Here is a 230,686-nt window from a genome sequence, read left to right as displayed (position 1 = left end):
GCGCCAGATGCTGTAGGTGCAAAAGGGTATATGCAAACTGATGCACAATCGCCGTGGAGAACTATTGTTGTTAGTGATAAAGCAACGGAGATTTTGGCTTCAAAGTTAATACTGAACCTCAACGAACCGACAAGTTATAAAGATGTTTCGTGGATCAAACCGGTAAAATTCATAGGGATTTGGTGGGAATATTTTGTAGCAGGAAGAAGTACGTGGGCTTTTGGAAAAGAAAACAACGTAAAACTAACGGATGATTTCACGAAGCTTACGCCGAATGGAAAACACGGAGCTACAACAGAAAGAGCAAAAGAATATATTGATTTTGCTTCTAAAAATGGTTTCGATGCCATCCTGATCGAAGGATGGAACATTGGCTGGGAAGACTGGATCAACAACTGGAAAGAAGAAGTTTTTGATTATGTAACCGCTTACCCTGATTTTGATGTAAAAGCAGTTCATGAATATGCAGCTTCTAAAGGAGTTAAAATTATCATGCACCATGAAACTTCAGGATCTGCGACCAATTACGAACGCCGTTTAGACCGTGCTTTTCAATTTATGAATGACAACGGTTACGATGCTGTAAAAACAGGATATGTAGGTAAAATTATTCCGCGTGGCGAACATCATGACGGGCAATGGATGGTGAATCATTATATCAATGTGGCCAAACGTGCTGCCGATTATAAAATTATGATTGACAGTCACGAAGCGGTTCGTCCGACAGGTTTAAACCGAACTTTCCCGAACTGGATTGCACAAGAATCTGCTCGCGGAACTGAGTTTGAATCAATGGGCGGTTTAGCACCGGATCATACTACTATTTTGCCTTTTACAAGATTAATGGGAGGTCCAATGGATTATACTCCGGGAATTTTCCAAACGGATCTTTCGTATTATGGAACTGGAAGTACACAGCGTGTTAATACGACTTTGGTAAAACAACTGGCTTTTTATGTTACGATGTACAGTCCGTTGCAAATGGCGGCTGATATTCCTGGGAATTACGAACGTTTTCCAGATGCTTTTCAGTTCATTAAAGATGTTGCTGTCGATTGGGACAACAGCTATATTTTAGAAGCTGAACCAGGAGATTACATCACAATCGCACGTAAAGCTAAAGGAAAAGACGCATGGTTTGTGGGAGGAATCACAGACGAAAATGCAAGAACTGCCAACATTACATTTGATTATTTACCTGCCGGAAAAAAATTCATTGCCACTATTTACGCCGATGCCAAAGAAGCCAACTGGGATAAAAACCCACAGAAATATACTGTCACTAAAGTTGTTGTAACCTCAAAAACAATTTTAAAACAGTATTTAGCTCCGGGCGGAGGTGTTGCTATCAGCATTAAAGAAGGAAATGCTACAGAATTAAAGGGATTGAAAAAATTATAGATCGTTACAAAATCTCCTTGTAACTAATTTTTCCGCCACGAATTCACGAATTATTAATTTATATAAGATTAAAAAAAATTCGTGAATTCGTGGCGAAAAAAAACTATTGTCCATTTTTGGGCATATTAAAAACAAAAAACTTGAAAACTATTAACCACAAAATGTTTGTCGAATTTAAAAACCAATGCGAGTGAGAATGAATTTTAGTTAAAGATGCTGACAAGCATGCAAAAAACCGAAATTATGAAAATCAAAATTACCACTAGATTATTTCATTTCACGAAAACATTGATTTGTTTTCTGATATTATTTGCAAGTTCCGTTTATGCACAAGATCCGCCTCAGTACGGTACGCCATTTGCCGGCGTTCCCGATACGCGAGATGTAAACATGTATCAGGTACATATTCGTCCGTTTAGTGCCAACGGAAATTTAGTCGGAGTAACCGCCCGTTTAGATAATATAAAAGCACTCGGTACCAATGTCATTTATTTAATGCCCATTTACCCACACGGTACTGACTCTCGAAGCTCGCCTTCTCCTTATTGTATTAAAGATTTTAAAGCTGTTGGATCAGAATACGGCTCTTTGAGCGATTTAAGAACTTTAGTTGATGGTGCCCACAGCCGCGGAATGGCTGTTATTTTAGATATCGCCATCAACGGAACTTCTTGGGACAATGCCTGGACAACCACGCATCCTGAGTATTATTTGAGAAGCGGTACAACCATTCAGCAATTAGGAAACTTCTCCGATATTGCAGCTCTTGATCTTAATAGTTCAGCTACAAGAAATGCGATAAAAGACGCTATGCGTTATTGGATTTTAGCGGCAAACGTTGACGGATACCGTTGCGATTATGCGAATAATCCTCCATTAGATTTCTGGTCAGAAGTTATCGGAAACATACGTGGAATTTCTTCTCATAAATTATTAATGTTAGCCGAAGGAGACAGACAAGCCAATTTCACTGCAGGTTTTGACATGAATTTTGGTGACAGATGGTTTTGGAATGCCTTAAAAGATGTGGCTGCCGGTGGTCCGGTTTCTACACGTTTGCAAACGATCAATGATTATGAATATGCCAATGCAACGGGTTCTAATCAAGCCGTTCGTTATACTGGAAATCATGATACCTACACAAATGATAATGGAGTTCAAAGACCGTTTGTAATCTTCAACAATCACAACGGAATTGTTGCTAATTTCTTAGTTTCAGCTTATATGAAAGGTGTTCCTTTTTTAATGAGCGGACAGGAAATTGACTACGAACCAAAAACAGACTGGCCTTGGCAAAGTTTTAAATTCAACTGGTCTCAAAATCCAACTGCCGCTGCCGATTTTGCTAAGATTTTAAATTTCAGAACTTCGAGTGCTGCCATTCGACGTGGTGATTTAACGATGTATGCCAATGATGATATCAGTATTTTTACCAAAACATTAGGTACTGAAAAAGTAATCGTAATGTCGAATCTACGAAACGCTTCTAAATCATATGTTATTCCCGCTTCTTTGGCGGGAACTTATGTAAATCCATACAACAATAATGCTTCTGTAACTTTAACAGCGGGTGCTACAAGATCCTTTGCGGCTTATGAATATTTGGTTTTAACGAATACCAATACGCCGGTTGTTGCAGTGACAGGCGTTTCTGTTAGTCCATCGACAGTAACTGTTGGTTTAGGTTCTACGCAACAATTAAGTGCAACGATCGCTCCGGCGAATGCAACAAATCAAAATATAAACTGGACGTCAAGCAATACTTCTGTCGCAACCGTTAGCGCTTACGGGTTAGTAACCGCTGTAGCAGCAGGAACAACTACAATCACAGCTACAACTGTTGATGGCAACAAAACAGCAACTTCGGCAGTTACTGTTGCAGCAATTCCAGTGGCTTCTGTAAGTGTTACACCAACTACTGCAAGTTTATATGCAGGAAATACACAACAACTTACGGCAACCGTTTTACCAGCAAATGCCACTAATAAAAACATAACTTATAGCTCAAGTAACACGGCTATTGCAACTGTAAATTCTAGCGGACTTGTAACAGCAATTTCGGCAGGAACAGCAAATGTTACCACTACAACGCAAGACGGAAATAAAACCGCAATTGCTACAATTACAGTAAATCCAAATAGTAATTTCACGGTTTATTTCTATAAACCATCCAATTGGGGAACTGGAATCAAAATTTATTACTGGAGTGCGTTGCCTACAGGAGTTTTAGCAAATGCAACCTGGCCGGGAGTTAATATGACCGATGCCGGAAATGGATGGTACAGTTATACGTTCACCAATGTAACTTCAACGAATTTAATTTTCAATGACGGAACCAACCAAACTGCTGATTTAAGCCGAAACAAAACAGGCTGGTACATGAACAATACCTGGTACGATTCGAATCCGGGAACTGTTGTTGCGGTGACGGGAGTTACATTATCGCCAACGACAGCCACTTTATTGGTTGGTGCAACACAACAACTAACGCCAACAGTTGCGCCTGCAACAGCAACGAACAAAACGGTTACCTATAGTTCAGGCAATACGGCTATAGCAACTGTAAACGCAACCGGATTAATAACTGCAATTGCAGCAGGTTCTGCAACTATTACTGTAACCACTCAGGATGGAGCAAAAACAGCGACTTGTGTGGTAACGGTGAACGCAACAAATGTTGCGGTAACAAGTGTAAGTTTGAGTCCAACTTCTGCTTCATTGGCTGTTGGCGGAACGCAACAATTGACACCAACAATTCTTCCCGCTAATGCAACAAACAAAAACGTTACATACAGTTCAAGCAATACAGCTGTAGCAACAGTAAATGCTTCAGGCTTAATTACAGCTGTAGCTAATGGAACTTCAACAATTACAGTTACAACTGTTGACGGAAGTAAAACAAGTACTTGCGCTTTAACAGTTTCAACTGCAACAGGAAATTATTACACTATTAAAAACAGATGGACTGGCGCTTATTTATCTGATGCCGGTGCGAATGTTGGTTACGGCACTACTATTTCAGGCAACAGTTACAAATGGCAAAAAATCGCAATTGATGCCACTTATTTTGTACTGAAAAATGTAGCAACAGGTGAATTAATCAATATCGAAGGACAAACGGGCAGTGTTCAATGTAATATTACGGATACCACTTTTTGGAGTGCCCAATGGTCAAGCGATTATATTGATGGAACATGGACAAGATTGAGAAACAGATGGCAGTCTGGAAACATTATTCATGTTGAAAACCAAACGGGTTCTGCACAATACGGAAATTCTCAGGATGGTTGGTACAGTGCACAATGGCAATTGGAACCAACAACAGTTGGAACAGGAAAATCGGTTTTAAAAATTGATGATGTTTCAGCGACTGAAGCTGTAATCGGAATTTATCCGAATCCGGCAACTGACAGTGAATTTCATGTATTAATGCCTGAATTACAAACTGGAGATGTGGCTTTGATCACGGTTTCAGACATGAATGGAAGAACGGTTTTAACAGACAGACTTTCAACTTCAGGGCAAATTAATCATCATTTAGCTTCTGGAATTTATATCGTAAATATTAATTCGAATGAATTTAATGTGACGAAGAAACTGATTGTCAAATAATAGATTTTAATTGAAAAAGTAAATGCCGGATGAAAATTTCATCCGGCATTTTTTATTTTTAAATCTTTAATATTATTCTGATAAAAATTTTGATTTAAATTCCTAAATACAGTTATTTACGTCAGAAAACTAATCCAAAAAATAATGACAAAAAAATTACTTCTGATAACGACTTTCTTAGTTGGGGGACTGATTGTTTCATGTTCAAGCGATGAATCTGGCAATAATAATACGCCGCCAGTAATAACAGTTCCATCACCAATTACAATTTCAGCTATTTCTCCTGAGCTTCTTGTTACTGGAGAAAACCTGGAAATCACAGGAACTAATTTTGTTAACAAAGATTACCCAACCAAAGTTTTTATAAATGAAATCGAAATAACTCCAAAAGAGATTTCAAATACTAAAATTATACTACCCATTACTGATGTATTAAAAGGAGGGTCGAACACTTTAAAATTACAGATAGAAAAAGTAAGCAGTAATATTATCAGCTTTTTTATCATGACAAAAGGCTGGAGTAAATTAACCGCTCTGGGAAATTTAGACATCCAGTCATCTTGTGTTCTTGACAATAGTAAAACTATATTTTCTTTTGTAGATAATGACACATCTGATAATAGTTTTTGGGGGGCTCCGAAAAAAATAGAGGGAAAATCTACCGGTTATGAACCAGTTTACATAAATCAGTTAGGGAGTTATGGCGATTTTAAAATGATTGATGAAAAAACGGGCGCTTTAACAAATACTAACGCTGGTTTTTTTACTGATAATGGTTTTGAAACACAAAAAAGAATTGATGTCGACAGGTATTTTAGTCCAGCTATTAATGGTGTAAAAGTTGGTTATCTTGATAATAACATTTGTATTCTTACAACAATGATTAGCGGTCAGATTTACACAGCAGATAAAGGAGCAACAACTATTAAAAGCGACCCTCCTTCTTGGGCCACAATTGTTAGTAATGGCGGAAGTGTAGCAACCAGATTGGCCATTTCAGCTTTTGGAAAATCGGTATCTGACAATAAATTTTATCAAGTTGGATTGCTTTATACTCTTAAAAATGGCCTGTATGATTTAAAAAACGTGGTTCTGCAATCTGAAACAGGTTATAATGATTGGGTTGTAAAAGACTCTATTTCCAAACAAGCCAACTCAAAAATATCTTCCGCGAGTTATAAGTTTGCAAATATCAATAAAATATTTGGACTGAATAAAGAAGATAAAACATTATATGCATCTACAGATATGCTTCAAACATGGGAGGTTATAAAAACTGATGTAAAAGCTTTTTTTCTGAGAACAGAGACAGAATGGTATATTCACTCAGGTGATAAATTATTTGTTACAAAAAATTCCGGTACCTCTTGGGAATTAGAACTGGAGTTACCTGCAGGTTCAGTTGTTAATGATATCTCTTTCTCTAAAACAAAAATTATTGTTTCAGGAAATAAAGGTTTACATTATCTCAAAATTGAGTAAATTTAGTTATGTCAAAAAAAAGGCGTATGAAATATTTTTCATACGCCTTTTTTTTAAACGGTAATAGAATTACAAAACGTCTAATCTAGCCCCGATAGGACTGGAAATCCTTTTGTGCTGGGGTTCAGCACAAAAGATTGAAAGGGATAGCGGGACTGGTAGTCTTTTGAAACTTGATTTTTCTGCTTCTAAAGAACAAAAAAATTACTCCCCTAATAATTCCATCAATTCCAATGCTCTTTTGGTCGATTTTACATTATCAAAAGTCAATAAAAGTCGTAAACCATTAGGGGTTTGTTTTTCTTTCATTTGACAAAGTGAACTGTGTTTTTGTACAAATTGTAAAACCTTTCTAAATTTTGACGACTGATAATAATCAGACTGTTGATCTGAGACAAAATAACCAATCATTTTGCCTTTTTTCATTACCAATTTTTCGATTCCAATGTTGGTTGCAATCCATTTGATGCGAATACTATTCATCAAGGCATTGGCGCGTGGAGGCATTGGCCCGAAACGGTCAATTAATTTGTTTTGGAATATAACCAACTCGGCTTCATTTTTTACAGAACCCAACTCGTTGTATAAACTCAGACGTTCTGTAACATTATTGATGTATTCATCAGAAAATAACAACTCAAAATCGGTATCAATTTGTAGATCTTTTACGTATTCTTTCGTTTCAATATCGTTCTCTTCCGGATATAAATCTTTGAATTCGTTTTCTTTCAATTCTTCGATAGCTTCGTTCATGATTTTTTGGTACGTATCAAAACCAATTTCGTTGATGAAACCGCTTTGCTCGCCACCTAATAAATCTCCGGCACCACGAATTTCAAGATCTTTCATGGCAATGTTGAAACCGCTTCCGAGTTCACTGAATTGCTCTAAGGCCTGAATACGTTTTCTGGCATCTTCGGTCATAGAAGAATACGGCGGACAGATGAAATAACAAAACGCTTTTTTGTTGCTTCGCCCTACTCGCCCACGCATTTGATGCAGATCTGACAATCCGAAATTATTGGCGTTGTTGATGAAAATCGTGTTGGCATTGGGTACATCCAAACCGCTTTCGATGATTGTGGTTGCCACCAAAACATCAAAATCACCGTTCATGAAGCCTAACATCAATTCTTCGAGTTTGGCGCCTTCCATTTGTCCGTGACCAATTCCGACTCTGGCATTTGGTACCAAACGCTGAATCATTCCGGCCACTTCTTTTATATTTTCGATTCGGTTATTGATGAAGAAAACTTGTCCGTTTCGCTGAATTTCATATGAAATCGCATCACGAATTATTTCTTCATTAAAACCAACCACATTCGTTTCAATTGGATAACGATTTGGCGGAGGTGTGGTAATTACAGATAAATCTCGCGCGGCCATTAACGAAAACTGAAGCGTTCTCGGAATTGGCGTTGCGGTTAATGTCAAGGTATCGACATTTGCAGCAATGGTTTTTAATTTATCTTTTACATTTACACCAAACTTTTGTTCTTCATCGACAATCAATAAACCAAGATCTTTAAAAACCACATTTTTGTTTACTAATTGATGCGTTCCGATGACGATATCTAGTTTTCCTTCGGCTAAATCTTTTAAGGTTTGTGTTTTTTGTTTTGCGGTTCTGAATCGGTTTAAGTAACCAATTGAAACCGGCATATCTTTTAGTCTCTCAGTAAAAGTTCTATAATGCTGATAAGCCAAAATAGTCGTCGGGACTAAAACAGCAACTTGTTTGCTGTTATCAACCGCTTTAAAAGCAGCACGAATCGCTACCTCAGTTTTACCGAAACCAACGTCACCACAAACCAAACGATCCATTGGGCGATCGCTTTCCATGTCGGCTTTTACTTCTTGTGTTGATTTGGTTTGATCCGGCGTATCTTCATAGATAAACGAACTCTCTAATTCGTTTTGTAAATAACTGTCCGGTGCAAACTGAAAACCTTTTTCTAAACGACGTTTTGCATACAACTGAATTAAATTGAACGCAATATGCTTGACACGCGCTTTGGTTTTTTGTTTTAAAACTTTCCAGGCGTTCGATCCTAATTTATAGATTTTCGGAGGCGTTCCGTCTTTTCCGTTGTATTTTGAGATTTTATGAAGCGAATGAATGCTCACATACACAATATCATTATCGGCATAAACCAATTTAATGGCTTCCTGCGTTTTGCCTTCCACCTGAATTTTCTGCAAACCGCCAAATTTTCCGATTCCGTGATCGATGTGCGTTACGTAATCGCCAACAGAAAGTGCAGTTAATTCTTTTAGCGTAATATTCTGCTTTTTAGAATAACCGTTTTTGATGTTGAATTTGTGATAACGCTCAAAAATCTGGTGATCGGTATAAGCCGTTATTTGATTTTCTTCGTCAATAAAACCTTGGTACAAAGGCAATACAATAGTATGATACTGCTTGCGGATATTCTCTGAATTCGCTTCATCCAAAGATTCGAAGATATCGTGAAAACGTTTTGCCTGCGTTTCATTTGAACAAAACAGATAATTTTTATATCCGTTAAAATGATTTTCGCTCAAATTATTCAACAGCAAATCAAACTGTTTGTTGAAAGAAGGCTGTGGCTGAAAATGAAATTCAACCTTTTTGGTAATTTTGAAAATGGGTTTTGAAGCCAGTTCTACTATCGAAAAATCCAAGGCACGTTTGATAAACGAACTCTGATTTAAGAATAATTGTTCTGGAGTGGCGTGTTTTATTTCTCCTGAAAGTTTCTCAAAAGCTTCTTCGGCCCTTGCGAATTGTTTGTCTAACTGACTAAAAAGTCCGTCGGTGTTTTGAATGAAAAGAACGGTTTTCTCTGCAATATAATCTAAGAAACTTTCACGGTTTTCCTGAAAAATCTTGTTTTCGACATTCGGGATAATCGTGATTTTTTTATGCGTTTCTACAGACAATTGTGTCTCTACATCAAAACTTCTGATGCTGTCAACTTCGTTTCCGAAGAATTCAATTCGGTACGGATGATCATTCGAAAAAGAGAATACATCGACGATTCCTCCACGAACGGAGAATTCTCCCGGTTCTGTAATAAAATCAACTCTTTTGAATTCATATTCGAACAAAACTTCGTTGATAAAATCGATCGAAATTTTATCGTTCAAAGCGACTTTTAAAGTATTTTTATCTAATTGCTGACGCGTTACTACTTTCTCAAAAAGAGCTTCCGGATAGGTAACAATTATGGCTGGTTTTTTTCTCGAATTTATTCGGTTTAAAACCTCAGCTCGAAGCAAAACATTAGCATTATCAGTTTCATCAACCTGATACGGACGACGAAATGAAGCCGGATAAAACAATACATCCTGCTCACCGATCATTTGTTCAAGGTCGTTCAAATAATAAGCGGCTTCTTCTTTATTGTCTAAAATAATTAAAAAAGGCAATTCGGTTTTTTTGAAAACAGCACGAATTATAAATGAAACTGCAGATCCCAACAAACCGCTAAGATGCATTTTTACTTGATTTCCTTCCAGTAAATTTGTTGCAATCTGCTCTGCTTTTGGCAGATTATCGTAGGTAGTATATAGGGCGTTTTTACTCAACTTTAGGCGTATTTTGTATTGGCGGCACAGGTCCTGAATTTGGAATTGCGCGTGTTGTATCTAACATTCTTAAGAAATCTTCTTCTCCTTCTTCTTTCGGAATTTTAGCTTTCTCAACAATTTTATCCATTTGTCTTTCTAAAGAAACCAATTCTTTGTTGATTTCTCCAATCAAAAAAGTTACTTTCTCATCTGGAATTGTACTGAGGTGAATAAATAAATCCAGCATTTTGACTTTGGTAATCAAAATAGAAATTCGGCTTTTTATTTGAGGTAGATTAAATTCTGCTGGAATATTATTGTTCAGCGCCATTGCTTTTTTTGAAATAGCAGTAGACTTTTTCTGAAATGCACCGATTGTTTTTCTAGGTTTTTCACCAAGTTCTTTTAAAAACTCACGCCATTCGTTCCAGGAGTTTACATTTTTTTCTGAAACTTCATTGATTGGTTCATCAATAAAAACCCAGGCCTTATTAATATTGTTAAATATTTTTTCGTTCTTTTTTGCCACTTTTAGATTTTCAGCAAGGCGTTTTTCATTTTCATTTTGACATGAATTCAACACAAAAATCAAAAGCAAAAAAAGAGATATTTTATATTTCATTTGGTAAAACATTAAGCTACAAAGTTACAAAGTAAATTTACAATTACGAATTCTGTTTTTTGCTAAAGAATCTATAAAACAAGGTTATTTTTTTGTCACTTCCGATAGGGCTCTCCATAATCATTTAAAAGGGTTCTTTTCACCTTTTATCCTCAATAAAAATGATTTTTAACAAAGACTTTTTAAAGGCACACAGACACATCCTTACCGGCACAAAGGCACACCCTTGGAAAAGAGAATTATCCAACAAACAAACTTTTTCATTATTGAATCTATAATTTATGATTCTAAAAAGCTTGCGTAATTGCGAAAACGTTATATTTGCTTAACTAAAAAAACTACAAAAAATGAATCCAAAAATCTTGATTATTGGCGCTTGCGGTCAAATTGGGACAGAATTAACCCAGAAATTACGTAAGTTATACGGAACAGAAAATGTAATTGCTTCTGATATCCGAAAATTAAATACTGATGTTGTTAATTCAGGACCTTTTGAAGTGGTCAATGCTTTAGATTTTAACCAAATTGAGCATCTTGTAGAAGTACATCAAATTACTGATATTTATTTGATGGCAGCACTTTTATCGGCTACTGCCGAAAAAAATCCTGCATTTGCCTGGGATTTGAATATGAATTCCTTATTTCACGTTTTAAATTTAGCGAAAGCGAAAAAAATAAAAAAGATCTTCTGGCCATCAAGTATTGCGGTTTTTGGGCCAACTACTCCAAAAGAAAACACTCCGCAATACACGGTTATGGAACCTTCGACAGTTTACGGAATTAGTAAACAAGCAGGTGAAAGATGGTGCGAATACTACCATAATATTTATGGTGTTGATGTTAGAAGCATCCGTTATCCTGGTTTAATTAGCTGGTCTACCCCTCCGGGCGGTGGAACTACAGATTATGCTGTTGATATTTTCTATAAGGCTATAGCCGATAAAAAATACGAATGTTTTCTATCATCTGAAACCAAAATGCCAATGATGTATATGGATGACGCAATTGATGCAACCATCAACATTATGAAAGCACCAGCTGAAAAAATCAAAATACATTCTTCATACAATTTGGCTGCAATGAGTTTTACACCAACTGAAATTGCTGCTGAAATCAAAAAACATATTCCGGAATTTGAGATTACTTATAATCCAGATTTCCGTCAAAAAATTGCAGACAGCTGGCCGGCAAGTATCGATGATGCTGAGGCTAGAAAAGATTGGGACTGGAAACATACTTTTGATCTTGAAACTATGACTAAAGATATGCTGGAACATTTGAGTTAAACTCAAATACCTAAATAATTTAAAGCGTGTTATTTTAAAAGTACTTCTTTTAAAATAACACGCTTTTCTTTTTGGAATATATTTTTAGACAAAAGTTATTGGTTATATAATTTTCTTACTTTTGGTTGCGTTAAAATAATTTCAAATTTTATCTAAAATCATCAATCAATCACAAACAAAATGTTAATCAAATGACAAATTCTTATCATCCTGTCGAACAAAGCAAACGAACTGCTATTGTCGACATTCTTCGCGGCTGGGCCATTTTGGGCGTTGCCATTGGCAATTATTCTGATTTTTTACACATTGGTGTAGAACACAAAATCAACAATAGTCTTGTATCAGATATACTATTCTATTTTAACCGTTATTTCTTCGCAGCAAAATCCTGGACTCTTTTAACGCTCTTATTTGGCTATGGTTTTGCCATTTTAATTAATAACGTAGCAGCGAAAGGAAAAAATCCCGTTACTTTTTTTGCCTGGCGAATGATCTTGCTTTTCATCTTGGCCTTTATAAATTCGTCTTTTTGGCTTGGTGACATTCTAAAAGACTATGCCTTTTTAGGACTTGTAATGCTTTTATTTTATAAGAGTTCAGCAAAAACATTAAGCATTATTTGTGCCGTTCTTGTTGTTACGACTCCTTTTATTATGGCATTTGTGAATGGCTTTACCGTCGAACATCCTGAAATTACCACAAATCCGGAATATTTAAAATTGTATCATTCCGGGAACTGGCTGGACTTTTTTAAGTTCAATTTACTGGCTTCTTTTTATGAACAAATCATTATTCCGGGTTACGCTATTACGGCACATATTGTAATGTTTGCGTGTATGCTTTTTGGGTTTCTGCTTCAAAAACTTGATTTCTTTAACCGTTTAAACGAACAGAAAAAGTTACTAGAAAAGACACTTTGGATTAGTTTAGGTACGGCTATTTTTATTGGTGTTGGTTTCAATTTAATGATTTTCTATAAGCTTGCTCCTCTTAAATTTTTTCATCCATTGTACTGGTTAGTTTTGAGTACAATGATTTTTATTGCAACCGGAATTTGCCTGCTTTATACCAACGGAAAACTAAAAACGATTTTCAGTTATTTTAGTGCTGGTGGTAAAATGACCTTAACTAATTATATTACTCAAAATATTCTGGCAGCTTTTATTTTCTCAGGAATTGGTTTAGGAATAGCCGATACAATGCCGTATTGGTTTTACTTCTCGCTGGCTGTTGTTGTCTTTATCATCCAATTATTCATTAGCAAATGGTGGCTTTCTAAATACAATTACGGACCAATCGAATGGCTTTGGAGATCTGCAAGTTACCTAAAGTTTTTTCCTTTTAAGAAAACACAACCTCAGACAGTTACTGAAATGAAAACGGTATAATTCTATATTTTAGATAAAATTTGAAAAAAGAAAAAGCCCTTAAAAAATAATTTTAAGGGCTTTTTGTATAAAGGATATTTCTCTTATTTCACTTCAAAAACATTGTTTGCAGGTTTTATATCAGCCATTAATCCGCTTGGATCAATTGTGATCTTTTTGATTACAGTTTTGTTCTTGTCGATTATAAAACTGTAGTTTGACTGTGCCCATGCCCAATCCTCCAAAACAGTTCTTTTTACGTTTGGATTTGGGTTTGGTTTAATGAAATTCATCATTCTTAAAGGAATATAGAAAGTCTCAGAAGTTCCGTCAGTATATTCAACTTTTAAGTCGATAGGCATTGGCATTCTTCCAATTCTTTCTAACGTTACAGTTGCTTTCCCTGCGTTGTCAGCTACGTCTTTAATTCCGTAATCAATTGTATTTGCCGTTTCAGCCCAATCAATTAAATACCAATCCAATTCAGCTCCAGAAACTCTCTCAGCAGATCTTTTGATGTCATTTGGCGTTGGATGTTTGAATTTAAAATCATTAAAATATCTTTTTAAAGTTGCATCTAAATTCTCTTGTCCGATAACATAACCCAATTGTGATAAAAAGATACATCCTTTTACATAAGAGGAAATACTGTAAGGTCTGTTTTCGTCGTAACGATCACCATGAGTAGTTTGTGGTTGTTCTTTTCCAGAATTTACTAACTGATAGTAAGCTCCATAAGCTCCTTTAAATGGGTTTTCTTCTTTTTTATCTCCTTTCAATTCATTCAAAGCACTGTCTTCAATGTAAGTTGTAAAACCTTCATCCATCCATGGGTGTTTTGACTCATTTGAAGCCAGAATATGTTGGAACCAAGAGTGTCCTAATTCGTGTGTTGCCGTACCTAAAATTCCTTCCAGTTTTCCGCTTCCTAACATCAAAGTACACATTGCGTACTCCATTCCACCATCTCCACCCTGAATAAATGAATATTGTTTGTATGGATATGGTCCAACTTTATGGTTGTAATAATCCATTACTTTTACCATTAAAGGTTCTAATTGTTTCCAGTTTTCAGTTGTTTTTGGATCATTTTTGTAGAAGAAATGTAAATCAACATCGTTTGGTCCTTTTACGACATCATGCGTATATGCTTTATCAGCAGCCCATGTAAAATCGTGAACATTTGGTGCAATAAAATGCCATGTTAATGTTTTTGCTTTTTTTGGATAAACAACTGTTACACCAGCATCCTGATACCCGTGACCAATTTGGTTTTTATCCTGCAAATATCCTGAACCGCCAATTGTATAGTCTTCATCAATTGTAATTTTCACATCAAAATTCCCCCAAACACCGTGAAATTCTCTTGCAATGTAAGGATCTGCGTGCCATCCTTCGAAATCAAATTCGGCTAATTTTGGATACCATTGTGACATTGAAAGGGCAACTCCTTCAGTATTATTTCGTCCAGAACGACGAATCTGAACCGGAACCTGACCGTCAAAATCTAAAGTGAAAGTTGTTTTAGAATTTGGCAAAATTGGTTTAGCCAAGGTCACTTCAAGAATAGTTCCCGAAGTTCTGGTTTGAGCCGTTACACCATCTTGTTTGAAATTTGTGATTTTTAAAAATCCAATTTCATTTGGTTTCAAAGTTTCAATTCTACTTTGTTTTACTTCTTTTCCATCGGCACCTTTTACTTTAGTTACCATTCTGCCATCCGGATCTTTAATAGAATGCAGACGCGCATCCATTTCGCTTCCTGGCTGGAAAGCATTTGGGTATAAGTGATAAAATACTTTTCTTAGAGTATCAGGAGAATTATTGGTATAAACCAATTCTTGTTTCCCTTTGTACAGGTAGTTTTTGACATCCATGGATACCTCCATTTTGTAATCGGCATGTTGTTGCCAATAGGGAGCATTTTGTGCAAATGCAGCGTTTAAACCAAAGCTCAGAAAGGATAATAGTATAATTTTTCGCATCATTGTTTTAATAAAAATGGAAGAGTTGCCACTCTTCCATCGTGATTAGTATTTTATATTTTTATTTCTTCGACATTTTTTCAGCCATTAGCAATGCATTATAAGCATTCACCATTTTAGCTGTTTTTGATGATTCAACTGATGAAACAGCCACTGGTGCTTCATTTGGATTAGGATTTTCTCCTAAAACTACTTTTGAAGGAAGTGCAACTCCAGAATCCATCAAAATTTGTTTTACCTGAGAAGCTTTCAATTTTGGATAGTAAGAACGAATTAAGGCAGCAACTCCGGCAGCATTTGGAGCCGCCATTGATGTTCCCTGCAAATATTTGTATTTATTGTTTGGAACCGTTGCGTAAATTTCTTCACCCGGAGCAAAAACATCTACATTGATTTTTCCGAAGTTTGAAAATGGAGCTATAACAGTTTCTCCATATGCTTTATTAATTGCACCAATTGTAATCACGTTATCTGTAAACTCTTTTAGGTTGTCTTCAGAATCATTTGGATAATTAATGTTTTTTGTTTCGTCAATATTGTATCCGTCATTTCCAGCCGCATGAACAATTAAAACATCTTTTTTCTTTGCATATTTTAAAGCGTCATACACCCATTGTTTGTGTGGAGAAAAACTTTTTCCGAAACTTCCGTTAATTACTTTTGCTCCATTATCTACTGCATAACGAATTGCCAATGCAATATCTTTATCATATTCGTCTCCATCTGGCACGGCTCTTACCGTTAAAATTTCAACGTTATTAGTGATTCCGTCTCCTCCTAAATTATTACCACGAACTTGAGCAATAATTCCGGCAACGTGCGTTCCGTGAAGTGCTTCTTCTTTATCCGGGCCAAAGACAACATTGTTTCCGTAATGATCGTTTTTAATATCTTCCGGATTATCGCCTACAATTTTTCTTCCGTCAAATTCTTTGTTTAAGCTGTAATCCAACTGATCATAGACTTGTTTTCTATACTCTTCTAATTCTGCTTCAGGATCAAAAGTCGGACCTGCATTTGTAAAAATTTGAGTCATTATATCTTTACTTTGAGCAACTTTTGAATCGGTTGAAGTGATTGTACTTAAATCTTCAAGTTTATAAGTCGTTTTATTTAATTCCTTTTTAATAGTATTGTGAACCTCCAATAAAAAGTCTACTTGTTGTTTATCTTTTAATGCTTTCTCGTATTTCTCATTATACTGAGCCAAAGCATTTTTATATTGTGCAGAACCATCATCTCCCTTTTTAACAACACGTGTCATTTCAAGATTTTCATGAACTGCGTTACCAAGGAAATTCCAACCGTGAACATCATCAATAAAACCGTTTTTATCGTCATCGATTCCGTTTCCTGGTATTTCTTTAGGATTGGTCCAAATCATTCCTTTTAGGTCTTCATGTTCTATATCAACACCTGAATCTACAATACCAACAATTACTTTAACACCCGTCTTTCCTTGTAATAATTCGGCATAAGCCTTATCCACACTCATTCCCGCAATGGTATCTTTTGCCAAATCAAGATGGCTCCATCTTTTTAATTCATTTTCAGTAACCGGAGCTTTTTTTACAATAGCTAAAGGAGCAGTAATCGCTGTTTTTGGAGTTGAATTTTGTGCTTGTAGCGTTACACTACAACCTGCTAAAACAAGTAATGCAAAAGCAGATAAACTATTTGGTTTTATATGACTCATGTATGTAATTATAATAAAAGTTAAAATATGGGCCTAAATTATGATTTTTTGTTACATAATACTAACGATTAACACTGTCTTATGATTTTTTAGTTATGATTTAAGAAAAGGTAAAACAACAACAAAGTCCTTTACTGCAAAGACTTAAACTATTTCTTACGAAATATTACTAATCCCCTTTTTTATTATCTCTTCCTCAAAATTAAATTATTGATAAAAAATAGCTCCTTTACGTCTTCCCGTAAGGAAAAACAATTTAAAATTTGTAGACTTGCGCGACCGAATCATAAACTTATTCTATGAAAACAAAACTACTTTTTTTATTACTGCTTTCTTTAACTACAATGGCCCAAACCAATTTGGTGCCTAATGGTAATTTTGAAACCTGGACGTCATCATCTCAGCCGGCTAATTGGTATCGTTTTATGAGCGGATGGGCTTCTCAGAGTTCAACGGCTCAAAACGGAAGTTCAAGTGTTAACATGCAGATTGTCAGCGGCACTTTTAATTTTATTAATAGTGAATATTTTGCTGTACAGGCAAATAAAACGTATCGTATAACTTTATATCATAGAGCTCTTTCCGGAACGTTTACTTCTCTTGATTTTAGTATCTATCATAAACCAGGTACTTTTAAAGAAGAAATAATCAAAAAATCGGATGTTACTTTTTCTACAACTGAATGGAGAAAAGTTGAATTTGAATATACTTCTACTGTTAACGAAAATATCGAAGTAGATGTTTATACTTACGGAAGCTTAGATTCTGAAATTTTAGTTGACAATATTTCTGTGGTAGATATTAATGAAGCACCTACTCAATACACAAAAATTCCGGACCAAAATTTTGAAAAAAAATTAATCAGCTTAGGAATTGATTCTGGCACTGTTGATGGCCAGGTAGCAACTAATTCTATTAATAAATTAACGACATTAGATTTAGCAAACAGTGCTATAACAGACGTTACAGGAATAGAGGATTTCGTTTCATTAACTTCCCTATTTCTAAATTCAAACAAATTAACAGGCATTAATGTAAGCAAAAACACTGCCTTAATTAAGCTAAATGTAGGATGGAATGCAATCACTGACTTAGATGTTTCTAATAACGTATCACTAAATCAATTAAGCTGTTATTCTAATAAGCTCCAAACATTAAATGTCACAAAAAATATCAATTTGACTATATTAGAATGTAGTCAGAATGAGATCTCAGCATTGGATTTGTCGAGCAACAGTAAGCTATCAGTTTTATCTTGCGTTACTAATAAACTGACCACTTTAGATACATCAAAAAATCTTGAATTGACAGCTCTTACTTGTTTTCAGAATCAAATAACAAGTCTTGATGTAACTGCAAACACAAAACTGACCCATTTACATTGTTTTTCAAATAAGATTAAAGCTCTTGATCTTTCGAACAACTTAAACTTAAAGTTTCTAGAAACAGAATACAATGACTTAACTACTTTGGATGTATCTAAAAATACAGCTTTAGTTACATTGCAATGTAATAACAATTTGCGCCTTGAATCAGTAAATTTAAGAAACGGAAAAAACACATTATTAAATACTGCTGATTTATCTTTTATAGCTAATCCAAGCTTATACTGTATATTAGTAGATGATGTTGCGTACGCAAATGCGACTTGGGCAGCAAAAAAAGATGCTTCTGTCCTATTTTCTGAAACTGAATGTGCAGCCCCAAAATACACCCTTATTCCAGACTTAAATTTTGAAAAATCATTGATTAAGAAAGGAATTGACGGAATTGAAGACGGCAAAGTGATGACGAGCAAAATTTCTGACCTTAAAAGCTTAAATTTAAGTGATTACTACACCAATCTAAAAATTACAGATCTGACAGGAATTCAAGATTTTACTGCACTTGAAGAATTAACCCTGCCAAACAACGGCAATGGTGTTTTAACAAGCATTGACGTCTCTCACAATTTAGCATTAAAAAAATTAGACTGTACGCAAAATGACTTGTCTTCTATAGATGTTTCTAACAATTTAGCCTTAACTGAATTAATTCTTTACGGCAATAATTTAACAACTCTGGATGTATCTAAAAATTTAGCATTGACTACACTTAACTGTTCGATGAACAGACTGCCAAGCATAGATGTCTCAAGCAACATAGCCTTAACAAAATTATCTTGCGCGGGATCAAATACGGAAGATGTTGGAAATGTGCAGCAAGGTTTACTGACCAGCATCGATCTTTCTCATAATCTTGCTTTAGAATATTTGGATGTGAGTACTAACAATAAAATTGTTGGACTTGATATCTCAAAAAACACAAAATTGACCTCGTTGAATGTGTCTAATAATAAGATGACAAACGTTAGTTTTCCTGAAAACAAATTACTGAAAACCTTAGTTTGCGAAATGAACATTCTAAAAACATTAGATATTTCAATCTATCCGGATTTAGAAATATTAAATGCTGGTTATAACAGCCTGACAACGGTTGATATAACAAAACATCCAAATCTAAAAAGGCTATCACTTCCGTCTAATGAATTAACAAATTTAGATTTTTCTAATAATGCACAATTAGAACTTGTATATCTATCTTATAATAAACTGACTACATTAGACTTCTCAAAAAACCCAAAACTATTTCAAATTATTTGCGACCATAATAATTTAATGAAATTAAACCTGAAAAATGGTGGCAATAAAGTACTGGACGGCAAAACATACAATAGTTTCAAAAGCAATCCTTCCTTATCTTGTATTACTGTAGATGATGTTGAATATGCCAACACTGTCTGGGCTGATTACAAAGATGCTATTGCCAGCTATAATACTGAATGCGGTTTTAGTTTGCCTACAACAAACTTTGCTATTGAAGTAAAAAGCGAATCTTGTGCTAACGAAAAAAATGGGGAGATCAATATTACTGCAACAGCAGCTGTAGCTTATGCAGCAACGATAAACAACAAAGCGTATACTTTTACAGGCAATGTACTAAAAATAGGCAGCTTAGCGCCTGGAACATATACTATTGTTATAACAGTACCTGGTGAAGTTTACGAACAAACCTTTAATGTTGCAATCGCGAAAGCAGCTCCTGTAGCAGGAACTTTAAGTACAAATTCTAAAAAAGTAAATGTTGAAATTACTGCCGGTACTGCACCTTTTACTGTTTTTGTAGATGGTACTGAACAATTTCAAACATCTGATGCTAGTTTTTCTTTAGAACTTAAAGAAGGCGGGCTAATTGAAGTTGCTACTTCAAAAGCATGTGAAGGAGTTTACTCGAAAAAGATCAATTCTCAAACTATTCTAGGATCAATTCTTTCAGTGTATCCAAATCCTACTTCGGGAGTTTTTGAAATTGAAATTCCAACAACTAAAAATGAAGCAGTAATAGAATTATACAATTTTGGAGGTCAGTTAGTATCTCATGATACTTATAAGATCGAAAATGGAACAGCAAAATTAAATCTTGAAAATCAGCCTTCAGGTATTTACGCAGCCAAAATCTATTTAGAAACTCCAGAATATATTAAAATCATAAAAAAATAAAAATGAAGAATTTTATATACCTATTAATTTTTGGATTCTCACTAATTTCATGTGGAGGCGGCGATGATCCGGTAACAGAAGAAAAAAATGTTGCACCAAGCGTTCCCTCTTTAGTTGGTCCGGTAGACAATAAATTATGTACCAATAATGTTGTTGAATTTCAATGGGGAATTTCAGCCGATGAAAATAAAGATGCCGTAACGTATCAAATACAAGTTGCAAAAGACAATGCTTTTGCTCAAATTGTTAATACAGTTGACGAAATTGCAGCTAACAATACTTCTTTTACGCTAGAGAAAAATACCGCATATTATTGGAGAGTAAAAGCAACTGATAGTAAAAAAGCATCTAGCGATTATTCTGCTACATTTAAATTTTATACTGCCGGGAATGCTTTTGTCAATCATTTGCCTTTTGCACCAAATTTAGTACAGCCAGTTATAAATACTACTGTTGCAGGTATAACAGCAACTCTAAAATGGACTGCCACTGATGTTGATACAGCAGACATACTTAATTATGATGTATACTTTGGAACTGCAAATCCACCAACAACGAAAATAATGGAGAATAATAGTTCCGTTTCCGTTGATGTAACACTTGAACCTGTAAAAGAATATTTCTGGAGAGTTGTGGTAAAAGACAACAAGGGAGGAGAAGCTGTTGGTCAGGTTTGGACATTTAAAACCCTTTAAAAATTGAACTTCTGAATTAAAATAAACTAAAATCCCATTTTTCATTTGTTTGGAAGTGGGATTTTTTTTTCAATTCTTTAGAATAAAAAACAAATGTTGATCTGAAAAAAAATGACTTCCATTTTCCTTTTTGATCTGCCAAAATTCAAAAACTAATCTATGAAAGCAAAACTACTCTTGTTGCTAATATTAGCAAACTTTTCTATTTATGCCCAACAATACACTGCAATACCAGATATTAATTTTGAAAAAAAATTAATTGCTCTGGGTTATGACACTGCGCCAGAAGACGGGCAGGTACTTACAGCAAATATTGCTTCATTAACTTCTTTAGATGTTTCTAAAAGTGCTATTTCAGACTTAACGGGAATTCAGGATTTTACTTCTTTAACACAGTTATCAGTTTCTGAAAATCTTTTAACAAATTTAGATTTATCCGCTAACATAAACTTACAACGTTTATCTGCCTCAAAAAACCAGTTAACTACTCTTAACGTTTCAAAAAATACAGCATTAACTGATTTGTCCTGTTATGCTAACAAGTTAACCTCTTTAAATATTTCGGCTTTAACTTCATTAACAAACCTTACCTGTTCGTCAAACATCCTTACTTCTTTAGACGTAGACAACAATCAGTCTTTAAACTACTTAAACTGTGGCAACAATCAGCTTACCGCTATAAATGTGTCGAAAAATACAGCGCTTATTACTTTTTATTGTCATACTAATAAAATTACCTCTTTAGATGTTTCTAACAACATTTTATTGGAATATTTTATGTGTCATGATAATCAATTGAAGGCTATAAATGTTTCTAAAAACGCAGCATTAATTATGTTTGATTGCCTAGATAATCAATTGACAAGCGTAGATATTTCTAATAATCCTAAAATTACTGAGCTGGCTTGTGAGAACAATAAGCTGGTATCATTAAATTTAAAAAATGGTGCTAATACAAATTTAGATCTTGCTTTTACTAATTTTAAAAACAACCCAGATTTAAAATGTATTCAGGTTGATGATGTAAATTATTCTAATGCAAATTGGTCGGCAATTAAAGATGCTTCTGCAGAATTCAATACAGACTGCCCTGCATTTACTTTGATTCCTGATGCCAATTTTGAAGATAAACTAATTGCTTTAAATATTGATAAAGACGGAAAAAATGGCAAAGTTATTACCAAAGATATTGCATCAATTACAACTTTAGACCTATCAAACAGTTCCATTTCAGACTTAACCGGAATTCAGGACTTTGCATCTTTACAATCATTAAACTGTTCTACAAATGTACTGACAGCTTTAGATCTTGCAGCAAACAAAAAACTAACGGTATTAAACTGCAGTGAAAATCAATTAACGACTCTTGATCCAGGTACATTGCCATTGCTGACAAGTTTAAACTGTTCTTATAATTCAATTACCAGTTTAGACATTACAAAAAATCCTGCTTTGGTTACAATTAATTTTTCGAACAATGCTTTAAACAGCTTAAATCTAAAAAACGGTTTCAACACCAACTTGGATTGGTTTAATGTTAACTTCACTAAAAATCCTGCTTTAAGCTGTATTCAGGTTGATAATGCTCAATATTCTAATGATAACTGGAACGGAAAACTAGATCAAACTTCTTATTTTACAGAAGATTGTACTGCTTTTACTTTAATTCCGGACAGTAATTTTGAAGATAAATTAATCGAATTGAAAATTGATATTGATGGTAAAAACGGAAAAGTTTTAACGTCATCTATTTCAAAGGTTACCGATTTAAATGTACAGTTAAGTGAGATTTCAGACTTAACAGGAATTGAAGGTTTTACTGCTCTTGAGTACTTAAACTGTCAGTTCAACAACTTGTCTTCTTTAAATCTTTCTCAAAATTCAAAGTTAATTGAATTGTATTGTCATGGAAACAAGTTGACTGCCTTAGATTTGGCGATAAACACTGAACTTACCACTTTGCAGGCTAATAAAAATCAAATCGCGAAACTAGATGTTTCTAAAAACACTAAATTGGTTTATATTAATGTTATGGAAAATGCGTTAATATCATTAAACCTAAAAAACGGTAATAATACCAATTTCCAAGGTGCTTTGTTAACCAAAAATCCAACTTTAAGCTGTATTCAGGTTGATGATGCCGCGTTTGCAACAACAAGAACAGCTATCTTTTATAAAGATAGTGCCGCGAACTATAATGTAGTTTGTGTTAATTATACTTTAATTCCTGATGTTAATTTTGAAAATAAATTAATCTCGTTAGGTATTGATTCAGGATCACCAGATGGTAAAGTTCAGACTTCAAAAATTTCTTCGATAACTGATCTAGATCTGTATAATGCTTCTATAACTAATTTAACAGGAATTCAGGATTTTGTTTCGTTGACAAATTTGAGCGTGATGTCTAATCAACTGACGACACTTGATATTTCTCAAAATTTAGCTTTAACTAATTTAAATGCAGGCTATAACAAACTAAAAAGCTTAGATACTTCAAACAATATAGCGTTAGAATACTTGTCATTTTATTATAATGAAATAACAAATCTTGACCTTTCTACAAATATTAATTTAAGTCTCTTAGCTTGTGGTAATAATCAATTAACAGCTATTGATCTTTCTAACAATAAGAAATTATCGACATTATGGTGTCCTGCAAATCAACTAACAAGCCTTGATGTTTCTAACACTTCTGTAGCATCTTTGCTTTGTTCTGAGAACAAACTATTAACCACTGTAAATTTAAGAAATGGTAATAACGGCAATATGCAATTATCTAAAGTTGCCATTGATTTTACAAAAAATCCACTACTAACCTGTATTTTAGTCGACAATGCCCTTTACTCTAATGAAAATTGGGCTGATTTTAAAGAGGCAACTGCTTCCTATTCTACAGTAGATTGTTCGCAAATTACGGCCATTCCGGATCCTGCTTTTGAAGATAAATTAATCGCATTAAATATCGATACTGATGGTAAAAATGGATCTGTTTTAAATAGTAGTATTTCAACAATTACTTCATTAGATGTGGCTTCAGCTGCTATCAAAGACTTAACAGGAATCAAAGGTTTTACAAGCTTAAGCACTTTAGATTGTTCCGGAAATGTTTTGTCAGTTTTAGATCTTTCTCAGAATCCAACATTAACAGTTGTAAATTGTAGTACAAACACATTAGTAAGTTTAAATTTAAAAAACGGAAACAACAACAATTTTGCGCTTACTTCTAACTTTACTAATAATCCTAACTTAGTTTGTATTCAGGTTGATAACGCTGACTATTCGACAACAAATTGGATGGCACTTAAAGATGCTTCAGCAAGCTACAGTCTTGACTGTACAGATTATACCTTAATTCCAGATTCTAATTTTGAAGATAAATTAATAGCATTAGAAATTGACAAAGATGGAAAAAATGGAAAAGTAGCAACTTCAAGTATTAAAGAAGTAACCTCCTTAGATGTTTCTAGTTCTAATATTTCTGATATGACAGGAATAGAAAACTTTAAAGCATTAATTTATTTAGATTGTAATTATAATAGCATAAGTACTATTGATATTAGCCATAATGCACTATTGAGGGTTTTTTCTATTCATGAAAACAAATTAACAAGTTTAGATATCTCTGCAAACACTGAATTATTTAATCTAACATTCAGTATGAATCAGGTTTCAAAAATTGATTTATCTCAAAACAAAAAACTTCATTATGTAACCGCAGACAGAAACTTGTTGACTAGTATTGATTTTTCGTTAAATCCTGAATTAGAAAGCATTTATTGCGGCAGCAATAACTTAACAACTTTAAACGTATCTAATCTCCCTAATTTAAATCAATTAAATTGTATATATACTAATATTTCTGAGATTAATGTTGCTTCAAATCCAAAATTGGTATGGCTATATATTAATGACAATAAACTTACTGAAATTAATCTTAGTCAGAATCCTCTTTTAAAATATCTAAATTTAGGTAACAATCAATTGACTAGTGTTGATCTTTCGCAGAACCCTCTTTTAGAACTTATTTTTGTTGAAAATAATCCTTTATCGTCACTTAATGTTCAAAATGGAAATAACAAAAACTTCGTTTTACCATCACAAACTGACAAAAAGGATGATGTTGCGATATATACTAGTTTTTTAAGAACCAAGACTTTAAGCTGTATTAAAGTAGACGATCCGGCATATTCAAACGCAAACTGGTCTAAGATTAAGGAAGAAAACACTATGTATTCCGCAACTTGTACCTTAGGTGTAGAAGAATCTGTTTTTGATAAAGTGGTTGTTTATCCAAACCCTACAAAAGGCGAAGTAAATATTAACAATATCGCCTTAGAAAAAGTAACGGTTTATAATACAATCGGGCAATTGGTAAAAACATTTACTCTTGATTCTGGCAGTACAAATAATACAATCGATTTGTCCGGATTGCCAAAAGGAGTGTACTACATTTATTTAATTAATGAAGATGCAGCATCGGCTAAGAAAATCATAGTCGAATAATCATAATCCTTGAAAGCTAAAATCCCATTTTCATTAAATTGAAAATGGGATTTTTTTTTGAATCTGTTTTACATTGCATTTTTATTCCTAACTTTAATTTTACAGCTGATAACCAACACAATAAATTCGGTTTATGAATAAAATTATATGCTTGTTTTTTATTTTATTCTTCTCTGCAATCTACGCACAAAAGTCAGATACTTTGGTGCTGAAAAACAATGATGTTATAATAGGCGAAATAAAATCAATGAATAAAGGAATACTGCAGATAGAAACGGATTACAGTAAAGATGATTTTAAACTGGAATGGAAACATGTTAAAAACATTTCTTCAACAAGAACCCATATTATAACATTGTCCTCTGGCGCTTTATTAAACGGAACGATTTCAAAAAGTAAGACTCCCAATAAATGTGAAATTAAAGATATCGAAACCCAAACTAAAACCGAAGTTAGTCTAACCGATATTGTATATATAAAACCTGTTGATGATAGTTTCTGGGACCGGCTCGATGCCAGTTTTGATGTTGGAATAAAATTGACAAAAGCCGAAAACTTACAGCAATTAACGATAAATGCAAATCTCGGATACACTGCAAAAAGATGGTTTGCCACCGGAACCTATAAACAAATTCAATCGGTTCAGGATGATAGCGATCCTATTCGGAGGATCGATACTGATCTAAGTTATGTACACCTTTTGGCGAAGGATTATTTTATTCCGCTATCCGTAACCACTTTATCTAACACAGAACAGGATATTGCCTTACGTATTATTTCTAAAGCTGGTTATGGAAAATATATTTTGCATGATAACAAAAAATATTGGGGAGTTGCCTCCGGACTGTCTTTCAATCATGAGCGCTATACAGGTGTAAGCGACGCTAATAAAAGTTTGGAGCTTTTTTTAGGAACCGATTTTAATCTCTATGATCTTGGTGATTTTAGCATTCAATCAAAAGTAACTGTGTTCCCAAGTTTAACAGAAAATAAAAGGGTGCGTACCGATTTTAATCTGGATACCAAATATGATCTGCCTCTTGATTTCTTTATTAAACTTTCGTTTGTTTACAACTATGATAACAAGCCAAAAAACAATGCCCCTAAAGACGATTATGTTTTTCAGACCACATTTGGATGGAAACTAGATTAAAAAATATCTTCACAAGTTAATACCTCTTTTAATCGAACTCCTTTTTCAGTCTGTTCAACTGTTATAATTTGGTTATGAGCATCGTGCTCCAGGAATAAATAATAATTTTGGTCAGCTGCGGTATTCAGTAGTTTTGCCTTTTCAGGCATTGTTAATAAAGGTCTTGTATCATAACCCATAACATACGGCAGCGGAATGTGCCCAGCTGTAGCCAATAAATCGGCACAAAAAACAATTGTTTTATCTTTATATTGAATATGTGGAATCATTTGTTTTTCGGTATGACCGTCAACGTAGTAAATTCCAAAATTCATTTCTTCAGAAAAACCAAAATCAGCTTCAGGACGTTTTATAAAATTTAGTTGCCCGCTTTCCTGCATCGGTAAAATATTCTCTGATAAAAAAGAAGCTTTTTCACGAGGATTTGGTTTTGTTGCCCATTCCCAATGATTTTCATTTGTCCAATATTTAGCATTTTTAAACGCAGGTTCATATCCGGTTTTGTCAGCATTCCATTGTACACTTCCTCCACAATGGTCAAAGTGCAAATGCGTCATAAAAACATCCGTAATATCATCTCGGTGAAAACCATATTTCGTCAATGATTTATCAATAGAATGGGAACCCCAAAGCGAATAATAACCGAAAAATTTCTCTGATTGTTTGTCGCCCATTCCGGTGTCAATCAAAATCAGGCGATTTTGATCTTCAATAAGTAAACAGCGTGCTGCAATATCAATTAAGTTATTTGCGTCTGCGGGATTGGTTTTGTTCCAGATTGTTTTAGGAACAACGCCAAACATAGCGCCTCCATCTAATTTAAAATTTCCGGATTCTATTGGGTAAAGTTTCATGAGAGTAAATTTCTGATAGAACAAATCTAGGAAATCCAATTTCCTTATACTAGAAATTTCTATTTAAAACTTCCCTTAAAAAACAGCGGTTATTCCAGCGTAATCGAAGTACTTCCAAAAATCTCCTGTTTGTCGAAGAAGTTGATAAAATAAGTTCCTTTTGGAAAATGACCATCATCAGAATTCAAAATCCCATAAACATTGACAGGTTTTCCCTGAAAATCTACAGCTACAATAAAGCTATAAACCAAAGCTTTATCATTTCCGAACTCGATTAATTTATCTTCACCCAAAACCTTGTTTCTTTGATCCAGAACCTGAATATAAAAAATTCTTTTTCCGGTTTTTGCAATCGAATTTCCATTTATAGTAAAACTTACCTTCAGTTTTTGAGCGTTCTTGGCTTTATCAGTCTCAAGTTCTAATCCAGACTTTTTCTCACGAAGCGCCACTACCTTAAAATTATTCATTGCTAATTTTGAAGCATCTTTTAAGGTCGATTCTAACTTCTTTTGTTTAGAAATTAAAGTATCATTCTCAGCCTTTTGTTGATACATAACCACATTCTGATCCTCAATTTCAGACAATAGATTCTTATTTTGAGATTTCAGTTTTTTAACTTCTAAAACACTTGTATTTAGTGACTGTCTTAGGTCTGAGAATTGTTTACGATAAAGTATAATCTGATCTGTCGAAGGATTTTTTGATGCTTTTATTATTTCCGTCAAATTTTCGATATTCTTTCTTTCCAGCTCTAATTGTTGTGACAAAGCCGTTTTTTCCAAAATAGCAACATCATAGGCCAATTTTAAAATATTCAAAGAATCTAAAATATCCTTTTGCGCAAGTTCTTGTTCGCTAAATTTGCCAATATCTTGTTTTTCCTTATTTATAATTAGAGATGAATCAGGATTAGACTCATTACTAAAAATATAAAATGTAGCACCTAATCCAAAAACAAATAATACTGCAAAAAGTGCTTTTATCCACCCATTTTTGTAATGTTTTTTCATAATTACCCATAATTTTGTGCAAAAATAACACAATTTCGCTATTTAAAATGCGTATAAATACGGTATTTTAACTTAAATTAAAGGTTATTATCAAATTATAAAGTTTTGAGGTGAAAATTGTGAAAGAAAATGAATTTTGTTTAGCCTAAAACAGAATTTTCTAAAACAAAATAACTTCTATCTATTTTAACATTTGTTATAATAATGTGAACCGTTATGGAAAAAGGTTTTTAAGTCGTATCTTTGCAGACAATTTCATTTGAACACTGAAACACAGTACTTTAAAAATGTAATAATTTCATTACTATTTTGATTGCAGATTAAAAATGAAAGAAAAAATAAATACCATATACAATGATAAAAGTTTCTGATACAGCCAAAAAGAAAATCATCGACTTGATGAGTGATGATGGTTTTGATGCCGCACATGACTACGTACGTGTAGGTGTGAAAAGTGGCGGATGCTCTGGTTTGTCATATGATTTAAAATTTGACAAAACCAAAGGCGAAGACGATAAAATATTTGTAGACAACGACATAACAATTGCAGTTGAAAAAAAATCATTCCTATATTTAGCTGGAACAATTCTAGAATTCTCTGGAGGGCTAAACGGAAAAGGATTTGTATTCAATAATCCAAATGCAAGCAGAACTTGTGGTTGCGGAGAATCATTCTCTCTATAATTTAATAAAGAATAACAAGACTAATAAAGCGTAATTCTTTGAAATTTTTGAAAAATTACAGCTTTAAATCTTTACATCAAAAATGAGCAAATACACAGAAGACGATTTAAAAATCGAACTCGAAACTAAAGAATACGAATACGGGTTTTACACCGATATCGAATCGGAAACGTTCCCTATCGGCTTAAACGAAGATATCGTAAGAGCTATTTCTCTTAAAAAAGAAGAGCCAGAATGGATGACCGAATGGCGCATCGAGGCTTTTCGTGCCTGGAAAGAAATGATTGAACCAGAATGGGCGAATGTTCATTATCAAAAACCTGACTTCCAAGCCATTTCTTATTATTCAGCTCCAAAGCAAGTAGATCCTACTAAAACATTAGACGACGTAGATCCGGAACTTTTAGAAATGTACAAAAAGTTAGGAATCTCTGTTGACGAACAAAAAATGATGAACAATGTCGCTATGGATATTGTTGTCGATTCTGTTTCTGTAGCTACCACTTTCAAGAAAACATTAGGAGAAAAAGGAATTATTTTCTGCCCGATTTCTGAAGCTATCAAAGAACATCCAGAATTAGTAAAAAAATATTTAGGAACTGTTGTACCTCAAAAAGACAACTTCTACGCAGCATTAAACTCAGCCGTATTCTCTGACGGAAGTTTCTGTTATATTCCAAAAGGCGTTCGTTGCCCAATGGAACTTTCAACGTATTTCAGAATCAATCAGGCAGGAACAGGACAATTCGAAAGAACACTTGTTATTGCTGACGAAGGAAGTTACGTATCCTACCTTGAAGGTTGTACAGCTCCAAGTCGTGACGAAAATCAATTGCACGCTGCTGTGGTTGAATTAATCGCTTTGGATGATGCTGAAATTAAATATTCTACTGTTCAAAACTGGTTCCCTGGAAACAAAGAAGGAAAAGGTGGAGTTTACAACTTCGTAACCAAAAGAGGTTTATGCGAAACAAACGCTAAAATTTCATGGACACAAGTAGAAACAGGTTCTGCTGTAACCTGGAAATATCCTTCTTGCGTATTAAAAGGAGATAATTCGGTAGGAGAATTTTATTCAATTGCCGTTACCAATAATTACCAACAAGCTGATACCGGAACTAAAATGATCCATTTAGGTAAAAACACTAAATCGACTATTATTTCTAAAGGTATTTCGGCTGGTAAATCACAAAACAGTTACCGTGGATTAGTGCAAATTAGCCCTAGAGCTGAGAATGCAAGAAACTTTTCGCAATGTGATTCCTTATTAATGGGTAACAATTGTGGAGCGCATACTTTCCCTTATATCGAAAGTAAAAATCCATCGGCTAAAATCGAGCACGAAGCAACTACAAGTAAAATTGGAGAAGATCAGGTATTTTATTGTAACCAAAGAGGTATTCCGACAGAAAAAGCGATTGCCTTAATTGTAAACGGTTTCAGTAAAGATGTATTGAACAAATTACCAATGGAATTTGCTGTCGAAGCTCAAAAATTATTAGAGATTTCTTTAGAAGGATCTGTTGGATAATTGAAAGATGGAAAGCAAAAAAGTCATCATTTTAGGTTCAGCCAGAAAAAACGGAAACACAACAAAAATTGTCGATGAAATTGCAAAAGAATCGGGAATTGATGTGATTGACTTAAGTGATTATAATATTTCTCATTATGATTACGAAAGCAAAAACAGAGAAGATGATTTTCTGCCTTTAATAAGAAGAATACTCGAAGAGTACGACACTTTAATTTTTGCAACGCCCATATATTGGTATAATATGAGTGGAATTATGAAGGTTTTCTTTGATCGTTTTTCGGATTTAATCCGAATTGAAAAAGAAACCGGAAGAAAACTTAGAGGAAAGAAAATTGGTGTGATATCAAATTCACACGACAACGAAATTGAAGAGAGTTTTTACATTCCGTTCAAAAAAACAGCCGATTATTTAGGCATGGAATATTTAGGACACGCGCATTTTAATGCTAACATCCTAAACCAAACAACAAAAATAGAATTGACATTTATATAAAAATAAAAAAAACAATGTTATCAATAAAAAACCTTCACGCCGGAATTGGTGATAAAGAAATCCTTAAAGGAATTAATATAGAAGTTAAAGCTGGCGAAGTACACGCTATAATGGGACCAAACGGTTCTGGAAAAAGTACACTTTCGGCTGTTATTGCCGGAAACGAAAACTACGAAGTTACTGACGGACAAGTTTTCCTTGACGGAGAAGATCTTGCTGATCTTGCTCCTGAAGAAAGAGCACACAAAGGAGTTTTCCTTTCGTTTCAATATCCTGTAGAAATTCCTGGAGTTAGTGTAACGAACTTCATGAAAACTGCCATCAACGAAACTCGTAAAGCAAACGGACAAGAAGAAATGCCGGCTAACGAAATGCTAAAAGTAATTCGTGAGAAATCAGAATTATTAGAAATCGATCGTAAATTTTTATCTCGTTCATTAAACGAAGGTTTTTCAGGAGGAGAGAAAAAAAGAAACGAGATTTTTCAAATGGCAATGTTAGAACCAAAATTGGCTATCCTTGACGAAACCGATTCTGGTCTTGATATCGATGCTTTAAGAATTGTAGCTAACGGAGTTAACAAATTGAAAAGCGAGAAAAACGCAATTATCGTTATCACGCACTACCAACGTTTGTTAGATTATATCGTTCCGGATTTCGTTCACGTTCTTTACAACGGAAGAATCGTAAAATCTGGCGGAAAAGAATTGGCTTACGAATTGGAAGAAAAAGGATACGACTGGATTAAAGCGGAGAATTAATACAGTCTGAAAGTCTAAAGTCATAAAGTCAAAAGTAAAGCATGAGTAAATTTAAATCTTTTGAAGAAATAAATTCATGGCAGAAATCCAGGATTTTCAATAAGAAAATATATTTGGTTACTGAAAATCCTAATTTTAAAAAAGACTTTGATTTCGTTAGACAAATAAGACGTGCATCACTTTCTATATCATCAAATATAGCAGAAGGTTTTGAAAGAAATACAGATAAAGAGTTTGTTTATTTTTTATACGTAGCCAAAGCATCTGCAGGAGAAGTTAGATCTCAATTATATTTAGCTTTTGATTTAGAATATATTATAAAAGAAGAATTTGAAATACTTTTGAACTCGGTAACTGAAATATCGAAATTATTAAGCGGTTTCATTAAATATTTGAGTCAAAAGTCATAAAGTCACAAGTCATAAAGTCCAAAACTTTATGTTTTAAAATTTTAACCTTTTGGCAAACAGTCGACAATCGCGAGTCTTTTGACTTTCGACTTTCGACTTTAAGACTAATAAACAAAATGGATTTAAAAGAAAAATTAGTATCGTCTTTTATGGCTTTTGAAGAGCGTGTCGATGTACATTCAGATTTGCATGACATTCGCACAAATGCCTTAAAAAACTTCGAAAATAAAGGTTTCCCAACCAAAAAAGAAGAAGCTTGGAAATATACATCCCTAAATGCCATCTTAAAAAATGACTTTACGGTTTTTCCTAAGCAAGAAAATGCAATTGAATTTAATCAGGTAAAAAAATACTTTTTACACGAAATCGACACTTATAAATTAGTATTTATAGATGGTGTTTTCAGTTCGCATTTGTCTTCTACTACGCATGACGGAATCGATGTTTGTTTGATGTCTTCAGCATTGACTAAACCAAAATATAAAATGGTTATCGATAAATACTTCAACCAAATTGCAAGTAAAGACGAAAGCTTGACTTCGTTGAATACTGCTTTTGCAAGCGAAGGGGCTTTTATCAATATTCCGCAAAAGAAAGTGGCTGACAAACCTATTGAGATCATGTATTTCTCTACAGCAAACGAATCTGCTTTGTTGGTTCAGCCAAGAAATTTGATTATTGTGGGTGAGAATTCACATGTTCAAATTATCGAACGCCACCAAAGTTTGAATGAAAATCCGGTTTTAACCAATTCGGTTACAGAGATTTTTGCTCAAAAACGTGCGATTGTAGACCACTACAAAATTCAAAATGACAATCTTGAAGCGAATTTAATTGACAACACTTATGTTTCGCAACAACAAGAAAGTCACGTTTATGTACATACCTTCTCGTTTGGAGGAAATCTTACTCGTAACAATTTGAACTTTTATCATTTTGGAGAAAGATTGACAAGTACGCTAAACGGAATCACGATCATTGGCGAAAAACAACACGTTGATCATTATACTTTGGTAAACCACGCAACGCCAAATTGCGAAAGTTTCCAGGATTATAAAGGGATTTTCTCTGATCGTTCGACTGGAGTTTTCAACGGAAAAGTTTTGGTAGAAAAAGAAGCTCAAAAAACAAATGCTTTCCAAAAAAGCAACAATATTTTATTGAGTGACAAAGCCACTATCAACGCAAAACCACAATTAGAAATTTTTGCTGACGACGTAAAATGTTCTCACGGTTGTACTGTTGGACAATTAGACGAAACAGCAATGTTCTATATGCAATCACGTGGAATTCCTAAAAAAGAAGCTAAAGCTTTATTAATGTACGCATTCTCAAATGCCGTTATCGAAAGCATCAAAATACCGGAATTAAAACAAAGAATTACTAAAATCATTGCCATGAAATTGGGGGTGAATTTAGGATTTGATTTGTAGAAATTGATAAATACAAAAAAACCACTCAAAAGAGTGGTTTTTTTATTTTGTAAAAAGAGCTTCCCAGATTTTTGTCCTGTCTAAAAGACTTCCCAGAGTATTATCCTGCTCTTTATACAAAGGTAATATTTTTATTCATTTAATAAATATATTCATCAACCAAAATTTCATTTCCTCTAACTTTAAACATTAATTTGATTGTGTCAAAATCAAAAATAATTCCATATTGACCATCTGATAAAGTAAAATTTTCTTTTCTTAAAGCTGTAATAACTGTCACTTCATATAAATTAAGTTCAATAAAATTATACTCAGCAATAACATTTAAAGTTTCATTCTCTTCAAAAATTTGTTTTAAAACTATCCTTATTGGTCTAATTTTTTTAGGTGGGAAATTTACAAACTGAAACTTTCCATTCTTGAAATTAAAATACTTCAATATTTTAAAAGATCTATTTACAACATCCTCTACCGTTTTTATATCAATACCTTCTCTTTTTCCAAAATCATCTCCATGTTGATCTCTAATAGAATAATGTTTATCAATCCAAAATTCTGTAATTATATTTTCAGATATATCATTAATCTTTTTTGCGTTTTTTGAACATGCGTTTTCAATATAAGCATCCTCATCAACTATAATTTCCAAAATTTTTTTAATTCGGGGTCTTTTATATTCAGACATAAAATAATATTTCGGCAAAAATAGTAATCTAATTCCTATGTTTTTAAAATTAAAACTATTTTTTTATAGAAGAAATTATCCCCTTCAAAAAACCATTAAAATCAAATCCTGGCTCTTCTTCCTTCACTCCCATCCTCACAATTACCATATCTAACGACGGAATAATCGCCACCATTTGTCCTTGGTAACCGCTACAATAAAACATATCACGAGGAACATCAGGAAATTTTCCTTCGGCGTTTAACCAAAACTGTGCTCCATATTTTCCTTCAGAAGTATTTGTTGGTGTTGCCGTATATTTTACCCAGCTTTCATCAAGGATTTGTTCTCCGTTCCAATTCCCTTTTCTCAGATATAATAATCCAAATTTTGACCAATCTCTTGGAGTTGCCCATCCGTAAGAGGAACCAACGTAAGTCCCTGACATGTCTTGTTCTACAATCATCGAATTCATTCCGATTTTATCGATTACGGCGCTGTACCAAAAATCAAGATATTCTTGTTGCGTTTTAAACCGACTTCTCAAAATTCGGGATAATAAATTAGTTGTTCCTGAAGAGTAATTCCAATGTGTGTTGGGTTTAAATTGTGCTGGTTTATCCATTTGCACTTTTCCCATATCTTCGGCCTGAAAAAGCATTTTTGTCGCATCACAGATCGTACTGTAATTCTCTTCCCATTCCAAACCAGAATTCATATGAAGTAAATCATTAATAGTGATAATTTTACGATCGTCTTTTTGCCATTCTGCAATTGGAGCCGGTTTATAAATATCAATTTTCCCTTGTTTGGCTAAAACGCCAAAAGCCGAACTAGTGATACTTTTTGTCATCGACCAGCCTAAAATTTTACTGTCTTTATTAAAACCGGTATCGTATTTTTCGGCTATCAATTTATCTTTATACAGAACCACAACGGCGCGCGTTCTCTTTTTCTTTCCTCCGTTTTTATCAAATGAATTATCGACAGCACTTTTCAATTTTGCATAATCAACATTTGAAAACGTAGTGTCTTTTGGTTCATTATTCCCATAAGGAAAAGGAAGATTATTAACTAATTTTGTTCTCTTTGGAAGCAAATACGGTTTCGAAACATCAAAATCTTCATTGATTAAAGTTGCCCCCAAACCTTCTCGATAAATCGCTTTTCTTTCTTTTAAACCATAAACAGAAGCCGTTGCAAACTTACCTGTTTCATCTATAGAATTTTTAGCCAAATCAATCATATCAATATCATTGTCCGTTTTCTGAATCAGATCTAAAGGCCGATTATCCATAAAATGACCAGAAGCGACACTTTTGGCTGAAAAACCAGAAATCAGATCAAGCTTCGGGTACGTAGTAAATCCGAAATACAAAAATGCAAGAACCAAAACAAGAACAAGTACTTTGAGAAATTTTTTCATAATGATGTCAGCTATTTTTAATGCAATATAATTAATTTATGATCACGATATTATGATCGAATTTAGATTTCCATTTCATATAATTTATAAAATCAAATCTAATTTTACGGAATCGACATTTAAACCTCTCGCTGATGGCGCTGTAAAAGGAAATTATAGTTTTCATGGAGAAACCAATTTAGTTTTAGTACTTTTGTAGATAGAATTTTTCTAAATAAGACATGCTAGATATCCAAAAAATAAGAGCTGAATTTCCGATACTTTCACAAAAAGTAAACGGAAAACCTTTAGTATATTTCGACAACGGAGCGACTTCACAAAAACCACAAATTGTGATCGATGCTGAAGTGAAATATTATCAGGAAATAAACGCCAATATCCATAGAGGTGTTCACACTTTAAGTCAATTAGCTACCGATGCTTACGAGATTTCTCGTGGTAAAGTGCAACAACATATTAATGCAAAATTTGCTCACGAAGTACTTTTTACTTCAGGAACAACGCACGGAATCAACTTAGTGACTAACGGTTTTGCTTCTATTTTAAAACCGGGCGATGAAGTAATTGTCTCCTCTTTAGAACACCACAGTAATATTGTGCCGTGGCAAATGTTATGCGAAAAAACGGGAGCAACTTTAAAAGTGATTCCGATGAACGAGGATGGTGAATTGATTATGGAAGCTTTTGATGCTTTGTTATCAGAAAAAACCAAAGTCGTTACCGTCAATCATATTTCGAATGCATTAGGAATCATCAATCCGATAAAATATATTATTGATAAAGCACATGCTGTTGGCGCTGCAGTTTTAATTGATGGAGCACAGGCGGTTCCGCATTTAAAACCAAATGTCCAGGAATTAGATTGCGATTTTTATGCTTTTTCAGGACATAAAATGTGCGGTCCAACCGGAACCGGAATTTTATACGGAAAAGAAGCATGGTTAAACAAACTTCCTCCATATCAGGGTGGTGGCGAGATGATCAAAGAGGTTACTTTCGAGAAAACGACTTATGCTGATCTTCCTCATAAATTCGAAGCCGGAACGCCAAATATTGCTGGCGGAATTGTTTTAGGAACTGCTATTGATTATTTAAATAGTGTTGGTTTCGAAAACATTCAGCAATACGAAAACGAACTTTTAGAATACGCTACAAAACGTTTATTAGAAATTGAAGGTTTAAAAATTTACGGAACCGGAAAAAATAAAGCTTCTGTGGTTTCGTTTAATATTGATGGAATTCATCCTTACGACATTGGTTCAATTATCGATAAATTAGGAATCGCCGTTCGTACCGGACACCATTGTGCTCAACCCATTATGAACTTCTTTTGTATTCCGGGAACTATTCGTGCTTCTTTCTCTTTTTACAATACCAAAGAAGAAATTGATACGATGGTTGAAGCGGTAAAAAAAGCAAAAACCATGTTAAGCTAAAAAACACATTTTATGAGAATACTATCTTTATTACTCCTGACAATTTTCTTCGGAACAGGCTGTTCAAGCCAAAAACTTGCTGATATGACAACAACACAAATGGAATATTCTGCGGTTTCGAGAGGAGTCTACAAAAAGATCGTTGTTCAGAATAAAACAGTTTCGGTTACCAATGGCAGAGACACACAACCGATAGAAAAGAAAATCACCGATGCAAAATGGAAACAGATTGTAACGGAGTTTTCTAAAATAAAATTAGAAAATATTCCAACCTTAAAAGCACCAACTGAAAAGCGATTTTATGACGGTGCGGCAATTGGTAATTTAAAAATAACTCAAAATCAAAAGACGTACGAAACCACAGGTTTCGACAATGGTTTTCCTCCAAAGGAAATAGAAAAATTGGTAAATTTGCTAGTTGATTTTGCTAAAGAATAATTATGACAATAAAAGAGATACAAAACGAAATAATAGACGAATTCTCAATGTTCGATGATTGGATGCAACGTTATGAATACATCATCGAATTAGGAAAAAGTCTTCCGTTAATTAATGAAGAGTATAAAACTGACGAGAATTTAATCAAAGGATGCCAATCGAAAGTTTGGTTGCACGGAGAACAAAAAGATGATAAAATTGTCTTTACCGCAGATAGTGATGCGATTTTAACGAAGGGAATAATCGCGATTTTAATCCGTGCGTTCTCCAACCAAAACGCAGAAGATATCATAAATGCCGACACTGAATTTATTGATGAAATTGGTTTAAAAGAGCATTTATCAGCAACACGTGCAAACGGATTAGTTTCGATGATTAAAAACATCAAAATGTACGCTTTGGCTTTTAATGCTAAAAATAATAACTGAGTATGAAAATTAATCTTTGTTTAATATTTTTAATAGTAGTCAACTTTGTTTTTTCTCAAAATAAAGAGAAAGCAACACATACAATTAATTTTAAATACGAACAAAGACCAAACTGTGTTCTGGTAAAAAAGGGATTATATGCTAACAAACAATATCTGGAAGCAAATTTTCCTAACTTAAAATTTGAACTTGTTGAAAATAATCAAACATCAACAGGATTTATTGCTTTAAAAGAGTTCTCTAAAGATGATTTAAAGAAACTTTCGAGTTTACTATCACATACATCACGTAGTATTGAAGGATCATACGATCCGGTTAAAAACTATACAAAATTTGTAATCAAATTAGATATAGACTATTTAAACAACTCATTCGCAGAAATTTTAAATACCAAATTTAGAAAACACAGTTACTCTTTAAAAATAGATTATAACAAGAAGAAAATTAAATATCTATCTTCTTCTTCGGCATATGAAGAGACATTTGATGAAAGCGTGAAAGAAATCAAGTTTACGGCAAACAATTCTTTAAACGGGAAATTTATTTATAAAACAAACAATAGAATTTACACAGATTCCGTAGAATTAAATGACCAATATAATAGTAAAATAACACCTTACATTTTATTCTCTAATACGGACCTTGGAGTTCAAAAAATAATCAATGTAGAATATACTATTGATTTAAAATCACATAGCAAATAAAAAATGGAACAAGAAATTGACACAAACGAATTAGGAGAATCAATCGTAAAAGTTTTAAAAGGCATTTACGATCCGGAGATTCCTGTAGATATTTACGAATTAGGATTAATTTACGACGTAATGGTTAACACCGATTACGAAGTAAAAATCTTAATGACATTAACATCTCCAAACTGCCCGGTTGCGGAAAGTTTACCAAGAGAAGTTGAAGAGAAAGTAAAAACAATCGAAAACATTAAAGATGTTGATGTTGAAATTACTTTTGATCCGCCTTGGAGTAAAGATTTAATGAGCGAAGAAGCAAAATTAGAATTAGGAATGCTTTAATTAGTCATAAAGTCTAAAGTCATAAAGTTCGAAAGTTAGGGACTTTATGACTTTGGACATTTGACTTTAAGACTTAAAGAATGGAAGAAATCATCAATAAAGTTGCCAATAGCGTACTAGAAGTATTTGATTTGGAAGATTACTATCCAAAGGGAATGCGTGTGCAAATTGACATCTCGCAATGGCTTTTAGAAGGCTTTTTATTGAAAGAAAAAGACTTTAGAGAGCATTTAAAAAATCACGATTGGTCGCAATATCAAGATCAATATGTGGCAGTAAATTGCAGTACAGATGCAATTGTTCCAGCTTGGGCATTAATTTTGGTAAGTGTTCACCTGGCGCCTTACGCAAAAAAAGTAGTTAACGGAACTATCGAAGATTTAGATGCAAGTTTGTACGAAGAAATCTTAAAAAACATTGATTATTCGTCTTATAAAAACAAACCCGTTATTGTAAAAGGCTGTTCTAAAAAACCGGTACCAATGCGTGCGTATATTTTAGCGACTACCTATCTGCAACCTTTTGCCAGAAGTATTATGTACGGAGAAGCCTGTTCAGCGGTTCCATTATATAAAGAAACTAAGAAATAACTTTCTTTTACAGGCAATAAACCCTGAACCTTTTGACGGTTTTTAGTATATTTGTTAATACACTTCTAAACTAAAAACTATGAGAAAGCTAGCGTTATTACTTTTCGTTTTAGTAAATTTCACTTTTGTACAAGCCCAAAATACCGAAAAAGAGTTAATTCAGAACACTGAAAAAGCAGTAAAAAAAATTAACGACACTATTGAAGGAGAAGGCTGGAAAAAGAAAGGAACTGTATCTCTTTTATTAAATCAATCGAGCTTTAATAACTGGATTGCCGGAGGAGAAGACAGTTTCTCAGGAACTTTAGGAATCAATTACGATTTCAACTACAAAAAAGACGATATAACCTGGGATAATAAAATCTTAGCGTATTACGGTCTTTTACAAACTAAGAATTCCGATTTCTCAAAAAAAACCGATGACCGTTTAGAATTCAATTCAATTGTTGGAAAAAAAGCTTTTGGACAATGGTATTACTCATACTTCCTTAATTTTAGAACTCAGTTTTCAATCGGCTACATTTACGGTCAGGATGCTAATGGAAAAGAAATCAGAACTGAAAACACCAAATTCATGTCTCCTGGATATCTGACAACTGGTCCTGGTATCTACTGGACAAAAGATGCCAACCTAAAAATCAACTTTGCACCGTTAACTTCAAAATTTACTTTCGTAGACAATGCTTATACCACAGGAATCAATCAGGCAACTGGCTTACCTTATGTAGATGGAGATTATTTTGGTGTTGATGAAGGCAAAAGTATGCGTTACGAATTAGGTTTTTATGCTTCAGTTTATTACAAACTGGCCATTATGACTAACGTAACAGCCGAAAATACTTTAAACTTATATTCTAATTATTTAGAAGATCCTCAAAATGTTGATATCGATTACTCGCTAAATATCGTCATGAAAGTGAACAAATTTTTGTCGGCCAATTTATCATTCCAGGCAATTTATGACGACAACGCCTATCAAGGTCTTCAAACCAGAGAAGTATTTGGTCTAGGACTTAATTTCGGATTCTAATCTGTAAATTTTACCGCAAAGAGCGCAAAGATTTTTATATTACATTATCATAAAACTGCAAAGTTCGCAAAGCTGGATCAACATCCAGCTTTGCGAACTTTACATTTATAAATAAGCTTTGTAAAAAACCTTTGCGCTCTTCGCGGTAAAAATTTTATTCTTCTTCTTCTTCTTTTTCTATTGCATCTTTATAATCCGGATACAAAAACTTATTATAAGGGAATCTGGTGATATGAATCTGACGAACTGCCTCGTAAACTCTTTCTCTAAATTCTTCAAAGTTTTGTTTATTGGTAGCCGAAATGAACAATGCATTTTCTTCTCCCAAACGATGCATCCAGGTTGATTTCCATTCATCAAGCGTATAATGTCTTGGCGTTTTCTCTGTCATTAAATCATCTTCATCAATCGTCAGGTGTTTGTAGGCATCAATTTTATTGAAAACCATAATTACTGGTTTTTCATGTGCTTTAATATCCTGCAAAGTCTGATTTACAGAGGCAATATGATCTTCAAAATCAGGATGTGAAATATCTACAATATGCAAAAGCAAATCAGCTTCGCGAACCTCATCCAATGTACTTTTAAAAGAATCTACCAATTGCGTTGGCAGTTTTCTAATAAAACCTACGGTGTCAGAAAGCAAAAATGGTAAGTTTTTGATCACCACTTTTCTAACTGTTGTATCCAGCGTTGCAAACAATTTATTCTCAACAAAAACATCACTTTTACCAACCGCATTCATCAAAGTCGATTTTCCAACATTGGTATACCCTACCAGCGCCACACGTACCATCGCACCACGATTACTACGCTGAACACCCATTTGTTTATCAATCGTTTTGATTTTCTCTTTCAATAACGAAATTCGGTCACGAACAATACGTCTATCCGTTTCAATCTCCGTTTCCCCAGGTCCACGCATACCAATACCTCCTTTTTGACGCTCAAGGTGTGTCCATAAACCAGAAAGTCGAGGTAATAAATAGATACATTGCGCTAATTCAACCTGTGTTCTTGCATAAGAACTTTCGGCTCTTTGTGCAAAAATATCCAGAATTAAATTGGTTCTGTCTAAGATTTTACAATCAATAATTTTAGAGATATTTTTTTGCTGTGAAGGCGACAATTCATCATCAAAAATTAAAGTTGATATATCGTTTTCTTTTACAAAAAGATTGATTTCTTCAATTTTTCCCGTTCCCATAAAAGTCTTCGGATTCGGGCGTTCCATTTTTTGCGAAAAACGTTTGATCACTTCACCACCAGCGGTAAAAGTCAAAAACTCTAATTCGTCAAGATATTCGTTAAGTTTTTCCTCACTTTGATTTTGAGTTACAATACCAACAATGGCTGTTCTCTCAAAATTTATAACTTCTTTTTCTAACATAGCTTTGAATAAGGTGCAAATTTAATGATTTGTAGCACACTAACCCTTATAGAATATTGTTTTTAAGTTCTATTTAAGAATTTGTCGCTTTAAAAAAACAAAACCATTTAGAAATTACTCTAAATGGTTTAATCTAACTAAAGATAGTGTTTTTATTCGTAGATAAATGTTTTCTCCGTTTTTACGATTCCGTTCTCTTCGATCTGAGTACAGAAAATTGGAAAATTCAATTTGTTATATTTATACTTTCTGCTTACAGCAACCAAAGCTGTAGAGGAAGGACTAAAATTCACTTCATTATTATAAGATATTGCTTCAAAGCTAAACTCATCTTCGTGGTAAGAAATCATTGGTACAATTACTTTATAATTATCACCAAACAAACTCTGAACAATAAGTTGATCTACTGATTTTTTATCATCAAAAGTATAGGTTTTAGAGATTTTATCTCCCACCAATCCTCTGTGTCTTACCACATTATCATTAGTATAAGCATATTCAATTTTACCAATAATAGCTTTGTTTCTGTCGCGTGAAGTACGTCTTACAATAATACCATTTTCAACAATATACTCAATATCGTCAACTAAGTTTTGATGGTTGGTACTTTTTTTAGTAGTTACTTTTATTCTTGCTCCTTCATAAAAAAAGGTCACCACTTTTGTAATATAATCTGGGCCTTCCTGATATTTTTTTACAAATTTTGTGATATTATTATCTGCATCATAAGTGTAGTTTACAACTTCTTTCCAGTCACTTCCCACCTTGTCTTTTACCGTCATGTCCAGCAATCCTGCTTTGTTGTAGAAGAAATGCTGTACAACATCTGAAGTGGTAATCGTTTGTATTTTACCATCTTTAAACACGACAGTTTTGTTTATAATTTCACCATCTGTAGAGTTTTGATAGTTTGTTTTTATAATATTGATTTGCTTTAAACGGACAGGTGCAGTATTGTCCTGGCTATGCACTAAGCATGGAAGTACCATCATCAGGATGGCGATAAAGTAGGTTTTCATAATTTAAAGTTTGTATTTGGGATGACCAAAATACAAAATTCCATCAAATTTTAACAGTTTAAATCTCAAAAAAAATACGCTATCAAATTATTCTCCAAAAAACCAATACTTTAAACTATAATCAAAAAAAACAAAACCTACTTTTCACCGAAAACTTTAATGTCATCAACCATAAAAGCACCGTTTAAAGTTTTATCTTTTCCTGAACCAATATATTTAAATGCAATATGAATGTTTCCTGAATAAGCTGATAAATCTACTGCACCAGAGCTTATAAATGTGCGTGCCGGTGTGGACAAAGAAGGAAATTTTGCTGCCAGTTTTGTCCATTTAGCTTTGGTAATACTTGAGCCGTCAAAATTTTCTGAAACATAAACTTCTAAAGAATTTAATGCTGAATCCATCTTCAAATCATGCTGTGCACTTCTAAAAGATAATATTGTATTTTTATAACCTGTCATATTAATTTTAGGAGAAACAAGCCAGGCAATGTTTTCTGCAGCTGTTGTACTTGTCGTATTAAACTCGGCGTAGCCGTTCCCTCCATACACCATGCTTTTCCATAATTTTGTAGCTTTTTCAACAATATTACTCCATCCGGGCAGTGCAAAATTTACATTATTTTTTACGGTTTGAAAATCTTCCGAAAAAAAAGGAATATTTCTTTTTCCATTCATCACGACATCTTTTTCTGATCGAATCATCATTTGATAATCTGAACCAAATTTGGTCAGAATACCACGAACCTTTCCGCTTCCTTCAGGTACTAAATGATCTGAAAAACTGGCATAACTGCTTGTTCTAAAAATAATCTGATTTCCTGTCTTATCACGCAAATTCCAGTTTGTCGAGCCTCCTACATTATTAGTTTCTTCAAAATAATGACGCCCCAACGCTCCTTCAGTGAACTCTACATCACTAAGTTCTACCAAAGTATTTAATTTAGTATCGTCTATTGCTTCTTCAATAGAAATTTTCTTTACCAATAGATTTTCATCAATCATAGTGCATGAAGCAGTCAAAATATTTTTATAATCATTCTGCGAAATCCGGCCAATAGTTGGATCTCCTGCATTGCTCACATTCAAACTTCCTATTCGTAATCCGCCGTAAAATAAATCTGTAAATTGGTTTTTTAATTTCACGTACACTTTGTTTCCAACACGATAATCGATATAGGTATTTGAAGCATCCAAAGGCACACTAAAACCTGTTGCCGAAATTCCTTCCTTTGGTAAAGTCTGAAACGAAATGGTCTTAAAAAAGTTCCCGTCTTCATCACTCGACACTACGTAAGCCTCTATAATATCATCATAAACGTATTGTTTCGCAACAGGGCCTGCAAGTTCATGCACTTTTTCGACTGTTTTATTCACAGTCAAATCGGGTTGGGTACATTCTAATTTTGGCGTTTCAACATCGTTATTACATCCACAAATAAGTAATAATGAAAGTGCAAAATTTGACTTTAAAAATATCTTTTTCATAACAATTCTATTTTTCAGGTTTATAAACCGATCGTAAGATTTACAAAATAAGTTCGACCGTATCCATAATAATATTTTGGTCCAAATGATGGTGTACCGCTAGAAACATCTTGATTTAGAGCCCTAAAATTGGCATTTCTTGCCTGCTCAAAACCGCCAGTTTTATATATGGAGTTCAAGGCATTATTTACACTTGAAAAGAGTCCTATATATTTTCCATGAACGCGCCAGGATTTTCCTCCTGAGAAATTCAATAATGTAATCGGGTTAAATTTTTCTTGTTTTAATAATGCATCTCCACGTTCTTTTGTGGCTTCCGGAAAAGGAAAACCATTCGCCGGATTGATATAAAATTGCGCCGTTCTCGCAATCGGAGAAATATCAATATAACTTTCTGAGAGATAATTTATGTTCGCACCAATCCACCAAAATTTTGGATCTCTGTATTCCAATCCAAATGAATAGGCTTGCTGTGGCATTCCGGCCTGTTTGTAATTTTTAATGTAAGCCTTCCCAAAATCAAAAGTGGTTTGTTTGTCCACTTTTACAGCATTTGCGTCATTCGTAATCAAAACATTAGGATTACTGTTAAATGTATAATTTCCATAAGCAGCAGCTAAGGTTGATTTTAAAGTAGATGAAATCTGATATTCAAAGCTTAATTCGGCTCCAACATTTTTCTTGTCCAAATGCGTTAGTGTCTGACTTACAAAAGCGTCAGTCGCATCATAACCGGCGCCGTTATCAAAAATACCTTCGGCATAAAAAAAGGAAGTTTTTGTACTATTTTTAATCAAAGTGTAATAAGTGGTGAAACGCATTTTTAGTTTGGGCGAATGATAAACGTAATTACCTTCGGCACTTGAAATATTCTCGCTTTCGATTCCGTCAACAATTGAATTATTTAAGCGTGAATTGGAGAATGTATTTCGGATGGATGGTGCCCGTGTTAAATGTTCTCCATTAAAAAACAAGGATTGTCTTCCCGAAATTTTATAGGTAAATCCACCTTTAAAGCCAAAATTTTCAAAATTTACTTTTTGGCTTTTGCCAAGAGACGTTGTTGAATAAATTCCGTTTTGATACAAACCTTCCCGTTGATAATTGGATACAGAATACGATTGTGCCAAATAAAAATCCGTTTTTTTATAAGCAAATCGAAACTGAGTAAAAGCATCAATTGTATTGCCCAAAAAATTATAATTGTAACCGTAAATATCGCCGTCTTTTACTTTCCGATTTGGATGCTGTAAATCCGATTGTGATTGATTCCCTTTATAAAATGGATCAATATCTTCGAAAGATTCACCTCCGAGTAAATCTAAAAGATATTGAAAATTATGCGATTTCAGGTTTCGAAAAGTAGCTCCTCCATCAAAAAAAATATTCTGCGTTAACTGTGAATTCAAATTAGAACTTACTGCAAAAGTTTTATCATCCGTTCGATCTTCATATAAAACATAACGACTTTGTGTGGGTTCAAAATCAAAACTATTTTGCTCTGAATTTGGAATTTGTTTTTGATTGGCGCGATACATTGCACTCCAGTCTATTTGATAATTTTCTAAAAATGAGATTTTACTTTTTTCTGCATTTTCATAGTCAGGAGTAAAAGCACCTGAAAATTCTCCCTGATCTTTTGTGTAAAGCGAAGTGAAATAACTTGTCAATTTTCGGTAGTAAGTTGGATCTGGGCTGTCTGTTTTTTGATAGTCTATATTACTATTTCCGACTTTCCCAAACTGATAGATTACGCTTGAATTGAGATTTGTTTTTTCATCAATTTTAAAATAATGATTCAGCATTAAAAGTGGTTCTTCCACTTTTTTAATTCTTGCATTTCGCTTTTCTCCATTCTGAAAACCCCAATACGAATTGTATTTTTCGTTTGTTAATTGGGTAACTTCATCTGTGTTTGCCGAATTTTTTCCTCGGGAATTTGGGGTATAAAAACCTGTAAAATTTAAAGCTTGTTTTGCATTTAATTTTTTCTCAACACTTATAAATAAAGACTCTGCCTTGAAGTTTGTTCCCTCAAAAAAACCTTCATCCGACCAACGTTTTCCTGCTGAAACTGCATATGCCCAGCCGGAAGCGTTCATCCCCGAAGCATACGTTCCAATGGCGCGCCAAGTGTATGATGTATTACTTCCGGAAAACGTTAACTGTCCTCCTTTTCTATACATTGAAGCTCTCGTAAAAATTTGCTGTGCCCCTAAAATCCCTCCGAAAGTGTAAGTAGAAGGGGCAGTTCCGACAGAGAATTCCTGATTGCGAAGAACATTATTTAAGCCTCCCCAATTGTTCCATTGTGGTCTGCCATCATAAAGTTTATTCATGACCATGCCGTTGAGCATCATGGTTCCGTTTTCACTATCAAGTCCTCTAACTCTAAATCGGGCCTGACCCCAATTGAAAGCTGAAGCTTGCATAAAAGCATCTTTTGAAGATTGCAAAAGCCCTGAAGTCATTTCAGATGAACTATTATCATCCGTTAAATCACTATCCAATAAAGTAATTAAAGCAGCTGGCGTTTCATCTGAAAAATTATCTTCCAGCTGTAATATGCCGAGGTTCACTTTAAATCCAAAATTGGATTCCAGTTTTAAAAGCAAATCTTTGTAACCCTGACTGTGAATTAATAGCAACTGTTCTCCCTTTATTGGAGAATGCAGTTCAAATCTTCCGTTGGCTGATGTAAGTTGCGTTAGAGAAGAATTTTGAATAGAAACCACCACATTCTCTATTGGAGCTTGTGTTTTGGCATCAATCACAAACCCAAAAAAGGTCGTTTCTTCTTGCGCAAAGAGTTGAATAAAAGGCAGAAAAACAAAAAAGAGTAAGTACTTTTTTATCATAAAAACACAATTTACTTTGAATAATGATTTAAACTAAAATGGTTAAACATTTCAATTCTGATTCAAAGGACAAACTGGTTTTTGGTCTAAATAAAACTCCGTGAGACAAAAGTTTTAAAATTCAAATATAAACAAAAAATTATATTTATAAGTTATTTCCTATAAATAAATATGTGTTTTTTAAAAAAGTTGAAAGAATTTTTATTAGGGAACTCTAATTTTAGAAACCATAAAAGCGATCAGAACACCAAAGATTCCGATAAAAGCAAAGGAGAATTGAAGTCCGAAATTTTGAGCAATATGCCCAATAACAGGAGGTCCCATTAAAAATCCGAGGAAACTAACACTTGAAACTATCGTCAAAGCTTCACCTGGTGGAACGGTTGGATTTTTTCCGGCCATACTGTAAACTGTCGGAACAATAGTCGCTACTCCTAATCCGACAGCCATAAAAGCAATCGTACACGGAATAATATAAGGAAGAAAAACAGCTGTAAAAAGTCCAGCCGAAATCATAACTCCACTAATTTGCATTACGCGTTCACGACCAAACTTGTTGATTAAACCATCGCCTAAAAAGCGTCCGCTGGCCATCATGATCATAAACGAAGTATATCCTAAAATCACTAAAGGTCCGGGTGCTTGTACAATATCTTTAAAATAAACACCGCTCCAGTCAAACATTACACCTTCACTCGCCATACTGCAAAAACCAATTACACCCAGCCAGATTAAGGTACTGTCCGGTTTTACAAATAACTTTTTTCCTTCAGAGGTTTTATGTTTGATTTTTTCTTTGGCTCTAACCAAAAATTTAAAATTAAAGGCAACCATAACGATTACAATAGCTCCAACAATCATAAAATGGTGCAATGGCGATAGATTTAAAGCTAACATTCCCAAGCCCACCAAAGCGCCTGTGAATCCGGCGAAACTCCACATGCCGTGAAACGAAGACATAATTGTTTTTTTGAAAAGTACTTCAGTATAAACGCCTTGTGTATTTACGGCAATGTTGGCTAAATTTCCAAACAATCCAAATAAAAACAAACCTACAGACAATTGAAAGGCTGTTGTTGCCAAACCTAAATTGGCCAGACACAAAACATACATTATTAAGGAGAAAACTAAAATACGATGACTACCGAATTTTGTAACCATTTTTCCTGAAAACGGCATGATTACCAATTGTCCCATTGGCAGGGCAAAAAGTATAGAACCCAAATCACCTTCGGTTAGATGCAAAGCGGTTTTTATATCCGGAATTCGGCTTGCCCAGGTTGCAAAACTTAACCCCATTCCGAAATAAAACATTCCCACGGCAAAACGAATACGGTTTAAATAAGAAGCTTTTGCTTCTCTATAGACTTTCTTGATTTTCCCTTTGGTTTGGAATAGTGATAACGGATTGAAGTTGATCAAAATGATGGATTTTTGGATTGGTAGTATAAAAATACAAAAAATGTACTTTAACCACTAACGAAGACAGAAGTTCGTGAATTTATAACGTTATATGTTTATAAGTTACAACGCTACAAAAGTTTTAAACACATAGAAACATAGATTTATTCTCCAACTATAAAAAAGGCGTTTCACTTGTCAAAAAGACACATAGCTATGTGTTTTTAAGCAAGTGAAACGCCTTCTGTAGACACAGAAAACTATGTCTCTATGTGTTTAAATTTATAAGTTAATTAACCTCTGTTCGGCACTACTTGCAATAGCAGCTTCAATAATCTGCATCACTTTTACACCATCTTGTGCCGTAACGGGTTCTGGTTTATTGTTTGCAATGGAATCATAAACGCCATCAAAAAAGGAAAAGTAATTTCCCTGAAGGGTTGGTATTTTTTCGCGGATAACTTCTCTGTTGATTTCTGTATGTAATAATCCTTGTAAGGCTTCCGATTCAGTTCCCCAAGATTCTAAATTTGGTTTTTTACCGATTTTCAATTCATCTTCCTGAACATCGCCGCGAGGTTTTAAGAAAGAACCTTTTTTACCGTGAATCGTATAGGCAGGATTGGCTTCTCTCACAAAAAAGCCTGCTTTTAACCTCACTCTGAAATTGTCATAAATCAATAACAAATCAATCCAGTCGTCTACTAAAGAATTTTCTCTGGTATAACGAATATCTCCGAAAACCGATTTTGGAGAACCAAATAAACAAACTGCCTGATCAATTAAATGTGGACCTAAATCTTTAAGGATTCCTGCTCCGTCATTGGCTGTTTCTTTATGCGCTTTTGGGCTTAATAAAGGATTATATCGGTCAAAATGGAATTCAGCTTCAACCAAATCTCCTAAGACACCATCTTTTATTACTTTCTGGATGGTTTTAAAATCACTGTCCCATCTTCTGTTTTGAAAAACGGCTAGTTTTAATCCTTTTTCTTTTGCGATTGAAGCTAATTCTTCGGCTTCAGCCACGGTTGTTGTAAACGCTTTTTCGACCACAGCATGTTTTCCGGCCAAAAGCACTTTTTTAGCATATTCATAATGGGTTCCAACCGGTGTGTTTACGATTACCAAATCGACATTGTCTGCTAATAAATCGTCGATGGTTGGATAACTTTTTACATAAGGATAATCTTCCTGAATGAGGTTTTTACTTCGTTCCCAGGAACCTAATAATTCAAATCCGGGGTGAATGTCTAAAAATGGAGCATGAAAAACTTTCCCCGACATTCCGTATGATAATAGTGCTGTTCTTATTTTTTGCATTTTGTAATTTTTATTAAAATAAATTTTAATGTTTTTTTTACCATTAAGATATTAAGAAAATTAAGTTTTGCTGCTTAAAGAAAAATTAAGTTCAAAGCTTAATGGATCTTAATGGTTCAAATTAAAACCTTATGGTTTATTTAATTTTAGCGCGTTCGTATTGTTTTGGCCATTGAATATCGTCATTTAAATCTCTGGCGAAATCTAAAGGCAAGTTAGGATTTCTAAGTGATTCTCTGGCGAATAAAACTAAATCCGCTTGATTGTTTTTTAAAATTTCTTCGGCTTGTATGGCGTGCGTTATTAAACCAACTGCTCCGGTTAAAATATTAGCTTCTTTTTTGATTTTTTCTGCAAACGGAACCTGATAATTGGGATGCAACGGAATTTGCTGATATGAAACCAATCCACCAGACGAAACATCGATTAAATCTACTCCTTTTTCTTTTAAGATTTCAGAAAGTTTTACTGATTCTTCCGGACTCCATCCGCCTTCTGCCCAGTCCGTTGCTGAAATTCTAACAAATAATGGTAAATCCGAAGGCCATTCGGACTGAACTGCTTCTACAATTTCTAACGTAAATCGGATTCTATTTTCAAAACTTCCTCCGTAGGCATCGGTTCTGTTATTTGTTAAAGGAGAGAGAAACTGGTGCAACAAATAACCGTGTGCGCCATGAATTTCTACAACCTGATAACCGGCTTCAACCGCTCTTTTGGTTGCCGATTTGAAATCAGAAATTACTTTTTGTATTCCGTTTTGATCCAATGCTTCCGGAAGAAACGGTTCATCATCGTGATACGGAATCGCACTTGAAGAAACCGTCTGCCATCCGCCCTGAGCGAAATCTAACTTTTTATTGCCTTCCCAAGGAGCTGTAACACTCGCTTTTCGACCGGCATGTGCCAACTGAATTCCGGGAATTGCATTTTGAGAAACGATAAATTGATTAATTGTCTTTAATTTCTGAATGTGTTCGTCTTTCCAGATTCCTAAATCGGCTGGCGAAATTCTGGCTTCAGGAGAAACTGCTGTAGCCTCCTGAATGATCAGGCCCACGCCTCCGCTGGCACGACTTCCTAAATGAACCAAATGCCAATCGTTTGCAAATCCGTCAACTGCTGAATATTGACACATTGGCGAAATAACAATTCTATTTTTTAAAGTAATTTTTTTTATAGTAAGTGGAGAAAATAATAATGAAGCCATATAATGTAACTTTTAATGGTTTTAGGCTACCAATTAGGTACGATAGCCTATAAAAAAGTAAAGTTACAGCATCTTAATAAAAGGAGAAATCTAAATGTTTATTAATTAACAAACATTTAAAACCTTATGTCTTATATTGCGCTATCAAATTAAAATAGAAACGTTACTTTTGTGCGTTAAATTACGAACTAAAAATACAAAATGGATATAGTTATCAAACTCTCTCAATTTCTATTGAGTTTATCTTTACTTATTATTCTTCACGAATTAGGGCATTTTATCCCTGCTAAATTATTTAAAACCAGAGTCGAAAAATTTTACTTGTTTTTTGATGTTAAATATTCGCTTCTAAAAAAGAAAATTGGCGAAACAGAATACGGAATTGGTTGGTTACCATTGGGAGGTTATGTAAAAATCTCCGGGATGATCGACGAAAGTATGGACAAAGAACAAATGGCGCTTCCACCTCAACCGTGGGAATTCCGTTCTAAACCGGCATGGCAACGTTTGATCATTATGTTAGGTGGTGTTACAGTAAACTTTATTCTTGCTTTTATTATATATATAGGAATGGCGTTTGTTTATGGTGATACTTATGTAGCCAATGCTGATTTGAAAGATGGTGTTTGGGTAACCAATCCTGCAATTGAAAATGCGGGAATTCAAACAGGTGATAAAATCATTGCTGTTAACGGTCAAAAAATAGATCGTTACGATGATATTGCTAAAAATCTGTTCATGGCAAAAGATGTCACTGTTGAAAGAAACAATGAAATAAAAACAATTAAGTTTCCTATTAACATTATTAATAAAATCAGCAACTCCGGAGTTAAGCGTTCTTTGGTAGAAATGAGAATTCCTTTTGTGGTTTCTGGCTTCGAAGAAACTTCACCAAATAAAAAAGCAGTAAAGCCAGGCGATATATTAACTCATATTAATGGAGTTCCAGTTAAATATGCTGATGAAGTAGCCGCTCAATTTAAAAATTTTAGTGGAAAAACGATTCCAATAACTATAAAAAGAGGAGATCAGGTTGTTCAGAGTACTTTAAAATTCAACAAAGAATCTAAATCGGGAGTAGCTTATGCTTCAAGATTACCATATTCTAATCTGGAGAAATTAAATCTTTATACGATCAACCGTCAAAAGTTTAGTTTTGCAGAGTCAATTCCGATTGGAATTGAAACTGGTGCTAACGGATTAGTTGAGTACGGAAATCAGCTTAAAACAATCTTCAATCCAAAAACAGAAGCTTATAAAGAAGTAGGTGGTTTTGCAGCTATTTTCAACATTTTTCCAAATACCTGGAGTTGGGAAGCGTTCTGGACAATCACCGCTTTATTGTCAATTATGCTTGGTGTTATGAATTTATTGCCAATTCCAGCACTTGATGGTGGTCATGTGATGTTTTTATTGTACGAAATAATTAGTGGCAAAAAACCAAGTGACAAATTCCTTGAAAACGCCCAAATGGTTGGTTTCGTTCTACTTATAGCACTACTTTTATTTGCTAACGGAAACGATATTTACAAGGCGATTGTCAAGTAGAAAAAATAATTAAAAAAAGAGTTAAAATATTTTTGGTAAATTAAAAAATCGACTATATTTGCACTCGCTAAAAAGAGCAACAACTTCCTCCTTAGCTCAGTTGGTTAGAGCATCTGACTGTTAATCAGAGGGTCCTTGGTTCGAGCCCAAGAGGGGGAGCAACTTTTTTTAGCAAACATATTTACCTTTAAGGTGATTCCTCCTTAGCTCAGTTGGTTAGAGCATCTGACTGTTAATCAGAGGGTCCTTGGTTCGAGCCCAAGAGGGGGAGCTTATTAAATACCACTTTACAATTTGTAAGTGGTATTTTTTTTTGATATTTACTCAAAAGGATCTTGTTAATCAGAGCCCCGATAGCTATCGGGGTTGGTTCGAGCCCAAGAGGGGGAGCTTATTAAATACCACTTACAAATATAAGTGGTATTTTTTTTTGCTATTACTCCATTAATATGAATTGCGTTTACATTCTACAGTCAATTAAATTGAACCGATTTTACATTGGATTTACATCTGATTTCAATGCCCGAATTGAATTTCATAAAAATGCTGAATGTCACAAATTCACAGCAAATGCTGATGATTGGGTATTATTTTTAAAAATACCGTGCGAAAACAAAACCCAGAGCTTAAATATTGAAAAACACATTAAGAAAATGAGAAGCAAAACTTATATTGAAAATCTTATTAAGTATCCAGATATAATTCTCAAACTCAAGGAAAGATATAAGTAAACTGTTAATCAGAGCCCCGATAGCTATCGGGGTTGGTTCGAGCCCAAGAGGGGGAGCTTATTAAAAGACTATCATAAAAATGATAGTCTTTTTTTTTGTGCTATTCCAATATTATATATTCTAACAAGGGAAAATTAGAGTTCATTATTAAAAAAAAGACTATCATAGAAGTGATAGTCTTTTTCTTGCTCTGAGAATACGTGGAACTATTCTTTCGCAATTCTATTATTTTGGTTTTTACTTTCAAACAATACCATCATCTCATTGGCTTTTTCTGTTTGGCCTGTCTCTTTCAATGACTGTGCATATCTATAATAATAAGACGCTTCTGAACTTGGTGCCAACTCCAGTAACTGTGCATAAAACTTGGCAGCCTCCGTCATGTCTCCATTAAAATAATGTTTATCTCCTACCTTTTTGAGCATGTCTGCTGAAGCATAACCTTTGTCTACCACTTTCATATACGTTTTGGTGAGGTCTACAGTAAGGTATTTTGCTTTTTGGGCTGGTGGGATCACCTCAACTTTTACGGGTTTTATCGTTATGACTGTGTCCTTAATGTTTTTGGAGAGCATTCCTATTTCCGTTGGTTTAACTTTTGCCTTTCTATAGACTGGTGTTACGGTTCTTGTATTGTTTGGTCCAAGATCATAGGTATTTACCATATCTAGTTTTGAAACATCGTATTTAGTAACTCTTCTTCCAAAAGACATATTAATGGTTTCTTCTACATGATAGTAATCCAATACAAGATTATCACCAGATTTGTTGTCAGTTTGTGAATGTGCATTTGCTATTGGCGCAATGACAGGAGCGTTAGAAGTAGCACGCTGTGCAAAACAGCTCAAAGAAAAAACACATGCAATTGTTGTAATTCTAACTGCATAAGTTTTCATGATGATTAGATTAATTTATTCTGAACCTTAAAATAATAGTAAAGGTACTTATAGTTCCTTTTTTTATTTTATTATACCCATAAACAACCTTAAAAACCGTTAAAGTGCTGTTTTTCAATAAAAAAACTCGTCAAACGGTAAACAAATTAAAATTATATGAAAAGCTTACGCTTTCTATTCTTTTGGCGACTTTAACTTAAAACAAAAAAAGCGCTGACAATTTTACTTGCAGCGCTTTTTCTATTTTAAAGAAGTCTTAAAACTAAACCCCTAATTTCTTAGCAAGGTCAGTTGGAATTCCGCCTTTGTTTACCATTAAGGCAGTTGTTTTATACTTCACAAAGTTTTTAGTAACAAACAAGAAACCTTTGTAGTCGTTTGTTTCTCCCCATGAATTTTTTACGATATAATATTCTCTTCCGGTTTGATCCTTTGCAAGACCAATAATATGCATTCCGTGGTCGTCTGTTGTTGTGTAATTATCAAAAGCAGCCTGACGCATCTCCGGAGTAATTTCCGGCTCTGGTTTTGGTCCGTTGAACATGTCTGCTTTTTCCTCAGCAGTCATCTCATCAAATTTCTTTGTTGGAACATAAGCTACACCATTTTTCCAGCTAAAGCTTTTCTCACTTACGTCAGTTGCCCATGCTACTGTGTATCCTTTTTTCAGCGCATTGTCAATAACATCAGTCATGTCATTTACCTTTACGTTGTAAACCTGATCAAATGACCAGTTGTCCGGCACCATCATGGTTGTTTTTTGGTAATATGGAGCAGTTGTAAAAGACGACATTTCTACATATTCATCAGGATTAATTCCAACAACTTCTTTAGCAAAAGATTGTGGTGTATAATTTTTTCCTTTGTATGTAAAGTTTTCCGGCACTTTTCCTAAATAAGAATCGATTACTGCAGCATATGCTTTTTGCCAGTTTGGAGTTAATTCTCCATTTGGATTTTTAACTACAGCAGCCAAAACGCCTTCGATAAGTGCTGCCATTTCTCCAAATTTATTTTTATCCGTTCCGTAGTTTAATCCTGTGTACACTTCTCTTGGAACGGCTCCGTATTTTTTATACATGTTCGTTACATCGTGCAATGCACCTCCGTCACCTAAAGTTACGGCACCATGCATACGAACGTAATTAATTCCTTTTTCAACATATACATTTCTCGCTGAATAAATCTGAGATAATTCTACAGGTTGTTTTCCTAAACGAATCATTTCTGATTCTAAAAAGGAGTTTGTAGCATAACTCCAGCACGTTCCTGAAGAACCTTGTGTTTTTACAGAAGTTGTTCCCAGGTTAATTTGCTCTGTGAATTTAAAGTTCTCTTTACTTTTATCACTCGCATTCATTTTTAGTGAATTCACTAAAACGTCTTGTGCAAAACAGCTGCTCACACCAACCAAAAATGCTGATGCTACGAAAACTGATTTCATCGTAATTTTATACATAATCAATGATTTAAATAGTTAACTTATTAGTAACCTTTAATTAATTTTTGTTACAAATCAATTAAATATTAACTAATAAAACTATCCCTTTGCCGTTAATTTTTACACAATATTTTTATTAATCTATAAAACCTTACAAAATGTGTAATATGTTAATTAGATAATTTGTCAATTAGATAATTAGATAATTTTTGTTTGAGTAGCATTAAACACTCACACTTCTTGTTGTACTTATAATCATACAAGTAAATCAACTTCAAAACAAAAACCCCGATGCTAATTATTTCATCGGGGTTTTTGTTTGTATTTATACTAAAGATTTATCACATCCAATTGATTCCAAAACAATATAATAAGCCCATTGTTCCGGTCCTTAGATTACATCAACTCCATCAGGAATCTTTCTCTTTCCTCTTGTCTCTTGTCTCTTTTTTCTATTTTCTATTTTCTTTCCTCACTAGCGCATCCAATTACTTCCAAAAACAATATAATAAGCCCATTGTTCAGGGCCTTTTGCCACATCGACTCCCATTCTTAATTTGAATTTACGAGCCAGTAAATATCTAAAACCAGAACCATAACTATAAACCACCGGTTTAGCAAAAGCCTGATCCCAATCATCAAAAGCACTTGCCAGACCACCATACGCCATAAGACTCCATCTTCGGTATACATCCCATCTAAATTCGGCTTCTGTAACTAAACTTGTTTTTCCCATGTACCTGGCAGCCGGAATTCCTCTTAAGTTTATTCCGGGTAAGAGGTAAAATGGCGGACTTCCAAAGGCCTGTTCTCCTTCAATCCTAAGACCTCCAATTAATTTTTTTGAAAGTGGATAATAGCCAATCGCCGATAAATTGACACGCCAGGAGTTATAATCAGAACCAATAGCCTTATCTGACCAGAAAAAATCAGATTGTACCCGAATCCCTTTATCAGGAGTAAAGATATTATCGCGACCATCAAACTGAAGTGCACCTCCTAACTGACTGACCAAACTATTTATGTCTTTTGGCTTGACAAAAGAAGGCGGGAGATTGAGGTTTAAATCAGGTAATGTTATATCTGAATTTAGAAATAAATATTGTGGCCCGGCACTCCATTTTGCATTTCTAAACTGTTTTAACCACTGTGTATAAAACATAGTGGACCTAAAATTAAGTTTAAATTCTATGTCGTCTCCACTCGGCATATTTTCATAAAAAGACAGATTCAAGTCGCCATAGGCAGCAAATACACGGTATAAAATTTTTGGTTTTATTAAAGTACTGGAGCGAAATGCTCCTGCCATCCAGCTTTTATTTCCGGTATACATTCCGAGCCCTCCGGTAATATCAGGATTTATAAATCGTTTTTTACCGTTTTCATCAATTACCGGTGCATGCTTTTTAAGAAAAATAGGAGCAACAGCCCCTCCAATTCCACCCAAAGCAGGCTCTGTTATAATGGTCGGAATCACAATAAAACCGTGCGCATAAATGATATAATCGCTTAAATCGACAGCATGGTCTAAAGAATCTCTTAAACTAATATGCTGTTTCTGTCCCATCATCATATTGAATGACAAAAGAAAAAAAACATTTGCGAGAACCATTTTTCGGAAGAGCTTTGTGTTTTTCATATTAGAATCTCGATATTTTATATTTAAACCAACCTTAGATTTTATTCGCACTCGATAAAAACACTCTCAGATTAAAAACAGTTTTCAAATTATTTCAACTATTCTTTCTTTAAACTAAACACGTGAGCCAGTGTCAGGAAAAAGGTGTTTCCCTGAAATCTGTTAATAGCATCAACCTCAGCCAGCCATCTAAATCCTGCAGAAGTTTTGCAACCAATATGAAAATAGTTGATCTCGGCTCCTATCGCTCCCACACTATCCTTATCACCTTCTACAATTCCAATTACAGGAACAGGAATTTTATCAGCAGTCACTTTATATTGCAAATAGTAAATTAAACCAGCGTTCAATATTCCTGTTGGCGCTGTTTTCTCCGTATTCATCATATAGAATGTTTTCCCCAAGCCACCTTCAACACTTAAAATATCTCCGGTTTTAATATCAGTGTCTTTCTTTTTCCCATTAATTTCATAAGATGCCAAGGCAGAGAAATGAAACGTTTTTTTATCGTTAAAAAACAAGGTTGTTCCTGCAGAAAATTCATTCATGAACATTCCCAGACCACTATTATCAGATGCACCTGCAGTAAATTTTCCGGTTGGTAAGTACATTTGGTAACTGACTACAAAATCGGCTCTTTTGTTATGCCAGCCTAATTGAATGGGCTGAATATAAGAGTCTGTCAATGCCAAAGAATTATTCACATCTGCACTATTACCCTGTATTGTGTTTGCCGCAAAAGCCAATAATGCTGTTGCACCATAATTGGCTCCCAAAATTTTAAAATCACTAACCCATGAAATACCAGCGCCCGTAATAGTCATGGTAAAATCAGGCTCTATCGGTGATTTATCTCCGTTGGGATCTCTTAAAGAGGATGCCGTATAAAAATAGCCCGGAATATAAACACTAAGTGTATTGGCCGGAGTTTGAGTTCCTGATTGCAATCCCATAGCACCCAAAATATGACCGCCTTTTAATTGCGCCTGTCCTATAAATGAAACAAAAAAAAGTAGTATTGCAAATAATGATTTTATTGTTTGTTTCTGTTTAAATTTCGTTTTCATCATTTCTGCTTTAAAAATTAATAAACCCTAACAAACCCACTCTACAAACTATATCTTTTTTAGTTTGAAGATTGTTTTAAATAATAAGTAGTTGTTTTTTCAGGATTTATTCTGATTATTTTGAAATATTCTGAAGGCGATTTTCCGGTATGTTTTAAAAAAGCCCTAAAACAAGTTGTTCTCGATTTAAAACCAGAACCCCACGCCATTCCTTCAAGAGATAAATCTTTCCAGTCAGGATCGTTTATTTTTTCTTTGAAATATTCAATTCTTTTAAGGTTTACATAATCCTGAAAATGAAGATTAAATTCTGAATTAATTAAATTTGAAAGATGATGTACCGATATTCCGGTCTCTTCTGCGATATCCCGAATCACTAAATCTTTCTTCAGAAAAAGCTCTTTTGTAGCAAAGATGTTTTCTAATTGGGCAAGATATTGTTGCTTTTTTTCTGTCGTTAATTCTTTCACTACCGGCAGACTATTTTTTGTTTCATTTGTTTTAATGATTACCAAATGATTTTCTGGCTGATCAAAGTCAAAATTCTCATTTACTTCATTACTAGTATTTACTTCTTCTATTTCATTTGCATCATAGAAAATTTGTGGTTTAAAATAAAGCCATCCCACTGTAAAAACGAGCACTGAAGAAATCAGTATATAACATGAAAAGTCGATACTATCAACACGGTTTACTAAAAAATAATGTACAAAAAGCGTCGAAAACAAAAACAAGATCATCAAATTATAAAGTCGGATCCAGCTTAAAACTTTTATTCTGTTAAAGTGTTGTACTTTGAATTTTTTCAAATCGTAGTTTAAAATCATCATAGTCTGGCAAAAAGCATACATCAGCCAAATCGTTAGACTTAGCATCGAAAACGGGCTCTCTATTCTAACTGCCAAATTATTAATAATAGGAAGATCGAAATAGCTGTCAACCCATACAATTAGTGTTAAACTAAAATAGAAGATAAAAGGCAGGAAATGCATCCAATCATACTTTCTAAATATCCTGTCTGAAAACAATACACTTCTTACATATAAAAAAGCAGAAGGTGCTACTAAAAACATAAAAGATTTTGTGATCATAAACAGATCAGGAAAAGTCTTAAAACTATTGGCCGATAAGTAAAAATTATAGATGCTCACAACTGCAAGACTGAACAAAAATAGCCCTAAAAAGAAACTTTTTGAATAGTTTTTCTTTGAAAAAAGAACCATAAATGAAGTTGCAAAACCAACTATTGTGGCTACAAAGAAGAAAAGAGAGAGTACTATATCGAGCATATTTTCCGGCTTAAATTTTAAAAGGTATTTCTTTTAATTTTAAAAGAACAGACTTGGGGAGTCGTTAGAAAGGCTATACTTATTTGCCGAAACAAATAAGTATAAACGCCTTATACATTAAATTTATAAGCTATAAACTGGTCAACTATTTTTTGGCTAATCCCGGAGGAAAACCTTCCAATATTTTTTTAATTGCACCATTGATAAATTCTTCAGGATTATCAGGTTTGCTATCAATTTGAGCGTTCCCGATTCCCTGCCAAACCAGTTTGCCTGTTTTGGTAGATACGATATCAATTATCAATGAACCATCAACATAATCGTAAGTATTAAATGTTGTTGAGCCACCGCCCATCATGGCACCACCACCCCAATATCCATAAGGACGGTACATTCCACCGTAACCATAGAAATTAGTATCGGCAGTAACTTGTGTTTTATTTTTTAGGATAGATACTGCATTTACTTTTAAGTCCGGATTAGAAGACGTTTCTGTAAAACCTTTTGCAGTCATTTCGGCACGAATAGCTTTTGCAACACGATCAACATTAAGTTGATTTACCTGACCTTCCTGAGCTTTCAAATCATAAACCGTGAAAGTCCTGTATTCGCCAAAATTAGCTGAATGGTCATAATCAGTAGTTACTTTAACAGTTGGAGAACAACTGATAAGCAATCCCATTACAAAAAACGGGATAATACGAAGATTCTTTCTTTTAATATTCATTTTGTGGTATTTAGATTAATGATTAAATTCGTTTAATGTGACATTATTGAAATCATGATCAAATCTAGCATGAAAGGCAAATCATGTTAAACAGTTGTTAAAAACACACAACTCCTTATATAACAATTCCTTACTATACTCTCAAAGATAAATCATTTTGTTTAATTAACATAACAGAGTGGATAAAATTCTTACTTATTTTAAGGTTACTTTATTTTTATTCATTCTAAGTACCCTCAAAGCCTATAGCATCATTTTTAGTGCAATAAATAGTATCTTTAAAGAGACCGTAATGGCATTTCTTATTATAAATTCAATTTTACTAATTATTGAAAGTTATATTTCTTCTGAAATTGGTAATCTTCCTTCTTTAATGGCTTCCAGCATTTTATAGTAATCAGCCTCATTTTGATTCGCATACGAAACCGAAAATTTTGCAATGGCATTGGCAAATTCATTTCCTTTGCCGAGATATCCTGATAAGATGGAAGGATCTCCGGTACGTGCATGCGATCTTGCCAGTGCCCAACCACAGGCTTTTGCATACGAGGCCATGTTTTTGGGTTTCATAATTTCAAGAACGGGTTTCACTTTAGCATCACGAAGCTGACGGATATAAAAGAACTTATCCTGACTATCGTTTGTCCATCCTAAAAACATATCCGAAGCGGATTGCATCAACTTTTGTCCCCTGACAATTCGTTCTCCCTGATGACTGTAGTTGCCTTTTGTTTTTACATGAGCTTCTAAAACACTTTGTCTGGCTTCTTTAAACTGCAAGAAGATAGGCTCGCCTGTTGCCGACATCAATAAACTGATACCGCAAAGTGTTCCTACACTTCCCACTCCCACCACTTTTATGGCAAAATCGTGTAAAGCATATCGGCTAAGAAGCACTTTTTTTTCATCAGACAATGTTTCCATATACCTTTTATGTATGGTCGTTGCTTCTCTCTCAAGTCGTTTCCATTCTTCTCCTATCGGATGGTATATTAAAGGCGGTTCATCTTTTATTCTGGCACGGTTACCTTCCATATAAGTCATTTTTGCAAACTCTTTTTCATGGGCTGTAAACTCTGATGCTTTTTTTAATCTCTTTTGCTGAAATTCTTTGAGTTCTTCATCGTCTCCTCTTTCAATCAATTCGGCAAGATCAATATCAGCATACCAAATTTGAAGCGCCGATAATTGACTATAATCCAACATATTTCTTTTGTAACTATCGGCAACCTGCCAGGCAAATTCTTTACAGTTTTTACCCGAGAATTTTCTCGATCTTCCGGCAATTACAAAACTTGTCGCTAACCTTTTAATGTCCCATTCCCAAGGACCTGGAAAAGTTTCATCAAAATCATTAATATCAAAAACTATCTTTCGTTCCGGCGTTGCAAATCCGCCGAAATTCATCAGATGACAATCGCCGCAAAGCTGAACCTCAATTCCTGTATTGGGAGTATTTTCTAAATCAGCAGCCATAATTGCAGCAGCACCTCTGAAGAAGGTAAACGGACTTTCCATCATTCGGCTGTATCGTAATGGCACTAAATTTTCCATTCTTCCAACACTCGTATTTATCAAAATTTCGACGGGATCTTCACGATTTTCAGACGGATTCCATTCTTCATGAACAGACCTTGGCACCAATTTTCTAATAGCCACTCCTTTATCAAACCTCGCTGCTTTGGATGCAGCGGGATTAAATAAATTATCGTCTGTATCTGTGAATTTCTCAGCCATACGAACAAGTGTTACTTCACTTCCTTAATATCGTCCATTTTCCAACTTTTATCAAAATAAGCCTGAGTTGGTCCGTAAAAACGCATGTAGGTAAACCAGTGTTTTCCTGGTAAAGTCTGTACCCAGTTTTTCTCTTTTCCGGCTGGTGCTTTTGGTCCAAAATACAAATCGACAGAACCATCAGCATTTTTTATTAAATACTTACGGGAAGATAAATCGGCATTTTTTTGAGGATTATCAATCAGACAGCGTGTTGCTACATCATAAATCGTAATCGACCAGAAATTTACAGCTGGCGGATTTGCTGGTACATTTAGCGTATAATTTTTCCCTCCATCTAACCAGTTTCCTGTATTATCAAAATAAGAACCTAAATAGGCCTGACCCACATTTGGAATTTTGGTAATCATAGCTTTTGAATATGTTACCGCTTCATAGAAATAGGAAGTTCTTTCAAAAAATTCATCATAATTATCAGCATGTTGTGACGGATCTTTGATAATCATTACGTAATCCCATTTTTTGTCCGGCCAGTGTTTCACGTCTTTAAAACGTTTTTCGAATGAATTTGCCATTGCCATTTGCTGTCCTTTCTCTGCAGCAGCAATTAAAATTTTCTTCTGACGCTCATCCGGATTAAAAGGTTTTCCTTTTTCAATACCCAAATTTCTAAGCCACGCCATAAAAAAGCGATCACGTTCTTCTACAGGTTCGTTTTGCAAAATAGCGTGAAGACGTTCCCAATAAGCAATTCCGGTTGGCTGAATCCCTAACCACTTTTTGCCGGCTGGCGGACTAATTACTCTCGTAGCTGTTGGATTTTCCCGTTTGTCATAAGGATATATTTTTACCTGCTTCAATAATGTTTCGGTCACTTTCGGATCCGGATCTAATGTTCTAAAACCAAAAAACACGTTAACAGTATTACATGGAACTATAAAATAACCTGCTGCTTTGAAATCTTTCATTGTTGGCGGCACTAAAATATATTTACCACCTTTTCCTTTATCTGGTCCCATTTCTCCAATTACCGCCTGCTCGCGTTGCCAGAAATCTGCTAATCCACCAGCTGTATGTCCTGCGGGCATGTCGATAACAGTAGGTCCGTTTGCCGCAAGATCTATAAACGAAACAATATAAGGCGTTGTAGCATTTGCTGTAAGAATTCCTAAACGATCGTTATAATTATTATAAAGAATCAAATCATTGCTTGTAGCTTTAAATGTTTTGTATTGCTGCTGTTGCCATTCGGCGAAAGCCACAATCGGTAATCCCCACAAATAACATTGAGTTGCCTGTTGAAAATCCATTTCGTCAAATAATTTTGGAATAGATTCTTTTGAAGGTAATTCTCCATCCATTTTTATTTCAGTTCCAGCAGTTGAAACTGCTGTTGAAGCAACATTTTCTGTTGCTGCTTTTTTACATCCAAAATTTAAAATAAGAGATGAAAATGCGATAATAATGAGACATTTGTTTTTCATAATGCTGTATAATTAAATGCTAAAACTTTAATTTCCTGAATTCCGATTTGTATTTATTTCACCTCTTCAATATCTCCCATTTTCCAGGTTTTATCAAAAAATCCTTTTTCCGGTCCATAAAAACGAGCCAGTAATTCAAATTTTCTTTTCGGATCAGTCGGAACCCAATTTGATTCTTTTCCTGCGGGAGCAGTAGCGCCAAAATAAATATCTACAGAACCATCTGAATTTTTTTGAAGTCCCGGACTCGTAGAAGCACGACTAGAGTATTTCATTCCTAAAATCAAGGCGTGCGTTTCGCGATCATAAGCTGTAACAGACCAATATAGTTTTACGGGAACTTTAGCTGGTAAATGGAGTTTATACAGTTTTGAACCGTCTAATGATTGTCCATTATTATCTTTTGTACTCATCAAATAAAATTGTCCTGTACCCAAATGTTTAGCACTGAAATAAGCCATCGAATAACTTATTGCTCTCTCGTCAACAGGATAAATATTTGGCACATCATAATTTGCCATAATAGCTTTAACAACATCCTGAGATGCAGGCAATGCCCACTTTGTTCCGTCATAAAAAGGAGGAGTAAAAATGGCCTCATATTTTTTATCGATCCAGCTGTGTGCAACTTTAATTGCAGCATTAAGAATTTCCTGTCTTCTGGCATCTGCCTGAAAAGTTTTTCCTTTCTCGATTCCAATAGATTTCAATTGGTCGATCATTACCATATCACGAGTCAGCCAAGGCTCTCTTTGAACAAACTGATTTAATATTTCGAAAAAGTGCAAATTATATGGAATGGTATTGCTAAACTCAATATTTACCAAATCAACAAATTGTGTTGGAGGCGGATTATCAGCTTCTGAAAACGGATATATTTTTACTTTTTTTCCGTAATCAACTGCTCTCTTAATATCAGCCGGACTTCCGTCTGTAAGATTAGAACGCAAGATGGCAAAACCTGTATAAGTAGAAGAAGGCATTGGAATATAGCCAAATGGCACAGCACCTTTATAATTAGGCGGCAAAATGAGATATTTTCCTCCTTTACCTTTATCTACTCCCGCTGGACCAATATCTTCAATAGCCGTTTGCCAGCCATCATCTAAACTACCTGTTAAAGAGGAAACCCCTTCTACTGCCGGAATTTCTAAAACAACTGGGCCTTGTCTGGTATCATACAATGGATTTATATAGATAACATCAGGATTAGGTGTTAAGGTTTGATTCTTTGAATCAATTAATGCTGACCAATAAACAATTTGGTTGTAATCGCCTTTTGCTTTTATAAGACTTTCGTGAAGTAACTCAGAATTAACTGCAGGCATTCCCCAAATAACAGCTTCGATTGCCCGATTATAAATTATTTGCTCCTCAAAATTTGCAGGTTTAAATGCAGCTGTTCCTGTAGTATCACTAACCACATTGGTTTCATTTGTTTTTGTCGATTTAGTACAGGATACTAAAAAGCAAACTGTTACAAGTGCTAAAATTTTTGATTTCATGTCTTTTTAGTTTTGTTTCTTAAGATGGATAATTATGAATTCAGATCAGTGAATAATTTACTGTGGAAAAATAAAAGCCACGACAGCTCTTAATCCCCAATCTGGTCTTATGTCGGAATGACCGACAATTGGTATTAAAGGCATAACAGCAAATTGCATGGTTTGTCCTCCTAATTTTGTAATAGCTCCCACATTCGGGCTCACCGTAATAAGGGTTGTATTTCCCTGCCAGTTTTGCGTAATCTCTGAAGTAATACCTAAACTTGCCCCACTTTTATAACTGTGTGTTAAGAATATTTGGGTGTAAAACTGATTGAAATCAGCACGATCTGCATTGCCCGCCACTGACCAAATTTGATTGGCTAAAAAACCTATAGAAAGTCCTTTTCCCTGATGCATAACGAGGACACTTGGTCCAATACCAAATTTTTCTGTTCCTAAAAATTTTTCGGTAGCAGTTGGAACCAAAAAAGCGGGACCAACTCCCAGAATAATTCCTTTAGTTTTAGGAGCAAAAAAAGCGGTTACGGTAGCATCGCTTAAGCCAAACTCATGTGTGTTTTCGCCAGTAACATCCTGTTGATCTACCACCGGAAGAATATAACGGGTAATTAAATTTAAATTTTCACTTAATTTAAAAGGAACTACGGGCTGTATATTGATCTGATATTTTGAACCGTTATAGGGGCCAATGCCATAAGTCAGATTATTTTGCAGCGGCACACTAATTAAACTCGCCACAGGATTTGCCATTTTATCGGCTAATTCCTGTGCGCTTGATCCGGTTTTTTCTTCTTGTGCAAAAGCATTAAAATTTAAAAGAAAAAAAAGTGCGGCAAATAAAGATTTAAGTGAAGTGGAATATACTTTCATAATTTTTTCCTTTTTGATTTTATAATAATTATTTATCCGGAAATATTTTTTTCCAATCGTCCTTCATGCTAATTACATGATATTTATATTTAGCGGCAGTATTTAAAGACAAATTATCTTTTTCCTGATAACTATATTCCCTAATAGAATCGTTATGGTTTACAATCATTTGAAAAGATGGATATTTACTTCCTGAAGAATATCGTAGCATGGCAAGATCTCCTGCTCCGCCTTCATTTCCACAGGCAAAAACAGGTCTCTGACCAATGTGTAATTGTATTCCAACTGGTTTTCCCGCTTTGTCATCTAAGAGATCTAAAGCAGGTTCTCTTTTAATGGAATTTGTTGCATCGTCAAAAGTGTATTTAAAAGATGTTCCCACTACTTGGTCTTTTGGAATACCATAAAAATCAGCTGATATTGCTCTTACTAATTCAACCGTTCCACCCGTTACAATGAAAGTTTTGAAACCATTTGCACGCAAATAATTTAAAAGCTCTAATTGTGGCTGGTATCTGATTTGTTTTAATGGAACATTTCTACCAGGATATTGGGCACCAGCAAAAAACTCTTTTGTAGCAGCTTCAAATTCATCTTCGGTCATGCCAGTATGTGTGGCAGCGACCAATTCGATTAAGGCTTTATCGCCTCCTTTTTCAAAAAAGGTTTTGTCTTTTTCTACAACAGCTTTAAAAGGTTGTTTTTGAGCCAAAGCAGGATTTTTTTCAATCATTTTTTTTACTCTGTAAAAAGCAAATAATTCCTGAACATATGGTTTTTCAGCCCAAAGTGTTCCATCATTATCAAACGTTGCAATTCTGCTTTCAACCGGAATAAAATCCGGGCTTCCTTCTTTTGTTACTTTAGTTACATACGCTATAATATCGCTTTTGAGTGTACCATCATTCCAGCTTGGCAACGGATCGCCGCTTGTTGCAACCGTAGTTGTACTGTCTTTTGAATCGGGAGTTGCAACGGTATCTGTTTTTTTACAAGAAACAAGTAACAATAAAAATAGGGGCAATACATATATTTTCTTATACATAATATTGATTTTTTAAGTTATTGAAAAGCTTGAGCCATTACTGACTCAAGCTTATTATTTACTCTTTTTATTTTTATTTTTTCTTTTTATCTGTTTTTGCATTGGCATCATCAACACTTTCTTTTCCATCACCTGGCAGAATTTTTCTTTCCTTTTCTAAAAATGCCTTCGCTTTTATTTGCAATAATTTTTGCTCCAATATAGTAGTTGGATTAAAACTTGGAGGTACAGAACGAGGAGGATATTTATCAAATGTTTCTGCAAAAATAAATACCTGCTCCATAAGACCATATACTGATGGAACGTGATTCATAATCCAATCCCAATAGGTATTCGAAGTTATATCTGCCCTTTCATAAGGATCTTGCATTAAATTGAATATTTTTTGCATACGAAGTTTTGTAAATGGCTCTGCCCAAAGTCCCATCGTACCCTGCATACGCTGTTCAGCAAAAACATATTTATAATCTCCCTGACGCAACCCTACCAATAAACCATCATCATCTGAATAAAAGAATTTATCTCTTACACTTGGTCCTGTCCCACGAAGGATTGCAGACTGATCAAATCCATCTAAGTGAACATTATAGTTTTTACCATTTGCACTATACCCGTTCAATAATTTTTTTGCTAAATCTGGTTCACCTGCAATTGAAGCCAATGTTGGCATCCAGTCATTATGACTCATCATTTCATTTGTAATTTGTCCTGGTTTGATTACGCCTGGCCAACGTACTAAACAAGGAACTCTAAAAGCACCTTCCCAGTTTGTATTCTTTTCAGAGCGAAATGGTGTCATAGCACCATCAGGCCATGTATTCATGTGAGGACCATTATCTGTAGAATAAACCACTAGCGTATTATCAGCAATACCTAAATCATCTAATACTTTCAAAAGATCTCCAACTGTTAAGTCGTGCTCAATCATACCGTCAATATATTCACTGTCACCATGTGTATATTTCCCTCTGTGTTCTGGTCTTACGTGCGTACGCAAGTGCATACGGGTACCATTCCACCATACAAAAAACGGTTTTCCTGCTGCATGCTGTCTTTTAATAAAATCGATTGCTGCCGCAGATGTTTCGTCGTCGATAGTTTCCATTCTTTTTTTAGTAAGAGGACCAGTATCTTCGATTCTTTGTTTTCCAATTTTTCCAAAACGAGGATCCGGAATACTTCCATCATCAACATTTGTTGCAGTACATTTTAAAACTCCTCTTGGCCCGAATTTTTTCAAGTAAGAAGGATCTTTAGGATAATCCGGCAATTCTGGCTCTTCTTCAGCATTTAAGTGATACAGGTTTCCGAAAAATTCATCAAAACCATTTACAGTTGGTAAACTTTCGTTACGGTCACCCACGTGATTTTTACCAAACTGACCTGTAGCGTAGCCCAAATTTTTCATAATACCTCCAATAGAAGGATCTAACTGGCTCATACCCATTGGCGCACCTGGAAATCCTACTTTGGTTAACCCGCTTCGAATACCATGCTGCCCTGTAATTAATGCAGCACGACCCGCAGTACAGCTTTGTTCTCCATAATATTGTAAAAATCGAATCCCTTCATTGGCAACACGATCAATATTAGGAGTTGTATATCCCATTAATCCATCGCTATAAGCACTAATGTTACTTATACCAATGTCATCTCCCCAAATTATTAAAACATTGGGCTTTTTCGTATTTTGAGCACTCACTTGTATCGTGAAGCATGAAAATGCCAAAAGCATCATTGTGTTTTTAAAAACACATTTAAGTCTAACTTGTTTCATGGTAGTAAAATTTGTTAATAGTTCTTGTTATAAATGATATGCGTATAAAATCTAAAAGAGTATTATTTTATTTTTCCAATAAGAAAATTCATTTAGCGTGGAACATGTTTCAAATTTTTTATTTTAAAATTCGGCGAATTTGAAACAAGAATTTTTCTTAACATTTTATTATGTTTCTCAAAATTAACTAATAAAAAAACGAACAATAGTATTTATAGGGGATGACATTGTTTCATTTTATAAAATGAAACGTTAAAAATCTTTTATTTTGCTCCATGATGTTTCATTTTATAAAATGAAACATATAAAAAGTGTCAAAAGAAGTAGTTATATTCTGAACTTTATTTTATAAAAAAGGATTTTTCGATGTAAAATTCTTTTTTTTTATAAAGTGTTTTTTGCAGAATAATGTAAAAAAGAAAGTGTTTTGTAATAGTTAATTCTCTTAGTAAGTGGTAAATGTTTACTATTTCAAACTAATACATTAAACATAGTTGTATAATAATTCAGAAAATACCTATTTAACAGATTTGTTTACAGCAACATTTTCACTGAAAATTTTAAATAAAATTGGAAAATTTTGGGCAAAAAAAAGCCGTCAAAATAATTTGACGGCTTTTAAATATGGTAAGTTTAGACTATTCTATTTCAGAAACTCTCATGGTATTTACCATTCCTTTATCTTTAATTGGCATTGCTGCAAGGTTGATTAAGTAATCACCTTTAACGGCATATCCTTTTTCAACTGCAATTTTATTCACATCTGTTATAGTGTCATCTGTACTTTCTTCATTATCATAGAAGTATGATTTTACTCCCCATAATAAATTCAATTGTGTTAAGATTCTTTTGTTTGAAGTAAACACCAAAATATGAGAAGATGGTCTCCAAGCCGAAATCTGGAAAGCTGTATAACCACTATTTGTTAAAGTACAAATGGCTTTTGCTTTGATTTCATTTGCTAATAAAGCTGCCTGATGACAAACTGTTTTAGTAACAAAACGTTTTGTTTTAATTTGTGGTGTATTTTGCGGAACCTGAATAAGCGGAGAATCCTCAACTGCCTCACAAATTTGAGTCATTTTTTGGATAACCTGTACCGGATAATTTCCTGTAGCCGTTTCTCCAGACAACATTACAGCATCAGCTCCATCCATTACAGAGTTGGCAACGTCGTTTACTTCAGCTCTTGTTGGAGTTAAACTTGTAATCATTGTTTCCATCATTTGTGTAGCAACGATAACCGGGATTCTAGCCGTTTTAGCTCTGCGAATCAAATCTTTTTGTACCAATGGTACTTCGTGTGCAGGAAGTTCAACACCTAAATCTCCACGAGCCACCATAAGACCATCGCAATAAGCAATAATTTTATCGATGTTTTCAAGAGCTTCAGGCATTTCAATTTTAGCAACGATTGGAATTTTAACATCAGAATGCTTAGCGATCAATTCTTGTAAGTCTTGTAAATCGCGAGGTGTTTTTACAAACGAAAGTGCAATCCAGTCAACTTTTTGTTCGATAGCAAAAATAGCATCTGCAATATCTTTTTCAGTTAAAGCCGGTAATGAAATTTTTGTGTTTGGAAGATTAACTCCTTTTTTAGATTTTAATTCTCCGCCCTGAATTACCTTAGCAACAACTTCTGTCTTTTTATCAGTAGAAATAATTTCGAAAATAAGTTTTCCGTCATCAAGCAAAATACGCTCTCCAACATTTACATCATTTGGAAAATTTTGATATTTCATGAATGCTTTTTGAGCTGTTCCGATAATATCTTCTGCAGTTGTAAAAGTGATTTCATCACCATCATGAACAACAGTTCCTTCTTCCATTACACCAACTCTAAGTTTTGGTCCCTGCAAATCTCCAAGGATAGCAGTTGTGTAACCAAACTCTTCGTTAAGGCCTCTAATAATATTAATTTTATCTTTTACTCCTTCGTAATCAGCATGCGAAAAATTGATTCTAAACACATTAACCCCTGCTTCGATCATATCCTTGATAATCTCTCTCGTACTACATGCAGGCCCTAGCGTAGCAACAATTTTGGTTTTCTTGTTTGTTAACATTTTTTTTAAAAAATTAGATTGTTTTTTGATTTTATTTTGTTGGTATCCACAGCATATATTGCTGCAATACTTTCTATTGAATTTAGTTGTTGCTGAATTTCTGAAAAATCGACAGCCTCATCGCTATTGTCTATTTTCAGGAAAAAATCTACCTTTTTGAATTCAGGAAGTAAATGAATTGTTGTCGAAACCTCGCTTGTTTCGCTGGAAAACAAATTCTGGAAATCATTTGTACTCACAGAAATGATTTCATTTTTATTCTGAATCAAATTCCAGGAAATGGCTTTTTCGGAATCATAGTAATAAAATCTGGAAAAATTTGCCTCACCTTCCTTAGTCTGAGCATGGATCTCGTTTTTGCTCTTACTTAAGTTGATCGGAAGGTTTTTATTGATAAAATAGGCCAATCTATAATCTTCTAATGAAGTATGAATTGCCATTAAATAATAATCAATCTCGTCAAATTCGTCTAAATCCAATCTATGAATAGCCATATCATGAAAAATCAAGGTGTAAATATACTATTTCTAACGGAGCATCAATAGTTAAGATGTGGATGTTTTTGTTAATTTATAAACGAAAACGTTATAGCTTTAAGAAAGTAACGGTATTTTTGTAGTTATTTCTTATCTATTTTCTCCTGAAATGCAAAATAAGCTCTTTGTGATGCTTTTTCTTCTGCTTTCTTTTTTGAAGTTGCTCGCGCTCTTGCGATTACTTTATCGTCTATACTTAATTTGACACCGAACAGGCGTTGTCCGTCAATACCGTTATCTTCAAAAATGTCATAATGAAAGACTCTCTTTTCTTTCTGACACCATTCGATAACCAAACTTTTATAGCTAATTACCTTCCCTTCAAGTCTTGCAATATCGACATAAGGTGTAATTACTCTTTTTTGTATAAATTTTTCGCAAAAAGCATATCCTTTATCCAGATAAATAGCTCCAATAAGCGATTCGAAAATATTACCATGAATATTTTCACCAAAGTGCTGAATAGGCACTTTACTTTCTACGAAACGCACTAAATTCAAGTCTTTGCCTAATTCATTCAAATGCTCACGACTGACAATTTTAGAACGCATTTTTGTCAAATAACCTTCGTCGCCATTAGGTGCTTTGTTAAACAAGTGCGCTGCAATTACAGCACTTAACATAGCATCTCCTAAAAATTCAAGTCGTTCGTAATTTATTGGATTTCCAGATTCATCAAGTTTGTTTGAAGACCGGTGCGTAAATGCTTTCTTATAAAAATCAATATTCGCTGGCGGAAAACCAAGTATTTTCTGAATAGTGTCAAAAAAAATCCCGTCTTCTAGAGAACGGGATTTAGAAAATATTTTTTTGATAATATTCATATACAGAAATTAGTCAACTAATTTTTTAAACAATACACAAGCATTGTGACCACCAAAACCAAAAGTGTTACTCATAGCAACATTTACTTCTCTTTTTTGTGGTTTGTTTAATGTAAGGTTTAATGCAGGATCAATCTTTTCATCCACAACTGTATGGTTAATCGTTGGAGGAACAAGACTGTGTTGCATTGCCAGGATTGAAGCAATTGCTTCGATAGCTCCGGCAGCACCAAGTAAGTGACCTGTCATTGATTTTGTTGAATTGATATTGATGTTTTTTGCATGATCACCAAAAACAGCACTGATTGCTTTCAATTCAGCTACATCTCCTAATGGAGTAGAAGTTCCGTGTGTATTGATATGATCAACATCTTCAGGATTCATTCCAGCATCTCTTAGCGTATTTTTCATTACTGCAATAACTCCAATTCCTTCCGGATGTGGGGCAGTTAAATGGTAAGCATCAGATGACATTCCGCCTCCACCAATTTCACAGTAAATTTTTGCGCCTCTTGCTTTAGCGTGTTCGTAATCTTCAAGAACCAAAGCTCCTGCTCCTTCTCCTAAAACGAAACCATCTCTGGTTGCATCAAAAGGTCTTGAAGCCGTTTCCGGACTTTCATTTCTTGTAGACAAAGCGTGCATAGAGTTAAAACCTCCCATACCAGCAATGGTAATCGCAGCTTCTGAACCACCTGATACAATAACGTCACACATCCCTAAACGAATGTAGTTGAAAGCATCAATTAATGCATTTGCAGAAGATGCACATGCAGAAACCGTAGTATAATTTGGACCCATATAGCCATTACGCATCGAAATATGCGCAGGAGCAATATCGGCAATCATTTTAGGTATAAAAAACGGATTGAATTTTGGAGTTCCGTCACCTTTAGCATAATAAATTACTTCTTCCTGGAAAGTTTCCAAACCTCCAATTCCTGCTCCCCAGATAACACCAACTCTTGTTTTATCGATATTATCATTTGTAAGTCCAGCATCTTTAATAGCTTCGTCACTGGCAGCAATAGCATATTGAGCAAATTTATCTAATCTACGAGATTCCTTGCGATCCATGTAGTCTTCAATATTGAAGTTTTTTACTTCGCAGGCAAATTTCGTTTTATGCTTCTCTGTATCATAATATGTGATAGGAGCGGCTCCGCTAACCCCATTCACAAGTGCATTCCAATAATCCTGGATATTATTCCCGATAGGAGTAAGTGCACCTAATCCTGTTACAACAACTCGCCTTAATGCCATAAATATGTATTTTGTACTTTAAACAAATAAAACCCACGCTTTCTTAACAGTTTTGTTACTTAAGAGCCATGGGCATTACAATATAAATATATCTTTTTGATTGAAAACCAATCGAAATTTAAATTTTAAAAAAAATAATAACACCCGATTCTTAGAAATTACAAAAATCAAAAGTCAAATTCCAATTGGAACTTGGAATTTCAAAAATTGGTATTTTTAGAAACCGGGTGCAGTATTATTATTTTTTAGCTTCCTCGATATAAGAAATAGCTTGACCAACAGTAGCAATGTTTTCTGCTTGATCGTCTGGAATTTGAATATCAAATTCTTTTTCGAATTCCATAATAAGCTCAACAGTGTCTAATGAGTCAGCTCCTAAATCATTAGTGAAGCTTGCTTCTGTTACAACTTCGTTTTCGTCAACACCTAATTTGTCTACGATAATCGCTTTTACTCTTGATGCAATGTCTGACATAATCTTTAATTTTAGAATTTAATTTGTTGGCAAAAATAAAAAACTTTATTTTAAAACAACTATTTAGTTTATAAATGTAACACTAATTTATAAAATTAATTTCAAGAAAGCCCTTTTAATACTATTTATTTTCGATTTTTATTCCGTTTTTTGCATTCTCAAAACATAATCAAAAATGAAAAAAATTATTGTTTTTGCCTCAGGATCAGGAACTAATGCAGAAAATATTATAAAATATTTTGCAAAAACCAAAATTGCAAGCGTCGTTTCGGTGTTTACCAATAATGCCTCGGCAAAAGTCATCGAAAGAGCAAAAAATCATCAAATTCCGGTCGAAATCTTCTCAAAAAACGAACTTTTAGAACGAAACGTCTTACAAAAAATACAGGAAATCGACCCGGATTTGATAGTTCTGGCTGGTTTCTTATTGAAATTTCCAGAAAATATAATCGAGAAATATCCTAATAAAATAATCAACATCCATCCGGCACTTTTACCTAATTATGGAGGCAAAGGAATGTACGGAATGCACATACACAGGGCTATAGTCAATAATAAGGAAAAAGAAACCGGAATCTCCATTCATTATGTAAATGAAAATTATGATGAGGGCGGCATTATTTTCCAAAAAAATGTGGCGCTAACTGAGGAAGATACACCGGAAACTGTAGCAGAAAAGATTCATGAACTGGAACAAAAGTATTTTCCAGAAATAATTCAGGCAGTACTAGAGGATTCAAATTCCAAAAAATAAATTCCAAATTCCAAAAAAAATTAAACCATGTAAGTCATATAAGTAAATATAATAGTAGTGGTAAATCTTACTTTAAATTAAAAGTAATATAAGCAACTTCAAATAATCTTATATTACTTTATACTGACCAGAGTGAATAGACAAAGTTTAAATTGACTTATATCACTTATATGGTGAAAAAAAATAAAATATGACCCAACACGAAGTACACATATATACAGATGGCGCTGCAAAAGGAAATCCCGGAAACGGCGGTTATGGTGTGGTAATGGAATTGGTTGGAACGCCTCATAAAAAAGAATTCTACGAAGGTTTTCGTCTGACCACTAATAATAGGATGGAACTTTTAGCTGTAATTGTTGGTTTGGAGAAACTAAAAAACCCGAATATGAAGGTTTTGGTTATTTCAGATTCTAAATATGTAGTTGATTCTGTGGAGAAAAAATGGGTTTTAGGCTGGGAGAAAAAGAAGTTCGTTGGTAGAAAAAATGCCGATTTATGGAAACGCTTTCTAATTGTTTATCGCAAACACCAGGTCAATTTTAAATGGATTAAAGGCCACAACAATCATCCTCAAAACGAACGTTGTGATCAATTGGCTGTTATGGCATCCATGCAGCCGAATCTTTCTATTGATGAATATTACGAAACCATCGGTTCCAAAATGGAATAAAAAAAATAAAAAACGCATCAGGAAAATATTCCTCGATGCGTTTTTTTAAAATACTAATTCGACAAGTCTTATTCCTCTTTATCCAGATCTTTTGCCTTTTTAAATCCGGCCAATAGACCCACTCCGGCCATGATAAAAATAATTGACGGATACACAGCACCGTCATTCAATGAAGTGTAAGTCGTTATTAATAAAGCGATAAATATTCCAACACCGCTTCCGATCAATAAAAAGGCAAAGTTTACTACAAATATTTTCCATGCCGAAAATCCTTTTCCTGTTCCTTTAAGAAAAATACTTGCGTCAACTCCTTTTTCTATAAGCGCTAAACGCTCTCTGTTTCTTGTTGAAAAAATCAGATAAACAATTCCGAAAATCATCAGAAACATACTAATTGGTACTAAAATGCCTGGTCCTCCCATAATGATATATTTTTTTTATTAATTGATTGATACTCCATATGACGACAGGTTTTAAATTTAGGTTACAGGTTTTTATAAAAAATTCCAAATTTTAAACTCCAAATTCCAAAAGTTGTTGACTATCAGTTAATTTTGAGTTTGTTTTATTTATAGAAATCCAACGCCTGAAAAGTGTTTAAGCTCGAATGTCAACAATTCTTGTCATTCCGAGGAACGAGGAATCTCCGCAAGTAGCTCCGCCCCTAAAAGCGGCCAATCTTTGTAGAGCTTCTTGCGGAGATTCCTCGTTCCTCGGAATGACAAAAATGCACTCAAAGTTTAAAATACTAAAGTTAGTACCGACAATAGTATGTTTAATCGTGCACTTTAAGATTAGAATTTGGAATTTTAAAAAATTGGAATTTATTTTCAATTTCTTGTAACCTAAACAAACAAACCGTCGTCCTATATAATATGAGTGCAATCAGTGATCAACATTATATCGATAAAATTCTGCAGGGCGAGACCAATTCTTTTGCCGTGCTGGTGGATCGTTATAAGGATATGATTTTTACTTTGGCTCTTAAGATGGTTAAAAACCGTGAAGAAGCCGAGGAAGTTGCACAAGATACTTTTATTAAGATTTATAGTTCGTTGAACAAGTTTAAAGGCGATTCGAAATTTTCGACCTGGATTTATAAGATTGCTTATAATACCTGTTTAGATCGTTTGAAGAAAAATAAAAAAGAAGACCTTAATATATCAATAGATGAATTTTCGGCACATTTAATCAAAACGATGGATAATGCTTTGAGTGCTTTGGAGGATAAAGAACGAAAGCAGACGATTCAGAATTGTTTGAATTTGTTGCCGAGTGATGAAAATTTCCTGTTAACTTTATTTTATTTTGAAGATCAGAGTTTAGAGGAAATCGGGAAGATTATGAATATTAATGCTAATAATGTCAAAGTAAAATTATTTAGAAGCCGACAGAAATTAGCTGTAATTTTGAAAAAGCAATTAGAACCAGAAATAGTAGCGTGTTATGAAAGAGAGCGATAAAAACATAGAAAATCTTATTGATAAAATGATGGCCGAAAACACTCTGGAAACACCATCATTTGATTTTACGTCAAAAATAATGTCTCAGGTTTTAGTGGCTGAAAAGAGCAAAGTTAAAAGTTACAAACCTTTAATTTCTAAAACAACCTGGATTATTATTGGCTTTGGTTTACTTGGCCTCGGTATTTACGTATCACTTTTTTCAGGAACCGAATATAATCTTGGAATTGACAAATCGTACTCAGAAAAATTCTCTGCTGTATTCTCAGGAATTCATATTTCTAAAAACATCTTGTATGCTCTTTTAGTAGTCCCTTTTATGATTTTAATTCAGATTGGATTATTGAAGAATTATTTCGATAAGAAGTATCAGTTGTAAAATTTAAAATGAAAAATAAAACAGCCATTTTTAAACACATACTAAGAGCAAAAAAAACAGGCCCATTTTATTATGCCTTAATGTTGCTGTTTTTTGTCACTAGTTATGCGTCACCAGTCCCACCAAACTTCACTACTAAGGAAATAAAATTTGTTAGTGAAGGAATTTCACTCGCTGGAACTATTTTTACACCTAACAACGTAAAGGCTGCCGTTGTGATTGTTCATGGATCTGGACAAGAAAAAAGAATGATAAACTTTGCTACAATCCTGGCCAGCAATGGAATTGCAGTTTTAACGTATGATAAACGTGGAGTCGGAGAATCAGAAGGTGTATATGCAGGACCCGAAGTAGGAACTAACAATGTTGATTTCTCAAATCTAAATCTTTTGTCTTTAGATGCCAGCGCTGCTATAAATGCTTTATCTAAATATTTATCAAATGATCAAACACCAATAGGTTTAATAGGAGGTAGTCAAGCTGGATGGATAATTCCATTGACCGCAGAGAAAAATAAGAAGGTCAAATTTATGACCATATTTAGCGGAGCTCTGATAACGGTTAAAGAACAATTGAGATTCCAATTTTATACAAATGGAGATATAAATTTTTGGGATGCGCACTCAGAAGAAGATACAAGAAAACATATATATAATGACCCAGACAAATATGAGTTTATTGATACAAATCCCAATGATATTCTTTCTAAATTATCAATTCCAGGAATCTGGATTTTTGGAGGCAAAGACATTCAGGTTCCTGCCAATCTATCAATCGAATATCTTATCCTATTAAAATCTAAAGGAAAACATTATGACTATAAATTGTTTCCAAACCTGGGCCACAATACAGCATTTTCAGACTCTGAAGAGCCTATGAAAAATGCTATCAATTGGATTAAAAATATAAAATAAATTAAAGAATCATACACAAAAAATTCTTCCTGTTTTAATCGGAAAAAGAAAAACCTATTCTTTTAAAAAACTCAGATAAAATTTAGACATTTTTCCAAAATAAATATTGCATTTTAAATCCAAAAAACATATTTTAATCCCTCAAAAGACTCAAATATAATTATCTCATTTACAATAGTTTTAGCCCCGCAAACGATATTGTTTTTTTAAGAAAATTTTGAGAACTTAAACCGTTGCAATATTGCAACTTATGAAGTATCTTTGCACCCTAATTCGAAATTCATAAAATGAATAAATTATTGATTGTTGGAACGGTTGCTTTCGACGCGATTGAAACTCCTTTCGGAAAAACAGATAAAATATTAGGTGGTGCTGCAACGTACATTGGTTTATCAGCATCCTTTTTCAACTTGCAATCGGCCATTGTTTCTGTAGTTGGTGACGATTTTCCTCAAGAACATTTAGATCTTTTAACTTCAAAAAATATTGATATCTCTGGTATCGAAATTGTAAAAGGTGGAAAAACCTTTTTCTGGAGCGGTTTATACCACAACGATTTAAACTCTAGAGACACTCTTGTAACTGAATTAAACGTTTTGGCAGATTTTCAGCCAAAAGTTCCTCAAAATTATAAAGACGCTGATATTGTGATGTTAGGAAACTTACATCCGTTAGTACAAAGCAGTGTTTTAGATCAAATGGAGAAAAAACCAAAATTAGTAGTTTTAGACACTATGAACTTTTGGATGGACTGCGCTCTTCCTGAATTATTGGACGTAATCAAACGTGTAGACGTTATTACTATTAATGACGAAGAAGCAAGACAACTTTCAGGAGAATATTCATTAGTAAAAGCAGCAGCTAAAATCCAGGATATGGGACCAAAATATGTGGTCATCAAAAAAGGAGAACATGGTGCACTTTTATTCCACAATAGAGAAGTATTCTTTGCTCCGGCATTGCCATTAGAAGATGTTTTTGATCCAACAGGAGCCGGAGACACTTTCGCAGGTGGATTCTCAGGATTCATTGCACAAAGCGAAAACATTTCGTTTAACAATATGAAAAATGCAATTATTTACGGTTCGAATTTAGCTTCATTTTGTGTAGAGAAATTTGGAACTGAAAGGATGGAAACATTAAGCAAAGCAGAAGTAGCGATTCGATTACAGCAATTTAAGTCGTTAACTCAGTTTGACATAGAAATATAATGCCCGAAAGCCTCGATAACACGGGGCTTTTTTTATTACGTTAATACACACAACTTACAACAACACAAAATACAAAACACAATGAGCGACGCTTTAAAACACGAATGTGGTATAGCCTTAGTTAGACTTCTTAAACCGCTTGAATATTACAAAGAGAAATACGGAACTGCTTTTTACGGAATACAAAAAATGTATTTGATGATGGAAAAGCAACATAACCGTGGACAAGACGGTGCCGGGTTTGCAAGCATCAAATTAGATGTTGAGCCGGGACAACGCTATATCAGCAGAGTTCGTTCGAATCATGCACAACCAATTCAGGATGTTTTCAAACAGATCAATGATCGTATCAATGAAGAATTAACTGCAAAACCTGAAATTGCTGATGACGTTCAAAAAATAAAATCAGAAATTCCATACGTAGGTGAATTATTTTTAGGACACGTTCGTTACGGAACTTTTGGAAAAAACAGTATCGAAAGTGTACACCCCTTTTTACGTCAAAGTAACTGGATGCACCGTAATTTGATTTTGGCAGGAAACTTCAACATGACTAATGTTAAAGAGCTTTTTGAAAATTTAGTAGAGCTTGGACAGCATCCAAAAGAAATGGCAGATACTGTTACGGTAATGGAAAAAATTGGTCACTTCTTAGACAAAGAAGTAATGCAATTGTATCAAGACTGCAAAACTGAAGGTTATTCTAAAAGAGAAGCTTCTCCAGTAATCGCAGACCGATTGGATATTGCAAAAATATTAACACGTTCAGCAAAAAATCTTGACGGAGGTTACGCAATGGCTGGATTATTAGGTCATGGTGATGCTTTTGTATTTAGAGATCCTGCCGGAATTCGCCCAGCTTATTATTATCAGGATGATGAAGTAGTGGTTGTAGCTTCTGAAAGACCCGTTATTCAAACTGTATTTAATGTACCTTTTGAAAGTGTTCAGGAAATTGATCCGGGAAATGCTTTGATTATCAAGAAAAGCGGAAAAGTTTCAATGCAGCAAATTTTGGAACCAACTGTTAAGAAAGCATGTTCTTTTGAAAGAATCTATTTCTCAAGAGGAAGTGATGCTGAAATTTATCAGGAACGTAAAGATTTAGGAAAACTAATTTTACCTGCAGTTCTTAAATCAATTGACAATGATACAGATAATACTGTTTTCTCCTATATTCCAAACACAGCTGAAACATCTTTTTACGGTTTAGTTGAAGCTGCTCAGGATTTCTTAAATCAGAGAAAGAACAATTATATCTTAGAAAACAAAAATACACTTACAGCCGAAACACTTCAGGAGTTATTGGCGGTAAAAATTCGTACGGAGAAAGTCGCTATTAAAGATGCTAAACTTAGAACCTTTATTACAGAAGACAGCAGCCGTGATGATTTAGTGGCTCACGTTTACGACGTTACTTACGGCGTAATCAAACCAACTGACAATTTGGTTATTATTGACGACAGTATTGTTCGTGGTACAACTCTTAAAATGAGTATCATTAAAATGATGGATCGTTTGAAACCAAAACGTATTGTAATTGTTTCTTCGGCACCACAAATTCGTTATCCTGACTGTTACGGAATTGATATGGCAAAACTGGAAGGTCTTGTTGCTTTTAGAGCTGCTTTGGCTTTATTAAAAGAAAGAAATCTATATCACATCGTTGACGATGTTTACGCTAAATGTAAAGCGCAGGAAAACTATTTAGATACTGATGTTGTAAATTATGTAACGGCAATTTACGATCAATTTACACCAGAAGAAATCTCAGATAAAATTGCAGAAATGTTAAGTTCACCTGAAATTAACGCTGAAGTAAAAATAATATTCCAAAAAGTAGAAGATTTACATATTGCGTGTCCTAAAAATTTGGGAGACTGGTACTTTACAGGAGATTATCCTACCCCTGGAGGAAATCGTGTAGTGAACCGCGCTTTTATGAATTTCTACGAAGGAAAAGACGCGAGAGCATACTAAAAGTATTAACAAAAGGTTAAAATGTGCATTTCATCGGTTTTTTTTGCCGTTCATCCTATATGTTTGGCAAAACCGAAATGCTAAATTACTTTTGGAATACCATAACATTAGTAGGTTAAGTTTATGGTAGATTTGGGGCAAAAAGGGTGGAAGCAATTCCACCTTTTTTATTGGAATAAAGTGATAGCTAGCGCTTTAAGTCGATTTTAACACACTTAATCGGATATATTTACCTTTCATCTATAAAGTTTTTTAAATAATTATAACTATCATACATTTACTAAACCATAACATTAGTAGGTTAAGTTTATGGTAGATTTGGGGCAAAAAAGGTGGAAGAGATTCCACCTTTTTTATTTTATCCTTTTTAGAGGAAAGAAAATGAAGCAAAGAACAAAGATTTTTACCCTTAGCTCAGACTATAGACAACAAAAGAGAAAAGAATATAGAGTAAAGAAGAAAGATTGTTGAACATAGCTTTACAATTACAACAAAAGAAAAAAGATAGAGAATAGAATATAGAACATACTTTTAGAGATGACAACAAAAGACGGACAGCTTATCAGCCATCCGTCTTTTTTATTTTCCCTATACTCTATATTCTATTCTCTATATTCTATCCTCTTTGCTCCTTTATCTTTGCCTTGGTTCTATCTTCATACTTACTTAATCGGATATATTTGCCGTTCATCTAAAAAATTTTCTATATAAATACAACTGCTATACATTTACTGAACCATAACATTAGTAGGTTAAGTTTATGGTAGATTTGGGGCAAAAAAGGCGGAAGAGATTCCGCCTTTTTTATTTTATTCTAGAAAAAAGAGAATAGAATAAAGAGTAAAGAGCAAAGAAGCAAGAGGAAAGAGAATAGAAAATAGAATAAAGATTGTTGCGCATATTTCAACTCTATAACTACAAACAAAAAAGACGGACAACCTATCAGGTCATCCGTCTTTTTTCTTTATTCTTTATTCTATTCTCTCTTAAGACTATTTGTCTAAAGCGTATCTTCTTGCCACTTCTGTCCAGTTGATTACACTGAAGAAAGCTTCAATATAATCCGGTCTTCTGTTTTGGTAGTTTAAATAGTAAGCATGCTCCCAAACGTCCATTCCTAAGATTGGAGTTCCACCGTTACCAGCAACTTCTGGCATTAATGGATTATCTTGATTTGGAGTACCTACAACTTCTAATTTACCTCCTTTTTGCACTGTTAACCAAGCCCATCCTGAACCGAATTGTGTAGCTCCAGCTTTAGCAAATTTTGCTTTAAACTCTTCAAAAGTACCAAAAGAAGACTCAATTGCAGCTAATAAATCACCTGTTGGTAATCCACCACCGTTTGGAGTCATTACAGTCCAGAATAAATTGTGATTGTAGAAACCTCCACCATTGTTACGAACTGCAGCGTTTGATTTATCTAAGTTGATTAAGATGTTTTCGATTGTTTTTCCTTCCAAATCTGTTCCCGCAATAGCTGCATTAAGATTTGTAGTATATGCATTATGATGCTTAGTATGGTGAATCTCCATTGTGCGTGCATCAATATGTGGTTCTAATGCGTCATATGCATAAGGTAATTGTGGTAGTTCAAAAGCCATGATATTATGATTTTATGATTTATAATAATTTATTCCAAATTTAAACATTTAACTTTGGAATAGAAAATACTATTTCGTTATAATTGAATTTAATTAATTGATAAATTGTTTTTTTAACCGCTAAATAGTTGTAAATCTTTATTTTCCGTTAAAAGTGGTCATGGTATTTTCTAATCCGGCGGTTCCGAATGTCTTAATAATTTCTGAAGAGACTTCTAAACGTTCCGGTAGTTTTGCTTTTTCTTCTTCGTCCCAATCGCCTAGAACGTAGTCTACTTGTTGTCCTTTTTTGAACTGATCACTAATACCAAATCTAAAGCGGGTATATTGTTGAGTATTTAAAACAAGGTTGATATTTTTTAGTCCGTTATGGCCTCCGTCACTCCCTTTTGGTTTGATTCTGATGGTTCCAAAAGACAGGTTTAAATCATCTGTAATCACCAAAATATTTTCTAAAGGAATATTTTCTTTATCCATCCAATATTTTACCGCTTTACCACTTAAATTCATGTAGGTGTTTGGCTTAAGCAGAAAAAAGGTTCTTCCTTTAAATTTATATTCGGCAAGCGCTCCCAACTTTACAGTTTCGAATGAAAGGCTTTCTTTTTTGGCTAAAAAATCCAGGACTTTAAATCCGATGTTGTGTCTTGTATTTACGTATTCGGCTCCAATATTACCTAGTCCTACGATTAAATATTTTTTACTCACGCTTTTTATATTGTTTTTTGGATGTTCATGAACCTCCGGTTTCCTATTATCTATGTTCTCTTCTTTTTGTGTTGATGAAAACAGTTTTGTTATCCATTTTATCATGATGCAAAAATAAACTTAATTGGGGAATGTGGCAATTGGTTAATTAGATAATTAGAGAATGTGTCAATTAGATAATTTAATCTTAACCGCAATGAGCGCAATCCCGATAGCTATCGGGATACGCAAGGTGCGCTAAGAATGGGACGCGGATGACGCAGATTTGAACTGATCGACGCAGATTTGCTTTGCACCTTTGTCTCTTTGTGCCTTTGAACCTCTTTCTTATAGAAATGAATCGTTCTTGCTAGCCCTGACAGCAGCGGCATCCTTTTTCTGGCTTCTTTAGCCAGGAAAAGATATAGCGAATGGCAGGAGCGTTGCGTCTTAAAAAACCCAAAAGCGTCTGCTTCTAAAAAATTAGATAATTAGGAAATGTGCCAATTAGATAATTACATCTAACCGCAAAGTTCGCGATGGTTTTACGCAAGGTGCGCTAAGAATGGAACGCGGATGACGCGGATTTTATTTGCGTAGTTTCCCTTTAGTTTGAGTTGCAGCAAAACCCCTTTGCACCTATGAACCTTTGTACCTTTGAGCCTTTCCTTAGAACCTCAGAACCTTAAAAGCAAAAAAAAAGCACCAATCTTTCGATTGATGCTTTTTGTATTGATTTGAAAAAAATTATTTTTTCTTTCCTTTTGCAGGAGCTTTTGCAGCTTTTGCAGCTTCTTGAGCAGCTTTCATAGCAGCACGAGAAATTCTTACCTGAGCAACAACAGTGTTATCTGGGTGCATTACTTTATAGTCAGGAGTACCAACTTTAGTAACGTACAATTTGTTACCCATTTCAAGTGGAGTAATATCAGCTTCAACAAAATCAGGAAGATTTTTAGGTAAAGCTTTAACTTTTAATTTACGAGTGTTTAAACGTAAAACACCACCTGCAAGAACACCTTTAGATGTACCAACGATTTTTACTGGAACTTCCATAGTGATTTCTTTGTCATCAAATAATTGAAAGAAGTCAATATGTAAAATTTTGTCAGATACAGGGTGAACCTGGATATCTTGTAAAATTGCGTTGAATGATTTTCCTTTTCCAAGCTCAATCACAACTGTGTGTGCGTTTGGAGTGTAAACCAAGTTTTTGAACGCTGCAGCGTCTGCTGAGAAGTGTACTGCCTGATTTCCTCCGTATAACACGCAAGGAACCGCTCCAGCATTACGTAAGGCTTTAGTTGACACTTTGCCCACGCTTTCTCTTTCTGATCCTTTAATTGTAATCGATTTCATTGTAAAAAAATATAGTTATTAATAAATATTCTATTTGCTTTAAGCTTTAGGCTTTTTTTGTAATAGTGAAACAGCTTATGGCTTAAAGCCTAAAGCATACCGCTTATTACATTATGAATTTTCCACTAATGGAATTGTTGTGGTGCACCATGTGCATAACTTCGGCAAAAAGAGGTGCACAACTCACTACTCTAATTTTCTTTGATTCTCTCTTTAATGGGATTGAATCGGTAACTATTAATTCGCTTAATTTCGAATTTTCAATTTTTTCGTAAGCTCCACCTGATAAAATAGCATGTGTACAAATTGCTCTAACGCTTAATGCTCCTTTTTCGATCATTAAATCCGCTGCTTTCGCTAATGTTCCACCGGTATCGATCATGTCGTCTACTAGTATTACGTTACGACCTTTTACTTCACCAATTAGTTCCATAGTATCGATAACGTTGGCTGCTTTTCTTTGTTTGTAACAGATTACTACATCTGATTCTAAAAACTTAGAGTAAGCATATGCTCTTTTTGAACCTCCCATATCAGGAGATGCAATGGTTAAATTTTCTAATCCTAAACTTTCTACGTATGGTAAAAAGATCGTAGATGCAAATAAATGATCTACTGGTTTTTCGAAAAACCCTTGAATTTGATCTGCGTGCAAATCCATTGTCATTACTCTTGTCGCTCCGGCAGCATCTAATAAATTAGCTACTAATTTTGCTCCAATCGGAACTCTTGGTTTATCCTTTCTGTCCTGTCTTGCCCAACCAAAATAAGGCATAACAGCTGTAATATGTCTTGCTGATGCACGTTTTGCTGCATCGATCATTAGTAACAATTCCATCAAATTATCAGCAGTTGGAAAAGTTGAACACACGATAAAAACGCGTAATCCTCTTATTGATTCTTCGTAAGATGGCTGAAATTCTCCATCACTATACGTTGACATCGTTACTTTGCCTAGCGGAATTCCGTAATGATCGGCAATTTTTTCTGCAAGATAAACACTTTGTGAACAAGCAAAAATTTTAGCTTCTGGTTCTAGGTGCGACATTATAATTTGTTGTTTTTACTCGCTGCGCTCCGTACAATTCGGCTTCACCTTTTTTGGTAAAACAAAACGTGTATAAATGCCTCGGGTGTAGTTAGTTGTGTGTGCTTCGTTTTAACGAGGTGCAAATTTAGAAAATTTATTGGACACTGAAAGGAAAAATTTAAGTATTTTTAGTAGAACATTTAATTTTATTTTTTACATTTGCACCGTGTTAAAGGAATGACGCCATTTATGACTTCATTCTATTGCGTTAAAATAATCGATTTTTTGATTGTTTTTTCGTCTGCTAAGCCCGGATGGCGGAATTGGTAGACGCGCTGGTCTCAAACACCTGTGGGAAACCGTGCCGGTTCGACTCCGGCTCCGGGTACTTAAAAAGTCTGTAATCACTTGTTTTTCAAGAGTTACAGGCTTTTTTTTATTACATCCAACCAGATCTTTACTCAAAATCCATAAAGATTAGACGCTAGCAATATTTCAAAATGTCCAATCTTAAAACAAGGTTTAGACTCTATTTATAGAAAGAAAGCAACTGAAGCATTAAAAAAATACTTCAGTTGCTTAAAAAATCATATGGTTTTATTTTACTAAAAAATAGTATAACCTACTATAAAATCTACCGCATTATACTTTGCAGAATAAGTTTGGTAGTCCATTAACTCTTTTTTTGTGTTGAATCTTGCTTCAACTGAAAATTTGCTTTTAAAATTATACCCTAAACCGAAAGCGAAATTGGTATCTGAATGACTTTCAAAATCTCCTTTTGCTATACTTCCCGGCGTCATATTTGTATAAGAAATTTTTGAACTGCCACTAATTTCGAAGGAATATAATGCGTTTATGAAAATTTTTGAATTTTGATTTAAAAACATATAGTGTCTAATCCCAACTGGCAGCTGCACCGAACTGTAATCTATTTTTGCATTATAAGGTGTTTCTGGATTTTCCATAGCACTTGTACTATAATAAATATAGTTCTTTTCGCTTTCATACTTTTGATACATCGGATTGGCAAATAAACTCCATTTATTTTTATTAAAAGGAAATACATATTCCACTTCGGCACCTATCTTGAAAACCATTTTATTATCAAAATCAACATTCAGGCTTGAATTTGCACTGTTTTTTGCTGATACCGATGCAAAACTTAATCCTGGTGTAACTTTAATAAACAGTAATTTTTTACTCGCTTTTGTAGCCTCATTTTCACCTGTGGCAGGTTGAATATTGTTGTATTTGGTAAAATATTTAATCAGATCTGACTTTTTGTAATTAAGATTATTAACATCTTTATCTGTTATTTTTGCTGATTTCACATCATTCGAAAGCTGTCTTATATACCCCGCGCTTTCTCCATCTTTAAGATAAGTTACACGCACTAACTCCTCTACAGGAACAGTTTGTGTAGAATAAAAGAATTTATTCTGATTGGCATCAGTATAACTATATAACGTTGCATCTCCTTCTACAAGTACTTTTAAGAATAATGTTTCTTCCATCCATTGCGGATTTCTTTTTCCTGTAGCTTCTTTTTGATCATCACTTGCACGATCTATTTTCACTTTAAATCTTTTGTATTTGCATTCGCTATCAATGCTAAATTCTTGTGCGGTTTCGATACTTTCCGTTTTAATCTCCGAATCGGCAAGCTGTATTTTATATTTGAAATTTGTTGGAGTATTCATCCAATCTAAATTTCTTATAAAGCATTGCGTTTTTTTTCCATCATTTGAAATAAAATATCCTTTTTCAAATTCAACTTGTGCATTAGTAAAAGTGTAACAAAACAATAAAATAATTAATAATTTTTTTTTCATAAATAGGTTTTGGTTTTTTGAGTAAAAATAACCAAACGAATGGATATGCAAATAAAAAGCTACATTTTTACACCTAATTATTTAATGTCTTGTAATTCGACTTAAAATACTTTTGTAATTATAATAACGTATAACCAAACGCAAATCCCTTTGTTTAATACAAAAACTTAATTAATTTACATCTTGAAAACCTCACAACTCGCATTATGCAGAACCGCAAAATTGCATGAATTTGCAATAAAACACAATTGATTTGCTTTTGTATGAAGTTCAATTGCCAATTCAATTTGATCTGAATTTGAGATTTTTACTTTTGGATTTAATTGAACGGCAACAAAACGCCCACTTCCATCTGCAGCAACTTCGAGCGTTGCTTCGGCATTATCTGAATATTCTAAAACTTCAATTTCGTTTTGCGAGCATACATATAAGTAGGACATCATATGACAGGAAACCAAACTGCTCAAAAGTAGATCTTCTGGATTGTATAATTCCGGGTCACCTTTAAAAGCTTTGGCTGCTGAAACATTTAAAGCAGGTTTTCCTTCAATTTTAATTTGATGGCTTTTGCTGTAAATTCTTTTTGTTGAATCTTCTTGGGCTTGACTTGATGTCCAGCTTACTTCTGCTTGGAATAAGTGTTTCATTGTTGTGTTTTTGCTAACGCTAAATTAAGATTTTTATAAATCTGCAAGTGAATTAATCTCGCAAGGGCGCAAAGTTTTTTGGCACAATCTTGTCATTTACGAAGAAGACTCGAGGGATAGCGACTGGCGAAGCAAATCCTCGTAAGTAACCCAGTAACGAATATCAAATCTTTGTCGAGCTTCTCGCGAGGATTTCTCCTTCGTCGAAATGACAAAAATGAGTACTTTGCGAAAATTCGTGTAATTCGTGGCCAACTTTTAATCCATAAAAAAACCTCGAAAGCATAACTTTCGAGGTTTCTTAGAGAATTACTAACTAATTAACATAATTCCAAAACTATTTTTTTACAGAGAATTTAAAAGTAGTTTTAGTTTTATAATTTTCTCCCGGGTTTAAAACTGTTGTTGGGAAGTTTTTCTGATTTGGAGCATCAGGATAATGTTCTGTTTCTAAACATAGTCCTGTTCTGTGCGCGAAGGTTCCGCCTTTAGGCATTGGTAACGTTCCGTCAAGGAAGTTTCCAGAGTAAAACTGAATTCCAGGTTCATCTGTTGTCATTTCCATAACTCTTCCACTTGCTGCGTGATACACTTTTGCAATGATTGTTTTTCCTTTTTCAGGATTGTTCAATACCCAACAGTGATCGTATCCTTTTCCTCTTTCTAATTGTTCGTTTTTAGCGTCGATGTCTTTTCCGATTAATTTTGGTGTTCTGAAATCGAAAGGCGTATTGGCAACGTCATCTAATTTTCCTGTCGGAATTAAAGTCGCATCAACCGGAACAATTTTATCTGCATTCAAAGTCAATTCATGATCTAAGATTGTTTTTGTGAAATCTCCGGATAAATTGAAATAAGAATGTTGCGTTAAATTCACAACCGTTTTCTTATCTGTAGTCGCTTCGTATAAAACTTCTAATTGATTATCATTTGTCAATGTATACGTTACAAAAACTTGTAAATTTCCAGGATATCCTTCTTCCATATCTTTACTTAAGTACGATAATTTCAAAGTTGCCGTATCTCCAGATTTTGCCTCAGCTTTCCAAACCACATTAAAGAACCCTTGAGGCCCGCCGTGTAAAGCATTTGGCGCATTGTTGATTGCTAATTGATATTCTTTTTCGTCTAAAGTGAATTTTCCTTTGGCAATTCGATTTCCGTATCTTCCGATCAAAGCTCCAAAAAATGGATTTTCTTTTTCATATTGAGCCAAATTATCAAATCCAATTACTACATTTTCCGAAACACCTTCTTTATTAGGTACTTTCAAATCTGTAATTCTTCCGCCAAAAGTGATGATATCAACTTCCATCCCATTTTGGTTTTTCAGTTTATAACTATCGACCTGTTCTCCTTTTGCAGTTTTTCCGTAAGAAGATTTTTCGATTGTAACTGTAGCTTTTTCGTCTGACGAAACTGTGGTAGCATCCATTTTTTTATCGCTTTTGCATTGAACTGAAACTGCGGCCAAACTCATTAGGCTTATTCCAAAAATACAACGTTTTAATACATTCATAAATGATATTTTTAAGTTAGTAAAGTCTTAAAGTCAAAAGTCTTAAAGTCTATAATTTCAAAGTTAACAAAATCTTTAAGACTTTAAGACATTCGACTTTTGACTAAATTATAGTCCGTGCTGAAACAAATGATAATAAGCTTCATTTGCATTGATCTTGTCTTTAAAGTCTCTTATAGTAGTTTTTTCATCAATCACCAACAATTCAATTCCAGCGATATCAGCAAAATCTTCCATATATTCTGTTGTTAGCGACTGGCTATAAACGGTGTGATGCGCTCCTCCTGCTAAAATCCAGGCTGTTGCAGCAATGTCTAGGTTTGGTTTACAATCCCATAAAACTCTTGCAACCGGTAATTTTGGTAACTCAGCCATTGGTTTAATCGCTGTAACTTCGTTTACAATTAAACGGAAACGAGTTCCCATATCTACCAAAGAAACGTTGATTGCCTCTCCTGCTGGTGAATTAAATACCAAACGAGCCGGATCTTCTTTTCCGCCAATTCCTAAAGGATGCACTTCACAAGAAGGTTTTCCGTCAGCAATTGATGGACAAATTTCCAACATGTGCGATCCTAAAACATATGATTTTTGAGGTGTAAAGTGGTATGTATAATCTTCCATGAAAGAAGTTCCGCCTTCAAGCCCCACGTTCATTACTTTTAAAGCACGAACCATTGCAGCGGTTTTCCAGTCTCCTTCTCCACCAAAACCGTAACCATCAGCCATTAATCTTTGTGTTGCGATTCCAGGCAATTGTTTCCAAACACCTAAATTTTCAAACGTATCCGTAAAAGCACCAAAACCTCCTTCTTCAAGGAAAGCTCTTAAACCTAATTCAATTTTTGCCGCTTCCGCTAATGAACTTCTTTGCGCTCCGCCTTCTTTTAAAGAATCCGTCAAAGTATAAGATTGTTCGTAAACAGCCAATAAATCGTTTAATTCCTTGTCTGTAACTTTCTCAATATATTTCGTGACATCTGATGAATCAAAACCGTTTACTGACATTCCGAAACGAATTTGAGCCTCAACTTTATCTCCTTCTGTAACGGCAACTTCACGCATATTGTCTCCAATACGAGCCACTTTTAAGTTTTGAAGTTCATCCCATCCTAAAGCTACTCTTGTCCAGATACCTAGTTTTTTCTGAACTCTTTCGTCTTCCCAATGTCCAACAACCACTTTGCGTTTTTTGCGCATTCTTGACATGATAAAACCAAATTCACGATCTCCGTGAGCAGATTGATTTAAGTTCATGAAATCCATATCGATAGTTCCCCACGGAATTTCAGCATTGTATTGTGTATGTAAATGACATAATGGTTTTTTCAGAATGCTTAGTCCGCCGATCCACATTTTTGCTGGTGAAAAAGTGTGCATCCAGGCAATAATTCCGATACAGTTTTTAGCCGAATTTGCCGCCAAACAAACATCTAAAATTTGAGAAGGTGATTTTACCACATCTTTATAAACCACTTTTACTGGTAAACTAGATGATGCATCTAATCCTTTTGCAATTATTTGAGAATGTTCCGCTACTTTTCTTAAAGTTTCTTCACCGTATAATTCCTGGCTTCCTACTACAAACCATACTTCTTTTTGAGATATATCAATCATATTCTTTTGTTTATTTTGTTTCAAGTTTCAGGTTTCAGGTTGTTGGAATCTGAAAATCTTGAATTGTTAATTTTTGTTTCAGGTTTTATTTGTTTCACGTTTCAAGTTTCACGTTCCAACAACTTGAAACAAAAAAAAACTGAAACCTGAAACAAACTTCTATTGTCCGTAATACGAATCTTTTCCGTGCTTGCGGTTGTAATGTTTCTTTATTAGGGAATCTTTTAATCTTGGTGCGTTCGGGTTTATTTGTAAAGTTAAGTAAGCCATTTCGGCTACTACTTCCAGAACTTTACTGTTGTAAACCGCTTTTGCTGCATTTTTTCCCCAGGCGAATGGTCCGTGATTTCCAATCAAAATCATTTCTACTTCTTCGTACGAAAGATTTTTTTCTTTGAAGCAATCCAAAATCTGAATTCCGGTATTGTGTTCGTAGTTTCCTTCGATGAGCGAATCTGCCATCGGTGGCGCACACGGAATATCTGCTGTTAAATGGTCTGCGTGTGTTGTTCCAAAAATTGGAATATCTTGTTGCGACTGTGCCCAGGCTACAGAATAAGTAGCGTGTGTATGTGCAACACCACCAATATTTGGCCAGTTTTTATATAAGTATGCGTGTGTTTTTGTGTCAGATGATGGACGCATAGTTCCTTCAATTACATTGTTGTCAAAATCGACGATAACAATATCTTCCGGTTTTAAATCTTCATACGGAACGCCGCTTGGTTTGATGGCAAAAACACCATTTTTTCTGTCAACCGCACTTACATTTCCAAAAGTATATACTACCAAATTCAATGCATTCAACTGCATGTTGGCTTCGTAGCATTCCTGTTTTAAATCTTTATAAAGAGAACTCATGTTTTGCTGTTTTTATAGTTGGATCTTCAAAAGCACTTAATTGATCGTAAGCGATTAATAATTTGTTATAAGCCGCTACTTTATCAAGTTGAGGGAAATATTCTCCATCAAAATCACTTCCTATTTTTTGGCTTGCTTCGATTACGTTTGGATAAATTCCGGCTGCCACTGCTGCATAAATCGCTGCTCCTAAAGCAGGAGTCTGATCTGAAGCTGCAATTTTAATTGGCTTGTTTAAAACGTTAGCCAAAGTCTGCATGATAAAAGGTGATTTTCTGGCAACACCCCCGATTCCGATAACGCTGTCAATTTTCACTCCTTCTTCTTCAAAACGATCGACGATTTTCTTCGCTCCAAAGCAAATGGCGTTTACCAAAGCTTTGAAAATATGAGGCGCTTTTGTTCCTAAAGATAAATTTGAAATGGCACTTTTTAATTCCTGATTAGCATCCGGAGTTCTTCTTCCGTTGATCCAGTCCAAAGCAATTGGGAGACTTTCTGAAACCGGAATTTTCTCCGCTTCTTTTGTCAATTCCACGATTAATTTATCGCTGAATTCTTCTCTTAATTGTTCTTTTTGAGCCTCATTTAAAACGGTTGAAGCAGTCAATAAATGATCTGTCGGCCACATTAATAATTCTTTGTACCAAGCCAGTAAATCGCCAAAAGCAGATTGTCCTGCTTCCAAACCAATAAAGCCCGGAATCACAGATCCATCAACTTGTCCGCAGATTCCACGAACGGTTTTTGTTCCGACTTCATCATAAGAACCCACCAAAATATCACAGGTTGAAGTTCCCATAACGCGAACTAAAGTGTTTTCTCCAATTTTTGCTCCAACAGCTCCAGAGTGTGCGTCGAATGTTCCAACAGCAATAACTGTGTCTGTTGAAAGTCCTAAACGCTGTGCCCATTCTTTGCTTAAATTTCCGGCAACTAAATCAGAAGTATACGTTTCATCGTATAAATTTCCGCGAAGTTGTGCCAAATATGGATGTAGTTTTTCTAAGAATTCCACTGGTGGAAGTCCATTCCAGTCTGCATGCCACATTGCTTTGTGACCCGCTGCGCAACGGCTTCTTTTGAAAGTCTTTAAATCTTTATCTTCAATTAATAAATACGTCATTAAATCGCAGTGCTCCATCCAGGTGTGTGCTGCATTTCGAACTGCTTCATCTTCTCTTGCAATGTGCAGAATTTTTGCCCAAAACCATTCCGATGAATAAATTCCCCCTACATATTTTGTTACGTTTTCTCCGCCCCAGCTTACTGCCAGTTCGTTGATTTCGTTTGCTTCGTTAATTGACGTATGATCTTTCCATAATACCATCATCGCATTTGGATTTTCCTCAAAACCTTTTGTCAAAGCCAACGGAATTCCTTCTTTTGTAACCGGCACCGGAGAAGATCCGGTTGTATCAATACAAATCCCTTTTATTAATGAAGGATCTACTTTACTTTCTTTTATAACGGTTTGAATCGTAATTTCTAAACCTTCTATATGATCTAAAGGATGCTGACGAAACTGATTTATCGACGCGTCACAATATTGTTTGTTTTTCCATCTTTTGTAATGAGAAACATTGGATGCCAATTCCTGCCCATTTTCAGTATCTATAAGCACCGCTCGAACAGAATCTGTTCCGTAGTCCAATCCTATAACGTAATTTTTCATTCGAAATTCATTTTTAATAATGACAAATATAATTATAATTCATTTATAAGTGTACAATAAACACTTAATAAAAACAGGCACTTGAATTTTTACAAATAATGCATCAAAACAAGGGTTTAAGGTCAAAACAAAAAACAAACGTAGCTTTTACATTTATTCTGTTGCGATTATTTCATCTTAATTTTCAAAACAGTAACAGAGTAAGCCGGGAAATCGTATTGAACTTTGCTTCCGCTTACTTTAAATTCGCTTTCTTTCGGGCTAATTTTAGTTGGAGCCTCAAAAGAATTCTCATCATTTATTCCATCTCCTTTTAAAGTTATTGCCGTTCCTTTTGTATCTAATTTTGCTCCTTTTACATCAATTGAAACATTTTGAGACGTTGCAGAAGTGTTCACGATTTTCAGAATTACTTCTTTAGAATTCACATCTTTTACTGCCGATGCAAACAAATCGTTTTGCCCTGTAACTGCTTTTCCGTCTTTAGTAATGTTGATTAAATCGGTTCCTTTATTGTTAGAAAACAATTTCTGAACATAATAATTTGGCGTTCCATAAGATTGTAAATTATTGAACCAAATCATATCCGGTGTCCATTGCCAGCCTTCGACGTGTGCTAATAAAGGTGCATAAGAAGTCAGGTGAACAACCTCAGCATTACGCTCCATTCCGGTCATGAAAGCCGCTTCAGAAAAAGCACATTCCCAGTTGTTTTTATTATCCGGACTTGCGATTGCTACACTTTGTGCTGCATATTCTCCGGCAAAAATCTTCGGTCCTTTACGGTCGTAATTATCGTAACGGGTTACATTTTTACGGAACCAGGCCGGATCTTTATAATAATGTTCGTCAACAATTTCTGCATTCAGTTTTTTAAGTTCTTTCATGCCGTAATCAAAATAATCTCCGTCAGGAAATGGTCCTGTTCCCGAAACAATAGTGATATTTGGATATTTTGCTTTGATGGCTTTTTGAAACACTTTGAAACGCTCGATATAATCTGGTCCCCATTGCTCATTTCCAACTCCAATGAATTTTAAATTGAATGGTTTTGGATGTCCCATATCGGCTCTAACTTTTCCCCAAGCTGTCGTTTGATCGCCATTTGCAAATTCAATTAAATCTAAAGCATCTTGTACATAAGGATCAATTTGATCCATCGGAACCAATTCTCCTGTATTGAATTGACAAGCCATTCCACAGCTTAAAATTGGTAGTGGAGACGCTCCAATATCTTCTGAAAGCTGGAAATATTCAAAGAATCCCAAACCAAAACTCTGGAAATAGTCTGGAGCCAGTTTATGTGCAAACTCCGTATTCCAACGGTTGATCATCGTTTCTCTGTCTTCTACATTTCCAATCGATTTTTTCCATTGGTAACGCAAAGCCAATGTTTTTCCTTCCACAATACAGCCTCCGGGAAAACGTAAAAATCCCGGTTTCAAATCGTATAATAATTGTACTAAATCAGCACGCATTCCATTTTTTCTTCCTTTCCAGGTATCTTCCGGAAAAAGCGAAATAACATCCAAATCAATTACCCCTTTTCCTTCAAAAGTAATTTTAATTTGTCCTTTAGCTTCTGTTGCAGTTGCAGTTAATTGTGCTGTATAATTTGTCCAGTCTTTAGATTTTGGTACAATTGAAGTTTCGCCTAAAACCTTTTTGTTTTTATCAATGAACTGAATTTTAATCTTCGTAATATCTCCGGATACTTTTGAAGCTCTAAGAGACAAATTATACTTTAGGTCTTTTTTAATTCCCATTCCTCTGAAACCTTCGTTAATCAACTCATAACCATTTGCATCGTTGATCGTAACTCTGCAATAATTATGATTGGTTCCTTTTTGAGAATACTGAACAATATTGGCAATTCCGGATTGCTCGTTTAGTTTATGTCGGTCGCTGTTTGGTTCGTTCCAACCCATCATTGGCGTTTCAAATTCAAACGATCTGTTTTTGATCATTTCGGCATACAAACCTCCATCAGCAGCAAAATTGATATCTTCAAAAAATACTCCGTACATCGTCGGTTCAATTTTGGTTACTGATTTCGCAGCATCAACCTGAAGATTATTTTTTTGTGCCGATGCATAAAAGCCGTTCAGCAATAAACCGCAAAGGGTAATTTTGGTAATTAAATTGGACTTCATTTTTATTTATTTAAATGTGTTTTATGGCACGCGGATGACGCGGATAAAACGGGTTTTTAATTTTGTTTTCTATTGTGGCTTTAATTTAAACACATAGAATCATAGTTATACATTGTCTAAAAAAGGCATTTCATTTATTTAAAATATACATAGTTGTGTGTTTAAATTTTCTCTCGCAGATTAGGCAGATCTATTTTAATCTTTTATCTAAATAGTCTAAAATCTTGCTTCTTTGTTCTATTTTCTATAATCTATATTCTATTTCAAAACAGGCCATAAATCAGTATCCCATTTCATTTCTTTTACGATTAATCTTGGTGTTCCGTTCGTTTTCTTTTCATAAGCGTGATAAAAAATGTAATCTTTTCCATCAAATGTATAAGCACTGTTATGTCCTACTCCAAAATAATTTTCATCGCCTTGAACTACAATACTTCCTCCACCCTCATTTAATGGTTTTCCGTCTTTATCGACATAAGGTCCGGTTACATTTTTAGATCTTCCAACCACAACTTTATAGGTACTTTTTTCTCCGCGGCAACATAAATCCCAAGAAAGAAATTGATAGTAATATCCGTTTTTCTTAAAAATAAATGGAGCTTCAAGTGCGCCGTCACCCGGATCAGAATCAGCTAATTCAAAAGTTCTTTTTCGTTTTGAGATCGTGTGCCATTCTTGAGGCTGGGCGATCGATTTTAGATCGGGATTTAATTTTACCATTTTCAAGCCTTCCCAAAAAGAACCAAATGAAAGCCAAGGCGTATTGTTTTCATCAAAAACCAAATTCGGATCAATGGCGTTCCACATGTCACGATTAGGCTGTGATTGAATTACAATTCCCTGATCAACCCATTTGTAATTTTTATCAGATGGATCTAATGTTGTATTAGTCGCAACTCCAATTGCCGATGTATTTTTGGCGAAAGCCGAAACCGAATAATACAGATAATAAACATTGTTGTGCAATGAAATATCTGGTGCCCAAATATGATTTTTGAAATCGGCGGCAACTCCATCTGCCCAAACAGGTTTATCTTTGAAAACCTGTGGCTGTCTGTCCCATTTTTTTAAATCTTTTGAACTAAAGACACTAATTCCGTTTCCGGTACAATATAAATAATAAGTATCTTTTTGTTTGATCACAACCGGATCATGAACAACAATTTCTTGTGCTATTGTTGCGGATCCCGTTAGAATAAATAGGAGTGATAATATTGATTTTATTTTGGTGTACACTTCCATGATTATTTTTTATTTTACAATTCTTATTTGAGAAATTTTAGACGTTTTTTTGCCATCTTTAGACTTAATTTTTAAATCAATAATTTGAGTATTGTCTAATTTGAATTGAATTATCTTATCTTTTTTTGTGACAATTGCAACAGGTTTTTCATTAATAAAAACATCTAGATTATCCGTTTTAAAGTCTCCTAAAAAACTAATTTCAATAAATTTGCCTTCTAGATTTTTATTTACCATTTGATAGGAAATATAAGAGCTGGTATTTCTCCAAAAACCATCTTCCTCATAGCCCGATTCACTTTTTTCTCCTTTATAATGGTGATCTACTTCAGGCTGTTGTTCTCCACAATTTATTTTATCAACCGTGTTAGCTTCAATAGCCATCGCTTCAATTTCCTGTTGTCTTAACAAAGCTTGTTTTTCTTTATAATCTTCTGGTTTATAGGTTTGAAAATACATCTGATAACGGGCATCGTGTATTTCAAAGAAGGGTTGTAATTCTAATGAATCTAACTTAAAGCGCATATTACCTAAATCTTTAAGTTTTGAAACATAACTTCCCTCTTCTCCTACTAGTGCATAAGCTTTGTCTAACGAAACGTATTTTCCTTGAGCAACATGTCCCATTCGGCTATCATCGGCAAACAAACCATCTAAATTTTCAGTAGAGGTTTTAGCAGCTAATACAATAGGACCATTTACAAATGCGGCCCAATTGGAGCCATCGCGCAACTTTTCCAAATGAGTCGAAGTCTGGAATGCAATAGTTATTTTATCTCCTGATTTCCATTTTCTTACCAGACTAACATAGTTAGCGGGTTTGGCGTCTGTTTTTTGCAATTTTTCATTGACTAAAATTTTGAAATTCGTTGCCCATTTTGGATAACGAATATTCAAAACAAAAGATGTAGGATTTTTAAGTTTTAGAACAATCTCAGTATTATTTTCATAAGGAAATTTTGTGGTTTGCTCTAATTCTATTCCTTTTTCCTTCCAATTTAAAGTGGATGGAATAAAAAGATTTACAAAAATATCATGCTCTGAATGGCTATAAATTAATTCTCCATATTTAGAATGATTTTCAAGTCCCGTCCCAACGCAACACCACATGCTGGTTTCTGGTTGCGAGTATACGCGATAATGATTTGGTCGAATTGGAGTAAAATACACAAAACCACCTCTATTAGGCTCTTGGCTAGAAAGAATGTGATTGTAAAGTGTACGCTCATAAAAATCAAGGTAACTCACATCATTTTTGTCTAAAAACAACGCTTTACTTAAACGTTCCATATTATAGGAATTACAAGTTTCCGGGCCTTGATTGGATTTTAGCATGCCACTAAAATCATTTATCGGATTGAAATGTTCAGCAACGCTATTTCCTCCAAACGCGACAGTTCTTTTTTCGGTGACATTTTTCCAAAAAAACTGCGCGGCATCGGACCATTGTTTATTATCCGATAGCTTTCCAATTTTCTCAAAACCAATAACTTTTGGTATTTGTGTATTAGCATGTAAACCCGTTAGTTTGTCTTCCTTTTTAATTAATGGGTCGAGAATGGCTTTTTGCGAAAGCTTTTCAGCCGTTTCAAGATATTTTTTGTTTTTTGTGATGCTATATAAATCGGCAAAAGATTCGTTTATACCACCATGTTCTGTTTTTAAGATTCTTTGAATTTGCTCATCAGAAAGAGGTCGGATCAATTCGATAAACCAATCTCCTAATTTTATTACAATTTCTTTTGCCTTTTCATTACCTGTATAATTGTAGGCATCAATTAAGCCTGCAAAAAGTTTATGAATATTATAGATTGGAACCCAGGTATTATTTAAACCAAAACCACTACCGTCTATATCTCCTTTATGAATTCTATCCCAAAAGACTTTTCCTTCAGGAATACCTCCAACATAACCAGTTCCGTCCTTTTGCTGGCACCGATCCAATTCAGAAATCATATAATCCAAACGGCCTTTAATTTCTTTATTTCCCGTAGAAGCATACATCATCGATAATGCCGCTAAATAATGACCTCCTATATGTCCATCAAGACCTATGTTTTCCCAGTTGCCATATCTATCCGCTTTTGTAGGCAAGCCGGCAGCTATCAAATAAGGTGCTAATAATCGATCTGGATTTAGGTCTAATAAATATTTAAGATCAACATTTTGAGCATTTTTAAAAGGACCACTAGTTAGTTTTATCTCTTGCAATTTAAATTCCTGCATCTGTGCGATTGAAGGAATAGTAATTAAGAAAGTTGCGATTAAATAAAATGATTTAATCGTTATTTTTTTCAAACTCACCTTCATGTAGGAGAAAACCATGTGTTTAAAATATAATTGTTAAAATACTTCTTTTGTTAACCATATAAGTGATATAAGTAAATTTAAGTTTTGGTTAACTGTAAACTTTTTTAGATCATATAAGCAGTGCCTTTAAAAACTGAAAACTGCGACTGAAAAACTAAACTGAACACTAAAAAACTGAATACTGAACACTAACTACTGAATTCCTTCAGAAGTCATAACCACACGTTTCATCGTTCCGTCTTTGTTATAATATAATTTATCAACACAGACTGATCTTCTGAAACTTCCCCCGTCTGGTTGTGTTGCTCCGTTGTGATAAATAAAATACGATTGCCCTTTAAATTCAATAATCGACTGATGATTTGTGTTACTGTTTCCAGCGATTTCATTCAAAATCCCCTTGAATTCCCATGGGCCAGTAATTGACTTACTCATGGCATAAGCGATTTTCTCCGGAAATTCATAAGCGTATGATAAATAGTACCAGTTTTTATGTTTGTGAATCCAAGGGGCTTCTGTAAAATGAGGCAACTCTTTGATATGATGAATTGGTCCATCTAATTCGATCATATTTTCTTTTAATTTAGCATAATGGCAGGCTGTATTTCCCCAAAACAAATAGGCTTGTCCATCTGTATCGATATACACTGTCGGGTCAATATCGTCCCAGCTTATATCGCTGAATTTAGTCATATCGTTTGTGATCAGGGCTTTTCCTAGTGCATCTTTAAAAGGTCCGGTTGGACTGTCAGAAACTGCAATTCCAATAGCTTTTCCATTTACGGAACCATGCTCAACCGTTACATACCAATAAAATTTTCCGTTTCTTTCAATCACCTGCGAAGCCCATGCATCTCCTTTTGCCCACGCAAAATCAGTGGTTTTTAAAGGCACAGGATGTGATTCCCATTTTTTCATATCTGAAGAAGAATATACCACCCATTCGTTCATTTTATAAAAATGAAAATCTTTTGGTGCTTCATCATGACCTGCGTATAAATACACTTTATCCTTGTAAACCAATGCTGCAGGATCTCCTGTATATTGATCTTTTATAATTGGATTATTGAATTTTGCCGGATCAATTTGAGTTGATTGCGCGACAGCTGTTTTGCCGGATGCAATCAAAACTAAAAGGGACAGGCTTGTAATTAGGTTTTTCATTGTAATTCTTTTAAAACATAGTTTCTATGCGTTAAATGTTTTTCACGCAGATTTTGCAAATTTTGCAGATTTTTTTTTCTTAAATTTTCTAACTCTTTTTAATCATCATAAATAAGTCCCATCGGGACAGAATGTTTATAGAAATTTTATTCGTTTCTTCCTAAGAGCCCCATCGGGGTGACATATTTTGATTAATTATAAAAACTTAGATGCCGCTCCGCTGGAGCTCTACCAAGAACACATTATATTGGCTATAAACATTATGCTCCTCTGGAGCTTTTAACAATACAAATCCCTTTTTTGGAATTTGGAATTTTAAAAAATTGGAATTTTCTAATTCCTTTTTAATTCACTTTCTTACCCCAAACTGGCAATCCCGCAGCTGTTAAACCAGAATAACTCAATGTTACTTTTCTAGTTGCTGATTCCCAATCCCAGGCATCCGTTACGTTGCATTTTACTCCGTTAACGGTTAAGATTTTTTTGGCACTGTCATACGACCAGGTTCCAGTTGCATCACCGCTTACTTTTTTATCAGCAGTTAAATAAATTGTTCCTGCTTTTTGCATCGTTTTGTATTGATAATTCATCGTAATCTGTTCCCAGGCACCTACAAAGCTTCCTTCAGAAATAGTCGTTGTTGGTACTCCCGCGTAGCGTTCTGCTTCAACAACCGGCCAGCCATCTTCTGTCCATTCGATACCACGAACATGCCCCATCATGATTGCATTTGAAGCTGCAATTCCTGGAACTCCTTCCGGTAAACGGGCTTGCGATGCATAAAACCATTTTTTAGTGTCTGGATTTTGAAATACAGCACAGTGCGCAAAACCCACCCAGCCTGTATGATTTTTAAATTGATACGGATGTGTTAGCATTGGAAAACATTCTGCTCCGCTTGTTATACTCATTCCTGTACTGGTAAGATAGGGTCCTAAAATACTTTTTGAACGTGCAACTCGTGTATTATACGCCACTGATAATTCATCATACGCCAGGAATAAATAGTAATATTGAGTTTCTGGATTGTACATAATTTCCGGGCCTTCAAGTGCCTGCCAACGGTTTGAATTAACATTTCCGCGACCGGCAATTCGTACTCCGTAGTCCTCAATTGTTTTTAATTTATCTGGTTTTCCTGTTGTCGGATTCAGTTTTAAAGCTGCAATTCCGGAATGCCAGGAACCGTAAATTAAATATTGTTCTCCTTCGGGAGTTTCAATAAAACTTGGATCGATAGCATTGAATTTGAAATAAGCATCCCAGTCATTTCCTCCGTTTCTAACGTAACTTTTTACTCCGTCAGGTTCAGAACAAACAACCATTCCTTTATCAACCCAATTGTTTGAAGCCAAATCATCCGTTTCGGCTAAGCCAATAAAAGCGCGCTCTGACCAGGAAGTATTGGTGTCTGTTCCTACAATTGGATTCGTTACGACGATACTGTAATACATTCTGAATTTATTCCCCACTTTACGAACGCATGGCGCCCAATATCCATAATTTGGATTTTCGATTGGAGGCAAAGCCGGAGACATTCTTGCTCTTTTATTGTTCAGGGAATCTTTTACCCAAGCCGGAGCCTGTGTCATTGAAGATCCCATGAATTCCCAATTGATTAAATCTTTTGATCTTCTGTAGAAAAAATGTCCGTTGCCTTCGTGTGCATTTCCATAAGAAGCATCAGTCTGGTACATATAATAATATTCGCCCGATTTTTCTACAGATGGATCGTGCACGTTGGCCAAATTCCATTGTGATCTGCTTCCCCAACCTGAAATTGAAGTGTAATTATCTGCATAAGTTGGTCCAGGAAAAACCGGTGTAACCACTGGAGGAACAACTACCGGAGGAACCGGATCTGGAGTTACAGGTGTTTCCGGATCACTGGAACAGCTTACAACCGCAAGAGCAATTGAAAACAATCCGATGTAGGCAACTTTTAAAATGGAATTTGTTTTTTTCATTTTTTCTTTATTTTATTTTCCTTCTAAAACAACAACTGAGAAAGGAGGAATAGTAATTTCAAGTTTTCCTTTTTTGTTTTCGAAACCTTTAAAAACTGTTGGAACAATTTTATTTGGTGTATCGAATGAATTGTAATCTTGTAATTTAGCCGATGTGATAATCATTCCTGTAAAAGTTTTTACTCCAAGATCTTTAACATCGATTTCTATTTTGTTTTTGTTTTTAGCGTCAACATTTACCAATGAAATATGAACTGCTCCGTTTTTATCTTTTGAAGCTGAAGCCGATACAGCAGGAAGTGATTCTCCTTTAAAAGTATACAATGGCGATTGGAAACTTAACGGTAATAATTTAGCATCCTGATGAACGCTATATAATTTCATTACGCTATACGTTGGTGTAGTAATCATTTTAGCTTTATCAGTAAGAATTACAGCCTGCAAAACATTTACACATTGTGCTAAGTTTGCCATACGAACTCTATCAGCGTGATTATTGAAAATGTTTAGAGTAGCTCCAGCCAAAACTGCATCTCTCATTGTGTTTTGTTGGTACAAGAATCCAGGATTTGTTCCTTGCTCTACTTCATACCAGCCTCCCCATTCGTCAACAATCATGGCAACTTTTTTCTCAGGATCGTATTTATCCATAATAGCCGAATGTTTGGTAACCAATTCTTCCATTTTTAAAGCAGATTGCATGGTTTTGAAATAACCTTCTTCAGTAAAGTTTCTATCATCTCCTTTTTTACCCCAGTCGATTACAGCATAGTGATGCACTCCAACTCCGCCTAACATATTTAGGGGAATGTTTTTCATTAAAACTTCTGTCCAATTATAATCGGCACTGTTTGATCCTGATGCAATTCTGGTAATTCCTCCAGTGTTTTCCCAATCCGACATGAAAGTGGCAAATTTGCGGTATTCTCCAGCATAGTATTCTGCTGTCATATTTCCTCCGCATCCCCAGGCTTCATTTCCAATTCCCCAGAATTTAACTTTCCAAGGTTCTGTTCTTCCGTTTTTTTTACGCAAATCGCTCATCGGACTTTTACCGCTGAAATTGGTATATTGTACCCAGTCAGATAATTCCTGAACCGTTCCGCTTCCAACATTTCCTGACAAGTACGGTTCTGCTCCAAGCAGTTCGCACATATTCAGGAAATCATGGGTTCCAAAACTGTTATCTTCAGTTACACCACCCCACCATTTGTTAACAATAGTTGGTCTCTGTTCTTGAGGGCCAATTCCGTCTTTCCAGTGATATGTATCGGCAAAACATCCGCCAGGCCATCTTAAATTTGGAATTTTTAAATCTTTTAAAGCAGCGACAATATCATTTCTCACTCCTTTTGTATTTGGAATTTTTGAAGTATCTCCCACAAAAAATCCACCATAAATACAGCGTCCTAAATGCTCTGCAAAATGCCCGTAAATGTTTTTGTCGATTGTTGGCGCATCTGCATTATTTTTAATAGTTAGTACTGTGGTTTCATTTTGGGCAAAACTTGCCTGATTACAAAGCGTAATAAGAAATGTGATTAAAATTGCTTTTTTCATAATTTGTTTTTAAAAGATTATAAAGAGGAAGGCTTTATGAAACCTTCCTCTGAATATTAAAATTAATAAGAAAGTGTAGGCCATCCTGATGACCATGTGAAATATACAATTTCTAGTTTTGGATTTCCATTGTCGGCTCCATCATAATAATGAACCGCACCTTTTTGTGTTCCGGTAATTCTTGATAAATGGCCCGGTCCGATATAATTTCCTTGTGTTGCTAAAACTGTTGTTCCGCCTCCACTTTTTAAATTGACTCCGTTCTTGTCTGTAAAAGGTCCAAACGGACTTGTTGAACGACCCACTACAATATAATACGTACTGTTTACGCCATTGCAGCAAGAACCTCTGTTTACGAACATATAGTAATAGCTTCCTTCTTTGATTAAACAAGGAGCTTCCCATGAAGCACTATTTCCTCCTGCAACAATAGTTCTTGTTCCGGTTGGTTTACCTGTTGAAACATTAATCTGAACAACGCCAATACCGGCATGCCAGGAACCATACGCCATATAAACATTACTTCCGTCTACTAAAATCGAAGGATCAATTGCGTTTACATCTGAGGCAGATGAAGAAGCCACAACAAGACCTCTGTCTGTCCATTTTGTTCCGGCACTTTGCGAAATAGAAGGAGCCGTTACCAATCCGATTGCAGAAGTTGCAGAACCGAAAGTCGAACAGGAATAATACATATTCCATCGATTGTTAAACCATGCTAAATCTGGCGCCCAAAACGTTTTGGTAAAACCAGGAACATAGCTTGTAATCCAGCTTGGCGTTGAAGTGAACACGGATGTTCCCCAAGTCCAGTTTGTTAAATTTGTTGAATACGTCATCGGTATATTGTCACCTGTTGTAAACACATAATAATTAACACCGCTTTTTATAATTGTACTTGGGTCATGCGACGGAACAGTGCCGCTAACCGTTTTTGCTGTTACATTTTTTACCTGAGAATTTTGAGTTGTCTCAACTGAAACTACCTCATCATTCGAAGGGATTATAGCATCTTCATTCTGGCAACCTACTAATAATACTGCTAATAAAACCAAACTTGTAATTGTTTTCATTCATTATAAAATTTTAGTTACTGTAAAAAAATTTAATTACTCTATAATCGTATTCCTTTTTAAGATAATATCATATGACAGGAGAAAATCTGCCATATGATATTAGGTATTCTAACTAACTCAAATAAATATTAATAACTTTCATTTTGAACAGTTCCCGGATTGTTATCCATTTCTAATTGTGGGATCGGATAATATTCTCTACCTGCAGTATAAGAATTAAACTCCGCATCTCTGGATTTCAACCATGCCAATTTTGTAGCATCCTGCAACCATCCCCAACGACGAATATCGTCAAAACGATGACCTTCAAGAGGAAATTCCAAGAATCTTTCGTGTCCAATTTGCTCTCTCATTTGATCCTGAGTCATTCCTGGTTTTGCTGTTGCCAAATCAGGTAATCCAACTCTGTTTCTTACCATTTGAATATATCCGTAAGCCCCTGGAGTATCACCTGTTTCGTTAAGACATTCTGCATACATCAAAAGAATATCTGCATATCTTAATAAACGTTCGTTGATACCAGAACGCCAGTCGTATTCGTCAGCAAATTCACCATCTGAGTTTTGATATTTTCTACAGAATATATCATTTAAATCGCCTGGACTTGCAGCATAAAAAGTAGCAAAATCTCTTCCATATAACTTAGCTCCCGGCTTGTTATAAAAAATAGTAGCATCTAAACGAGGGTCAAGATCACCTGTTTTTGTTTTCTCATCATGAAATTCATTAAACAATACCCAGGAAGGCTGTACGTCTGTCCATCCAAAAGCTCTTGGTGCATAAGTAATAGCACGCGCAGATGTTTTACCCCAACCTGAAGCAGGAGCACCTCCCCAACCTAAATCAACACCACCAGCATCTCTGCTGAATTGCACCTCGAAAAGAGATTCTGAATTATTTTCATTAGCGGTTGTAAAATTGTCGCGATAATTTGAAACCAAAGAGTAAACTCCTAAATCTATTACTTGTTTGAAAGCTGTTTTTGCATTGGCAAAATCTTTAATAAACAAGTAGGTTTTTCCTAAGTATCCTAAAGCAGCTCCTTTTGTTGCACGTCCTTTTTGACCAGCATCTATACCTGAAATACCATCGTAGGAAGTAGGAAGTAAGTCAGCAGCAGCTTTAAAATCTGCAATAACCTGAGCCCATCCTTCAGCCTGTGTTTTCTGAGGGTAATACACTGCTAAATCTGTTGGCAACGGCACATTTTTAAACATGTTTACCGCATGAAAAAGAAACAATCCTCTTAAAAAATAAGCTTGTCCCAGTATTCTGTTTTTAAGTGCTGCATCCTGAAATTCAATACCTGGCACGTTTACCAAAACCTGATTTGCGCGGTAAACTCCCTGATAATACGTTTCATAAGCCCATCCATAAATAGCAGCATCGGCTACATTTGAATTAAAGTGACCCGCATTATACATTGAACCCCATGGGCTATTTGTACGTGCGTCATCTGATCTTGCATCTAACAACAATGGTGTACTTCTCATGTAAGTCCCGTCAGTTAATAAACTTCCGTAAGCGGCATTCACACCTTCAATTGCATCCTGATCTGTTTTCCAGAAGGAATCAACCGCATCATTATTTGGGTCAACTTGTGTCAAATCTTCATTATCAACACAGCTTGTTGTTACAACAGCCAGTGAAAAGAAAATTGCTATATAATTAAATATTTTATATTTCATTTTAATACGTTTTTAATTGGTTAAACCGGTTTAGAAATTTACTTCTACTCCTAGAGAAATTGTTCTTGGATTTGGAAAAGATCCCGCATCATATCCTCTTGAAAGCAATCCGTCACTTGTAAAATCAGGATCATATCCAGAATACTTTGTAATTGTCCACAAGTTTTGACCATTTACATAAACTCTTGCTTTTTGAATAAATTTATCTTTCATCGGAATATTGAAACCCATTTCCATAGTTTGCAATCTCACATAATCTCCACTTTGAATAAATCTGTTAGAGTCTCTACCATTTCCATTTGGATCACCAATTACTGGTGCAGGAACATTAGTGTTTGTATTAGTTGGCGTCCAGTAGTTCAATTCATCTGTACTGTGATTTGTATATTGTCCAATCATTAAATTGCGGTACATGGCATTGAAAACTTTATTTCCTCCAGCACCTTGCCAAAACATTGAGAAGTCAAAATTTTCATACGAAGCACTAAAATTCAATCCGAAACCATATTTAGGAATAGATACCCCTTGAAAAGTTCTATCAGCATCTGTAATAATTCCATCACCATTTACATCTTTAAATTTCACGTCTCCAGGAGCCGCTCCTGTTTGAGTTGGTGATGAAGTTACTTCTGCAGCATTTTGAAAAATACCAATTGCTTCCCAGGCAAAAAGCTCTCCCACAGATCTTCCTACTTCTGTTTTTGAAACTGCTCCATAAAGAGGATTTCCTGTAGTTCCAATTCTGGTCACTTCATTTTTTAAAGTTCCAAAATTACCAGAGATATCATATTTAAATTTATGATGGTGATTACTATATGATGCTGTAAACTCAAAACCATTATTTTCCATATCTCCAGCATTTGTTGTAATATTTGCCGGAAAAGCTCCTGTAGAAAATGGCAATGGAACCCCTACCAACATATCTGTTACTTTTTTTGCAAAATACTCCGCTGTAAATTGTAAGTCATTATCTAAAAATCCTAATTCAAGTGCGATGTTTTTACTGGTTGTTTTTTCCCAGTGTACATTAGGGTCAAGTGCTGCAACCACAGTTGTTCCTGGAGCTAGCTCATTGTTAAAATCATAACCTGCAAAACTATTTACTGTTGAAGCAAAAAAGTACTGTGGAATTGTATTATTACCTATCGTACCATAACCACCTCTAAGTTTAATATTGCTTACCCATTCTGGTAAATGCAGGAACTTTTCATTACTAATTTTCCAACCTCCTGAAAAAGAGTAGAAGTTTGCTGAATTATTAATATCACTAAAAAGAGAGGTTCTGTCTTGTCTAAAATTAGCCTGTAATAAGTATCTGTCATCATAAGCATAATTTAGTCTGCTGATGTATGATATTCCTGTAATTGTAAATTTATATTCGCTTGCATTTCTTGCATCAGCATACTGAAGCATTGGAATTTCTCCAGGTGTGTAACCTACCCCTCTTGAGTTATATCTGTGATAATCTCTCTTTTCCTGAATCCAGCCTGCAAGAGCATCAATTTTATGTTTTCCAAGTGTAAGGTCATAAGTCAATAAATTATTAACGAAAGTTCTTAACTCATTTCCGGTTTCTACATCTAAAGAAGCTTCATCATTTGTGGTAATATAATACCATCCTAAATCACTTGGCGGTATAAATTTTCTGTTTTCCCAGTCTGTTCTGTCATAACTTACATCTAATTTATATTTAAGACCTTTCACAATCTCAAATTCTCCCCAAATGTCACCAATGAAGCGATTTCTTTTTCCGTTATTATCAATCAGGTTGTTATATCCAATTGGGTTCATAGAAATTGCACGTTGCGTCAGGTTGTCTGTACCTCCGTATCCCCCCAATCTGTTAGCATCATAAACTGGCATTGTTGGCACAGCAGTAAGCATGTCACTAATAAAGGTTTGTCCTGCATTATACTCGTTGAAAATCTCTTTATCAGATTGTGTATAAGCAATCTTAGCTCCATATTTGAATTTTCCTTTTTTACCATTCAAATTCATATTGGTTGACAATCTCTCGTACTCTTGTGGTGTTTTTAAATAACTAGTATTTTTAAAATAATCAATGTTCATGCTATAAGCAATACTCTCTGCACCACCTGTAAAGGTTAAAGTCTGATTTTGTACTACACCCGTTTGCATTGATTCTTTTTGCCAGTCTGTATTTACGTCATTGATATAAGAAGGGCTAGTAGGATCATTTCCTGGAGCAATACTTACCGGAACTCCGGCTCTGATATCTCTGTTTCTTTCTGCTTCGCTGGTAATTTTTTGATATCCAACACGATCAGTTACATCCCATTTTTTTGCCACATCCTGAAGTCCAACAATAGATTTAAACTTAACATCCATTTTGCCGGCTTTTCCTTTTTTAGTTGTAATAATAACAACTCCGTTTGCTCCACGAACACCATAAATTGCTGCCGAAGAAGCATCTTTCAAAACCTGCATCGATTCAATTTCTCCCGGTGCAAAATCATAAGGAGCATCAACCATAATTCCATCAATTACAAAAAGAGGACTATTGTTTGTGAATGAAGTTATACCTCTAATCTTTACATTCACAAATCCACCAGGCTCTCCAGATGATTGCACTGTTACTCCGGGAACTTGTCCCTGAAGCATTTTTGCAGCATCGTAAGTTACCGTTTTTTTAGCCGATTCTATATTTACAACACTTACAGATCCTGTTAAATCAGATTTCTTTTGCGTACCGTAACCTATTACAACTACTTCATTCAATTTGTTAGTATCCTCACCTAATGCAGCATTTATTTTAGATTGATTTCCTACTGTTATTTCCTGATTTTGAAAACCCAGAAACGAAAAAACCAAAACATCGTTTTGTGACGCTTTAATAGTATACTCTCCATCAAATCCAGTTACAGCAACTGTTTTTGTTCCTTTTATCATAATGTTCACGCCCGGCAATGGTAATTTGTCTTGTGCCGAAGTAACAACTCCGCTAATCTCTTTGCCTTGGGCCGACATTTGATTAACAGAAAATAATAGCATCATTAATGCTAATAGCCATTCTTTTTTTGGCAATAAAAAATTGCAATAAAAAAATAATCGTTGGTTTGTTATCATATTGGTTTTTTTAAGGTTGGTTAGTTGTTTAATTATAAGTGTTGATTTTACATTTGTAAATTTAAATAAAAAAAAAGCTTAAAAACAAATTAATATCATAAAAAAAAGCGACTAAAAAAGTACATATCGTAATTTAAGTGTCAAATAAACATTTAAAAGTCAGTGTTTTTTTCAAAAAAAGTGTCTTTTTTGAAAGTTAATTGTGTAAAATTTACACTTTTCATTAAAAAGCAGCTTTTTAAGCAAAAATTAACATCTTCTAAAAAAAACGAAAACGTTGTAATTTTGAAGAATTTAAACAATAAAAAATACTATTTTTGTAAATAAAATCCTGTTTTTGACTTCAGGCTTTTGAATATTTAGATACCATTCTTTCAAAAAACCGTCCTGCAATATTTTGTTTTCGTCTTAAAATAATCTTTAAACAGAAAAAAGACTATTATTTTTTTCTAAAAAGACATTTTTTTAACGTTACTTTTGAGTAGTTATTCATATAAGTGTAAAATACACATTAATAAATTATGAAACGTATTAAGAAGTTTATATATTTACCATAAAAAATTTAATATGCTAAACAGTTATAGCTCTGCTGATAAAGTCCTATTAGCAGTAGATTGTATCATTTTTGGATTTGACCATGAAGGGCTAAAAATTCTTTTGATTAAAAGAGATTTTGAGCCTGAAAGAGGAAAATGGTCTTTAATTGGAGGTTTTCTAAAACGCGATGAAGTCCTTGACAACGCAGCTATAAGAATATTACATACCTATACTGGGTTGCACGATATTTATATGGAGCAGTTACATGCTTATAGTGAAATTGATCGTGACCCTGTCGAAAGAACTATTTCAGTATCTTATTATGCCTTAATCAATATTGAAAATCACAATACAGAACTTATTCAAAATTATCATGCGCAATGGTTTAGTATAACCGATGCTCCAAACTTGATCTTTGACCATAACGAAATGGTAGATTATGCCATTAAAAGATTACGTTACAGAACTTCAATTAAACCAATTGGGTTTGAACTATTGCCTGAGAAATTTACCATGCGCCAATTATTAGAATTGTATGAGGCAATTTTAAGCAAAGAATTAGACAAACGTAACTTTATCAGTAAAATTAATTCATTAGAAATTCTAAATAAATTAGAGGAAAAAGATATGCAATCCTCTCGAAAAGGTTCGTATTTGTATACTTTCAACAAAGAAAAATATGAAGAAAAATTACTAAATGATTTTGTGCTGAATCTTTAAATAAAAGTTTCACGCAGATTTTAAAAGATTTAGGCAGATCAAACAGATTTTCTTCATCCATTTATTCCTTAATCTATTACTGTTTTTTTCTTATAAAACAAAAAAACCCTGAAAACTAAAAGCTTTCAGGGTTTTTACTTCAATAAAACTACTATTAAAAACTAAATAAATTTTCTTTCTTAAAAAGATCATCTCTTGCAGATTTTGCAGATTATTAGATTAAAAAAATCTGCGAAATCTGCGAGAAAAAATATTCTAGCTATTTCCTTTTTGGTAATCTGCTAAAAAGGTTGCCAATCCAATATCTGTTAAAGGATGTTTCAATAAACCTTCAATTGCACTTAATGGTCCGGTGATAACATCTGCTCCGGTTTTGGCACAATTAATAATATGCATTACGTGTCGAACTGATGCTGCCAATATTTGGGTTTCATATCCATAATTATTATAAATCAATCTGATTTCTTCAATCAAATTCATTCCGTCCGTCGAAATATCATCCAGACGTCCAATAAAAGGTGAAACATAAGTTGCTCCCGCTTTTGCGGCCAACAACGCCTGTCCTGAAGAAAATACCAAAGTACAATTGGTTTTTATTCCTTTATTAGCAAAATATCGGATTGCTTTTACACCGTCTTTGATCATCGGGATTTTTACCACGATCTGCGGATGCAAGGCTGCCAGTTTTTCTCCTTCGGCAATCATTCCTTCAAAATCAGTCGAAATTACTTCGGCACTAACATCGCCATCAACCAATTCACAAATTTTTATGTAATGATCCAGAATATTCTGTGCTCCTGTAATTCCTTCTTTCGCCATTAATGACGGGTTTGTGGTTACACCATCTAAAACGCCCAAATCATTGGCTTCTTTAATATCTTTTAAATTTGCTGTATCTATAAAAAATTTCATTTTCTTTTATTTTGAAATGTTATAATTATTCTGCTCTAAATATTTGATAATTTCTTCGCAGGCATTTTTACTTGTAAATCCGAATTTCTGATCCAAAACTGAAGCCGGAGCCGAATAACCGAAATGATCCAATCCGAAAACTTTTCCTTTGCTTCCCACTAAATTTTCAAGGTTAACCGGAAGTCCAGCCGTAAGTCCGAAAACCAATTGATTATGCGGAATAACACTTTCCTGATATGCCTTTGGCTGAGATCTGAAAAGCCCTTCTGAAATTATCGAAGCAACATTTATTTTTATTTTAATGATGTGTTCCAACTCTTCTGCAGCTTCAATAAGTGTTGCTACTTCAGATCCGTTGGCAACTAAAGTTATTGCAGGATCATCATTTGATTTGACTAAATAACCTCCTTTTTTGGCCTCTAAAGCATCTTCAAATCTGGAGTTTCCTGTTGTTGGAATGTCCTTAATTTCTTGTCTGGAAAGAATTAATCCTGTTGGTGTCTTTTTATTTTCAAGCGCCATTTGCCAGGCAACAGATGTTTCAATAGCATCAGCCGGACGAAGCGCTAATAAACTTTGATCACCCGAATGGTTTTTAATTTTTTCTAATAATCGAATTTGTGCTTCCTGCTCAATTGGCTGGTGTGTAGGTCCGTCTTCACCAACGCGGAAAGAGTCGTGTGTCCAGACATACTTTACCGGTAATTCCTGAATGGCTGCCAAACGAATAGCCGGCTTCATATAATCAGAAAAAACAAAAAAGGTCGCCACTACCGGAATTACACCACCGTGAAGTGCGATTCCGTTCCCAATTGAAGCCATTGTTAATTCAGCTACTCCTGCCTGTAAAAAGGCTCCGCTAAAATCATTTTTCTTCAAAACGGATGATTTTTTTAGGAAACCATCTGTTTTATCACTGTTGGATAAATCGGCAGAAGAAACAATCATGTTTTCTACATTTTCAGCCAAATATCCTAAAACAGCTGCAGAGGCATCTCTGGTTGCGGCATTTGCTTTTTGAGCTATTGAACCGAAATCTAAAGCTGGTAAATCTCCATTAAAAAACTGTTTTATCTTTTGAGCTGCCTCAGGATTCTGAGTTTCCCAAGTCGCAAATTTTGCTTTTCTTTCAGCAGATTCTGCCGTTTTCTGATCTAAAATAGTTTTGTAGTGCGCTTCAACTTCTTTATAAATAGCAAATGAATCTTCAGGATTTGCTCCCAGGTTCAATAATGTTTTTTCAAAATCAGCTTTAGTGCCTCCAATTGGTTTTCCGTGAAGTTCGCATTGTCCTTCGTACATTGTTCCATCAGCAGTTACACAACCTTTCCCCATAATGGTTCTTCCAATAATTAGGGTCGGTTTTCCTGTTTCGTTATGCGCATCAGTCAAAGCTTTACGAATCTGAGCGTGATCATGCCCATCAATTGTAACCACTTTCCAACCCCATGATTCATACTTCATAGCGGTATTTTCTGTCGTTACCTCATCGGTCATAGACGAAAGCTGCACATCATTTGAGTCGTAAAACATGATGAAATTATTCAGTCCCAAATGTCCGGCAATACGTCCGGCACCTTGAGAAATTTCTTCCTGAACACCCCCGTCTGTTATGAATCCGTAAATTTTATGATCGAATAAATTCTCAAATCTTGCCGACAGAAATTTTGCTGCAATTGCCGCTCCAACTCCCATCGCGTGTCCCTGACCCAGTGGTCCGGAAGTATTTTCAATTCCTCTTTTTACATCAACCTCAGGATGTCCTGGAGTTACAGAACCCCATTGTCTGAAATTTTGAAGATCTGTTTTTTCGAAATTTCCTAACAAATAATATTGGGCGTACATTAATGCCGAAAGGTGGCCGGCATCCATAAAAAAACGATCTCTAAAAATCCAGTGCATATCACTCGGATCGTATTTTAAATATTCAGTATATAAAATATGCATGAAATCAGCACCTCCCATGGCGCCCCCAGGATGGCCTGAATTCGCTTTTTCAACCATCGAAATGGCTAAAGCACGAATATTATTTGCGGCTAATTGATCAATTTTGTTGTTCATTTTTAAATATTCTAAGTGGTTTGTGGTTAACAGCGGTTTTAAAATTTGCTTCGCAGTATTACGAAAAGAAAAAATCCATTCCATTAAAATCAAAACAAATAATAAGTGTAAAATTTACATTTGCAAATGTAAATAAAAAATGATCAGGAAAACAAAAAATTATATCCTTATTTTTTTACTAATAAATTATGCATTTAATAACCAAAAATAAGTTTAATTATGATTTGATTAGCGTTTAGTCAAAAAGACAAAAGAAAAGCTACAAAGAATTCCGCATAATTAGGGCCGACTTATTTTCGATTTGTACATTATTTCCTTTAATAACCATCTCGGCTAATATTTTACCCATCATTTCAAAATGGGTTGAAATAGTACTAATACCGTTGGCTACCACTTTTTTCAAAGGTGTTTCGTTATAAGATATAATTCCAAAATCAGTACCTAATTTCAAATTCTGATTTCTTGCATTTTCAATTACACGAACCAGATCACGATCATTCGGAATAATATACAAATCTCCTAAAGTAATTTCGCGGTCGGTAAATTCGGTTATAATTTCAGACTCAAAATGATACTCGGAACAAAAAGCTTCAAATCCCAATTTCATTCCAAGTGGCTCTCTAAATCCCGGGAAAATTAAAATCAATTTCTTGTATTTGCCTACCCTTGCTTTTCCTTTTACTAACCCTTCAAAAATGTCCTTTTCATGATTTTGATAAATCGCCGGATATGATTTTAAATCAGGATTGGTCTGGTCTAAAATAATAACATCATTCACTGGTAGGGTTTTTATCAAATTGACTATATCGCTTAAATTGGTCGGCATGATAATGTATTTCGTATAATTTCCATTACTGTCATTTATCAGTTTTTGAAATACCTGAAAATTGAAATGATGAAAGAAAATATCGACCTGAACATTTTTTCCAATGTTTTTTAAAAATGAATTATAGATGTCTTCCTTGAAAATATTCAATTCATCAAAAAGCAGGAATATCTTCTGTTTTATAGCAATTTCAGTGCTTTTTACGTAATATCCTTTACCTGGAATTGCGTAAATAATTCCTCTTTTTTTCAATTCGTCGTATCCCAGCAAAACAGTATCGCGCGACAAAGAAAAAGCCAGACAAACTTTATTAACAGATGGAAGTCGGTCTCCTTTTACCAATTTACCTTCTTCTATCGCTTTTTCAATTGAAAGAATAATCTGTTTATATTTTGGCAAACCGAGATTATTTTGGATAGAAATTATGTTCATGAAAAATAGATTTTTTACGCAATATACAAAAAACTGGTAGGTACTGGTATGTAAACGTAAAGAATGTTTCTATTTTTGAATTTCACTTTTGGTAAAAATAATATGGAAATAAAACACATATCGCATTTTCAAGATCAGTCTGATTGCAAATTATTTGGTTTAATGCCTGATAACGAAGAAATTCATTCTTTTGAATTGACTAATAAAAATGGAATGCAAGTTCAGCTTATTAATTATGGCGCAACAGTTACTTCCTTAAAAGTTCCAACATCAAACGGAAAACTGGTAGATGTTGTTTTAGGTTTTGATACTTTAGAATCTTATTTATCTTCTTATAATTTACCAAGTGCACCTTATTTCGGAACTACAATTGGGCGTTACGCAGGAAGAATCAGCAAAGGAACTTTCACTTTAAATGATGAAACATTTCAGCTTGTTGGTAATAATAATGGCAATACTTTACACGGTGGCAATATAGGTTTTGGAAGAAGAGTATGGAATGTAACTGATAGTACTGGTGGAGAAAATCCATCCATAACTTTTGGGCTTTTAAGCGAAGATTCAGACGAAAATTTCCCTGGAGAATTACACGTTTATCTTACGTATACTTTAACGGAGCAAAACGAATTAAAACTAGAATACAAAGCCACAACTACTAAAGATACCGTTATAAACTTAACCCATCACAGTTATTTTAATTTGGACGGGCACGATACCGCAGTCTTAGAGCAACAAATGTATATCGATGCTGATAAAATGTTAGAAACAGATGCAGAAGGTATTCCAACAGGAAAATTCACGGATCTTTCTAATCATAATTTCGATTTTAGAACAATTAAAAACTGTCCTTCCTCTATTGACAATTCTTTTGTAATTGATTCAAAAGATAAGATTGCTGCTCAATTGTTCAGTGAGAAAAACAACCTGAAAATGGATGTATACACAGATCAGCCAAGTGTACATATATATGTAGGCGGAAATTGTTTTGATATCCTTCAGGGAAAAGAAAACACAAAATATCATGCAACCAGCGGAATTTGTTTTGAAACCCAAAATTTTCCGGACGCACCAAATAAGGCACATTTCCCGAATTCAGTTTTGAAAAAAGGTTCAGAATACCGTCAAACCACCGTTTATAAATTTGATCGTATCAATTAATTATCCTAAAATATATTTTATGTGATTCTGATGATTTTTCATTCGAATTACAATACAACACTATTTCAATTACAAAATAATGAATGACATTTTAATACAAAACACCTCAGCCTTTTTTGAGAAATCGTTCGGATCTGTTCCTCAAAAAATTGTGCTTTCTCCAGGGAGAATCAACATTATTGGAGAACATATTGATTATAATGACGGTTACGTTTTACCGGCTGCTATTGATAAAGTAATTTGCTTTGCTTTTGAAAAAAATAACACCAATAAATCTAAAATAATAGCCATTGATTTAAATGAAGAATTTGAACTTGATTTAAATGAACCAATTCAATTAAGCGACGTCGTTTGGACCAACTATATTCGTGGCGTTGTAAAACAACTTCAGGACAACGGATTTTCATTTGAAGGTTTCAACTGTGTTTTCAGCAGTAATATTCCGGTTGGTTCTGGTTTATCTTCTTCAGCGGCTTTGGAGTGCGGAACGCTTTTCGGAATCAAGGAACTTTTTGATTTAAAAATTGAAAAAGTGGATATTGCCTTAATGGGGCAAAAAGCAGAACACTGGGTAGGAATTAATTGCGGCATTATGGATCAGTTTTCGAGCGTTCATGGTCTTGAAAACAAAGTAATAAAACTGGATTGCAACACTTTAGAATTTGAATATCACGATGCTGATTTCAAAGATTACTCTGTTATTTTATTTGATAGTAATGTAAAACACTCTCTTTTTACTTCTGAATACAATACAAGAAGATTAGAATGTGAAGAAGGATTATCAATCATTAAAAATCATTTTCCGGAAGTAAAAAGTTTCAGAGATTGTTCTGAAGCCCAACTTTTAAGTATTCAGGATCAATTTTCTCCGGTTGTTTTTAAGAGAGTTCATTTTGTGGTTAAAGAAATTAACCGTGTCATCAAAGCATGTGAGGCTTTAGATAATGGAAATATAGAACTTTTAGGACAATTGCTTTTTGAGACGCACTACGGTTTATCTCAGGAATATGAAGTAAGTTGTGAAGAGTTAGATATGCTTGTAGATACTGCAAAAGCTGACGATGCCATTATTGGAGCACGTGTAATGGGTGGCGGATTTGGTGGTTGTACCATAAATTTAGTTAAAAAAGGAAATGAAAATGAGGTTAAACGTAAATTTTCAAAACTTTATTTAGATACATTTGGAATTGAATTAAAATTCTATGATGTAAAAATCTCAAACGGAACAACATTACTTTAATACCTCAACCAGAATACAATGAAAAATTTTGACATTAACGAAGACCCTCACAGACGCTTCAATCCTTTACTTAACGAATGGGTACTAGTTTCACCGCATCGTGCAAAACGCCCTTGGCAGGGACAAAATGAGACCATTGCCACAGAGGCATTACCAAAATACGATTCAACTTGTTATTTATGTCCGGGGAATGTTCGTGCCAACGGAGTGAGCAATCCAAAATATGATAGCAGTTTTGTTTTTGAAAATGATTTTGCTGCCATGAAACAGGAGGAAATTATTTTTGAAGAAGACATAAAACATACCTTTTTTAAGGCAAAACCAGAACAGGGAATTTCAAGAGTGGTTTGTTTTTCACCAAGACATGATCTTACGTTACCGGAAATGGATCTTGACGGAATTGAAAACATTATTAGAACCTGGCAAAAAGAATATACTGATTTAGGAAGTATAAAATACATTAATCACGTTCAGATTTTTGAAAACAAAGGAAGCGTTATGGGGTGCAGCAACCCACATCCGCATGGACAAATCTGGGCGCAATCATCATTGCCAACGCAGGTTGAAAAAACGCATCATAACCTAAAAGCCTATTTTGATAAAAACAAAAGAACGCTTCTTCAAGATTATCTTCAGGCCGAACTAAAATCAGGAAGCCGTATTGTAATCGAAAACGATGATTTTGTGGCATTGGTTCCGTTTTGGGCAATCTGGCCTTACGAAACGATGATTTTAAGCAAAAGAGCCATCTCAAAAATTACTGATTTTACAGAAGCTGAAGTAAGTTCTTATGCTAAAATCTTAAAACAATTAACGATTAAATACGATAATTTATTTAGTACTTCTTTTCCCTATTCCTCAGGAATTCATCAGGCACCAACAGATGGTTTAGAACATCCGGAATGGCATTTCCACATGCATTTTTATCCACCTTTGCTTCGATCTGCAACAGTTAAGAAATTCATGGTGGGTTATGAAATGTTAGGCGAATCGCAACGTGATATCACACCTGAAAAAAGTGCAGAAATTTTAAGACAACAACCAGACGTGCATTACAAAAGTAAAGAAGTAGTTGTCGAAAAAGTTGAAGCGAAATAAGACCGTATTAAAATTTAACATAATAATTCACTTATAAATGTAAAAAACACATTTGTTAGTGATGTAAATATAGATTTTTATTATACTTTTGGCTTTCGTTCTTATTTTGATAAAAAAATAACATAAATAAAACACATATGATATTTTTAGTCAGAGAAACCTACAAAAAAGCTGATTTTATAATTTATAAACAAACAATCACCTATACTAATTTTTTAAAATACTACTAACAATGAACCAGAACCTTGCTTTCGCAGATTATGCGGTTTTTATTATTTATTTCATCGTAGTCTCGGTCTACGGTTACACAGTTTACCGCAAGCGTAAACAAGACGAACAAGATGCTAAAGCTTACTTTTTGGCTGAAGGAAACTTAACGTGGTGGGCTATTGGAGCTTCGTTAATTGCCTCAAACATTTCAGCTGAACAATTTATCGGAATGAGCGGTGAAGGTTTCTTTTTAGGAATTGCCGTTGCAGCTTATGAATGGCTTGCAGCTGTTGCACTTATTATTGTAGCAGTTTGGTTTATTCCTGTATATCTTAAAAATAAGATTTACACCATGCCTCAATTCTTAAAAACACGTTATAACGAATCTACTGCTTTGATTATGGCAGTTTTCTGGTTGTTTTTATATGTATTTGTAAACTTAACTTCTATTCTTTATTTAGGAGCTGTAGCTATTAATGGTCTTGCTGGTGGAGAATATCTTCACGTTATCATGGTTGGATTGGCAGTTTTTGCTTTAATTATCTCTTTAGGAGGTATGAAAGTGGTAGCATATACTGACGTTATTCAGGTTGCGGTTTTAATTATCGGAGGTTTAGTAACATCATACATTGCATTAGTAACTGTTGGAGAAAAGTTAGGAATAAGTAGCAGTGCAATTGAAGGCTTCAAAGTATTAATGACAGAAGCTCCTGAGCATTTCAAAATGATTATTCCAAAACCAACTGCAACTTCATCTCAGCTTGATATCGACAAATATTTAACTTTCCCAGGTTTGATGTCTTATGTTGCGGGTATCTGGATCATCAACTTAAACTATTGGGGATGTAACCAATATATCACACAAAGAGCATTAGGTGCCGACTTGCAAACTGCTCGTACAGGTATTTTATTTGCTGGTATGTTAAAATTATTAATGCCGTTAATCGTAATGTTGCCTGGTATCGCTGCTTACGTATTATACCAAAACGGACATTTACCACAATTAGTTGGAGGAAAAGACGGAGCTTATTCTGCTGTATTGACATTCTTGCCAACTGGTTTAAAAGGTCTTTCTGTAGCGGCATTGACTGCTGCAATCGTAGCTTCATTAGCTGGAAAAGTAAACAGTATCTCGACTATTTATACTTTAGATATTCATAAAAAATACATCCAAAAAGAAGCAGGTGAAAAACAACAGGTAAACATTGGTAGAATTGCCGTTTTTGCTGCAATGCTTTTAGCGGTGCTATTTACATGGAATGATATTTTAGGAATTGGTGGTGTTGGTGGATTCACTTACATTCAAAAATATACAGGTTTCATTAGTCCTGGTGTATTTGCTATGTTCTTCCTTGGTATGTTCTGGAAAAGAACTACTGGAACTGCTGCAATTGTGGGTGTAATTTTAGGATTTGTATTGTCAGTATTATTCAATGAATATGCTCCAATGTTATTCGGAAACGAAACATTGTTATACACAGCTTATCCTAACGGAAAAGGTGCATTCGAAATTCCTTTCCACATTTGTATGGGATTATCATTCTTCTTTACCATGTTAGCAATGATCGGAATCAGTTTCGCTGGTCCTAAAGTGAATCCAAAAGCGTTTGAAATTGACGCTGAAATGTTTAAAGTAAAACCACAAACTACAGTTTTAATTGTAATTACATTATTGGTAATTGTGGCTTTATATGTTAAATTCTGGTAGTATAAATTTTTTACTATATTATTTTTTGAAGACAAAAAGAGGATATCAAATTGATATCCTCTTTTTTTTCATCGCTTCTCTAGAAAGCAAATCTTTCTTGAATGATTAAAGTTTTTTCATAATAAATCAATTTCGAAATGAAGCCAAGTAAGTCTTTAAAGAATCTAACCCTACTTCCTTTCTTAATTTCTCAACTTTCTCCGGATATTCTAATTTATAAGGAACCACATCCCAACCACTATATTCCACTTGTGTTCCATAAAATTGAGGCAATCCTTTATTTTTTTTTACTCTATCAAATAAATATGCGTAATTCTGACTTGAAACATCTCCAGCTTTTAATCCCTTCTTCATTTCTTTCAATATTTCTTCTTGAAAATCCACATCATGATCAGAATGCTGGACGATTAACCAAAAATGTTTCCCTGCCACTTCTCCATCCTTTTTATTTCCAGGAAAACCAAAATCTTTATTATACTGTTTAACAACTTCGCAATTTTTTCTTATAACATTATTGAATAAAACATTCATTGAATCAATATATTTCTGATCTTCCAATCTTTTAGGATCCCAATTTTGATATAATTGATCCTTATCAAACATAGCTTTTAATTCTACTTTCATACTATCAGTATATGCTCTGGGAGTAGAGCAAGAACTTAAAACACCTAATAAGCAAACAGAAGCTATAATGCTTTTCATAATTTAGTTTTTTTCATTTAAATATCTTCCTAGTCTGCTAGATTACGAATAAAACATATTATTATTCAGCGCTTTGTTCTTTTTGCATATTCAGTAAATAGGCCATATTCTGGATCACATGATCGTGTTTTTTTACAAAAGGGTTTTCTTCATTCCAAACATATCCCGCTAATACCGCACAAATTTTTTCTTTCACATCCAAATTTTCGGGCTGATGAAAAAATAAAGTCTGAAGGTTTCCGGTGTACCATTCTTTCACGTAAGTGGTAAAAACAGCAATTCCCTTTTTCATGTAACCCGTGAATTCGGTTTCCCAATCGACTTCAATTCCCTGCGATTCTTTGATGTATAATTTTGCTGCCAGCATTCCTGATTCTGTCGCAAAAGCAACTCCTGAAGAAAAAACCGGATCTAAAAATTCTGAGCTATTTCCTGTCAAAGCAAAACCATCACCATACATTCTTTTTACAGCTCTCGAATAATTTTCCAGTTTTACCGGCTCAAACAAAAACTCGGTTCCTTTAAATCTTTTTATATAATAATCCGATTGCTGAATTGCATTTCGCAAAGCTTCGGCATTGTCTTTATTTTGGGATAGCGAATTAATAAAATCCGTCGGCCCCACAACACCTAAACTGGTATTTCCATTCGAAAACGGAATAACCCATAACCAAACTTCAGTTTCCAGAATATCAAATGAAATCTGAGTTCCTTCTTCGCCTTCTGGTCTGTTTATATCTTTTACGTGGGTAAATATCGAAGAATGCGGATCTAGTTTTGACGGTGTATCCAAATCTAAAAGTCTTGGCAAAACACGTCCGTATCCACTGGAATCAATAATAAACTTAGCGTGAATTTCTTTTAAATTTCCGTCTTTGTCTTTTACAATGGTTTTCGAATTTTTCCCTTCAAAAGAAACTTCCAAAACCTCTGATTCAAATTCTAAGTCAATTCCTTTTCGAACAATTTCCTGCGCCATCGTGTTGTCAAAATCAGCACGCGGTACCTGCCAGGTCCAATCCCAGCCTTCTCCAAATTTCTGACTGAAATCGAAAACACAAATTTCTTCTCCTCTGATAAAACGGGCGCCGAGTTTTTTCTCAAAATTCATCGCATCAAGACATTCAAAAAGTTCGGCTTCGGCAAAATGATCCATTACTCGCGGAATAAGGCTTTCACCGACCACAAGTCTTGGAAATTTTGCTTTCTCCACCACCTTTATCTTTATATTATTCTTATGAAGAAACGATGCCGAAACGCATCCAGAAGGTCCTGCACCAATCACTAAGACATCAACAAACTCCTTTGTCATAATAAAAATGTTATCGATTATTAACTTACATTTGCCTTCATCAAAATAACTACATTTATTTTGATAAATAAAATTAAATTAGCACAATCAAAACCGATTTAATGAATACAATTAATGAATATTTAAGTTTAGCCGAGTTCGAGTCTATCATTTTTGGAAATAACAAAGTTGCGATCAGCGATGTAGTTTTAAATCGGGTAAACGAAAGCTTTAATTTTTTGAAAGAATTTTCAGGGAACAAAATAATATATGGCGTAAATACTGGTTTTGGGCCAATGGCTCAATATCGTATTAAAGAATCAGACCAAATTCAGCTGCAATATAATTTAATTAGAAGCCACTCTTCAGGAACCGGAAAACCATTAAGCCCTGTTTGTGCAAAAGCTGCCATTTTAGCTCGCTTGAATACGCTATCCTTAGGGAATTCAGGAGTTCATCCTTCTGTTATCCACTTGATGGCAGAATTAATCAACAGAGATATTACACCATTAATTTTTGAACATGGTGGTGTTGGCGCAAGCGGCGATTTAGTACAATTATCACACTTAGCTTTGGTCTTAATTGGCGAAGGCGAAGTTTTTTATAAAGGAGATAGAAGACCAACTCCGGAAGTTTTTGAGATTGAAGGTTTAAAACCAATTCAGGTAGAAATCAGAGAAGGTTTGGCTTTGATCAACGGAACTTCGGTTATGACCGGAATTGGCGTTGTCAATGTGCATCATGCCAATAAATTATTAGATTGGTCTTTAAAATGTTCTTGCGCCATTAACGAATTGGTTCAGGCGTATGATGATCATTTCTCTGCAGAATTAAACCAAACCAAACGTCATAAAGGTCAGCAGGAAGTAGCAGAAAGAATGCGAAAAAATCTTTCTGACAGTACTTTAATCCGTAAAAGAGAAGACCATTTATACTCTGGAGAAAATACCGAAGAAATCTTCAAGGAAAAAGTCCAGGAATATTATTCTTTAAGATGTGTACCTCAAATTTTAGGTCCGGTTTTAGAAACCATTAATAATGTCGCTTCGATTTTAGAAGACGAATTCAACTCGGCAAACGACAACCCGATTATTGATGTAAAAAACAAACACGTTTATCACGGAGGTAATTTTCACGGCGATTATATTTCGCTTGAAATGGATAAACTAAAAATCGTAATTACCAAATTAACGATGCTGGCAGAACGTCAATTGAATTATTTACTGAATTCAAAAATCAACGAAATTCTTCCTCCATTCGTGAATTTAGGAACATTAGGATTTAATTTCGGAATGCAGGGAGTTCAGTTTACGGCAACCTCAACAACTGCCGAAAGCCAAATGTTGTCCAACCCAATGTACGTTCACAGTATCCCAAACAACAATGACAATCAGGATATTGTAAGTATGGGTACAAACGCAGCGGTAATTACCTCAAAAGTAATTGAAAATGCATTTGAAGTTTTAAGTATTGAAATGATCACGATTGTTCAGGCGATTGATTATTTAAACCAAAAAGATAAAATTTCATCGGTTACCAAAAAATGGTACGACGATGTTCGAAATATAATTCCTGTATTTAAGGAAGATCAGGTAATGTATCCGTTTGTACAAAAAGTAAAAGATTATCTGATCAACAGTTAAATTTTAATTTTCACATTATTAATATTGAACCTTTAATCATGAAAAAAACACTTATTTTTTTATTTGCATGCTGTATTCAATTTGTTAATAGTCAGGAACTGGCTTTAGTTAAAAAAAATTCTAAAATTGGGTATATTTCCAAAAACGGAGATTTTAAAATTGAGCCAAAATACAAATCGGCAAGAAGCTTTTCTGAAGGTTTGGCGGCAGCAGAAGAAAATGGAAAATGGGGATTCATAGATACAAAAGGAACTTTTACAATTCCGGCAACTTTTGATGATGCAAAAGATTTTAACAGCGGAATTGCCATTGTTAAAAAGGGTAAGGAATGGGTTTATATTGATACAAAAGGAGAAATTCAAAAAGCACCTGCCTCTGATAAATTATTTGATTTTAAAGATGGTGTTGCTTTTTTCAGACAGAATAATAAAGTGGGATTGATCAGCCCAAAAATGACCGTTATTCTGGAACCAAAATACGATCAGATTAAACCTTTTGAAAATGGTTTCGCCAGAGTTGAAAACAACAAAAAATGGGGAATTATTAATACCTCAGGTAAAGAATTAGTAGAACCAGCCTATGACGAAATAGGTAATTATTTTAAAAATACAAGCTGGGCAAGAAAAGATAAAACTTTTGGAGTTGTAAGTGCCGGAAATTTTATTCCTATTGACGGAGCAGAAAAAATCTGGGATTTTGAAACACAAGATTTGACTTTTGCTAAAAAGAATGGGAAAATTGGTTTTATTGACTTAAAAGGAAATTGGGTCATTACTCCTATTTATGATAAAGCAAAAGCTTTCTCAAAAAATTTAGCTCCGGTTTGCGTCGGTTCAAAATGGGGATATATCAATCCAAAAGCAGAATTTGTAATTGAGCCAACTTATAATGATGCAGAAGTTTTCGGTTCAAACGGACTGGCTCCAGTAAAAGAAAAAAACTGGGGATTTATCAATGAAACCGGAAAAATAGTTATCCCAACACAATACGGTATCACAGCAAACGGAATTATTGCCATGTTTGTGCAGCAGGATAAAGGATTTATTGATGGTGTAGCGAGAGTAAAAAATGAAGGAAAATGGGGTTTTCTTAACCCAGACGGAACTGTCGTAAGCAATCAATGGTTTGAAAACGCTGAACTATTTTCTCAAACAGAGAAAAAAGAGACAGTTGAAGTTGCCGCTGAAAAGCCAAAACAAGAAGTAAAACAGGCTAAACCTGCAACCAAAACCGCAGCTAAACCTGCAGTTAAAAAGAAGAAATAATATTTATCCCCCAATAAATAATAAAAAATGAAATGTGTATTAGTAACAGGCGGTTCAAGAGGAATTGGAAGTGCTATTTGTAAAAAACTAGCCGTCGAAGCCAATTATCATATTCTGATTAATTATCATTCGAATAAAACAGCTGCCGAAGCAACACTTCAGGAAATACAAAAATTAGGAGCAACCGGAGAAATTCTGGGTTTTGATGTTTCTAATTTTGAAGAAGTTCAAAACGTTTTAACAAAATGGCAGGAAGCCAATCCGGAAGCATTGGTTGAAGCTATTGTAAATAACGCCGGAATTACAAAAGACGGCCTTTTTATGTGGATGACTCCCGAAGACTGGAACGGAGTGGTGAACACAAGTGTAAACGGATTTTTTAATGTGACGCAGTTTTTCATCCAAAAAATGCTTCGCAACAAATATGGCAGAATTGTAAATATGGTTTCGGTTTCGGGCGTAAAAGGAACGGCGGGACAAACCAATTACTCTGCAGCAAAAGGCGCCATTGTTGCAGCAACTAAAGCTTTGGCACAAGAAGTTGCCAAACGTAATATTACGGTTAATGCCGTTGCTCCTGGTTTTATCAGAACAGATATGACAAGCCAGCTGGACGAAAAAGAATTATTAAAGCTAATTCCGGTGAATCGTTTTGGCGAAGCCGAAGAAGTGGCAGATTTGGTAAGCTTTTTGATCTCTAAAAAATCAAGTTATATTACCGGCGAAATTATAAACATAAACGGAGGGATTTATTCTTAAAAATGATTTTTAAACACATAGAAACATAGATTTTCATGTGCAAAAAGAATACAAAAAAGAAATACATTTCTTTCACATAGTTAACTATGTTTTTTCAAGCGAGTGAAACGCCTTTTTTGAGTTTACAAAAACTATGTTTCTATGTGTTTAAAAAATGAACGTAACGGATAAAAAATTACTTTGAAAGACGATGAATAAGAGAGTTGTAATTACTGGAATGGGAATTTATTCTTGTATCGGAACTTCTTTAGATGAAGTAAAGGAATCTTTATACAACGGAAAATCTGGTATTCAGTTTGATGCTGATAGAAAAGAATTTGGTTTTCAATCGGCTTTAACGGGCGTTGTTCCAAAAGCAGATTTGAAAAATTTATTGACCCGCAGACAACGTATGAGCATTGGTGAAGAAACCGAATATGCCTATATGGCCACCATCGAAGCATTAAAAAATGCTAATATTGACGATGCTTTTTTTGATGCCCGTGAAGTGGGAATCATGTACGGAAACGATAGTGTTTCTAAAGCGATTATTGATGCAACAGATATTGTTCGTGAGAAAAAAGACACAGCATTAATTGGTTCCGGAGCGATTTTCAAATCGATGAATTCGACAGTTACAATGAATCTTTCGACCATTTTTAAACTTCGAGGTATCAATTTAACGGTAAGTGCGGCTTGCGCGAGCGGCTCACATTCTATTGGATTGGCTTATTTCTTAATAAAAAGTGGTTTCCAGGATATTATTATTACTGGTGGTGCACAGGAAATCAACAAATATGCCATGAGCAGTTTTGATGGTTTGGGCGTTTTTTCAAAAAGAGAAAACGAACCTCAACAAGCGTCAAGACCTTTTGATACCGACCGTGATGGATTGATTCCGTCAGGCGGAGGTGCTACTTTGATTCTTGAAAGTTACGAATCGGCAATTGCCAGAGGTGCGAATATTATTGCAGAAGTCGTGGGTTACGGATTCTCATCCAACGGCGGTCACATCTCGACACCAAATGTCGAAGGCCCGTCTATAGCCATGAAACGAGCCCTTGACGATGCACAATTAAAAGCAACAGACATCGAATATATTAATGCACACGCCACTTCCACTCCAGTTGGAGACGGAAATGAAGCCAAAGCGATCTTTGAAGTTTTTGGTGAAAAAAATCCATATGTAAGTTCCACAAAATCAATGACTGGCCACGAATGCTGGATGGCCGGAGCCAGCGAAGTAATTTATTCTATTTTGATGATGCAGCATGATTTCATTGCACCGAACATCAATTTAGACAATCCTGATGAAGATGCTTCTAAATTAAATTTGGTCAAAACTACTTTAAACAAAAAATTTGACATATTTTTGTCCAATTCTTTCGGTTTCGGAGGAACCAACTCTGCGTTGGTGGTTAAAAAGTTTAAAGTGAACAATGAATAAAGAAGAGATTATAACGAGAATTAATGGTTTTTTGGTTGATGAATTTGAGGTAGATAATGATGAAATAGAACCAGATGCTAATTTAAAAGATACACTTGGGTTGGATAGTTTGGATTATGTTGATTTAGTAGTTTCAATTGAATCTAACTTTGGTGTAAAACTAGTTGAAGCTGATTTTGTTGGGATCGCGACTTTTCAAAATTTTTACGACCTTATTGAAACCAAACTAAAAGCTAAAGCTGTTTAATGAGTCAATGGGATGGCAAATCAAAAGGAACAGTTTTAGGCTATAGAATATTCGTTTTTTTGATACAAAAAGCGGGTGTCAAATCTGCTTATGTCTTACTTTATTTGGTTGCTTCTTATTATTTTTTATTTCTAAAAAAGAGCAATCGCGCTATTTTTTATTATTTTAAAGAAAGACTCCACTATTCCAATTTCCAGGCAAAAAAAATGGTTTTCAAAAGTTACTACACTTTTGGACAGACTATTATTGACAAAATTTCGATTTCGGCAGGAATGCGAAACAAATTCACTTACGAATTTGACGGAATAGAAATTCTGAAAAACCTTTTGGCCGAGAAAAAAGGAGGCGTTTTAATCAGCGCACATGTTGGAAATTTTGAAATTGCCGAACACTTTTTGGGCGATATTGATTTGGAGTTTCAAATCAATTTGGTTACAACTGACTTAGAACATTCCGCTATTAAAAATTATCTGGAGAGTGTTACCCAAAAACCTACCGTAAAATTCATCATCATCAAAGACGATTTATCTCATATTTTTGAGATCAATGCGGCACTGGCGAACAATGAATTGGTTTGTTTTACAGGAGATCGTTATTTTGAAGGAACCAAATCGCTTTCAACAGAAATTCTCGGCAAAGAAGCTAACTTCCCGGCTGGCCCCTTTTTAATTGCTTCAAGATTAAAAGTACCTGTTGTTTTTGTTTACGTAATGAAAGAACCCAATCTTCATTATCATCTATACGCACGAGAAGCAACGGTAAAACACCGCGATGAAAAAGGATTATTACAAGAATATGTAAAAAGCGTTGAAAGCATTCTGCAAAAATATCCTCTGCAATGGTTCAATTATTTCGATTTTTGGAATGATGTAAAAAGCTAATTTTTCGCCACGAATTCACGAATTATAACAATTTGATTAAAAATAAATTCGTGAATTCGTGGCGAAAAAACATTCCATTAAACAAGAAAATTCGTTTAAATAAATTTACTTATTTTTGTTTGCAACCAAAGTAAACAAACCTAATGAAAAATGTCCTCGTTATTTTTTATTCTCAATCTGGGCAACTAGAATCGATTGCGCGAAATATTGCAAAACCCTTTTTAAATTCAGAAGAAATAAAAGTAACTTTTCATGAAATTCAATTAGAAAAACCTTTTCCTTTTCCCTGGAATAAAACTACTTTTTTTGATGCTTTTCCGGAATCCTTTTTACAGATTCCGACAGCGTTAAAACCGGTTTCTGAGGAAATTCTGAATACAAAATACGATCTTGTGCTGCTGCATTATCAGGTTTGGTACTTGTCGCCATCCATCCCGATGAACTCTTTTTTAAAAAGTGCTGAAGCTAAAATCATTCTGAACAACACACCAGTCATTACTATAAACGGATCCCGAAATATGTGGATTATGGCGCAGGAAAAAGTCAAAGTTTTATTGCGTGATGTAAATGCAAAATTGGTTGGGAATGTGGCGTTGGTCGATCGCGTTGGAAATTTAATCAGCGTGATTACGATTGTAAACTGGATGTTTTCCGGAGTAAAGAAAAAATATTTAGGCTTTTTTCCACTGCCTGGCGTTTCTGATAAAGACATTCAGGAATCGGATAAATTTGGAGAAGTAATGCTTTCTCAATTCAATCAAAACAATTTAGACGATTTACAACCAAAATTAGCCGAAATTGGAGCCGTAAAAATCAGTTCGTATTTAGTTACAGTAGATAAAACAGCGAACAAAATCTTTAATAAATGGTCTAATATCATTCATAAAAATCAAAAAAACAGAAAAACGCTTCTTAAAATATTTTATGTTTATTTATTCTTAGCTATATGGCTAATCTCGCCAATAGTCTATATATTGCATCTTATTACCTATCCATTTAAGTTCAAAAAAATAAAAAAGGAAACTCAATATTATCAGGGAGTTTAGAAGAGGAAATTAAATTATGTTTGACGTATATATTACCAAAGCCGCAAAATATTTACCCAACGAAGCTGTTTCAAATGATGAAATGGAAAATTATTTGGGTCTTATAAATGATACTGCCTCAAAAGCAAGACGTATTATTTTGCGTAATAATAAAATTACAAGCCGCTATTACGCTGTCAACAAAGAAGGTAAAAGCACACACAGCAATGCCGAATTGACGCGCAATGCCATCGTACAATTGTTTGATGAAAAATTCACCGATCAGGATGTAGAAGTACTTTCCTGCGGAACTTCATCGCCAGATGTTTTGGCACCGTCGCATGCTGCTATGGTTCACGGTTTATTGAAAAACAGATCGGTAGAATTGAATTCTTCGATGGGAATTTGCTGTTCCGGAATGAATTCCTTGAAATATGGTTTTCTGTCGATACGTTCAGGAAATTCTAAAAACGCGATTTGCACAGGATCTGAAAAAGTTTCTACCTGGCTTTCGTCTCCAAAATACAATCACGAAATCATCAACTTAAAAAATCTGGAAGCGCAGCCTATTATCGCTTTCAAAAAAGATTTTTTACGCTGGATGTTATCTGATGGAGCTGGTGCTTTTTTATTAGAAAATAAACCAAGCGGAGACATTTCGCTAAAAATCGAATGGATGGAATCGTATTCTTACGCCTTCGAATTAGAAGCTTGTATGTATGCCGGTGGAGATAAATTAGAAAATGGAGAAATCAAACCGTGGAGTGATTTCAGACCAGATGAATGGTTAAACGAATCGGTTTTTGCTGTGAAGCAGGATGTGAAATTATTAGACGAATTCATCTTGCCAAAAGGCGTTGAAAGTATGAGTGATGCCATGGCAAAACACAACATTACAGCAGAAGATATTGATTACTTTTTACCGCACGTTTCGTCTCACTTTTTTGTTGAAGGATTGAAAAATGGCTTAAACGAAAAAGGAATTGTAATTACGGATGAAAAATGGTTTATGAACCTTTTGAGAGTTGGAAACGTTGGATCGGCATCGATTTATATTGCTGTTGAAGAATTAATGAATTCCGGTACATTAAAAAAAGGAGATCGTATTTTATTATCTGTTCCTGAAAGTGGAAGATTCTCGTTTGCGTATGCTTATTTAACCGTTTGCTAATGGAAACTACAGTGCTTTTAGAAAAAGAAGCTGTTGGAAATTTATTACCGCAGAAGTTTCCTTTTGTAATGGTAGACAGAATGTTTTCTTATTCTGAAACTTCATTGGTTGCAGGATTGAAAATTCAAAATGATAATATTTTTTTAGAAGAAAACACTTTTCTTGAGGCCGGTTTAATCGAACATATGGCGCAGTCTGTGGCTTTGCATACCGGTTATCAGTTTTTTTTAAAAAACGAAATTGCACCAACAGGCTATATCGGTTCGATTAAAGATATCGAAATTAAAAAACTGCCAAAAATTAACGATACGATTCAATCGAACATAACGATTTTGCAGGAGTTTGGCGGAATCACTTTGGTTGACATTGTGACTTTTTTGAATAACGAAGAAATTGCAAGCGGACAAATGAAAACCGTTTTAGCCAAATAAAACGAACTATGAAAGTGGGAGTTGACATTCAAAATTATTTACCTCATCGCGCTCCGATGCTAATGGTCGATTTGATTTTAGATATCGATACCAACTTCGTAGAAACCATATTTTTGATCAAAGAAGACAATATTTTTGTCGATAAAAACATTTTTACAGAAGCTGGTTTAATCGAAAATACAGCCCAGACTTGTTCATCAATCGTAGGCAAAAAGTATTTTTTTGATGAAGATGGCACAGAAAATGAGAATGTTAACGTTATAGGTTTTATCAGCGCCTTAAAAAATGTAAAAATACATTCGTTGCCAAAAGTTGGCGACAGCATTACTACCAAAGCAACTTTGGTTTCAAAATTTGTTGGCGACAATTACACTTTATGTACGATGAGCTGTCAAAGCTTTCTTGAAGAGAAAATACTTTTAGAATGCGAAATCAATTTGTTTATTCAAAAGACGATTTCGGCAGCAACTTAATCTAATCGAAAATAAACCCGTCATGGAAAAAGAAAATGTACCTCAGCACGATGGAAATTTAAGCAAAAAGAACCTGAAAGAGCTTGTTTACGCTACCGATGAAAACGGTAATTATACAACCGCTCTAAGTACGGGCTGGGAACCGAAAGCCATTGCCCTTTCTAATGCAATTGACGATATAAAAGAACGTGCCGAAGAAGCCAAACTAAAAGTTCAGATTGGAGAAGTTAGTCCGATTTGTTATTATATGGAACTCAATAAAATGGATCTTACGATTCTTGCCGGTTATGTTGATATGTGGAAATGGCGTGTAAAAAGGCATTTTAAACCGACTGTTTTCGCTAAACTAGACGACAAGACTTTACAAAAATATGCCGACGCCTTTGACATTTCAATAGCCGAATTAAAAAACTTTAAAACAGATTAATGCAAGTTACTTTTACACACCATCAATCTGCTCATTGTGAAAATGGAGTAGCGTCAAATTTGCTTAAAAACAGCGGACTGAACATCAGCGAGCCGATGGTTTTCGGAATTGGTTCCGGACTTTTGTTCGTGTATTTGCCTTTTATAAAAGTAAATCACGCACCGGCCATCAGTTACAGAACTTTGCCTGGACAGATTTTTAATAAAGTTGCAAGCCGTTTAAATCTTAAAATAAAAAGACAAAAATTTTCTTCTGTTTCAAATGCCACTCAGGCTTTAGACGAAAATTTAAAAAATAATATTCCAACCGGATTGCAAGTTGGCGTTTACAACCTTACTTATTTTCCGGATGAATATCGTTTTCATTTCAACGCACATAATTTAGTCGTTTACGGAAAAACCGAAACTGATTATTTGATCAGCGATCCTGTAATGGAAACCGTTACAACTTTAACACATGACGAATTAGAAAAAGTACGTTTTGCCAAAGGTGCGTTTGCGCCAAGAGGCCAAATGTATTATCCAATTCAGGTTCCGAATGAAGTTGATTTTAAAAGTGCGATCATCAAAGGAATCAAAGATACGTGCCGCACTATGCTGGCGCCAATGCCAATTGTAGGTGTCAACGGAATTAAATTTGTTTCCCGCCGAATCAGAAAATGGCCCGCAAAACACGGTGTCAGAAAAGCCAATCATTACCTGGCACAAATGGTGCGCATGCAGGAAGAAATTGGAACCGGAGGCGGTGGTTTCCGTTTTATTTACGCCGCGTTTTTACAAGAAGCTTCGGTTATTTTGGGTAATGAAGAATTGAAAAATCTTTCGAAAGAAATGACTCAAATTGGAGATTCCTGGAGAGATTTTGCCGTAGAAGCTTCCCGAATTTACAAAAACAGAAGTGCCAAAGAAGATGCTTACAACGCCATCGCGGATGAACTTTTGGCCATCGCGAATCGCGAAGAGATCTTTTTCAAAAAACTAAAAAAAGCAATCAGCTAACTATATTTTGAATTCCATTATAAAAATAGAATCCCTTTCGAAAAAGTACAAAGACGCAGAAATGTTTTCTTTGAACGACGTTTCGCTGGAGATAAACGAAGGTCAGATTTTTGGTTTGCTAGGGCCAAATGGTGCCGGAAAAACCACTTTAATCTCCATGCTCTGCGGATTAATCAAACCCACTTCAGGACATTTCACGATTAATGATCTGGATTATTCTCATCATGCCGCAAAAATCAAAAAAATCATTGGCGTTGTTCCTCAGGAATATGCATTATATCCAACTTTGACAGCGCGTGAAAATCTGCATTATTTTGGAAGTATGTACGGTTTAAAAGGTTCTGATTTAAAAGACAAAGTAATCGAAACTTTAGATCTTTTGGGACTTTTAAAATTCGCTGACAAACGCATTGAAACCTTTTCTGGCGGAATGAAACGAAGAGTCAATTTGATTGCCGGAATTCTGCACAATCCCAAAGTTTTATTTTTGGATGAACCAACCGTTGGTGTTGATGTACAATCTAAAAATGCCATTTTAGATTATTTGAAAGTACTGAATCAAAACGGAACAACGATTATTTATACTTCGCACCATTTGGCGGAAGCCGAAGATTTCTGCGACACGATTGCCATTTTAGACCAAGGCCGAATTTACGCCCAAGGCACGCCATCCACTTTGATTGCGTCTGTTGAAGAAGCGAGAAATCTCGAAGAAGTTTTTATTTCATTAACCGGTAAAGACTTTAGAGATGCTATATAAAATTTGGATGTCGATCGTAAAAGAATTTTTACTGCTTAAACGTGATTTAGGCGGTTTGATCATTCTGTTTATCATGCCTTTGATATTGGTAATCACGGTTACTATCATTCAGGATAGTACCTTTAAAACTGTAAGCGACAATAAAATTCAGATTTTATTGGTGGATAACGATAAAGGTTCGGTTTCAAAAACGGTTTTTGATAATCTGCAAAAGAATAATGCATTCGATATTATAACACAAATCGACAATCAGCCTATTACAGAAGAAGTTGCCAAAGAAAATGTGTACAAAGGAAAATTTAAACTGGCGATTGTAATTCCGAAAGATTTAAGTGTCGATTTACAAGCCAAAGTAGATCAGAATGTACAGAACATTGTGAGCAAGATGGGTTTTACAGATTCTATTGCCGAACCAAAAACTTCAAAAGTTTTACAGCAAAAAGAAGTTAAATTGTATTTTGATCCGGCTGTTCAAATGAGTTTCAAAACCTCGGTAATGAACGCCATTGACAAAATGATTTCTCAGATTGAAACGAAATCAATTTACACTACTTTTCAAAATCAATTGGGCGAAGAAAATGCACAATTCGAACAAAAGAGTTTTATCACTTTCAAAGAAATAATTCCAAGAATAAACAACAAAGAAGTATTACCCAATTCGGTTCAGCATAACGTTCCGGCCTGGACACTTTTTGCGATATTTTTTATTGTGATTCCGTTATCCATCAATATTGTAAAAGAAAAATCGCAAGGAACATTTGTGCGTTTATTGACCAATCCAACTTCGAATTTAATTATTATCATCGGAAAAACCATTACGTATTTAATGATCTGTATGATTCAGTTTTATATGATGGTTGCCGTTGCAATATTCTTATTTCCGCATATTGGCTTGCCATCCTTAAATGTTGAAGGGCATTTATTTTTAATGAGTGTTGTGGCTTTATTTTCAGGTTTTGGTGCCATTGGTTTCGGAATTTTATTGGGAACTATTGCCAGTACACAAGAACAATCAGCTCCCTTTGGCGCAACGAGTGTAATCATTTTAGCTGCCGTTGGTGGTGTTTGGGTTCCTGTTTTTGCGATGCCAAAAATTATGCAAATTATCGCCAAATCATCGCCTATGAATTGGGGATTAGAAGCTTTTTATGATGTGTTATTGCGCAACGGATCTTTCGTCGAAATCATCCCAAAAATAAGTTTGCTATTTTTGTTCTTTATAATCACAACTTCCATTGCCTTATTTTATGACAAAAAGAAAAGAACAGTATAACGAAGCCACTTCCCTAACCGTTTCACACGAAATCAGAATTCGTTTTAACGAAACTGATCCGCTTGGAATCGTTTGGCACGGCCATTATATTACCTATTTTGAAGATGGAAGAGAAGCTTTTGGAAGAAAACATGGACTTACGTATTTAGATATTGGCAATACCGGTTATACAACACCCATTGTAAAATCAAAATGCGAACATAAATTGTCTTTGCGTTACGGCGATGTTGTAACGATTGAAACCACCGTTGTCGATACACCGGCTGCCAAGATAATTTACCGCTTTAGAATTATTGACGCTCAAGGCGAAGTTGCCTGTACTGGCGAAACTGTTCAGGTATTTTTAGATAAAGAAGGAAATTTGATGTTGACAAATCCTCCTTTTTATGAGGAATGGAAACGTAAAGTTGGGTTGTTGAAGTAAATTTTAGCCATGACCCGAGCGATAGCGAATAGACGAAGCAATTTCACGAATTAGCACGAATTAAAAATAGAAATCTTTTTAAATCTGCTTAAATCTATATTAATCTGCGTGAAACCTTAAAAATTTGAAAATCACAAAATGATAAGAGAAGTATATATAAATGAAACCAATTGTATCACGCCTTTAGGTTTTGATGTTGACTCCAACATCAAAGCGATTTTGCGTGGCGATTCCGGAATTCAATTGCACCAGGATGTTTCTTTAATGCCAAATCCGTTTTATGCTTCTGTAATTGCTGATGAAAAAATAAACAGTGCTTTTGAAAAAATCAGCACTGACAAAAAATATTCTCGTTTAGAGAAAATGATGATTTTGGCTTTAGAGCCGATGATCAAAAATTCCGGAGTTGAATTAAATTCGAAAACCGCTTTTATACTTTCGACCACAAAAGGAAATGTTACGGCTTTAAAAGATAATGCTGAAGCCAGTTTTCAAAACGCACATTTAGATGTTTTGACTCAAAATGTTGCCAATTTCTTCGGATTCGAAACAACACCAATTGTCATTTCGAATGCCTGTGTTTCCGGAATTTTAGCGATTTCAGTTGCCAAAAGAATGATTCAGTCAAAGCTTTACGATAACATTTTTGTTGTGGCCGGCGACGAAGTTTCAGAATTTGTTTTGTCGGGTTTTAATGCTTTTCAGGCGATGAGCGATTTGCCTTGTAAACCGTATTCTAAAAACAGGACGGGCGTAAGTTTGGGAGAAGCAACTGCAGCTATTTTAGTTTCGGCGGAAGCCAAAAAAGCTAAAATAAAAATAATTGGAGACAGTTCGATAAACGATGCCAATCATATTTCGGGTCCTTCAAGAACTGGCGAAGGTTTGTTTAGAAGTATTCAGAATGCGATGAAAGAAGCGCAAATCAATTCTAATCAAATAGATTATATTTCAGCGCACGGAACGGCAACTCCGTTCAACGACGAAATGGAAGCGATTGCATTAAATCGTTTGGATTTACAAAATGTTCCAGTCAATAGTTTGAAAGGATTTTACGGTCATACTTTGGGCGCTTCAGGATTATTAGAAACGGTAATTGCAATTGAATCGGCGAATCAAAATCAACTTTTTGAATCAAAAGGTTTTGATGAGATTGGGGTAAGTGAAACGATTAATGTGATTGAGAAAAATGAACAGGCAAATATTCAAATCTTTTTGAAAACGGCTTCTGGATTTGGAGGTTGTAATACGGCTGTGGTTTTTGAGAAAATGAAATAATATGGAAAATCAAACAAGCTGGACACCATTTCCTGATGATAATTTACTTGGTTTAACTGATAAAGATAAAATCAATGAATTTGAAGCAACTGGTATTGCCAAAGCAGAACTTTTTACTTTTGAATTAGAAACTGATGTTGAAATTTCAACATCTCTTGTTTTGGAAATTCATAAAATTGCATTTGAACAACTTTATGACTGGGCCGGAAAATGGAGAACTACAGAAGTTACTGTGGGACAACTAATTCCTCCAAAACCTGTAATGGTTTTACAAGCGATGTATCAATTTCTAGACAATCTTAATTTTAAAATTTCCATTTCAAAAACTCTTAATGAACATATTGATTGCCTCGTTTATGCCCATTATGAGTTCATAAAAATTCACCCATTTAACAATGGAAATGGTAGGACCGGAAGGATTTTGATGAATCTTGTTGCGTTAAAATTTGGCTATCAACCTTTAGAATTATATTATCGAGAGGGCGAAAGCAGAAAATTTTATATTAATGCGATGAAAGCAGCAGACAGCGGAGATTTTAAAATGTTAACCGAATTAATTAGTGAAGAATTGATCTCCTTTTAATTCTTTGTCCTTTAAAATTCCATTTACAATTTTTACGATTTTAGTTTTCGAAACTTGTTGATCTTCTAAAGACATTGTAGAAAATACAGTATCCGTAAGCACTTTTGACAAAAAGCTTTTCTCTTTTAATTTCGGATATTTTTCGTAGAATTTCATATCTTGACAAAGTTATAAAAAATAATGACTCAAAATACCTACATACAATCCTATATCACCATCCAAAACAACGAAATTGTTTTAAACGGAACTTCTGTATTCAAAATTGAACCGACTAATTTTGCTGATTTCTCCAAACAAGCCTATCGTAATTTTGATATTCAATATCCGAAGTTTTTCAAAATGGATGCTTTGAGTAAATTGGCTTTTTTAGGTGCCGAATTGCTTTTGAGTCCGATAACTTCTTCGGAACAGGAAAATAATATTGCTTTGGTTTTGGCGAATAAATCTTCGAGTTTAGATACCGATGTAAAATATCAGGAATCTATTTCAGACAAAGAAAACTATTATCCGAGTCCGGCGGTTTTTGTTTATACGCTGCCAAATATTTGTCTGGGCGAAATAAGTATCCGTCATCAGTTGAAAAGCGAGAATTCTTTCTTTATATTTGATGTTTTCAACACCGAATTTATGTCGAATTATTCGAATATTTTACTAAATTCGGATAAGGCAGATGTAGTACTTTGCGGTTGGGTAGAATTTTTTAATGACGATTACAAAGCGTTTCTTTGCACAATAAGCAAGAAAGAAAACACAAAATATACGAACGAAAATATCAATACATTATATAATAAATAATCATGGAAGCATTAAAAGAAGAATTAAAAAATAAAATCATAACGACTTTAAACTTAGAAGATATCGCAATCGAAGACATTGCTGATAATGATCCTTTGTTTGGAGACGGTTTAGGTTTAGACTCAATTGATGCACTTGAATTAATCGTGATTTTAGATAAAGATTACGGAATTAAATTGGTGGATCCGAAAGAAGGAAAATCAATTTTCCAGTCGATTGAAACGATGGCGGCTTATATTAGCGCTAACAGAACTAAATAGACTTCTTAGACTGGCTTAGATTTTTAGACAACTTAGACAAAAACTCTAGGTCTAAATCCAAATCTAAGCAAGTCGAAAAATCTAGCAAGTCTATATCTAAGTAAGTCTAAGAAGTCTAAAAATCTAAAAATCTAAGCAAGTCTAAAATGAAAGGTGTCGCAATAACCGGAATGGGAATTATCTCTTCGATTGGAAATTCAGTCGAAGAAAATTATATTTCGTTGATCGAAAATAAAATTGGTATTTCCAAAATCCAAAATATTCCGACTGTTCATGCTGATGTGATTAAAGTTGGCGAGATCAAAAAAACCAACGAAGAATTGGTTTCCGAATTACAGCTTTCTGAAAATAATAATTTTTCGAGAACGGCGATGATCGGAACTTTGGCAGCAAAACAAGCGGTTGAAAATGCCGGAATTACCTTGATAAACGAATTTAGAACCGGATTGATTTCGGCTACAAGCGTGGGCGGAATGGATATGACTGAAAAGCATTATTACGATTATTTCGAAAATCCGGATCTTGTAAAATACATTTCCTGTCATGACGGTGGCGACGTTGCTGAAAAAATCGCTTCAGAATTAGGTTTAAAAGGAATGGTTACAACCATAAGTACAGCCTGTTCATCGGCAGCGAACTCTATTATGCTGGGCGCGCGTTTGATCAAAACCGGAAAATTAGATCGTGTTATTGTGGGCGGAACTGATGCTTTGGCAAAATTCACGATCAACGGATTTAAGACTTTGATGATTTTATCTGACGATTACAACAAACCTTTTGACAATACCAGAAAAGGATTGAACTTGGGCGAAGCTGCTGCTTTTCTAGTTTTAGAATCAGATGAAATGGTTGAAAAATACAACAAAAAAGTATTGGCCAGAGTTTCCGGTTACGGAAATGCAAACGACGCTTTTCACCAAACTGCTTCTTCAGAAAATGGAGACGGCGCTTATTTGGCGATGAAAAAAGCTTTTGAAGTTTCGGGTTTACAACCTTCTGAAATTGACTATATCAACGTTCACGGAACGGCAACTCCCAATAATGATTTATCTGAAGGAAGAGCTTTACTCCGAATTTATGAAGATGGAAAAGTGCCTGATTTCAGTTCGACTAAACCTTTTACCGGACATACATTAGCGGCAGCAGCTGCTATTGAAGCTGTTTACAGTGTTTTGGCGATTCAGAATAGTGTGGTTTATCCGAATTTGAATTTCGAAATTCCGATGGAAGAATTTGAACTGCAACCACAGACTTCCTTAAAAATGAAAAATATCGAACACGTTTTATCTAACTCTTTCGGTTTTGGAGGAAATTGTTCAACCCTTATATTTTCTAAAAGCTAATGACAAAAAAAACATATATAAATGGAGTAGGCTGTATTTCGACTCAAAAAACATTTGATACTGTTTTTTTAGAAGAAGCAGTCGTTAATACAACCGAAACGGTTCTTTCAATTGTGTCTCCGGTTTACAAAGATTACATTTCTCCTGCGGCAGCAAGACGAATGGCAAAAGGAGTAAAAAACGGAATCGTAGCTTCGGCCCTGGCCATGAAAGATGCGAACGTCGAAAATGTAGACGCCATTATTACCGGAACAGGTTTGGGCTGCATTGAAGATTCTGAAAAATTCCTGAAAAACATTCTAGATAATAATGAAGAATTTTTAACGCCAACATCTTTTATTCAATCCACACACAATACGGTTGGCGCGCAAATTGCTTTGTCCTTACAATGTAAAGGTTATAATTTTACGTATGTAAACGGAGCGGTTTCTTTTGAGTCAGCACTTTTGGATGCTAAAATGCAGATTGAAGAAAATGAAGCCAATTCGATTTTAGTTGGAGGAGTTGATGAAAACGGCGAATATACTTTGTCTCTTTTCAAATTGGCCGGAAGAATCAAAAAAGAAAATGATCTTCCATCTAATATTTTAAATACAACCTCAACAGGAGTTGTTTATGGCGAAGGCGCCAGTTTTTTTGTTTTAGAAAATGAAAGAAAAGATTCGACTTATGCTGAAATTCTGGATGTTGAAATCAGAAATACACTGGAAGAAAACGAAATTGAATCGGAACTAATTACTTTTTTAAAGGTCAATAATTTAGAAATTTCAGATGTTGATGCCGTTGTCTTAGGTTTTGGTGGAAATATCGAATCTGATGTTTATTACAAAAATCTGGCTGAAAATGCTTTCGCAAAAACACCTCAATTGTACTATAAACATTTAAGCGGAGAGTATGATACAGCTTCGGCTTTTGCTTTGTGGATGGCATCCAAAATTATAAAAACGCAGGACATTCCAGAAATCGTAAAAGTAAATTCGGTTACAAAACCTGTTTACAATATCATTTTATTGTACAATCAGGTAAATGGAAAAAATCATAGTTTTACGTTACTTTCAAAATGATAACGCATAAAAACATATCTCTGTTTTTTATTTTTTTATTGCTTTTATTGTTTCTTCTGAATCTCTATACAGCAATAAATTTACTGTGGTTTTTCGGAGTAATTTTAATCTGGATCGGGATAAATGCTTTTGGTTCTGCTCGAATTTCTTCAAATTATCACGTAAAAGCGTTCTGCCATAATCCATCGGAAACAGAAAAAAAAATTGCCCTTACTTTTGATGACGGACCAAGTATTTTTACTTTGGAAGTTTTGGATCTTCTAAAAAAATACAATGCCAAAGCGACTTTTTTCTGCATTGGAAAAAACGTTGAAAAGCATCCTGAAATCATCAAAAAAATTATTGCTGAAGGTCATCTGGTAGGAAATCACTCTTATAACCATTCGAAGTTTTTTGATTTTTATAATGCCGCAACAATCAAGGAAGAAATTCAGAAAACAGACGAACTTCTTGAAAAATACACTTCAAAAAAAATAAACTTTTTTCGTCCGCCTTACGGAGTTACCACGCCTTCGATTCGCAGGGCTTTAAAAACTACCGGACACAAAGTAATTGGCTGGAATATTCGTTCGCTTGACGGCGGAACAAAAGACCAAAATTTAATTTTCAATCGCATAATAAAGCGCGTTTCTCCCGGCGGAATCGTACTTTTGCACGATACGGGATTACACTCTGTTTTAGTATTGGAACAGTTTTTGCAATTTTTACAGCAAAATAACTATGAAGTGATTTCTGTGGAAGAACTTTTGAATCTTAAAGCTTATGAAAACTAAAATTTATATACTCCTTTTTTCTATTATTTTCAGCACCAATTTGTTTTCGCAGGAACAAAAAATGACCGATGCAGAAATTGCTTCTTTTAAACAAGATGTAAATGTGGTTGCCAAAAAAATAAAAACCTTAAGTACTGATTTCGTTCAATATAAACATATGGATTTCTTATCCAAAGACATTGAAACATCTGGAAAAATGATTTTTAAGGAGCCGAATCTTTTACAATGGCAATACAAAAAACCATACAATTACAGTATCGTTTTTAAAAATGGTAAAATCCTGATTAATGACGAAGGAAAGAAAAGTGCAGTTGATATTGGTAACAGCAAAATCTTTGGACGCATCAATAAATTAATTGTTGGAAGCGTGAGCGGTAATATGTTTGATGATAAAGAATTTGCGATTTCGTACTTCAAATCGAAAGGGCAAAATATTGCGAAATTTATTCCGAAAGATGCAACGCTGAAAAAATACATCAAACAAATCGAACTGACTTTCGATAAAGAAGAAGCAACAGTGGTTCAGGTAAAACTTTTAGAATCATCTGAAGATTATACTAGAATTGTACTTAAAAATAAAGTGATCAATGCAAAAATCGACGATTCAGTTTTTACTAATTAATTGCTTTCTCGCAATTGTTTTGGTTTCTTGTGGCTCTGTCACTAAAAATTATACGCCTAAAAAATTAGACAAAACGTCCTATGAAATTCCTTATTTTGCTGAACCCAAAACCGATTATGTTTACAAAACCAACATCACGGTTTACGGTCATGAAATGTCTGGAATTTTTATTGCCAAGAAAATAAATGACACCACACATCGGGTAGTTTTTACAACCGAATTCGGTAACAAATTGTTCGATTTTGAGATTTCTGACACGACTTTTAAAGTCAATTCAATCGTATCAGAATTAGATAAAAAAATCCTGATCAATACATTGAAAGAAGATTTTAGATTGCTTCTTAAAAAAGAATACCTGATTCAGGAACAATTCGAAAACGAATCGGATAACATTTATAAATCGGCAGACGGGAATCGTGATAACTATCTTTTCGTCTCCAAAAAAGAACAGAAATTAGAAAAGCTTGTTCGCTCTTCTAAAACAAAAGAAAAAATAACAATTACTTTTACTTTAGAAAACGATATTTTTGCCAAAAAAGTTGTCATTTTACATCAGAATATCAAATTGAGAATTGAGCTAAATTATTTTAAATCAGAGTAAAATTCACATTAACCTAAACTAAACCAAATGAAAAAAATAACCTTAATTGCATTCGTTTTATTTATTGGACTTACAACTTCGCAAGCCCAAATGAAAGTTAGTCCGGGAATTCGTGGCGGTTTGAATCTTTCAACCTTAACGAATATTGATGATAACAGTATGAAATCAGATTTTTATGTGGGTGGTTTAGTCGAAATCAAATTCAATAAATATTTTACGCTTCAGCCGGAAATAACGTATTCAAGACAAGGTTCCAACGGACGTGAATATTATTTGGGTGCTCCCACTCAAGATGTAAAATATGAATTAAATTATGTAACGCTTGGCGCTGTTGCAAAGTTTAACTTCGGAGGACAAGGTTTTCATGTATTAGCAGGCCCGTCATTGGACATAAAAACAGATGACAATTTTGGCCGATACGGATATGACCCGATTGGTACCGATTTCTCTTTTGTTGGTGGAATTGGTTATAGTTTGCCAAACGGATTAACGTTTGAAGCTCGATTCAAACAAGGATTAATCGATATTTACGGTTACGATGGTATTGATTATGATGACTATTATTATGATCAGGTTATTTTAAATCAGGTATTGCAGTTTGGTATCAGCTATACTTTTAAAGTAAAATAAGACCTTGAAATATAGAAATTTATTAATCGTTGCAATAGCATTTTTGGGATTCCAGAAAGGGCAGGCACAAACTTCTTTTAAACCAGGTTTAAGAGGAGGTTTTTCGTTTTCAACTATTTCAGAAACGCGTTCCAGTTATAAAACTGATTTTTATGTTGGTGCATTTGGAGAAATAAATATTACGAAAATATATGGGCTTCAGCCTGAAATAACCTATAGTAGACAAGGATCTAATAATGTGGGCTATTATTTTAATGATAATACGCAAACCGAACTAGTAAAATTTCGTGATTTGCAATTGGGTTATTTATCCTTTACGCTTCTTAATAAATTGACATTTGGACCTGGAATTCAAATACAATTTGGACCTGCGGTTGATGTTCTTGTAAATGATAATTTAGACAAAGTAGAAATGTATAATGACTTAACCCTTATTAGTGGTATTGCTTATCGTTTGCCTTCAGGTCTTACGTTTGAAGCCAGACTAAAAAAAGGGATATTAGATGTATTTGATAGTTCTTATTATAATGACCGAAATGATTATTTATTTGGAAGTTATAATACTAATGTCAATTTCCAATTAGGACTTTCTTATGCCTTTGGAGGAAAAAAATAAAAAAATGGTTTTAAAAGATTTTTACAAAGTTCTTTCGGAAGAAAAAACAAGCGATTCTAAATATACGATTACGATTTTGGTCAATGAGAAACACGAAGTTTTCAAAGGCCATTTTCCGGGAAACCCGATTATGCCAGGGGTTTGCATGATTCAGATTATTAAGGAACTTACGGAGAAAATTACCGAAAGTACTTTAATGATTCAGACACTTGCCAACGTAAAATTCATGGCGCTTATTAATCCGGAAAATAATCCGGAATTGCGCTTAGAACTTGATATTACAAGGACTGAAGATAATTTGGTGAAAGTAAAAAACACCACTTATTTTAACGAGACTGTTGCTTTGAAACTGAGCAACGTCTATAAAAAACTGGAGCTATGAAACTGCTATTAACATTACTTTTATGGGTTAATTTTGCTGGTACGCCAGATTTGGCTGCTATCAGGAAAATGTATACCGGCGTTACGAAATCAGAAAGTAATGCTAAGGAATTTTCAGCAAAACTGGCTGACGTTTCTAACAATGATGATAAAACTTTAGTGGCTTATAAAGCGGCTTCCATTTTATTGGATTCTAAGTTTGAAAAAAAATTAAATGACAAAATTGCTCGTTTTAAAGAAGGTGCAAAATTGCTTGAATCAACCATCAAAAGCGAATCAAATAATATTGAATTGAGATTGATCCGCTTGAGCATTCAGGAAAATGTTCCTGGAATTACGGGTTACAAAAAGAATATTAAAGAAGACAAAAAGTATATTACAGATCATTATGCTGAGCAAAATAACGCTTTGAAAGAGTACCTAAAAGACTTTATTTTACAATCGAAAAGTTTCTCTGAAAAAGAAAAACAATTCGTTAAGTAAGCAAAGCAAAACTTCAAAATGAAACCTACTTTGTCACAGCAAGAGCTTTTAAATTCAACTTCCTTTTGTGTTATTGTACCAACGTACAATAATCACAAAACGCTGCGAAAAGTATTGGATTCCGTTTTAGATTTCACTCCAAATGTGATTATCGTTAACGACGGATCGACAGACGAAACTTTCGAAATTTTACAATCCTATTCACAGCTTACGCAAATTCATCATCCTAACAATTTAGGAAAAGGCCGTGCGCTTAGAAATGGATTTCGAAAAGCGATCGAAATGAAATTTGAATATGCCATTACGATCGATTCTGACGGACAGCATTTTGCTTCTGATATTCCTAGTTTTATTGAAGAAATTCAAAAAGAACCGAATTCTTTATTGATTGGAAGCCGAAATATGACACAGGAAAATGTGCCAAAGAAAAGCAGCTTCGGAAATAAATTTTCTAATTTCTGGTTCAAATTTGAAACCGGAATTAAATTGGAAGACACACAATCCGGTTTCCGATTGTATCCTTTAAATTTAATTCCGAAGAAATTTTATACCAATAAATTTGAGTTTGAAATTGAAGTTATCGTTCGATCTGCATGGAAAGGAATTACAGTAAAAAATATTCCAATTCAGGTTTTGTATGATCCGGCAGAACGTGTTTCTCATTTTCGCCCCTTCCAGGATTTTACCCGAATCAGTATCTTAAATACTGTTTTGGTAACCAATGCCCTTTTATATATCAAACCAAGGGATTTTCTGAGAAGAGCAAAAAAAAAAGGTTTTAAAAAATTCTTTCTTGAAGATATTTTAGAAAGTAAGGATTCCAATTTTAAAAAATCGGCTGCCATTGCTTTGGGTGTTTTTATTGGGATTTCTCCTTTTTGGGGATTTCAGACTATTTTGCTTTTTACGTTTGCTGCCTTGTTTAAGCTTAATAAAGTCATTGCTTATTTGTCTTCCAATGTGAGTTTTCCGCCTTTCATTCCTTTTGTCATCTACGGTTCATTAAAAATGGGAAGCTATTTTGTGTCTACTGATGCCCCATTAATTTTAGACAGTTCTATCACGCTTGACGATATTCAAAAAAATGCAACACAATATATCGTCGGAAGTCTTATTTTAGCATCCGTTTCGGCGCTGTTTTTTGGTCTGTTGAGTTATTTGCTTTTAACGGCTTTTACCAAAAAAAGCATTGAATAAAAATCTGGAAAGTTTTGTCACAGATTAAAGGATTAAAAAGGATTTTTTTTCGCCACGACCCGAGCGATAGTGAACTGGCGAAGCAATTCACGAATTATTTTAAGCTAATTCGTGAATTCGTGGCGAACTGACAAAGATTTTAAATCAATTTAATCTCTTAATCTGTGGCAAAAAAACAATAAATAATAATTATGCATCACTATTTCTACGCCATTCATATGTTTGTTAACCGAAGAAAATCTTTGTCGGTTGCACTGGCTATTTTGATGCTATTTGTATTTGGCTTTTTTGCTTCTCAAATTAAATTTGAAGAAGATATCACGAAATTAATTCCGACAAACGACAAGGCTGATGTCACGGCAAAAGTTTTAAAACAATTAAATTTTGCCGATAAAATAACCGTGATTTTCAAACTAGAAAAAAACGGTTCTGATGAAGATATAAAAGAAATGGCAACCGCTTTTTCAGACAGTGTTTCCAAATCCTGCAAACCTTATGTAACCGGAATTCAGGGAAAAATTGACGAAGAAAATATTCAGCAAACTATAGATTTTGTTTACGGCAATTTGCCTCTTTTCCTGGATAATAAAGATTACGAAGTTATTCAGAGTAAACTGCAAAAAGACAGTATTGCCGCAACCGTTCAGGGAAATTATAAATCAATTATTTCACCTTCCGGATTTATTACGAAAGATTTTATTTTACAGGATCCACTTGGGATTTCGTTTATCGCTCTTAAAAAATTACAGCAATTAAATGTTGGCGACGATTTTACGCTGGACAATGGTTTTGTCATGACCAAAGACAAAAAGAAATTATTGCTTTTTATAACTTCCAATCTTCCTTCGAGCGAAACAGAGAAAAATACCCTTTTTGCTGAAAAACTCAAATCGATTCAGGAAAATTTAAATCAGCAATTTAAAGGCAAAACATCTATTAGTTATTTTGGTTCGGCTTTGATTGCCGTTGCCAATGCCAATCAAATCAAAAGCGATATTGTTTTAACGACAACCATCGCTATGATTACGCTGATGCTGATTTTGATTTTGTTTTATAGAAAAGTATTAATTCCGCTAATAATTTTTCTGCCAACCGTATTTGGTGCTTTGTTTGCCGTTGCCTTTTTGTATTTTGTGAAAGAACAAATCTCAGCTATTTCTCTCGGAATTGGTTCAATCTTACTCGGAATTACAATCGATTATTCCCTTCATATTCTCACGCATTACAAACATAACAGCGACATCAAAACCTTGTACAAAGACATTACGATGCCAGTAATTATGAGCAGTTCGACTACGGCTGTTGCTTTTTTGTGCCTGCTTTTTGTAAAATCTGATGCATTGAATGACTTGGGTATTTTTGCTGCAGTAATTGTTATGGCTTCAGCATTTTTCTCCCTTTTAATTGTTCCTCATTTGTACAAACCAAAAGAAAACAATTTTGAACACAAGAAAAATTTGATCGATAAATTGGCTCATTTTTCTTTTCACAACAATAAAATCTTAATTGGATTCTGTGTTTTAATTACGATTGTTTGTTTCTTCACTTATAATAATGTTGGTTTCAATAACGATTTATCACAATTAAATTTTGTTCCGAAGGAAATTAAAGCGGCCGAAAAAGATCTGGAAGAAAGCACCAGTTTAACTTCAAAAACAATTTATGTTGCTTCGTACGGAAAAAGCATGGAAGAAGTTTTGCAAAACAACAGTCAGCTTTTTTCTGATTTATCGAAGGACAGACAACAAAACAAAATTTTAAATTTCAGTTCTGTTGGAGGGATTATGCTTTCGCAGAAGGAACAACAGCAAAAAATTGATAACTGGAATTCGTTTTGGGATGCCAATAAAAAACAGCTTTTAAAATCAGAATTAATTGCTGAAGGTTCAACACTCGGCTTTAAGCCAACCACTTATTCTAATTTTTACGATCATTTAGACTTTAATTTTAAACCGATTTCAGCTCAGCAATATTTAAAAATTCAGGCGTTGCAACTGAAAGAATTTGTAACCGAAAAAAATGGTTTTTATACGATCTCGACTTTGGTAAAAGTGACGCCCAAACAAAGGGATGCTTTTGTGAAATCGGCTTCAGCCAAAAATAATCTGATTGCGATTGACCGCCAGCAAATGAACGAAACGTTTTTCAGCACTTTGAAAACCGATTTTAATTCGTTGGTTAATTATTCTTTTGTTGCTGTAATTCTCATTTTGTTTTTCTTTTTCAGAAGAATCGAATTGGTTATTGTCAGCTGTATTCCAATTGCGTTAACCGGAATCGTAACCGCGGGAATTATGGGCATTTTTGGCATTCAAATGAATATTTTCAGCATGATTGTTTGTACGCTGATTTTTGGACACGGTGTTGATTTTAGTATTTTCATGACAAGTGCGCTTCAAAAAGAATATTCAACTGGGAAAAACGAAATTGCCATTTACAGAACTTCGATTATTCTGGCCGTTATCACGACAATTTTAGGAATTGGTGCCATGGTTTTTGCACAGCATCCGGCTTTACGATCTATTTCATCTGTTTCCTTAATTGGGGTTTTCGCCGCATTAATTATTACGTTTATCTTCTACCCGATTCTCTTTAAACTATTTATATCAAATCGTTCGAAAAAAGGAAATCCACCTTTTGTATTGCGCACCTTTATTCACGGTATCATTTCGTTTACCTATTATGGACTTGGCGGTATTTTGATGTCCCTTTTCAGCTTTACCATCATGCCTATTCTTCCGCTAAAGGAAAAAACTAAAATGAAAGGTTTCCGATATGTGATTTCAAAATTCATGAAATCAGTATTATATTCGAGTCCTTTTCTTCGTAAAAAAGTCATTAATAAATTCGGTGAAAATTTTGAAAAACCAGCCATCATAATTGCCAACCATTCTTCGTTTATCGATATTCTGGCAATGGGGATGCTGAGTCCGAAAATTATATTTTTAGTAAACGACTGGGTTTACAACTCTCCTATTTTTGGCGGAACAGTTAGAAAAGCAGGTTTTTATCCGGTTTCAGAAGGAATAGAAGGCGGCGTTGAACATTTGCGCCAAAAAGTAAACGAAGGTTATTCGTTAATGATTTTTCCGGAAGGAACCCGTTCTGATAGTAATCAAATAAAGCGTTTTCATAAAGGAGCTTTTTATCTTGCCGAAGAATTTAATTTAGATATCCTCCCGATTGTGATTCACGGTGCTTCAGAAGCAATTCCGAAGGGAGATTTTGTAATTCATGACAGCTCTCTTACCGTGTCTATTTTAGAAAGAATTTCACCAGACGACCTTTCTTTTGGGAAAAATTACGCCGAAAGAACGAAACAATTAAGTTCGTATTTTAAAGCTGAATTTGCTAAAATTCGTCAGGAACTCGAAGGTCCGGAATATTTCAAAAAAATGCTTATTCATAGTTATGATTATAAAGAAATTGAAATCATCAACAGCGTTAAAAGCAATTTAAAAACACATTTAGAAATCTATTATCGCCTAAACAGACATCTTTCGGCGAAAGCCAAAATATTGCATTTGGCAAGTGATCATGGGCAGCTGGATGTTTTATTGACTTTGCAGGAACCACAGCGAAAAATACATTCGTACATTGCGGACGAAGAAAAATCGTTAGTAGCGAAAACCAATTATTTCCTCAAAAAGAGAAAGATCACTTATTTGGAAAACCTTGAATTGGCTTTAGAAAATCAATATGATATTGTTTTAATTTCTGATGAAAATTATAATCGTGCTATTGAAAAAATAGCTGCTGTAACTTCTTCTATTATTTTGATTGATAATTCCACTTTAAAACCCACTTTGATTAACTTTGGTTTTGAAAGTGTTTTAGAGGAAGATTCCATAATCGTATTAAAGAAAAATTAGAATGAAGGAGCAATACGATGTAGTAATTGTGGGTAGCGGACTGGGCGGTTTAGTTTCGGCCATTATTATGGCAAAAGAAGGCTATAGCGTTTGTGTGCTCGAAAAAAACAATCAATACGGTGGAAATCTACAGACTTTTGTTCGCGATAAAACCATTTTTGATACCGGAATTCATTATATCGGAGGTTTAGGTGAAGGACAAAATCTCTATAAATATTTTAAATATTTGGGGATTATGGATCATTTAAATCTGAAAAAATTAGATGAAAATGGTTTTGATATGATCTCTTTTGAAGACGATGAAAATGAATATCCACATGCGCAAGGTTATGAAAATTTTGTAAAACAATTAGAACATTTTTTTCCTGAAGAAAAAGAAAATCTTGAAGAATACTGCACTAAACTACGAACGATTTGTGACTCATTTCCACTTTACAATTTAAAATGGGAAGGCAAATATGACAATGCTATTTTAGAATTAAACGCCAAAGAAATAATTGACAATAGCACTCAAAATAACAAACTAAAAGCAGTTTTGGCGGGAAGTAATTTTCTGTATGCCGGTATTCCGGATAAATCGCCGTTTTATGTTCATGCCCTTTCTGTCAACTCCTATATACAAAGTTCCTGGCGTTGTATTAATGGCGGAAGCCAGATTACAAAACAACTTTTAAAACAACTTAAAAAATACGGCGGCGAATTTTATAAATACAAAGAGGTAACTCGTTTTAAGGTTGAAAATAACAAAGTAACAGGTGTAGAAATAAATGACGGAACTCAGGTTTCAGGCACACGTTTTATCTCTAATATTGATCCCAAAATTACGCTGAAACTAGTTGGCGAAGAGCATTTCAGAAAAGCTTTTTTTAGCCGGATTCAAAGTCTTGAAGGTGTTATTTCAGCTTTTAGTTTATATATCGTTTTTAAGCCCGAAACTTTCAAATATATCAATCATAATCACTATCATTTTAAAAAAACCAGTGAAGTCTGGAATGCTCATGATTACGACGAGGATTCATGGCCAAAAGCTTTTATGGCTTCCATGAATTCGTCAAAAAAACAAGAAGAATGGGCAGAAGGGATGACTTTCATCACTTATATGAAATACGATGACGTTGCTACCTGGAGCAATACTTTTAACACAACTGTCGAAGAAAATGATCGGGGCGAAAGTTATGAGGAATTTAAAACCAGAAAAACAGCTAAATTTCTTGATGAAATTGAACTAAAATTTCCAGGAATAAAAGATTGTATACAGTCGATTCATAATTCAACACCGCTTTCCTATCGGGATTATATTGGCGGTTACAATGGTAATATGTACGGTTATGTGAAAGATTCCAGCAATCCGATGAAAACCCTGATTCCATCAAAAACCAAATTAGACAATCTTTATCTTACCGGACAAAGTATTAACATGCACGGCGTTTTGGGAGTAACTATTGGAGCTGTCGTAACCTGTTCTGAAATTCTTGGGAAAGAATATTTAGTAACCAAAATCAATCAGGCATCTGAATAAAAAATGTGTATATGAAAAACCGGATTAATTTATTTTTATTCGTTAGTTTTTTATTGATGTTGGCATCTTGCGGAACATCAAAATCTATGCATCATGAGCCTGATATTTCAAAATATAATAGCACAAAACCTTTTGTAACAAAACAATCTCCTACTGTTTTTATATCCGGAAAAAATTCACTTTTAAAAAATAAACAAGGTCTTTGGGAATTATATGTCGAAGGTGATCCTTTGGAAATAGGCGTTACTACCGGCGCTTTATCTGATTCTCTTTTAAAAAAACAGGAGAATATCTTTTTCACAAAAATAGAAGATATTATTCCATCAAAATTTCAGCAGAAATTACTTCGTCAGTTTCTAAAATGGTACAATCGAAAATTATACACCAATGTTCCTGAGGAATATCAAACTGAAATTTATGGCGTTTCGCAATACACTTCAAATAATTTTGATAATATCGCACCGCAATACCAACGCAATTTGTATTTGCATGCCGCACACGACATTGGCCATGCCTTACAAGATTTAGCTTTGGTTGGCTGTTCGTCTTTTGCAGCCTGGGGCGAAAAATCTGAAGACGGCGATTTAATTCTTGGTCGCAATTTTGATTTTTATGTGAATGACGCTTTCGCGGAAAATAAAATCATCGCCTTTATAAAACCGAAAGAAGGACATAATTTTATGATGGTTACCTGGCCCGGAATGGTTGGAGCTGTTTCCGGAATGAATCAGCAAGGTTTGACAGTCACGATCAATGCCGGAAAATCTGAAATTCCATTGAGTGCCAAAACACCCATTTCGATTTTGACCCGGGAAATTTTACAGCATGCTCAAAATATTGACGAAGCCATCGCAATAGCTAAAAAAAGAAAGGTCTTTGTTTCTGAATCCATTATGGTTGGAAGCGCTCAGGACAATAAAGCTGTTCTAATTGAAGTTTCACCCAAAAAGATGGATGTTTACGATGTTGCAAATAGTAATCAATTAATTTGTTCCAATCATTTTCAGAGTGAAGCTTTCAAAAATGATGAACGAAATCAGATCCAGATTAAAGACAGTCATTCAAAATATCGCTTTGACAGAATGCAGGAACTTTTAGATGAAAATCCTAAAATGAATCCAAAAATTGCTTCTGAAATTTTACGAAATAAAGAAGGCATAAAAGATATTTCATTGGGTTATGGAAATGAAAAAGCATTGAATCAATTGCTCGCCCACCACGGAATTATATTTAAACCGAAAGAAAAACTGGTTTGGGTTTCGGCAAATCCGTTTCAACTGGGCGAATTTGTATGTTACAATCTGGATTCTATATTTGACAGAAAATCAAATTCAGCAATTTCATTCGAAGAAGAAAATTTAAATATTGCCGAAGATCCCTTTACGAGAACTGAAGCTTTTCAAAATTTTAAAAAATTCAAAGTTGAAAACCATAAATTCGATTTGTACTTAAAAAAGAAAGAAACTGTTTCATCTGAATTTATTAAGCATTACCAATCTTTAAACCCTGATTATTGGGTTGTATATTACAAAGCAGGGTTGTACTTTTATCAAAAAAAAGAATTCCGCGCTGCTCAGGTTAATTTTGAAAAAGCCCTGACCAAAGAAATTACTACCGCTCCTGAAAAAGCAAAAATTGAAAAATATTTAAAAAAACTCAAAAGAAAATTACAATGATTCCAGCGATAGAAAAAAATTCTTTAGACGAAATTAAAATTTTTCAGGAACAAAAATTAGCGGAACTTTTAACGTATATCAGCGAGAATTCTCCCTTTTATAAACGTCTTTTTGCAGGAAGAAATATTGATATTTCGACTGTAAAAACGATCGAAGATCTACAATATTTACCTGTTACCACAAAAGAAGATTTACAGCAATATAACGATGATTTTTTGTGTGTACCCCAACATAAAATTATTGATTACGCCTCGACTTCCGGAACTTTAGGTGATCCGGTCACTTTTGGTTTAACCGATTCTGATTTAGATCGATTGGCTTACAATGAAGCCATTTCATTTGCCTGTGCCGGAATTGCAGAAGGTGATGTGGTACAATTAATGACTACAATCGACCGGAAATTTATGGCGGGTCTGGCTTACTTTTTAGGTTTAAGAAAACTAAAAGTGGGGGTTATCAGAGTTGGTGCCGGAATTCCGGAATTGCAATGGGATTCGATTTTAAAATACAAACCTTCTTATTTAATTACGGTTCCGTCTTTTCTTTTGAAACTAATTGAATATGCCGAAATTCACGGAATTGATTATAACAATTCAAGTATAAAAGGAGCTATTTGTATTGGAGAATCGTTGAGAGATCAGGATTTTTCAATGAATACCTTGTCCAAAAAAATTGCAGAGAAATGGAATATTAAGTTATTCTCCACTTACGCTTCAACCGAAATGAGTACTGCTTTTACGGAATGCGAACACGGTATTGGTGGACACCATCATCCGGAATTAATTATTGTGGAAGTCCTTGACGAAAATAATATGCCGGTAAAAAATGGCGAAGTTGGCGAATTAACTTTTACTACTTTAGGTATTGAAGCCATGCCCTTATTACGTTTTAAAACAGGCGATATTGTACAGCTTCACAACGAACCATGCTCCTGCGGAAGAAATACTTTGCGTGTTGGCCCCGTAATTGGACGTAAAAAACAAATGATAAAATACAAAGGCACAACACTTTATCCGCCAGCGATGAATGATGTTTTGAGTGGTTTTGACAATATCGAAAATCATCTTATTGAAATTTCTACCAACGATTTAGGTACAGATGAAATTCTGATAAAAATTGCCGTGAAAAATCAAACATCTGAATTTCTTCAGGAAATCAAAGATCATTTCAGAGCCAAATTAAGAGTAACTCCAAAAATTGAATTCGCTTCAAAAGAAACTTTAAATCCTTTAGTTTTTAATCCGATGAGTCGAAAACCAATCAGGTTTTTTGATTATAGAACTTAATATAAGGTACAAAGTTGCAAAGTTACAAAGGCACAAAGCTTCTTAAAAGCCTGATATAAACCTTTGTAACTTTGTAACTCTGAACCTTTGAACCTCAATTTGGTACAAATTGAACTAAAAAGTTGTAATTTTGCACAAAATATTGAAGATGGTCAAGATTGGCAACATAGAATTACCCGAATTTCCTTTATTACTAGCACCGATGGAAGACGTGAGCGATCCGCCGTTTCGCAGATTATGCAAAACGCACGGGGCTGACATGATGTATTCTGAATTTATTTCGTCGGAAGGATTGATTCGTGATGCTATCAAAAGTAGAATGAAGCTGGATATTTTTGATTACGAACGTCCGGTTGGAATTCAGATTTTTGGTGGAGATGAAGAAGCAATGGCGCTTTCGTCTAAAATTGTTTCTACAGTAAAACCAGATTTAGTGGATATCAATTTTGGATGTCCGGTAAAAAAAGTAGTTTGTAAAGGTGCGGGAGCCGGTGTTTTGAAAGATGTCGATTTAATGGTACGTTTAACGAAAGCCGTTATCAGAAGTACAGATTTACCGGTTACCGTTAAAACCCGTTTGGGCTGGGATGATAGTTCAATCAATATTGATGAAGTTGCTGAAAGACTTCAGGATATTGGTGTTCAGGCTTTGACTATTCACGCCAGAACCCGTGCTCAAATGTATAAAGGCCACGCCGATTGGTCGCATATTGCACGTGTAAAAAATAACCCAAGAATTACAATGCCTATTTTTGGAAATGGCGATATCGACAGTCCCGAAAAAGCATTAAAATATAAAAATGAATACGGAATCGATGGTATCATGATTGGTCGTGCTGCGATTGGTTATCCTTGGATTTTTAATGAAATCAAACATTTCTTTAAAACCGGAGAACACTTACCTGCGCCAACAGTTATCGATCGTGTTGAAGCTGCCAGAAATCACTTAATGTGGTCAATGGAATGGAAAGGTGAACGTTTGGGAATTGTTGAAATGCGTCGTCATTATACGAATTATTTCAAAGGAATTCATTCGTTTAAAGAATACAAACAAAAGTTAGTTACAACCGATGCACCTGAAGATTTATTTGCGGTTATGAAAGAAATCGAACAGGTTTATGCCGGATATGAATTTGCTTAAAAACATAAAAAAAGACCTTCGATTGAAGGTCTTTTTTATTGAAGTATTTTTTACTTTACAGCTTCTAGTATTTTGGCGGCAATTTCGTCCTGCCCTTTTTCACTGCTTATATAATTTCTATCGTTTTGATTCGACAAATAGCCTAGTTCTAAAGTCACTGCCGGACAATTCGAATTTTTCAGAATATAAAATGGGGCTTCTTTTACTGTTCCTTTTACCAAAAATTCAGTTCCAATTTTTTCCATTAAAACTTCAGCACTTTCTTTTGATTGATCATAAAATGCTTTATTTGAAGAAATATAGGCATCTACTCCATTTTTAGTCACATCTCTGGAAGCATTAATGTGAACTGAAATTACTAAACTCGGATTTAGATTGTTGATAATTGAAACTCTTTCAGATAATTCCATCGAATGATCTCCATCACGAAGCAAGACAATTTCTAGATTGTCACTCTTATTTTGAGCTTTAATTTTTTTAGCAATTGTCTCTACTATTATTTTTTCCTGCAAACCATTTACAGTTGTACCATGATCATCTCCACCGTGACCGGCGTCAATAATGATTAACTTCTTAGTGTCTAATGACTTAAAAGCAAAAAGTCCAAACACGGCTGCACTTAAAATTACCAGTACTTTAATCTTAGTTTTCATATCAATTTGTTTTTGGTTATAAATTACCAACGATAAAATTTAAGAAATATTGTACAAAAAAAGAATCTAAACCTGAATGCGTTTCCATTTTCCTCTTTTATAAAGGACAATTCCCGCTAAAGTAATAGCAGTTTCTGCAACCGGAATTGCGATAAAAACTCCTGTTGGTCCCATATTAAAATGCTTTGCCAATACATAAGCTAATGGAATTTGGAACAGCCAAAATCCGAAGAAATTAATTCCGGTTGGTGTCCAGGTATCTCCTGCTCCATTGAACGTATTAATCAAAACCATTCCGATTCCGTAGAAAACAAATCCGATACTCATAATCTGTAATGCTTCAACGGCAACAACTCTAACCATTTCATCATTGGTGAAAAACGAAATAATGTACTTGCCAAAAACTAATGTAATGACCATGATTGTAGCCATAAAAATGACATTGTATCTTGCTGTTGTATATACTGATTTTTCGGCACGTTCAATTTGTTTTGCACCTAAATTCTGACCCACTAAAGTCGCTGCTGCATTACTCAATCCCCAAGCCGGAAGGATAAAAAACATCATAATTCTCAATGCCGTCTGATAACCCGCAGAACCATGATCGCCTCCCGTTGTAGCAACCAATTGCGCCAAAAAAATCCAGCTGCAAGAAGCAATAACGAATTGCAGAATTCCCGGAGCTGCTATCTTTACCAAAGCTTTTATCTGCTTAAAATCCGGAATAAAGTAAGAGACATAAATTCTCAAAACGCCATTACCAAAAAACAAATGATATACTTGATATAATACTCCGATACTTCTTCCTAGAGTTGTTGCCAAAGCAGCACCTACTAATCCAAAAGCCGGAATAGGTCCTAACCCGTTAATCAAAATTGGACATAAAATAATATTACAAATATTCGCCAACCACAAACTTTTCATTGCAATTGCGGCATTTCCGGCACCTCTGAATATTCCGTTAATTAAGAATAAAAGCATGATGCATAAACTGCTTCCGATCATTATTTGCGTAAATCGGAAACCATGTTCGGCAGCTTCAACAGATGCTCCCATCAAGATCAATATATCTTTGGCATAAATAACGCCCAGAATACTCATTACACTATTAACGGCACATGCAATAATAATAGCCTGCATTCCGGCTTTCGCAGCAGCGACTGGATCTTTTTCTCCAATACGTCGCGCTACAACTGCTGTCGCTGCCATACTCATCCCAATTGCTAAAGAATATATAATCGTTAGTACCGATTCGGTTAAACCAACGGTTTGAATGGCAAAACTGGAGTGCTCCAAATGGCCAACGAAATATAAATCGACTAAAGCAAAAACCGATTCCATCATCATTTCTAAAACCATCGGAATGGCTAGTAGAATAACGGCTTTTTTAATACTTCCGGCAGTGTAATCAAAAGATTCGTCGCCTTTAATAGCTTGTTTTAAAGTGGTAAAAATTTTAGAAAATAAACTTTTTTGTATAGTTGTTTCTGTCATGATATATAAATAGGATAAATGATAAAATTGGTCCAGATTGAATTATCTGAACACGAGAAAAAAAACGGAGGTATCCTAATTATTAAAAAATAAAATAGGATTAGGCAGAAACAATCATATGCTGTAGCTTTTTAAGACGATAAATATAGGTAATATTTTTTAAGAAGAAATATTAATCTAACAGCTTTTTACTTACTCTGCTGCTGGCAATTAAGGATGCCACAAAACCAAGTGAAACAATAGTTGTCATTACGATAAGTACGTTTTCTAAAGTGAAAACAACAGGATATGCTAAAGTTGGTGTCAGCATAATCAAATTGTATTTTTGCTGCAAAACAACCATAATAATTCCGAGAGCAAGACCAATAATTCCTCCAAAAACACTTAACAAAGTTCCCTGAAGCATGAATATTTTTCGAAGACTTTTAATTTCTGTTCCAAGATTAAAAAGGGTTTTCAAATTTCCTTTTTTATCCAAAATCATCATTATTAAAGCACCAACCAAATTAAAAAGTGCAACGATAATGACTAATGTAAAAATCAGATAAACCGCAATATTCTCAGTATTAAGCATCTTATACAAAGACTCATTAAGTTGCGCTCTGTTTTTGATTGTAATTTTATTTTTGAAAACACTTTCCAACTGAGATCGGATTGCATCTTCATTGGCATTCTCTTTTAATTTGAATTCTACTCCCGAAATCTGATTCGGTTTGTACATCAATAATTCCTGTGCCAAACTTAAATCGGCAAACACGTATTTTGAATCTAAATCCTCACTAATTGAATAAATTCCGACCGGCAAAACATCGGTTTTATTAAATGCTTCTTCCGGATTTTCAAAAGCTCCTTTTCCGGGTTTTGGTGCGAATATCTGCAGCGGATTTTCAAAATCCAAAACGCCCATAGAAAAATCCCTCGCGATTCCGTAACCCACTACAACCTGATACGTATCCGGTTTTACCCATTGACCATTAAAAAGTTTTTTCCTAATATCATTTACAACAGGATAAAGACTGTCAACTCCTTTTAAGTAAGTAACTTGTTGTTTGTCTTTAAATAAAAACAAAACACGTTCTTCGATAATTTTGGTATACGAAGCAACGCCATCTATTTTTTTAATTTTACTTTCCTGATCTGGTGTGATCAAAAATGATTTTCCCAGCGTACTTGTAATTTTTAAATCGGGATCAATTTCGTTTGTAAACGAAAGACTAAATACTTTAAGTCCGCTAAAAACAGACAAAACCACAAACAAAGCCATTGTGCCAACAATAATTCCCATGCTGGCAATGCGATTAATGATATTGATAGCATTGTTTTTACTTCTGCTAAAAATGTAACGTTTGGCTATGTAAAGGGGGAAATTCAACTTATGATTTTCTTCTTTTTTCTAAAAGATCACGGTTTTCAATTGGGTTTTCTCTGTTTGATAAAGCGTTGTCAATTTTCTCAATATAATCTAATGAGTCATCGATAAAAAATACCAGGTTTGGTACACGACGTAATTGCAAACGAACACGTTGTGACAAATCGTGTTTAATTAAGGTTGTATTCGATTTTATACCTTCTAAAGTTTCCTTTGCTTTTTCTTGTGGAAAAATGCTTAAATATACTGTTGCCACAGATAAATCTGATGTAACGCTAACTTTGGATACGGAAATTACCAAATTATTAATTCCGTTTTTTCGCACTTCACCTTGCAAAATATCAACCAAATCTTTTTGGATGACACCGCCTATTTTTTTCTGTCTATTTGTTTCCATAGTGCAAAAATACTATTTTTAAATTTCACTCGATACAATTTCCATTGAACAATAGAATGATTTTTACATTCTTACCGCCTTTTTCTATAACTTTTATTCTTTTTTTGATGAAAAGGCAATAAATGAGATCAGTCTTCTTAACTCTCAATGCTGATAAAAGTCATATTTTTTATCCGAAATATTCTACATATTTGATAGAACCATAATAACAAATCAATTATGAAAAAGAGAGAACCAATCAGTCATATTATGACCAAAACCGTAGTGACTGCAAATGAAAATGATGTCTTAAAACAAGTTGTTGAGAAGCTCAAGAAAAATACAATTCGCCACATTCCGATTGTAAAGGGAAAAGAAGTTGTGGGGATTATTAGCAGAACTGATATTAACCGATTGACTTTTGGTGCTTTGTTTGAAGGACAGGAAGGTGCAGATGAAGCCATTCTGGATATGCTGACAATTTCTCAGGTAATGACTTCAAAACCCAAAACAGTTTCATCTGATACAAGTATAAGAGATCTGGCTGAAATTTTTGCCAAAGAAGATTTTCATGCTTTGCCCGTTGTTGACAATGGCGAACTTAAAGGAATTGTAACGACAACCGATGTTGTGAAATATTTTTTAGAACAATATGACTAAAATAATTTTCAAATTTTAAATTCCAAATTCCAATCTTTGGAGTTCACGAATTAATTAAAGGGAGCTTAAATTGCTCCTTTTTTTATTCAAAAAACTGATTAACAGCTCTCTTTCTTCTTAATTCACATTTTCTTCACTACGAAATCTCAAAAAAACGTACCTCTAAAAAGTCATATTTTCAAAATAAAAACTTCAAAAAATGAATTTTACATAAATTACAAAATTCACATTGATTGCAAACTTTAAAGAAAAATAAAATCGTATTTTAGATTAAAAAATGAATATTTTTTATTAAAAAGTCTATAATTCAGTTTATTTAATAATTAGAGTATGGCGAAATTAGCACCAAGTTTAAATCATAGTGGATGGGATGAAATGTTTTCCAAAGAAGGTGTTAGGGATTCCTACAGTCAGGTTTTTAAAACTTTACAAAGTTTAAGTCATAAAAATTTAACCAACAAGCAACAACAGGCTTCTGACTTGTTCATGAATCAGGGAATTACCTTTACCGTATATAGTGATGATGATAATGGAATTGAACGAATCTTCCCGTTTGATATTATTCCGAGGATCATTACACAAAAAGACTGGCTTGAAGTAGAGTCAGGGATCAAACAGCGTTTAATGGCTTTGAATTTATTTTTAGAAGACATTTATAACGAACAGAATATTATAAAAGAAGGTATTATTCCGGCAGGTCTAATTGCTTCATGCCCACATTATATACAGGAAGTTCAGGGAATAAAAGTACCTCATAATATCCATGTTCACATTGCGGGAATTGATTTGATTCGAGGATCAAAAGGTGAATTTTATGTTTTGGAAGATAATCTCCGTTGTCCGAGCGGTGTCAGTTATATGCTGGAAAATCGGGAAATTACCAAACGTATTTTTCCGGATATGCTTTCGTCAAACCATGTAAGTATGGTCAGTAATTATCCGATGATTTTTCACAGCATTTTGGTTTCGCTTTCGCCGAGAAATGTTTCTAATCCAAATGTGGTTTTAATGACACCCGGCGTTTATAATTCGGCTTATTACGAACACACTTATTTGGCACGTCAAATGGGAATTCCGCTGGTTGAAGGAAGAGATTTGGTCGTAAATAATAACCGTGTTTATATGAAAACAACTTCCGGTTTACAGCAAGTCGATGTTATTTATCGCCGTCTCGACGATGAATATCTCGATCCTTTAGTTTTTAAACCCGACAGCGCACTTGGTGTTCCGGGATTAATCAGTGCTTATCGACAAGGAAATGTTGCCTTGGTAAATGCTGTCGGAAATGGTGTTGCTGATGATAAAGCCATTTATGCCTACGTTCCGGATATGATTAAATATTACCTGAACGAAGAACCGATTCTGAAAAATGTTCCAACATACAGAATGGAAAATTTAGACGAACGCGAACACGTTTTTGCCAATATGGAAACGATGGTTATTAAAGAAACCAATCAAAGTGGTGGTTACGGAATGATTATGGGCAATAAGGCAACACAGGAAGAAATGGACGAAGCTAAAATTGCAATTACCAAAACACCACGTAATTTTATTGCACAGCCCATTATTCAATTGAGTACCGTGCCCTGTTTGATAGATGGTGAACTAAAATTACGACACGTTGATTTGAGACCTTATGCTCTTTGCGGACCAAAAGGAATTCAAATTGTTCCCGGCGGGTTAACCCGTGTCGCTTTAACTGAGGGTTCTTTGGTTGTCAATTCTTCTCAAGGCGGTGGCAGTAAAGACACCTGGATTATAAAATAATATTACTTTTCTAACCTCAAAAAACATTCAAAAATGGGAGCAAATATGCTTAGTAGAGTTGCAGACGGAATGTTTTGGCTCAACCGATACATGGAACGTACAGATGGAATGCTGCTTACTTTAAACACTTCTTATATCTTATCTTTTGATAAAGAAATTAACGATTCTCAGGGTTATAAACCTTTATTAGAATATTATACAGATTTATCACGAGATAAAATTCATGCGATACAATATGACACCACTTATGTTCTGAAATACATTATCTGCGACAACCAGAATGATAATTCAGTTAAGAATTTAGTAGTGAAAGCCCGCGAAAATGCGCGTGGTTCGCAGGATAAAATTACCAAAGAGCTGTGGGAACACATCAATTCGATGTATCATTACATGAACTCGTCAGATCTTCCTAAAAAACTGGAAACCACTGACGCACTAAAAATTATTACTAAACTCAATAAAGATTTATTGCTTTATAACGGAATCCTTCAGGTTACAATGCCAAGAGGTTTGGGCTGGTGTTTTTCGAGCATTGGCAAACATATCGAAAGATGTTTACAAACCATTTCGATGACGCAAGCTTACTTTGCTCCTATTAATTATAATCTTGAAGGCGAAGAAGATTTAATGTATTGGCGCCGTTTATTACTGTCTCTGTCCGGATATGAATTATATCTCAAAAGTTACAGCAACATTTCACACAATCGAAAAGTAGTGCATCAGGTTATTTTTAATATGGATTTTGCGCATTCTGTAATTTACACTTTAGACTTTATAAATACTTATTTAAACTGTCTTTTCAAAGACAATGATTTGAGTGAAGCACGTACTTTAATGAACCAGTTTGGTCGATTGAAAAGTTATGTTGCTTATACAGATTATCAACATTTGACGAATCAGGAATTGGAAGAAGTTTTGCGAAATACCAAAAATCAACTTATTCAATTTTCGACAGATTTTTCAAAATTATTCTTTTCTTATACCTAAAAATATGGCGGTTTTCAAAATAGTTCACCTTACAAAATATCACTATAATCATCCCATAAAAGAAAGCATTAATGAAATCCGGCTATTCCCACATCACTTTGAAAATCAGGAAGTATTACAATATCAGTTGTTAATTACACACAATCCTGATGTTGATATTTCTGAAGATTATTATGGAAATCGCGTTGGGAATTTCAATGTTTTGGATACTCATACCGAAATGATAATTGAATCCCGAATGTTAGTTCGCGTGAATCATTCTCTTAAAATTCCGGAGATTGATGCCACTTCCGTGGAAGATATTCAGGCAGAAAAAGAAAAAAGCATAATGCTATTGCGTCTTTGTTATCTGGATGATATTCAAAAGCAAAATGAGATTGAAGCTATATTGAAAAAAATCAAAACAGAAGACAAATCCATAATTGAAATTGCACAGCAATGCAATGCTTACGTTTATGATAATTTCATTTACACTAAAGGAATTACCAATATCGAAACAACCGTTGACGAGATTTTAACGCTAAAAAAAGGAGTTTGTCAGGATTTTGCTCATATTCTTTTACAGCTTTTGCGCACAGCCGGAATTCCATCTCGTTATGTCAGTGGTTATATTTGCCCTAATGAAAGCGGGCTTCGAGGCGAGGGCGCAACACATGCCTGGATAGAAATTTATACGCCAAAACAAGGTTGGTTAGGATTGGATCCAACAAATAATATCTGGACTATGGACAATCATGTTAGGCTTTCAGTGGGAAGAAATTTTAATGATTGTACGCCAATTAAAGGAACTTTTAAAGGATTAGCAAGACAAACACTTTCCGTTTGTGTTTCGATTGGTTATGAAGATGGAAGACAGTTCGAAGAAATTAATGATGTCAAACTTCAGGAAGTTTCATCACGCGTTCAGGAGCAACTCGATTATATGGATCATTTACAACAGCAACAACAATAAAAAAGGGAGCTATGAGCTCCCTTTATTTTTTATCTGTTTTGTAACCATCCTTCCGGATTGTTATTTGATGTATTTTGAAGAATCAAAAACTTAATTACTGTTTTCCCGGTATCACCACTGGTTCTAACTTTTCCTAGACTTTGTTTGATACTTACTTTATCACCTTTTTCTACAAATACCTGACTTAAGTTTTGATAAACAGTGAAATAATCTCCATGCTGAATCATAACTGCTCTGTTGATTGGAGATAAAACAATAACACTTGAAACCGTACCTTCAAAAACGGCACGTGCTGTTGCACCTTGTTCTGTTGTAATCTCAACTCCAGAATTATGTACTGTAATTGATGGATGAAGCGGGTGTGGCTGATCACCATATCCTAATGAAATAAATCCTTTTTCAACTGGCCAAGGCAATTTTCCTCGGTTGGCTTTAAAGTCGGCTGCAAGGATTTTTCCTTCTGGAGTTAAAGCAATTTTAGAAGATGAAACAGGTGCAGTAGATACTGCAGATCCCGGATTTTCTTTTGCTCTTTCTGCAGCAGCTTTTCTATTCGCTTCAGCAATGGCTTCACGAATCAAACGATCAATTTGTCTGTCAATTCTTTTTGCTTCTGCCTGTTTAGCTCTGGTATCAGCAATAATTTTGTTTTTGTCTTTTTTGATTGAGTTAACCAATTTTTGCTGTTCTTTCTTTTCAATTTCCAAGCTTTGCTTTTCCTTTTGATTTTCAGCAATAATTTTTTTCTTAACCTGTCTTTGTCCATCCAATTTAGCATTGAAATCAACCAATTGAGCTGTTTTCGATTGAATTTCTAAACCTTGGTTTTTTCTAAAGTTTGTATATTGTTTTAAATACTGTGCTCTTTTATATGCCTGCAAAAAACTTTCAGAAGATAAAATAAACATTGCCCTGCTTTGCTCTGAACGACTTTTGTACGATTTCAGGATCATTTTGGCATAATCTTCTTTTAATACCTTCAATTCTTTTTTCAGTTTATTAACCTGAACCTGATTAATATACATGTCATTGCTTAAAAGCCTTTCTTGCTTTGCTGTTGTATTAATCAGTTTTTCTTTCAGTTTAATTTTATTAGCCTGAATTAAAAAGACATTTACAGCCGATTTCTCTTTTTTCTTTACTGACTGCAGCATTTTTTCATTATCTCTAATTTCCTGCTGAATCTGAGCTTTACGCTGCTCCAGTTTTTCTTGTTGCGAATCCTGTGCCCACGTAAAAGTTGTGGCACAAATAAAAATTAAGCTGAGGAGAAATTTTGGCATGTTTCTTTTTTCTTTTTGCAAATTTAATTAATTATAACTTTTTTATACCCACTTGGAACACTATATGGGAAAGAAAGTTCTTCATTAAATGAAATATTGTTATAATTTAAATTAATATTGGTTTTCCCTTTTGGCTGAGCAGCGTTAATTTCAATGCTAGTAGGAAGTATTCCCTGATCAAAAGTTTTACTGTCAGAATATTTTATTGCTAACATTCTGTTTTCTGCTGGTTGCGAAATCTCCTCTTTTTGAATCAGATATTTTTCAGAGTCCAAATAGAATGTCTTTTTTATTTTGGCTTCTTTTTCATCTTCTAACTTAAAAAGATTTTCTACAATTGTCTGTGTATATTTTCCTTTTCTTAAATCATCTAATGCTTCTCCAACCAATAAATTTTGAACTTTACTATAATCTAATTCGGTTCCAAGCCATTTGCTTAAAGTTGTAAAATCACCTTCATAATAAGTTCCTTTTATTTTTTCGTAATAACTTACCGTAGTCTGGGTAATTAATGCCTTTGCCATTGTAATTCCAAGAAAACGAACGCTTACTAGAATTTGCTTGTCTTTTTCAATTTTGATATCAGCGGTTACATTCTGACTTTGTTTTTCATCTTCATATTTAGCGCTTGCTCTTATATTTAATGTTTTGAAATCTAATTTATTGTCATAATGTTTTGCTATTGCTTTTTTATCCTCTTTTGGAGCTTCTATCGTTTTGTCTGTATTTTGTACCGCAACAGCTTTCGATTTACATGAAATCACAAAAACCGATAGCAATACTAATGCTATATATTTTTTCATCTCTTACTTTTTTTGTTTTAATAACTCATTTGCTTTCAAAAAGTATTCCTCTTTTTTCTTAGCGTCTCCTAAACCATTAAATGCCTCTCCAAGCTGAATATTAAAATTTGCCTCAAGTGTTCTATCATCGACCACATAATCGAGTCCCATTTCTAAAACGGTTTTTGCATTCTTAAATTGTTGTAACTTATTGCTTCCTAAGCCTGCATAATAATAAAACTGAGGCTGGCTCGGATAAACTTCAATCATAGTCATCGCTCTTTTTGTCATCGGCTCAAACTGTTTTGCCTGCGTATAGGCTTCAAGTAAAAGCAAATTGGTTTCGCGATCTGTATCTGAATTTGCCTTTAAATCTTTTTCGTAATATTTAATTGCATTTTCATACTGACCTTTACTATGATAAAATTTCCCTACTTCTTTTGCAACATCCACATTCGCATCATTATCAAAATAAGCAATTGCTTTTTCTAAATCTGGAGCATACTGCGGATTTTTATTCACATAAATCAAAAACTCATTTAGTGTACGATGTTTTATTTTGGAATCAATTTTTGAACTTGATAAAATTACATTCATCGACTTAATTGCCTGATCTGCTTTATTGGCATCTAAATATCCTTTGAACAAGCTAACTTGTGCCCATTCCGAATTCGGAATTTCTTTCGCCAACTGTTTTGCAACATCCAAAGCTTTATCTGTTTCCTCGTTTTTTGAATATAAAAAAATCAGATCAACATAGTTCGATTCTTCCTTCGGATTTTGTTTAATCTGCGTAATTAAATTTTCAATCTCAGAATTTTGATATTTCCCCTGAGATAAAATCTGCAGTTTATATCTTTCGCGATCATCCGATTTTCCGAATTTATCGTTCATCTCATTGATTGTCGAAAGTGCTTTATCATACTGATTCGTTAACATGTACAATGAAATTAAATCATCTTTGTACTCTTCGTCAAACGGAATAATTTTCTGAATCGTTTCGATGGCCAAAGGATAGTTCTTGGTTTCATAACTTACATCATAAATTCCAAGCCAATACCATTTATTTTTTGGATCCAACTGTGTTGCTTTTTCAAACGAACTTTGAGCAATACTATATTGTTTCAGAAAAAAGTAATTTTTTCCCAATTCAAAATAAGCTACAGCATCATTGGGTTTTAGCTTAATGCATTTTTCTAATGATACGATGGCTTTATCATAGTTTTCGATTCCTTTTTGTTTTAATGATTCATAAAAAGAGTCCTGATATTCATCGGTTGCCATAGCAATATCTTCCGGTTCAGTCTGAGCTAAAACCGACATTGAATTGCCAAGCAAAACGAAAAATAAAATTACAAAAACTCCTTTTTTCATCATTTACATAATTTTATTTTAAACTTTTATTATTCCAAAACAGAATAATCTCCAATGCTGATACTTGTAAATTTACCATCATAACTAACATGGTTTCCAATCATCGCATTATCTAAGTTAGCATTTTTTATTTGAGAAAACGTCTGAACTAAACTGTTTTTTATAGTACTGTCTGTTACATGACAACCTTTTCCTAAAGATACGTTTGGTCCAACGGTTGCATTTTTCAACACTACATTTTCTCCAATATAACAAGGTGGGATAATGGTTGCATTTTCCAATTTCACATCATAATCTACTAAATGCTCTCCATCATTATGCAGGAATCCAAGCATTCTTGAATTGGTTTCAACGGTAACATCTTTATTTCCGCAATCCATCCATTCATCAACGCTTCCGGTTTTAAAAACTTTTCCGTTAGCCATCATTGCCTTAATACCGTCATTGATCTGATATTCTCCACCATTCTGAATATTATTATCCAAAACGCCCTGAAGTTCTTTTTTCAAATCGCCAACTTCTTTAAAATAATAGATTCCGATAACAGCTAAGTCGCTCACGAATTCCTTTGGTTTCTCAACCAATTCTATAATTTCATTATTGTTATTTAATTTTACAACACCAAATGCTTCAGGCTGATCTACTTGTTTTACCCAAATTACCGAATCCGCAGACGGATCTAATTCAAAATCGGCTCTGATTAAAGTATCTGCATAAGCAATAACTGCAGGCCCTGATAAAGATTCTTTGGCACACATAATTGCATGACCTGTTCCTAATGGTAAATCCTGACGGTAGATCGATGCTTTTGCACCTAAACCTTTTGCCAAATCTTGTAAACTTGCAACAACATCATCTCCAAAAAATGCTTCATCACCTAAGATAAAAGCAACTTCCTCAATAGGTTGTTTTAATATTTTAGCAATGTCTTCGACTAAACGATGTACAATTGATTTTCCTGCAACCGGAATTAATGGTTTAGGAACAGTTAAAGTATGTGGTCTAAGTCTCGAGCCGCGGCCGGCCATTGGAACTATTATTTTCATTTTGTATTTATTTTTTATGGAAGATTATCTAAAATCTTCTTTAGTTGGTTCTTGCTTTAATTTTTAACCGCAAAGGCCGCAATCCCGATAGTTATCGGGATACGCAAAGTTCGCTAAGTTATTTTGTGCTTTTTGAGGTCGCAAAGTTCAAAACTGATTACTTAACTGCGACTGAAAACTTACTTAACGCCTGTACTGCCAAATCCGCCAGCGCCTCTTGAAGTTTCTGATAATTCTTCAACTTCAATCCATTCAGCTCTTTCGTGTTTCGCGATTATTAATTGTGCAATTCGTTCACCATTTTCGATTACGAATTCTTCATTTGATAAATTTACTAAAATTACCCCTATTTCACCTCTATAATCGGCGTCAACAGTTCCTGGTGAATTTAAAACGGTTACTCCTCTTTTAGCAGCTAATCCGCTTCTTGGTCTAACCTGAGCTTCGTATCCTATTGGTAATTCAATAAAAAGACCGGTTTTTACGATCGTTCTTTCTAAAGGTTTAAGCGTAATTGATTCTGTTAAATTAGCACGTAAATCCATTCCTGCCGAAGCGATTGTTTCGTAGTTTGGTAAATCGTGCTGTGATTTATTGATAATTTGTATTTTCATTTTTAGTTATAAAAGATTAAAAAGTACTACTACTTTCTATTCATAATTCCTTTGATTGTGTCTTTTTCGTTATGATAAACAAAATACATGAAGCCTAATAATAACGGAATTCCAACGAAATAATTTTCTCTAAATCCATAAAAAGATATAGCCGAGAATACAATCGAAATTCCAAGGTAAGCTCCAATTTTGTTCATATCATAAGGTATTGGATAATATTTATTCCCTAAAACATAAGAAATCAACATCATACTTCCGTAAGCAGAAATAGTGGCAATTGCAGAACCGTAGTAACTGTATTTTGGAATTAAAAAATAATTTAAAACCAAAGTTACGATTGCCCCAACAATTGAAATATAGGCGCCAATTTTTGTTTTGTCAGTCAGTTTATACCAAACTGATAAATTGTTGTAAATTCCTAAAAAGAAGTTTGCCAAAATAATTAAAGGCACCACTTTCATGGCTTCCCAGTATGATTTATTATCAAGGAGAAGAAACTTTAAAATATCTGCAAAAACAATTACGCCTAACAAAATTAAAGATCCGAGAATCACAAAATATTTGGTTATAACTGCATAAGTCTGAGGTGCATTTTCATTTTTTGCATGACTGAAAAAGAACGGCTCGATTCCTAATCTAAATGCTGTTGCAAACAACACCATAAATAAACCAAGTTTATAACAAGCAGAATAAGCTCCAACTTCAGATTTTGCCAAATTTTCAGGCAATAAATAGCCTAATAAAATTTTATCGAAGTGCTCATTAACAGCAAATGCAAGCCCGGCAACCAAAATTGGCAAACCGTATTTCATCATTTTTTTCCAAAGTACAGGATCAAATTTTCTTCCCAATGAAAGATAATTTGGCGAAAGCACCACAAAAGTGGCCAAACTCGCCAATAGGTTTGCAATGAAAATATAAGCAATCTGGAAATTCTCTACATATAAATTATCCCAAACCGAATTAGGATTTGAAGCAGCCAATTTTGGCAAATAGATTAAAAAGAAAATATTCAACAACAAATTGATTATAACATTTCCAATTTTAATCGCTGCATAAACCATTGGTCTCTGATTGGCTCTAAGTTTAGAGAATGGCACTAATACCAAAGCATCTAAAACTAAAATCCAAACTGAGTAAGTAACATATTGTGCATCTACTTCGGCAAGGCTTGCCAACGTATTTCTAAAAATTAAGGCAATAAATAAGAAGATTATCGATGACCAAAATATTGAAATTGTAGAAGTCGCAATTACGTTTTTCTTATCTTCTTCGGCGCTGTAGAATCTAAAGAAAGCCGTTTCCATTCCGTAAGAAAGTACGACGTTAAAGAAAACCATCCAGGATAAAACAATTGAAACTTCACCATATTCTGCAGTTGGTAAAATACCGGTGTACAATCTTACTAATAAAAAACTCAGCATTCGCGGTAATACCGTTGCTAGTCCGTAAATCGCAGTTTGTTTGAATAGATTTTTATATAATCCCAAAATAATTTAATAATAAGGTTTGTAAAACAAAAATAACCAATTCTTTGGTTTAATATTGATTTTGAAGGTTCAATAAAAAAAGTAAGATACTTTTTTATTGCGTTAGTTTATTTTCATCCAAAATTTTAACGAAATGAAATCCCTTCGGTCCGTAACCCTGATTATAATAAAAACGGTGTGCGGCAAAATTTCCTGTAAAAGCATCCAGAACAATACTGCTGCAGTCCAGATCAATGGCTTTTTGTTCAATATAATCAGTCAATAATTTTCCGATTCCTTTAGAACGATGTTCAGGGTTTACCACAAAATTATCAATCTCCAGATATTTTCCGGTCCACAATTTTGTTGCTGACCAACAACCAGTTATTCCTAAACAAACACCGTCTTCAAAAACACCAATCTGAATATAATTGTGCGGTACCATCTCTAAAAGAAATGATCTGTATTTTTCAATCGAAAGGTTTGGATAAAGAAATCGCATCGTATCAATTTGAGCCAGCATTTCTTCAATTGTGGTTAACTCCTGAATTTGTAGTTTCATTGTTTAAAAAAATAGAGACCAAAAATACTCATTTTTTTTTATTGCCTAAATATTAGTTAAAATAATGGACATGTGAAATCTATAAATAAAAGTTAATAATTATGTAACTATTAATTAATAGTCTGTTCTTAAATTTGTTATCACAGGGATCGAGAAAAGCTAGAAATACAACCCTTATAAAAAAGAAAAGCATTGGGACTAATAAAGCTAGTTTGTTCCCACAAAAGACAAAGCACATAGGGAGTGATTCTGCTGAAATGTAACCCTTAAAAAAACAGAGCATTGGGACTGATAAAGCTAGTTTGTTCCCATAAAAGACAAAGCACAAGGGATTGATTCTGCTGGATTGTAACCCTCAAAAAAACAGAGCATTGGGACTAATAAAGCTAGTTTGTTCCCATAAAAGACAAAGCACTGCAGATGGATATCTGCCTGGTAAATTTATAAAATGGTATTGATTCTTGGTTTTTGAGTAATCCCAGGAATCACCATTTTATAACTTATATTTCAAGATAGAAAAGATAAAAACTACTATATTTTAAAAAGAGCTGACAATTGGGGATGTCAGCTCTTTTTGCTTTTAAGATTCTTTATTTTTCATTTCTAAGTTAACATTTTGTTCCGTTTCCTTTGGTTCCGGAATATCTTCTTCTGTCAATGTTTTCAATACCTTGTTTGTGATTCTTTTTAATTTCACAATTCTGTTTGCCTGATTCTGGACACATTTCTCAAATAGATTCCTAACTACTCTGGCATTTCCAAAACTTTCGTTTTTACTTTCGTAGAGTAAATCAAAAGTATCTGTTAGTTTTTCTTTTGCATCATCAGAAATAATAAAGTCAGACTTCAAACAAAAGGATTCAAAAATTTGAAATAATTCAGTCGGGGTAAAATGATCAAAATGAAAATAGCGATTAAAACGAGAACGTAATCCAGGATTAGATTCTATAAAAATCTTCATTGGTTCTGTATATCCTGCAACAACAACTGCCAAATCCTCACGATGATCTTCCATTCTTTTCAAAAGCGTATTTACAGCTTCGGCTCCATAATCGTTCCCAAATGCATTTTGAGATAAGGCATACGCTTCATCAACGAATAAAACTCCTCCAAGACTTGATTCTACCGCGGCATCTACTTTTGTTGCTGTTTGCCCAACATAGCCCGCTACAAGTCCTTCCCGATCTGTTTCATACATTTGACCTTTGGATAAAAATCCCAAATGTTTAAAAATTCGGCTTAAAAGTCTTGCGACAGAAGTTTTTCCGGTTCCTGGTGGTCCTAGAAAAACGGTATGCAAAGTTATTTCAACATTCTTTAATCCTTGAGCAGAACGCTTTTTTTGTATTTCTAATAAATTAATAAGTTCAGAAACGTCTTTTTTAACTTCCTCTAAACCAACTAATGCGTTTAATTCTTTCAGCACTTTTTCCAGAGTATCTTCTTCAGGAAGAGGGTCTATTTCTTTTTTATCGATTTTTGATTTGTCTAAACTCAAACCAGTATAATTCTGAAAAGCTTTTACGTTTTCAAATTTTTTATCAAACGCAAAATGAACGAAGTTTTGATACTTCAATAAAATTTCTTCTAATTTATTATGCTTTTTTTCAAATAAAGCTTCAGGAAGTAAGTATTGATTTTGATGTGCGTTTGAAGCTATTATCTTGTTTTCCTTTTTTATTTTTAAAAGATGATTTTTGAATTCCTGTGTAAAAACCAATTGATTCAATTCATTTGCTGAAGTTGCATCTGCGAAATGTTTGTTGCGCAATGCATCATAATAGTACGCCAGAACAAACTCTTGCTTTTCACTTTTTTTTGCGGGTTCTCTTTCATAAAGATCTATAATATCTGAAAGAAAAAAATGTTCTGCTTTAAACAATAAACCTTTTGAGGAAACAGGATTTACAGCCTGATTTATTTTTTGAATAAAATCTGTGTCCTGATTTAGTGCATTGCACGTTTCAAGAATACTCGTTGTTTCTTTTTTTAGGTCACTAATAAATGAAGCCGTAAAAACGGCTTCATTAGAATTTATATTTGTTTCCAAATATTTTTTTAGAGACAAAAATGATTCTTCAATAATCGATATCGGATTGTTCTTTTTTGACATACGCTAATTTAAGAAATCATCATTTGATGAATAATTTCTTTTGATAATTTTAAGTGATCATCACAATAATCTTTCCAGGCTAAGCCCATATCTCTCAAATCATATTTCGCTACGATTGTTCCATAATGCTCCTTTTTTCCATTAATAGTTGGATAACCAATAACGTAAATAGTCTGCGCCAATTCAATTGCCAATTCAATATCGTGCGTAGAAAAAATAACCGTATTAAAATCTGAAGATTGACCAAGCAACTCAAAAGACTTTTTTACTTCTTCAATATTTCCGACATCCAATCCTGAGAAAGGCTCGTCTAAAACAATAAATTGATCCGATGAAAATAACTGTTCTATAATCGCCGTTCTTTGTCTTTGACCGCCAGAAAGTTCGTTAGGATATTTGTCTGCACAAGTTTCTAATCCCCATTCTTTAAGATACTTTTTTATTTTTTCTTCTTTTTCAGTGTTCGACAATGTTGTTTTTCTCAGTGAAAACCGCAATGCCTGAGTAACCGTTTTATGCCTGAACAAAGTATATTTCTGATCAACAAAACCAATGTCACCTTCGTTTACCGATTTAGCTGCATTAGGTTCTTTGTTTTCAAAATCTCTAATTAGAATTTTTCCGGAATTCGTCGGAATCAAACCAGTCAATGCTTTAAAAAAAGTCGATTTTCCTCTGCCCGATCTTCCAACAAAAGCTACAACTTGTCCTGTACAATGTACTCCGTCTCTGACTACGTCTTTTTCTATCAGCGTTATATCCTTTATAATAACCGTATCATCGTAGGCAACACTAAGATTTTCTACGTATAAAAGCGTCTCTTTATATTCGTGTTTCATGATTATATTTTTGAATATCTAAATAGTGCTTTTCTTAAGAAATTTATTCCTGCATCTAATCCAAGACCTATTAATAAAATGATAATTTGAAGTGCAATGATTCTTCCGGTATTCATGAATTTATCAGAGTTTTTAATTAAAAACCCTAATCCACCAGAAGCTACCACAATCGATTCAACTGTTACCAGCATCATCCATGTTATGGCAAGATTTTGTCTGATGACATCAATTACATAATCTACTCTTCCTAAAATGATAACCTGCCAAAGGACTTCTAATCGAGTACATTTTAGCATTTTTGCATGATCAAATTCTTCCTGTGGAATGTCTTTGATAACGGCAATTAATGATGTTGTTAGGAAGGTCGTCAGGAAAATTACCAAAATCCAAACCTGCATTGCTCTTGCATCGTGTACTACCATTGTAATATAAAATGAAAGTCCGGTAAAAGGCAAAAATCTAAATTTTGTAACGAATTCAGCAACCGGCTTCAATAACGGAATTGGCCATGCATACGCAAATAATAAAGAAATTATAGTAGCCAAAAAAATCGAAATAAAACATAAAGACAACGAATTGAAAATATGTACCACTAAACCTTCTCTATACAAATCAGAAAATCCAGTTAAAACCTGAGAAGGAGATGGGAAAAGATGTTTTTCGCCAGCAGTTGTCGCAAACCAAATAACAATCAAAAGAACTAACCAGCCTATTAAAATAAGCGTTCTGTTCATTTTTGATATTTTTTCAAAGGGAGTTAAAAATTTTACCATAGTTATTGTAAAAGGCTATCCGTTAAGATAGCCTTTTAATATTTTTTATTTTAATAAAGTGATAACCACACGTCTGTTTGATGCTTTCCCAGAAGCAGTATTATTATCTGCAACCGGATCGCTTTGCCCTTTTCCGTCAACTAATTGGAAACGGCTTGCAGGAATACCTTTTTGTTTAAGATAATTTACAACCGCTTCAGCTCTGCTTTTTGATAAAGCTAAGTTAGCATCTGCATTTCCAACATTATCTGTGTGACCAACAACTGTTAATTTTGTATTTTCTGCTTGTATTAAAAGATTGTAGATTTTTTCTACTTCTCTACTAGAAGAGTTTGAAATCTCAGCACTTCCAGTATTAAAATTAATTTTCCATTCTCCAGAAGCTACAACTTCTTTTGCCTCTGAACTATAATCTGCTTTATCAGCCGAAGTAGATTCGATATCGTTGATGTTTTTCAGGAAAAACAAGTTTACTGCCTGATCGTAAGGAACTACAGCTCCAACATTTTCATTAAATCCAAACGGATTCAACTCTGTCAAATATCCGGAAACCTGGTTGTAAACCGATTTATATCTGTTAACACCATCAGATAAACCAAAGTATTGCATTGCATCAGCATAGTTAAATACTTTAGATCCACCCATATTATAAGTCAGTCCAGCTTTTGTTCCTTGTTGTCCTTTGAACATTTTGTACCAATATTCAGGCGTTTCAAGTTTATAAGTATCAGCAACTGCTTCTGAAGCTCTTACTTTCCAGTCTTCATAATTTTTCATTTGATTTGAAGCCGTCAATGCCGATTTCAAAATATTAGAAACGATAGCAGGATTTTTTTCAGCCCATTCTTTAACTCCAATAAGAGCTGTTGGCATTTGGTTATTGAATTCTCTTGTAGAAACAATATCAACAAAACCAGTCAATTTATCAAAAACTGTTTTATCTCCAGGTGTCCATGTAGCACAACCGTCGATTTTTCTGTTTACAGATTTTCCAGTCAATTTTCCGTTAACTACTTCTTTCAAAGTAACAGTCCATCCCGTTGTCTGAGATTTGATTAATTCTTCAGCAGATTTAATATAATCATCATTTTCAGACGGATAAATGTTCACAGCATCTGCATCATATGTAGTTGGATCAGGATTCACTTTTAATCCGTTTGCAAAACAATAGTTTACAGTAGTAACCCAGTCACCATCTCCAAGAACAGCAGAGATAACAGAACCTTTCATCGTTTTTGGGTCCGATTTCCAGCTTGGAGGTCCAATCAATTTATCTTCACCATAACTCATCCCCACTACACCCATAACTTGTAAGTGGTATTTATCTTTTCCGTATTTTTCGTCTAATGATTTTTGAACAGAACTAATATAAAATGGTGCACCGTCACCCATGATCATAACAGCAAAAACACTTTTATCTGAAGAAGGGAAAGCTTCACCTTTATCAAATTCTTCGATAAATTTCATTTGCATATTACGCAATTCAGACAACCAGTCCTGACGGATAATCTCCAAATTAACTCCGTTTTTTTCCATCAATGATCCTTTTGTTGTTTTTGGACCACCATTAGAAACAATAATTCCTGACTGCGCGTTCCATGCATAAGCACCAATTTTTACTAAAGGTTTGTCTGCAACTTCTGTAGATATTTCTTTTGAAGGAAGTGATATTTTTTCGGCATTGGTAACATTATTAACATCTGTCGAGTTTAACTCCATTCCGTTTAATTGCTTAGAAACAGCTGTCTTAATTCCAGGAGATAAATAATAAACTCCACCTAAAATTATTCCAATTCCAACAATAACGATCAATAATTCAGAAAGAGTAGTTAACTTTTCTGTTCTTAAAATTTTTCCCATTTTTATTTAAAAATTTAATTGTATTAAAAAATATCTCCAAAACCACCACCAGACATTTTATCGTCTTTGGTCATTTTGTAATTTGGATTTGTATATTTTGTTGAATCCGGAATTGTATTATCACCTGTTTTAATTTCATCTGCCAATGAATCTAACCTTGAATAAAGTTCGTCGTTATCAACAGAATATTTAGAAGTCAACGCATCAATATCAATTAAATTTTCAGAAGTTTTAGCAATATCCTGGGCAATTGTAGAAGTTACAACTTCAAGAGCATATTCTAATTCCCAATCTTTAGTGAATAACATGGCGCTTTTAGCACTTTCTGTTGCTTCTTTAGCATTCTTAGCAAATTCATATTCTTTTTGAAGCATCTTAACTGTCACATCAAAATCAGCAATTTTAATATCGATTGCTGTTCCTGCTAAAGTCAATTTACGGTCCATTTTACCTAATACATTGGCACGAACACCATATTTTTGAATAAAACTCTTGCTCTGCTCATATTGCGTTGAAACCCTTTGAGAATCGCTTAACTTTCTGGCTAATTCACTTTGCAAGGCTACATATTCATCAGTATCCTTTGCCGCAACACCATTTTGTTTTACCATTTCATCCATCGCAGATTTCAATTTTTCTGACTGACGCTGTAAGCTTAAAACATCTTCCTGAAATTCTTTTGCCTCTTTTTCAGATTTATTGGCTTCAATTTCCATTTCATTTTTAAGACCTTTTAGCTTTGCTTTTGTATTCTTAAAAACTTCACGATTTTTAATCATTTTTTGTTTTTGCTCCTCTAACTCATTAAAAGGATTACTCTGAATCAACGCTTTATGAATATTTTTTGTCGCAAAACGAAGCGCTTTCATAATAACTGGAGCCATCATAACTAAAAAAACCAAAAATACTCCCGTCGCAGACAAAGCAATGGCCTGACCCAACATTGTAAATAATGGCGGAATAATATAGGTCCAGATTAAATAACCACCAACTCCTAATAAACCAAGTGCCAAAGCCAAAAACAATGACTTTTCACCTTTTTTAAGCGCGCCTGATTTTAAAGCAATTTCTCCTTTAGACTCGTCAAAGTGTTTTAAAATTGGCAATGTCAAAAGAGTACTTCTTTCTTGTTCGTATTTATCCATTATAAATATTGATTAATTCCTGTTATTACAGTATTGATTGAGGTTAATATTTTTTGTTTAGCTAAATTGTTGGCATCCATCTTTAATTGAATTTCTGATAGTTGTTCCATATTAACAGGATCAATTTTTTGAAGTTCAATTTTCTTGGCTTCTAATTCTTTTTGAAGTTCAATAATTTTGGCTTCCAAATCAGAAATACTTTTAGATAAATTATACTTTTCTTTTGTTATCGTATTGTCTAACTCGGCTTTTTTTGTTTTCCCAATAGTATCATATTTGGCATAAACCTTTTCGATTTCAGCAATATAAAAACTACCTTTCTGTAAAAGGAATTCTTTAGTCAGGTCAGACTTGATAGATTTACCCATAGTAAAAGCCATCTGATAACTTTGTGGATTTGTTACTCCAACCGCCATAACAGATTTATAAAGTTCGAAAAAATCAAAGCCAGACTCATTCAATGATTCAAAACCTTTATCGTAAACTTCGAAAATTTCGTTTAAAAAAGGATTTGTCAGCGAATTTGTTGGAAATGCTTCTGTAGCTTGATTCGGAAACTTCTTGTCAGTAGTTGTTGAAATGGGCGTCGATGGTTGAGTTGCCGCTGTGCCCTCTGAATTATTTGTCTCATCATTAATGAAGAGACTTTTCCAATTGAAACTTTCTTTTGCCATTGTTTTAGGTTAAACTATTTTTAATAACTTTTTGGTTGTTAAATGTTATACGCAGAAAGTGTTAAAAAGTTACTAATTATAAAGGCATAAATATATAGTTTTTTAAAATTAAATTGTAACTATTTAATTACCAAATAAGTTAATTCTCATAAATTTTCTAAAAACGAAAAAAATATTTCACGAATTTTACTAATTTATTGGAAACCACAAAAATAATTGCCAAAAAAAAAGAGCCAACAATAAGTTGGCTCTTTTTAGCTATTTTCTTAAAATACATCTTATCCGTTCAATGCTTCTGCACCACCAACGATCTCAAGGATTTCATTAGTAATAGCAGCCTGACGTGCTTTGTTGTAAGTTAATTTCAATTGGTTTCTTAATTCAGTAGCGTTGTCAGTTGCTTTGTGCATAGCTGTCATACGTGCTCCGTGTTCTGAGGCAAATGAATCACGAATTCCTTTGTATAGTTGCGTTTTCAATGATTTAGGAATCAAAGTTAACACGATTTCTTCTTTTGAAGGTTCGAAAATGTAATCTGCAGCTGAAACTGGTACATCAGATTTAATTGGAGCTAACGGTAAAAACTGTTCTGTCTGAACAATTTGAGTCGCAGCATTTTTAAACTGATTGTAGATCAATTCGATTCTGTCATATTCTCCAGATAAGAATTTTTCAGTCAAATTGTCTGCAATTCCGGCAACATTTTCAAAAGTTAAGTGATCAAAAATGGCATTATGATGACCGTGAACTTTAAAAGTTTTACTTAGTACATCATTTCCTTTTTTACCGATTGGAAAAACATCAACTTGTTTTCCAGCGTAAAAAGCAGCACGATTCTTAATCTCTTTAATTACGTTAGAATTGAATGCACCACATAAACCTCTGTTTGAAGTTATAGCAACAAGCAATACTTTTTTTACTTCACGTTGTGTCGTGTAATCACCTCCAACTTCACCATCAAGTGTAGCAGAAAGATTTTGTAACAACTCCGTTAATTTCTCGGCATAAGGGCGCATCGCAGTGATTGCATCTTGTGCTTTCTTAAGCTTTGCTGCAGAAACCATTTTCATAGCCGATGTAATTTGCATCGTCGATGAAACGGAAGTAATTCTATTACGGATTTCCTTTAAATTTGCCATTTGTCGATTAAAAAATGTGACAATTTGAAAATTAGATAATTAGAAAGTTTCCTGAGATATTTTCTAATTATCTAATTAACGAATTATCTAATTAGATATATTTTGCTGAAATTTCTTTTGCTGCTTTTTCGATAACATCTGTAATGTTGTCATCTAACTTACCAGCTTTCAACGCATTAAGCGTATCTTTATGTTTACTGTTTAAGTAAGCTAAGAAATCAGCTTCAAATTCTTTTACTTTATTTACAGGAACACTTTTCAATAAGTTTTTAGAACCAGCGTAAATAATAGCTACTTGATTTTCAACTGTATAAGGATCGTTCAAACCTTGTTTCAAGATTTCAACGTTTCTTTTACCTTTTTCGATTACGTTTAAAGTAACTGAATCAAGATCAGAACCAAATTTAGCGAAAGCCTCTAATTCACGGAATTGAGCCTGGTCTAATTTTAAAGTTCCAGAAACTTTTTTCATTGATTTAATCTGAGCATTACCTCCAACACGAGATACAGAGATACCTACGTTGATCGCAGGACGAACTCCAGAGTTAAACAAATCTCCATCAAGGAAAATTTGACCATCTGTAATCGAAATTACGTTTGTTGGGATATATGCAGAAACGTCACCAGCCTGAGTTTCGATAATTGGTAAAGCAGTTAATGAACCACCACCTTTTACGATAGACTTGATAGAATCTGGTAAATCGTTCATGTTTTTAGCAATTCCATCATCAGCAATTACTTTACAAGCACGCTCTAATAAACGAGAGTGTAAGTAGAAAACGTCTCCAGGATAAGCCTCACGTCCCGGTGGTCTTCTTAATAAAAGAGAAACCTCACGGTAAGCAACAGCTTGTTTAGATAAATCATCATACACAATAAGTGCAGGACGACCTGAATCTCTAAAGTACTCTCCAATTGCAGCACCTGCGAAAGGAGCATAAACTTGCATTGGAGCTGGATCAGAAGCATTAGCTGCAACAATAACTGTATAAGCCATTGCACCTTTTTCTTCTAACATTTTAGCAATTCCTGCTACAGTTGAAGCTTTTTGCCCAATTGCAACATATATACAGAATACAGGTTTTCCTGCATCGTAAAATTCTTTTTGATTTAAGATTGTATCGATACAAACAGTTGATTTACCTGTTTGACGGTCACCAATAACAAGCTCACGTTGTCCACGACCAACCGGGATCATAGCATCTACTGCTTTTACTCCTGTTTGTAATGGCTCAGTAACCGGCTGACGGAAGATAACTCCAGGAGCTTTTCTTTCTAAAGGCATTTCGTATAAGTCTCCACCAATTGGTCCTTTTCCATCAATTGGAAAACCAAGAGTGTTAACTACACGTCCTACCATTTGCTCACCTACTTTAAGAGAAGCAATACGTTGTGTTCTTTTTGCTGTTGATCCTTCTTTGATTCCAGTTGATGGTCCTAAAAGTACCACACCAACATTGTCTTCTTCAAGGTTCAATACAATAGCTTCAAGTCCGTTTTCAAATTCAACTAACTCACCATATTGTACATTCGATAGCCCGTAAATACGAGCAATACCATCTCCAACTTGAAGTACCGTTCCTACTTCCTCTAGCGTAGCACCAGATTCAAAACCTTCTACTTGCTTTCTTAATATTGCTGAAATTTCAGCAGGTTTGATTTCCGCCATCTTAATTTATAATTTAGACACTTTTATGTGTAATAAAACTAATTACTTAACTCTCTTTTTAATACTTGTAATCTGTTTGCAACAGAAGCGTTGTATTGTTGATCACCTATTCTTAAAATAAATCCTCCAATAATTGATGGATCTACTATATTCTCAATTGTTATTTTTTTATCTGACAAAGAAGCCACTTTTGCTAAAACTTTAGCTTCCAAAGCTGCATCCATAGGAATTGCTGTAGTAACTTTTGCTACTTCAACACCATTATTTTCGTCAAATAATCTTTTATATTCTAATGCAATTCCTTCCAGAATTTCGAATCTTTTATTTTCGAATAATAAATGAAATAAACCTTTAGTCACACCATTTACATCTGCAAAAACTTCTAAAAGAGCACTTTCCTTAACTTCAACTTTTGTAGTTGGGTTTTGAATAAAGGTACTCAATTCTGCATTAGTCCCAATTGCTGATGCAATTGACTTCATATCGTTATTGACAGCTTCGGCAACACCTTTAGAGTTTGCTAAGTCTAGAATTGCTTTTGCATAACGAATTGCTGCTCTTGTACTTGCCATAATCTTAGTTTAACTTTACGTCACCTAACATTTTCTCAACCAATTTAGTTTGAGATTCTTTGTTAGATAATTCATCTTTCAATAATTTTTCAGCGATGCTTAATGATAAAGTTGAAACTTGTGATTTCAATTCAGCCATAGCAGCATTTTTTTCACTTTCGATAGCAGCTTTAGCCTGCTCGATCATTTTTTGACCTTGTGCTTGTGCTTCGTTTTTAGAATCAGCTATCATTTTCTCTTTCATTTCGCGAGCTTCTTTTAACATCGCGTCACGTTCTGCACGAGCTTCATTCAAAATTCTTTGATTGTCAGCTTGTAGGTTTTCCATTTCTCTCTTTGCGTTTTCAGCAGAAAGTAATGCATCTTTAATACCTTGTTCTCTCGCAGTGATAGATTCCATAATTGGTTTCCATGCAAATTTTACTAAAAGTAAAATTAAAACCAACAAGATTAAAGCTTGCCAAAAGAATAAACCGAATGAAAAATCGTTAATTAACTTATCCATTTTATAACTATATTAAAATATTTAATTTCTTTTTTTAAAAGTAACAACACCTTTAACCAACCGTTAAAGATGTTGTTATTTCTCTCTTTATTATTTTCCTAAGATTAAAGCAGCGAATGCTAAACCTTCTAATAAAGCCGCGATAATAATCATCGCAGTTTGAATTTTACCAGCAGCTTCTGGTTGACGAGCAATCGCGTCCATAGCAGATCCACCGATTTTACCTAAACCTAAACCTGCACCGATTACTACTAAACCTGCACCTACTAAAGTTGGAATTGTTCCCATAAGTATTTATATATATAAAATTAAACTTCTAAATTAAATAATTGCTGTTTCATCTTCGTGGTGGTGAGCATGATCATGATCCTGCACTGCCATACCAATAAACAATGATGATAACATTGTAAAAATGAAAGCCTGTAAAAATGCAACTAAAACTTCAATAACCGAAATAAATAATGTCAAACCTAAAGAGATTGGCAAATCTGCAGCTAAATTTTTACCCACAAAAATCATTGCGATCAAACTCATAATTACTACGTGACCAGCAGTGATGTTTGCATACAAACGAATTAATAATGCGAATGGTTTTGTTAACGTTCCTAATATCTCAATTGGCGCTAAGATGATTTTCATTGGAACAGGAACTCCTGGCATCCAGAAAATGTGTCCCCAATAATCTTTGTTTGCACTAAATTGTGTAATGATAAAAGTAAAGGCTGCTAAACAAACCGTAATAGCAATATTTCCTGTAACGTTAATTCCTAGTGGAGTCATACCTAAAAGGTTTAACAACCATACAAAGAAAAATACAGTTAAAAGGTAACCCATATATTTTCTGTATTTTTTCTCACCAATATTTGGAACAGCGATTTCATCTCTGATAAAAATAATAAGTGGTTCTAATACTCTACCAAATCCAGTTGGGATTGGTCCTTTTTTGTATGACTTAGCTAAACCAGTAAACATGAAGAATAATAATACTGATACAAAAAGCATTGACACTACATTTTTTGTAATAGAAAAATCTAATGGCTTTTCGTTTTCTGGATGTCCATGCTCATTAAACGTAATTGTTCCGGCAGCATCTGTTTTGTATATTTTACCGTGAACTAATTTGTAGAAGTTTCCATCAACTTCTGCAACTTCTTCACCATGGTGTAATTTTGAAGATGAGAAAATTTTCACACCTCCGTCAATAAGAATAACTGGCAATGGGAAACCATAATGTTTATTTTCCTTTTCATCTGAAAAGAAAACAAATTCATGTGAATCCTGTAAGTGATGATCAATAAAAGCATCCACTTTTGCTTTTGGATCAAGAGCTACATGCTCTCCTTCCACAGGGGCATTGTGTGAAATTACTTTCTCTTCATGAGCTACCTCAGTTTGTACATGCGTTGAATCGTTCTCTGAATTTGCAAAACTCATTACTGGAGAACAAGCAACTAAAGCTGCAAGAATAAATTTGAGTGGTTTGTTTGAAATCACCATATTGTTGAAAATCTTATTTTTTACGTTTCTAAAATTTGGTGCAAAGGTACATTTTTTATTAATATTCAAAAGGATATGAAAAATTATTTTTGAACCTTCTTTTACAGAATCCTTATTTTAACGCTTTTCATTTAATAATCGGACAGTTAAAAGCGTCTCAAATAACAAAAACAAAATAAATGTTATAAAAAAATTGACTTTTTCAACCATAACCTCTTCAGACTTTATGTCTAAAATTGGTCTTAAAATCAAATATCCTATTAACATTTGCGTGAAGGTTCCAAACAAGAAAGCCATCCCAACAATTTCAAAATTCTTCTTTTTTACTATTAATAATATTAGGTATAACAATGCGGATATTCCGAAAAAAAATAAATACAAAAATTCAATACTGTAATAAAAGTTTTGGGGATTAACTTTTAAGAGTAAAAAAGCCGCTTTGTGTAAAATGTAAACAACCAAAGCAAAAATGAATAATTGTAAAAAAGGTTTGTAATTCTTTAAAAACATTTGAAATAATTTTTCCGCAAAGATGCAACAATTATTTAAAGCTGTCTAAAACTTAAATTACTTTGTCTTGTTGATGTCGTTAACCTGACGAATTACATTATATAAAGCTAGGCCTACGCCAAGCATTACAAAAATTGTATTATAATAAACTTTTGGACTTGGATGATTTTCATCTAGCCAGCTTCCAAAATAGGAAAACAAAAAAATAATAACTCCCATTTGAACTGGAATATTAATAAGCGGCATCCACTTATTCCTTCTGTTTTTGTTCGGCTCCTTTTCCATCTTTCAAAGTTACTTCTTTTGTATTTGCGAGCATCGAACATGTTGCAGTAAATTCTGCTCCTGGTTCTATAGACAGTTTACCTACCAGTACTTCTCCATGAATATGAGCTGTAGCTTTTATATTAAGGATTTCTAAAACTTTTAGTTTGCCCTGAAACTCGCCTTCAATATCAGCATTATGGCAAATAATTTCGCCTTTTACAATTCCTGATGGTCCTATAACCAGTTTTCCTTGTGAAGTAAAATTCCCTATCAACTCTCCATCTAATCGAAAATCGGCTTTCGAAACAATATCACCAATAATAGAAGTTCCTTCTACTATTCTATTTGTTTTTCCTAAAAGTTCTGTGCCGCTTTTTTTTGCTTTCTCAAACATGGTTTATGGATTTTTAGGCGCTAAATATGTTTCAAGATTTTTTTTGATTTGAATCACCTTATAATTATCACTCGAAATAATAATTGACGGATGTGTGATTTTGTACTTTTTGTCCTCTCTCAAAACTCCTGAAACATCTCTGGCATATGCCTCAGATTTTACTCCATGAATAACTACAAAACTTTGAGTTTTATTGTATTTATCTAATGAAGTTGTTAGTCTTTCATAGTTTTCAACTAGTAAAAATACTTTAATAGCTTCTTCAATTTTTTTAATTGTTTGAGAATCGTTATTAGAAACTAAATATAAAATTTTCCAATTTTTTCCATCAACAGCCGTAAAATCAAGCTTTTCTAAACTCGGGATTTGCTTCTCTAAAATTTCGCGGGCATTTTTACCTTCTTCACTGTTTGGATAATTATCTGCAACCGTTTCTAAACCTTTTTTATAAGCAGCCAATCCGTTTACTTTTCCTAATGTATTGGCTTTCAATAACTCATATTTAGAAACAATTTCATCACCAGCATATTGATTAATCAAATTATCAATATTATCTAAAACAGCATCAAATTTTTCTTCTTCATATAATTTATACCACTTATTATACTCTTTATCTGGTGATGTGAAATCACTCGTATTGGTATTATTTAAAAGTTGGGCATATCTGGAAGTTGGATAATTTCCTATTATATCAGATTTTACTTTTTCTGCTTTAGCCGGATTTGTAATCTGGTATATTTTATACAAATTATACATCGACGGCAACACCAATTTTTCTTCTGGGTTATTTTTCAATAATTGCTCAAATTTGTCGCTGGCTAAATTGTATTCTTTGAATTTTTCTTTATAAATAAGTCCCAACTGATAATAAGCAAAATTTCTTTCTTTGCCAATACTATCCATTACCACCGGACTTGTTGGAAGTTGTTTTTCATAAAATGCCGTGGTATACTTCTCAACGACAACAGAATCCTGCAAAGCATTAAGAGAATCCTGACGCATACTCAACGAATCTTTTAAGACCGGAGTTACGATTGTTTTTGAAGAAGCCAAACGCCAGTTTCCTGTTAAAGATCTGTTTCCCCACATTTTTCTGAATTGCACTTTTCCGTATGCAACCGTCGTTGGGTTATAAAAATAAAAAGTACTTGCCTGATCGTTTGCTCCCGGAGGGTTAAGTATACCTCCACCCGGCAAATCAGTAGGTACGGGTGCTTGCGGATTTATAGCGGTAGGTAAGTTTCCGGCCTTTGAGTTACGTTCAATATTTGCTAATTTCTCCTGTTCAGCTTCTTCTGCCAAACGCTTTGCGTCGTCTTTCTTTTTAAGTTCAGCAATATAATTTTCAAAATAAGATTTTCGTTCTGCTTCTGGTAAGCCATACACCATTATAATACTATCATTGCGTTTTGCAATTGCTTCGTATTTAATTACATTATCAAGGTTTTTTCGGTTTTTTTCAATAAACGCAAACTCTCTGCTTTTAGGATCTAATTTTACTAATGTACTATCATAATATTTGGCAGCCATAGTATAATCTGTATTCTTAAAATACATGTTTCCAATGTTTCTGTAAGTCGAAGCGACCAAATAAGGATCTTTAGATTTTCTGGCTAGAGATTTATTATAAAATTCAAGTGCGTTTTCCTGTTCTTTATAGTTGTCGAAAAAAACACCCATTTCGTAAAATAGTATATCGTAATACGGTCTGTTTTCACGGTCATCCACTAATTTATTGTACGTTTCAATAAACATATCCTGATCGCCATTCTCATAATCAAACATCTGTGCTTTCTTTGCGTAAGCATGCATCATATATTTTCGATCTGCTTTGCGGTTCATGTCGATCACAGCGTTATAAAAATAAATCGCACTATCTCGTATTCCGATTTCCTGATACATCTGCCCCAAAACAAAACGATAACGCGCTTTGTCTTCGTTTATACGCGAAAAATTTTCAGCAATTCTAAGTTTCGCTACAGCACTATCTTTTTTCTCCAGATGTAAAAAAGCTTCCGCCAATAATGCATTCGCATCTGAAAATGTTTGCTTATTTAAATCGGTATTTTTTAATAACAGATTAATATTTTTTACCACGATTGCATCATTTCCTAAACGCATATTGGTTTTTTCGCGCCAGATTTTTGCTGTATAAATATTACTGCTGTTTGGGTATTTATACAAGATATAATTGAATGCCTCCAGAGCCGGAATAAAACGCTGATCATAATACCGTGCTTTCCCAAGCATTAAATATGCTTCATCGATCTGCGAGTTTTTTTCTCTTCCCCCAATATTCATGGAGTGTTTCTGAATCGCTTTTGTTGCCTTTGTTTCTGCTAATTCAAAATCTGGATTTTTAGCTTTTTCTTCTCCCGAATAATTTTCGTCAACCTGCATTTTTTCAATAGGCAACATCTTCCAGAAATTATCCTGATCATTCGTGTAAATAGATTTCAGACCTTTATCAAGAGCAATACCTCCATTGTACAAAATGTTATATTTTGTACTTAAAGCATGGGAATTTCTAGACACAAAAGTGTTTTTTTTGGTAGAGCAAGCTATCAAAAAGAATAAAAACACGAACGGAAAACAATATTTTAGAGTATTCTTTTTCAATAGAAAAGAGTTTAAATCCATTAACTTCTAAAAAGGCTTTTTAGTATAATGACGTGTAAAAATACGCTTCTTTTTGAAATATAGAAACTTAAACAGCAAAAAACGATTCCAGCTCTTGCAAGGTTTCTCTTGAGGTTTGAATATCCTTGACAATTTCCCCTTTATTCAAGGCTACAATTCGATCGCAAACCTCGACTGTATGCTGCAAATCATGACTTGAAACTAACACAGTAATATTCGGATTTTCTGCCAAATCTTTAATAATCTTTTTTAAGCGACTAACTGTTGTTGGATCTAAATTTGCAAAAGGTTCATCCAAAATTACAACTTCAGGATTACCGATAAGGGTCGCAATTATCCCAACTTTCTTTTGGTTTCCTTTTGATAAATCTCTAAGATATTTTTTGTTATTTAGAATCTCTCCGTTAAAAAACTCTTCGTGTTCTGCTAACAATGCATCAATATCAGCTTTGTTTTGATGACGTAAATCGCCAATAAAATAAAAGTATTCTTCTGGGGTTAGATATCCAATTAAGAAACTTTCATCTAAAAATGAACCTGTAAAAGATTTCCAATTTTCATTTTCATTTACCTGAATATTATTGCTCGTAATATGACCTGTTGAAGGCTGAATCAAATCTAGTAATAAACTAAAAAAAGTTGTTTTTCCTGCACCGTTGTTCCCTACTAATCCAAAACTCTGTCCTTTTGGAATTTCAAGATTATTAATATTTAAAACTGTTGTTCCGTTATATTTTTTTGAAAGTTGATTTACTTGTATCATGGTGATTTTAGATTTTAGATTGTTGATTTTAGATTAAAAATCCATTCTTTGTTTTTAGATGTTCGATTTTAATGTGATGAAAATTATCTCATTATCAAATTGACACATTTTCTAATTAATTCTTTTGTTTGTAAGCACTTATCGTGCTGTATTTCTCTAGTTTATATCTTTTTTCAATAAGCGAAAAAACTTTTTCCTTAAAGATAAATCCTAAAACTCCAGCTCCGGCAACTAAAGCCAATGCAACAGTTTTATCAGCAAAATGAAGTCCAAGCCAATACAATAATAATGGCAAAAATATCTTTGGTAATGAAAGCAGCATCGCGCTGGCATTAAATGCTTTTTTATCTCCAAAAGCCCCACCGGCATTGCTCAAATCAATTGGTGTTTTAGTAAATGCACCACCCAAAAGAACTAAATGAGAATTAACTCCAATATTATAAATTGCACCAACAACTATTGTTAAGTACACTTCCCAACCATACAAAAGATAAAATGAAGCGATTATTGTTGATATAAAAGTCGCGATAACGATCAGCCACCATTTTGAAGTAATGTAACCACGATACGGAATATTTTGTGTCATCATTAATTGGTAGTACGAACTATCCCAACTTGGTACAAATTGTCCGAAAACAAATAAAAACCCACCTGATACAAATATTCCCGCAAAAATATGCATTGCCTCTGGCTGATGTGTGTTTCCAAAAAAGATCAATCCATAAAACAAAAAGACCACACTCATAACAATAGTCGTTTTAGATCTTTTATTTCTTCGGATTAATTTGATGTCATTTTTAAGAAACGTTCCCAGTGTTCCAAATTGATTTAACCAAACCAAATTTTCAGTTTTTGCAACATCTTCTTTTTTAGAAAGTCCAGCGTCCAAAAACAAATTATTCTTAAAATACTTAAACGTAAATTGATACAATCCTATCAACACCAAAATTGGAATTAAAAATAATCCCTTTTGCGCATACAATCCCTGAAAAAAAGGTGTTGTAAAAATGGTAATGTCAAATAATTTATAATATTGTGCCCCTCCTAAACCAATTGCAAGGCCAATAAAAACAACAAACAGTTTGTCAATATTACTTAGAATAATATTCAAAAAATTGTTGATATATATTAAAGAGAAAATAGCCACAAGCCACATTACGATTCCAATAACATCATAACCTTCTAATACCAGCACGATCGAAAAAGGTACAAAGAAGAGTGCGTGAACCCAGTTAAAAAAAGACAATGCTGTTTTTCCTAGCGAAAAGTGAACGATCGTTGGTTTTTTGAAAGGTAAAACCAATAACGGTTTGATGTTTAATACCGGGATTGACTGCATCAGTAAACGAATCACCAAATCAAACAGAAAATAATAGAGCAAAAATTTATTGATGGTTACTAAAGGCTCAAGGTTCATTTTTTTTAATATATAAAATGCTCCAACTCCTGCTCCAATAAAAATTAGCGAAAAATAAATCATTAAAAAACCTAGTAAAATTTTCATTGCCAGGTTTGCTCCAAATGAAGCCGATCTTGTAAAGGCTTTCCATTCGAGGTAAATAAACTTTTTAATCATGGTTAATTGGTTTTGAGTTTTGTAGTAAGAGATCAAATGTAAGAAAACGTTACAAAAAAAGTTAAAAATAATCGTTTAGTGTCTGTGAATTAACCGCCGTTTGCTACTTTTGCATAAAATATACAATCATGCCTTCATTCTTAAAACTGATAATTAAAGAGGTAAAACGTGAAACTAACGATGCTGTTTCTGTACTTTTTAATGTTCCTGAGGAACTAAAACCAGACTATAAATTTATTGCGGGACAATATATAAATTTAAAATTAACACTTGACAATCAAGAGATTAGACGTGCTTATTCTATTTGCTCCGCGCCAGAAAGCGGTGAATTGAGAATTGCTGTAAAAGCGGTTAAAAACGGTTTATTTTCTCAATTTGCTAATACAAAATTGAAAGCCGGAGATGTCCTTGAAGTAGGTCATCCTGAGGGAAAATTTACCTTTGAACCGGATGCTGAAAGACAAAAAAATTATGCTGCTTTTGTAGCAGGAAGCGGAATTACTCCAGTTCTTTCTATTATAAAATCGGTTTTAAAAAGCGAGCCAAAAAGTTCATTTGTATTGGTTTACGGAAATAGAACGCCCGAAGAAACTATCTTTCACCAGGAATTACACGATTTACAACTTAAATATGTTGGACGCTTCTTTGTACATTATGTGTATAGTCAGGCTAAAGCCGAAAATGCATTGTTTGGAAGAATCGAAAAATCGGCAGTAAATTTTGTGTTGAATAATAAACATAAAGAACTTCAATTCGACAAGTTCTTCCTATGCGGGCCAGAAGAAATGATCAACACCGTTTCTGGTATTTTGAAAGAGAAAAACGTAAAAGATTCGGCTATTAAGTTTGAACTTTTTACTTCTTCATCTCAGGAACATGAAATCAAAACTTCGCTCGAAGGACATACAAAAATTACCGTTTTAGTTGATGATGACGAAGTTTCTTTCGAAATGTCTCAAAAACAAACTATACTGGATGCAGCTTTAAAACAAGGAATTGACGCTCCTTATTCTTGCCAGGGCGGAATTTGCAGCAGCTGTTTGGCTCGTGTAACTTCTGGAACTGCAGAAATGACAAAAAATTCTATTTTAACAGATAAAGAAATTGCTTCAGGATTAATTTTAACCTGTCAGGCACACCCAACATCAGAATCTATTTATGTAGATTATGATGATGTTTAGAATCTGAAAATTCCAATAAAAAAAATCCAAATCCCAATTGTAAAGTTGGAATTTGGATTTTTTTATAGAAGAACTTATCTAAACTTTAATTTAAAAGCTGAGCTTCTATTTTAGCAATTATTTTCTCTGGAGAAATACTTCTAATCGCGTCCTCATACCCTTCTACAATCTTATTTCCGTAAACAGACGTTGGTAACTTTGGATATTGATTTCTGTCTGAAGTCAAAGTATTTTCTAAACTTTGATTGAATGGTAAAAATCCTGCGTATGGATGTGTTGCTCCCCAAAGGGTAATAACTTTTATGCCCAGCATTGCTGCGATATGTGCGTTTCCTGAATCCATAGAGAGCATGACATCAAGATTGCTTATGAGTTGTAATTCCTGCTGAAATTTAATTTTTCCAGCCATATTAATTACATTTTCAAATGGTTTTGAAAGTGAATCTAATACTTCCATTTCTTTCTTTCCTCCCCCAAAAAGCAATATTTTATGGTTTGGATTTTGTGCCAAAGTTGAAATAACTTCGGTCATTAAATCTATCGGATACACTTTCGAATCATATTGCGCAAAAGGCGCAATTCCGATTAATTTTTGACTTTCATTGCCAATGATTTCCAAAACAGCTGTGTCCAATTTTGCCTTTTCAGGAAATTCAGGTTGAGATAAGTTTAAAGGAAAACCTAGTTCTTCAAACACTTTAACATGTCTTTCGAACATCGTTGGCAATTGTTTAAAAATCTTATTTTCAGAACGTGTCAATTCTTTTTTCCCCTCTCTTCCTTTATCAACAGTTGCTCTTTTTTTTCCGCTTAAAGCGAAAAGCAAACTCACAACCTTAGATCTTAAAACATTATGAAGATCTGCAAAAGCATCAATTTTGAATTTTTTGACATCTCTATATAATCTTAAAAGCCCTGGAAAACCTTTATGTCTTTCTTTTTCATCAAAAGCAAAAAAATCAAGATTCGGAATTCCGTCAAAAAAAGGTTTAAAAAAAGGACGGGAAATTACTGTTAGTTTAACTTCTGGATACTGTTTTACAAAGGCGCGTAAAACAGGAACCGTCATGGCGACATCTCCCATTGCGGATAGTCTCATGACGGCTATATGCTTAATTTTATTGGACAATTCTGCCAATTATTTTTTATTTTGATATAAAACAGGATTCAAATCATCGTCGTTGTACATTTTCATTTGTTTGTACACCTTCATAAATTTATCCCCATTTTCAATGTCAGTCAATAAGTCTTCAATTGCTGTAGACAAATCGCTTCTTTGCTCCAAAAGAATATTTAATTTTTCCTGACATTTATCTCTATGCTCTTGTGAAGCCTCTGCACGAGTAGCTTCTTCATGCATATGATAGATTTTCAACGCTAAAATTGATAATCTGTCAAAAGCCCATGCCGGACTTTCAGAATTGATTTTTGCACCATCTTTTGCTTGTACAGTACTATATTTTTGCAAAAAGTAGCTGTCGATATATTCAACCATATCCGTACGTTCCTGGTTTGAAGCATCGATTCTTCTTTTTAAAGTCAAAGCTGCAACCGGATCAATTTGTGGATCACGAATGATATCTTCAAAATGCCATTGAACAGTGTCAATCCAGTTTTTTAGATATAATAAATGTTCAAATTTATCCTTCGGATACGGATTATTTATAGGCTGATCAACGTTATCAAACTGGTGATAATCTTTGATACTTTGTTCGAAAACAGAATAAGCTAATTTTGAAAACATGTCTTTAATTATTAGAGAGACAAAGATACTTTTTATACTTTTATAGTGTGAAAAAAACGATTGTTTTTTCATTTTAGTATCGCAAATCATTGATAATTCTAAAAACTCCTCATGAAAATTCATTATATATCTGAAAACAATAGCATATTAAACCACTTTTTAGGTCAAATCAGAAATGTAAATGTTCAGAACGACAGTATGCGTTTTCGCAGAAATATCGAACGAATTGGCGAAATTATGGCCTATGAATTAAGCAAAAATTTGTCTTATAAAAATGTGGAAATAGAGACACCGCTTGGCATTAAAAAAACGACAGAGATAGAAAGTGATTTGGTTTTATGTTCTATTTTAAGAGCGGGATTACCGCTTCATAATGGTTTTTTAAATTATTTTGATCATGCTGAAAACAGCTTTGTTTCGGCCTGCAGATATCATCCGAATAACGATCATGAATTTGAAATTAGAGTTGAATATCAAGCGCTTTCAGACTTAAATGATAAAACAGTTTTGCTTCTGGACCCCATGCTGGCAACAGGACAATCTATTGTAGCTGTTCATGAAAAATTAGTTCAGAACGCAGTTCCAAAAGAAATTCATATTGTAGTGGTTATTGCTGCTCCGGAGGGAGTGGCCTATCTTGAACAAAATCTTCCTGACAATTGTCATTTATGGGTTGCCGCCTTAGACGAAAAATTAAATGAGAAAAATTACATTGTTCCCGGACTGGGTGATGCCGGTGATCTTGCTTATGGAAGTAAATTATAATTGAGAGAAAAACGTAAATAAACTACAGCAAATAAGTACGTAAAACACAATTTCGTTGTTTAATTTTTGCTGTACATATTCAACATGACTTGCTGCCATAATCGTTAATGGCGTAATGCTAAAGATCAATAAATCATTACTTTTATTCGGCGAAAGAATAAAAACAAAGACAGCGATAAAAAAACAGGCCACCACTTTTTTATATGATGTGTGTACAATTTGAGGTCTGTTTGATAAGGTTGTCAGCATCGAAACTACAAAAAATAATGCTACAGCAACATATATTGAAAGTGCTCCGTTTTCGTAATTGTTCTTAAAATAATCAATCCTTAAATCAATTACTGCTCGTTTTTCAAAAAATTCAATGACATTAAAATGAAAAATTAAAGAGACCAATAAAAAGATGATTGCGACCGCCAGCAGTGCCACAAAGGGCAAAACCCAGTTTCTGTAATCTCTCGAAACGTGAAAAACAATTGATATAAAAACTAAAATAAGGAAAAGAATACACCAAAATTGAAACAAAGACGCTACTAAAATCCAAAAAGAAGCATCAAATATTTTTTCTTTTGAGGCCTTTAGTGACTGAAGTGAAATCAATCTTCGAAGCGCTAATAACAGAAAAAAGTTGGCGTAGATAACGTTTGGATTATTAAATATCGTGGGGAAAAATAAGATAAATAATAAATAGAAAAATATCGAATATCCGTTGTCTTTACTGAGTCCGTTCTTTTTAACGATAAAGTTTATCAGAAAAAAAGAAGCCGAAATAAAGCATAATAAACTTATTTTTTGAAACGCCAAAAAATAAGAACTCATCCATGATGGTTCCTGAATTTGAAACAGAAAAAAGAAAACCAGTATTAAAATTACGACCAAAGAATAATTTAATGGTGTAGATTTTTTAAAAACACTTGTTATCATAAGGATATTTTATACTTTTGTGATTGTAAATATAATACTTGTTTAAAAGGAAAAACCCAACAAGTTGAAAAAAGATTCTATTATCTGAATTTTGTCTTCAATGCGTTACAAAACAATAAATAACATATAATTTTATAAATTATGACAGCTTTTTTTGAAGGAATACAATACTTATTCGTTAACATTTTATTTGCTCCACTAGACTTTTTACGTCGTTTGGAACTTGTAACTTGGTTTGGTGCAAACACAATTAACTGGATTTTTATGATCATCTGTTCATGCGCAATCGTTTATTGGATTAAACAATTACGCATTTTTGATGACGCTGGAACAGAAAACCAAGATACTACAGCTCACTCTTTTTTAAAGTAAGTCGAAGCCGATATCTTTTCTAAAATACATCTTATCAAAGCTTAGTTTATCTATGTTTTGGTAAGATTTTTTTATGGCCTGTTGAAAATCGTCTCCATATGATGTTACAGTCAGTACACGTCCTCCATTACTAACGACATTTTCGTTATCTAATTTTGTCCCCGCGTGAAAAACGATAGAATCTGTAATATTTTCTAATCCTGTAATTACTTTTCCTTTTTCAAAATCTTCAGGATATCCACCAGAAACAACCATAATTGTAGTCGCACTTCTTGGGTCAACTTCTAATTCGAAAGTGTCTAACTTTTGATCTGCCACAGACTGAAACAATGCTACTAAATCAGATTTTAATCGTGGCACCACAACCTCAGTTTCAGGATCACCCATTCTTACATTGTATTCAATAACGATTGGTTCATTTTTTACATTGATCAAACCAATAAATACAAATCCTTTATATTCGATTCCGTCTTTTTGAAAACCTTCGATTGTTGGTTTTACGATGCGGGTTTCAATTTTCTCCATCAAAACAGCATCAACATAAGGAACTGGAGAAACTGCTCCCATTCCACCTGTATTTAATCCTGTATCTCCTTCACCAATTCTCTTGTAATCTTTTGCTGTTGGAAGGATTTTATAGCTTTTTCCGTCAGTCAAAACGAAACAGCTTAATTCGATTCCGTCCAAAAATTCTTCGATAACAACCTTTGAACTTGCTGCTCCAAATTTTTCATGAACCAACATATTTCTTAATTCCGTTTTAGCTTCTTCAAGATCGTGAATAATCAAAACTCCTTTTCCAGCTGCTAATCCATCTGCTTTTAAAACGTATGGAGGTTGTAAAGTTTCAAGAAATGCACATCCATTTTCAACAGTTTCGGCAGTAAAACTATCATAAGCTGCTGTTGGAATGTTGTGTTTCATTAGGAATTCTTTAGCGAATTCTTTACTTCCTTCTAGTTGAGCACCCAATTTTGATGGCCCGATTACCGGAATATGATTTAAACTTTCGTCGTTTTTAAAATAATCGTAAATACCTTTTACCAACGGATCTTCAGGTCCAACGACTACCATTTTTACATTTTCTTTTAGAACAAATGCTTTTATGGCATCAAAATCGGTTGGAGACATTGCAACGTTTGTAGCAATTCCAGCCGTTCCTGCATTTCCTGGTGCAACAAAAAGTTTTTCGCAAAGCGGACTCTGAATCATTTTCCACGCAAAAGCATGCTCTCTTCCGCCTGATCCCAATAATAAAATTGTCATGGTATAGTTGTATTTAGTTGTGGTGCAAAAATAATTGCTTTTACACGTAAAAAATAATTAAATCTTAAAAAGTTCGTGATTCTTCTCTGTTAGTAGTTCGTAAATATTATTTTTGATGAAAATTAATCCTCCAAAATGATTTCTCTTTTCGATATTTCGCTTCAAATAAATGGTTTTCCAATAAAGAAAGCTAAAGCCGAATTGGACCGAATTGTGAATTTATCTGAAGAAGATTATGCCGTTTACCTTCAAAATAAAAAAGAAGAAATTGTTGCTTTTCATTTACAAAACAATTCTTTTTACCAAGAATTAGTTGGAAATAAAACCGCTCCAAAATGGGAAAATTTACCCATTTTGAACAAACAAAATCTGCAAAAACCACTCGCAGAAAGACTTTCAAAAGGGTACACTTTAAAGAATGTTTACCTCAACAAAACTTCCGGATCTAGTGGAACTCCTTTTGTTTTTGCCAAAGATAAATATTCGCATGCGTTAACCTGGGCTTCTAATATTATGCGTTTTGGCTGGTTCGGAATTGATTTTAATCACTCGTATCAGGCTCGTTTTTACGGAATTCCGATGGATTTTGTTGGATATCAAAAAGAACGTCTTAAAGATTTTTTAAGCAGGCGTTTTCGTTTTCCGGTTTTCGATTTATCTGATGAAGTTCTGGAAAAATTTCTACAGAAATTCAAAATCAAAAAATTCGATTACCTCAACGGTTACACGAGTTCTATTGTTTTATTTTCGAAATATTTAGAACAAAAGAATATTATTCTAAGAGATATCTGTCCGACCTTAAAAGCTTGTTTTGTTACTTCGGAAATGCTTTTTGAATCGGATAAAAAACTTTTGGAAAAACAATTCGGCATTCCGATTATCAATGAATACGGTGCCTCAGAATTGGATTTGATTGCTTTTGAAAACCCAAAAGGCGAATGGCAAGTTAATGCCGAAACGCTTTTTGTTGAGATTTTAGATGAAAATAATAATGTTCTCCCTTACGGGGAAGAAGGCCGAATTGTGATTACTTCTTTATTCAATAAAGCGAATCCTTTTATAAGATATGAAATTGGCGACATTGGAATTTTAGATGAAAAAAGCACACCACAAAAACCAATTCTAAAGAAATTAATTGGAAGAACAAATGATGTAGCGATTTTGCCAAGCGGAAAAAAATCACCAGGATTGACCTTTTATTATGTAACCAAAAGTATAATTGAAGACGATGGAAATGTCAAAGAATTTATCATCAAACAAACCAGATTAGATACTTTCGAGATTGAATATGTTTCTGAAAAAGAATTAGATTCAGAACAAATTCAAAAGATAGATGAAGCGATTTCATTATATCTTGAACCAAATTTAAACTTCAGTTTTACCAGAAAAAAGGTTTTAGAAAGAACCAATCGCGGAAAATTAAAGCAATTCAAATCTTACTTATAATATAAATAAAATCTTACATTTGTTTTTGCTAATAAAAACTTATGGACAATCAATCTTTACTTTCAGAAGAAACTATTTCAAACAAAATATATTTTATCCGCGGTCAAAAAGTGATGCTTGATACTGACTTGGCATCTCTTTACGAAGTAGAAACAAAGGTTTTAAAACAAGCTGTAAAACGAAATATATCAAGATTTCCTGAAGATTTCATGTTTGAACTTAATAAAATAGAATATGATTCTTTAAGGTCACAAATTGTGACCTTAAAGAAAGGACGAGGAGAACATCAAAAATATTTACCTTTTGCTTTTACAGAACATGGTATTTTAATGCTCTCAAGCATATTAAAAAGTGATAAAGCCATCCAAACCAATATTCAAATTATGCGTATTTTCACGAAAGTGAGACAAATGCTTTTAGATACAACTGAAATCAAAGTTGATATTCTTCAGATTCAAAAGAAATTGGAGAATCATGATAAAAATATTGAATTGGTTTTCTCTTATTTGGATGAATTGACTGAGAAAAAGGAAAACGAAAGCGAGAGAGTGAAAATTGGATATAAAAAATAATTGGAGGTTGCAAATTGAGACCTCCAATTCTAAATCTGATTTTCTAGGGTCACAAATTGTGACCTAAAAGAATTAAATCGTAATCTTGATGTCACAATTTGTGACATCAAGATTTAATAAAATATATCAAAATCTTCAAGGTCGCAAATTGCGACCTTGAAGAAAACTAAATCTTCTTTATGTATCGAGGTTTTATAATCAACTGTGTGAATAAAAAGCGCATCATCAACAAAACAGAAAACATAAAATTAAAACCATGAAATTCTCTGTAAACCCCAAAATTGTGTTTGATCAATTTAAATTTTGATGATGAAATAGAATCTTTTCTAATTCTATAAAAGGCTAAAGGTTCTGGAACTGGCTTTGTAAGCTGAATTTGTTTTAAAATCGTGAGCCATAAACGCCAATCTTGCCTTTTTTGTGTGGCTTCAATTACAATTTTACCAAAATAATCAACGTCGTAAATGGCGGTTAAATTGCCAACGTAATTGCAAAAAAACAGTTCGTCGTAAGTTAAATTTATCGGTGCTTCTACTCTTCTGTTTAGAGAGTTTCCTTCTTCGTCAATACAATCATAAAAACTAAAAGTGAACGGTAAAGTATTGGTTTTTAAAAACCCGATCTGTTTTTCTAATTTATTCGCAAACCACAAATCATCAGCATCTAAATAAGCAATATATTTTCCGACTGCTTTTTCTAAAGCTATATTACGGGCAAAGCCATTTCCTGAATTTTTTTCTAATTTAAACAGTTTTATTCTACTGTCTTTCTCAGCAAAATCAGCAATAATATTTACAGTTTTATCCGTGGAAGCATCATCAACCAAAATCATTTCCCAGTTTTGGTACGTTTGATTTTGAACTGATTTTAAAGTTTCTGTAATAAACTTTTCAGCATTGTAAGTTGGCGTTATAATAGAAACTAATTCACTCATTAACGCTCGAGATTATTTTATATAACTTGAAAAATCTTTGTGTTCTTCTTTTGAAAGTTCTTCTTTTGAAAGTGATCTGAAATAATCATACGTAATTTTCATTCCTTCAGAACGGCTTACTTTGGCTTCCCAACCTAATAATTCCTTTGCTTTTGTTGTGTCTGGCTGACGTTGTAACGGGTCATTTATTGGTAATGGATGATACACTACTTTTTGATTGGTTCCGGTCAATTTGATGATTTCCTCAGCAAAATCCTTAATTGTGATTTCGTCCGGATTTCCAATGTTTACCGGATAAACATAATCAGAATGTAATAATCTAAAAATACCTTCTACCTGATCGTCTACATAACAAAAAGAACGTGTCTGCAGACCATCTCCAAAAATTGTTAAATCTTCTCCGCGCAAAGCTTGTCCAATAAAAGCCGGAATTACACGTCCGTCGTTCAGTCGCATTCTTGGGCCATACGTATTAAAAATACGCACGATTCTGGTTTCTACACCATGAAAGGTATGGTAAGCCATTGTGATCGATTCCTGAAAACGTTTGGCTTCGTCGTAAACCCCGCGAGGACCAATTGTATTTACGTTTCCGTAATATTCTTCCGTTTGAGGATGAACTAACGGATCTCCATAAACTTCAGAGGTTGATGCAATTAAAATTCTTGCTTTTTTAACTCTTGCTAATCCCAACAAATTATGCGTTCCTAATGATCCTACTTTTAAAGTCTGAATCGGAATTTTCAAATAATCTATTGGACTGGCCGGTGAAGCAAAATGCAAAATATAATCTAAATCACCAGGAACGTGAACAAACTTGGTAATATCGTGATGATAAAATTCAAAATTTTCTAACTTAAATAAATGTTCAATATTTTTAAGATCCCCCGTAATCAGGTTGTCCATTCCAATAACAAAATAGCCTTCTTTAATAAATCGGTCACATAAATGCGATCCTAAAAATCCGGCTGCTCCGGTAATAAGTATTCTTTTCATAATTGATTTTATTGAACATTTTTGAGTTTCATTTGCCATAAAACCCAAGATAGAAGCACAAATGTAATAAAATATCTTTCCTTAAATTACAGATGAAAGTATATCTAAAAAAGAAGTTTGCATTTTTCAGATAATTATTAAACCCATTTATCTATTTTTACCCCCAATTAAATCCATTGTTTTGAAAGTTGTACATATTATTGAAGCTCTAGGTGGCGGAGTTTATACATATTTTAGAGATTTATCGACTTTCTTTGGAGATGATGAAATAAACAAAAACATAGAAACCACTATTATTTATAGTGGGAATCGAAAAGAAATTGATGCTCAAAAAATTAAATCTGAATTTTCAGATGGTGTCAAACTTGTCCAGATTAATATGGTTCGGGAGTTCTCTCCTTTTCAGGATTTAAAATCTGCTTTTCAATTAGCGAAAGAAATCAAAAAAATAAATCCGGATGTAATTCATCTTCATTCTTCAAAAGCGGGTGTTTTGGGTCGGATTGCCTATTTTTTCTTATTCAGGAAAAAGAAATTATTTTATACTCCGCATGGGTATTCTTTTTTAAGAACAGATATTTCAAATACTATGCGAAATATTTATTGGGGAATTGAAAAAAACTTTCAACGTTTTTTTGGAGGAATAATTGTCGCTTGTGGTGATACAGAACTTGAAATTGCGAAAGGAATTGGAAAAGCCAAATTAGTTCGAAATGGTATTGATATCACAAATGTTCAGCAACACTATGCACCTCATCAAAACGAAAAGCTAACTATCGGGATTATGGCCAGAATTACAGCTGCCAGAAACCCTGAAGTGTTCAATCAAATTGCTTTAAAATTCCCTGATTTTAATTTTGTATGGATTGGTGATGGTGAATTAAGGCCTTTAATTACAGCTCCAAACATTAGAATTACAGGTTGGATTTTAGATCGAAAAACGGTTTTGAAAGAACTAAATAATATTGATATTTATATCCAGATTTCTCTTTGGGAAGGATTGCCAATTGCCGTTCTTGAAGCGATGGCATTACAAAAGCCTGTTATTGCTACCAATATTATTGGAAATAAAGATGCTGTTCTACATAACGAAACAGGCTTTCTATTTACTGATATAAATGAACTGGAAAGCTATTTTGAAATTCTAAAAGATCCCAAAACAAGAGATGTTTTTGGAAAAAATTCTTTAGCAAGATGTCGTAATCTGTTTGATAAAAATCAAAATTTTAAACAATTGCTGGCGCTTTACAAAGAGTAGTTTTCTGCTGTAGCCAATAACTTCCAAAAATAGAAAACCATAATCCGCTAAAGGCAATTCCGTCAAAGCGGAGTAAAAAATCATCGGTTAAATTTGAGGTTAAAAAGATTAGGAAAAATGAAAGTATCATCGCGTTTTTTAAATCATAACCTAAGTAACCAATTGTGAAAATATAAAGAAAAACCACTAACGGCCCGAGAATACCAAACTTCAATAAAAAATCGAGAAACTGATTGTGCGTCGGAAATTCATATTTAGCTAAAAATTGCTGATTGGTTGCTTTATAATATTTATTTAATTCCGGTTTTCCATCTGAAGCACCAACTCCAAAAGGAAGATTCTTTACAGACAATTCCCAAGCCGATTTCCAGATGGAAACTCTTGTTACCAAAGAATTAAAAACCTTAATTTCAGGATGATCAATTTCATCTAATTTCCCTACTTTATCCATATAAGCAAATGTTGTTGTCGAATATTTTTCCTTCATATAGGGATCTTTCTGAACGAAGAAAAATATAATTGCAGTTACCAAAACAACAACTGTAACTGCAGTTAAAACAATATTTTTTATATTGACTCTCGAGTTAATTTCACAAAATAAAACAATGAGAAATCCTGCTAAAACATTCATTAACGCCATTCTCGTGTTTACAAAAAGAACAAAGAAAAACGAAAGCAGAAAAACAATTGCGCAGGCAATTTTATAGCGTGTTTTTTCATGATTTCTGAAACTATCAAAAACAAAATACAGCGCACAAACCGATACAAATGCCAGATGCATATTCAATGCCGGAGCATGAATTCCAATACTGTCTGCAAACTGATATCCCATTTCCCATAAATGAATTCCGTTTAGATACTTATTCATCAATTCAGCACTAATAATATTAAATCTGATAAAGAAAAATAACATGATTAAAGTTGTGGCAATCACATAAGTCTTAGCTATTTTTATAAAGTTTACCTGGTGATAATTTCCAATAATAAACAAAGGAAAAATCAACAATGAAGTACTTTTTTCGATTGCTTTTAGTCCTTTTGCAAAAGAATCATTGTTCCAAAACATCAGCAATTCTAATAAAATTGGCGAAGCTATACAGGCTATTAAAATCAATGACGTTTTACTGTATTTTAATTTTTTAAGGAAAATCAAATTAAATACGGCAAACAAAATAATCAGTACTGAACATGGTTTTCTGAAAATCATCGCAATGGCGATTAAACACAAAAAAACATGAAATATTTTATTGAAGTTCTTTTCGGAAATGTTCATAGTATAATGCAAAATAAATTAATGGAAAAACGCCGATTTTATGTCGAATAGATGATCCCAGATCAGGCTCAAAAACACCCTGAAGGATAAAGAAAGAAAACAAAATGAACATAATTAAAAGTTCATAATTGTATTTTTTCCTTTCTCTTAAACATTTTGAAAATCGGACTAAAAGAATATAAAACAATAATAATTGCCAGATTACGAAAACAATAATTTGAGGAGATAGTATGTGTTTTAAACCGTTTACCGGGACATTCACTGTAAAAAATCCATAAAAAATAGCTATAATTTCTCCGTACCAGGTATCTGGTTTTACGGGAGGAATAATTATTGAATTTGCATCAGACGCTCCTATTCGAGCTTTATTTACAACTTCGCGGCTCATTTCAGAAAAATATTCTCCTTTTAGTATTCCGTAACTTAGCGATAAAAAAAACACAATCAAAAGGCCATAAAAAATGGTACTTATAGTTTTATTTTTAAAATTAATAAAACTAACCCAATACATACCTCCTGCAATAATAGGAATCAAAGCAAAATAGGGTCTATATAAAGCGCCAAAAAGTATTAATAACCCAAACGTTATAATTACGGTATTTTTAAATAAGAATTGCTTATTTCGATACATAAACACTATTGGTGCAACAAACAAGAATGTGATAAATTCTTTTGAAGGCATCCCAATATAAATAGCGATCATAAAAATTCCCAAATAAACTAAAATGTTCTTCACCGTTAATTTTTCGAAATCTCGCGGAATTCCAATTTTATATAAGATATAAATCAAAATTGGAAACTGTAAAAGTGCAATTAATGGAAACGGTAAATAACGTAAAAGTGTGATTTTATAGAATAAAATTGTAAGCGGATAACTTCCAAAATACCCTATTTCATTATATTTATCATAGGCGATAATAGCTGCATCATAAAAAAAACGCGGTGGTAAAATATAAAAAGATAACAAGGCCACAACAAGATTTGCCATCGCAATCAGCAAAAATGCCAGTGTGCTTTTGTTGACCGTTCTTTTCATTATTCTAATATCGTTTTGTACAAAAGTATGTGTTTATTAACCATAAAATCAATATCAAATTGTTCCGCTCTCCTTTTTCCTGAATTTACAATACTCTCATAAAAATCTCTTTCATCAATTAATTTTTTAATAAAAAAAGCAAGTTCTTCAGCGTTTTCTTTTTCAAACAAAATACCAGCATCCTTTACATTTATCATTCCAGGAACATCTGAACTTATAAAAGGTATTCCTGCTGCCATACTTTCAATTGCAACCAAACTAAATCCTTCACCATTTGTACTTAAAATAGATATATCTGCTGTTTTTAAAAGTTGTGGTACATCTGTTCTGTTTCCTAAAAAAAGAACTTTATCTGTCAAGTTAAGATCATTTGCAAAATCTATACAACTTACTTTTAAAGGTCCGTCACCAACAAATACAAGCTTCACATTGTCTGGTAAGTATTTTAAAGCTTTTATTGCTGTTTGCTGATCCTTATGCTTATTAAAACTAGCAATTTGTATTATCAAGATATCCTGATCTGTAAATAAACCGGAAATCATTTTTTTACCATAAGGCTGTGCATCATAGATCTTTTGCAACTGAACACCATTTTGAATTATTAAAAATTTAGATTTCGTCTCTTTCAAATGTTTAATTATAATTTGATATACATCAGTTGTAATGCAAACAATCTTATCATAAAATTTATATATAAACCGATCTAATATGCTTAATAAATAATTTTTTATCCGTGGGTTTGTTGTACTGTGTTCTGTTACAATTATTTTTATTTTAGAGAAAGAAAGTATTTTAGCCATCACAATCCAATACTGCGAAGGAAATAAATGAACATGCGCGATATCATATTTTCTAAGAAAAGGAATCATTCTAAAAACATGAAAAGGATTATAAACGAATGTTCCTAAAGCGTAAATTTTACAACAATTACTCCCTTTTAAAGTTTCTAAAAAAGGAGTCTTTTTTCCGTTTAGAAGCAATAGATCTACTTCAATTCCTTTTTTATTGTAAAGTGGAATTGTTTCTAAAAGCAACTTTTCAGCTCCGCCTGTTTCTAAACTATTAATTACTTGCAGTACTCTCATTTCTAGATTAATTCAAAAAAACTTTTATTTTATCCTTCCGATAAACAACTACTGCCACTGCAACATTCCAGAAAAAAGAACTCGAAACAAAAGCAATCGCTGCTCCTGTCATTCCGTAGTCCGGAATTAAAAATCGATTTAAGACAAAATTAAGTACAACGGCAATAATCAAAATAATCTGAAAAATATGTTGTCTTCCTGTCATATTCAAATAAACGGATGCTGAACCAAATGCAGAACAAATTCCCTGACCGATAACTAAAATTAAAAATGCTTCTTTGGCCGCCACATACTGATGCCCAAAAAAAGATAAAATATATTCTGAAAAAATGCTGATTAAAATAATTACCGGAAGGGTGATTCCGAAAATTAAACGGGCACAATTTTTTACAATTTTTGTTAATTCTGACTTATTCTGACTTGCAAAATATTCCGAAATTTTAGCCGAAACCGTAATGTTTATCGTTAAAATTACAACTGAAATAATCGTCATTAACTTGACTCCAACCGAATAAAAAGCAACTGTTTCATCATTTCGATATTTTTTCAGAAACATAATATCAAAACACATTAATAAAAACAAGGCCATACCGCTAATTGCAATGGGATAGGATTTTAAGAAGACTTCTTTATGCGAAAATCCTTCTACAGATTTTACCGTGGTAGTATTATTGAAATAACTAAAAACTAAAATGGTGCTAATTAAAGCAAGAAATACAAATCCGATTAAAAAAACATCAACCAAATAGGTTTCTTTATGCCAATAAAATAAAGCTATTGAACCCAATATCAGCGGAATATATTTGATGACATTTCTAAATAATTCTGCTATATATAATTTATCCAAAGCTCTTATTACTTCAATATTTAAAGTTGACAATCCGTAAAAAAATAACGTTACAGATCCTTTTAAAAAGATGGAATACACTTCAGTATCACCAAAATAAGTATTGATTACTTTGTCATCAATCACCAAAATTATAATCAAGCCCAGGACAGAAGTCGATAAAAGCATTGCGATCATCTTCAGATAGATTTTTCTTAGCTCTTCGAGTGCATTCAGGCTTGCTAATTTTCCTTTAAAATATAATATGGACTGATCAAAACCCAACAAACAAATCGTTCCTACAGCTAAAAGAAAGGATCTTGCAAAATCATATTGTCCCACTAATTTCGGGCTATAGGATTTTGTTAAAAACACAGTAAAACCAAATAACAAGAGAACTCCCAAAATTCTTAAAAACAAAGTATTAAAACTTTGCCTTAAAAATATATTTTGTGAAAGTCTCTCAAAGATAGAATTGGTTTTCACTTGTTTTAATGTTGATTTGCATTTGAGATTGCAAGTTGCTTACGATAAAATTTACGGAACAAACTCACCAAAACAAAAAGGAAAAGAAAGAAAATAGGCAACCAGATTTTAAAATGGCCATTTACCGTTTTGCTTTCATTGATGTTGAGAGTCGCATTAATTTCTTTGATCGTTTTATCAAAACTGATTAGTCTGAACCTGTTTTTCCCCTGTTCTGTAACTAACTTTTGTTTGGTTTTTATAATATCGTTTAATTGTAAATTCTCACTGTAATAAACCAGTTTTTCGTTCTTAGAATTGTTTTTTGCAGTACTCGAAAGTCCGTTTAAAACCTGATCGATTTGAGCAATTATAGTATCATTTTGAGCTATTTCACGTTGCAGGTTTTTGTATCCAATTTTTTGAATAGAATTAAAATAGGCCGAATTGTTCAGATATTTTAGCAACGGTTCGACTACATCTTTTTCACTTACCACTCCATTTGACACAAAAGAAATAGTATGATAGGTGTAATTTTTGCTTGTAACGTTGTCTTCTAAAACCTTTTTTACTTCGCCAACCTCAGCCATTAATTTAATAAGTTCAAAGTTTTGTTCTTTGTCTTCAATAAATTTATAAACGTCAGGAACAGGTTTAACTTCTATTTTTTTTATCAAATTTCGGCCTGAAGTTCCAAAAACATGATTTAAAAAATCAATATCTCCAGCAGCAATTTTAGATTGAATCAAATCGACTTTGGCATACAAATAATCAACACTTTCAAAGTTTGGCGTTACAACAATCTGATTATTGTATGATTTTTTATTAGAATCTAAATAAAATCCAAGTATAACACCAAGTACAACCAAAACCAGCACCACAATCCAGTTTCGAATAAAAAACTGAATCGCCTTAAAAATAGACCTGTTTATGCGATCAAAAAAACTACCAATGCTTCTTGAAAACTGAAAAATATCTATTTCCTGATCTGAATTTTGGGGTACTTTTGTACTCATTTATTGTTTTATTTTACGTTGAAAATTTGTTCCAAAATTTTAATGGTAATCAAATACGTTGGTTTTACGCCCGTCGTTCCTAATCCGCCTGAAGCCAATGTGCTTCCGGTTTCCAATGGATTATCCGAAGCGTAATACGCATAACGAACCTTAATATCGTGCGGTACACTTTTTCTAATTTTTGATGCTGACTGAATTGCTTTTTGATAGTAAGAACCTTCCATTTCAAGGCCAATTACACCCCAGGTTGATTCGTGGAAAAATTTCAACAAATCTCTGTTTTGCAACGACGTTCCTAAAACGGTAACCATCGCACCCTCAAAAACGGCAATGTCGTTTCCTTCAAACATAGCGCCTGTCAATTCATTTTCAAAGAAATAATTATCAGCCGTTCCTTCGTTTATATGAGCAGTTGGAATCATGATATCTCCCTTTCCACCTTCCAGAATTCCGGCTTTTCCCATAATCGAAACCGATCGTACATTCAACAAAGTTTCTTTTTTGTAAGGTTTCAAAAGCTCGTCGATCGTTTCGTATGCCTGTTCTCCAAAGGCATAATCCATTACAATAATAACCGGTGCAGCTTCGCCAATGTTAGCTTTTGGAAATCCGGTTTTTGCCCAGTCAATTTTAGCTGTGTCAAAAATCTGAACATCGATATTCGTTCCAGATGTATCCGGTAAGGAAATCATTCCGTTTTTTAATGCCAGTTCTTCAACTTGTGCTCTAATTTCTTTTGCACCCGACTTACTTAATTCTTCATAAATAAAGAAATCTGACTTGTCTTTGAATTTCGTTTTCAACAACGGTGTTGCAAAAATCGAATTCATAACACTATGCATGTTTGCACTGATCACGTGAATTGGACGTTTTAAAAGATTGTTAGTCTTTAAAACCTCCTTGATGTTCGTTGCCCAAATTTCTCCATGAATGTGGTGTCCTAAACGTTCTCTTAAAACCGGACTGAACGTAATTGTTCGTTTATTATTTTCAATTACTTCTTCAATGGCTAATTTTCCTAACCAATAAATAACATGTAGGAAACGATCCGGAGCATTTTCAGATCCGAAAGCATCATAAATATCCAACACTTCTTCAAATGTTCTTCCTAAAATATTGGCTACATGAGAAATTGCTTTTTCTTTTTCTATTAAAGCTAGTTTTTTAGTCTGCGTTACTGCTTGTTCCAGTTTTAGCCAATCGCGTGAAACTTCTCCACCGTCATCTAATAAAACTCTGTTTTTAATTTTATGTGATTCGATAAAAATAAAAGTCAAGTGCGTCAAAATATCGTAGATGTCTGAACGTCCACGTGTGATTTCAACATTCATTTGTTCTTCGTCGATTCTGTAACAGTTTCTTCTTCTTTTTGGAGGAACAATCGCCTGAAAATGTGATTTAGAATATCCTTCATCCGAAGTTAAATTGATGAAACGGCATTGTTCAATTCCTATCGGAAGTCTTTCTATAACGTATAATAATCCGTTTAATTCTACTTTTTCTTCGCCTATATTTCCGTAAATCTCAGGGCGTAATGCCAGTAATGATTCGCGTAAGCTATCGCCCGAAACTCCCATTGGTTTATAAAAACCACGGTTGAATAAATGGCGCATTGTAATGTACATTTTTTCAATAGCCGCAGATGATTCCTGCGCTCTTGATCTTGATATATGTTTAGTTTCTTTCATTCTTTTTTATTTTGTAAACTCAAATTTAAGCAAATACAAGGCATACCTTGTATCTACCACATAATTTTTTAAAAAATCATTTTTATTTATCTGCTCTTTTAAATTTATCTTTCGCCCAATTTACCGGATTTGAAACAATATAATCAGAAATTCTTTGATAATCATTATTGTTTCTAATGATATTGTCATAAAATAATTTTTGCCATTGATGCGGATATCCTAATCTATTAGCATGTTTGGTTACCGCAGATTTATATGACCCAATAATTGACGAAATGGTATTTTTTCCAATGTTTTGAAAACGTTGCGAACCTGGTTTTGGTAACAACGGCAACGGTAGTGATGACGGTAGAGACAGGGCATGCCCTGTCTCTACCTGCCCTGTCTCTACATTATCAACATCTATATTATCCGATTGTTTATCAATAATCAAAATTCCGTGAATATGATTTGGCATGACTACGAAATCACCCAATTCAACGTTTTTATGGTGTATTGGGATTTGATGCCACAATATATCAGCAATAATACCGACTTCTGACAAAACCATTTTATTATTTTGAATTTCTCCAAAATAATGTTCTCTGTCCTTTGTGCAAATTGTTATAAAATAGGCTCCGTTCCAACCATAATCCCACCATTGCGCCCTTATTGAAGAAATACGGTATCTATTTTGAAACTTTCCCTGACTCATTAATTTTAATAATTCTGCATCCTATTCATAAGGATGATAATGCTTTAACTTTGGAAATATTATCTAAAGTTATTTCAAATTATCTGCAATCTTTCTGTCATTAGATAACCTCGGCGTTTTATTCTGTCCCCCCAATTTTCCTTGCGATTTCATATACTCCTGAAAACCATTTTTAGAAACTTTGGTTACCACCACTTTTCTTAAAACACTTCCGGTAATCAAATCGTCATAATAAATATTTTGCTTTCTCATAGAGCTGTCAATTGCTTCTGCGAAAACTTCCATATTCTCCGGTTCGGTTTCGAATTCTACAAACCATTCATGATACGGCAATCCGCTTGACGGATTAATTTGTGGCGCTACTGTAAATTCGTTGATAACAATTTTGGTTCCTGCAGTGGCTTCTTTCATAGCATTTTCGACTTCATTTGCAATGACATGTTCTCCAAATGCAGAAATATAATGTTTGATTCGGCCTGAAACTATCACACGATGCGGATACAAAGAAGTAAACTGTACTGTGTCACCAATATTATAACGCCAAAGTCCTGCATTTGTAGAAATGATTAAAGCATAATTTACGCCAACCTCAACTTCTCCAATAGTATAACTTTTTGGATTTGGTTCGAAAAATTCATCTGCTTTAATAAACTCGTAGAAAATTCCAGAATTCAATAACAGCAGCATTCCTTTTGCTTTTTGAGAATCCTGATAAGCAAAAAATCCTTCAGAAGCCGGAAACAATTCGATACTATCGACTTTTCTTCCAATCATATTTTCGAACTTCGCGCGATAGGGTTCGTAATTTACTCCTCCATAAATAAACAAATTAAAGTTCCTGAATAATTCGCTGATTTTTTTGCCGCCGCTTTTCTCCTGCAAACGCTCAAAATACATTTGAACCCAAGACGGAATTCCGGAAATTATCGTCATATCCTGCTCGATGGTTTCCTCAACAATCGCATCGATTTTGGTTTCCCAATCTTCAATACAATTTGTTTCCCAAGAAGGCATTCGGTTTTTTTGGAGATACTTCGGAACAAAATGTGCTCCAATTCCGGAAAGTCTTCCAAATTTGATTCCGTATTTTTCAACTAGAATGGGACTTCCTTGCAGGAAAATCATTTTTCCATCTACAAAATCAGCATTTCCGGTTTCGTATATATAATGCAGAATGGCATTTCGCGAAGCCTCAATATGAAATGGCATTGATTCTTTCGTAAGCGGAATATATTTTGCTCCGGAAGTTGTTCCTGAAGTTTTAGCAAAATAAAGCGGTTTACCTTTCCACAGAATATTCTTTTCGCCCATTCGAACTTTGTCGATATAAGGTTTCAAGTCTTCGTAATCGCGAATTGGTACACGTTTCTTAAAATCATGAACCGTTTTTATTTTATCAAAATGATGATCAACGCCAAACTGAGTTTCTTTCGCGCTGTTTATTAAACCCTTAAAAACCTCTTGTTGCGTTTCAACAGGTTTATTGGCCCAAGCCTTTGTTTGATAATATATTTTGCTGGCAAATAATTTTGCTGCTACAGATTTAATCGACATTTTTTATACTATTATTTCTTGTCACTTTTGTTTTTATTACCCTTTTTTTCACCCGACTCCTTCTCTATTTTCGCCACATCTTCTCTTAACTTCATTTCTTCTTCAGTAGCTTTCATATTTACTTCCGAAGGTTCATCAACTTCTGCTAAAATCGAATCTTTATTAAATTTCGCATAGTCCAGTTCTCCTCTTAAAACTTTTTGAATTCCATGAATATAAGCTTCGTTTTTCTTCAGAGCTGTTTCTAATGAATCTGATTTTATCGCTAATCTAGTTGCATCTCTTTTTAATTTAGAAGAAGAATATCCCGGAATAAATTCGCGTAAAGGCGTAAAAGCAATGATAAAAGTGGTAATTAAAATTAAGAATATACTTCCTAAAGACAACACAACAAAAACATTCATTAAGTTGAGTTTGAGCGAAAACGTTTCTTCAAAAGTATCTTCATTCAAAATTACCAGTCGGTTTTTAGTGAATAATTTTCTTCTGAAATTATGTTTTTTCTTGGTCATTTCGGTTCTTTATATGAGCAAATATAATAATTAATCGTCTTGTTGATGCCGGCCCGATTTGAACGAATCTGCTGAATTTACGATTTTATAAAATATTTAACGTTGCTAAGTCTAAATATTTTAATCCAAAAACACTTTTTGTTCGTATATTTCTATATACCTTTGCGGTACAACTTAGAAAAACAATTTGCTTCGGCATTAAATATACAATCATGGGAAGATTAGGTCTTACAGAAATCCTTGTAATAGTAGGTATTGTGTTATTACTTTTTGGAGGTAAAAAAATTCCAGAATTAATGAAAGGTTTAGGAAGTGGAATTAAAGAATTTAAGAACGCCGCTAAAGACGACCAAACTGCTGCTGCCAAAAAAGAAGAGGAAGAAGTAAAATAAATTTACAACTTTATAAAATTTAAAAATCCCAAATTACAATTGTTATGATTGTAATTTGGGATTTTATTTTTTAGAATTTACAATACCATTGTTAACTGAATTCTCTTTCTGTCTTCATCAACTTCTGTAACTTTTACATCAACGTGCTGATGTAATTTTACCACTTCATTTACATCGCTCACAAATCCCGCTTTTAACTGTGAAATATGTACTAAACCACTTTCTTTGATTCCGATATCAACAAAACAGCCGAAGTTGGTAATGTTATTCACAATTCCAGGTAAAATCATTCCGGTTCTTAAATCTTTGATCGATTTTACATTCGCATCAAATTCAAAAACCTTTGCAGACTTTCTTGGGTCTAATCCTGGTTTTTCAAGCTCTTTAATGATGTCTTTTAACGTAAGCAAACCTATTTCAGGTGTAATATAGTTTTCAGCTTTAATAAGCGCCGTTTTCTCTTTGTTTGCAATTAAGTCGTTTACCGAAAGTTTCAAATCTTTTGCCATTTTCTCCACAACCGGATACGCTTCAGGATGTACTGCCGAATTATCCAGTGGATTTTTAGCATTCGAAATTCGGATAAAAGCCGCACCTTGCTGATAGGCTTTATCACCTAAACGAGGCACTTTTTTCAGTTGTTTTCTATCTTCAAAAGGACCATTTTCTGAACGATACTGAACAATGTTTTCGGCTAGCTTCTCGCCGATTCCACTCACATAACTTAGTAAATGTTTACTTGCCGTGTTGATATTGATTCCAACAGAGTTTACGCAGCGAATTACTGTATTATCTAATTCTTCTTTTAATTTTGTTTGATCAACATCGTGTTGATATTGGCCAACGCCGATTGCTTTCGGGTCGATTTTAACCAATTCGGCCAAAGGATCTGAAAGTCGTCGCCCGATAGAAACTGATCCACGAACCGTTACATCATAATTAGGAAATTCTTCACGAGCAATTTTTGATGCCGAATAAACCGAAGCTCCCGCCTCTGAAACTATAAAAACCTGCAGCGGTTTGTCAAACGCTATTTTTTTGATGAAAAATTCAGTTTCTCTAGAAGCCGTTCCATTTCCAATAGAAATGGCATCAATTTGATACGCATTTACCATCGAACGGATTTTCTTAATCGCCATTGCTTCCTCATTTTGAGGCGCGTGCGGATAAATCGTTTCGTTGTATAATAAATCGCCTTTTTCGTCCAGACAAACTACTTTACAACCGCTTCTAAATCCTGGATCAATCGCTAAAATTCTTTTTTCTCCCAACGGCGGAGCTAATAATAACTGGCCTAAATTGTTAGCAAAAACCTGAATCGAGTTGGCATCGGCTTTTGCTTTTGCTTCCTGCAAAGTTTCATTTCCAATCGCCGGATTCAATAATCGTTTATAACTGTCCTCAATCGCTAACTGCAAATGAGCAGTCGTACTATTTTGTTTTTTAATGATAATTTCATCAATAACATCGTAAGCTTCATCCAAATCAACATCAACTTTCATCTTCACAAAACCTTCATTTTCTGCACGAAGCATTGCTAATAAACGGTGTGAAGGTGCTTTTGTCAAAGGTTCTTCCCAATCAAAATACTGACTGAATTTTTGCGCTCCCTCTTCTTCGGCTTTCTTTTTTACAACTTTAGTTCCGATAGTCGCTTTTCGCTGAAATAATCTTCTCAATTGCTTACGAACAAAAATATTCTCGTTGATCCATTCAGCAACAATATCACGTGCGCCTTGCATGGCAGCTTCTTCGTTAATTACATTTTCATTGATATATTGCGTAGAAATAAAATCAACGTCAACATTACTTTCCGATATGATAATTTTCGCCAATGGCTCTAAACCAAATTCGCGGGCCACATCGGCTTTTGTTTTTTTCTTCTTTTTGTATGGAAGGTAAAAATCTTCAATTTCCTGCAAATCAAAACTTAGCTCGATTTTTTGTTTCAACTCTGGCGTAAGCGCTTTTTGCTCTTCAATAGATTTTAAAACGGCTTCTTTACGTTTTACAATCGTTTCATACTCTTTTTGAAGTTTTGCAATTTGTTCAATTTGAACTTCATCCAGGTTTCCGGTTGTATCTTTTCGGTAACGGGAAATAAACGGAATCGTACAATCTTCCTCTAATAATTTTACCGTATTTTGGATGTTAATCGGTGCTGTCTGTACAGACTTGGCAATGAATTGTATGTTAGTCATTTTATTAATGAGATAATGTGTCAATTTGAAAATTAGATAATTAAGTCCGTCTTTTGCACTTAGATAAATGGATTAATTATATCGCTAAAATAATATCTTTGTTTCTAATTTTAAGCCAATGGAAATTTTATTATTGTATTTTTTATTTTTAAACATCTTCGTTTTTATTCTTGCCGGTTATGACAAATATCTAGCCCGAAAAAATAAACGAAGAATTCCTGAAAATACATTGTTTTTATTAGAAGCTATTGGCGGAACAATTGGTTTACTACTCGCCATGTTACTCTTTAGACATAAAACGAGTAAACCTTCTTTTATTGTGAAGTTTTTCGGGATTTTTTTGATTCAAATTGTTTTAGTTTATCTTAAATTAACTGATAAGATTTAAATAATTGGATTGTTAATAACTCGAAAACAGGTGAAATTTAAAAACTTAATAATCTGATTTTAAAACTATTAAATAAAAAACCGGATGAATTTAAAAAATCCGCCCGGTGTGTTTATTTTTATTGGTGCGGAGCACCGGATTTTTTTTGACTTTTTACGAACAAGCAATTTTATTCACTCTGTTTTGGTGTCTTCCACCTTCAAATGCAGTTGTTAAAAACGTTTCTACCATTTCTACTGCTTGAGGAACCGACGTAAAACGCGCCGGAATACTTATAATATTAGCATCATTATGCAAACGAACTAAAGCTGCAATTTCTTTAGTCCAGCATAAACCCGCTCTCACTTTTGGATGTTTGTTAACCGTCATGGCGATTCCGTTTCCGGTTCCGCAGATAACGATTCCAAAATCAGCTTTTCCCTCAGATACATCATTTGCAACCGGATGACCAAAATCCGGATAATCAACAGAATCTTCAGAATCTGTTCCGTAATTCGTTACTTCATATCCTTTTGATTTAAGCATCGCAACAATTGCTTTTTTATACTCTGGTCCTGCGTGGTCGTTTCCTATCGAAATTTTCATTGTAAATACTATTTAGTTGTGTTATGCAAATTTAACCAAACAATTACAAACATGTCTAAAAAGGAAATTAAATTTTTTTGCCACGAATTCACGAATTTTTAGTTTTATAAAATTCGTGAATTCGTGGCGAAAACTACTTAGTATATGCATTAGACTTTGTGACCCTTTTGACACAGATTAACACGTATATATAGATCCAAACTTTATTAACTTTGCGTAAAACTTTGTGTTCTTTGTGGTAAAATACACCCCATTCTCAACAAGCTTTATATCAAAAACTTAGCGTTATTAACAATTTTACTATCTCTATAATTAGCTGAAGATCAATTAGAAATAAACATATATTTTGTTAAAATTTTAGAATGTTAATACCAAAAGCTAATTCGTTGATATTCAGTTAACTTTAAATTAACATTATTTGTTAATAAGTTCAGATAGAAAATTAGAAGTTTTTTTTGGTCGTGTCATAAAAAAACCTAATCCAAAACCGGAATCAAAAAACCTAATAAAGTTTGAGGAATTTTTAGAAAAGTTATCAATATCAAAAATGCCATTTTCAACAAATATCAACATATGAACTTATCTACAAAATGAATTCATTTTTGGTTGTCAACCGTTGTTAATTAAAATACAAAAAGTCTTATAAACTAATCTTTTAGCTAAATATAAGTATGTTGATAACTCTATATAACTAAGCAAAACTTCATTTCAATACATTTAAAAATAAAATTATTGCACATATTAACAAGCTATAATAACAATCATAAATTAATTTAAATTAAATTTTTCTTTTTGTTGTATTTAATATATGTTGACAACTTTGAAAAGTTTGAAAAGAAAAAAAAAATTGAAATTGAAAAAATAGAACGGTTTAAACGATTTTGAGTGGACTGTTGAGATTGTCCAGAATTTGCTGAACTTCTTCGAAATCGTTAGGATGAACTTTGAGTTTGATTCCGCCCAACGCTGCCGAATACATTGGAGCCACAGAGAGCGTCATTTCGTTTTCAAAGAAATACGGAATCTCTTCTTGTTCTAATAAGTGTTTCAGAACAACGGTTTCGTGCTGATAATTGAATATGGCGATGGTTTTAAAGCTTTCCATACAAGGTCTTTTAGTAAAGATACAAAGTTATTTTTTTAATAATTTATTTGTTAAAATCTATAATCTGATATCTTATTTGTAATTTTAACTTTTTAAGAAAAGATATATGAGTAAGAAAATTAGAAAGCCGATAAAAAATGAGAAAGATTTCTCTAGTAAGATAGTAAAAATTTTATCGCAAAGCCCAAATAAAGCATTCAACTACAAACAAATAGGAGCAAAGTTAGAACTTGACGATACAAAAAGCAGAAACCAGATTATAAAAGATTTAAAAATTCTGGCTGCTTCGAAGAAAATTATAGAAACCGAACCTGGTAAATATTTAGTAAAAGCCGAAAGTCAGGATTATTACGAAGGAACAATTGATATGACCAGTAGAAAAACGGCCTATTTTGTTTGTCCGGATTTTACTGAAGATGTTTTTATTCCGACCAATAATTTGAATCGTGCGTTAGACAAAGACAAGGTAAAAGTTTATGTTTATAATAGAAGAAAAGGAAAAAGACCTGAAGGAGAAGTAATTGAAGTTATAGAAAGAAACAAAACAGAGTTTGTTGGTGTAATAGATATTCAGGCCAATTTTGCTTTTGTATCGACAGCGAATCCTAAAATGTATACGGATATTTTTATTCCGAAAGATAAAATTGGAGAAGCAGAAAATGGCGATGTTGTACTAGTTACGATTGAAGATTGGCCTAAGAGAGCGGATAGTCCGTTTGGATCTGTGATTAAAGTTTTAGGGAAACCTGGAGAACACAATACAGAGATTCATGCCATTTTAGCCGAATATGGTTTACCGGCAGATTTTCCGGTAGAAGTAGAGGTTTTTGCACAAAAAATAGATACTTCGATACAGGAATCTGAAATTGCAAAACGTCGCGATATGCGTGATACGCTAACGTTTACGATCGATCCAAAAGATGCAAAAGATTTTGATGATGCCTTGTCTTTCAAAAAGTTAGAAAACGGAAATTACGAAATAGGTATTCATATTGCCGATGTTTCTTATTATTTAGAAGAAGGAACAATCCTGGATGATGAAGCTTATCAAAGAGCAACTTCGGTTTATTTGGTCGATAGAGTAGTGCCAATGCTTCCGGAAGTTTTATCTAATTTTGCTTGTTCATTGCGTCCAAATGAAGAGAAATATACGTTCTCGGCTGTTTTTGAAGTTTCTCCAACATCACAGGTTATTAACCAATGGTTTGGTAGAACAGTAATTTATTCAGATCAGCGATTTGCTTATGAAGAAGCACAATATATTATTGAAACAAAAGACAATACGATTCCCGTTGATATTTCAATTACCGGAGAATCTTATGTAGTTTCAGATGAAATTGTGGAAGCAACTTTGAAATTAGATGAATTAGCTAAGATTTTAAGAAAGAAAAGAATGGCCAATGGAGCTATTTCTTTTGATAAAGTAGAAGTAAAATTCAATTTAGATGCAGAAGGAGAACCAGAAGGAGTATACTTCAAAGTTTCAAAAGATGCCAATCATCTTATTGAAGAATTCATGCTTTTAGCTAATAGAAAAGTGGCTGAATACATTGGAAAACAGAAGAAAACATTTGTTTACAGGATTCACGATGAACCAAATGAAGACAAGTTAATTGCGATGCAAACTGTAATTGCTAAATTTGGTTATAAAATTGATTTCAGAAACAAAGGCGATATTTCAAAATCATTGAACGCTTTGATGGAAGAAGTGAATGGTAAAAAAGAGCAAAACTTAATTGATACTCTTGCTATTAGAAGTATGAGCAAGGCCAAGTATTCAACAGAAAATATTGGACATTACGGATTAGCTTTTGATTATTACAGCCATTTTACTTCGCCAATTCGTCGTTATCCTGACGTTATGGTACATCGTTTGCTTCAATTTTATTTAGATGGAGGCGCTTCTGTAAACGAAGAAATTTACGAAACGAAGTGTCTGCATTGTTCCAATATGGAAAGTTTAGCAACCAATGCTGAACGTGACAGTATCAAATACATGCAGGTTAAATACATGCAGGATCACCAGGATGAAGAATTTTTGGGAGTTATTTCAGGGGTTACAGAATGGGGAATTTATGTTGAAATTGTTTCGAATAAATGTGAAGGAATGGTGAGAATCAGAGAAATAAAAGACGATTATTATACTTTCGATGAAAAACAATATGCTTTGGTTGGAGCGACTTCAAACAGCATATTGCAATTAGGAGATGAAATTTATGTTAAAGTAAAAAATGCCGATTTAGTTAAAAAACAACTGGATTTTCATTTTTTAAGAAGAGCAGAATAGTTATTAAATTAAAATAGAGAGATATGAAAAAGTTATTAATTGGTGTTGCAATTTTATTTGTACAAATGTCATTTGCACAGATAACAAAAGAAGTAGGAGATTTTGATGAAGTAAAAGTTTTTGATAAACTTCATGTTAAATTAGTAGCGTCTTCAGACAATAAAGTTGTCATTAAAGGAGCTCGTGAATCAGAAGTAGAGGTTATCAATAAAAAAGGGATCTTGAAAATAAGAATGACTATATCTAAACCATTAGCTGGAGATGAGCTGGATATTACATTGTATTACAAACATATAGAACTTATTGACGTTAATGAAGGAGCTCTTGTTACAAGTACAGAACCTGTAAAAGCAACTTCATTTAAAGTAAGTGCTCAGGAAGGTGGTAAAATTAATGTAGATTTGGATGTTGATAAACTAAAAGTAAGTTCAGTTTCCGGCGGAGAAATTACCCTAACAGGAAAAGCCTCAAATCAAGATGCAAGTCTGGGAGCTGGTGGTTTTTTATTAGCTAGTAAATTAGTTACCTCTCAAACTACAGTAAGCGTTTCTGCGGGAGGAAAAGCAGATGTGAATGCTACTACGCTTGTTGATGCAAAAGTGAGCGCAGGAGGCTCTATTTATATTTACGGCAAACCTAGACAAATTAATCAAAAAACGGTTTTTGGAGGTAAAATCGAAGAAGTGAAATAATAATTCTATTTGAATGATAAATGATATTTTAGCTGGACTGCCATGGGGACTTTTTTTAAGTTTTATGGTAGGTCCAGTATTTTTTATATTACTAGAAACCAGTATTACAAAAGGATTCAGAGCTGCAATTGTCTTTGATTTTGGTGTAGTATTAGGTGATATTTTTTTTATAGCCATTGCGTATTTAGGAAGTTACAGATTAATTCAGAGCTTAAAGGATAAACCGGCATTATTTATTTTTGGAGGTATTATTATGCTGGCTTACGGTTTAATTTCTTTTGTAAGATTAAAAAATGAAGAAAAAATAGATGATGAAGAAATTGACCGTGACATCATCAAAAGAAACTACGGAAGCTTGTTTGTAAAAGGTTTTTTACTGAACGTTATTAACATCGGAGTATTAGGATTTTGGCTGGCTGTTATCATTTCTGTCGGTCCAAAATTAGAGATGCAAAACTCCAGAATGATTACTTTTTTTACCTCCGTTATTATTACTTATTTATTAGTTGATTGTCTTAAAATTGTATTAGCCAAACAATTAAAATCTAAAATGACACCCAATAATATTCTTAAAATAAAGAAAATTATAAGTATTGTTTTGATGGTTTTTGGATTTGCTTTAATGATTCAGGGCTGGTTTCCAAAAGAAAAAGAAATGGTTAGAAATGCTTTTGAGAAGATTGAGAAGTAGTTGTTAATAACTAGAAAATATAAAATTAAACCTTTGAATTTCAGAGGTTTTTTTATGTTTATAAGTCAAACTGTTTTCTTACTAAGAAAGAAGCAATCGAATTACTATTCTCGTAGTAGTTTGTCATTTCGACGAAGGAGAAATCACATTCAGAGAGTAACGAACCGGAATTCTGTTATGTGATTTCTCCTTCGTCGAAATGACAAGATTGCGAAAAAATGAGTAAAAAAAGAGATACTTTGCAGTGTCTCTTCTTGAGACATCGTCCGGATTCGAACGTAAATCTTTATCTAATTTTTTCTAAAAATTAACCATAAAAAAAGAGATGTATTTCTGTAGGTTTTTAAAGGCATCGTCCGGATTCGAACATAATCTTTATCTAATTTTTTCTAAAAATTAAACATAAAAAAAAGAGATACATTTCTGTATCTCTTCTTGAGGCATCGTCCGGATTCGAACCGGAGTAGGAGCTTTTGCAGAGCCCAGCCTAGCCGCTCGGCCACGACGCCATTGCTTGAACGGATGGCAAAAGTAACTAAAATCTTTAAAATTCAAAACTTTAAAAGTAACTATTTTAAAAAATTACTTTTTTAATTGAAAGAATTACTTTCTAATTTCCGTCATTTTTATAGTAACTGATTCAACATCACCACCAATAGGGGGATTTATTTTAGAAACCCAAACCGTTGTTTTTTCTATCATTTCTATTTCAGCAAGTACTCGAATATTGATTCTTTTCGCCACATGTTCTAATAAATGTGAACGAATCGCCATTTCTTCGGTAACAATTTTATTCAAATGTACGTAATCAACAGTATCAAGAAGATGATCTGTTTGTGCTGATTGTTGTAAATTGGTTTTAATTTTTAGATCAACAGTATAGTCTGATCCAATTTTTCCTTCTTCAATTAAACATCCATGGTAGGAAAAAGTACGGATGTTTTTTAGTTTTATAACTCCCATTTTTATAATTTTATTCTTGTAGTGTTTGGATCTTGGTAATTTGATGTTACAGCTTGTATAGAAACGATTTTTTCATTTTCATCAACCGTAAAATGAATTGTATAAGGGAATTTCTTTAAAGGTAAAGTACGAACTACATTATATTTTTCTTCAAAAAAAGGAAATGTCTTTAGAGTTTCTACATAATCCTGATATTCATTTATGAATTTTGTTCCTAATCCGTTAGATAAAGATTCATAATATTCAGCAATCTCATCTGCTTCTAGGTCAGCACGTAAGAGAATAATTATTTCAAACATTTATTTATTCCATTTAGCGTTAAGCTTTTTTTTAGATTCTTCCCAACTTATATAATCTTCTGGTTTAGCATTTTTGATTCGATCTAAAACCATTTCTTGTTGCCAAAGCGGAATTTCATTCTCTTGAGTTTCATTTATAGAAACGTCTGGAACATGTTTAAAAAAACTAATAAAAGTTTCGTAAAAATCGTCTGGAATTGTAACAGTTAATTGTCTCATAACTTGCAATATTTATACAAAAATACTAATAAATTTAGTTTCAAGTTTAAAGTTTCAGGTTTAATGCCAGTTAAGTAACTTTAAACCTGAAACCTGAAACCTTTTTTTTATCTTTGCTAAAATTACTATAAAATAATGGCATCAGAAGAGAAATCACTCAATTTTATTGAACAAATCATAGAGGAAGATTTAAAATCAGGTCTTTCGCAAACTAAACTTCATTTTCGTTTTCCACCAGAACCAAACGGTTATTTGCATATCGGACACGCTAGTTCTATTGCTTTAAATTTTGGTTTAGGAATTGATTATCAGTCTCCTGTAAATTTACGTTTTGACGATACCAATCCAGAAAAAGAAGAACAGGAATTTGTTGACGCTATTAAAAAAGATGTAGAATGGCTAGGGTATACCTGGGCAGAAGAACGTTATGCTTCTGATTATTTTCAACAATTATACGATTGGGCCGTTTTATTAATTAAAAAAGATAAGGCCTATGTTGATAGTCAATCTTCTGAAGATATGGCCATTCAAAAAGGAACTCCATCTACTGTTGGTACAGATAGTCCATTCAGAAACCGTTCTGTTGAAGAAAATTTAGATTTATTCGAAAGAATGAAAAACGGTGAATTTGAAGCTGGAACTCATATTCTTCGTGCCAAGATAGACATGAAATCAACCAATATGCTGATGCGTGATCCTATCATGTACAGAATTTTACACAGACATCATCATAGAACCGGTGACGATTGGAAAATTTATCCAATGTACGATTGGGCACACGGACAAAGTGATTATTTAGAGGAGATTTCACATTCATTTTGTACACTTGAATTCTTGCCTCACCGTGAATTATACGATTGGTTTTTAGACCAAATTATTGATGAAAATCAGATTCGTCCAAAGCAAAGAGAATTTGCAAGACGTAACTTATCACACACCGTTGTTAGTAAAAGAAAATTACAGCAACTGGTTAAGGAAAAGCATGTTAACGGTTGGGATGATCCAAGAATGTCAACTATTTCTGGATTAAGAAGACGTGGTTATACAGCTGCTTCATTGCGTAATTTTGCGAATACAATTGGTATTGCAAAACGTGATAATTTAATAAATGTATCGGTTTTAGAATTCTGTATTCGTGAAGATTTGAACAAAATTGCACCTCGTGTAATGGCTGTTTTAGATCCTGTAAAATTGGTAATTACAAATTATCCTGAAGGAAAAGAGGAGTGGTTAGAGGCAGAGAATAATCAGGAAGATGAAAATGCTGGTTTCAGAAAAGTTCCTTTTTCTCGTGAATTGTACATTGAAAGAGAAGACTTTTTGGAAGAAGCTCCAGCGAAGTTTTTCCGTTTGACTTTAGGAAAAGAAGTACGTCTTAAAAATGCGTATATCATTAAAGGAGAAAGTGTTGTAAAAGATGCAGCTGGCAATATTACGGAGATTCACGTTACTTATGATACCGATTCCTTAAGCGGAAGCGGGACAGAAGCAAGTCAAAGAAAAGTGTCTGGAACTCTACACTGGGTTTCTATTCAACATGCTGTTGAAGCAGAAGTTCGTATGTACGATCGTTTGTTTACAGATGAAGCTCCGGACAGTTATAAAGAGAAAAATTTCTTAGATTTTGTGAATCCAAATTCGTTAGAAATTATCAAAGGCTTTGTGGAGCCAAGTTTAGCAACTGCTCAAAATGAAGATAAATTTCAATTTCAACGTTTAGGATATTTTACTGTTGATAAGGATTCAACTGCTTCAAAATTAGTATTTAACAAAACGGTTGGATTGAAAGATGCTTGGGAAGAAAAAGGTAAAAAGGAAGAAAATAGTATCAATAATTCTTTAAAAGATATTAATAAATATTTTAAAGTTGAAACTAAACCAGAACGAATTGCAATTGAAAGTGCGATAGGAGAGAGCATCAAAAATGTTTCTACCTTTTCATTGTTGCAAAATTCATTAAAGAAAAACATCAACAATAATAAAGCTTCGTTGTTATTTGCTCAGTTTATTTTGAAATATTCTCATTTAAAATCTGCTGATTTTGAAGAAGAGGATATCAAAAAATTATATACGATGTCATTAAGAAGTGAATCAACTTATGTTCGATCAAAAGCACTTTTGAATTTAAGAGATTTAGAAAATGAAAGTTTCAAAACTCAGTTTGAAGATGAAATTTTAAAATTATATTCAAATCCTCCAAAAAATGCTTCAGAGAGAGAAATTGAAATTCTTTCGGAAATGGTAAAGAAATAATATCACTAGAATCTATTAAAAAGCGCTTTTTATAAGCGCTTTTTTTATTATTTATATTTTCTATGTAAAATATAATTTCAATAAATATTTTATATTAAAAGTAACACGTATAAATTGTTTTTAAACGCTTTTTTTACTTCTTCCGATACAGAATTCATCTTTGAGAAAATAATTAAAATAAGCGTCTTATTTTAGTTTTAGGTCTCATTTTTGCCTTCTTTAGAGCTTATTAACAACAGAATGTTTATAAAGTTGTTATTTTAAATCAAGTTTTTGAAAATCTATGAATTTAATCATAATTAGAAATGAAATTTCATTAAATCAATTTTAATAATCATTTTTATTAATTTGAAAGTTTATAATTATTATATCTAAAATCTATTATGTTTTATTTTTTAATAGAAAATTTAAACTAAAAATGACCTTCATAATTTAATTTTAAGATCTTTTTTTATTTCTTCCATCTCGTAACTCATCTTTTGAATAATTGTTGATTTTTAAGCTTTATTTAAGTTTTAGACGTCATTTTTGTGAGTTTAACGGGTTATTAACATACAATTGTTTATAAAGTTGCTATTTTTATCCAAAGGTCAAATCTGAAATTTTTTAATTTTAAAAATGACACTTTAGGAATCAAATCTGAGTTTATCTAAAATTCGAAAATTTAGTTTTTTGTTTTTAGATTTTATTCTAAGTCTGCATTCCGAAAATTGGTTTTATGGTCAATTCTAATTGTGTTGATGTTTTTGATAATTCTTAAGTAAAAGTATTTTTCATAACATTTCATAATTTTCAAATTTCATGAAATTGGTTTTGTGATTTATAAATTTTGATTTTCATTTTTGATCAAAGAAATTTTTTAATCCTTAAATTTTATTATCATGAAAAATGTATTTTTTACTCTGGCTATTTTATTTGCAAACATTGCAATTTCTCAAACACATCAAATTTCAAAACACAATGGAGAAGAATTGGATGTCAATTTTATCAAACATGAAAATGATTTGATTCATTATTCGTTTAACGGAAGTGCTGAAGAACATAAAATTACGAAGTATGCCGTTTCAAAAATTACCAATAAACAAACGAATCAAACTAAAAAAATAACAGATAGAGTAGTAGTAGATTCAAAATCAGATTACAAAATGGTAACTGTTTTACCTCAGGAAAAGACAGTAGGTTTGAAACAAGTGGCTAATTTTACAGGAATATCGACGAAGACAAAAGGCGAGCCGCCAATTGCAAATCAAAATCAAACTGCTTTAAGGATCAAAACGCAGTCAGCTTCAAAGGGTTACCCGTTTGTGAGCATAGTTGAAAATGACGGTAAATACGAAGCAGTTGCTTACATGTATTAATTGTATTGTTAAATTATAGTAAATATCATTTAATCAATATTTTATATTTCAAAAAAGCAGTACCTTTATTAATCATTTAAATTTTAACATTATGTCAAAGAACTTAAATACTATTGCGGCAATATTAGCTGGCGCCGCTGCAGGTGCAGCAATTGGAATTTTATTTGCTCCGGATAAAGGATCAAAAACCCGAGCGAAATTGAAAGAAGGTATAGATGATGCAGCACATAATTTGAAAGATTCATTATCAGCAAGTTCTGAAGTGCTACGTGAAAAATTCACAGGTGCTACTAAAGGCCTTGATGGTACATTTGATGAATTGCTTTCGAATGTAAGCCATAAAACAGAAGAGGTAATTACGTTTTTAGAATCTAAACTAGCTGATTTAAAAGCACAGAACGCTAAACTTCAAAAATAATAAATACAAGAAGCACAAATTTTGATTACTTTTAAAAGTAATTTTTTGTGCTTCTTTTTTTAATTTAAACTACAATTATGGCTTTTGAGGAGTTAAAAGAAAATACTGAAAACATTCAGGATCAGGCTAAAGTTTATTTAGACAGTCATTTAGCGTATTACAAACTTTGGGGATTTAAGGTTGCGATGAAATCGACTACTTTAATTTTCAAGTTTACTCTGATTTTATTGTGTTTTAGTATGGTTTTACTTTTTGGATCTTTCGCTGCAGCATATGCTTTTGGATCTTTATTTGAAAGTACAGCTCTTGGATTTTTGGCAGTAGGAGGGATATACCTTTTGTTTACCATTTTGCTTTTCTTTATAAAAGACAAGTTTGTGGAAGGTCCTATTTTGGAAAAATTCTCAGAAATCTTTTTTAACGACTAATTTATGGAACCAAAAAAATACGCATCATACGCTGAAATCGAAAGAGATTTGGAGATTCTGAAATTAGAAAAAGAGATTAACTATCAGAAATTAGTCTTAAGTTTTCAGAGAACTAAAGAAGGAATTACACCGCAGAAAATTGTTAATGGATTCTTTTCTTCTTATAAAGATTATTTTTCGAACAACTATCCTAAGATTTTGCAATCCATTTTACCACATATTATCAGTTGGTTATTTAATAAAAAAAGAGGCAATTAAGCCTCTTTTTTATTTGTATTATTCTTTTACTTCGGGTTGAATATCATCTTCATAACCAGATTGAAGTGGTTCAATCTTTTTAGGTTTTTCTATTTTTTTATTGTTTTTCTTCATCATTTCTCCAACCTGATTAGATGCTGAGAACGATGCAACCATATTATTCAGCATATCACTTCCGGCCTGTGGAGAATTAGGTAACAAAATTAAATTCGAATTGGCGTCTGCACCAATTGCCTGCAACGTATCATAATGCTGTGTGACAACAATTAATGCCGAAGCTTCTTGAGAATTGATTCCCACACTGTTCAAAACTTCAACACTTTCTACTAAACCTCTTGCAATTTCACGACGCTGATCTGCAATACCTTGTCCTTGTAAACGTTTACTTTCTGCTTCAGCTTTTGCTTTTGCAACGATTCTGATTCTTGAACTTTCAGCTTCAAATTCGGCAGCAGTTTTTTCTCTGTCGGCCGCGTTGATTCTGTTCATAGCATTTTTTACCTGGATATCCGGATCAATATCTGTTACCAAAGTATTGATAATATCATAACCGTAAGTAGTCATGGCTTCATTCAATTCTCTTTTTACTGCAATTGCGATGTCATCTTTTCTTTCAAAAACGTCATCCAATTTTAGTTTTGGGACTTCGGCACGAACGACATCAAATACATAAGCCGTAATCTGATCGTGTGGATATTCCAGTTTATAAAAAGCATCGTATACTTTTTCCTGAATCACTTTAAACTGAACCGAAACTTTCATTTTAATAAAAACGTTGTCTTTGGTTTTTGTCTCAATGATAACATCTAACTGTTGAATTTTAAGATTTACACGTCCGGCAATTCTGTCGACAATCGGAATTTTAAGTTGTAAACCTGAATTTCTTACGCTTAAAAATTTACCAAATCTTTCGATTACAACAGAAGATTGTTGTTTCACGGTAAAAAAAGAAGACATGAAAATAAAGAATCCGAAGACTAAAAGGATAATTAATGCTGTGTTCATGGTGATATTGTTTAGTTTTTATGATCTGGTAAATTACGAATATTCTTCCAATTTAAATTTTTTAGACATTAAAAAAACGCTAAGAACATTTAATAGATGTTTCTTAGCGTTTGATATTTTAAAGTAAATTATTTTATAAAGTACTTATTGCTTTCTGAATTCTCGAAATAGTTTCTTCTTTTCCAATGATTTCAACAATGTCAAATAGGTGAGGACCTTTCAAGGCTCCAACCAAACTCAAGCGAAAAGGCTGCATTACTTTACCCATTCCAATTTCGTTTTTCGTCAACCAGTCTTTTACGATTGCCTCGATATTTGCTGAATCAAATCCATCAATGTATTCAAGAGTAGAAATTAATTCCTGCATTAAAGCTGGGGTTTCTTCCTTCCAGTTTTTGCTTGCTTTTTCATCATAAGATGTTGGAGCCTGGAAAAAGAAATCTGTTAAATCCCAAAATTCAGAAACGAAATGTGCTCTTTCTTTAATCAAAGAAACGATTCTTGTAACGTCGTATTTAGAAACATCAACACCTTTTTCAACCAAAATAGGAGTGAAGTCTTTCGCTAAATCAGCATCATTTTGTTTGATTAAATATTGGTGATTGAACCATTTGTTTTTCTCAGGATCAAATTTTGCTCCCGATTTATGAACTCTGTTCAGGTCAAAAGATTCAACTAATTCTTCTAAAGAAAATAATTCTTTATCTGTTCCGTCATTCCAACCTAACAAAGCAAGGAAGTTTATAACCGCTTCCGGGAAAAATCCTTTCTCTCTATAACCAGATGAAACGCCTTCTTCGGTTTTCCATTCTAATGGAAACACAGGAAATCCTAATTTATCTCCATCTCTTTTTGATAATTTTCCGTTTCCAACCGGTTTTAGAATCAAAGGTAAATGTGCAAATTCCGGAGCATCCCAACCAAAAGCTCTGTATAATAAAACGTGAAGTGGCATCGATGGTAACCATTCTTCTCCACGAATTACGTGTGAAGTTTCCATCAAATGATCATCAACAATATTGGCCAAATGATATGTTGGCATTCCGTCACTTTTGAATAGTACTTTATCGTCAAGAAGATTCGTTTCAAATTTTACATCACCACGAATGATATCTTTTAAATGCAAAGTTTCATCAACCGGAGTTTTAAAACGGATGACATAATGTTCCCCATTTGCAATTCTTTTAGCAACTTCTTCTGCAGAAATTACTAAAGAAGTATCTAGTTTTTCACGATTGTGATGATTATAAATAAAAGTTTTTCCTTCTGCTTCGTGTTGTTTTCTATGTGCATCTAAAGCTTCCGGAGTATCAAAAGCATAATACGCCCAACCCGAATTGATCAATTGATCAGCATATGATTGGTATAAATCTTTACGATCACTTTGTCTGTACGGACCAAATTTTTCATTTTTACCAACGGTTTCTTCAGGAGCAATTCCTAACCATTCTAATGCTTCCATAATATAAGCTTCAGCACCAGGAACAAAACGAGTCTGATCTGTATCTTCAATTCTTAAGTAGAAAACACCATTGTTTTTTTTGGCAAATAAATAATTAAATAGGGCAGTACGAACTCCGCCAATATGTAATGGTCCAGTCGGACTTGGTGCAAAACGCACGCGAACTTGCTTTGACATTTGTTTAAATTTTGATGCAAAGATACAATATTAGTCAAAAGTCATTAGTCGAAAGTCTTAAAGGTTTTTAGTTGCGGATAGAACTTTTGACTTTCGGCTTTTGACTTTCAAACTTATAGTTATAATTACTACTTTTATAGGTTATAATCAAAAGAGATTTTATTTTGAA

The 230,686-nt window shown here is 33.9% G+C and carries 201 protein-coding genes and 4 tRNA genes (2 of these 205 running past the window's edge); 94 read left to right on the top strand and 111 right to left on the bottom strand.

Translation table 11 applies throughout. The features are described from left to right. The 3 genes from BUA98_RS03155 to BUA98_RS03145 all read left to right on the top strand — a co-directional run. Positions 1-1,401: the 3' portion of a glycoside hydrolase family 97 protein gene (locus BUA98_RS03155; RefSeq protein ID WP_244279163.1), read on the top strand. It extends 777 nt beyond the left edge of the window; only the last 1,401 of its 2,178 coding nucleotides appear in the window; the start codon falls outside the window, past its left edge; the stop codon is at positions 1,399-1,401. A 243-nt stretch (positions 1,402-1,644) separates the two neighbouring features. Then, complete coding sequence (locus BUA98_RS03150; RefSeq protein WP_159433445.1) at positions 1,645-5,013, top strand: Ig-like domain-containing protein; 3,369 nt, start codon at positions 1,645-1,647, stop codon at positions 5,011-5,013. A 144-nt stretch (positions 5,014-5,157) separates the two neighbouring features. Then, the gene (locus tag BUA98_RS03145; RefSeq protein ID WP_072970179.1) at positions 5,158-6,495 is read left to right on the top strand and encodes an IPT/TIG domain-containing protein; all 1,338 of its coding nucleotides are present in this window, start codon (positions 5,158-5,160) and stop codon (positions 6,493-6,495) included. A gap of 204 nt (positions 6,496-6,699) precedes the next feature. On the opposite strand, the gene mfd is transcribed toward BUA98_RS03145, so the two are convergent. Continuing rightward, complete coding sequence (gene mfd, locus BUA98_RS03140) at positions 6,700-10,065, bottom strand: transcription-repair coupling factor (protein WP_072970178.1); 3,366 nt, start codon at positions 10,063-10,065, stop codon at positions 6,700-6,702. Beyond that, positions 10,058-10,669, bottom strand: a complete 612-nt coding sequence (locus tag BUA98_RS03135; protein ID WP_072970586.1) for a hypothetical protein — start codon at positions 10,667-10,669, stop codon at positions 10,058-10,060. Before BUA98_RS03135 ends, mfd begins: the two co-directional genes overlap by 8 nt. Positions 10,670-11,016: 347 nt before the next feature. On the opposite strand from BUA98_RS03135, the gene BUA98_RS03130 reads away from it, so the two are divergent. After that, positions 11,017-11,955 (top strand): L-threonine 3-dehydrogenase, encoded by a 939-nt coding sequence (locus BUA98_RS03130; protein ID WP_072970177.1) that lies wholly within the window; start codon positions 11,017-11,019, stop codon positions 11,953-11,955. 191 nt (positions 11,956-12,146) lie between these two features. Further along, on the top strand, positions 12,147-13,343 hold the full coding sequence (locus BUA98_RS03125; protein WP_072970176.1) for a DUF418 domain-containing protein: 1,197 nt from the start codon (positions 12,147-12,149) through the stop codon (positions 13,341-13,343). An 83-nt stretch (positions 13,344-13,426) separates the two neighbouring features. Here BUA98_RS03125 and BUA98_RS03120 read toward each other — a convergent pair whose 3' ends face one another. After that, positions 13,427-15,307 carry a M1 family metallopeptidase gene (locus tag BUA98_RS03120; protein WP_072970175.1) on the bottom strand — a complete coding sequence of 627 codons (1,881 nt, stop codon included), beginning with the start codon at positions 15,305-15,307 and terminating at the stop codon, positions 13,427-13,429. Between the two features lie 61 nt (positions 15,308-15,368). Beyond that, positions 15,369-17,003, bottom strand: a complete 1,635-nt coding sequence (locus BUA98_RS03115; RefSeq protein ID WP_072970174.1) for a S8 family peptidase — start codon at positions 17,001-17,003, stop codon at positions 15,369-15,371. 299 nt (positions 17,004-17,302) lie between these two features. Between BUA98_RS03115 and BUA98_RS03110 the strand changes: the two genes are divergently transcribed. The 4 genes from BUA98_RS03110 to BUA98_RS03095 all read left to right on the top strand — a co-directional run bounded on the left by BUA98_RS03110 (position 17,303) and on the right by BUA98_RS03095 (position 26,893). Further along, positions 17,303-20,542 carry a T9SS type A sorting domain-containing protein gene (locus tag BUA98_RS03110; RefSeq protein WP_072970173.1) on the top strand — a complete coding sequence of 1,080 codons (3,240 nt, stop codon included), beginning with the start codon at positions 17,303-17,305 and terminating at the stop codon, positions 20,540-20,542. Between the two features lie 2 nt (positions 20,543-20,544). Then, entirely contained in the window at positions 20,545-21,237 is a 693-nt protein-coding gene (locus BUA98_RS03105; protein WP_072970172.1) for a glycoside hydrolase family 78 protein, read from the top strand. Between the two features lie 159 nt (positions 21,238-21,396). Next, a complete protein-coding gene (locus tag BUA98_RS03100) occupies positions 21,397-25,740 on the top strand; it encodes a T9SS type A sorting domain-containing protein (RefSeq protein ID WP_072970171.1) in 4,344 nt (1,447 codons plus the stop codon). A gap of 133 nt (positions 25,741-25,873) precedes the next feature. Then, positions 25,874-26,893: a DUF481 domain-containing protein gene (locus BUA98_RS03095; protein ID WP_072970170.1), complete on the top strand. Its 1,020-nt coding sequence runs from the start codon at positions 25,874-25,876 to the stop codon at positions 26,891-26,893. On the opposite strand, the gene BUA98_RS03090 is transcribed toward BUA98_RS03095, so the two are convergent. Beyond that, positions 26,890-27,747: an MBL fold metallo-hydrolase gene (locus tag BUA98_RS03090; RefSeq protein WP_072970169.1), complete on the bottom strand. Its 858-nt coding sequence runs from the start codon at positions 27,745-27,747 to the stop codon at positions 26,890-26,892. The two genes, BUA98_RS03095 and BUA98_RS03090, sit on opposite strands and share 4 nt — an antisense overlap. Positions 27,748-27,836: 89 nt before the next feature. Continuing rightward, positions 27,837-28,760, bottom strand: coding sequence for a hypothetical protein (locus BUA98_RS03085; RefSeq protein WP_072970168.1), 924 nt, complete (start codon positions 28,758-28,760; stop codon positions 27,837-27,839). 354 nt (positions 28,761-29,114) lie between these two features. Between BUA98_RS03085 and BUA98_RS03080 the strand changes: the two genes are divergently transcribed. The 6 genes from BUA98_RS03080 (at position 29,115) to sufD (ending at position 34,075) form a co-directional block, all read left to right on the top strand. Continuing rightward, the gene (locus tag BUA98_RS03080; RefSeq protein ID WP_026982558.1) at positions 29,115-29,444 is read left to right on the top strand and encodes a HesB/IscA family protein; all 330 of its coding nucleotides are present in this window, start codon (positions 29,115-29,117) and stop codon (positions 29,442-29,444) included. Positions 29,445-29,526: 82 nt separating this feature from the next. Continuing rightward, positions 29,527-30,975 carry a Fe-S cluster assembly protein SufB gene (gene sufB / locus BUA98_RS03075; protein ID WP_072970167.1) on the top strand — a complete coding sequence of 483 codons (1,449 nt, stop codon included), beginning with the start codon at positions 29,527-29,529 and terminating at the stop codon, positions 30,973-30,975. Between the two features lie 7 nt (positions 30,976-30,982). Then, positions 30,983-31,471, top strand: coding sequence for a flavodoxin family protein (locus BUA98_RS03070; RefSeq protein WP_072970166.1), 489 nt, complete (start codon positions 30,983-30,985; stop codon positions 31,469-31,471). A gap of 14 nt (positions 31,472-31,485) precedes the next feature. Then, positions 31,486-32,232, top strand: a complete 747-nt coding sequence (gene sufC / locus BUA98_RS03065; RefSeq protein WP_056189584.1) for a Fe-S cluster assembly ATPase SufC — start codon at positions 31,486-31,488, stop codon at positions 32,230-32,232. Positions 32,233-32,273: 41 nt separating this feature from the next. Next, complete coding sequence (locus BUA98_RS03060) at positions 32,274-32,642, top strand: four helix bundle protein (protein WP_072970165.1); 369 nt, start codon at positions 32,274-32,276, stop codon at positions 32,640-32,642. Positions 32,643-32,758: 116 nt separating this feature from the next. Then, complete coding sequence (sufD, locus tag BUA98_RS03055) at positions 32,759-34,075, top strand: Fe-S cluster assembly protein SufD (protein ID WP_072970164.1); 1,317 nt, start codon at positions 32,759-32,761, stop codon at positions 34,073-34,075. A 139-nt stretch (positions 34,076-34,214) separates the two neighbouring features. On the opposite strand, the gene BUA98_RS03050 is transcribed toward sufD, so the two are convergent. Further along, on the bottom strand, positions 34,215-34,760 hold the full coding sequence (locus tag BUA98_RS03050) for a hypothetical protein (protein WP_072970163.1): 546 nt from the start codon (positions 34,758-34,760) through the stop codon (positions 34,215-34,217). Between the two features lie 55 nt (positions 34,761-34,815). Beyond that, positions 34,816-36,165: a serine hydrolase domain-containing protein gene (locus tag BUA98_RS03045; protein WP_072970162.1), complete on the bottom strand. Its 1,350-nt coding sequence runs from the start codon at positions 36,163-36,165 to the stop codon at positions 34,816-34,818. 221 nt (positions 36,166-36,386) lie between these two features. Between BUA98_RS03045 and BUA98_RS03040 the strand changes: the two genes are divergently transcribed. The 7 genes from BUA98_RS03040 to BUA98_RS03010 all read left to right on the top strand — a co-directional run bounded on the left by BUA98_RS03040 (position 36,387) and on the right by BUA98_RS03010 (position 41,118). Continuing rightward, positions 36,387-37,601, top strand: a complete 1,215-nt coding sequence (locus BUA98_RS03040; protein WP_072970161.1) for an aminotransferase class V-fold PLP-dependent enzyme — start codon at positions 36,387-36,389, stop codon at positions 37,599-37,601. Positions 37,602-37,613: 12 nt separating this feature from the next. Next, a complete protein-coding gene (locus BUA98_RS03035) occupies positions 37,614-38,039 on the top strand; it encodes a hypothetical protein (protein WP_072970160.1) in 426 nt (141 codons plus the stop codon). 2 nt (positions 38,040-38,041) lie between these two features. After that, positions 38,042-38,467: a SufE family protein gene (locus tag BUA98_RS03030; RefSeq protein WP_072970159.1), complete on the top strand. Its 426-nt coding sequence runs from the start codon at positions 38,042-38,044 to the stop codon at positions 38,465-38,467. A gap of 2 nt (positions 38,468-38,469) precedes the next feature. After that, entirely contained in the window at positions 38,470-39,171 is a 702-nt protein-coding gene (locus tag BUA98_RS03025; protein ID WP_072970158.1) for a hypothetical protein, read from the top strand. A gap of 3 nt (positions 39,172-39,174) precedes the next feature. Continuing rightward, positions 39,175-39,498 (top strand): SUF system Fe-S cluster assembly protein, encoded by a 324-nt coding sequence (locus BUA98_RS03020; RefSeq protein ID WP_017494560.1) that lies wholly within the window; start codon positions 39,175-39,177, stop codon positions 39,496-39,498. Between the two features lie 80 nt (positions 39,499-39,578). Continuing rightward, positions 39,579-40,088, top strand: coding sequence for a DUF2480 family protein (locus tag BUA98_RS03015; protein ID WP_072970157.1), 510 nt, complete (start codon positions 39,579-39,581; stop codon positions 40,086-40,088). A 79-nt stretch (positions 40,089-40,167) separates the two neighbouring features. Next, positions 40,168-41,118 carry a DUF3078 domain-containing protein gene (locus BUA98_RS03010; protein ID WP_072970156.1) on the top strand — a complete coding sequence of 317 codons (951 nt, stop codon included), beginning with the start codon at positions 40,168-40,170 and terminating at the stop codon, positions 41,116-41,118. Positions 41,119-41,272: 154 nt separating this feature from the next. On the opposite strand, the gene hflX is transcribed toward BUA98_RS03010, so the two are convergent. The 7 genes from hflX to BUA98_RS02975 all read right to left on the bottom strand — a co-directional run bounded on the left by hflX (position 41,273) and on the right by BUA98_RS02975 (position 51,806). Then, entirely contained in the window at positions 41,273-42,508 is a 1,236-nt protein-coding gene (gene hflX / locus BUA98_RS03005; RefSeq protein ID WP_072970155.1) for a GTPase HflX, read from the bottom strand. A 152-nt stretch (positions 42,509-42,660) separates the two neighbouring features. Next, positions 42,661-43,527, bottom strand: a complete 867-nt coding sequence (locus BUA98_RS03000; protein WP_072970154.1) for a hypothetical protein — start codon at positions 43,525-43,527, stop codon at positions 42,661-42,663. Between the two features lie 137 nt (positions 43,528-43,664). Then, entirely contained in the window at positions 43,665-45,014 is a 1,350-nt protein-coding gene (locus BUA98_RS02995) for a DUF5689 domain-containing protein (protein ID WP_072970153.1), read from the bottom strand. A 20-nt stretch (positions 45,015-45,034) separates the two neighbouring features. Continuing rightward, positions 45,035-47,872: a carboxypeptidase-like regulatory domain-containing protein gene (locus BUA98_RS02990; RefSeq protein ID WP_086065132.1), complete on the bottom strand. Its 2,838-nt coding sequence runs from the start codon at positions 47,870-47,872 to the stop codon at positions 45,035-45,037. A 204-nt stretch (positions 47,873-48,076) separates the two neighbouring features. Next, entirely contained in the window at positions 48,077-49,294 is a 1,218-nt protein-coding gene (locus BUA98_RS02985) for an MFS transporter (RefSeq protein WP_086065130.1), read from the bottom strand. Positions 49,295-49,555: 261 nt separating this feature from the next. Further along, on the bottom strand, positions 49,556-50,596 hold the full coding sequence (locus BUA98_RS02980; protein WP_072970152.1) for a Gfo/Idh/MocA family oxidoreductase: 1,041 nt from the start codon (positions 50,594-50,596) through the stop codon (positions 49,556-49,558). Between the two features lie 136 nt (positions 50,597-50,732). After that, positions 50,733-51,806, bottom strand: a complete 1,074-nt coding sequence (locus BUA98_RS02975) for an NADH:flavin oxidoreductase/NADH oxidase (RefSeq protein WP_072970151.1) — start codon at positions 51,804-51,806, stop codon at positions 50,733-50,735. A 201-nt stretch (positions 51,807-52,007) separates the two neighbouring features. On the opposite strand from BUA98_RS02975, the gene rseP reads away from it, so the two are divergent. From rseP to BUA98_RS02955, 4 genes are all read left to right on the top strand, one after another. After that, positions 52,008-53,354 carry an RIP metalloprotease RseP gene (gene rseP, locus BUA98_RS02970; RefSeq protein ID WP_072970150.1) on the top strand — a complete coding sequence of 449 codons (1,347 nt, stop codon included), beginning with the start codon at positions 52,008-52,010 and terminating at the stop codon, positions 53,352-53,354. An 85-nt stretch (positions 53,355-53,439) separates the two neighbouring features. Continuing rightward, positions 53,440-53,513, top strand: a tRNA-Asn gene (locus tag BUA98_RS02965). 38 nt (positions 53,514-53,551) lie between these two features. Further along, positions 53,552-53,625, top strand: a tRNA-Asn gene (locus BUA98_RS02960). A gap of 178 nt (positions 53,626-53,803) precedes the next feature. Further along, a complete protein-coding gene (locus tag BUA98_RS02955; protein ID WP_072970149.1) occupies positions 53,804-54,085 on the top strand; it encodes a GIY-YIG nuclease family protein in 282 nt (93 codons plus the stop codon). A gap of 206 nt (positions 54,086-54,291) precedes the next feature. On the opposite strand, the gene BUA98_RS02950 is transcribed toward BUA98_RS02955, so the two are convergent. The 17 genes from BUA98_RS02950 to BUA98_RS02870 all read right to left on the bottom strand — a co-directional run bounded on the left by BUA98_RS02950 (position 54,292) and on the right by BUA98_RS02870 (position 74,732). Then, the gene (locus BUA98_RS02950; protein WP_072970148.1) at positions 54,292-54,981 is read right to left on the bottom strand and encodes a tetratricopeptide repeat protein; all 690 of its coding nucleotides are present in this window, start codon (positions 54,979-54,981) and stop codon (positions 54,292-54,294) included. Between the two features lie 262 nt (positions 54,982-55,243). Then, positions 55,244-56,440 (bottom strand): C1 family peptidase, encoded by a 1,197-nt coding sequence (locus BUA98_RS02945; protein ID WP_072970147.1) that lies wholly within the window; start codon positions 56,438-56,440, stop codon positions 55,244-55,246. Between the two features lie 457 nt (positions 56,441-56,897). Then, positions 56,898-58,061: a BamA/TamA family outer membrane protein gene (locus BUA98_RS02940; RefSeq protein ID WP_072970146.1), complete on the bottom strand. Its 1,164-nt coding sequence runs from the start codon at positions 58,059-58,061 to the stop codon at positions 56,898-56,900. A gap of 98 nt (positions 58,062-58,159) precedes the next feature. After that, the gene (locus tag BUA98_RS02935) at positions 58,160-59,128 is read right to left on the bottom strand and encodes a SphA family protein (RefSeq protein WP_072970145.1); all 969 of its coding nucleotides are present in this window, start codon (positions 59,126-59,128) and stop codon (positions 58,160-58,162) included. Between the two features lie 59 nt (positions 59,129-59,187). Then, entirely contained in the window at positions 59,188-60,417 is a 1,230-nt protein-coding gene (locus tag BUA98_RS02930) for a helix-turn-helix domain-containing protein (RefSeq protein WP_072970144.1), read from the bottom strand. A gap of 145 nt (positions 60,418-60,562) precedes the next feature. Further along, positions 60,563-61,144, bottom strand: coding sequence for a DUF4136 domain-containing protein (locus BUA98_RS02925; RefSeq protein WP_072970143.1), 582 nt, complete (start codon positions 61,142-61,144; stop codon positions 60,563-60,565). Positions 61,145-61,480: 336 nt separating this feature from the next. After that, the gene (locus tag BUA98_RS02920) at positions 61,481-62,881 is read right to left on the bottom strand and encodes a DUF2252 domain-containing protein (RefSeq protein ID WP_072970142.1); all 1,401 of its coding nucleotides are present in this window, start codon (positions 62,879-62,881) and stop codon (positions 61,481-61,483) included. Positions 62,882-62,892: 11 nt separating this feature from the next. After that, on the bottom strand, positions 62,893-64,365 hold the full coding sequence (locus BUA98_RS02915; protein WP_086065125.1) for a DUF1254 domain-containing protein: 1,473 nt from the start codon (positions 64,363-64,365) through the stop codon (positions 62,893-62,895). Positions 64,366-64,418: 53 nt separating this feature from the next. Then, on the bottom strand, positions 64,419-65,870 hold the full coding sequence (locus BUA98_RS02910; RefSeq protein WP_072970141.1) for a DUF1254 domain-containing protein: 1,452 nt from the start codon (positions 65,868-65,870) through the stop codon (positions 64,419-64,421). A 57-nt stretch (positions 65,871-65,927) separates the two neighbouring features. Then, a complete protein-coding gene (locus BUA98_RS02905; protein ID WP_072970140.1) occupies positions 65,928-66,743 on the bottom strand; it encodes a hypothetical protein in 816 nt (271 codons plus the stop codon). Between the two features lie 28 nt (positions 66,744-66,771). Beyond that, positions 66,772-67,788, bottom strand: a complete 1,017-nt coding sequence (locus BUA98_RS02900) for an HAD family hydrolase (RefSeq protein ID WP_086065123.1) — start codon at positions 67,786-67,788, stop codon at positions 66,772-66,774. A gap of 73 nt (positions 67,789-67,861) precedes the next feature. Beyond that, positions 67,862-69,565, bottom strand: a complete 1,704-nt coding sequence (locus BUA98_RS02895; protein ID WP_072970139.1) for an arylsulfatase — start codon at positions 69,563-69,565, stop codon at positions 67,862-67,864. 638 nt (positions 69,566-70,203) lie between these two features. Further along, the gene (gene pyk, locus BUA98_RS02890) at positions 70,204-71,634 is read right to left on the bottom strand and encodes a pyruvate kinase (RefSeq protein WP_072970138.1); all 1,431 of its coding nucleotides are present in this window, start codon (positions 71,632-71,634) and stop codon (positions 70,204-70,206) included. A gap of 5 nt (positions 71,635-71,639) precedes the next feature. Beyond that, positions 71,640-72,128, bottom strand: a complete 489-nt coding sequence (locus BUA98_RS02885) for an IPExxxVDY family protein (protein WP_072970137.1) — start codon at positions 72,126-72,128, stop codon at positions 71,640-71,642. 125 nt (positions 72,129-72,253) lie between these two features. Further along, a complete protein-coding gene (gene rnc, locus BUA98_RS02880) occupies positions 72,254-72,994 on the bottom strand; it encodes a ribonuclease III (protein WP_072970136.1) in 741 nt (246 codons plus the stop codon). 9 nt (positions 72,995-73,003) lie between these two features. Next, the gene (fabF, locus tag BUA98_RS02875) at positions 73,004-74,257 is read right to left on the bottom strand and encodes a beta-ketoacyl-ACP synthase II (RefSeq protein ID WP_072970135.1); all 1,254 of its coding nucleotides are present in this window, start codon (positions 74,255-74,257) and stop codon (positions 73,004-73,006) included. Positions 74,258-74,495: 238 nt separating this feature from the next. Continuing rightward, the gene (locus BUA98_RS02870) at positions 74,496-74,732 is read right to left on the bottom strand and encodes an acyl carrier protein (protein WP_007137004.1); all 237 of its coding nucleotides are present in this window, start codon (positions 74,730-74,732) and stop codon (positions 74,496-74,498) included. 175 nt (positions 74,733-74,907) lie between these two features. On the opposite strand from BUA98_RS02870, the gene purN reads away from it, so the two are divergent. Both purN and rnhA read left to right on the top strand, forming a co-directional pair. Then, positions 74,908-75,486 carry a phosphoribosylglycinamide formyltransferase gene (gene purN, locus BUA98_RS02865; protein WP_072970134.1) on the top strand — a complete coding sequence of 193 codons (579 nt, stop codon included), beginning with the start codon at positions 74,908-74,910 and terminating at the stop codon, positions 75,484-75,486. A 190-nt stretch (positions 75,487-75,676) separates the two neighbouring features. Then, positions 75,677-76,159 carry a ribonuclease HI gene (gene rnhA / locus BUA98_RS02860; RefSeq protein ID WP_072970133.1) on the top strand — a complete coding sequence of 161 codons (483 nt, stop codon included), beginning with the start codon at positions 75,677-75,679 and terminating at the stop codon, positions 76,157-76,159. 68 nt (positions 76,160-76,227) lie between these two features. Here rnhA and BUA98_RS02855 read toward each other — a convergent pair whose 3' ends face one another. Next, on the bottom strand, positions 76,228-76,581 hold the full coding sequence (locus BUA98_RS02855) for a DUF6249 domain-containing protein (protein ID WP_072970132.1): 354 nt from the start codon (positions 76,579-76,581) through the stop codon (positions 76,228-76,230). A gap of 453 nt (positions 76,582-77,034) precedes the next feature. On the opposite strand from BUA98_RS02855, the gene BUA98_RS02850 reads away from it, so the two are divergent. The 5 genes from BUA98_RS02850 (at position 77,035) to BUA98_RS02830 (ending at position 82,106) form a co-directional block, all read left to right on the top strand. Continuing rightward, positions 77,035-77,622, top strand: a complete 588-nt coding sequence (locus tag BUA98_RS02850; RefSeq protein WP_072970131.1) for an RNA polymerase sigma factor — start codon at positions 77,035-77,037, stop codon at positions 77,620-77,622. After that, positions 77,606-78,001: a hypothetical protein gene (locus BUA98_RS02845; RefSeq protein WP_072970130.1), complete on the top strand. Its 396-nt coding sequence runs from the start codon at positions 77,606-77,608 to the stop codon at positions 77,999-78,001. Before BUA98_RS02850 ends, BUA98_RS02845 begins: the two co-directional genes overlap by 17 nt. Before the next feature lie 8 nt (positions 78,002-78,009). Further along, complete coding sequence (locus BUA98_RS02840; protein ID WP_072970129.1) at positions 78,010-78,915, top strand: alpha/beta hydrolase family protein; 906 nt, start codon at positions 78,010-78,012, stop codon at positions 78,913-78,915. A 287-nt stretch (positions 78,916-79,202) separates the two neighbouring features. After that, positions 79,203-80,126, top strand: coding sequence for a PfkB family carbohydrate kinase (locus BUA98_RS02835; protein WP_072970128.1), 924 nt, complete (start codon positions 79,203-79,205; stop codon positions 80,124-80,126). 81 nt (positions 80,127-80,207) lie between these two features. Next, positions 80,208-82,106: an amidophosphoribosyltransferase gene (locus BUA98_RS02830; protein ID WP_072970127.1), complete on the top strand. Its 1,899-nt coding sequence runs from the start codon at positions 80,208-80,210 to the stop codon at positions 82,104-82,106. A 992-nt stretch (positions 82,107-83,098) separates the two neighbouring features. Here the strand turns inward: BUA98_RS02830 and BUA98_RS02825 are convergent. The 4 genes from BUA98_RS02825 to BUA98_RS02810 all read right to left on the bottom strand — a co-directional run bounded on the left by BUA98_RS02825 (position 83,099) and on the right by BUA98_RS02810 (position 86,804). Continuing rightward, a complete protein-coding gene (locus BUA98_RS02825) occupies positions 83,099-83,710 on the bottom strand; it encodes a superoxide dismutase (protein ID WP_072970126.1) in 612 nt (203 codons plus the stop codon). Positions 83,711-83,848: 138 nt separating this feature from the next. Further along, positions 83,849-84,523 (bottom strand): aminoacyl-tRNA hydrolase, encoded by a 675-nt coding sequence (pth, locus tag BUA98_RS02820; RefSeq protein ID WP_072970125.1) that lies wholly within the window; start codon positions 84,521-84,523, stop codon positions 83,849-83,851. Between the two features lie 621 nt (positions 84,524-85,144). Next, on the bottom strand, positions 85,145-85,756 hold the full coding sequence (locus BUA98_RS02815; protein WP_072970124.1) for a 50S ribosomal protein L25/general stress protein Ctc: 612 nt from the start codon (positions 85,754-85,756) through the stop codon (positions 85,145-85,147). Positions 85,757-85,862: 106 nt separating this feature from the next. Further along, complete coding sequence (locus BUA98_RS02810; RefSeq protein ID WP_072970123.1) at positions 85,863-86,804, bottom strand: ribose-phosphate pyrophosphokinase; 942 nt, start codon at positions 86,802-86,804, stop codon at positions 85,863-85,865. Between the two features lie 290 nt (positions 86,805-87,094). Here BUA98_RS02810 and BUA98_RS02805 point away from each other — a divergent pair. Continuing rightward, a tRNA-Leu gene (locus BUA98_RS02805) sits at positions 87,095-87,174 on the top strand. Between the two features lie 217 nt (positions 87,175-87,391). Here BUA98_RS02805 and BUA98_RS02800 read toward each other — a convergent pair. From BUA98_RS02800 to BUA98_RS02730, 15 genes are all read right to left on the bottom strand, one after another. After that, positions 87,392-88,621: an outer membrane beta-barrel protein gene (locus BUA98_RS02800; RefSeq protein WP_072970122.1), complete on the bottom strand. Its 1,230-nt coding sequence runs from the start codon at positions 88,619-88,621 to the stop codon at positions 87,392-87,394. A gap of 176 nt (positions 88,622-88,797) precedes the next feature. Continuing rightward, on the bottom strand, positions 88,798-89,268 hold the full coding sequence (locus tag BUA98_RS02795) for an OsmC family protein (protein ID WP_072970121.1): 471 nt from the start codon (positions 89,266-89,268) through the stop codon (positions 88,798-88,800). Between the two features lie 337 nt (positions 89,269-89,605). Then, positions 89,606-90,787, bottom strand: a complete 1,182-nt coding sequence (locus BUA98_RS02790) for an aldose epimerase family protein (protein ID WP_072970120.1) — start codon at positions 90,785-90,787, stop codon at positions 89,606-89,608. Between the two features lie 108 nt (positions 90,788-90,895). Beyond that, complete coding sequence (araA, locus tag BUA98_RS02785) at positions 90,896-92,404, bottom strand: L-arabinose isomerase (RefSeq protein ID WP_072970581.1); 1,509 nt, start codon at positions 92,402-92,404, stop codon at positions 90,896-90,898. 159 nt (positions 92,405-92,563) lie between these two features. Next, positions 92,564-93,265 carry an L-ribulose-5-phosphate 4-epimerase gene (locus BUA98_RS02780; protein ID WP_026982501.1) on the bottom strand — a complete coding sequence of 234 codons (702 nt, stop codon included), beginning with the start codon at positions 93,263-93,265 and terminating at the stop codon, positions 92,564-92,566. Beyond that, on the bottom strand, positions 93,249-94,940 hold the full coding sequence (locus BUA98_RS02775; RefSeq protein WP_072970119.1) for a ribulokinase: 1,692 nt from the start codon (positions 94,938-94,940) through the stop codon (positions 93,249-93,251). The genes BUA98_RS02780 and BUA98_RS02775 overlap by 17 nt, the downstream gene beginning before the upstream one ends. Before the next feature lie 167 nt (positions 94,941-95,107). Then, positions 95,108-97,093, bottom strand: a complete 1,986-nt coding sequence (locus tag BUA98_RS02770) for an alpha-L-arabinofuranosidase C-terminal domain-containing protein (RefSeq protein ID WP_072970118.1) — start codon at positions 97,091-97,093, stop codon at positions 95,108-95,110. A 258-nt stretch (positions 97,094-97,351) separates the two neighbouring features. Further along, on the bottom strand, positions 97,352-98,335 hold the full coding sequence (locus tag BUA98_RS02765; RefSeq protein ID WP_072970117.1) for an arabinan endo-1,5-alpha-L-arabinosidase: 984 nt from the start codon (positions 98,333-98,335) through the stop codon (positions 97,352-97,354). A 9-nt stretch (positions 98,336-98,344) separates the two neighbouring features. Further along, a complete protein-coding gene (locus BUA98_RS02760) occupies positions 98,345-100,639 on the bottom strand; it encodes a glycoside hydrolase family 127 protein (RefSeq protein WP_244279170.1) in 2,295 nt (764 codons plus the stop codon). Between the two features lie 198 nt (positions 100,640-100,837). Beyond that, positions 100,838-101,809 carry a glycoside hydrolase family 43 protein gene (locus BUA98_RS02755; protein WP_086065121.1) on the bottom strand — a complete coding sequence of 324 codons (972 nt, stop codon included), beginning with the start codon at positions 101,807-101,809 and terminating at the stop codon, positions 100,838-100,840. 344 nt (positions 101,810-102,153) lie between these two features. Next, positions 102,154-103,776: an arabinan endo-1,5-alpha-L-arabinosidase gene (locus tag BUA98_RS02750; protein ID WP_072970115.1), complete on the bottom strand. Its 1,623-nt coding sequence runs from the start codon at positions 103,774-103,776 to the stop codon at positions 102,154-102,156. A gap of 12 nt (positions 103,777-103,788) precedes the next feature. Beyond that, on the bottom strand, positions 103,789-105,336 hold the full coding sequence (locus BUA98_RS02745; RefSeq protein ID WP_072970114.1) for an alpha-N-arabinofuranosidase: 1,548 nt from the start codon (positions 105,334-105,336) through the stop codon (positions 103,789-103,791). 62 nt (positions 105,337-105,398) lie between these two features. Continuing rightward, complete coding sequence (locus tag BUA98_RS02740; protein ID WP_086065119.1) at positions 105,399-106,409, bottom strand: arabinan endo-1,5-alpha-L-arabinosidase; 1,011 nt, start codon at positions 106,407-106,409, stop codon at positions 105,399-105,401. A gap of 131 nt (positions 106,410-106,540) precedes the next feature. After that, on the bottom strand, positions 106,541-108,100 hold the full coding sequence (locus BUA98_RS02735) for a RagB/SusD family nutrient uptake outer membrane protein (RefSeq protein ID WP_072970113.1): 1,560 nt from the start codon (positions 108,098-108,100) through the stop codon (positions 106,541-106,543). A gap of 30 nt (positions 108,101-108,130) precedes the next feature. After that, a complete protein-coding gene (locus BUA98_RS02730) occupies positions 108,131-111,187 on the bottom strand; it encodes a SusC/RagA family TonB-linked outer membrane protein (RefSeq protein ID WP_086065118.1) in 3,057 nt (1,018 codons plus the stop codon). Between the two features lie 567 nt (positions 111,188-111,754). Here BUA98_RS02730 and BUA98_RS02725 point away from each other — a divergent pair. Then, on the top strand, positions 111,755-112,444 hold the full coding sequence (locus BUA98_RS02725; RefSeq protein WP_072970111.1) for an NUDIX hydrolase: 690 nt from the start codon (positions 111,755-111,757) through the stop codon (positions 112,442-112,444). Positions 112,445-112,699: 255 nt separating this feature from the next. Here the strand turns inward: BUA98_RS02725 and fsa are convergent, their stop codons facing one another. The 3 genes from fsa to BUA98_RS02710 form a co-directional block, all read right to left on the bottom strand. Further along, positions 112,700-113,356, bottom strand: a complete 657-nt coding sequence (gene fsa / locus BUA98_RS02720; RefSeq protein ID WP_072970110.1) for a fructose-6-phosphate aldolase — start codon at positions 113,354-113,356, stop codon at positions 112,700-112,702. Between the two features lie 6 nt (positions 113,357-113,362). Continuing rightward, a complete protein-coding gene (locus BUA98_RS02715) occupies positions 113,363-115,417 on the bottom strand; it encodes a transketolase family protein (protein WP_072970578.1) in 2,055 nt (684 codons plus the stop codon). Positions 115,418-115,676: 259 nt separating this feature from the next. Next, positions 115,677-116,675: a GntR family transcriptional regulator gene (locus tag BUA98_RS02710; protein ID WP_072970109.1), complete on the bottom strand. Its 999-nt coding sequence runs from the start codon at positions 116,673-116,675 to the stop codon at positions 115,677-115,679. 102 nt (positions 116,676-116,777) lie between these two features. On the opposite strand from BUA98_RS02710, the gene BUA98_RS02705 reads away from it, so the two are divergent. The 4 genes from BUA98_RS02705 (at position 116,778) to BUA98_RS02690 (ending at position 122,089) form a co-directional block, all read left to right on the top strand. Then, positions 116,778-117,833: an aldose epimerase family protein gene (locus BUA98_RS02705; protein ID WP_072970108.1), complete on the top strand. Its 1,056-nt coding sequence runs from the start codon at positions 116,778-116,780 to the stop codon at positions 117,831-117,833. A gap of 79 nt (positions 117,834-117,912) precedes the next feature. Continuing rightward, positions 117,913-119,073, top strand: a complete 1,161-nt coding sequence (gene galK, locus BUA98_RS02700) for a galactokinase (RefSeq protein ID WP_072970107.1) — start codon at positions 117,913-117,915, stop codon at positions 119,071-119,073. 18 nt (positions 119,074-119,091) lie between these two features. After that, complete coding sequence (locus tag BUA98_RS02695) at positions 119,092-120,171, top strand: UDP-glucose--hexose-1-phosphate uridylyltransferase (protein ID WP_072970106.1); 1,080 nt, start codon at positions 119,092-119,094, stop codon at positions 120,169-120,171. Positions 120,172-120,403: 232 nt separating this feature from the next. Continuing rightward, the gene (locus BUA98_RS02690) at positions 120,404-122,089 is read left to right on the top strand and encodes a sodium/sugar symporter (protein WP_072970105.1); all 1,686 of its coding nucleotides are present in this window, start codon (positions 120,404-120,406) and stop codon (positions 122,087-122,089) included. A 126-nt stretch (positions 122,090-122,215) separates the two neighbouring features. Here the strand turns inward: BUA98_RS02690 and BUA98_RS02685 are convergent, their stop codons facing one another. Both BUA98_RS02685 and BUA98_RS02680 read right to left on the bottom strand, forming a co-directional pair. Further along, the gene (locus BUA98_RS02685; protein WP_139256987.1) at positions 122,216-122,791 is read right to left on the bottom strand and encodes a DUF6624 domain-containing protein; all 576 of its coding nucleotides are present in this window, start codon (positions 122,789-122,791) and stop codon (positions 122,216-122,218) included. 61 nt (positions 122,792-122,852) lie between these two features. Then, a complete protein-coding gene (locus BUA98_RS02680; protein WP_072970103.1) occupies positions 122,853-124,103 on the bottom strand; it encodes an NAD(P)/FAD-dependent oxidoreductase in 1,251 nt (416 codons plus the stop codon). Positions 124,104-124,204: 101 nt separating this feature from the next. Here BUA98_RS02680 and BUA98_RS02675 point away from each other — a divergent pair, with 101 nt between their 5' ends. The 17 genes from BUA98_RS02675 (at position 124,205) to BUA98_RS02595 (ending at position 139,146) form a co-directional block, all read left to right on the top strand. Continuing rightward, positions 124,205-125,725 (top strand): flexirubin biosynthesis tyrosine ammonia-lyase FlxA, encoded by a 1,521-nt coding sequence (locus BUA98_RS02675; protein WP_072970102.1) that lies wholly within the window; start codon positions 124,205-124,207, stop codon positions 125,723-125,725. A 38-nt stretch (positions 125,726-125,763) separates the two neighbouring features. Next, the gene (locus tag BUA98_RS02670; RefSeq protein ID WP_072970101.1) at positions 125,764-126,990 is read left to right on the top strand and encodes a WG repeat-containing protein; all 1,227 of its coding nucleotides are present in this window, start codon (positions 125,764-125,766) and stop codon (positions 126,988-126,990) included. A gap of 27 nt (positions 126,991-127,017) precedes the next feature. After that, positions 127,018-127,749: a flexirubin biosynthesis SDR family reductase FlxB gene (gene fabG, locus BUA98_RS02665; protein WP_072970100.1), complete on the top strand. Its 732-nt coding sequence runs from the start codon at positions 127,018-127,020 to the stop codon at positions 127,747-127,749. Positions 127,750-127,939: 190 nt separating this feature from the next. Continuing rightward, the gene (locus BUA98_RS02660; protein ID WP_072970099.1) at positions 127,940-129,175 is read left to right on the top strand and encodes a beta-ketoacyl-[acyl-carrier-protein] synthase family protein; all 1,236 of its coding nucleotides are present in this window, start codon (positions 127,940-127,942) and stop codon (positions 129,173-129,175) included. After that, entirely contained in the window at positions 129,168-129,422 is a 255-nt protein-coding gene (locus tag BUA98_RS02655; protein WP_072970098.1) for an acyl carrier protein, read from the top strand. Before BUA98_RS02660 ends, BUA98_RS02655 begins: the two co-directional genes overlap by 8 nt. Then, positions 129,422-130,303, top strand: coding sequence for an LpxL/LpxP family acyltransferase (locus BUA98_RS02650; RefSeq protein ID WP_072970097.1), 882 nt, complete (start codon positions 129,422-129,424; stop codon positions 130,301-130,303). The genes BUA98_RS02655 and BUA98_RS02650 overlap by 1 nt, the downstream gene beginning before the upstream one ends. A gap of 143 nt (positions 130,304-130,446) precedes the next feature. Then, the gene (locus BUA98_RS02645) at positions 130,447-131,349 is read left to right on the top strand and encodes an NADPH-dependent FMN reductase family protein (RefSeq protein WP_072970096.1); all 903 of its coding nucleotides are present in this window, start codon (positions 130,447-130,449) and stop codon (positions 131,347-131,349) included. A 16-nt stretch (positions 131,350-131,365) separates the two neighbouring features. After that, entirely contained in the window at positions 131,366-132,499 is a 1,134-nt protein-coding gene (locus BUA98_RS02640) for a dialkylresorcinol biosynthesis protein DarB (protein WP_072970095.1), read from the top strand. After that, positions 132,499-132,930: a hotdog family protein gene (locus tag BUA98_RS02635; RefSeq protein ID WP_072970094.1), complete on the top strand. Its 432-nt coding sequence runs from the start codon at positions 132,499-132,501 to the stop codon at positions 132,928-132,930. The genes BUA98_RS02640 and BUA98_RS02635 overlap by 1 nt, the downstream gene beginning before the upstream one ends. 8 nt (positions 132,931-132,938) lie before the next feature. Next, the gene (locus BUA98_RS02630) at positions 132,939-133,403 is read left to right on the top strand and encodes a hotdog family protein (protein WP_072970093.1); all 465 of its coding nucleotides are present in this window, start codon (positions 132,939-132,941) and stop codon (positions 133,401-133,403) included. Between the two features lie 22 nt (positions 133,404-133,425). After that, complete coding sequence (locus BUA98_RS02625) at positions 133,426-133,830, top strand: flexirubin biosynthesis protein DarG (RefSeq protein ID WP_072970092.1); 405 nt, start codon at positions 133,426-133,428, stop codon at positions 133,828-133,830. Next, the gene (locus tag BUA98_RS02620) at positions 133,830-134,828 is read left to right on the top strand and encodes a BtrH-related acyltransferase DarH (protein ID WP_072970091.1); all 999 of its coding nucleotides are present in this window, start codon (positions 133,830-133,832) and stop codon (positions 134,826-134,828) included. The genes BUA98_RS02625 and BUA98_RS02620 overlap by 1 nt, the downstream gene beginning before the upstream one ends. Before the next feature lie 61 nt (positions 134,829-134,889). After that, positions 134,890-135,588: an ABC transporter ATP-binding protein gene (locus BUA98_RS02615; protein ID WP_072970577.1), complete on the top strand. Its 699-nt coding sequence runs from the start codon at positions 134,890-134,892 to the stop codon at positions 135,586-135,588. Next, positions 135,578-136,861 carry an ABC transporter permease gene (locus tag BUA98_RS02610; protein ID WP_072970090.1) on the top strand — a complete coding sequence of 428 codons (1,284 nt, stop codon included), beginning with the start codon at positions 135,578-135,580 and terminating at the stop codon, positions 136,859-136,861. Before BUA98_RS02615 ends, BUA98_RS02610 begins: the two co-directional genes overlap by 11 nt. Next, positions 136,836-137,285 (top strand): acyl-CoA thioesterase, encoded by a 450-nt coding sequence (locus BUA98_RS02605; RefSeq protein ID WP_072970089.1) that lies wholly within the window; start codon positions 136,836-136,838, stop codon positions 137,283-137,285. Before BUA98_RS02610 ends, BUA98_RS02605 begins: the two co-directional genes overlap by 26 nt. A 138-nt stretch (positions 137,286-137,423) precedes the next feature. Next, complete coding sequence (locus BUA98_RS02600; protein ID WP_072970088.1) at positions 137,424-138,563, top strand: beta-ketoacyl synthase N-terminal-like domain-containing protein; 1,140 nt, start codon at positions 137,424-137,426, stop codon at positions 138,561-138,563. 1 nt (position 138,564) lies between these two features. Beyond that, positions 138,565-139,146, top strand: coding sequence for a Fic/DOC family protein (locus tag BUA98_RS02595; protein ID WP_072970087.1), 582 nt, complete (start codon positions 138,565-138,567; stop codon positions 139,144-139,146). Here the strand turns inward: BUA98_RS02595 and BUA98_RS02590 are convergent. Next, positions 139,117-139,302 carry a hypothetical protein gene (locus BUA98_RS02590; RefSeq protein WP_072970086.1) on the bottom strand — a complete coding sequence of 62 codons (186 nt, stop codon included), beginning with the start codon at positions 139,300-139,302 and terminating at the stop codon, positions 139,117-139,119. The genes BUA98_RS02595 and BUA98_RS02590 overlap by 30 nt on opposite strands. Positions 139,303-139,326: 24 nt before the next feature. Here BUA98_RS02590 and BUA98_RS02585 point away from each other — a divergent pair, with 24 nt between their 5' ends. The 17 genes from BUA98_RS02585 to dusB all read left to right on the top strand — a co-directional run bounded on the left by BUA98_RS02585 (position 139,327) and on the right by dusB (position 157,405). Beyond that, complete coding sequence (locus BUA98_RS02585) at positions 139,327-139,941, top strand: 3-oxoacyl-ACP synthase (protein WP_072970085.1); 615 nt, start codon at positions 139,327-139,329, stop codon at positions 139,939-139,941. A 2-nt stretch (positions 139,942-139,943) separates the two neighbouring features. Further along, complete coding sequence (locus BUA98_RS02580; protein ID WP_026727250.1) at positions 139,944-140,201, top strand: phosphopantetheine-binding protein; 258 nt, start codon at positions 139,944-139,946, stop codon at positions 140,199-140,201. A 146-nt stretch (positions 140,202-140,347) separates the two neighbouring features. Then, complete coding sequence (locus BUA98_RS02575) at positions 140,348-141,544, top strand: beta-ketoacyl-[acyl-carrier-protein] synthase family protein (RefSeq protein WP_072970084.1); 1,197 nt, start codon at positions 140,348-140,350, stop codon at positions 141,542-141,544. Beyond that, positions 141,544-142,608, top strand: a complete 1,065-nt coding sequence (locus BUA98_RS02570) for a beta-ketoacyl synthase N-terminal-like domain-containing protein (protein WP_072970083.1) — start codon at positions 141,544-141,546, stop codon at positions 142,606-142,608. Before BUA98_RS02575 ends, BUA98_RS02570 begins: the two co-directional genes overlap by 1 nt. Then, positions 142,605-143,381: a polysaccharide deacetylase family protein gene (locus BUA98_RS02565; protein WP_072970082.1), complete on the top strand. Its 777-nt coding sequence runs from the start codon at positions 142,605-142,607 to the stop codon at positions 143,379-143,381. The genes BUA98_RS02570 and BUA98_RS02565 overlap by 4 nt, the downstream gene beginning before the upstream one ends. Beyond that, on the top strand, positions 143,371-144,003 hold the full coding sequence (locus BUA98_RS02560; RefSeq protein WP_072970081.1) for a flexirubin biosynthesis/transport protein LolA2: 633 nt from the start codon (positions 143,371-143,373) through the stop codon (positions 144,001-144,003). Before BUA98_RS02565 ends, BUA98_RS02560 begins: the two co-directional genes overlap by 11 nt. Further along, positions 143,969-144,604 carry a flexirubin biosynthesis protein LolB2 gene (locus BUA98_RS02555; protein ID WP_072970080.1) on the top strand — a complete coding sequence of 212 codons (636 nt, stop codon included), beginning with the start codon at positions 143,969-143,971 and terminating at the stop codon, positions 144,602-144,604. The genes BUA98_RS02560 and BUA98_RS02555 overlap by 35 nt, the downstream gene beginning before the upstream one ends. Positions 144,605-144,631: 27 nt before the next feature. Next, positions 144,632-145,234 (top strand): porin family protein, encoded by a 603-nt coding sequence (locus BUA98_RS02550; RefSeq protein ID WP_072970079.1) that lies wholly within the window; start codon positions 144,632-144,634, stop codon positions 145,232-145,234. A gap of 4 nt (positions 145,235-145,238) precedes the next feature. Continuing rightward, positions 145,239-145,850, top strand: coding sequence for an outer membrane beta-barrel protein (locus BUA98_RS02545; protein WP_072970078.1), 612 nt, complete (start codon positions 145,239-145,241; stop codon positions 145,848-145,850). 4 nt (positions 145,851-145,854) lie between these two features. Then, positions 145,855-146,232 (top strand): ApeI family dehydratase, encoded by a 378-nt coding sequence (locus BUA98_RS02540; protein ID WP_072970576.1) that lies wholly within the window; start codon positions 145,855-145,857, stop codon positions 146,230-146,232. Then, on the top strand, positions 146,229-146,714 hold the full coding sequence (locus tag BUA98_RS02535; protein ID WP_072970077.1) for a hypothetical protein: 486 nt from the start codon (positions 146,229-146,231) through the stop codon (positions 146,712-146,714). Before BUA98_RS02540 ends, BUA98_RS02535 begins: the two co-directional genes overlap by 4 nt. Before the next feature lie 18 nt (positions 146,715-146,732). After that, positions 146,733-147,911: a DUF2062 domain-containing protein gene (locus BUA98_RS02530; RefSeq protein ID WP_072970076.1), complete on the top strand. Its 1,179-nt coding sequence runs from the start codon at positions 146,733-146,735 to the stop codon at positions 147,909-147,911. 191 nt (positions 147,912-148,102) lie between these two features. After that, positions 148,103-151,783 carry a 1-acyl-sn-glycerol-3-phosphate acyltransferase gene (locus BUA98_RS02525; RefSeq protein WP_072970075.1) on the top strand — a complete coding sequence of 1,227 codons (3,681 nt, stop codon included), beginning with the start codon at positions 148,103-148,105 and terminating at the stop codon, positions 151,781-151,783. Between the two features lies 1 nt (position 151,784). Continuing rightward, a complete protein-coding gene (locus tag BUA98_RS02520; protein ID WP_072970074.1) occupies positions 151,785-153,302 on the top strand; it encodes a phytoene desaturase family protein in 1,518 nt (505 codons plus the stop codon). Positions 153,303-153,313: 11 nt separating this feature from the next. Continuing rightward, a complete protein-coding gene (locus tag BUA98_RS02515; protein WP_072970073.1) occupies positions 153,314-154,978 on the top strand; it encodes a C45 family autoproteolytic acyltransferase/hydrolase in 1,665 nt (554 codons plus the stop codon). Next, positions 154,975-156,264 carry a flexirubin biosynthesis putative acyl-CoA ligase FlxY gene (locus BUA98_RS02510; RefSeq protein WP_072970072.1) on the top strand — a complete coding sequence of 430 codons (1,290 nt, stop codon included), beginning with the start codon at positions 154,975-154,977 and terminating at the stop codon, positions 156,262-156,264. Before BUA98_RS02515 ends, BUA98_RS02510 begins: the two co-directional genes overlap by 4 nt. Before the next feature lie 148 nt (positions 156,265-156,412). Further along, positions 156,413-157,405 (top strand): tRNA dihydrouridine synthase DusB, encoded by a 993-nt coding sequence (gene dusB, locus BUA98_RS02505; protein ID WP_072970071.1) that lies wholly within the window; start codon positions 156,413-156,415, stop codon positions 157,403-157,405. 50 nt (positions 157,406-157,455) lie between these two features. Here dusB and BUA98_RS02500 read toward each other — a convergent pair whose 3' ends face one another. From BUA98_RS02500 to rbfA, 4 genes are all read right to left on the bottom strand, one after another. After that, positions 157,456-158,058, bottom strand: coding sequence for an N-acetylmuramoyl-L-alanine amidase family protein (locus BUA98_RS02500; RefSeq protein ID WP_139256986.1), 603 nt, complete (start codon positions 158,056-158,058; stop codon positions 157,456-157,458). A gap of 66 nt (positions 158,059-158,124) precedes the next feature. Further along, positions 158,125-159,552, bottom strand: coding sequence for an MATE family efflux transporter (locus BUA98_RS02495; protein ID WP_072970070.1), 1,428 nt, complete (start codon positions 159,550-159,552; stop codon positions 158,125-158,127). A gap of 172 nt (positions 159,553-159,724) precedes the next feature. Beyond that, positions 159,725-160,924 carry an ABC transporter permease gene (locus tag BUA98_RS02490; protein WP_072970069.1) on the bottom strand — a complete coding sequence of 400 codons (1,200 nt, stop codon included), beginning with the start codon at positions 160,922-160,924 and terminating at the stop codon, positions 159,725-159,727. A 1-nt stretch (position 160,925) separates the two neighbouring features. Beyond that, positions 160,926-161,318: a 30S ribosome-binding factor RbfA gene (rbfA, locus tag BUA98_RS02485; RefSeq protein WP_007808467.1), complete on the bottom strand. Its 393-nt coding sequence runs from the start codon at positions 161,316-161,318 to the stop codon at positions 160,926-160,928. Positions 161,319-161,537: 219 nt separating this feature from the next. Here rbfA and BUA98_RS02480 point away from each other — a divergent pair, with 219 nt between their 5' ends. From BUA98_RS02480 to BUA98_RS02465, 4 genes are all read left to right on the top strand, one after another. Further along, positions 161,538-161,957 (top strand): CBS domain-containing protein, encoded by a 420-nt coding sequence (locus BUA98_RS02480; RefSeq protein ID WP_072970068.1) that lies wholly within the window; start codon positions 161,538-161,540, stop codon positions 161,955-161,957. A 330-nt stretch (positions 161,958-162,287) separates the two neighbouring features. Beyond that, positions 162,288-163,724, top strand: a complete 1,437-nt coding sequence (locus tag BUA98_RS02475; protein WP_072970067.1) for a circularly permuted type 2 ATP-grasp protein — start codon at positions 162,288-162,290, stop codon at positions 163,722-163,724. Positions 163,725-163,757: 33 nt separating this feature from the next. Continuing rightward, positions 163,758-164,711, top strand: a complete 954-nt coding sequence (locus BUA98_RS02470) for an alpha-E domain-containing protein (protein WP_072970066.1) — start codon at positions 163,758-163,760, stop codon at positions 164,709-164,711. Between the two features lie 4 nt (positions 164,712-164,715). Then, the gene (locus tag BUA98_RS02465; RefSeq protein ID WP_072970065.1) at positions 164,716-165,663 is read left to right on the top strand and encodes a transglutaminase family protein; all 948 of its coding nucleotides are present in this window, start codon (positions 164,716-164,718) and stop codon (positions 165,661-165,663) included. Positions 165,664-165,692: 29 nt separating this feature from the next. On the opposite strand, the gene BUA98_RS02460 is transcribed toward BUA98_RS02465, so the two are convergent. The 25 genes from BUA98_RS02460 to BUA98_RS02340 all read right to left on the bottom strand — a co-directional run bounded on the left by BUA98_RS02460 (position 165,693) and on the right by BUA98_RS02340 (position 191,729). Next, positions 165,693-166,946, bottom strand: a complete 1,254-nt coding sequence (locus BUA98_RS02460; protein WP_072970064.1) for a murein hydrolase activator EnvC family protein — start codon at positions 166,944-166,946, stop codon at positions 165,693-165,695. Positions 166,947-166,969: 23 nt separating this feature from the next. Continuing rightward, complete coding sequence (locus BUA98_RS02455) at positions 166,970-167,749, bottom strand: lipoprotein insertase outer membrane protein LolB1 (RefSeq protein ID WP_072970063.1); 780 nt, start codon at positions 167,747-167,749, stop codon at positions 166,970-166,972. Positions 167,750-167,752: 3 nt separating this feature from the next. Further along, entirely contained in the window at positions 167,753-169,102 is a 1,350-nt protein-coding gene (locus BUA98_RS02450) for a tetratricopeptide repeat protein (RefSeq protein ID WP_072970062.1), read from the bottom strand. Between the two features lie 29 nt (positions 169,103-169,131). Beyond that, positions 169,132-170,148: a sugar phosphate nucleotidyltransferase gene (locus BUA98_RS02445; protein ID WP_072970061.1), complete on the bottom strand. Its 1,017-nt coding sequence runs from the start codon at positions 170,146-170,148 to the stop codon at positions 169,132-169,134. Between the two features lie 179 nt (positions 170,149-170,327). Continuing rightward, complete coding sequence (dut, locus tag BUA98_RS02440; protein ID WP_072970060.1) at positions 170,328-170,762, bottom strand: dUTP diphosphatase; 435 nt, start codon at positions 170,760-170,762, stop codon at positions 170,328-170,330. Between the two features lie 29 nt (positions 170,763-170,791). Next, entirely contained in the window at positions 170,792-172,252 is a 1,461-nt protein-coding gene (locus BUA98_RS02435) for a lipopolysaccharide biosynthesis protein (RefSeq protein WP_072970059.1), read from the bottom strand. Between the two features lie 94 nt (positions 172,253-172,346). Further along, on the bottom strand, positions 172,347-172,793 hold the full coding sequence (locus tag BUA98_RS02430) for a GNAT family N-acetyltransferase (protein WP_072970058.1): 447 nt from the start codon (positions 172,791-172,793) through the stop codon (positions 172,347-172,349). Positions 172,794-173,373: 580 nt separating this feature from the next. Beyond that, on the bottom strand, positions 173,374-174,906 hold the full coding sequence (locus BUA98_RS02425) for an AAA family ATPase (RefSeq protein ID WP_086065113.1): 1,533 nt from the start codon (positions 174,904-174,906) through the stop codon (positions 173,374-173,376). An 8-nt stretch (positions 174,907-174,914) separates the two neighbouring features. Further along, entirely contained in the window at positions 174,915-175,745 is an 831-nt protein-coding gene (locus tag BUA98_RS02420; RefSeq protein ID WP_072970057.1) for an ATP-binding cassette domain-containing protein, read from the bottom strand. A 2-nt stretch (positions 175,746-175,747) separates the two neighbouring features. After that, entirely contained in the window at positions 175,748-176,479 is a 732-nt protein-coding gene (locus BUA98_RS02415) for an ABC transporter permease (protein ID WP_139256985.1), read from the bottom strand. Between the two features lie 84 nt (positions 176,480-176,563). Further along, complete coding sequence (locus tag BUA98_RS02410; protein ID WP_072970055.1) at positions 176,564-178,378, bottom strand: OmpA family protein; 1,815 nt, start codon at positions 178,376-178,378, stop codon at positions 176,564-176,566. A gap of 23 nt (positions 178,379-178,401) precedes the next feature. Then, on the bottom strand, positions 178,402-179,523 hold the full coding sequence (locus BUA98_RS02405; protein WP_072970054.1) for a hypothetical protein: 1,122 nt from the start codon (positions 179,521-179,523) through the stop codon (positions 178,402-178,404). After that, a complete protein-coding gene (locus BUA98_RS02400; protein WP_072970053.1) occupies positions 179,523-180,197 on the bottom strand; it encodes a hypothetical protein in 675 nt (224 codons plus the stop codon). Before BUA98_RS02400 ends, BUA98_RS02405 begins: the two co-directional genes overlap by 1 nt. A 278-nt stretch (positions 180,198-180,475) precedes the next feature. Beyond that, entirely contained in the window at positions 180,476-181,336 is an 861-nt protein-coding gene (gene atpG / locus BUA98_RS02395; protein WP_072970052.1) for an ATP synthase F1 subunit gamma, read from the bottom strand. Between the two features lie 91 nt (positions 181,337-181,427). Beyond that, a complete protein-coding gene (atpA, locus tag BUA98_RS02390) occupies positions 181,428-183,005 on the bottom strand; it encodes a F0F1 ATP synthase subunit alpha (RefSeq protein WP_026982440.1) in 1,578 nt (525 codons plus the stop codon). 38 nt (positions 183,006-183,043) lie between these two features. Next, entirely contained in the window at positions 183,044-183,577 is a 534-nt protein-coding gene (gene atpH, locus BUA98_RS02385; RefSeq protein ID WP_072970051.1) for an ATP synthase F1 subunit delta, read from the bottom strand. A gap of 4 nt (positions 183,578-183,581) precedes the next feature. Next, positions 183,582-184,082 (bottom strand): F0F1 ATP synthase subunit B, encoded by a 501-nt coding sequence (locus BUA98_RS02380; protein ID WP_072970050.1) that lies wholly within the window; start codon positions 184,080-184,082, stop codon positions 183,582-183,584. 90 nt (positions 184,083-184,172) lie between these two features. After that, a complete protein-coding gene (atpE, locus tag BUA98_RS02375; RefSeq protein ID WP_008465835.1) occupies positions 184,173-184,370 on the bottom strand; it encodes an ATP synthase F0 subunit C in 198 nt (65 codons plus the stop codon). 33 nt (positions 184,371-184,403) lie between these two features. Continuing rightward, complete coding sequence (gene atpB, locus BUA98_RS02370; RefSeq protein ID WP_072970049.1) at positions 184,404-185,579, bottom strand: F0F1 ATP synthase subunit A; 1,176 nt, start codon at positions 185,577-185,579, stop codon at positions 184,404-184,406. A gap of 117 nt (positions 185,580-185,696) precedes the next feature. Next, positions 185,697-186,089 carry a hypothetical protein gene (locus BUA98_RS02365; protein ID WP_072970048.1) on the bottom strand — a complete coding sequence of 131 codons (393 nt, stop codon included), beginning with the start codon at positions 186,087-186,089 and terminating at the stop codon, positions 185,697-185,699. A gap of 57 nt (positions 186,090-186,146) precedes the next feature. After that, positions 186,147-186,374: an AtpZ/AtpI family protein gene (locus BUA98_RS02360; RefSeq protein ID WP_072970047.1), complete on the bottom strand. Its 228-nt coding sequence runs from the start codon at positions 186,372-186,374 to the stop codon at positions 186,147-186,149. After that, on the bottom strand, positions 186,340-186,750 hold the full coding sequence (locus BUA98_RS02355; protein WP_072970046.1) for a bactofilin family protein: 411 nt from the start codon (positions 186,748-186,750) through the stop codon (positions 186,340-186,342). The genes BUA98_RS02360 and BUA98_RS02355 overlap by 35 nt, the downstream gene beginning before the upstream one ends. 3 nt (positions 186,751-186,753) lie before the next feature. Then, positions 186,754-189,369 (bottom strand): type IX secretion system periplasmic lipoprotein PorW/SprE, encoded by a 2,616-nt coding sequence (porW, locus tag BUA98_RS02350; RefSeq protein ID WP_072970573.1) that lies wholly within the window; start codon positions 189,367-189,369, stop codon positions 186,754-186,756. A gap of 88 nt (positions 189,370-189,457) precedes the next feature. Then, positions 189,458-190,153: an ABC transporter ATP-binding protein gene (locus BUA98_RS02345; RefSeq protein ID WP_072970045.1), complete on the bottom strand. Its 696-nt coding sequence runs from the start codon at positions 190,151-190,153 to the stop codon at positions 189,458-189,460. Between the two features lie 115 nt (positions 190,154-190,268). Then, a complete protein-coding gene (locus tag BUA98_RS02340; RefSeq protein WP_072970044.1) occupies positions 190,269-191,729 on the bottom strand; it encodes a DUF5687 family protein in 1,461 nt (486 codons plus the stop codon). Between the two features lie 128 nt (positions 191,730-191,857). Here BUA98_RS02340 and BUA98_RS02335 point away from each other — a divergent pair, with 128 nt between their 5' ends. Then, positions 191,858-192,910 carry a ferredoxin--NADP reductase gene (locus tag BUA98_RS02335; RefSeq protein ID WP_072970043.1) on the top strand — a complete coding sequence of 351 codons (1,053 nt, stop codon included), beginning with the start codon at positions 191,858-191,860 and terminating at the stop codon, positions 192,908-192,910. Between the two features lie 85 nt (positions 192,911-192,995). On the opposite strand, the gene BUA98_RS02330 is transcribed toward BUA98_RS02335, so the two are convergent. Together BUA98_RS02330 and BUA98_RS02325 are read right to left on the bottom strand one after the other, a co-directional pair. After that, positions 192,996-194,009 carry a glycosyltransferase family 9 protein gene (locus BUA98_RS02330; RefSeq protein WP_072970572.1) on the bottom strand — a complete coding sequence of 338 codons (1,014 nt, stop codon included), beginning with the start codon at positions 194,007-194,009 and terminating at the stop codon, positions 192,996-192,998. A gap of 39 nt (positions 194,010-194,048) precedes the next feature. Continuing rightward, positions 194,049-194,654 (bottom strand): DUF4254 domain-containing protein, encoded by a 606-nt coding sequence (locus BUA98_RS02325; protein WP_072970571.1) that lies wholly within the window; start codon positions 194,652-194,654, stop codon positions 194,049-194,051. Between the two features lie 111 nt (positions 194,655-194,765). Between BUA98_RS02325 and upp the strand changes: the two genes are divergently transcribed. Beyond that, a complete protein-coding gene (gene upp / locus BUA98_RS02320) occupies positions 194,766-195,419 on the top strand; it encodes a uracil phosphoribosyltransferase (RefSeq protein ID WP_072970042.1) in 654 nt (217 codons plus the stop codon). Here upp and BUA98_RS02315 read toward each other — a convergent pair. Further along, positions 195,414-196,343, bottom strand: a complete 930-nt coding sequence (locus tag BUA98_RS02315; protein WP_072970041.1) for a DUF6427 family protein — start codon at positions 196,341-196,343, stop codon at positions 195,414-195,416. The two genes, upp and BUA98_RS02315, sit on opposite strands and share 6 nt — an antisense overlap. Before the next feature lie 141 nt (positions 196,344-196,484). On the opposite strand from BUA98_RS02315, the gene BUA98_RS02310 reads away from it, so the two are divergent. Next, positions 196,485-196,715, top strand: coding sequence for a DUF6341 family protein (locus BUA98_RS02310; RefSeq protein WP_017496855.1), 231 nt, complete (start codon positions 196,485-196,487; stop codon positions 196,713-196,715). Here the strand turns inward: BUA98_RS02310 and purD are convergent. Beyond that, positions 196,707-197,981: a phosphoribosylamine--glycine ligase gene (purD, locus tag BUA98_RS02305; protein WP_072970040.1), complete on the bottom strand. Its 1,275-nt coding sequence runs from the start codon at positions 197,979-197,981 to the stop codon at positions 196,707-196,709. The two genes, BUA98_RS02310 and purD, sit on opposite strands and share 9 nt — an antisense overlap. Positions 197,982-198,116: 135 nt before the next feature. On the opposite strand from purD, the gene BUA98_RS02300 reads away from it, so the two are divergent. Both BUA98_RS02300 and BUA98_RS02295 read left to right on the top strand, forming a co-directional pair. After that, a complete protein-coding gene (locus BUA98_RS02300; protein ID WP_072970039.1) occupies positions 198,117-199,427 on the top strand; it encodes a phenylacetate--CoA ligase family protein in 1,311 nt (436 codons plus the stop codon). Between the two features lie 41 nt (positions 199,428-199,468). Beyond that, entirely contained in the window at positions 199,469-199,999 is a 531-nt protein-coding gene (locus BUA98_RS02295; protein WP_072970038.1) for an ORF6N domain-containing protein, read from the top strand. Positions 200,000-200,165: 166 nt separating this feature from the next. Here the strand turns inward: BUA98_RS02295 and BUA98_RS02290 are convergent, their stop codons facing one another. Together BUA98_RS02290 and BUA98_RS02285 are read right to left on the bottom strand one after the other, a co-directional pair. Further along, entirely contained in the window at positions 200,166-200,933 is a 768-nt protein-coding gene (locus tag BUA98_RS02290) for a glycosyltransferase family 2 protein (RefSeq protein WP_072970037.1), read from the bottom strand. A gap of 12 nt (positions 200,934-200,945) precedes the next feature. Beyond that, positions 200,946-201,929 (bottom strand): UDP-glucuronic acid decarboxylase family protein, encoded by a 984-nt coding sequence (locus BUA98_RS02285; protein ID WP_072970570.1) that lies wholly within the window; start codon positions 201,927-201,929, stop codon positions 200,946-200,948. A gap of 181 nt (positions 201,930-202,110) precedes the next feature. On the opposite strand from BUA98_RS02285, the gene BUA98_RS02280 reads away from it, so the two are divergent. Continuing rightward, the gene (locus tag BUA98_RS02280) at positions 202,111-203,187 is read left to right on the top strand and encodes a glycosyltransferase (protein ID WP_072970036.1); all 1,077 of its coding nucleotides are present in this window, start codon (positions 202,111-202,113) and stop codon (positions 203,185-203,187) included. On the opposite strand, the gene BUA98_RS02275 is transcribed toward BUA98_RS02280, so the two are convergent. From BUA98_RS02275 to BUA98_RS02235, 9 genes are all read right to left on the bottom strand, one after another. After that, on the bottom strand, positions 203,156-204,394 hold the full coding sequence (locus tag BUA98_RS02275) for an O-antigen ligase family protein (protein ID WP_244279162.1): 1,239 nt from the start codon (positions 204,392-204,394) through the stop codon (positions 203,156-203,158). The two genes, BUA98_RS02280 and BUA98_RS02275, sit on opposite strands and share 32 nt — an antisense overlap. Positions 204,395-204,431: 37 nt before the next feature. Then, a complete protein-coding gene (locus BUA98_RS02270) occupies positions 204,432-205,496 on the bottom strand; it encodes a hypothetical protein (RefSeq protein WP_072970034.1) in 1,065 nt (354 codons plus the stop codon). Continuing rightward, on the bottom strand, positions 205,496-206,581 hold the full coding sequence (locus BUA98_RS02265; protein ID WP_072970033.1) for a glycosyltransferase: 1,086 nt from the start codon (positions 206,579-206,581) through the stop codon (positions 205,496-205,498). The genes BUA98_RS02270 and BUA98_RS02265 overlap by 1 nt, the downstream gene beginning before the upstream one ends. Positions 206,582-206,588: 7 nt before the next feature. Continuing rightward, a complete protein-coding gene (locus tag BUA98_RS02260) occupies positions 206,589-207,893 on the bottom strand; it encodes an MATE family efflux transporter (RefSeq protein WP_072970032.1) in 1,305 nt (434 codons plus the stop codon). Positions 207,894-207,898: 5 nt separating this feature from the next. After that, the gene (locus BUA98_RS02255; RefSeq protein WP_072970031.1) at positions 207,899-208,888 is read right to left on the bottom strand and encodes a hypothetical protein; all 990 of its coding nucleotides are present in this window, start codon (positions 208,886-208,888) and stop codon (positions 207,899-207,901) included. A gap of 8 nt (positions 208,889-208,896) precedes the next feature. Further along, positions 208,897-210,576 (bottom strand): DUF6909 family protein, encoded by a 1,680-nt coding sequence (locus tag BUA98_RS02250; RefSeq protein ID WP_072970030.1) that lies wholly within the window; start codon positions 210,574-210,576, stop codon positions 208,897-208,899. Between the two features lie 82 nt (positions 210,577-210,658). Continuing rightward, the gene (locus BUA98_RS02245; RefSeq protein ID WP_072970029.1) at positions 210,659-211,270 is read right to left on the bottom strand and encodes a transposase; all 612 of its coding nucleotides are present in this window, start codon (positions 211,268-211,270) and stop codon (positions 210,659-210,661) included. Between the two features lie 69 nt (positions 211,271-211,339). Then, positions 211,340-212,824, bottom strand: a complete 1,485-nt coding sequence (locus BUA98_RS02240; RefSeq protein ID WP_072970028.1) for a GH3 auxin-responsive promoter family protein — start codon at positions 212,822-212,824, stop codon at positions 211,340-211,342. A gap of 11 nt (positions 212,825-212,835) precedes the next feature. Continuing rightward, positions 212,836-213,336 (bottom strand): peptidase, encoded by a 501-nt coding sequence (locus BUA98_RS02235; RefSeq protein WP_072970027.1) that lies wholly within the window; start codon positions 213,334-213,336, stop codon positions 212,836-212,838. A gap of 212 nt (positions 213,337-213,548) precedes the next feature. On the opposite strand from BUA98_RS02235, the gene BUA98_RS02230 reads away from it, so the two are divergent. After that, positions 213,549-213,728: a Sec-independent protein translocase subunit TatA/TatB gene (locus tag BUA98_RS02230; protein ID WP_072970026.1), complete on the top strand. Its 180-nt coding sequence runs from the start codon at positions 213,549-213,551 to the stop codon at positions 213,726-213,728. Positions 213,729-213,805: 77 nt separating this feature from the next. On the opposite strand, the gene BUA98_RS02225 is transcribed toward BUA98_RS02230, so the two are convergent. Continuing rightward, complete coding sequence (locus tag BUA98_RS02225; RefSeq protein WP_072970025.1) at positions 213,806-215,929, bottom strand: Tex family protein; 2,124 nt, start codon at positions 215,927-215,929, stop codon at positions 213,806-213,808. 118 nt (positions 215,930-216,047) lie between these two features. On the opposite strand from BUA98_RS02225, the gene BUA98_RS02220 reads away from it, so the two are divergent. Continuing rightward, positions 216,048-216,317, top strand: a complete 270-nt coding sequence (locus BUA98_RS02220; RefSeq protein WP_072970024.1) for a DUF1294 domain-containing protein — start codon at positions 216,048-216,050, stop codon at positions 216,315-216,317. A gap of 153 nt (positions 216,318-216,470) precedes the next feature. Here BUA98_RS02220 and rpiB read toward each other — a convergent pair whose 3' ends face one another. Further along, on the bottom strand, positions 216,471-216,902 hold the full coding sequence (gene rpiB / locus BUA98_RS02215; protein WP_072970023.1) for a ribose 5-phosphate isomerase B: 432 nt from the start codon (positions 216,900-216,902) through the stop codon (positions 216,471-216,473). An 871-nt stretch (positions 216,903-217,773) separates the two neighbouring features. Further along, positions 217,774-218,007, bottom strand: coding sequence for a putative signal transducing protein (locus tag BUA98_RS02210; protein WP_026982402.1), 234 nt, complete (start codon positions 218,005-218,007; stop codon positions 217,774-217,776). 106 nt (positions 218,008-218,113) lie between these two features. Between BUA98_RS02210 and rnr the strand changes: the two genes are divergently transcribed. The 3 genes from rnr to BUA98_RS02195 are packed head-to-tail and all read left to right on the top strand — an operon-like array spanning position 218,114 to position 221,677. Then, positions 218,114-220,294 carry a ribonuclease R gene (gene rnr, locus BUA98_RS02205; protein WP_072970022.1) on the top strand — a complete coding sequence of 727 codons (2,181 nt, stop codon included), beginning with the start codon at positions 218,114-218,116 and terminating at the stop codon, positions 220,292-220,294. 23 nt (positions 220,295-220,317) lie between these two features. After that, positions 220,318-220,986, top strand: a complete 669-nt coding sequence (locus tag BUA98_RS02200) for a head GIN domain-containing protein (protein WP_026982400.1) — start codon at positions 220,318-220,320, stop codon at positions 220,984-220,986. 13 nt (positions 220,987-220,999) lie between these two features. Next, the gene (locus tag BUA98_RS02195) at positions 221,000-221,677 is read left to right on the top strand and encodes a LysE family translocator (RefSeq protein ID WP_072970021.1); all 678 of its coding nucleotides are present in this window, start codon (positions 221,000-221,002) and stop codon (positions 221,675-221,677) included. Positions 221,678-222,115: 438 nt separating this feature from the next. Here the strand turns inward: BUA98_RS02195 and BUA98_RS22315 are convergent. From BUA98_RS22315 to BUA98_RS02180, 4 genes are all read right to left on the bottom strand, one after another. Then, a tRNA-Cys gene (locus BUA98_RS22315) sits at positions 222,116-222,186 on the bottom strand. Positions 222,187-222,280: 94 nt separating this feature from the next. Next, entirely contained in the window at positions 222,281-222,640 is a 360-nt protein-coding gene (folB, locus tag BUA98_RS02190; RefSeq protein ID WP_072970020.1) for a dihydroneopterin aldolase, read from the bottom strand. 2 nt (positions 222,641-222,642) lie between these two features. After that, a complete protein-coding gene (locus BUA98_RS02185; RefSeq protein ID WP_072970019.1) occupies positions 222,643-222,939 on the bottom strand; it encodes a hypothetical protein in 297 nt (98 codons plus the stop codon). Then, positions 222,940-223,158 carry a hypothetical protein gene (locus tag BUA98_RS02180; RefSeq protein ID WP_072970018.1) on the bottom strand — a complete coding sequence of 73 codons (219 nt, stop codon included), beginning with the start codon at positions 223,156-223,158 and terminating at the stop codon, positions 222,940-222,942. It lies immediately after the preceding gene. Positions 223,159-223,293: 135 nt separating this feature from the next. Between BUA98_RS02180 and BUA98_RS02175 the strand changes: the two genes are divergently transcribed. From BUA98_RS02175 to BUA98_RS02155, 5 genes are all read left to right on the top strand, one after another. Continuing rightward, entirely contained in the window at positions 223,294-225,411 is a 2,118-nt protein-coding gene (locus BUA98_RS02175; RefSeq protein ID WP_072970017.1) for a glutamine--tRNA ligase/YqeY domain fusion protein, read from the top strand. A gap of 881 nt (positions 225,412-226,292) precedes the next feature. Further along, positions 226,293-226,769: a hypothetical protein gene (locus tag BUA98_RS02170; protein WP_072970016.1), complete on the top strand. Its 477-nt coding sequence runs from the start codon at positions 226,293-226,295 to the stop codon at positions 226,767-226,769. Between the two features lie 91 nt (positions 226,770-226,860). Then, on the top strand, positions 226,861-227,187 hold the full coding sequence (locus BUA98_RS02165; protein ID WP_072970015.1) for a YtxH domain-containing protein: 327 nt from the start codon (positions 226,861-226,863) through the stop codon (positions 227,185-227,187). A 77-nt stretch (positions 227,188-227,264) separates the two neighbouring features. After that, positions 227,265-227,615, top strand: coding sequence for a competence protein (locus tag BUA98_RS02160; protein ID WP_072970014.1), 351 nt, complete (start codon positions 227,265-227,267; stop codon positions 227,613-227,615). A gap of 3 nt (positions 227,616-227,618) precedes the next feature. Beyond that, positions 227,619-227,873, top strand: a complete 255-nt coding sequence (locus tag BUA98_RS02155) for a DUF6327 family protein (RefSeq protein WP_072970013.1) — start codon at positions 227,619-227,621, stop codon at positions 227,871-227,873. An 18-nt stretch (positions 227,874-227,891) separates the two neighbouring features. Here BUA98_RS02155 and BUA98_RS02150 read toward each other — a convergent pair whose 3' ends face one another. Both BUA98_RS02150 and gltX read right to left on the bottom strand, forming a co-directional pair. Beyond that, positions 227,892-228,878, bottom strand: coding sequence for an SPFH domain-containing protein (locus BUA98_RS02150; RefSeq protein WP_072970012.1), 987 nt, complete (start codon positions 228,876-228,878; stop codon positions 227,892-227,894). 133 nt (positions 228,879-229,011) lie between these two features. Continuing rightward, positions 229,012-230,517, bottom strand: coding sequence for a glutamate--tRNA ligase (gene gltX, locus BUA98_RS02145; protein WP_072970011.1), 1,506 nt, complete (start codon positions 230,515-230,517; stop codon positions 229,012-229,014). Between the two features lie 164 nt (positions 230,518-230,681). On the opposite strand from gltX, the gene BUA98_RS02140 reads away from it, so the two are divergent. Beyond that, on the top strand, positions 230,682-230,686 hold the 5' portion of the coding sequence (locus BUA98_RS02140) for a coiled-coil domain-containing protein (protein WP_072970010.1). 3,358 nt of this gene lie beyond the right edge of the window; the window shows 5 of its 3,363 coding nt (coding positions 1-5); it begins with the start codon at positions 230,682-230,684; its stop codon lies beyond the right edge, outside the window.

Origin of the sequence: Flavobacterium saccharophilum, from assembly GCF_900142735.1 — a bacterium.
GTDB classification, from domain to species: domain Bacteria; phylum Bacteroidota; class Bacteroidia; order Flavobacteriales; family Flavobacteriaceae; genus Flavobacterium; species Flavobacterium saccharophilum.
This window is presented reverse-complemented; position numbering and strand designations above follow the sequence as displayed.

Bases quoted from the DNA above. Each gene is read 5' to 3' on its own strand.
- hflX (WP_072970155.1), bottom strand. From the start codon at position 42,508: ATGTTAGAAAAAGAAGTTATAAATTTTGAGAGAACAGCCATTGTTGGT.
- BUA98_RS03080 (WP_026982558.1), top strand. From the start codon at position 29,115: ATGATAAAAGTTTCTGATACAGCCAAAAAGAAAATCATCGACTTGATG.
- BUA98_RS02240 (WP_072970028.1), bottom strand. From the start codon at position 212,824: ATGTCGATTAAATCTGTAGCAGCAAAATTATTTGCCAGCAAAATATAT.
- BUA98_RS02210 (WP_026982402.1), bottom strand. From the start codon at position 218,007: ATGGAAAGCTTTAAAACCATCGCCATATTCAATTATCAGCACGAAACC.
- atpG (WP_072970052.1), bottom strand. From the start codon at position 181,336: ATGGCAAATTTAAAGGAAATCCGTAATAGAATTACTTCCGTTTCATCG.
- BUA98_RS03095 (WP_072970170.1), top strand. From the start codon at position 25,874: ATGAATAAAATTATATGCTTGTTTTTTATTTTATTCTTCTCTGCAATC.
- BUA98_RS02520 (WP_072970074.1), top strand. From the start codon at position 151,785: ATGAAGGAGCAATACGATGTAGTAATTGTGGGTAGCGGACTGGGCGGT.
- BUA98_RS03105 (WP_072970172.1), top strand. From the start codon at position 20,545: ATGAAGAATTTTATATACCTATTAATTTTTGGATTCTCACTAATTTCA.
- purD (WP_072970040.1), bottom strand. From the start codon at position 197,981: ATGACAATTTTATTATTGGGATCAGGCGGAAGAGAGCATGCTTTTGCG.
- BUA98_RS02990 (WP_086065132.1), bottom strand. From the start codon at position 47,872: ATGATAAAAAAGTACTTACTCTTTTTTGTTTTTCTGCCTTTTATTCAA.
- BUA98_RS02770 (WP_072970118.1), bottom strand. From the start codon at position 97,093: ATGAAGTCCAATTTAATTACCAAAATTACCCTTTGCGGTTTATTGCTG.
- BUA98_RS03010 (WP_072970156.1), top strand. From the start codon at position 40,168: ATGAGAAAGCTAGCGTTATTACTTTTCGTTTTAGTAAATTTCACTTTT.
- BUA98_RS02420 (WP_072970057.1), bottom strand. From the start codon at position 175,745: ATGAAACACGAATATAAAGAGACGCTTTTATACGTAGAAAATCTTAGT.
- BUA98_RS02940 (WP_072970146.1), bottom strand. From the start codon at position 58,061: ATGAAAAACACAAAGCTCTTCCGAAAAATGGTTCTCGCAAATGTTTTT.
- BUA98_RS02695 (WP_072970106.1), top strand. From the start codon at position 119,092: ATGAAAAATTTTGACATTAACGAAGACCCTCACAGACGCTTCAATCCT.
- BUA98_RS03035 (WP_072970160.1), top strand. From the start codon at position 37,614: ATGAGAATACTATCTTTATTACTCCTGACAATTTTCTTCGGAACAGGC.
- BUA98_RS03070 (WP_072970166.1), top strand. From the start codon at position 30,983: ATGGAAAGCAAAAAAGTCATCATTTTAGGTTCAGCCAGAAAAAACGGA.
- BUA98_RS02455 (WP_072970063.1), bottom strand. From the start codon at position 167,749: ATGAAAAAATATATAGCATTAGTATTGCTATCGGTTTTTGTGATTTCA.
- pth (WP_072970125.1), bottom strand. From the start codon at position 84,523: ATGATAAAATGGATAACAAAACTGTTTTCATCAACACAAAAAGAAGAG.
- BUA98_RS02330 (WP_072970572.1), bottom strand. From the start codon at position 194,009: ATGAGACTATCCGCAATGGGAGATGTCGCCATGACGGTTCCTGTTTTA.
- BUA98_RS02175 (WP_072970017.1), top strand. From the start codon at position 223,294: ATGGCATCAGAAGAGAAATCACTCAATTTTATTGAACAAATCATAGAG.
- BUA98_RS02295 (WP_072970038.1), top strand. From the start codon at position 199,469: ATGGACAATCAATCTTTACTTTCAGAAGAAACTATTTCAAACAAAATA.
- BUA98_RS02765 (WP_072970117.1), bottom strand. From the start codon at position 98,335: ATGGAAGTGTACACCAAAATAAAATCAATATTATCACTCCTATTTATT.
- BUA98_RS02380 (WP_072970050.1), bottom strand. From the start codon at position 184,082: ATGGATAAGTTAATTAACGATTTTTCATTCGGTTTATTCTTTTGGCAA.
- BUA98_RS02250 (WP_072970030.1), bottom strand. From the start codon at position 210,576: ATGAAAGAAACTAAACATATATCAAGATCAAGAGCGCAGGAATCATCT.
- BUA98_RS02460 (WP_072970064.1), bottom strand. From the start codon at position 166,946: ATGCCAAAATTTCTCCTCAGCTTAATTTTTATTTGTGCCACAACTTTT.
- BUA98_RS03040 (WP_072970161.1), top strand. From the start codon at position 36,387: ATGCTAGATATCCAAAAAATAAGAGCTGAATTTCCGATACTTTCACAA.
- galK (WP_072970107.1), top strand. From the start codon at position 117,913: ATGAATGACATTTTAATACAAAACACCTCAGCCTTTTTTGAGAAATCG.
- BUA98_RS02450 (WP_072970062.1), bottom strand. From the start codon at position 169,102: ATGAAAAAAGGAGTTTTTGTAATTTTATTTTTCGTTTTGCTTGGCAAT.
- BUA98_RS03125 (WP_072970176.1), top strand. From the start codon at position 12,147: ATGACAAATTCTTATCATCCTGTCGAACAAAGCAAACGAACTGCTATT.
- BUA98_RS02690 (WP_072970105.1), top strand. From the start codon at position 120,404: ATGAACCAGAACCTTGCTTTCGCAGATTATGCGGTTTTTATTATTTAT.
- BUA98_RS02585 (WP_072970085.1), top strand. From the start codon at position 139,327: ATGACTCAAAATACCTACATACAATCCTATATCACCATCCAAAACAAC.
- BUA98_RS02150 (WP_072970012.1), bottom strand. From the start codon at position 228,878: ATGAACACAGCATTAATTATCCTTTTAGTCTTCGGATTCTTTATTTTC.
- BUA98_RS02995 (WP_072970153.1), bottom strand. From the start codon at position 45,014: ATGAAAAAGATATTTTTAAAGTCAAATTTTGCACTTTCATTATTACTT.
- atpB (WP_072970049.1), bottom strand. From the start codon at position 185,579: ATGGTGATTTCAAACAAACCACTCAAATTTATTCTTGCAGCTTTAGTT.
- BUA98_RS02230 (WP_072970026.1), top strand. From the start codon at position 213,549: ATGGGAAGATTAGGTCTTACAGAAATCCTTGTAATAGTAGGTATTGTG.
- BUA98_RS02620 (WP_072970091.1), top strand. From the start codon at position 133,830: ATGCAAGTTACTTTTACACACCATCAATCTGCTCATTGTGAAAATGGA.
- BUA98_RS02530 (WP_072970076.1), top strand. From the start codon at position 146,733: ATGAAACCTACTTTGTCACAGCAAGAGCTTTTAAATTCAACTTCCTTT.
- BUA98_RS02955 (WP_072970149.1), top strand. From the start codon at position 53,804: ATGAATTGCGTTTACATTCTACAGTCAATTAAATTGAACCGATTTTAC.
- BUA98_RS02600 (WP_072970088.1), top strand. From the start codon at position 137,424: ATGATAAGAGAAGTATATATAAATGAAACCAATTGTATCACGCCTTTA.
- BUA98_RS02340 (WP_072970044.1), bottom strand. From the start codon at position 191,729: ATGATTAAAAAGTTTATTTACCTCGAATGGAAAGCCTTTACAAGATCG.
- BUA98_RS02750 (WP_072970115.1), bottom strand. From the start codon at position 103,776: ATGAAAAAAACAAATTCCATTTTAAAAGTTGCCTACATCGGATTGTTT.
- pyk (WP_072970138.1), bottom strand. From the start codon at position 71,634: ATGTTAACAAACAAGAAAACCAAAATTGTTGCTACGCTAGGGCCTGCA.
- BUA98_RS02645 (WP_072970096.1), top strand. From the start codon at position 130,447: ATGAAAAATGTCCTCGTTATTTTTTATTCTCAATCTGGGCAACTAGAA.
- rpiB (WP_072970023.1), bottom strand. From the start codon at position 216,902: ATGAAAATTTCGATAGGAAACGACCACGCAGGACCAGAGTATAAAAAA.
- BUA98_RS02850 (WP_072970131.1), top strand. From the start codon at position 77,035: ATGAGTGCAATCAGTGATCAACATTATATCGATAAAATTCTGCAGGGC.
- BUA98_RS02935 (WP_072970145.1), bottom strand. From the start codon at position 59,128: ATGAAAACGAAATTTAAACAGAAACAAACAATAAAATCATTATTTGCA.
- BUA98_RS02610 (WP_072970090.1), top strand. From the start codon at position 135,578: ATGCTATATAAAATTTGGATGTCGATCGTAAAAGAATTTTTACTGCTT.
- BUA98_RS02510 (WP_072970072.1), top strand. From the start codon at position 154,975: ATGATTCCAGCGATAGAAAAAAATTCTTTAGACGAAATTAAAATTTTT.
- folB (WP_072970020.1), bottom strand. From the start codon at position 222,640: ATGGGAGTTATAAAACTAAAAAACATCCGTACTTTTTCCTACCATGGA.
- BUA98_RS02445 (WP_072970061.1), bottom strand. From the start codon at position 170,148: ATGAAAATAATAGTTCCAATGGCCGGCCGCGGCTCGAGACTTAGACCA.
- BUA98_RS02275 (WP_244279162.1), bottom strand. From the start codon at position 204,394: ATGATTTTCAGAAAACCATGTTCAGTACTGATTATTTTGTTTGCCGTA.
- fabF (WP_072970135.1), bottom strand. From the start codon at position 74,257: ATGGCATTAAGGCGAGTTGTTGTAACAGGATTAGGTGCACTTACTCCT.
- BUA98_RS02950 (WP_072970148.1), bottom strand. From the start codon at position 54,981: ATGAAAACTTATGCAGTTAGAATTACAACAATTGCATGTGTTTTTTCT.
- BUA98_RS02345 (WP_072970045.1), bottom strand. From the start codon at position 190,153: ATGATACAAGTAAATCAACTTTCAAAAAAATATAACGGAACAACAGTT.
- atpH (WP_072970051.1), bottom strand. From the start codon at position 183,577: ATGGCAAGTACAAGAGCAGCAATTCGTTATGCAAAAGCAATTCTAGAC.
- BUA98_RS02290 (WP_072970037.1), bottom strand. From the start codon at position 200,933: ATGAGTGAATTAGTTTCTATTATAACGCCAACTTACAATGCTGAAAAG.
- BUA98_RS02525 (WP_072970075.1), top strand. From the start codon at position 148,103: ATGCATCACTATTTCTACGCCATTCATATGTTTGTTAACCGAAGAAAA.
- BUA98_RS02235 (WP_072970027.1), bottom strand. From the start codon at position 213,336: ATGACCAAGAAAAAACATAATTTCAGAAGAAAATTATTCACTAAAAAC.
- BUA98_RS03130 (WP_072970177.1), top strand. From the start codon at position 11,017: ATGAATCCAAAAATCTTGATTATTGGCGCTTGCGGTCAAATTGGGACA.
- BUA98_RS03100 (WP_072970171.1), top strand. From the start codon at position 21,397: ATGAAAGCAAAACTACTCTTGTTGCTAATATTAGCAAACTTTTCTATT.
- BUA98_RS02300 (WP_072970039.1), top strand. From the start codon at position 198,117: ATGATTTCTCTTTTCGATATTTCGCTTCAAATAAATGGTTTTCCAATA.
- BUA98_RS02790 (WP_072970120.1), bottom strand. From the start codon at position 90,787: ATGAATGTATTAAAACGTTGTATTTTTGGAATAAGCCTAATGAGTTTG.
- BUA98_RS02905 (WP_072970140.1), bottom strand. From the start codon at position 66,743: ATGAAAGTATATTCCACTTCACTTAAATCTTTATTTGCCGCACTTTTT.
- BUA98_RS02285 (WP_072970570.1), bottom strand. From the start codon at position 201,929: ATGAAAAGAATACTTATTACCGGAGCAGCCGGATTTTTAGGATCGCAT.
- BUA98_RS02730 (WP_086065118.1), bottom strand. From the start codon at position 111,187: ATGATAACAAACCAACGATTATTTTTTTATTGCAATTTTTTATTGCCA.
- BUA98_RS02565 (WP_072970082.1), top strand. From the start codon at position 142,605: ATGATAACGCATAAAAACATATCTCTGTTTTTTATTTTTTTATTGCTT.
- BUA98_RS03115 (WP_072970174.1), bottom strand. From the start codon at position 17,003: ATGAGTCATATAAAACCAAATAGTTTATCTGCTTTTGCATTACTTGTT.
- BUA98_RS02540 (WP_072970576.1), top strand. From the start codon at position 145,855: ATGGTTTTAAAAGATTTTTACAAAGTTCTTTCGGAAGAAAAAACAAGC.
- BUA98_RS02365 (WP_072970048.1), bottom strand. From the start codon at position 186,089: ATGTTTTTAAAGAATTACAAACCTTTTTTACAATTATTCATTTTTGCT.
- BUA98_RS02925 (WP_072970143.1), bottom strand. From the start codon at position 61,144: ATGAATATTAAAAGAAAGAATCTTCGTATTATCCCGTTTTTTGTAATG.
- BUA98_RS03015 (WP_072970157.1), top strand. From the start codon at position 39,579: ATGGAAGAAATCATCAATAAAGTTGCCAATAGCGTACTAGAAGTATTT.
- BUA98_RS02400 (WP_072970053.1), bottom strand. From the start codon at position 180,197: ATGGCAAAAGAAAGTTTCAATTGGAAAAGTCTCTTCATTAATGATGAG.
- BUA98_RS02725 (WP_072970111.1), top strand. From the start codon at position 111,755: ATGCTAAACAGTTATAGCTCTGCTGATAAAGTCCTATTAGCAGTAGAT.
- rnr (WP_072970022.1), top strand. From the start codon at position 218,114: ATGAGTAAGAAAATTAGAAAGCCGATAAAAAATGAGAAAGATTTCTCT.
- BUA98_RS02675 (WP_072970102.1), top strand. From the start codon at position 124,205: ATGAATACAATTAATGAATATTTAAGTTTAGCCGAGTTCGAGTCTATC.
- BUA98_RS02225 (WP_072970025.1), bottom strand. From the start codon at position 215,929: ATGACTAACATACAATTCATTGCCAAGTCTGTACAGACAGCACCGATT.
- purN (WP_072970134.1), top strand. From the start codon at position 74,908: ATGAAAAAAATTATTGTTTTTGCCTCAGGATCAGGAACTAATGCAGAA.
- rbfA (WP_007808467.1), bottom strand. From the start codon at position 161,318: ATGGAAACAAATAGACAGAAAAAAATAGGCGGTGTCATCCAAAAAGAT.
- BUA98_RS02180 (WP_072970018.1), bottom strand. From the start codon at position 223,158: ATGAGACAATTAACTGTTACAATTCCAGACGATTTTTACGAAACTTTT.
- BUA98_RS02670 (WP_072970101.1), top strand. From the start codon at position 125,764: ATGAAAAAAACACTTATTTTTTTATTTGCATGCTGTATTCAATTTGTT.
- BUA98_RS03000 (WP_072970154.1), bottom strand. From the start codon at position 43,527: ATGAAAACCTACTTTATCGCCATCCTGATGATGGTACTTCCATGCTTA.
- BUA98_RS02310 (WP_017496855.1), top strand. From the start codon at position 196,485: ATGACAGCTTTTTTTGAAGGAATACAATACTTATTCGTTAACATTTTA.
- BUA98_RS02685 (WP_139256987.1), bottom strand. From the start codon at position 122,791: ATGAAAAGCATTATAGCTTCTGTTTGCTTATTAGGTGTTTTAAGTTCT.
- BUA98_RS02335 (WP_072970043.1), top strand. From the start codon at position 191,858: ATGCCTTCATTCTTAAAACTGATAATTAAAGAGGTAAAACGTGAAACT.
- dusB (WP_072970071.1), top strand. From the start codon at position 156,413: ATGGTCAAGATTGGCAACATAGAATTACCCGAATTTCCTTTATTACTA.
- BUA98_RS02735 (WP_072970113.1), bottom strand. From the start codon at position 108,100: ATGAAATATAAAATATTTAATTATATAGCAATTTTCTTTTCACTGGCT.
- BUA98_RS02615 (WP_072970577.1), top strand. From the start codon at position 134,890: ATGTTTTCTTTGAACGACGTTTCGCTGGAGATAAACGAAGGTCAGATT.
- BUA98_RS02945 (WP_072970147.1), bottom strand. From the start codon at position 56,440: ATGTATAAAATTACGATGAAATCAGTTTTCGTAGCATCAGCATTTTTG.
- BUA98_RS02635 (WP_072970094.1), top strand. From the start codon at position 132,499: ATGGAAACTACAGTGCTTTTAGAAAAAGAAGCTGTTGGAAATTTATTA.
- BUA98_RS02465 (WP_072970065.1), top strand. From the start codon at position 164,716: ATGGCGGTTTTCAAAATAGTTCACCTTACAAAATATCACTATAATCAT.
- BUA98_RS02975 (WP_072970151.1), bottom strand. From the start codon at position 51,806: ATGGCTTCATTATTATTTTCTCCACTTACTATAAAAAAAATTACTTTA.
- BUA98_RS02755 (WP_086065121.1), bottom strand. From the start codon at position 101,809: ATGAAAAACCTAATTACAAGCCTGTCCCTTTTAGTTTTGATTGCATCC.
- BUA98_RS02415 (WP_139256985.1), bottom strand. From the start codon at position 176,479: ATGAACAGAACGCTTATTTTAATAGGCTGGTTAGTTCTTTTGATTGTT.
- BUA98_RS02630 (WP_072970093.1), top strand. From the start codon at position 132,939: ATGAAAGTGGGAGTTGACATTCAAAATTATTTACCTCATCGCGCTCCG.
- fabG (WP_072970100.1), top strand. From the start codon at position 127,018: ATGAAATGTGTATTAGTAACAGGCGGTTCAAGAGGAATTGGAAGTGCT.
- BUA98_RS02920 (WP_072970142.1), bottom strand. From the start codon at position 62,881: ATGGCTGAGAAATTCACAGATACAGACGATAATTTATTTAATCCCGCT.
- BUA98_RS03110 (WP_072970173.1), top strand. From the start codon at position 17,303: ATGAAAACAAAACTACTTTTTTTATTACTGCTTTCTTTAACTACAATG.
- atpA (WP_026982440.1), bottom strand. From the start codon at position 183,005: ATGGCGGAAATCAAACCTGCTGAAATTTCAGCAATATTAAGAAAGCAA.
- BUA98_RS02815 (WP_072970124.1), bottom strand. From the start codon at position 85,756: ATGAAATCGATTACAATTAAAGGATCAGAAAGAGAAAGCGTGGGCAAA.
- BUA98_RS02245 (WP_072970029.1), bottom strand. From the start codon at position 211,270: ATGAGTCAGGGAAAGTTTCAAAATAGATACCGTATTTCTTCAATAAGG.
- BUA98_RS02200 (WP_026982400.1), top strand. From the start codon at position 220,318: ATGAAAAAGTTATTAATTGGTGTTGCAATTTTATTTGTACAAATGTCA.
- BUA98_RS02650 (WP_072970097.1), top strand. From the start codon at position 129,422: ATGAGTCAATGGGATGGCAAATCAAAAGGAACAGTTTTAGGCTATAGA.
- BUA98_RS02500 (WP_139256986.1), bottom strand. From the start codon at position 158,058: ATGAAAACTAAGATTAAAGTACTGGTAATTTTAAGTGCAGCCGTGTTT.
- araA (WP_072970581.1), bottom strand. From the start codon at position 92,404: ATGATTGATATATCTCAAAAAGAAGTATGGTTTGTAGTAGGAAGCCAG.
- BUA98_RS02885 (WP_072970137.1), bottom strand. From the start codon at position 72,128: ATGGCTATTCATAGATTGGATTTAGACGAATTTGACGAGATTGATTAT.
- BUA98_RS02605 (WP_072970089.1), top strand. From the start codon at position 136,836: ATGACAAAAAGAAAAGAACAGTATAACGAAGCCACTTCCCTAACCGTT.
- BUA98_RS02580 (WP_026727250.1), top strand. From the start codon at position 139,944: ATGGAAGCATTAAAAGAAGAATTAAAAAATAAAATCATAACGACTTTA.
- BUA98_RS02550 (WP_072970079.1), top strand. From the start codon at position 144,632: ATGAAAAAAATAACCTTAATTGCATTCGTTTTATTTATTGGACTTACA.
- BUA98_RS02930 (WP_072970144.1), bottom strand. From the start codon at position 60,417: ATGCTCGATATAGTACTCTCTCTTTTCTTCTTTGTAGCCACAATAGTT.
- BUA98_RS02870 (WP_007137004.1), bottom strand. From the start codon at position 74,732: ATGTCAGACATTGCATCAAGAGTAAAAGCGATTATCGTAGACAAATTA.
- BUA98_RS03020 (WP_017494560.1), top strand. From the start codon at position 39,175: ATGGAACAAGAAATTGACACAAACGAATTAGGAGAATCAATCGTAAAA.
- BUA98_RS02405 (WP_072970054.1), bottom strand. From the start codon at position 179,523: ATGGATAAATACGAACAAGAAAGAAGTACTCTTTTGACATTGCCAATT.
- dut (WP_072970060.1), bottom strand. From the start codon at position 170,762: ATGAAAATACAAATTATCAATAAATCACAGCACGATTTACCAAACTAC.
- BUA98_RS02835 (WP_072970128.1), top strand. From the start codon at position 79,203: ATGAATAAATTATTGATTGTTGGAACGGTTGCTTTCGACGCGATTGAA.
- BUA98_RS02170 (WP_072970016.1), top strand. From the start codon at position 226,293: ATGAAAAATGTATTTTTTACTCTGGCTATTTTATTTGCAAACATTGCA.
- BUA98_RS02315 (WP_072970041.1), bottom strand. From the start codon at position 196,343: ATGATAACAAGTGTTTTTAAAAAATCTACACCATTAAATTATTCTTTG.
- BUA98_RS02895 (WP_072970139.1), bottom strand. From the start codon at position 69,565: ATGAAACAAGTTAGACTTAAATGTGTTTTTAAAAACACAATGATGCTT.
- BUA98_RS03050 (WP_072970163.1), bottom strand. From the start codon at position 34,760: ATGTCTGAATATAAAAGACCCCGAATTAAAAAAATTTTGGAAATTATA.
- BUA98_RS02480 (WP_072970068.1), top strand. From the start codon at position 161,538: ATGAAAAAGAGAGAACCAATCAGTCATATTATGACCAAAACCGTAGTG.
- BUA98_RS03025 (WP_072970158.1), top strand. From the start codon at position 38,470: ATGAAAATTAATCTTTGTTTAATATTTTTAATAGTAGTCAACTTTGTT.
- BUA98_RS03145 (WP_072970179.1), top strand. From the start codon at position 5,158: ATGACAAAAAAATTACTTCTGATAACGACTTTCTTAGTTGGGGGACTG.
- BUA98_RS02900 (WP_086065123.1), bottom strand. From the start codon at position 67,788: ATGTATAAGAAAATATATGTATTGCCCCTATTTTTATTGTTACTTGTT.
- BUA98_RS02775 (WP_072970119.1), bottom strand. From the start codon at position 94,940: ATGAAAAATTACGTTATAGGATTGGACTACGGAACAGATTCTGTTCGA.
- BUA98_RS02980 (WP_072970152.1), bottom strand. From the start codon at position 50,596: ATGCAAAAAATAAGAACAGCACTATTATCATACGGAATGTCGGGGAAA.
- BUA98_RS02710 (WP_072970109.1), bottom strand. From the start codon at position 116,675: ATGAACATAATTTCTATCCAAAATAATCTCGGTTTGCCAAAATATAAA.
- BUA98_RS02745 (WP_072970114.1), bottom strand. From the start codon at position 105,336: ATGAAAAAAGCAATTTTAATCACATTTCTTATTACGCTTTGTAATCAG.
- BUA98_RS02425 (WP_086065113.1), bottom strand. From the start codon at position 174,906: ATGTCAAAAAAGAACAATCCGATATCGATTATTGAAGAATCATTTTTG.
- BUA98_RS02740 (WP_086065119.1), bottom strand. From the start codon at position 106,409: ATGAAAACAATTACAAGTTTGGTTTTATTAGCAGTATTATTAGTAGGT.
- BUA98_RS02265 (WP_072970033.1), bottom strand. From the start codon at position 206,581: ATGAGAGTACTGCAAGTAATTAATAGTTTAGAAACAGGCGGAGCTGAA.
- BUA98_RS02705 (WP_072970108.1), top strand. From the start codon at position 116,778: ATGGAAATAAAACACATATCGCATTTTCAAGATCAGTCTGATTGCAAA.
- BUA98_RS02655 (WP_072970098.1), top strand. From the start codon at position 129,168: ATGAATAAAGAAGAGATTATAACGAGAATTAATGGTTTTTTGGTTGAT.
- upp (WP_072970042.1), top strand. From the start codon at position 194,766: ATGAAAATTCATTATATATCTGAAAACAATAGCATATTAAACCACTTT.
- BUA98_RS02560 (WP_072970081.1), top strand. From the start codon at position 143,371: ATGAAAACTAAAATTTATATACTCCTTTTTTCTATTATTTTCAGCACC.
- BUA98_RS02165 (WP_072970015.1), top strand. From the start codon at position 226,861: ATGTCAAAGAACTTAAATACTATTGCGGCAATATTAGCTGGCGCCGCT.
- BUA98_RS03090 (WP_072970169.1), bottom strand. From the start codon at position 27,747: ATGAAACTTTACCCAATAGAATCCGGAAATTTTAAATTAGATGGAGGC.
- gltX (WP_072970011.1), bottom strand. From the start codon at position 230,517: ATGTCAAAGCAAGTTCGCGTGCGTTTTGCACCAAGTCCGACTGGACCA.
- BUA98_RS03045 (WP_072970162.1), bottom strand. From the start codon at position 36,165: ATGAAAAAATTTCTCAAAGTACTTGTTCTTGTTTTGGTTCTTGCATTT.
- BUA98_RS02845 (WP_072970130.1), top strand. From the start codon at position 77,606: ATGAAAGAGAGCGATAAAAACATAGAAAATCTTATTGATAAAATGATG.
- BUA98_RS02795 (WP_072970121.1), bottom strand. From the start codon at position 89,268: ATGAAACACTTATTCCAAGCAGAAGTAAGCTGGACATCAAGTCAAGCC.
- BUA98_RS02800 (WP_072970122.1), bottom strand. From the start codon at position 88,621: ATGAAAAAAAAATTATTAATTATTTTATTGTTTTGTTACACTTTTACT.
- BUA98_RS02855 (WP_072970132.1), bottom strand. From the start codon at position 76,581: ATGGGAGGACCAGGCATTTTAGTACCAATTAGTATGTTTCTGATGATT.
- BUA98_RS02575 (WP_072970084.1), top strand. From the start codon at position 140,348: ATGAAAGGTGTCGCAATAACCGGAATGGGAATTATCTCTTCGATTGGA.
- BUA98_RS03135 (WP_072970586.1), bottom strand. From the start codon at position 10,669: ATGAAATATAAAATATCTCTTTTTTTGCTTTTGATTTTTGTGTTGAAT.
- rnhA (WP_072970133.1), top strand. From the start codon at position 75,677: ATGACCCAACACGAAGTACACATATATACAGATGGCGCTGCAAAAGGA.
- rnc (WP_072970136.1), bottom strand. From the start codon at position 72,994: ATGAATATTATCAAAAAAATATTTTCTAAATCCCGTTCTCTAGAAGAC.
- atpE (WP_008465835.1), bottom strand. From the start codon at position 184,370: ATGGGAACAATTCCAACTTTAGTAGGTGCAGGTTTAGTAGTAATCGGT.
- BUA98_RS02255 (WP_072970031.1), bottom strand. From the start codon at position 208,888: ATGAGTACAAAAGTACCCCAAAATTCAGATCAGGAAATAGATATTTTT.
- BUA98_RS02360 (WP_072970047.1), bottom strand. From the start codon at position 186,374: ATGGAAAAGGAGCCGAACAAAAACAGAAGGAATAAGTGGATGCCGCTT.
- BUA98_RS03030 (WP_072970159.1), top strand. From the start codon at position 38,042: ATGACAATAAAAGAGATACAAAACGAAATAATAGACGAATTCTCAATG.
- BUA98_RS02185 (WP_072970019.1), bottom strand. From the start codon at position 222,939: ATGTTTGAAATAATTATTCTCTTACGTGCTGACCTAGAAGCAGATGAG.
- BUA98_RS02355 (WP_072970046.1), bottom strand. From the start codon at position 186,750: ATGTTTGAGAAAGCAAAAAAAAGCGGCACAGAACTTTTAGGAAAAACA.
- BUA98_RS03060 (WP_072970165.1), top strand. From the start codon at position 32,274: ATGAGTAAATTTAAATCTTTTGAAGAAATAAATTCATGGCAGAAATCC.
- BUA98_RS02195 (WP_072970021.1), top strand. From the start codon at position 221,000: ATGATAAATGATATTTTAGCTGGACTGCCATGGGGACTTTTTTTAAGT.
- BUA98_RS02410 (WP_072970055.1), bottom strand. From the start codon at position 178,378: ATGGGAAAAATTTTAAGAACAGAAAAGTTAACTACTCTTTCTGAATTA.
- BUA98_RS02660 (WP_072970099.1), top strand. From the start codon at position 127,940: ATGAATAAGAGAGTTGTAATTACTGGAATGGGAATTTATTCTTGTATC.
- fsa (WP_072970110.1), bottom strand. From the start codon at position 113,356: ATGAAATTTTTTATAGATACAGCAAATTTAAAAGATATTAAAGAAGCC.
- BUA98_RS02220 (WP_072970024.1), top strand. From the start codon at position 216,048: ATGGAAATTTTATTATTGTATTTTTTATTTTTAAACATCTTCGTTTTT.
- BUA98_RS02270 (WP_072970034.1), bottom strand. From the start codon at position 205,496: ATGAAAAGAACGGTCAACAAAAGCACACTGGCATTTTTGCTGATTGCG.
- BUA98_RS02470 (WP_072970066.1), top strand. From the start codon at position 163,758: ATGGGAGCAAATATGCTTAGTAGAGTTGCAGACGGAATGTTTTGGCTC.
- BUA98_RS02915 (WP_086065125.1), bottom strand. From the start codon at position 64,365: ATGAAAAACAAATGTCTCATTATTATCGCATTTTCATCTCTTATTTTA.
- BUA98_RS02555 (WP_072970080.1), top strand. From the start codon at position 143,969: ATGCAAAAATCGACGATTCAGTTTTTACTAATTAATTGCTTTCTCGCA.
- BUA98_RS02535 (WP_072970077.1), top strand. From the start codon at position 146,229: ATGAAACTGCTATTAACATTACTTTTATGGGTTAATTTTGCTGGTACG.
- BUA98_RS02155 (WP_072970013.1), top strand. From the start codon at position 227,619: ATGGAACCAAAAAAATACGCATCATACGCTGAAATCGAAAGAGATTTG.
- BUA98_RS02840 (WP_072970129.1), top strand. From the start codon at position 78,010: ATGAAAAATAAAACAGCCATTTTTAAACACATACTAAGAGCAAAAAAA.
- BUA98_RS02595 (WP_072970087.1), top strand. From the start codon at position 138,565: ATGGAAAATCAAACAAGCTGGACACCATTTCCTGATGATAATTTACTT.
- BUA98_RS02430 (WP_072970058.1), bottom strand. From the start codon at position 172,793: ATGAAACTACAAATTCAGGAGTTAACCACAATTGAAGAAATGCTGGCT.
- BUA98_RS03150 (WP_159433445.1), top strand. From the start codon at position 1,645: ATGAAAATCAAAATTACCACTAGATTATTTCATTTCACGAAAACATTG.
- BUA98_RS02680 (WP_072970103.1), bottom strand. From the start codon at position 124,103: ATGACAAAGGAGTTTGTTGATGTCTTAGTGATTGGTGCAGGACCTTCT.
- BUA98_RS02160 (WP_072970014.1), top strand. From the start codon at position 227,265: ATGGCTTTTGAGGAGTTAAAAGAAAATACTGAAAACATTCAGGATCAG.
- BUA98_RS02810 (WP_072970123.1), bottom strand. From the start codon at position 86,804: ATGTCGCACCTAGAACCAGAAGCTAAAATTTTTGCTTGTTCACAAAGT.
- BUA98_RS02830 (WP_072970127.1), top strand. From the start codon at position 80,208: ATGAGCGACGCTTTAAAACACGAATGTGGTATAGCCTTAGTTAGACTT.
- BUA98_RS02780 (WP_026982501.1), bottom strand. From the start codon at position 93,265: ATGAGTTCTCTTTATAAAGATTTAAAACAGGAATGCTACGAAGCCAAC.
- sufB (WP_072970167.1), top strand. From the start codon at position 29,527: ATGAGCAAATACACAGAAGACGATTTAAAAATCGAACTCGAAACTAAA.
- BUA98_RS02640 (WP_072970095.1), top strand. From the start codon at position 131,366: ATGTTTGACGTATATATTACCAAAGCCGCAAAATATTTACCCAACGAA.
- BUA98_RS02825 (WP_072970126.1), bottom strand. From the start codon at position 83,710: ATGGCTTTTGAACTACCACAATTACCTTATGCATATGACGCATTAGAA.
- sufD (WP_072970164.1), top strand. From the start codon at position 32,759: ATGGATTTAAAAGAAAAATTAGTATCGTCTTTTATGGCTTTTGAAGAG.
- BUA98_RS02570 (WP_072970083.1), top strand. From the start codon at position 141,544: ATGACAAAAAAAACATATATAAATGGAGTAGGCTGTATTTCGACTCAA.
- BUA98_RS02325 (WP_072970571.1), bottom strand. From the start codon at position 194,654: ATGTTTTCAAAATTAGCTTATTCTGTTTTCGAACAAAGTATCAAAGAT.
- BUA98_RS03085 (WP_072970168.1), bottom strand. From the start codon at position 28,760: ATGAAAAAACATTACAAAAATGGGTGGATAAAAGCACTTTTTGCAGTA.
- BUA98_RS02715 (WP_072970578.1), bottom strand. From the start codon at position 115,417: ATGAACAACAAAATTGATCAATTAGCCGCAAATAATATTCGTGCTTTA.
- BUA98_RS02515 (WP_072970073.1), top strand. From the start codon at position 153,314: ATGAAAAACCGGATTAATTTATTTTTATTCGTTAGTTTTTTATTGATG.
- BUA98_RS02910 (WP_072970141.1), bottom strand. From the start codon at position 65,870: ATGAAATCAAAAATTTTAGCACTTGTAACAGTTTGCTTTTTAGTATCC.
- BUA98_RS02495 (WP_072970070.1), bottom strand. From the start codon at position 159,552: ATGACAGAAACAACTATACAAAAAAGTTTATTTTCTAAAATTTTTACC.
- BUA98_RS02590 (WP_072970086.1), bottom strand. From the start codon at position 139,302: ATGAAATTCTACGAAAAATATCCGAAATTAAAAGAGAAAAGCTTTTTG.
- BUA98_RS03120 (WP_072970175.1), bottom strand. From the start codon at position 15,307: ATGCGAAAAATTATACTATTATCCTTTCTGAGCTTTGGTTTAAACGCT.
- BUA98_RS02475 (WP_072970067.1), top strand. From the start codon at position 162,288: ATGGCGAAATTAGCACCAAGTTTAAATCATAGTGGATGGGATGAAATG.
- rseP (WP_072970150.1), top strand. From the start codon at position 52,008: ATGGATATAGTTATCAAACTCTCTCAATTTCTATTGAGTTTATCTTTA.
- sufC (WP_056189584.1), top strand. From the start codon at position 31,486: ATGTTATCAATAAAAAACCTTCACGCCGGAATTGGTGATAAAGAAATC.
- BUA98_RS02625 (WP_072970092.1), top strand. From the start codon at position 133,426: ATGGAAAAAGAAAATGTACCTCAGCACGATGGAAATTTAAGCAAAAAG.